The 230686-nt window shown below is 29.9% G+C and carries 216 protein-coding genes, 7 pseudogenes and 1 CRISPR repeat array (2 of these 224 running past the window's edge); of the genes and pseudogenes, 156 read left to right on the top strand and 67 right to left on the bottom strand.

Annotated features, from left to right (window positions below; all coding sequences use genetic code 11):
* Positions 1 to 25, bottom strand: the 5' portion of a protein-coding gene (locus GQF29_RS02010; RefSeq protein WP_008788463.1) for a tyrosine-type recombinase/integrase. 881 nt of this gene lie to the left of the window's left edge; only the first 25 of its 906 coding nucleotides appear in the window; its start codon is at positions 23 to 25; its stop codon lies beyond the left edge, outside the window.
* Positions 26 to 341: 316 nt separating this feature from the next.
* On the opposite strand from GQF29_RS02010, the gene GQF29_RS02005 reads away from it, so the two are divergent.
* The 8 genes from GQF29_RS02005 to GQF29_RS01975 all read left to right on the top strand — a co-directional run bounded on the left by GQF29_RS02005 (position 342) and on the right by GQF29_RS01975 (position 7308).
* The gene (locus tag GQF29_RS02005; protein ID WP_008788464.1) at positions 342 to 545 is read left to right on the top strand and encodes a helix-turn-helix domain-containing protein; all 204 of its coding nucleotides are present in this window, start codon (positions 342 to 344) and stop codon (positions 543 to 545) included.
* 355 nt (positions 546 to 900) lie between these two features.
* The gene (locus tag GQF29_RS02000; RefSeq protein ID WP_160340714.1) at positions 901 to 2613 is read left to right on the top strand and encodes a hypothetical protein; all 1713 of its coding nucleotides are present in this window, start codon (positions 901 to 903) and stop codon (positions 2611 to 2613) included.
* 90 nt (positions 2614 to 2703) lie between these two features.
* The gene (locus tag GQF29_RS18525) at positions 2704 to 3417 is read left to right on the top strand and encodes an MORN repeat-containing protein (RefSeq protein WP_236916368.1); all 714 of its coding nucleotides are present in this window, start codon (positions 2704 to 2706) and stop codon (positions 3415 to 3417) included.
* On the top strand, positions 3414 to 3836 hold the full coding sequence (locus GQF29_RS18520) for a hypothetical protein (RefSeq protein WP_236916367.1): 423 nt from the start codon (positions 3414 to 3416) through the stop codon (positions 3834 to 3836). Before GQF29_RS18525 ends, GQF29_RS18520 begins: the two co-directional genes overlap by 4 nt.
* A gap of 3 nt (positions 3837 to 3839) precedes the next feature.
* Entirely contained in the window at positions 3840 to 4085 is a 246-nt protein-coding gene (locus tag GQF29_RS01990; protein WP_236916366.1) for a hypothetical protein, read from the top strand.
* Positions 4066 to 5223 carry an ATP-binding protein gene (locus GQF29_RS01985; protein ID WP_236916365.1) on the top strand — a complete coding sequence of 386 codons (1158 nt, stop codon included), beginning with the start codon at positions 4066 to 4068 and terminating at the stop codon, positions 5221 to 5223. Before GQF29_RS01990 ends, GQF29_RS01985 begins: the two co-directional genes overlap by 20 nt.
* Positions 5224 to 5448: 225 nt before the next feature.
* A complete protein-coding gene (locus tag GQF29_RS01980) occupies positions 5449 to 6210 on the top strand; it encodes a LytR/AlgR family response regulator transcription factor (protein ID WP_238638493.1) in 762 nt (253 codons plus the stop codon).
* A gap of 102 nt (positions 6211 to 6312) precedes the next feature.
* Complete coding sequence (locus GQF29_RS01975) at positions 6313 to 7308, top strand: DUF7309 domain-containing protein (RefSeq protein ID WP_117599034.1); 996 nt, start codon at positions 6313 to 6315, stop codon at positions 7306 to 7308.
* A gap of 274 nt (positions 7309 to 7582) precedes the next feature.
* On the opposite strand, the gene GQF29_RS01970 is transcribed toward GQF29_RS01975, so the two are convergent.
* Together GQF29_RS01970 and GQF29_RS01965 are read right to left on the bottom strand one after the other, a co-directional pair.
* A complete protein-coding gene (locus GQF29_RS01970) occupies positions 7583 to 7717 on the bottom strand; it encodes an AgrD family cyclic lactone autoinducer peptide (protein WP_117769158.1) in 135 nt (44 codons plus the stop codon).
* Entirely contained in the window at positions 7717 to 8202 is a 486-nt protein-coding gene (locus GQF29_RS01965; RefSeq protein WP_236916471.1) for an accessory gene regulator B family protein, read from the bottom strand. The genes GQF29_RS01970 and GQF29_RS01965 overlap by 1 nt, the downstream gene beginning before the upstream one ends.
* Positions 8203 to 8355: 153 nt before the next feature.
* On the opposite strand from GQF29_RS01965, the gene GQF29_RS01960 reads away from it, so the two are divergent.
* From GQF29_RS01960 to GQF29_RS01835, 26 genes are all read left to right on the top strand, one after another.
* A complete protein-coding gene (locus GQF29_RS01960) occupies positions 8356 to 9630 on the top strand; it encodes a sensor histidine kinase (RefSeq protein ID WP_054689701.1) in 1275 nt (424 codons plus the stop codon).
* A complete protein-coding gene (locus GQF29_RS01955) occupies positions 9627 to 10334 on the top strand; it encodes a LytR/AlgR family response regulator transcription factor (RefSeq protein WP_160340713.1) in 708 nt (235 codons plus the stop codon). Before GQF29_RS01960 ends, GQF29_RS01955 begins: the two co-directional genes overlap by 4 nt.
* A gap of 161 nt (positions 10335 to 10495) precedes the next feature.
* Positions 10496 to 11260, top strand: a complete 765-nt coding sequence (locus GQF29_RS01950) for a hypothetical protein (protein ID WP_117769161.1) — start codon at positions 10496 to 10498, stop codon at positions 11258 to 11260.
* Positions 11261 to 11275: 15 nt separating this feature from the next.
* Positions 11276 to 12136: a hypothetical protein gene (locus GQF29_RS01945; RefSeq protein ID WP_160340712.1), complete on the top strand. Its 861-nt coding sequence runs from the start codon at positions 11276 to 11278 to the stop codon at positions 12134 to 12136.
* Positions 12133 to 13041, top strand: coding sequence for a hypothetical protein (locus GQF29_RS01940; protein WP_117769163.1), 909 nt, complete (start codon positions 12133 to 12135; stop codon positions 13039 to 13041). Before GQF29_RS01945 ends, GQF29_RS01940 begins: the two co-directional genes overlap by 4 nt.
* Before the next feature lie 427 nt (positions 13042 to 13468).
* Complete coding sequence (locus GQF29_RS01935; protein WP_054689687.1) at positions 13469 to 15352, top strand: polysaccharide biosynthesis protein; 1884 nt, start codon at positions 13469 to 13471, stop codon at positions 15350 to 15352.
* A 248-nt stretch (positions 15353 to 15600) separates the two neighbouring features.
* Positions 15601 to 16113, top strand: coding sequence for an antiterminator LoaP (gene loaP, locus GQF29_RS01930; RefSeq protein WP_054690576.1), 513 nt, complete (start codon positions 15601 to 15603; stop codon positions 16111 to 16113).
* 30 nt (positions 16114 to 16143) lie between these two features.
* Complete coding sequence (locus GQF29_RS01925; RefSeq protein ID WP_117769211.1) at positions 16144 to 16758, top strand: sugar transferase; 615 nt, start codon at positions 16144 to 16146, stop codon at positions 16756 to 16758.
* Positions 16755 to 17540 (top strand): NAD-dependent epimerase/dehydratase family protein, encoded by a 786-nt coding sequence (locus tag GQF29_RS01920; protein ID WP_117769210.1) that lies wholly within the window; start codon positions 16755 to 16757, stop codon positions 17538 to 17540. The genes GQF29_RS01925 and GQF29_RS01920 overlap by 4 nt, the downstream gene beginning before the upstream one ends.
* Entirely contained in the window at positions 17530 to 18639 is a 1110-nt protein-coding gene (locus tag GQF29_RS01915; protein WP_117769209.1) for a glycosyltransferase, read from the top strand. The genes GQF29_RS01920 and GQF29_RS01915 overlap by 11 nt, the downstream gene beginning before the upstream one ends.
* Positions 18626 to 19441 (top strand): glycosyltransferase family 2 protein, encoded by an 816-nt coding sequence (locus tag GQF29_RS01910; protein WP_117769208.1) that lies wholly within the window; start codon positions 18626 to 18628, stop codon positions 19439 to 19441. The genes GQF29_RS01915 and GQF29_RS01910 overlap by 14 nt, the downstream gene beginning before the upstream one ends.
* A gap of 2 nt (positions 19442 to 19443) precedes the next feature.
* Positions 19444 to 20883 (top strand): O-antigen polysaccharide polymerase Wzy, encoded by a 1440-nt coding sequence (gene wzy, locus GQF29_RS01905; protein ID WP_117769207.1) that lies wholly within the window; start codon positions 19444 to 19446, stop codon positions 20881 to 20883.
* Positions 20880 to 21830 (top strand): glycosyltransferase family 2 protein, encoded by a 951-nt coding sequence (locus tag GQF29_RS01900; protein ID WP_117769206.1) that lies wholly within the window; start codon positions 20880 to 20882, stop codon positions 21828 to 21830. Before wzy ends, GQF29_RS01900 begins: the two co-directional genes overlap by 4 nt.
* 2 nt (positions 21831 to 21832) lie before the next feature.
* A complete protein-coding gene (locus GQF29_RS01895; protein ID WP_117769205.1) occupies positions 21833 to 22789 on the top strand; it encodes a glycosyltransferase family 2 protein in 957 nt (318 codons plus the stop codon).
* Position 22790: 1 nt separating this feature from the next.
* On the top strand, positions 22791 to 23690 hold the full coding sequence (locus GQF29_RS01890; protein ID WP_117769204.1) for a glycosyltransferase family 2 protein: 900 nt from the start codon (positions 22791 to 22793) through the stop codon (positions 23688 to 23690).
* A 22-nt stretch (positions 23691 to 23712) separates the two neighbouring features.
* Positions 23713 to 25143 carry a flippase gene (locus GQF29_RS01885; protein WP_117769203.1) on the top strand — a complete coding sequence of 477 codons (1431 nt, stop codon included), beginning with the start codon at positions 23713 to 23715 and terminating at the stop codon, positions 25141 to 25143.
* Position 25144: 1 nt separating this feature from the next.
* Complete coding sequence (locus tag GQF29_RS01880) at positions 25145 to 26047, top strand: beta-1,6-N-acetylglucosaminyltransferase (protein ID WP_117769202.1); 903 nt, start codon at positions 25145 to 25147, stop codon at positions 26045 to 26047.
* The gene (gene glf / locus GQF29_RS01875; protein ID WP_117769201.1) at positions 26044 to 27156 is read left to right on the top strand and encodes a UDP-galactopyranose mutase; all 1113 of its coding nucleotides are present in this window, start codon (positions 26044 to 26046) and stop codon (positions 27154 to 27156) included. Before GQF29_RS01880 ends, glf begins: the two co-directional genes overlap by 4 nt.
* Positions 27149 to 28615, top strand: coding sequence for a hypothetical protein (locus GQF29_RS01870; protein WP_117769200.1), 1467 nt, complete (start codon positions 27149 to 27151; stop codon positions 28613 to 28615). The genes glf and GQF29_RS01870 overlap by 8 nt, the downstream gene beginning before the upstream one ends.
* Positions 28616 to 28630: 15 nt before the next feature.
* The gene (gene rfbF, locus GQF29_RS01865; RefSeq protein WP_117769199.1) at positions 28631 to 29413 is read left to right on the top strand and encodes a glucose-1-phosphate cytidylyltransferase; all 783 of its coding nucleotides are present in this window, start codon (positions 28631 to 28633) and stop codon (positions 29411 to 29413) included.
* Complete coding sequence (rfbG, locus tag GQF29_RS01860) at positions 29410 to 30462, top strand: CDP-glucose 4,6-dehydratase (RefSeq protein WP_117769198.1); 1053 nt, start codon at positions 29410 to 29412, stop codon at positions 30460 to 30462. The genes rfbF and rfbG overlap by 4 nt, the downstream gene beginning before the upstream one ends.
* Position 30463: 1 nt before the next feature.
* Positions 30464 to 31795, top strand: a complete 1332-nt coding sequence (gene rfbH / locus GQF29_RS01855) for a lipopolysaccharide biosynthesis protein RfbH (protein WP_117769197.1) — start codon at positions 30464 to 30466, stop codon at positions 31793 to 31795.
* Positions 31796 to 31800: 5 nt separating this feature from the next.
* Positions 31801 to 32850: a sugar phosphate nucleotidyltransferase gene (locus GQF29_RS01850; RefSeq protein WP_117769196.1), complete on the top strand. Its 1050-nt coding sequence runs from the start codon at positions 31801 to 31803 to the stop codon at positions 32848 to 32850.
* Positions 32847 to 33530, top strand: coding sequence for an LbetaH domain-containing protein (locus GQF29_RS01845; RefSeq protein WP_117769195.1), 684 nt, complete (start codon positions 32847 to 32849; stop codon positions 33528 to 33530). Before GQF29_RS01850 ends, GQF29_RS01845 begins: the two co-directional genes overlap by 4 nt.
* 48 nt (positions 33531 to 33578) lie before the next feature.
* Entirely contained in the window at positions 33579 to 34514 is a 936-nt protein-coding gene (locus GQF29_RS01840) for a glycosyltransferase family 2 protein (protein WP_117769194.1), read from the top strand.
* A 466-nt stretch (positions 34515 to 34980) separates the two neighbouring features.
* Positions 34981 to 36687: a glycosyltransferase family 39 protein gene (locus GQF29_RS01835; RefSeq protein ID WP_117769193.1), complete on the top strand. Its 1707-nt coding sequence runs from the start codon at positions 34981 to 34983 to the stop codon at positions 36685 to 36687.
* A gap of 83 nt (positions 36688 to 36770) precedes the next feature.
* On the opposite strand, the gene GQF29_RS01830 is transcribed toward GQF29_RS01835, so the two are convergent.
* Positions 36771 to 38033: an IS110 family RNA-guided transposase gene (locus GQF29_RS01830; RefSeq protein WP_054690391.1), complete on the bottom strand. Its 1263-nt coding sequence runs from the start codon at positions 38031 to 38033 to the stop codon at positions 36771 to 36773.
* 301 nt (positions 38034 to 38334) lie between these two features.
* On the opposite strand from GQF29_RS01830, the gene GQF29_RS01825 reads away from it, so the two are divergent.
* The 8 genes from GQF29_RS01825 to GQF29_RS01790 all read left to right on the top strand — a co-directional run bounded on the left by GQF29_RS01825 (position 38335) and on the right by GQF29_RS01790 (position 48573).
* Entirely contained in the window at positions 38335 to 39180 is an 846-nt protein-coding gene (locus tag GQF29_RS01825; RefSeq protein ID WP_054690389.1) for an NAD-dependent epimerase/dehydratase family protein, read from the top strand.
* A 1-nt stretch (position 39181) separates the two neighbouring features.
* Positions 39182 to 40963 (top strand): thiamine pyrophosphate-binding protein, encoded by a 1782-nt coding sequence (locus GQF29_RS01820; RefSeq protein ID WP_117769191.1) that lies wholly within the window; start codon positions 39182 to 39184, stop codon positions 40961 to 40963.
* 7 nt (positions 40964 to 40970) lie between these two features.
* Positions 40971 to 42248 (top strand): lipopolysaccharide biosynthesis protein, encoded by a 1278-nt coding sequence (locus tag GQF29_RS01815; RefSeq protein WP_117769190.1) that lies wholly within the window; start codon positions 40971 to 40973, stop codon positions 42246 to 42248.
* The gene (locus GQF29_RS01810; RefSeq protein ID WP_054690375.1) at positions 42235 to 42873 is read left to right on the top strand and encodes an acetyltransferase; all 639 of its coding nucleotides are present in this window, start codon (positions 42235 to 42237) and stop codon (positions 42871 to 42873) included. Before GQF29_RS01815 ends, GQF29_RS01810 begins: the two co-directional genes overlap by 14 nt.
* 70 nt (positions 42874 to 42943) lie before the next feature.
* A complete protein-coding gene (gene neuC / locus GQF29_RS01805) occupies positions 42944 to 44119 on the top strand; it encodes a UDP-N-acetylglucosamine 2-epimerase (protein WP_054690372.1) in 1176 nt (391 codons plus the stop codon).
* A gap of 5 nt (positions 44120 to 44124) precedes the next feature.
* Positions 44125 to 45159, top strand: coding sequence for an N-acetylneuraminate synthase (gene neuB, locus GQF29_RS01800; protein ID WP_117769212.1), 1035 nt, complete (start codon positions 44125 to 44127; stop codon positions 45157 to 45159).
* 21 nt (positions 45160 to 45180) lie between these two features.
* On the top strand, positions 45181 to 47310 hold the full coding sequence (locus tag GQF29_RS01795) for a GH25 family lysozyme (RefSeq protein WP_054690368.1): 2130 nt from the start codon (positions 45181 to 45183) through the stop codon (positions 47308 to 47310).
* A 363-nt stretch (positions 47311 to 47673) separates the two neighbouring features.
* Positions 47674 to 48573, top strand: a complete 900-nt coding sequence (locus tag GQF29_RS01790; protein WP_160340711.1) for a sugar phosphate nucleotidyltransferase — start codon at positions 47674 to 47676, stop codon at positions 48571 to 48573.
* Positions 48574 to 49183: 610 nt separating this feature from the next.
* Here the strand turns inward: GQF29_RS01790 and GQF29_RS19020 are convergent.
* From GQF29_RS19020 to loaP (GQF29_RS01725), 13 genes and pseudogenes are all read right to left on the bottom strand, one after another.
* A pseudogene (locus GQF29_RS19020) lies at positions 49184 to 49297 on the bottom strand (transposase family protein); the annotation flags it as partial.
* 919 nt (positions 49298 to 50216) lie between these two features.
* On the bottom strand, positions 50217 to 51461 hold the full coding sequence (locus tag GQF29_RS01780) for an oligosaccharide flippase family protein (protein ID WP_117769242.1): 1245 nt from the start codon (positions 51459 to 51461) through the stop codon (positions 50217 to 50219).
* 1 nt (position 51462) lies between these two features.
* Positions 51463 to 52776 carry a nucleotide sugar dehydrogenase gene (locus GQF29_RS01775; protein ID WP_054690411.1) on the bottom strand — a complete coding sequence of 438 codons (1314 nt, stop codon included), beginning with the start codon at positions 52774 to 52776 and terminating at the stop codon, positions 51463 to 51465.
* Between the two features lies 1 nt (position 52777).
* Positions 52778 to 53350 carry an acyltransferase gene (locus GQF29_RS01770; protein WP_054690414.1) on the bottom strand — a complete coding sequence of 191 codons (573 nt, stop codon included), beginning with the start codon at positions 53348 to 53350 and terminating at the stop codon, positions 52778 to 52780.
* Entirely contained in the window at positions 53343 to 54488 is a 1146-nt protein-coding gene (locus GQF29_RS01765) for a DegT/DnrJ/EryC1/StrS family aminotransferase (protein ID WP_054690417.1), read from the bottom strand. Before GQF29_RS01765 ends, GQF29_RS01770 begins: the two co-directional genes overlap by 8 nt.
* A 5-nt stretch (positions 54489 to 54493) precedes the next feature.
* Positions 54494 to 55588 carry a non-hydrolyzing UDP-N-acetylglucosamine 2-epimerase gene (gene wecB, locus GQF29_RS01760; protein ID WP_117769243.1) on the bottom strand — a complete coding sequence of 365 codons (1095 nt, stop codon included), beginning with the start codon at positions 55586 to 55588 and terminating at the stop codon, positions 54494 to 54496.
* The gene (locus GQF29_RS01755; protein ID WP_117769244.1) at positions 55585 to 56670 is read right to left on the bottom strand and encodes a Gfo/Idh/MocA family protein; all 1086 of its coding nucleotides are present in this window, start codon (positions 56668 to 56670) and stop codon (positions 55585 to 55587) included. Before GQF29_RS01755 ends, wecB begins: the two co-directional genes overlap by 4 nt.
* Positions 56671 to 57900: a glycosyltransferase family 4 protein gene (locus GQF29_RS01750; protein ID WP_117769245.1), complete on the bottom strand. Its 1230-nt coding sequence runs from the start codon at positions 57898 to 57900 to the stop codon at positions 56671 to 56673.
* 17 nt (positions 57901 to 57917) lie between these two features.
* The gene (locus GQF29_RS01745) at positions 57918 to 59012 is read right to left on the bottom strand and encodes an EpsG family protein (RefSeq protein ID WP_117769246.1); all 1095 of its coding nucleotides are present in this window, start codon (positions 59010 to 59012) and stop codon (positions 57918 to 57920) included.
* Positions 59009 to 59827 carry a glycosyltransferase family A protein gene (locus GQF29_RS01740; protein ID WP_054690432.1) on the bottom strand — a complete coding sequence of 273 codons (819 nt, stop codon included), beginning with the start codon at positions 59825 to 59827 and terminating at the stop codon, positions 59009 to 59011. Before GQF29_RS01740 ends, GQF29_RS01745 begins: the two co-directional genes overlap by 4 nt.
* A gap of 9 nt (positions 59828 to 59836) precedes the next feature.
* Positions 59837 to 60607 (bottom strand): glycosyltransferase family 2 protein, encoded by a 771-nt coding sequence (locus tag GQF29_RS01735; RefSeq protein ID WP_054690434.1) that lies wholly within the window; start codon positions 60605 to 60607, stop codon positions 59837 to 59839.
* The gene (locus GQF29_RS01730) at positions 60604 to 61194 is read right to left on the bottom strand and encodes a sugar transferase (RefSeq protein WP_117769247.1); all 591 of its coding nucleotides are present in this window, start codon (positions 61192 to 61194) and stop codon (positions 60604 to 60606) included. The genes GQF29_RS01735 and GQF29_RS01730 overlap by 4 nt, the downstream gene beginning before the upstream one ends.
* A gap of 30 nt (positions 61195 to 61224) precedes the next feature.
* Positions 61225 to 61737 carry an antiterminator LoaP gene (gene loaP / locus GQF29_RS01725; RefSeq protein ID WP_054690576.1) on the bottom strand — a complete coding sequence of 171 codons (513 nt, stop codon included), beginning with the start codon at positions 61735 to 61737 and terminating at the stop codon, positions 61225 to 61227.
* Between the two features lie 417 nt (positions 61738 to 62154).
* Between loaP (GQF29_RS01725) and GQF29_RS01720 the strand changes: the two genes are divergently transcribed.
* The 7 genes from GQF29_RS01720 to GQF29_RS01690 all read left to right on the top strand — a co-directional run bounded on the left by GQF29_RS01720 (position 62155) and on the right by GQF29_RS01690 (position 70779).
* Positions 62155 to 63615, top strand: a complete 1461-nt coding sequence (locus GQF29_RS01720) for an LCP family protein (protein ID WP_054690457.1) — start codon at positions 62155 to 62157, stop codon at positions 63613 to 63615.
* A 56-nt stretch (positions 63616 to 63671) separates the two neighbouring features.
* Positions 63672 to 65339 (top strand): O-antigen ligase family protein, encoded by a 1668-nt coding sequence (locus GQF29_RS01715; protein WP_160340710.1) that lies wholly within the window; start codon positions 63672 to 63674, stop codon positions 65337 to 65339.
* A 259-nt stretch (positions 65340 to 65598) separates the two neighbouring features.
* Positions 65599 to 66771 carry a hypothetical protein gene (locus GQF29_RS01710; RefSeq protein WP_117769139.1) on the top strand — a complete coding sequence of 391 codons (1173 nt, stop codon included), beginning with the start codon at positions 65599 to 65601 and terminating at the stop codon, positions 66769 to 66771.
* Positions 66772 to 66786: 15 nt separating this feature from the next.
* A complete protein-coding gene (locus GQF29_RS01705) occupies positions 66787 to 67953 on the top strand; it encodes a hypothetical protein (RefSeq protein ID WP_117769140.1) in 1167 nt (388 codons plus the stop codon).
* A gap of 78 nt (positions 67954 to 68031) precedes the next feature.
* On the top strand, positions 68032 to 69231 hold the full coding sequence (locus GQF29_RS01700) for a hypothetical protein (protein WP_236916363.1): 1200 nt from the start codon (positions 68032 to 68034) through the stop codon (positions 69229 to 69231).
* A gap of 92 nt (positions 69232 to 69323) precedes the next feature.
* Complete coding sequence (locus GQF29_RS01695) at positions 69324 to 70223, top strand: sugar phosphate nucleotidyltransferase (RefSeq protein WP_117769141.1); 900 nt, start codon at positions 69324 to 69326, stop codon at positions 70221 to 70223.
* 373 nt (positions 70224 to 70596) lie between these two features.
* A complete protein-coding gene (locus GQF29_RS01690; protein WP_054690497.1) occupies positions 70597 to 70779 on the top strand; it encodes a hypothetical protein in 183 nt (60 codons plus the stop codon).
* Between the two features lie 991 nt (positions 70780 to 71770).
* On the opposite strand, the gene GQF29_RS01685 is transcribed toward GQF29_RS01690, so the two are convergent.
* Positions 71771 to 71971, bottom strand: a complete 201-nt coding sequence (locus tag GQF29_RS01685) for a hypothetical protein (RefSeq protein WP_054690495.1) — start codon at positions 71969 to 71971, stop codon at positions 71771 to 71773.
* A 645-nt stretch (positions 71972 to 72616) separates the two neighbouring features.
* Positions 72617 to 72871, bottom strand: coding sequence for a helix-turn-helix domain-containing protein (locus GQF29_RS01680; RefSeq protein ID WP_008788557.1), 255 nt, complete (start codon positions 72869 to 72871; stop codon positions 72617 to 72619).
* Positions 72872 to 73091: 220 nt separating this feature from the next.
* Between GQF29_RS01680 and GQF29_RS01675 the strand changes: the two genes are divergently transcribed.
* Together GQF29_RS01675 and GQF29_RS01670 are read left to right on the top strand one after the other, a co-directional pair.
* Positions 73092 to 73814, top strand: coding sequence for a LytR/AlgR family response regulator transcription factor (locus GQF29_RS01675; RefSeq protein WP_054690491.1), 723 nt, complete (start codon positions 73092 to 73094; stop codon positions 73812 to 73814).
* 20 nt (positions 73815 to 73834) lie between these two features.
* Complete coding sequence (locus tag GQF29_RS01670) at positions 73835 to 74545, top strand: LytR/AlgR family response regulator transcription factor (RefSeq protein ID WP_160340709.1); 711 nt, start codon at positions 73835 to 73837, stop codon at positions 74543 to 74545.
* Between the two features lie 24 nt (positions 74546 to 74569).
* On the opposite strand, the gene GQF29_RS18515 is transcribed toward GQF29_RS01670, so the two are convergent.
* Both GQF29_RS18515 and GQF29_RS01660 read right to left on the bottom strand, forming a co-directional pair.
* On the bottom strand, positions 74570 to 75208 hold the full coding sequence (locus GQF29_RS18515) for a GHKL domain-containing protein (RefSeq protein WP_236916362.1): 639 nt from the start codon (positions 75206 to 75208) through the stop codon (positions 74570 to 74572).
* Positions 75209 to 75866: 658 nt separating this feature from the next.
* Entirely contained in the window at positions 75867 to 76577 is a 711-nt protein-coding gene (locus GQF29_RS01660) for a LytR/AlgR family response regulator transcription factor (protein ID WP_054690100.1), read from the bottom strand.
* Between the two features lie 177 nt (positions 76578 to 76754).
* Between GQF29_RS01660 and GQF29_RS01655 the strand changes: the two genes are divergently transcribed.
* Positions 76755 to 77198: a hypothetical protein gene (locus tag GQF29_RS01655; protein WP_236916361.1), complete on the top strand. Its 444-nt coding sequence runs from the start codon at positions 76755 to 76757 to the stop codon at positions 77196 to 77198.
* 12 nt (positions 77199 to 77210) lie between these two features.
* Here the strand turns inward: GQF29_RS01655 and GQF29_RS01650 are convergent, their stop codons facing one another.
* On the bottom strand, positions 77211 to 78539 hold the full coding sequence (locus tag GQF29_RS01650; RefSeq protein ID WP_117769144.1) for a hemolysin family protein: 1329 nt from the start codon (positions 78537 to 78539) through the stop codon (positions 77211 to 77213).
* A gap of 245 nt (positions 78540 to 78784) precedes the next feature.
* Here GQF29_RS01650 and GQF29_RS01645 point away from each other — a divergent pair, with 245 nt between their 5' ends.
* The 6 genes from GQF29_RS01645 to GQF29_RS01620 all read left to right on the top strand — a co-directional run bounded on the left by GQF29_RS01645 (position 78785) and on the right by GQF29_RS01620 (position 89139).
* Entirely contained in the window at positions 78785 to 79186 is a 402-nt protein-coding gene (locus GQF29_RS01645) for a GNAT family N-acetyltransferase (protein ID WP_054690096.1), read from the top strand.
* 31 nt (positions 79187 to 79217) lie between these two features.
* Positions 79218 to 80345, top strand: coding sequence for an exonuclease SbcCD subunit D (locus GQF29_RS01640; protein ID WP_117769145.1), 1128 nt, complete (start codon positions 79218 to 79220; stop codon positions 80343 to 80345).
* Positions 80332 to 83406: an AAA family ATPase gene (locus GQF29_RS01635; RefSeq protein ID WP_008788566.1), complete on the top strand. Its 3075-nt coding sequence runs from the start codon at positions 80332 to 80334 to the stop codon at positions 83404 to 83406. Before GQF29_RS01640 ends, GQF29_RS01635 begins: the two co-directional genes overlap by 14 nt.
* 466 nt (positions 83407 to 83872) lie before the next feature.
* A complete protein-coding gene (proS, locus tag GQF29_RS01630; RefSeq protein ID WP_008788567.1) occupies positions 83873 to 85312 on the top strand; it encodes a proline--tRNA ligase in 1440 nt (479 codons plus the stop codon).
* Between the two features lie 362 nt (positions 85313 to 85674).
* Positions 85675 to 86925 (top strand): ABC transporter substrate-binding protein, encoded by a 1251-nt coding sequence (locus GQF29_RS01625; protein WP_054690088.1) that lies wholly within the window; start codon positions 85675 to 85677, stop codon positions 86923 to 86925.
* 18 nt (positions 86926 to 86943) lie between these two features.
* Positions 86944 to 89139 carry a bifunctional diguanylate cyclase/phosphodiesterase gene (locus GQF29_RS01620; protein WP_017144206.1) on the top strand — a complete coding sequence of 732 codons (2196 nt, stop codon included), beginning with the start codon at positions 86944 to 86946 and terminating at the stop codon, positions 89137 to 89139.
* 27 nt (positions 89140 to 89166) lie between these two features.
* Here GQF29_RS01620 and GQF29_RS01615 read toward each other — a convergent pair whose 3' ends face one another.
* Positions 89167 to 89787 (bottom strand): pentapeptide repeat-containing protein, encoded by a 621-nt coding sequence (locus GQF29_RS01615; protein ID WP_008788571.1) that lies wholly within the window; start codon positions 89785 to 89787, stop codon positions 89167 to 89169.
* An 86-nt stretch (positions 89788 to 89873) separates the two neighbouring features.
* Here GQF29_RS01615 and GQF29_RS01610 point away from each other — a divergent pair, with 86 nt between their 5' ends.
* From GQF29_RS01610 to GQF29_RS01590, 5 genes are all read left to right on the top strand, one after another.
* Complete coding sequence (locus tag GQF29_RS01610) at positions 89874 to 90707, top strand: pyridoxamine kinase (protein ID WP_008788572.1); 834 nt, start codon at positions 89874 to 89876, stop codon at positions 90705 to 90707.
* Positions 90708 to 90709: 2 nt separating this feature from the next.
* Entirely contained in the window at positions 90710 to 91351 is a 642-nt protein-coding gene (locus tag GQF29_RS01605) for a TIGR04100 family radical SAM protein (RefSeq protein ID WP_008788573.1), read from the top strand.
* Between the two features lie 12 nt (positions 91352 to 91363).
* Positions 91364 to 92101 carry a tyrosine-protein phosphatase gene (locus GQF29_RS01600; RefSeq protein ID WP_008788574.1) on the top strand — a complete coding sequence of 246 codons (738 nt, stop codon included), beginning with the start codon at positions 91364 to 91366 and terminating at the stop codon, positions 92099 to 92101.
* Between the two features lie 53 nt (positions 92102 to 92154).
* On the top strand, positions 92155 to 92586 hold the full coding sequence (locus GQF29_RS01595) for an MG284/MPN403 family protein (protein ID WP_008788575.1): 432 nt from the start codon (positions 92155 to 92157) through the stop codon (positions 92584 to 92586).
* A gap of 65 nt (positions 92587 to 92651) precedes the next feature.
* Positions 92652 to 93491, top strand: coding sequence for a DUF368 domain-containing protein (locus GQF29_RS01590; protein WP_008788576.1), 840 nt, complete (start codon positions 92652 to 92654; stop codon positions 93489 to 93491).
* A gap of 91 nt (positions 93492 to 93582) precedes the next feature.
* Here the strand turns inward: GQF29_RS01590 and GQF29_RS01585 are convergent, their stop codons facing one another.
* Together GQF29_RS01585 and GQF29_RS01580 are read right to left on the bottom strand one after the other, a co-directional pair.
* Positions 93583 to 94386, bottom strand: a complete 804-nt coding sequence (locus GQF29_RS01585) for a CPBP family intramembrane glutamic endopeptidase (protein WP_008788577.1) — start codon at positions 94384 to 94386, stop codon at positions 93583 to 93585.
* A gap of 48 nt (positions 94387 to 94434) precedes the next feature.
* Positions 94435 to 95034 carry a TetR/AcrR family transcriptional regulator gene (locus tag GQF29_RS01580; RefSeq protein WP_017144207.1) on the bottom strand — a complete coding sequence of 200 codons (600 nt, stop codon included), beginning with the start codon at positions 95032 to 95034 and terminating at the stop codon, positions 94435 to 94437.
* A 109-nt stretch (positions 95035 to 95143) separates the two neighbouring features.
* Between GQF29_RS01580 and GQF29_RS01575 the strand changes: the two genes are divergently transcribed.
* The 3 genes from GQF29_RS01575 to GQF29_RS01565 all read left to right on the top strand — a co-directional run bounded on the left by GQF29_RS01575 (position 95144) and on the right by GQF29_RS01565 (position 97845).
* A complete protein-coding gene (locus tag GQF29_RS01575; protein WP_008788579.1) occupies positions 95144 to 96337 on the top strand; it encodes an alpha/beta fold hydrolase in 1194 nt (397 codons plus the stop codon).
* Between the two features lie 94 nt (positions 96338 to 96431).
* Positions 96432 to 97484, top strand: a complete 1053-nt coding sequence (locus tag GQF29_RS01570) for a molybdopterin-binding protein (RefSeq protein ID WP_008788580.1) — start codon at positions 96432 to 96434, stop codon at positions 97482 to 97484.
* 154 nt (positions 97485 to 97638) lie between these two features.
* Positions 97639 to 97845 (top strand): hypothetical protein, encoded by a 207-nt coding sequence (locus GQF29_RS01565; RefSeq protein ID WP_008788581.1) that lies wholly within the window; start codon positions 97639 to 97641, stop codon positions 97843 to 97845.
* A 363-nt stretch (positions 97846 to 98208) separates the two neighbouring features.
* Here GQF29_RS01565 and GQF29_RS01560 read toward each other — a convergent pair whose 3' ends face one another.
* The gene (locus GQF29_RS01560; protein ID WP_008788582.1) at positions 98209 to 99078 is read right to left on the bottom strand and encodes a LysR family transcriptional regulator; all 870 of its coding nucleotides are present in this window, start codon (positions 99076 to 99078) and stop codon (positions 98209 to 98211) included.
* A 146-nt stretch (positions 99079 to 99224) separates the two neighbouring features.
* Here GQF29_RS01560 and GQF29_RS18325 point away from each other — a divergent pair, with 146 nt between their 5' ends.
* Positions 99225 to 100493 (top strand): adenylosuccinate synthase, encoded by a 1269-nt coding sequence (locus GQF29_RS18325; protein ID WP_008788583.1) that lies wholly within the window; start codon positions 99225 to 99227, stop codon positions 100491 to 100493.
* A gap of 12 nt (positions 100494 to 100505) precedes the next feature.
* The gene (gene guaA / locus GQF29_RS18320) at positions 100506 to 102050 is read left to right on the top strand and encodes a glutamine-hydrolyzing GMP synthase (RefSeq protein ID WP_008788584.1); all 1545 of its coding nucleotides are present in this window, start codon (positions 100506 to 100508) and stop codon (positions 102048 to 102050) included.
* Positions 102051 to 102218: 168 nt separating this feature from the next.
* Here the strand turns inward: guaA (GQF29_RS18320) and GQF29_RS01550 are convergent, their stop codons facing one another.
* Together GQF29_RS01550 and GQF29_RS18510 are read right to left on the bottom strand one after the other, a co-directional pair.
* A complete protein-coding gene (locus GQF29_RS01550) occupies positions 102219 to 102824 on the bottom strand; it encodes an MATE family efflux transporter (protein WP_017144213.1) in 606 nt (201 codons plus the stop codon).
* A 26-nt stretch (positions 102825 to 102850) separates the two neighbouring features.
* Positions 102851 to 103440, bottom strand: a pseudogene (locus GQF29_RS18510) (MATE family efflux transporter).
* 277 nt (positions 103441 to 103717) lie between these two features.
* On the opposite strand from GQF29_RS18510, the gene GQF29_RS01535 reads away from it, so the two are divergent.
* From GQF29_RS01535 to GQF29_RS01505, 6 genes are all read left to right on the top strand, one after another.
* Positions 103718 to 103810, top strand: coding sequence for a helix-turn-helix domain-containing protein (locus tag GQF29_RS01535; RefSeq protein WP_147331652.1), 93 nt, complete (start codon positions 103718 to 103720; stop codon positions 103808 to 103810).
* 51 nt (positions 103811 to 103861) lie between these two features.
* Positions 103862 to 104608, top strand: a complete 747-nt coding sequence (locus tag GQF29_RS01530; RefSeq protein ID WP_008788606.1) for a hypothetical protein — start codon at positions 103862 to 103864, stop codon at positions 104606 to 104608.
* Positions 104609 to 105416: 808 nt separating this feature from the next.
* Complete coding sequence (locus GQF29_RS01525; protein WP_008788607.1) at positions 105417 to 106157, top strand: C39 family peptidase; 741 nt, start codon at positions 105417 to 105419, stop codon at positions 106155 to 106157.
* A gap of 185 nt (positions 106158 to 106342) precedes the next feature.
* Positions 106343 to 107320, top strand: coding sequence for a hypothetical protein (locus GQF29_RS01520; protein ID WP_017144214.1), 978 nt, complete (start codon positions 106343 to 106345; stop codon positions 107318 to 107320).
* Positions 107321 to 108153: 833 nt separating this feature from the next.
* A complete protein-coding gene (locus GQF29_RS01510) occupies positions 108154 to 108435 on the top strand; it encodes a DUF2695 domain-containing protein (protein WP_017144215.1) in 282 nt (93 codons plus the stop codon).
* Between the two features lie 1785 nt (positions 108436 to 110220).
* Positions 110221 to 111708 carry a radical SAM protein gene (locus GQF29_RS01505; protein WP_008788611.1) on the top strand — a complete coding sequence of 496 codons (1488 nt, stop codon included), beginning with the start codon at positions 110221 to 110223 and terminating at the stop codon, positions 111706 to 111708.
* Between the two features lie 6 nt (positions 111709 to 111714).
* On the opposite strand, the gene GQF29_RS01500 is transcribed toward GQF29_RS01505, so the two are convergent.
* The 3 genes from GQF29_RS01500 to GQF29_RS01490 all read right to left on the bottom strand — a co-directional run bounded on the left by GQF29_RS01500 (position 111715) and on the right by GQF29_RS01490 (position 114251).
* Positions 111715 to 112908, bottom strand: coding sequence for a site-specific integrase (locus tag GQF29_RS01500; protein WP_017144216.1), 1194 nt, complete (start codon positions 112906 to 112908; stop codon positions 111715 to 111717).
* Positions 112909 to 112986: 78 nt separating this feature from the next.
* Positions 112987 to 113190 (bottom strand): excisionase, encoded by a 204-nt coding sequence (locus GQF29_RS01495; RefSeq protein ID WP_002610247.1) that lies wholly within the window; start codon positions 113188 to 113190, stop codon positions 112987 to 112989.
* Positions 113190 to 114251, bottom strand: a complete 1062-nt coding sequence (locus GQF29_RS01490) for a replication initiation factor domain-containing protein (RefSeq protein ID WP_318289575.1) — start codon at positions 114249 to 114251, stop codon at positions 113190 to 113192. The genes GQF29_RS01495 and GQF29_RS01490 overlap by 1 nt, the downstream gene beginning before the upstream one ends.
* A gap of 446 nt (positions 114252 to 114697) precedes the next feature.
* On the opposite strand from GQF29_RS01490, the gene GQF29_RS01480 reads away from it, so the two are divergent.
* Complete coding sequence (locus GQF29_RS01480) at positions 114698 to 115072, top strand: hypothetical protein (RefSeq protein WP_008788614.1); 375 nt, start codon at positions 114698 to 114700, stop codon at positions 115070 to 115072.
* A gap of 257 nt (positions 115073 to 115329) precedes the next feature.
* Positions 115330 to 116819: direct repeats of the CRISPR family, unit length 33 nt; unit sequence GTATATAATCTAACCAATAGTTGGAATGTAAAT.
* Positions 116820 to 117003: 184 nt separating this feature from the next.
* Here GQF29_RS01480 and rsmH read toward each other — a convergent pair.
* Positions 117004 to 118044 (bottom strand): 16S rRNA (cytosine(1402)-N(4))-methyltransferase RsmH, encoded by a 1041-nt coding sequence (gene rsmH / locus GQF29_RS01475; RefSeq protein ID WP_008788615.1) that lies wholly within the window; start codon positions 118042 to 118044, stop codon positions 117004 to 117006.
* A 255-nt stretch (positions 118045 to 118299) separates the two neighbouring features.
* On the opposite strand from rsmH, the gene tig reads away from it, so the two are divergent.
* From tig to GQF29_RS01440, 7 genes are all read left to right on the top strand, one after another.
* The gene (gene tig, locus GQF29_RS01470) at positions 118300 to 119250 is read left to right on the top strand and encodes a trigger factor (protein ID WP_008788616.1); all 951 of its coding nucleotides are present in this window, start codon (positions 118300 to 118302) and stop codon (positions 119248 to 119250) included.
* A 403-nt stretch (positions 119251 to 119653) separates the two neighbouring features.
* Positions 119654 to 120034 (top strand): TnpV protein, encoded by a 381-nt coding sequence (locus tag GQF29_RS01465; RefSeq protein WP_046446979.1) that lies wholly within the window; start codon positions 119654 to 119656, stop codon positions 120032 to 120034.
* Positions 120035 to 120248: 214 nt separating this feature from the next.
* Entirely contained in the window at positions 120249 to 120857 is a 609-nt protein-coding gene (locus tag GQF29_RS01460) for a class I SAM-dependent methyltransferase (protein ID WP_119204757.1), read from the top strand.
* A gap of 376 nt (positions 120858 to 121233) precedes the next feature.
* Positions 121234 to 121851, top strand: a complete 618-nt coding sequence (locus GQF29_RS01455; RefSeq protein WP_147514142.1) for a TetR/AcrR family transcriptional regulator — start codon at positions 121234 to 121236, stop codon at positions 121849 to 121851.
* 155 nt (positions 121852 to 122006) lie between these two features.
* On the top strand, positions 122007 to 123782 hold the full coding sequence (locus tag GQF29_RS01450) for an ABC transporter ATP-binding protein (protein ID WP_147514141.1): 1776 nt from the start codon (positions 122007 to 122009) through the stop codon (positions 123780 to 123782).
* Positions 123779 to 125509, top strand: a complete 1731-nt coding sequence (locus GQF29_RS01445) for an ABC transporter ATP-binding protein (RefSeq protein ID WP_147514140.1) — start codon at positions 123779 to 123781, stop codon at positions 125507 to 125509. Before GQF29_RS01450 ends, GQF29_RS01445 begins: the two co-directional genes overlap by 4 nt.
* 72 nt (positions 125510 to 125581) lie before the next feature.
* Positions 125582 to 125746: a cysteine-rich KTR domain-containing protein gene (locus GQF29_RS01440; RefSeq protein WP_054689890.1), complete on the top strand. Its 165-nt coding sequence runs from the start codon at positions 125582 to 125584 to the stop codon at positions 125744 to 125746.
* Between the two features lie 51 nt (positions 125747 to 125797).
* Here the strand turns inward: GQF29_RS01440 and GQF29_RS01435 are convergent, their stop codons facing one another.
* Positions 125798 to 127234 carry a MobA/MobL family protein gene (locus GQF29_RS01435; protein WP_119204754.1) on the bottom strand — a complete coding sequence of 479 codons (1437 nt, stop codon included), beginning with the start codon at positions 127232 to 127234 and terminating at the stop codon, positions 125798 to 125800.
* A gap of 247 nt (positions 127235 to 127481) precedes the next feature.
* The gene (locus GQF29_RS01430) at positions 127482 to 127697 is read right to left on the bottom strand and encodes a helix-turn-helix domain-containing protein (protein WP_004612412.1); all 216 of its coding nucleotides are present in this window, start codon (positions 127695 to 127697) and stop codon (positions 127482 to 127484) included.
* Positions 127698 to 127868: 171 nt separating this feature from the next.
* Here GQF29_RS01430 and GQF29_RS01425 point away from each other — a divergent pair, with 171 nt between their 5' ends.
* From GQF29_RS01425 to GQF29_RS01415, 3 genes are all read left to right on the top strand, one after another.
* On the top strand, positions 127869 to 128564 hold the full coding sequence (locus tag GQF29_RS01425; RefSeq protein ID WP_257383741.1) for a helix-turn-helix domain-containing protein: 696 nt from the start codon (positions 127869 to 127871) through the stop codon (positions 128562 to 128564).
* Between the two features lie 87 nt (positions 128565 to 128651).
* Positions 128652 to 129950, top strand: coding sequence for a tyrosine-type recombinase/integrase (locus GQF29_RS01420; RefSeq protein ID WP_119204752.1), 1299 nt, complete (start codon positions 128652 to 128654; stop codon positions 129948 to 129950).
* Between the two features lie 200 nt (positions 129951 to 130150).
* On the top strand, positions 130151 to 131353 hold the full coding sequence (locus GQF29_RS01415; RefSeq protein WP_008788622.1) for a PIN-like domain-containing protein: 1203 nt from the start codon (positions 130151 to 130153) through the stop codon (positions 131351 to 131353).
* Between the two features lies 1 nt (position 131354).
* Here GQF29_RS01415 and GQF29_RS01410 read toward each other — a convergent pair.
* Positions 131355 to 131615 (bottom strand): annotated as a pseudogene (locus tag GQF29_RS01410) (PTS sugar transporter subunit IIA); the annotation flags it as partial.
* A 264-nt stretch (positions 131616 to 131879) separates the two neighbouring features.
* Between GQF29_RS01410 and GQF29_RS01405 the strand changes: the two are divergent.
* From GQF29_RS01405 to GQF29_RS01395, 3 genes are all read left to right on the top strand, one after another.
* On the top strand, positions 131880 to 132782 hold the full coding sequence (locus tag GQF29_RS01405) for a DUF2935 domain-containing protein (protein ID WP_008788624.1): 903 nt from the start codon (positions 131880 to 131882) through the stop codon (positions 132780 to 132782).
* 226 nt (positions 132783 to 133008) lie between these two features.
* Positions 133009 to 134685 (top strand): hypothetical protein, encoded by a 1677-nt coding sequence (locus tag GQF29_RS01400; RefSeq protein WP_117599066.1) that lies wholly within the window; start codon positions 133009 to 133011, stop codon positions 134683 to 134685.
* Entirely contained in the window at positions 134672 to 135463 is a 792-nt protein-coding gene (locus tag GQF29_RS01395; protein WP_054689877.1) for a DUF6232 family protein, read from the top strand. The genes GQF29_RS01400 and GQF29_RS01395 overlap by 14 nt, the downstream gene beginning before the upstream one ends.
* A gap of 67 nt (positions 135464 to 135530) precedes the next feature.
* Here the strand turns inward: GQF29_RS01395 and GQF29_RS01390 are convergent, their stop codons facing one another.
* Both GQF29_RS01390 and GQF29_RS01385 read right to left on the bottom strand, forming a co-directional pair.
* The gene (locus GQF29_RS01390; protein WP_008788627.1) at positions 135531 to 136169 is read right to left on the bottom strand and encodes a helix-turn-helix domain-containing protein; all 639 of its coding nucleotides are present in this window, start codon (positions 136167 to 136169) and stop codon (positions 135531 to 135533) included.
* A 187-nt stretch (positions 136170 to 136356) separates the two neighbouring features.
* Positions 136357 to 136659 (bottom strand): hypothetical protein, encoded by a 303-nt coding sequence (locus GQF29_RS01385; RefSeq protein ID WP_008788628.1) that lies wholly within the window; start codon positions 136657 to 136659, stop codon positions 136357 to 136359.
* Positions 136660 to 136906: 247 nt separating this feature from the next.
* Between GQF29_RS01385 and GQF29_RS01380 the strand changes: the two genes are divergently transcribed.
* The 4 genes from GQF29_RS01380 to GQF29_RS01365 all read left to right on the top strand — a co-directional run bounded on the left by GQF29_RS01380 (position 136907) and on the right by GQF29_RS01365 (position 141758).
* A complete protein-coding gene (locus GQF29_RS01380; RefSeq protein ID WP_017144217.1) occupies positions 136907 to 138226 on the top strand; it encodes a 6-phospho-beta-glucosidase in 1320 nt (439 codons plus the stop codon).
* Positions 138227 to 138356: 130 nt separating this feature from the next.
* On the top strand, positions 138357 to 140009 hold the full coding sequence (locus GQF29_RS01375; protein WP_017144218.1) for a glycoside hydrolase family 13 protein: 1653 nt from the start codon (positions 138357 to 138359) through the stop codon (positions 140007 to 140009).
* Positions 140010 to 140210: 201 nt separating this feature from the next.
* Complete coding sequence (locus tag GQF29_RS01370) at positions 140211 to 141056, top strand: ABC transporter ATP-binding protein (protein WP_008788631.1); 846 nt, start codon at positions 140211 to 140213, stop codon at positions 141054 to 141056.
* The gene (locus tag GQF29_RS01365; RefSeq protein ID WP_008788632.1) at positions 141057 to 141758 is read left to right on the top strand and encodes an ABC transporter permease; all 702 of its coding nucleotides are present in this window, start codon (positions 141057 to 141059) and stop codon (positions 141756 to 141758) included. It abuts the gene before it with no gap.
* A 12-nt stretch (positions 141759 to 141770) separates the two neighbouring features.
* Here the strand turns inward: GQF29_RS01365 and GQF29_RS01360 are convergent, their stop codons facing one another.
* The 6 genes and pseudogenes from GQF29_RS01360 to GQF29_RS01335 all read right to left on the bottom strand — a co-directional run bounded on the left by GQF29_RS01360 (position 141771) and on the right by GQF29_RS01335 (position 146375).
* The gene (locus GQF29_RS01360; protein WP_008788633.1) at positions 141771 to 142154 is read right to left on the bottom strand and encodes a hypothetical protein; all 384 of its coding nucleotides are present in this window, start codon (positions 142152 to 142154) and stop codon (positions 141771 to 141773) included.
* Positions 142155 to 142853: an ABC transporter permease gene (locus GQF29_RS01355; RefSeq protein WP_008788634.1), complete on the bottom strand. Its 699-nt coding sequence runs from the start codon at positions 142851 to 142853 to the stop codon at positions 142155 to 142157.
* Positions 142854 to 142855: 2 nt separating this feature from the next.
* Positions 142856 to 143449: pseudogene (locus tag GQF29_RS01350) on the bottom strand (ATP-binding cassette domain-containing protein); the annotation flags it as partial.
* A gap of 206 nt (positions 143450 to 143655) precedes the next feature.
* On the bottom strand, positions 143656 to 144288 hold the full coding sequence (locus tag GQF29_RS01345; RefSeq protein ID WP_008788636.1) for a TetR/AcrR family transcriptional regulator: 633 nt from the start codon (positions 144286 to 144288) through the stop codon (positions 143656 to 143658).
* Between the two features lie 161 nt (positions 144289 to 144449).
* Positions 144450 to 145289: a TPM domain-containing protein gene (locus tag GQF29_RS01340; RefSeq protein WP_008788637.1), complete on the bottom strand. Its 840-nt coding sequence runs from the start codon at positions 145287 to 145289 to the stop codon at positions 144450 to 144452.
* Positions 145290 to 145298: 9 nt separating this feature from the next.
* Complete coding sequence (locus GQF29_RS01335; RefSeq protein ID WP_008788638.1) at positions 145299 to 146375, bottom strand: TFIIB-type zinc ribbon-containing protein; 1077 nt, start codon at positions 146373 to 146375, stop codon at positions 145299 to 145301.
* Between the two features lie 202 nt (positions 146376 to 146577).
* Between GQF29_RS01335 and GQF29_RS01330 the strand changes: the two genes are divergently transcribed.
* The 8 genes from GQF29_RS01330 to GQF29_RS01295 all read left to right on the top strand — a co-directional run bounded on the left by GQF29_RS01330 (position 146578) and on the right by GQF29_RS01295 (position 156259).
* Positions 146578 to 147558: a diaminopimelate dehydrogenase gene (locus GQF29_RS01330; protein WP_008788639.1), complete on the top strand. Its 981-nt coding sequence runs from the start codon at positions 146578 to 146580 to the stop codon at positions 147556 to 147558.
* A gap of 313 nt (positions 147559 to 147871) precedes the next feature.
* Complete coding sequence (locus GQF29_RS18505) at positions 147872 to 148312, top strand: class I SAM-dependent methyltransferase (protein ID WP_270601739.1); 441 nt, start codon at positions 147872 to 147874, stop codon at positions 148310 to 148312.
* A gap of 908 nt (positions 148313 to 149220) precedes the next feature.
* On the top strand, positions 149221 to 151104 hold the full coding sequence (locus GQF29_RS01320; RefSeq protein ID WP_008788640.1) for a BglG family transcription antiterminator: 1884 nt from the start codon (positions 149221 to 149223) through the stop codon (positions 151102 to 151104).
* Positions 151105 to 151190: 86 nt separating this feature from the next.
* Positions 151191 to 151511, top strand: coding sequence for a PTS sugar transporter subunit IIA (locus tag GQF29_RS01315; RefSeq protein WP_008788641.1), 321 nt, complete (start codon positions 151191 to 151193; stop codon positions 151509 to 151511).
* 13 nt (positions 151512 to 151524) lie between these two features.
* Complete coding sequence (locus GQF29_RS01310) at positions 151525 to 152841, top strand: PTS sugar transporter subunit IIC (protein ID WP_008788642.1); 1317 nt, start codon at positions 151525 to 151527, stop codon at positions 152839 to 152841.
* A 3-nt stretch (positions 152842 to 152844) separates the two neighbouring features.
* Positions 152845 to 153159: a PTS sugar transporter subunit IIB gene (locus GQF29_RS01305; protein WP_008788643.1), complete on the top strand. Its 315-nt coding sequence runs from the start codon at positions 152845 to 152847 to the stop codon at positions 153157 to 153159.
* A gap of 1 nt (position 153160) precedes the next feature.
* Entirely contained in the window at positions 153161 to 155401 is a 2241-nt protein-coding gene (locus GQF29_RS01300; protein WP_236916359.1) for a glycoside hydrolase family 95 protein, read from the top strand.
* Positions 155402 to 155440: 39 nt separating this feature from the next.
* The gene (locus tag GQF29_RS01295; protein WP_008788645.1) at positions 155441 to 156259 is read left to right on the top strand and encodes a DUF7973 family transport facilitator; all 819 of its coding nucleotides are present in this window, start codon (positions 155441 to 155443) and stop codon (positions 156257 to 156259) included.
* A 51-nt stretch (positions 156260 to 156310) separates the two neighbouring features.
* Here the strand turns inward: GQF29_RS01295 and GQF29_RS01290 are convergent, their stop codons facing one another.
* Entirely contained in the window at positions 156311 to 156943 is a 633-nt protein-coding gene (locus tag GQF29_RS01290) for a DUF3298 and DUF4163 domain-containing protein (RefSeq protein ID WP_017144223.1), read from the bottom strand.
* Positions 156944 to 157115: 172 nt separating this feature from the next.
* Between GQF29_RS01290 and GQF29_RS01285 the strand changes: the two genes are divergently transcribed.
* From GQF29_RS01285 to guaA (GQF29_RS01275), 3 genes are all read left to right on the top strand, one after another.
* Positions 157116 to 157682, top strand: coding sequence for a YdeI/OmpD-associated family protein (locus GQF29_RS01285; protein WP_008788647.1), 567 nt, complete (start codon positions 157116 to 157118; stop codon positions 157680 to 157682).
* Positions 157683 to 157868: 186 nt separating this feature from the next.
* Positions 157869 to 159059, top strand: a complete 1191-nt coding sequence (locus GQF29_RS01280) for a coenzyme F420-0:L-glutamate ligase (RefSeq protein ID WP_008788648.1) — start codon at positions 157869 to 157871, stop codon at positions 159057 to 159059.
* Between the two features lie 11 nt (positions 159060 to 159070).
* A complete protein-coding gene (guaA, locus tag GQF29_RS01275; RefSeq protein ID WP_008788649.1) occupies positions 159071 to 160372 on the top strand; it encodes a glutamine-hydrolyzing GMP synthase in 1302 nt (433 codons plus the stop codon).
* 117 nt (positions 160373 to 160489) lie between these two features.
* Here the strand turns inward: guaA (GQF29_RS01275) and GQF29_RS01270 are convergent, their stop codons facing one another.
* A complete protein-coding gene (locus GQF29_RS01270) occupies positions 160490 to 160918 on the bottom strand; it encodes a helix-turn-helix domain-containing protein (protein WP_008788650.1) in 429 nt (142 codons plus the stop codon).
* A gap of 153 nt (positions 160919 to 161071) precedes the next feature.
* Here GQF29_RS01270 and GQF29_RS01265 point away from each other — a divergent pair, with 153 nt between their 5' ends.
* The 15 genes and pseudogenes from GQF29_RS01265 (at position 161072) to GQF29_RS01195 (ending at position 174193) form a co-directional block, all read left to right on the top strand.
* A complete protein-coding gene (locus GQF29_RS01265) occupies positions 161072 to 161275 on the top strand; it encodes a hypothetical protein (RefSeq protein WP_008788651.1) in 204 nt (67 codons plus the stop codon).
* Positions 161256 to 162353, top strand: coding sequence for a site-specific integrase (locus tag GQF29_RS01260; protein WP_008788652.1), 1098 nt, complete (start codon positions 161256 to 161258; stop codon positions 162351 to 162353). The genes GQF29_RS01265 and GQF29_RS01260 overlap by 20 nt, the downstream gene beginning before the upstream one ends.
* Complete coding sequence (locus tag GQF29_RS01255; RefSeq protein ID WP_008788653.1) at positions 162331 to 162693, top strand: plasmid mobilization protein; 363 nt, start codon at positions 162331 to 162333, stop codon at positions 162691 to 162693. Before GQF29_RS01260 ends, GQF29_RS01255 begins: the two co-directional genes overlap by 23 nt.
* Complete coding sequence (locus tag GQF29_RS01250; protein ID WP_008788654.1) at positions 162690 to 163037, top strand: bifunctional DNA primase/polymerase; 348 nt, start codon at positions 162690 to 162692, stop codon at positions 163035 to 163037. The genes GQF29_RS01255 and GQF29_RS01250 overlap by 4 nt, the downstream gene beginning before the upstream one ends.
* A gap of 13 nt (positions 163038 to 163050) precedes the next feature.
* Entirely contained in the window at positions 163051 to 164514 is a 1464-nt protein-coding gene (locus GQF29_RS01245) for a DNA primase family protein (protein WP_008788655.1), read from the top strand.
* Between the two features lie 199 nt (positions 164515 to 164713).
* Positions 164714 to 165034, top strand: coding sequence for a plasmid mobilization protein (locus GQF29_RS01240; protein ID WP_008788656.1), 321 nt, complete (start codon positions 164714 to 164716; stop codon positions 165032 to 165034).
* The gene (locus tag GQF29_RS01235; RefSeq protein WP_008788657.1) at positions 165034 to 166314 is read left to right on the top strand and encodes a relaxase/mobilization nuclease domain-containing protein; all 1281 of its coding nucleotides are present in this window, start codon (positions 165034 to 165036) and stop codon (positions 166312 to 166314) included. The genes GQF29_RS01240 and GQF29_RS01235 overlap by 1 nt, the downstream gene beginning before the upstream one ends.
* Positions 166301 to 166651, top strand: a complete 351-nt coding sequence (locus tag GQF29_RS01230) for a TnpV protein (protein WP_008788658.1) — start codon at positions 166301 to 166303, stop codon at positions 166649 to 166651. Before GQF29_RS01235 ends, GQF29_RS01230 begins: the two co-directional genes overlap by 14 nt.
* Positions 166652 to 166807: 156 nt before the next feature.
* Positions 166808 to 167250 (top strand): annotated as a pseudogene (tnpA, locus tag GQF29_RS01225) (IS200/IS605 family transposase).
* A 204-nt stretch (positions 167251 to 167454) separates the two neighbouring features.
* Entirely contained in the window at positions 167455 to 168924 is a 1470-nt protein-coding gene (locus GQF29_RS01220) for a DNA methyltransferase (RefSeq protein ID WP_117599183.1), read from the top strand.
* A complete protein-coding gene (locus GQF29_RS01215) occupies positions 168903 to 170162 on the top strand; it encodes a DNA methyltransferase (protein WP_008788662.1) in 1260 nt (419 codons plus the stop codon). Before GQF29_RS01220 ends, GQF29_RS01215 begins: the two co-directional genes overlap by 22 nt.
* A gap of 3 nt (positions 170163 to 170165) precedes the next feature.
* Positions 170166 to 171914 (top strand): AlwI family type II restriction endonuclease, encoded by a 1749-nt coding sequence (locus GQF29_RS01210; protein ID WP_008788663.1) that lies wholly within the window; start codon positions 170166 to 170168, stop codon positions 171912 to 171914.
* A 124-nt stretch (positions 171915 to 172038) separates the two neighbouring features.
* Complete coding sequence (locus tag GQF29_RS01205; protein ID WP_008788664.1) at positions 172039 to 172683, top strand: SMODS domain-containing nucleotidyltransferase; 645 nt, start codon at positions 172039 to 172041, stop codon at positions 172681 to 172683.
* Between the two features lie 391 nt (positions 172684 to 173074).
* Positions 173075 to 173517 (top strand): annotated as a pseudogene (tnpA, locus tag GQF29_RS01200) (IS200/IS605 family transposase).
* Between the two features lie 139 nt (positions 173518 to 173656).
* Positions 173657 to 174193, top strand: a complete 537-nt coding sequence (locus tag GQF29_RS01195; RefSeq protein WP_017144225.1) for a hypothetical protein — start codon at positions 173657 to 173659, stop codon at positions 174191 to 174193.
* A 320-nt stretch (positions 174194 to 174513) separates the two neighbouring features.
* Here the strand turns inward: GQF29_RS01195 and GQF29_RS01190 are convergent, their stop codons facing one another.
* Positions 174514 to 175122, bottom strand: a complete 609-nt coding sequence (locus tag GQF29_RS01190; protein ID WP_008788668.1) for a TetR/AcrR family transcriptional regulator C-terminal domain-containing protein — start codon at positions 175120 to 175122, stop codon at positions 174514 to 174516.
* 189 nt (positions 175123 to 175311) lie between these two features.
* On the opposite strand from GQF29_RS01190, the gene GQF29_RS01185 reads away from it, so the two are divergent.
* From GQF29_RS01185 to GQF29_RS01175, 3 genes are read left to right on the top strand one after another with little or no spacing between them, the layout of a single operon-like run.
* Positions 175312 to 175635 carry a hypothetical protein gene (locus GQF29_RS01185; protein WP_008788669.1) on the top strand — a complete coding sequence of 108 codons (324 nt, stop codon included), beginning with the start codon at positions 175312 to 175314 and terminating at the stop codon, positions 175633 to 175635.
* Entirely contained in the window at positions 175632 to 176333 is a 702-nt protein-coding gene (locus GQF29_RS01180; protein ID WP_008788670.1) for an ABC transporter ATP-binding protein, read from the top strand. The genes GQF29_RS01185 and GQF29_RS01180 overlap by 4 nt, the downstream gene beginning before the upstream one ends.
* A 9-nt stretch (positions 176334 to 176342) precedes the next feature.
* The gene (locus GQF29_RS01175) at positions 176343 to 179813 is read left to right on the top strand and encodes an FtsX-like permease family protein (RefSeq protein WP_017144226.1); all 3471 of its coding nucleotides are present in this window, start codon (positions 176343 to 176345) and stop codon (positions 179811 to 179813) included.
* Positions 179814 to 180041: 228 nt separating this feature from the next.
* Here the strand turns inward: GQF29_RS01175 and GQF29_RS01170 are convergent, their stop codons facing one another.
* From GQF29_RS01170 to GQF29_RS01155, 3 genes are all read right to left on the bottom strand, one after another.
* A complete protein-coding gene (locus GQF29_RS01170) occupies positions 180042 to 181238 on the bottom strand; it encodes a site-specific integrase (protein ID WP_117769185.1) in 1197 nt (398 codons plus the stop codon).
* A 35-nt stretch (positions 181239 to 181273) separates the two neighbouring features.
* On the bottom strand, positions 181274 to 181465 hold the full coding sequence (locus GQF29_RS01165; protein ID WP_054690209.1) for a DUF3173 family protein: 192 nt from the start codon (positions 181463 to 181465) through the stop codon (positions 181274 to 181276).
* 1048 nt (positions 181466 to 182513) lie between these two features.
* Positions 182514 to 183392, bottom strand: coding sequence for a LysR family transcriptional regulator (locus GQF29_RS01155; protein ID WP_160340707.1), 879 nt, complete (start codon positions 183390 to 183392; stop codon positions 182514 to 182516).
* Between the two features lie 172 nt (positions 183393 to 183564).
* On the opposite strand from GQF29_RS01155, the gene GQF29_RS01150 reads away from it, so the two are divergent.
* From GQF29_RS01150 to GQF29_RS19015, 4 genes are all read left to right on the top strand, one after another.
* Entirely contained in the window at positions 183565 to 183990 is a 426-nt protein-coding gene (locus tag GQF29_RS01150) for a helix-turn-helix domain-containing protein (protein WP_160340706.1), read from the top strand.
* Positions 183991 to 183997: 7 nt separating this feature from the next.
* Positions 183998 to 185734, top strand: coding sequence for an ABC transporter ATP-binding protein (locus tag GQF29_RS01145; protein ID WP_160340705.1), 1737 nt, complete (start codon positions 183998 to 184000; stop codon positions 185732 to 185734).
* A complete protein-coding gene (locus tag GQF29_RS01140) occupies positions 185734 to 187602 on the top strand; it encodes an ABC transporter ATP-binding protein (protein ID WP_160340704.1) in 1869 nt (622 codons plus the stop codon). The genes GQF29_RS01145 and GQF29_RS01140 overlap by 1 nt, the downstream gene beginning before the upstream one ends.
* 69 nt (positions 187603 to 187671) lie before the next feature.
* On the top strand, positions 187672 to 188070 hold the full coding sequence (locus GQF29_RS19015; RefSeq protein ID WP_160340703.1) for a winged helix-turn-helix domain-containing protein: 399 nt from the start codon (positions 187672 to 187674) through the stop codon (positions 188068 to 188070).
* A 332-nt stretch (positions 188071 to 188402) separates the two neighbouring features.
* Here GQF29_RS19015 and GQF29_RS01130 read toward each other — a convergent pair whose 3' ends face one another.
* Entirely contained in the window at positions 188403 to 188849 is a 447-nt protein-coding gene (locus GQF29_RS01130) for a helix-turn-helix domain-containing protein (RefSeq protein WP_054690219.1), read from the bottom strand.
* A gap of 196 nt (positions 188850 to 189045) precedes the next feature.
* Here GQF29_RS01130 and GQF29_RS01125 point away from each other — a divergent pair, with 196 nt between their 5' ends.
* The 6 genes from GQF29_RS01125 (at position 189046) to GQF29_RS01100 (ending at position 192693) form a co-directional block, all read left to right on the top strand.
* A complete protein-coding gene (locus tag GQF29_RS01125; protein ID WP_054690221.1) occupies positions 189046 to 189273 on the top strand; it encodes a helix-turn-helix domain-containing protein in 228 nt (75 codons plus the stop codon).
* Entirely contained in the window at positions 189245 to 190321 is a 1077-nt protein-coding gene (locus GQF29_RS01120; RefSeq protein WP_160340702.1) for a site-specific integrase, read from the top strand. Before GQF29_RS01125 ends, GQF29_RS01120 begins: the two co-directional genes overlap by 29 nt.
* Position 190322: 1 nt before the next feature.
* Complete coding sequence (locus GQF29_RS01115) at positions 190323 to 190658, top strand: plasmid mobilization protein (RefSeq protein ID WP_054690227.1); 336 nt, start codon at positions 190323 to 190325, stop codon at positions 190656 to 190658.
* 84 nt (positions 190659 to 190742) lie between these two features.
* Positions 190743 to 191060, top strand: a complete 318-nt coding sequence (locus GQF29_RS01110; protein WP_054690283.1) for a plasmid mobilization protein — start codon at positions 190743 to 190745, stop codon at positions 191058 to 191060.
* Positions 191060 to 192352 (top strand): relaxase/mobilization nuclease domain-containing protein, encoded by a 1293-nt coding sequence (locus GQF29_RS01105; RefSeq protein ID WP_160340701.1) that lies wholly within the window; start codon positions 191060 to 191062, stop codon positions 192350 to 192352. Before GQF29_RS01110 ends, GQF29_RS01105 begins: the two co-directional genes overlap by 1 nt.
* Positions 192349 to 192693, top strand: a complete 345-nt coding sequence (locus GQF29_RS01100) for a TnpV protein (RefSeq protein ID WP_160340700.1) — start codon at positions 192349 to 192351, stop codon at positions 192691 to 192693. Before GQF29_RS01105 ends, GQF29_RS01100 begins: the two co-directional genes overlap by 4 nt.
* Before the next feature lie 276 nt (positions 192694 to 192969).
* Here the strand turns inward: GQF29_RS01100 and GQF29_RS01095 are convergent, their stop codons facing one another.
* Genes GQF29_RS01095 through GQF29_RS01080 form a run of 4 tightly spaced genes read right to left on the bottom strand, consistent with a single transcriptional unit; the run spans position 192970 to position 196085 of the window.
* Positions 192970 to 193659 carry a DUF4405 domain-containing protein gene (locus GQF29_RS01095; protein WP_160340699.1) on the bottom strand — a complete coding sequence of 230 codons (690 nt, stop codon included), beginning with the start codon at positions 193657 to 193659 and terminating at the stop codon, positions 192970 to 192972.
* Entirely contained in the window at positions 193653 to 194186 is a 534-nt protein-coding gene (locus GQF29_RS01090; protein ID WP_054690242.1) for a flavodoxin family protein, read from the bottom strand. The genes GQF29_RS01095 and GQF29_RS01090 overlap by 7 nt, the downstream gene beginning before the upstream one ends.
* A gap of 54 nt (positions 194187 to 194240) precedes the next feature.
* Positions 194241 to 195428: an iron-containing alcohol dehydrogenase gene (locus GQF29_RS01085; protein ID WP_160340698.1), complete on the bottom strand. Its 1188-nt coding sequence runs from the start codon at positions 195426 to 195428 to the stop codon at positions 194241 to 194243.
* 12 nt (positions 195429 to 195440) lie between these two features.
* On the bottom strand, positions 195441 to 196085 hold the full coding sequence (locus GQF29_RS01080) for a flavodoxin (RefSeq protein ID WP_160340697.1): 645 nt from the start codon (positions 196083 to 196085) through the stop codon (positions 195441 to 195443).
* A gap of 167 nt (positions 196086 to 196252) precedes the next feature.
* On the opposite strand from GQF29_RS01080, the gene GQF29_RS01075 reads away from it, so the two are divergent.
* Positions 196253 to 196651, top strand: a complete 399-nt coding sequence (locus GQF29_RS01075) for a MerR family transcriptional regulator (RefSeq protein WP_054690253.1) — start codon at positions 196253 to 196255, stop codon at positions 196649 to 196651.
* 110 nt (positions 196652 to 196761) lie between these two features.
* Here GQF29_RS01075 and GQF29_RS01070 read toward each other — a convergent pair whose 3' ends face one another.
* Complete coding sequence (locus GQF29_RS01070) at positions 196762 to 197607, bottom strand: LysR family transcriptional regulator (RefSeq protein ID WP_160340696.1); 846 nt, start codon at positions 197605 to 197607, stop codon at positions 196762 to 196764.
* A gap of 107 nt (positions 197608 to 197714) precedes the next feature.
* Between GQF29_RS01070 and GQF29_RS01065 the strand changes: the two genes are divergently transcribed.
* The 3 genes from GQF29_RS01065 to GQF29_RS01055 all read left to right on the top strand — a co-directional run bounded on the left by GQF29_RS01065 (position 197715) and on the right by GQF29_RS01055 (position 199375).
* Positions 197715 to 198308 carry a histidine phosphatase family protein gene (locus GQF29_RS01065; protein ID WP_054690261.1) on the top strand — a complete coding sequence of 198 codons (594 nt, stop codon included), beginning with the start codon at positions 197715 to 197717 and terminating at the stop codon, positions 198306 to 198308.
* A gap of 19 nt (positions 198309 to 198327) precedes the next feature.
* Positions 198328 to 198774, top strand: coding sequence for a flavodoxin family protein (locus GQF29_RS01060; RefSeq protein WP_236916358.1), 447 nt, complete (start codon positions 198328 to 198330; stop codon positions 198772 to 198774).
* 196 nt (positions 198775 to 198970) lie between these two features.
* Entirely contained in the window at positions 198971 to 199375 is a 405-nt protein-coding gene (locus tag GQF29_RS01055; RefSeq protein WP_160340695.1) for a cupin domain-containing protein, read from the top strand.
* A 343-nt stretch (positions 199376 to 199718) separates the two neighbouring features.
* Here the strand turns inward: GQF29_RS01055 and GQF29_RS01050 are convergent, their stop codons facing one another.
* The 4 genes from GQF29_RS01050 to GQF29_RS01035 form a co-directional block, all read right to left on the bottom strand.
* The gene (locus GQF29_RS01050) at positions 199719 to 200114 is read right to left on the bottom strand and encodes a CHAP domain-containing protein (RefSeq protein WP_160340694.1); all 396 of its coding nucleotides are present in this window, start codon (positions 200112 to 200114) and stop codon (positions 199719 to 199721) included.
* 84 nt (positions 200115 to 200198) lie between these two features.
* Entirely contained in the window at positions 200199 to 201020 is an 822-nt protein-coding gene (locus tag GQF29_RS01045) for a DUF2971 domain-containing protein (protein WP_054690264.1), read from the bottom strand.
* Positions 201021 to 201148: 128 nt separating this feature from the next.
* Positions 201149 to 202147 (bottom strand): hypothetical protein, encoded by a 999-nt coding sequence (locus tag GQF29_RS01040; RefSeq protein ID WP_054690267.1) that lies wholly within the window; start codon positions 202145 to 202147, stop codon positions 201149 to 201151.
* Between the two features lie 42 nt (positions 202148 to 202189).
* Positions 202190 to 202783: a helix-turn-helix domain-containing protein gene (locus GQF29_RS01035; RefSeq protein ID WP_054690271.1), complete on the bottom strand. Its 594-nt coding sequence runs from the start codon at positions 202781 to 202783 to the stop codon at positions 202190 to 202192.
* A gap of 174 nt (positions 202784 to 202957) precedes the next feature.
* On the opposite strand from GQF29_RS01035, the gene GQF29_RS01030 reads away from it, so the two are divergent.
* The 4 genes from GQF29_RS01030 to GQF29_RS01020 all read left to right on the top strand — a co-directional run bounded on the left by GQF29_RS01030 (position 202958) and on the right by GQF29_RS01020 (position 205054).
* Entirely contained in the window at positions 202958 to 203149 is a 192-nt protein-coding gene (locus GQF29_RS01030; RefSeq protein ID WP_054690273.1) for a hypothetical protein, read from the top strand.
* Between the two features lie 52 nt (positions 203150 to 203201).
* Positions 203202 to 203450 (top strand): Arm DNA-binding domain-containing protein, encoded by a 249-nt coding sequence (locus GQF29_RS19010; RefSeq protein WP_054690276.1) that lies wholly within the window; start codon positions 203202 to 203204, stop codon positions 203448 to 203450.
* A 7-nt stretch (positions 203451 to 203457) separates the two neighbouring features.
* Entirely contained in the window at positions 203458 to 203535 is a 78-nt protein-coding gene (locus GQF29_RS19005; protein WP_202086421.1) for a hypothetical protein, read from the top strand.
* Between the two features lie 250 nt (positions 203536 to 203785).
* Positions 203786 to 205054, top strand: a complete 1269-nt coding sequence (locus GQF29_RS01020; protein WP_054689074.1) for a hypothetical protein — start codon at positions 203786 to 203788, stop codon at positions 205052 to 205054.
* Positions 205055 to 205408: 354 nt separating this feature from the next.
* Here GQF29_RS01020 and GQF29_RS01015 read toward each other — a convergent pair whose 3' ends face one another.
* The 3 genes and pseudogenes from GQF29_RS01015 to istA all read right to left on the bottom strand — a co-directional run bounded on the left by GQF29_RS01015 (position 205409) and on the right by istA (position 208343).
* Entirely contained in the window at positions 205409 to 206593 is a 1185-nt protein-coding gene (locus GQF29_RS01015) for an IS256 family transposase (protein ID WP_160340692.1), read from the bottom strand.
* A 95-nt stretch (positions 206594 to 206688) separates the two neighbouring features.
* A pseudogene (locus tag GQF29_RS18500) lies at positions 206689 to 207033 on the bottom strand (ATP-binding protein).
* Positions 207034 to 207119: 86 nt separating this feature from the next.
* Positions 207120 to 208343: an IS21 family transposase gene (istA, locus tag GQF29_RS01005; RefSeq protein ID WP_202086235.1), complete on the bottom strand. Its 1224-nt coding sequence runs from the start codon at positions 208341 to 208343 to the stop codon at positions 207120 to 207122.
* 487 nt (positions 208344 to 208830) lie between these two features.
* On the opposite strand from istA, the gene GQF29_RS01000 reads away from it, so the two are divergent.
* The 11 genes from GQF29_RS01000 to GQF29_RS00960 all read left to right on the top strand — a co-directional run bounded on the left by GQF29_RS01000 (position 208831) and on the right by GQF29_RS00960 (position 220377).
* Entirely contained in the window at positions 208831 to 210663 is a 1833-nt protein-coding gene (locus GQF29_RS01000) for a DUF262 domain-containing protein (RefSeq protein ID WP_160340691.1), read from the top strand.
* A gap of 227 nt (positions 210664 to 210890) precedes the next feature.
* Entirely contained in the window at positions 210891 to 211763 is an 873-nt protein-coding gene (locus GQF29_RS00995; protein WP_028043528.1) for a YwqG family protein, read from the top strand.
* Positions 211764 to 211940: 177 nt separating this feature from the next.
* Positions 211941 to 212843 carry a helix-turn-helix transcriptional regulator gene (locus GQF29_RS00990; RefSeq protein ID WP_160340690.1) on the top strand — a complete coding sequence of 301 codons (903 nt, stop codon included), beginning with the start codon at positions 211941 to 211943 and terminating at the stop codon, positions 212841 to 212843.
* Positions 212844 to 213108: 265 nt separating this feature from the next.
* Positions 213109 to 213600, top strand: a complete 492-nt coding sequence (locus GQF29_RS00985; RefSeq protein WP_054689070.1) for a cysteine hydrolase family protein — start codon at positions 213109 to 213111, stop codon at positions 213598 to 213600.
* 134 nt (positions 213601 to 213734) lie between these two features.
* On the top strand, positions 213735 to 213944 hold the full coding sequence (locus GQF29_RS18305; RefSeq protein ID WP_054325662.1) for a hypothetical protein: 210 nt from the start codon (positions 213735 to 213737) through the stop codon (positions 213942 to 213944).
* A 298-nt stretch (positions 213945 to 214242) separates the two neighbouring features.
* A complete protein-coding gene (locus GQF29_RS18300; protein WP_202086625.1) occupies positions 214243 to 214422 on the top strand; it encodes a hypothetical protein in 180 nt (59 codons plus the stop codon).
* Positions 214423 to 214583: 161 nt separating this feature from the next.
* Positions 214584 to 215714 carry an N-acetylglucosamine-6-phosphate deacetylase gene (gene nagA / locus GQF29_RS00980; RefSeq protein ID WP_054689066.1) on the top strand — a complete coding sequence of 377 codons (1131 nt, stop codon included), beginning with the start codon at positions 214584 to 214586 and terminating at the stop codon, positions 215712 to 215714.
* A 1-nt stretch (position 215715) separates the two neighbouring features.
* A complete protein-coding gene (locus GQF29_RS00975) occupies positions 215716 to 216828 on the top strand; it encodes a C45 family autoproteolytic acyltransferase/hydrolase (RefSeq protein WP_008788701.1) in 1113 nt (370 codons plus the stop codon).
* Positions 216829 to 216843: 15 nt separating this feature from the next.
* Complete coding sequence (locus GQF29_RS00970; RefSeq protein ID WP_008788702.1) at positions 216844 to 217719, top strand: AraC family transcriptional regulator; 876 nt, start codon at positions 216844 to 216846, stop codon at positions 217717 to 217719.
* A gap of 185 nt (positions 217720 to 217904) precedes the next feature.
* Positions 217905 to 218840, top strand: coding sequence for an AEC family transporter (locus tag GQF29_RS00965; RefSeq protein WP_008788703.1), 936 nt, complete (start codon positions 217905 to 217907; stop codon positions 218838 to 218840).
* Positions 218841 to 218907: 67 nt separating this feature from the next.
* On the top strand, positions 218908 to 220377 hold the full coding sequence (locus tag GQF29_RS00960) for a family 1 glycosylhydrolase (RefSeq protein WP_008788704.1): 1470 nt from the start codon (positions 218908 to 218910) through the stop codon (positions 220375 to 220377).
* Between the two features lie 28 nt (positions 220378 to 220405).
* Here GQF29_RS00960 and GQF29_RS00955 read toward each other — a convergent pair whose 3' ends face one another.
* Positions 220406 to 221284, bottom strand: coding sequence for a LysR family transcriptional regulator (locus tag GQF29_RS00955; protein ID WP_008788705.1), 879 nt, complete (start codon positions 221282 to 221284; stop codon positions 220406 to 220408).
* A gap of 171 nt (positions 221285 to 221455) precedes the next feature.
* On the opposite strand from GQF29_RS00955, the gene GQF29_RS00950 reads away from it, so the two are divergent.
* From GQF29_RS00950 to GQF29_RS00940, 3 genes are all read left to right on the top strand, one after another.
* Entirely contained in the window at positions 221456 to 223708 is a 2253-nt protein-coding gene (locus GQF29_RS00950; RefSeq protein WP_008788706.1) for an ATP-binding cassette domain-containing protein, read from the top strand.
* A 349-nt stretch (positions 223709 to 224057) separates the two neighbouring features.
* Positions 224058 to 224654 carry a DUF1847 domain-containing protein gene (locus GQF29_RS00945; protein WP_008788707.1) on the top strand — a complete coding sequence of 199 codons (597 nt, stop codon included), beginning with the start codon at positions 224058 to 224060 and terminating at the stop codon, positions 224652 to 224654.
* A 17-nt stretch (positions 224655 to 224671) separates the two neighbouring features.
* Positions 224672 to 225163: a GyrI-like domain-containing protein gene (locus GQF29_RS00940; RefSeq protein WP_008788708.1), complete on the top strand. Its 492-nt coding sequence runs from the start codon at positions 224672 to 224674 to the stop codon at positions 225161 to 225163.
* A gap of 75 nt (positions 225164 to 225238) precedes the next feature.
* Here the strand turns inward: GQF29_RS00940 and GQF29_RS00935 are convergent, their stop codons facing one another.
* The 4 genes from GQF29_RS00935 to GQF29_RS00920 form a co-directional block, all read right to left on the bottom strand.
* The gene (locus tag GQF29_RS00935; protein WP_017144233.1) at positions 225239 to 226165 is read right to left on the bottom strand and encodes a hypothetical protein; all 927 of its coding nucleotides are present in this window, start codon (positions 226163 to 226165) and stop codon (positions 225239 to 225241) included.
* A 30-nt stretch (positions 226166 to 226195) separates the two neighbouring features.
* Positions 226196 to 226918: a DUF5131 family protein gene (locus tag GQF29_RS00930; RefSeq protein WP_008788710.1), complete on the bottom strand. Its 723-nt coding sequence runs from the start codon at positions 226916 to 226918 to the stop codon at positions 226196 to 226198.
* 51 nt (positions 226919 to 226969) lie between these two features.
* Positions 226970 to 227377 carry a VOC family protein gene (locus tag GQF29_RS00925; RefSeq protein WP_008788711.1) on the bottom strand — a complete coding sequence of 136 codons (408 nt, stop codon included), beginning with the start codon at positions 227375 to 227377 and terminating at the stop codon, positions 226970 to 226972.
* Positions 227378 to 227552: 175 nt separating this feature from the next.
* Positions 227553 to 228083, bottom strand: coding sequence for a helix-turn-helix domain-containing protein (locus GQF29_RS00920; RefSeq protein ID WP_008788712.1), 531 nt, complete (start codon positions 228081 to 228083; stop codon positions 227553 to 227555).
* Between the two features lie 265 nt (positions 228084 to 228348).
* On the opposite strand from GQF29_RS00920, the gene GQF29_RS00915 reads away from it, so the two are divergent.
* The 3 genes in view from GQF29_RS00915 to GQF29_RS00905 are tightly spaced (at most 15 nt apart) and all read left to right on the top strand, a layout consistent with a single transcriptional unit that may run on beyond the window.
* The gene (locus tag GQF29_RS00915; RefSeq protein WP_008788713.1) at positions 228349 to 229326 is read left to right on the top strand and encodes an ROK family transcriptional regulator; all 978 of its coding nucleotides are present in this window, start codon (positions 228349 to 228351) and stop codon (positions 229324 to 229326) included.
* Between the two features lie 13 nt (positions 229327 to 229339).
* Positions 229340 to 230230 (top strand): PHP domain-containing protein, encoded by an 891-nt coding sequence (locus GQF29_RS00910; RefSeq protein WP_008788714.1) that lies wholly within the window; start codon positions 229340 to 229342, stop codon positions 230228 to 230230.
* 15 nt (positions 230231 to 230245) lie between these two features.
* Positions 230246 to 230686 carry the 5' portion of a Cof-type HAD-IIB family hydrolase gene (locus GQF29_RS00905; RefSeq protein WP_008788715.1) on the top strand. The gene runs 375 nt beyond the window's last position, so 441 of the gene's 816 nt are visible here — the first part of the coding sequence; its start codon is at positions 230246 to 230248; the stop codon falls past the right edge of the window.

Below are 230686 nucleotides of genomic sequence, written 5' to 3'. Positions count from 1 at the left end.
AATTTTCTACATGTTTATATTTCATTTTTGTATCCTCCTAATGATATTGCTATATTAGTATGACAAATTTTGACAAAAAAATGAATGGTATGAGATAAGAAAATCATTAAATATTGTCATTAATACGACAATACCAAAAATAAATAAAACAATATATAATGTAAAAGTATAATATTATAGATGGTTTGTAGTTCATATGTTATCTTCATCTTTAGTAAAAATGTGTATATATGGGTAGTTATCCTTGGGGAGGATGACTTTTCTTTTATAGGGTGTTATCGCAATAAAGATAATATTAATATTTGAAATTCCTTTTATAGTAATATATAGGAGGAAATTGTATGAAAATTAGTTATGATCCGTTTTGGAAAACAATTAAAGACAAAGGACTTAATCAATATATACTCATCAATAAGATGGGTGTAAGAAGTAGTTTAATCCATAAATTGCGACATGACTTAGATATCCGTGTCTCAACTTTATCAGATTTATGTGAATTACTTCAATGTAAAATTGAGGACATTGTTGAATTAAAGGAAGAATAGTTTTTAAGCATAAAATTATAATAACTATAATAATAAGGATAACCTAAGGGTTATTTTTATTTTTAATGAAAAGATTATTTGGGAAATGTGGAGACTTCTTAAAAAGAATTTCATATCTGAGATTTTTTATGTTTATTTTTATAAACAGAAGTTATAAAACGATAATGAATGATAAATACACGTTTGTGAATTGATTGGTATTGGGAGATAGTTATTATTGTCGAAATATGTTATAAGAAGATTAAGGACTGCCATATACCTCTATAAAATAATAAATATGTAAGTCAAAAGAGTGCGTATGGCAAGATGATTAATAATTTTGTATGCACTTATTTTTATTTTAAGGAGGTCTATGATGAAAGATAAACCATATCCTTTTATAAAAAATCGTTATTATAAAGGGAAACTACTACGTACTGAAGACTTTGAATGTGAACAGAATTATCATGTTCACAAATTGAATATGCAAAATGCTCTATTTTATGGTGAAGGAATTGTTTGTGGTTTAGATATTCAAAAAATTAATCAACAGCGTTTGCTTATTCGTAATGGTGTTTGTATAAATCAACAAGGTGAATTTATCTATGTTCCTTATGATATAGATATTTCTATTGAAGAAATAGAAGGATATGAAACTTTATTAGATTCTAGAACCTATTTATATATTCATTATCATGAAAAGGATGAGGATTTAGTATATGCATCAATGAGTGAACATGAAGATCATTTAGAGAATAACTCTATTCAGGAAACATTTCGTTTATCTTTAGAGTCAAATGATTATCATCAAAATGATACTTTGTTTAGTGAGTGTATCTTATATCAAGATGAAGAATTAAGTATTATTCAAAGGATACCTCTCTATTTAAATTATGATGATCAGTTTCAAATTGAAGTTATTTTAAGAAATAATAGTCTTCATAAACATAGTATATCTTTTGAATATAATCTTGAGAGTTTGGAAATAAAGGATCAAACAACTTATAAAGATATTCATATTTATGGTCAAGTTCAAAATTTAGAAAAGGAAAAGCATTTGTTTTATCCCATTTTTATTCAAAAGACATGTGGAGGGACACAACATGCTCACGTGACCTTGTTGAAGAATAATGCATGGATTATGGTGGATGGACAGCAGTTTTCACTCAATGTGACATATGAAGCTTCATTGCATATTGTTGAGAATATAAAAACATATTTTCAAAAAAAACTTCAATGTCAATCATTGAATGCATTGACTGAATCTCATTTACAACAAAGAGTTGTTCTTGGTTGTATTGAAATCATGAGAACAAAAGAAGATGTTCAAATAATATCAATAGATCAATCATTTGTTCATCGTTTTATGACAGAGCGAATTCGTCATATTGAACAGAATATACGAGATGCTTATCATTTACAAGAAAAGCCTAAAATTCTTGAAACTGTGCAACCTAAAATATCACAAACCATATCATTAAGTGATTATATTTCAACAGGTACATTAGAAATAGAAGTTCCAGAATATGGGCGTCATCAGTTACCCATTATTACGAAAGCTATTCCTTATCAATTAGAAGGCAGTATTATGATTGTATGGTCTATTGAAGAACGTGAACATTTTCGCAATGCAAAAGTGAATCAATATTATTTTGGAGATGCTTACTTATTCCCACAATTAGAACAATATAACTATGAAATTGGTTGTCGTGTGAAAGAATCCATGCAATCTTTTAAAATAGCTGTACGTGCCAAAAAAGGAACACCTAAAAGTACATTGAAACTGCGCTGGTATGCTATAAAGACATCTGATCTTTCACAAGAAGAAAGCGTTTTGCTTCCACGCTTTAAAATGACTCCAGAATTTGTGATTTTAAAACCAGGACAAACACAATACTTTCGATTGGAATTTGCTGAAGAAAAATATAAAGAGTTATGTCAGTTTGTTGTGGAAACACCACAAGGAGGTACGATAGATGAAGATGGAAAATATATGGCTCCAGTTACAAAAGGAATTTATAAGATTAATGCTATTGGAAATGAATCACAACATGTTGCATATGCAATGGTTGTTGTTAAAGGAACATAGAGTTTATGTTGCAAAAGAAACAACTGTTATTTAGTGGCCAGGAAATTAACTGTTATATATATAAAGATAATAATCAAAAATATTATGGATATGAATTTATGGATCAAAATTTATTTTATATTCTTTTGCCTTATCAGGAAAGTTGTTGATGATCAAGGCGTTTTAAGGTATCAAGGAGAGGTTGAACAGGATGTTTGTCAAGGTCAGGGTAAATTATATGATCAAAATGGTCAACTTGTGTATGAAGGAAGTTTTATAAATAATAAATTTGAGGGTGATTTAGGAACATTATATAAAGATGGAGAGGTTTTATATCAGGGAGGATTTCGAGAGAATATGTACCAAGGGATAGGACAGCTCTATCATGATGAACATTATCTTTATCAAGAAGGAAGTTTTATGAATGGTCAGTTAGAGGGTGAAGGAACAGTTTATAAAGAAGATGGAAATATTTTATATACTGGATATTTCTCTAATGGTCTTTATGATAAATCTGGGGTTTTATATGATGAAGATTATAATCGTATTTATTATGCTGGTGAATTTGTCAAAGGGATTGCTGAAGGGCAAGGGAAACTGTTGGATAATACTGGTTTTACATATTATCAAGGGAAAATGCATGAGGGGAGTATTGATTATTCAGCATTTCTAGGAGAATCTTTAGAGACTTTAGAGAATAGTTTTCGTCATCATTATGAAATTTTTATTTATAAAGATATGACTCTCTTTGTTTATCGAGAAGAGAATATTATGTTTATCACTCATAGTCCATTGACTATTCATTATTCATCAAAAAACAATTGAAAGATTTCAATGGACAAGATGTTTTTATTGATGAAGTTGAGTTAGATAAATCATTAGATAAGAAAGATATTCTTATTGATAGTATTTTATTAATGGATTGTCAGTTATTACCTAAAACAAAGGAAGCAAAGACAATTGATGATGTTGATAAAGTAATTGATAAATATCTGGGAGATATGAAAACAGATGTTGAGACCTATTATCCAACCTTTATTGAACTTGTTGAACGTCTTTATGATAAAAAGAGTCTTAATGCAAGTCAACTTGGCAGTTATGTTTATTCTTTTCCATCGGTTCAAAAAACATCATTATCAATGAATATGTATGATATTGAAGATGTCAGATATACTTATGTTTATGCTGATGTTGGAACAATCCAATATGTTTTGATTGAAAAAAGCCCAGAAAGGAAGTCATAATCTATGGACGAAGTAAGTTTCAAACTTTGTGAGTATTTACAAAATGCTTTATATCCAAAGTATATTCATTCTAAAGAAGATGTGTGTTTAACTGCTCCCTATGAATCAGATCAAGGTTATCGTATTGGAATTATGATGTATGATATGAGTGGAATGCCTTTCTTACAACATCACTATAAAGATGAAGGGCAAAATATTCGTTATCCACCTCAATCTGTAGAGCTGTTTTATGTTATTTATTTATCATAAATATATTATATTTCAATATCAAGTTTTTCATTTCATACCATGTTTTGATCATATAAGTGAAGCATCACTTTTAAAACTGAAAGTCCTTCTCGCTATGATATCATATACAGATATCCCTTATATTTTAATCAGTGAAGATTATATTCACATATTAGAAAATTATCACCATATTCCTGATTTTTTATCACAAGGGGAAAAACAAATGATTATAGATAAGTATCCGTATTTACATGATGTTAAAAGAGAACTTGCTGTTTATCACTTGAATATTGCCGATATGATATATTTCATTAAATTGAATACATCTTTGACTCATCAGGATATTATTTCATATTTCTATATGCAGCCAATTGAACAAAAATACTGTACAATGGTTGAAAGTCATTTGAATATGACTTATTGGATTGGGGATGAATCTATTCAAGATAAACTGAATTATTTCCTTTACCTTATACAATATCAAAATGAGGTAAAGAGTGATTTTCAAAATAAGGGCCATTTTTTACAAAAGTCAGTAAGTGCTTTGTTTCATGGAAAAAGTGGAACTGGAAAAACTTATGCTGCTAAAGCCATTGCAGGAGAATTAGGAAGAAGACTTTTGGTTGCCAATCTTTCTAAGATAAATGATAAATATATTGGTGAAACAGAAAAGCATCTGGATGATATTTTTTACATAGCTGCAAGGTATAACTGTATTCTTTTTTTTGATGAAGCAGATGTTTTATTTACAAAGCGTACTGAAGTTCAACAAGCTAATGATAAGTATGCCAATGTTTCAACTGCATATTTGTTACAAAAGATTGAAAATTTTGATGGCATTATCATTTTAGCAACCAATCTTATTCATAATTTTGATGATGCATTTTTAAGAAGATTAAGTATGATTATAAAATTTGAGGAAAGTACTGAAGAAACACGTTATCTTATGTTTAAGGAGTTGTGTTCTCAAGTGAATCATGATTTGGATTATACTACGTTGGCAAGAGTCTATCCATTTTCACTTGCTAGAATTGAACAAATTGTAATGACAGCTTATCTTATGGCAAGACAAAGCAAGCAAATCTTAAACATGGAAATGATGAAGAAAGCAATGCAGTGGGAACTCGCAAAGCAAGGTGAAATATTTGTAGAGAAGTGATAATACATAGATCCTAATATTAGGAAATAGGCAATGATAGAGAATACTCAAGTGAAATGTTTGAGATCAGTGATATTAATGATTTTGAAGATGAATCTTTATGAATAAGAAGACAAATTTTAAAAAAATTATGTCTTTTTTTGCGTTTAAGTAAAAAATCACTACGTTCAAGTAAAAATAATTGTGATATGAGATGAAATTCAAGATAATGAGATTATGGGAAGAGTGTTTTTGAAATCATTTTATAGTATGGGGGTGATGAAAATATTAAAGAAATATAATGTAGCGGTTATTGATGATGATATGAAAAGTATTAATCTTATCAAAGAAGAGTTTATGAAGTTAGATAAAGAGTTGGGTTTGCATTTTATAACAATAGGATACTTAAATCCATTAGAGTATCTTGTAGAAGAAAAAGAATATGATTTTATATTTATAGATATTGATATGCCAAAAATGAATGGTTTTGATTTGGCTAAGAAGATATATGCAATAAATAAAAATGAAAAAATTATTTTTATGTCTGAATCTTTTGATCATATTCTGGAGGGTTATCTTTATAGACCATATGGTTTTGTATTAAAGAATCATTTATTAGCATTAAACTTAAAAAAGAATGTTCAAAAAGTATTAGATATTTTAGATAAAGAGGATATTTATATGACTCTTATTGCTCAAAATGGATATCAAAAAATTTCATATAAATCTATTTTTTATTGTCGTTTAAATGGAAGAACAATTTCAATATTTACGTCTAGTGGTATTTATAGTAAATGTGTGTCTATGCATACTTTAAGTAATGAATTAAATCAACTTGGAGATTTCTTTAGAATTAATAAGAGTGAAATTGTAAATCTGAATTATGTAAAAGAAATCAAGAATCAGCAAGTTATTTTAAAGAATGGTACAGTGTTAATGGCAAGTGTTAGGAAGTGGTTATTGCTAAGGGAGAGATTTTGTAATTATAGGTCAAAAGTTATTTATTAATATGTTATATGAATTTACCTGTAGCAATTTTGATGATATAATTATCATATAAAGATCTCATATTGATTACACTGGTAAAAACACTATACAAGGAGAAGAAAAATGGGAAGAAATACAGTGGTTTGGAGAAAGTTGTACAAGTTGTCAGATCAATTACAGAAGTTAAAGCCATGGGAATATATTTGGAGTGGTGATTATATTTGTATCGAATTGGCACCTGATGATGTTGTGTATTGTATTGTTATGGGAAGAAATGGAGATTGTATTGGGCTCTCTATTTATGAAGGGGAAGAAGGCTATGCTGATTTATGTAGTTTGTCTCGTGAATATGATGATCTTGAGGTTACAAAATATTTAATGTTTGAACAGAATTGTTTGACATGGTATATGGGTGATAGAAGTGAAGTGCCTGCTGAACAAAGAGCTATAATTAAGAATTTAGGATTAAAGTATAGAGGAAGTCAGAATTGGCCTTATTTTATCAGTTATGAGGCACAATATTATCCTAATTCTATTAATGAAGAAGAAGCAGAAAGATTTGTTCAGATTCTAGAAAGATTATTAGATATTTTAGAGGAGTATATTCATAATCATATTGATGTTCAGTTCGAAGATAATGAAATGATATATGCACATCAAAAAGATGAACAATGGATTTATGAATCTATGAGTGTACCCTATGATGTAGACAAGTTCATGCCTATTGAGTTAACTGATTCTGGATTATATGAGGAACTTGAAGAAAGAGAACAAATTAATCAAAACTTATATATTGATTTGTTATATCTGAATACAGTCATTCAAGATGATGATTTTAAAAAACCTGCAAATGCATTAATGTTTATTGTTGTAGATGAAGAGACAGAAGTGATAATGCATGGAGATTTATTAAAACCTGGTGATGATGAAATAGAAGTTGTATTAAATTTCTTTATTCCTTTTATTTTAGAAACAGGGATACCAAAGAAAGTCCATGTTAGAAATCCTAATGTTCATGCTGCAATAATCGATATTTGTGAAAGATGTCATATCCAAATAGATATGGGGAATATGGGTGTTGTAGATAATATTATTGATGAAATGAAAGAGATTATGTAGTGGTTAAGCTCAGTTCTAAAAAGAATTGAGTTTTTTCTTTTATAAAATAGTTATTGTAAAACTGGTTTTAGGAAATCTGTATAAAGTTGTGTTTAATATTTTAAATATCTCTTTATGTTATTAATTAAGTTATAAGTTTCTCAAAATGATAATTACCATCTATCTACCCAGTATGATAAATTATAAGGTATGAAATTAAATTTATTTAATAATAAAAGGATATATTCAATTGAAATATCCTTTTCCACTTATACACATTATCTCTAAATGTATGTTATTTATTTTTTAATAAATTTGGTTTTTCTGGTTCATAAATAAACCACCAAGATGGATATCCTGAAGAGATACCTGCCACACTAAAACACATTGAACCTAAAGTTTTTCTAATCATACCTAATAATTTTTCCACTAATATTTCCTCCTTAACATTAATATAATTTCAATAATAAGTGTAATAACTAATGCATATGCAAAAACATTATTAAAAAGTAGAGATAATGTGAAGACAATTACAATTATAAGGTGTATAAATAAATTTTTTTCTAAAGATAAATAATAATGTAATAATACTAAGGGTAAAAAAAAGAAAGCATAATATATTTGAAATTCTGTTTCATGTAAAAGAAAACTGGAAACTGTAATCATCAGTGTTGATGAGATATAACATTGATAAAATTTTTTAAAATGAAAGCTTTTATGCATGGCTCTAATAGGGATAAAACATATATTAAATACTATATATTCATAAACCCAATGGAAATATATACAAATGATAAGAGCACTTAAAGATGTCATAGTCGTTGAAAGGATTGCTTCTAATCCATAACTAATCATTTCAACATTATCATTAATTTTGGTTTCACCAGCAATTATAAGTGCTAAATGATTTGCCATTTTATGCAAATATACCCCTCCTTAATATGAACATACTTGAATTATATTATGATATTACTGTTAAGTATTGTGATTAAAGAAAATGACATTTTTAGCGACAATTTTGCACTTAAATGGTATAATATGGAAAAAAGCGGTAAGGTGATGTGTATTATGAATGAAATTAGTGATTTAATTATTGTAATTTTAGAAAATTTTTTCTTGGTAGGTATTTTACAATTTTTATGTTTGCGAAAAAAATGTTTTAAAGAAATTTTAATAGTAGGATTAATACTTGCATTAGAGGCTCTGTTTTTGACACGTTATTTGATATCTGAAGAAGTAAAATTGATATTGCCATTAATAATATTATTTGTTTATTCTATTTATTTAACTAATGGATTAAAATTAAGAAATTTTATATTGGTGCTTTCTATATTTATTAATTTAACTATTGTTAAAAGTTTAATTATTTTAATGATATGTTTAATTAGTGAACAAAATTTTATGCAACTTGCAAATGATTATGGTAATTTAGCTTTCATGTCATTCTTAAGTATAATAGTTTTAGGTCTAGAATATTTTTATTTAGAGCATAGAAATATGCAGAATGTATACTTTACAAAGAAAGCAAGTATTGTTTTAGTTATGTATACACTAATTACATTAGGGGTTGTTATGTTTGCTTTCTTAGAATATATCAATCATAGTATTTTATGGAGATTTTGCTTTTTTATAGTGGTCTTTTGTATGGCTATGCTATTTATGACATTATACCTATGTATATTAAATGGAAAATACTATGAAAAGAATCTTGAACAATCATTAAGATTAGAAGCTTATGATTATGAAGATAAATATATAGATGCTATTACTGAAAGAACAGTAGAATATAATAAATTAAGACATGATATGAAGAATCATTTTGATATAGTAGAAAGAATGATTAATACTTCACATATTCAAGAGGCAAAGGATTACATGGAACAGATATCTTTTGATCAAGGTGAACATTATGTACATGTGAATCATTTAGTGTTGAATTATATATTAAGTAACAAAACAAAGTTAGCAAAGAGTCATGGTATTGACTTGTGTAGTGTGATTATAGGGAAACCAGTAACGTTTATAGCTGATGTTGATTATAGTATTTTAGTTGGAAATTTATTGGATAATGCAATTGAGGCAACTATAGAGGCTAAAGAAAATGAAATCAATCTATGTTTATCTTTTTATGAAGATAGGTTTGTTATTGAGGTGAAGAATTGTGTGGTAGATAAGCCAAAATCTAAGCAACTTCTCACAAATAAGAAAGATAAGAGTAAACATGGTATAGGTTTGAAGAATATTAAAGATATTGTAGAAAAGTATAATGGACAAGATGTTATTGAAGTTAATGGAAATGTCTTTTATCATATGTGTATATTGTATAAGGTGGATGAGAAATGAGAGAATTGAGATTTATATGTATTGAAGATGATCAGTTATTTATGCATAAGATGATAGATAGCATAAAAGAGTATTTTCAAAGAGAGGAGTTTGAGGTTGTTTTTGAAACTTATCAGGACATTCCTAAATATTTGAATTTAAAGGGAATCCATGCTTGTTTTTTTGATATTGAAATTAATGATAAAAATACAATTGATTTAATAAAAGATATAAGAGATAGAGAGATAGGTGTACCAGTTATTGTCGTTTCTCAACATAAAGATTATGTCTTTGAAACTGTTCATTTACAGATCTTTGATTATATTCGTAAATCTAAATTTGATGAAGAAATTGAACATGCACTGGTTAGACTTCAAAGCAAGATCCATCATACATTAACAAGTGTTGTGTTTAATTATGAAGGTAGGATAATGGAAATTCAATTTAGTGATATTTTATATATACATATTAAAAGTCATCATTTTGTTATTCATGATATATATGGAATGGAAAAAGAGATTTGGAAAAATTATGATGATATTTTTGTAAAGAATTCTACTCTGATTAAGGTTCATAAATCATATGTTATCAATATACATTATTGTGAGAGAATTAATAAAAATAATGCCTTTTTAAAAGGCTGTGATAAAGCGATTCCTATTAGTACAAGAAATTATAATTATGTAACAACTAAATTTGCATTAAAGCATAGTTTCATAAAATAAGATGAATTCTTATTTTATGGAGCTTTTTTTGCGTTTAAGTGAAATATAGCAACGGTTAAGTAAAAAATGTTGAAATTTGTAAGGGGTATCATAGATAATGAATGTATACATATTTAAATTATGTATTAATCTTTTATTTATGAAGAAAGGAGAGATTAAATTTGGATTATGTTACATTATTGAGTTATATATTTTCATTTGTAGGCATTATATTAGCATATTTATATTTTTTATATCAAAAACATATATTTTCTAAAGTAATTGCTTATATAATAATTCTCATATCTTCAATATTAATAGTAATATTTTCAATGAATTTATATAAATATTATATTGATATACAAAATAATACTGATAGTAATAATAGTTATGAATGTATAGTACATGTTAAAGAAGTGAATGCAATTTTGCAGACACGGATTGGGAAATTTAATATGAGTGAGAACTTAGATAAAAATCTAGAATATTCATATTTAATTAATAATTATACTAATGAAAAAAAATCATATAGGACAATTAATAAGGGAGATATAATTTTTAAAGATGTTTTAAATACAAACTATACTCTCTATTTAAAATATCAAGATATGGATGAATATATTACAAATATAGATTTGAAAATTGATGAAAATTATTTAATTGGAAATGTATATTTAGATACTAATAAACTTAATAATAAATTTCTTCAAAATATATACTTTACAAGAAATAATGAGTTACTTAATAATACAAAAGTGTCACTTATTAGTAGAGGAGATGGAGAAATTTATTCAGAACTTACTGATTCAGATGGATCTCTGCATTTGAGTTTTGATTTTAATGATAAACTAGAATTTTATTTTTCAGTTGGAGATGGTGAAGCATCAATTGCAAAAATAACGTCTTCTGATTTGAAAAATAATAAGGACTTAATTATTAACTTTTAAATAAGAAAGGAGAAGATGAAATTGTTGTTTAAAGATTATGTATCTCTAATAATTCCATTGATTGTAATTATAGTAATGTCAACTTTTTTCTTATCAAATAAGAAAAAATATCGAATACATATTTTTTTATCAATAAATATTATTTTTCTTGTTATAATAGTTATTTTAAATTATCAATTAACTAATTTTAATAATGTTAAAATTTCTTTAGACTCATATAATTATGAGCCTAAAGAAATAGAAAAAGATAATCCTGAGTACAGTCAAAAGAATGTGGGTATCTTAGTGAATGAGTTGAAATACTATGTTATTGATTTTGATAATAGCAAAAGTTGTCTACATGTTAGTGTAAATAAAAAAATTGAAAATGTCTTTCTTATATCAAGGATAACTAACAAAGTGTACACTGATTTTAAAATTACTCATGATTGGGTATTTCCAGAAGAAAATCTTTACACCTTTAAGCAGATTCCTTTAGGAAGTTATAAATTTGTAGCTGATAATAAAAATACTGATTATAAAGTGGAAGAAATTGATATAAATTTATATCCAGAAAACTATCCATTAAATCAAGTTTATTCTGATATTGCTGTCCATTCTATTTCATTAGTCAAAAAAAATAGTCAGATAACTGCTCAATTTAGTATAAAATTTGTTGATAAAAATGGAAAACCGTTAATTGGTAGACATATTAGTTTAGCAGTAGAAAATTTTCAAAATGAGTTTATTGGTTTTTCAACTAATGAAGATGGGTATATCTTTAAAAAGTACATACAATTAGATAATAATCCTATTTATATTTGTGATGATGAAACTTCTAAAGTGATTAAGTTAGACCATATTATTGATGGGAAGGAGTATGTGATAAAATTATGATGTTAGTTGATGAATTTACATATTTTCTGATTTTAATTTCAATAGTATCAGCATCTATGGGATTCTTATTTGAAATATTTGAAGTTGATAATATGAAGAAATTATTTTTTAATATAATATTTATTGTATGTGTGTGTCTATATTATTTTTTTATTATTAGTGATCAAAGTTTAATAAATTTAAGTTTAATTATTATTTTATTTTTAATCCACTTTATTTCAACATTGTTGATAGCAAAAAAATATAAATTATTAATATTTATAGTTGTTTGTTTAATGCTAAGTGGAATTTCTTATCTTAGTTTTATTTACATAGATTATAACTATTTTATTAGTGATGTAAAAAGTGGTTCCTTAAGTATAGATATTGGAGACAGGTGTGGTGTAATATCTGTAGCACATAATATTGAATTACAATACTTGTATAGAAACATAGATGATGTTAAATATGTGAAACTAACATCATACTTAACTCAAATGAATTACTATGCAGAATTAAGAAATAATAAGCAATGGTATTTTGAAAAAATACCTGCACATAAATTTAAAATTACTATAAAGAATAGAAGTAACTTTACTATAGTAGACGATGTAGACTTAACAGATTTAAATGATGGATTTCAAGAAGAATTAGCGTTTTCGTCTAGTAAATATAATGATACAGAATACATTACAGTTGATGTATATTTTATTGATAAAAATAATGAAAAAATAAATGTTGATGACATTTCTATTTCTCTTATGAATGGAAATAAAATAGAAAAATTATCATGCATTAACGGACAAATAATAGATTTCTTAACATTAAAGGTTAATGAGAATTATAGCATGTCTTTTTCATATAATGGTAAACAATATGAAAAAAGTTTTAACGTAAATAATCCAAATATATATATTTCACTATAATTATTGAAGAGGAAAGTAAGTTATAAATAAAGATTAATTAAGAGGTACTATAAAATAGTTAAGAATTGTCCTTCATTGTATTAAAAACTTTATGATATAATAAAAATATGCTCTTCATTGTATATATTAATATTAACTGATAAGTTAAATCAAGTCGTGAATATCCATGTTATTTATAATAAAAGTATGTAAATGTCTACTTAAAAAAACTATCCTAAAAAGCACAATTCATAGCTAAAAGCAATCAATTTGATTACTTTTTTTGAATAATTCATTCCATATATTTCCATAATATGTATACTAAAAAGTAGACATTAAAAAACTTGTCATTTTATGTTTGAATTGTCAAATAAATTCATATATAATAGCGAGGAATGTTGTTTTACGCAATTTAATATGTTAGGATATAACTTGGGAGATGGATAGAATGTTTCATAAAGCCTTTGAAAATAAAATGTATAAAGAGCATAGAGAAAAGATATTAATGTCTTTAGATCTATGTATTGTATTAATATCATATGTCTTAGCAAGTTGGATAAAAAATGATTTTCAGCTTTCATTACATATGATAATAAATGCTTCAACAATATTGACAATGATGTTAATTATCTTGCTGATCTATGCATTAAGCTTTTATATCTTTAAAGTATATAAGAGTTTATGGAAGTATATTGGTGTTGATGAATTATTGAGATTGACTTTATCAAGTGGATTTGCAACTGTGATTATTATGTTAGGGTCAATGGTTTATTTTAATGTTCCTTCACTTGTAAGTGTAGAATTTATTGCAGGTATTTTTTCACTGATTCTTATGGCTGGCTTAAGAGTTGGATATCGTATGTTGCGAAGAATTGAAATGCAAAATGGGAATGATGTTGCAAGTAAAAGAGTAATTATTATTGGAGCAGGTGATGCTGGAAATCTTTTACTGAAAGAATTGGCACAAAATAATACCTTGAATTATAAAATCATTGGATTTGTTGATGATTATAAAAAGAATATCATGATTGGTGGTTATAAAGTTATTGGGACTACTCATGATATACATGCGTTAAAAGAAAAACATAATTTAGATGGTGCTTTAATTGCAATTTCACATGTGAATCAAATAGATTTAAGAAGAATATATGATGAGTGTATTGGTGCTGGATTAGAAACGAAAATTATGAATTTCCAATTTAAAAACAATACACGCAATGGTAATTTGGTGGCTGATATTAAGATAGAAGATCTTCTTGGAAGAGGGGAGATACATCTTGATCAGACTGAAATTAGTTCTTATTTGTCAGATAAGATTGTTGCAGTTACAGGTGCTGGTGGAAGCATAGGTTCTGAATTGTGCAGACAAATTGTGAAATTTCAACCAAGAAAACTGATTATGATAGATATTAATGAAAATTATCTTTATATGCTAGAACAAGAGTTTAAACGTGATATAGCTCATGAAAAGATGAGTGAGAACATTGAAATTAAATCATTGATTGCTTCTATTCGAGAAAAGAAAGCTATTGATGAGATATTTGCAAGATATCAACCAGAAGTTGTTTATCATGCAGCTGCACATAAACATGTACCACTCATGGAGACAAGACCTATGGAAGCGATTAAGAATAATGTGTTTGGTACAAATAATGTTATTCATTCATGTATTGAGCATAAAGTCAAGAGATTTATCATGATTAGTACTGATAAAGCTGTCAACCCTACAAATGTTATGGGGGCTACAAAACGTATGACAGAAATGCTTTTGCAAGCAAATGGACATAATGGAGTTACTAAAATGGCAGCTGTTAGATTTGGTAACGTTCTTGGCTCAAATGGTTCTGTAATTCCTATTTTTAAAGAACAGATTGCTGAAGGTGGCCCTGTGACTCTGACGAGTAAGGAAATTATTCGTTATTTCATGACAATACCTGAGGCTGCTCAATTGGTTTTACAAGCTGGTTATTATGCGAACCAAGGCGATATATTTGTATTGGATATGGGCGAGCCAGTCAGAATCTTAGATTTAGCAGAAAAGATGATTCGATTAGCTGGACTTACACCCTATGAAGATATAGAAATTAAAGAGATTGGGTTAAGACCAGGTGAAAAAATGTTTGAAGAATTACGTCTTGATGGTGAAGATACAACAAGAACAAAAAATGATCTTATCTATAAAAATGCTGCTATGAAAATAACACCAAAGGAAATGGATGAGAGATTAGAAATTCTACATAAGTTATTAGCTAAAAAAGATGTTTCTCCTGCAGAAATAAGAGAAACAATTCTTGATTTAATTATTTCTGACAAGGCAATGTGTCACTCGTGAAACTTGCCTTGAAAGGTTGCATTAATTTGTATTTTGTAGTATTATGTTGATAATTAAAATAGTTGATTTTTTTTAAACTATTTTAATAAAGGATAATAGCTAGTTATCCTTTATAAATAGGAGTGCTGTTGGGTTGAATCGTTGCATTGTCACGTTTGTCCTGAAGTATGGTCATAGATGTGATAAGTTGAACATATTGAATAAGTTCAATAGGCGAAGCCTACCCTCTTATATGAGGAGGTAATTGTATGAACTGGTATGTCATACAGGTAAGAAGCGGTCATGAAAGAGAGATTGCTGATAAATGCCGTTTTCTGATTTCAGATGATATATTAAAGGAATGCTTTATTCCTGAATATATTTGTAAAAAGAAATTCAGAGGTGAATGGCACGATGTCAGAAATGTCCTCTTTAGAGGATATGTATTTCTGATCAGTGACCATATTGATGAGCTCTTTAATGAGCTGAAGAAGATACCTGACTTTACCAAGGTGATTGGAAAGAAAAAGGAAACAATCTATCCGTTAAAGGATGGAGAAGTAGAATTTCTCAAGACATTTGGAAAAGATGATCATATTGTCGATATGTCAGTAGGATTTATTGAAGGCGATAGAATTCATATCACAGAAGGACCACTACAGGGCAGAGAAGGTTTAATAGCAAAGATAGACAGACATAAGCGAATTGCTTATATCAGTGTGAACATATTCAATGAAGAGACAACAGCCAAAGTCGGTTTAGAGATTATCAGCAAGAATTAATTGATTCTTGCTTTTTTATTGGGAGGAAATATGTATAGAAACTGTATAAAGAGATGTATAGATTTTATATTGTCACTGCTTGGTCTTATCTTACTCAGTCCTATATTTCTCATTCTATGTATCTGGATTAAGCTGGACAGTAAGGGACCTATTCTTTTTAAGCAGAAAAGAGTTGGTAAGAAAAAGGAATACTTCAACATACTGAAATTCAGAACCATGTTGATTGATACACCAAGCGATATGCCTACACATATGCTGAGCAATCCAGAGCAGTATATAACAAGAGCAGGAAAATTCTTAAGAAGGACATCACTAGATGAACTGCCACAGATTATAAATATCCTCAAGGGAGAAATGGCAATCATTGGACCAAGACCGGCCTTATGGAATCAGGAAGATTTAATAGCAGAAAGAGATAAATATCAAGCTAATGAAATCAAGCCTGGATTAACAGGATGGGCACAGATCAATGGACGAGATGAACTGGAGATAGACGTAAAAGCAAAGTTAGATGGAGACTATGTGAAGAACATGTCTTTTTTATTTGACTGTAAATGTTTCCTTGGAACAATCACATCAGTATTAAAATCTGATGGAGTTGTAGAAGGAGGAACGGGAGAACTTCATAAGGAGGAGCCCTTATGAAAAAGATATTAATTACAGGAAAAGATAGTTATATAGGAACGAACTTCAAGAAATATCTTGAACAATATCCTGATGACTATTATGTGGAGGAATTGGATGTCAGAAATGAGAGTTGGAAAGAGTTTGATTTTTCTCAGTTTGATGTTGTGTATCATGTGGCTGGTATAGCACACATGAAAGAAATAAAAGAGAATGAGCAACTTTATTATACAGTCAATAGAGATTTGGCTTTATATATAGCAAATAAAGCAAAAAAACAAGGGGTTCATCAGTTTATATTCATGTCTTCGATGAGCGTCTATGGATTGATATATTCAAAAGAAAAGATAACGCAAAACACTGCATGTCAGCCTAATACATATTATGGAAAAAGTAAATATGAAGCTGAACAGTTATTAAATGATTTGAATGATTCAGAATTCAAAGTATGTATAGTAAGACCACCAATGGTATATGGAGAGGATTCACCAGGGAATCTGACAAAACTATTGAAAGCAGTCAGAAAATTTCATATATTTCCTACAATTAATAATCAGAGAAGTTCAATTACAATTGGTAAGCTCTGTCAAGAAATTAGGAATTATATTGATAAAGGTATTAATGGAATATATTTACCACAAGATGATGAATATATGTGTACCGTAAATATAGTCAAAAAGAAGATGCAAAATGAGCAAGTAAAAGTTATATATATATCAATATTTAATCCAGTTATTCGATTTATGATTGGAAAAAACAAACTCATAACAAAATGTTTTGGAGATTTAAAATATGAAGAATAAAAAAAGAGTGTTATTTGTCGCTCACATTGATAATCATATACAAGCTTTTCATATTCCATTTTTAAAACTATTTAAAGATAATGATTATATAGTGGATGTAGCTTCAAATGGAAATTCTAAATTTAAATATTGTGATCATAAATATAATTTACCTTTTCAACGCACCCCTTTTTCACTGGATAATTTAAGAGCATATACCCAATTAAAAAAGATATTGAATGAAAACAATTACGATATCATACATTGTCATACTCCAGTTGGTGGGTTTATTACACGTCTAGCAAACAAGAATTGTAATTATTATGAAGATACCAAAATCATTTATACTGCTCATGGTTTTCACTTTTTTAATAATAATAATTTTTTTAAAAATTTCTTATTTAAAAATATAGAAAAGTATGCCGCTAAATATACAGATATATTAATTACAATTAATCAAGAAGACTATAATGCAGGTCAACATTTTCAATTAAAAAATAATGGAAAGTTATTTCTAATTCCTGGTGTTGGTATTAATTTAGACTATATTAATCAAGTTCGATTCAACAAAAATACCTTTATGAATAGTTTGAATATTCCTATTGAAAGTAAAATATTATTATCTGTTGGTGAACTCAATACCAATAAAAATCATATAGTTGTTTTAAAAGCCTTGAAAACACTTCCTCATTATTTTCATTATGTTATTTGCGGTGATGGAGATAATAAAACTAAATTATTAAAAGAAATACATCATTTAGAATTAGATGATCGAGTTCATATATTAGGTTATAAAAAAAATATATATGAAATCATGAAATGTTGTGATTTCTTTTTATTTCCTTCAAAAAGAGAAGGATTGTCTGTAGCACTGATGGAAGCGATGGCATGTGAAATGGTTTGTATAGTAAGTAATGTTAGAGGAAATATAGATTTAATTGATAAACATTTAGGTGGATATGTGCTTGATCTTGATAAGTTCACATTAGAATTGCCTTCCATCTTATTACAAAAAGATGATATCTATAACAAAATGATTGATTACAATAAAAAAAAGTTAAATCAATACAGTCTTGATACTATTTTAGAGAAAATGAGAATTATATATGGATTGGAGTAATAGAATGAGTCCCACAATTTCAGTAATTATGAGTGTATATAATGATTCAAAATATTTAGAAAAATCAATTGAATCTATATTGAATCAAACATATAACGATTTTGAATTTATCATATGTAACGATTGTTCAAGTGATGATAGTCTTTCTATTATTGAAAAATATGCTATGTTGGATAAGCGAATCGTTATTATAAATAATCAAGATAATCTAGGATTAGCAACATCGCTTAACAAATGTTTAGATATTGCTAAAGGTGAATTTATTGCTCGTATGGATAGCGATGATATTAGTCTTCCAAATAGATTTAAAGAAGAATTAGATTTTTTAAAAACTCATTCTGAAATAGCTGTTGTTGGATGTAAATGTAACGTTATAGATGATTTAGGTGAAAAGCGAAAAGAATTTCTAATCCATGAAGGTGAAGTTACTTTATTAGATGCAATCAAAAAAACTCAGATTATCCACCCAACAGTAATGATGAGAAAATCTGCTCTTTTAAAGGTGTCTGGATATACAGTTGATGAAAAAACACAACGAGCTGAAGATTATGATTTATGGTGTAAGTTACTTGAAAAAGGTTATAAAATTTTTAATATTGATAGAATTCTTTTTCTTTATAGAGAAGGGATTTCTGGGATTAAAAAAAGGAAGTACAGATATAGAATACAAGAATATCAATTAAAAAAATATTGGATGAAAAAAAAGAAAGTACCTATTATAACGTATTTATATGCTATAAAACCGCTCTTTGTAGGCTGTATTCCAACGGTATTAATGAACATGTATAAAAGGATTAATTAAATATGGATATTTCTATTAAAAAATTAATAAATAAAAACAAAACTACATTTACTATTATAGTTTTAGAGTTATTTACTGTTATTTTAGGTTGTCTTTCTCTATTTATTCATCATCAAAACAGTTGGTTTATGATATTCTTTCTCGTTTCAATACTCCAATTAATCATTCACCTTATTTTTCTTTATGCAAATGAAAAGAAATTTTTTACCTTTCCTATTTTTTTTATGATTCTTAGTTATATTTTTAATTTTGGTCATATTCCGTTAAAAGCATTTGGAACTGAATTTGGTAAAAATGTTTTATATCCTATGTGGTATATTGATTTTCCAACATATCAAAAGTCTGCTTTGTTTGCTTTACTCAGTCAAATGATGATATTTTTTGGTATTTATCTGTTTATCAGATTTACACAAAAAAAAATATTAAATAGCCAAAAGATTTATCATCAGTTACCAAAAATATCATTAAAGACAATTAGAATTCTAGGTTATATGTGTATTGCTATTGGTTTGATTCCAACTCTTTATATTGATATATCCAAGCTTATCTTATTTATTCAAGGTGGTTATACAAACACATTTAATTTAAACATACATGATTTTATAGAAGTTGTTGCCAACTTCTTTAATTTTGGAATCTTTGCATTGATTATAGGCTATTCTAAACAAAGAAAAGTAGCTAATATTATTTTTGTATCTACTATTGGTTATAAACTGATTATGATGTCCAGTGGAGGGCGTGGAGAAGCTATTGTCTTTTTATTAGGACTTTTTATTGTATGGGAAAATTTGGTTATGAATTTATCAGTTAAACAGATTATATATTTATTAATCATTGGATATTTTGGATTAGTTCTTTTAAATTTTATTGCATCTATGCGTAATATACCTTCATTTCAAATTGATAAAATCTTGCATATATTATGGGTATCTTTTTCTGATAATCAAATAGTAACTGCATTATCAGAATTTGGCTCAACTTTCTCAACACTCTGCTTTACAATAAAATCCAATCCCTCTCCAACTTTTGGATTAAATTATATTTTTCCAATTATTCTTGTATTACCAAATATTGCTGGATTTAATTCGGGAGTTGTTAATCAAATGATTTTTACTAAACACATTAATACATTCAATCAGCCTATTGGCGGTTCTTATATTGCAGAATTATTTTATTCTTTTCATTGGTTTGGGTGGATATTTGCTATTGTATTAGGTATTCTTATTGGTTATATCTCATTTAAAATAAGTCAAAGTCAAAAAGATAAAAATTATTTTACATACTTACTATTCTCATATAGTATGCCTCTCCTATTCTTTTGGATTAGAGGATATTTTGGAGCAATTTATAGAGAACTCATTTGGCATGGTAGTTTTGCAATTTGTTTTATATTTGTTCTTCATTTCTTGCAAAAAAAATACCGAAAGGATTTACAGTCATGATTCAATTAAGTATTATCGTCCCAGTATATAATACTGAGAAATATCTAAGAAAGTGTTTAACATCATTGTTAGATCAAGATATTACTAACTATGAAATTCTAATCATTAATGATTCTTCCCCAGATGATTCTCAAAATATTATTAATGAGTTTAATAATTTATATCCAGATATCATAAAGAGTTTTATAAAACCAAATGGTGGGCTTGGAGATTCAAGAAATTATGCACTACCATATGCTCAAGGTAAATATATTATATTTATTGATAGTGATGATTATCTGAAGGCAAATTGTTTAAACCACTTATGTCAATATATGGATAAAAATGATTTAGATATTCTTGTTTACGATTTCATAAAAGTATATGATGATAAAACGATTCATGAAAAAAGTTTAGAAAGTATATCTCAAATAAACTATATTCTTTCTACTCCTAATGCATGTAATAAAATGTTTAAAACATCTTTATTTCAAAAATATAATATACTTTTTCCAACTGAAATTTGGTATGAAGATTTAGCAGTTATTCCAGGATTGGCTAGGTATACTGATAAAATTGGATATCTAAATGAAGGTGTTTATTATTATTTGTTTAGAAATCAATCAATTATGAATCAAGTGAGATATAATCCAAAGATTCTAGATATGATTCAATCAATAAATAATCTATCAAAATATTTGGAAACTAGTTTTTATGCTGAATTAGAGTATTTATCGTTACTTCATTTGTTTTATGGTTCTAGTTTAAAATTAATACCATTTAAAGCATTTAATGAATTAAAAATATGTTTAAATGAGCATGAAAAGAATTTTCCTAATTGGAAATGCAATAAATATTATCAAAATAAACCAATACTTTTTAAAATATATTGCTATTTTTTAACCAAAAGAAATTATACTTTTTGCCAATTATTACTATTCTTAAGAAAAGTTACAAAGAGAGGTTAATTATGCTTTCAATTATTATTCCTATTTACAATGTAGAAGACTATCTGGCAATATGCTTAGATTCTGTCTACCAGCAGAGTCGAAATCATGATATAGAGGTATTTTTAGTTGATGATGGATCCACTGATCATTCTAGTACCATTGCTAAGCAGTATGCAAATGAATATCCTCAATTATTTCATTATCTTTATAAAGAGAATGGAGGTTTAAGTGATGCTAGAAATTTTGCATTATCTTATTTAAACAAAGAATATACTCTTTTTATAGATAGTGATGATTTTCTCTATGAAGACTTTATAGAAATCATAGCAAATATTATTACAAAAAAACATCCTGATTTAATCATATTTGATTATACTCATAAATGGACTAATAAAGAAGAAGTCGTTCATATCTCCCCTATTAATCAAGGATATATATCAAAAAAAGATTATTTATTAATGAATCCTGCCGCATGGAATAAAGTCATAAGAACAAGTATCTTGAAAGATAACAAAATTTATTTTCCAGTAGGTATATGGTATGAAGACCGTGCAACTACAGCAAATTATATTAATTATTGTGAATCATTGTATTATATTAAACAACCTTTATATTATTATAGGCAAAGAGAAAATTCAATTATGAAACAACATTCTTTTCATGAAAAAATGATGGATATAATTATTGCTATGAAGATGTTTGATAAGCAAGTTTCAGATACACAATTTTTTCAAGAAAAAGAATATCTATTTATTAGTAATTTATTATTTCAGAATGCACTAAGACTTATTCCATTACGCAGATATGATGAGATGAAATTAGCCTATAACATTTTAAAGGAAAGATATCCTATATGGAAGCAAAATCACTATTTTAAACAACAGTCGATGGGTTATAAATTAGTTTGTTTCCTTGTGAGTTGGAAATTATATCCATTAAGTAGAATTCTTATTAATACTAAATTGAAAGGACAATAATATGACTAATGATATTGTAGCAATTATAGTGACTTATAATCGAAAAGAATTATTGAAAGAATCAATTCTATCTTTGTTTCAGCAGACTTATCAAAATTTTAGTATCTATATTATAGATAACGCTAGTACAGATGGAACATATGAATATATCAATGATATGTTAGATAATGATAGATTATATTATTTTAATACTGGTAAAAATTTAGGTGGTGCTGGTGGATTTAGTTTTGGGATAAAAGAAGCTGTACAAAACGGTTTTTCTTATTTATGGATTATGGATGATGATACCCTACCCAAACCAACTGCTTTAGAAGAATTATTAGCAGCAAAAACTATCTTAAAAGATGATTTTGGTTTTCTATGTAGCGATGTAAAATGGATTGATGGAAGTCCCTGTGCCATGAATGTCCCTAACGTTTCAAAGCAATGGATTGAAAATACACAACTTATCAAAGATGGATTATTAAGAGTAGAACAGTGTTCATTTGTATCATGTTTTTTCACTAGTAAAATCGTAAAAGAAATTGGTCTCCCATTTAAAGAGTTTTTTGTTTGGGGTGATGATGCTGAGTATACTAAGAGAATAAGTGACATATACCCATCTTATTTTGTCTCTAAAAGTATTGTTACTCATAAAATGAAGAGTAATATTCCAACTGACATTTCTCAGGATTCACCTGATAGATTATTTAGATATCAATTTTCATATAGAAACATGTATTATGTGAATAGACAACAAGGAAATAAATTATCCATGTTATTATATAGATATGGTATTTTCTTAGATATTAAAAAAATCATTAAGAGTTCGCAAAAAGGAAAATGGAAGAAAATTAGAATTATATTGAAAAGTGTAAAAGCTGGGAAAAAATTCAAACCAGAAATAGAATATATTGATTAAAAAAAGAAAGAAGGTGTTATTGGTGAAGAGAAAATTAACAATAAATTATATTTTTAATTTATCATATCAAATATTAGTCATCGTTCTCCCATTAATAACAACTCCCTACATTTCAAGAGTTTTAGGTCCTGATGGAGTAGGAACATATAGTTACACAACTTCAATAACAACCTATTTTATTTTATTTGGATGCATTGGATTAAATCTTTATGGTCAAAGAGAAATTGCCTATCACCAAAATGATTTAGACAAAAGAAGTCAATCTTTTTTTGAAATATTATTGTTAAAAATATGTACTATGAGCATTAGCATTTTCTTTTTTGCTTTTACTATTCAAATTATGAATCAATATAAAATATTATTCTATATACAAATTATTGATTTAATTGCAAATATGCTTGATATTACATATTTTTATCAAGGAATAGAAGATTTTAAGAAGATTGTTATTAGGAATATACTTGTTAAAATTATTGGAATTGTATGCATTTTTGCATTTGTCAAAACTAAAGCAGACCTACCACTTTATGCAGTTATTTATTCATTGTCATTATTACTAGGAAATCTTTCAATGTGGTTAACGATAAATAAATATATTCATTTTATACCTGTTCATAAACTGCATATAAAAAAACATATTCGTCCAACATTAGTGTTATTTTTCCCTCAAATTGCAATATCTATTTATACAGTCTTAGACCGTTTTATGATTGGAATTATAACGAATAATACCATTCAAATTGGGTACTATGAACAAGCTCAAAAAATTGTAAAGTTAGCACTTACTTTAGTGACCTCTTTGAGCACTGTTATGTTACCACGAATTGCTCATCTATATGTACAAAATGATCAAAAAAAGATCGTCCAATATACAAAAACATCATTAAGATATACTTTTATAATTGCATTTCCTATTATGTTTGGATTGATGGGCATATCATCTAACTTAATTCCATGGTTCTTAGGTGAAGAATTCATAAATTCTTCACAAATCCTTATGATTACTTCACCAATTGTTGTTTTTATGGGAATTAGCAATATTATTGGCTTTCAATATTTAATACCTACACAGCGTCAAAAAATCTATACAATTTCAACAATTATAGGATCAATTGTTAACTTAATTCTTAATTGTCTTCTGATTCCTATATTTTTATCTGCTGGAGCTGCTATTGCTTCCGTAACTGCAGAATTTGGTGTGTCAATATTCCAACTTTATTGTATACGTAAAGAGATAAATTTTATAGAGGTATTGAAACAGTCAAAATTATATATTATATCTTCAATAATTATGTTTATATGTATATATTTTCTTTCTCAATATTTAGTTTCAACAGTAATAACAACATTTTTATTAATTATTATAGGATCTAGTTTATATTTTGGATTACTTATTATTTTAAAAGACGATTTAGTTATAAACACATTAACACGTTTCTTTAAGGGGAGATAAAATGAAGCATGCTATATTAATTGCCACACATAATAATGAAGAAATAACAAAACAATTTCTATCATTATATGATGATGAAAACATAGATTTTTATATTCATGTTGATAAAAAGGCCAAGCATTTTAAACATGAATTATTTTATGGTATCTGCAAAAAATCACATATTTATTTTACAAAGAGAATTAATGTTTATTGGGGAACATATAGTCAAATTAAATGTGAACTGCTACTCTTAAAGAGTTCTATTTGTGGAAATTATGATTATTATCACTTGATATCAGGATGTGATATTCCTCTCCTTACAAAAAATGATTTCTTGAATTTTTTTGAGGAGAATAAAGGAAAAGAGTTTGTCGAGTTCTCTCCTCATAGAATAGCAATAGAAAATGATGTTATATCTCGAGTGAAATATTATTATGTTCTACAAAATTCAATAAGAAATTCTAACCCTCTGGTAAGAAAACCTCAAACTTTTATTAGAGAAAGCCTATTAAGTTTACAAAAAAAATTAAATGTCAATCGTTGTAAAGACATCCATTTCTCATATGGATCAAACTGGTTTGATATTACTCACAATTTTGCTAAATATGTTCTTGATCATGAATCATGGATACATAAACATTTTCATAACACATGTTGCGCTGATGAATTATTTTTACAGACGCTTTTAGAACAATCAAAATTTATTGAAAATAATTATTACAATGAGGAGTCTTCGAACAGAAGAATTCATCTAGGAAGATTTGTTGATTGGCAAAGAGGTAATCCATATACATTTAGGAAGAGTGATTTTGATGATATTAAAAAAATCAAGACTTCTTTTTTTATACGCAAATTTGATTATTATACTGATTCTGTAATTGTTGACAAATTATTTGATAGACTAAGGGAGAAAGAAAAATGAAATATGATTATTTAATAGTAGGTGCTGGATTATTTGGTTCTATATTTGCTTATGAAGCAAATAAGAAAGGTTATAAATGTCTTGTCATAGATAAGCGAAATCATATAGGTGGAAATATCTATACAGAAAAGATTGAAGGAATACAGGTTCATAAATATGGTGCTCATATTTTTCATACCTCTAATAAAAGAGTTTGGGAATATATTCAACAATTTGCTGAATTCAATAGATTTACAAATTCACCAATTGCTAAGTATAAAGATGAAATATATAATATGCCTTTTAATATGAATACTTTTAATAAACTTTGGGGTGTTGTAACTCCACAAGAAGCTCAAGAAAAAATCAATGAGCAAATTAAAGAATCTGGAATTATGAAACCAAAGAACCTTGAGGAACAAGCAATTTCTTTGGTTGGAAAAGATATTTATGAGAAGTTGATTAAAGGTTATACACAAAAACAATGGGGAAAACCTTGTAATGAACTTCCTTCGTTCATTATTAAAAGATTACCAGTAAGATTCACTTATGATAACAATTACTTTAACGACTTATATCAAGGTATACCAATTGGAGGCTATACACAAATTATTGAGAAAATGTTAGATGGGATAGATGTTCAATTAAATTGTAATTTCTTTGATCGTAAAGAAGATTATATATCTATGGCGAAAAAAGTAGTCTTTACAGGAATGATTGATCAATATTATGACTATTGTTTTGGTGAACTTGAATATAGAAGTTTAAAATTTGAGACTGAAATATTAGAACTTAATAATTATCAGGGAAATGCTGTTGTTAATTATAACGAATATGAAATTCCTTTTACAAGAATTATTGAACACAAACATTTTGAATTTGGTATACAGCCAAAAACAATCATTACAAAAGAATATCCTGCAACATGGAAAAAAGGTGATGAACCTTATTATCCAATGAATGATGAAAAGAACAATAAATTATATGCGAAATATAAAGAACTAGCTGATAAAGAAGAAAATATTATTTTTGGTGGAAGATTAGGAATGTATAAATATTTTGATATGCATAATGTTATTGAAGAAGCACTTCAAACATGTATAAAAGAATTTGGAGAGAATGATGATTAATATCAAGAAAAAGAATGTTCTGAATTTATCTGCTTTGTATTTAGAGATTCCAATTATTCTTTTTTTAGTTTTATGGTGCAGATGGTTCATTGCCCTCATAGGTATTGCCACAATATTGTTTATTCATCTTAAATATATAAAACAAAAAAGTCATTCAGAGGCAATTATAAAAATACCATATAAATACCTTATCATCATTGCTGCCATTATTATATTATGGTGCATTTTGGGTGGACAAGGCAATCTATATTATCAGTCTTCTGACTGGGGGGCGAGGAATGCTATTTTTAAAGATATGATTTTTAAAGATATTCCAATAACTTACGGGAATGATACTTTCTTATCCTATTATATTGGTCACTGGATTGTTCCTATGACCTTTGGAAAACTATTATGTCTTATAGGCATAAGTCAAAATATAGTTTGGAGTATAAGTAATATTATTTTATTACTTTGGACATCCTTAGGTATTTTACTTACTTTTTCATTAATGATTTTTCATATTAATATAACGCAAAATAAGTATATACTTCTAGCATTAATTATATTTATATTCTTTAGTGGTCTAGACGTTATAGGCCTTTTGATTAGAAATACTGACTTCTCTACTCATTTGGAAACTTGGAATATTTACTATCAGTTTAGTTCTCAAACAACTCAGCTATTTTGGGTATTTAATCAGGCAATACCAGCTTGGCTTGGAACCATACTTTTTATATCTTTTAATGATATTAAATTAGATGCATATTTTGGAATACTATTAATTCTTTTTTGTCCGCTACCATTATTTGGATGCTTTGTGATAGTGGTATTTAAGATTCTATTTAATTACTTGCTAAAGAAAAAAACACATGTATTAATTAAAGATTTATTAACAATACCTAATATTTTAGGGATTTTTATTCTAGCTCCAATACTATTAACTTACATATTTTCTAACACAAGGTCTTCTGGTGGACAAGGAATGTTGTTTAATTTAAATATTGGTGGCTCTTCCTGGTATGACTGGTTTATGCTTGTTGTTTTTATATTAGTAGAATGTGGAGTCTATTTATTTCTTGTCTACAAGAATAACAAGAAGAATTATTTATTTTACGCAATTGCTGTTGCATTACCATTTATAGCTGCTTTCCGTTTTGGGACAACAAATGATTTTGAGATGAGAGCATCAATACCTTTACTGTTCTGTTTAATGGTACTTGTTATAAAAGAAATGATTTTTCATTTTCAGTTTAAGGATAAAGGTGTATTCATTTCGAAAAAAGGATTATTAATCTTAGGTTGTTTATCAGTTGGTATGTTTACTCCATTGACTGAGTTATATAGAGGATATCACGAAGTAAGAAATAACCATCAGATCAATTTAACAATAGAAAATATTCAGTTAGATGAAAATAGCATTAACTTTGTAGCACCTAATTATAGTAATACTACTTTTGGGAAATATATTGGAAAATAAAGGGAGGAAATTAAAATGAAAGTTGTTATTTTAGCAGGAGGATTTGGCACTAGAATTAGTGAAGAATCTCATTTGAAACCAAAGCCGATGATTGAAATTGGTGACCAACCTATTTTATGGCATATTATGAAATTATACAGTTATTATGGGTTTAATGAATTTATTATATGTGCAGGATATAAACAACATATTATAAAAGAATATTTTTATAATTATGCATTACACAAATCTGACATCACCTTTAATTTTAAAGATGATAATAAAATGGTTGTTCATAATAATGTATCTGAGCCATGGAGTGTAACTGTTGTAGATACTGGGCTTAATACTATGACTGGGGGAAGAATTAAGAGAATACAAAAATATATTGATAATGAGACTTTTTTATTAACTTATGGTGATGGAGTTTCTGATGTCAATATTACAGAACTTGTTAATTTTCATAAAAAAATGAATCATATTGCGACTATTACTGCAGTACAGCCTGGCGGTCGATTTGGTATATTAGAACTTAATCCGGATAACCAAATTAATTCTTTTAGAGAAAAGAGTAAAGAGGATGGAGGTTGGATAAATGGTGGATTTATGGTTTTAGAACCAAAAGTGTTTGATTTTATAAATGATGATTCTACAATTTTTGAAAAAGATCCATTAGAAAAAATCGCACGTATTGGAGAACTAGATGCATTTACGCATGATGGCTTTTGGCAATGTATGGATACAATGCGAGATAAAGACTATTTAGAGAGACTTTTAAGAGAAAATAAGGCTTCGTGGAAAGTGTGGGATAAAGAATGAAAGATTTTTATAGAGGAAAAACAGTTTTAGTTACAGGACATACTGGTTTTAAGGGAACATGGTTATGTGAAATTTTATTAGAACTCGGTGCAAATGTTATTGGTTATGCATTAGAACCTAATACTAATCCATCACTATTTAATCTTACACAACTTAATCAAAAAATGACATCTTACATTGGAGATATAAGTGATTTTGATATCTTATGTCAAGTATTTAAGAAAGAAAAACCAGAGATTGTATTTCATTTAGCTGCACAGCCAATTGTTTTAGAATCATATCAAAATCCTAAATATACATACGAAACAAATGTAATGGGAACCGTAAATTTATTAGAATGCGTAAGGCTTACGCCGACTGTTAAATCAGTTATTAATGTTACAACTGACAAAGTCTATCTAAACAATGAATGGGTTTACGGATATCGTGAGAGTGATCGCCTTAATGGATTTGATCCATATTCAAATAGTAAATCGTGTAGTGAGTTAGTAACATCATCATATATTAATTCATATTTTTATCAAATGAAATTACCTGTTTCAACATGTCGTGCAGGAAATGTCATTGGTGGTGGTGATTTTGCTAATAATAGAATTGTTCCAGACTGTGTTAGAGCTATACAGGAAGGAAAGAATATACAAGTTAGAAATCCAAATTCAGTTCGTCCTTATCAACATGTGTTAGAGCCTTTATATGCATATATGTTAATTGCAATGAAACAATATTATGATTACTCATTAGCTGGAAGTTATAATATTGGCCCAAATGATAAAGACTGTATTACTACTGGAACATTAGCAACATTATTTTGTAAGGTATGGGGAAATGATGTAAAATGGGAGGCAATTGATCAAAATGGGCCTCATGAAGCTAATTTCTTAAAACTTGATTGCTCAAAATTAAAATCAATATTTGATTGGAAACCAAGAACAAATGTTGAACAAGCTATTGAAATGACTGTTGAATGGTCTAAAAACTATTTGAATAATAAGAATCTAGAATTTGTTATCTTAAACCAAGTTAGAAAATTTTTTATGGAGGAATTTTAAAGTGAATCAAATAGAAAAAAAGCAAGAAATATTTAATTTAGTAAAGAAATATTATAAAGATTATCATGAAAATTTAAATGAATATAAAAAAGGGGATAAAATATCATATGCTGCTAGAGTTTATGATGCTCAAGAAATGATTAATATAGTAGATACTGCTTTAGAATTTTGGTTAACTTCTGGCAGTTATTGTGAAAAATTTGAAAAAGAATTAGGTGAATATCTAGGAATACAGTATGTTAATTTAGTTAATTCTGGATCGTCAGCTAATTTACTTGCATTTATGGCGTTAACATCTCCCCTTTTAAAGGATCGTCAAATTAAAAGAGGAGATGAAGTAATTACGGTGGCAGCTGGATTTCCTACTACCGTAACACCGATTATTCAATATGGAGCAGTTCCTGTATTTGTCGATATTACTATACCTCAGTATAATATTGATATTTCTCAATTAGAAAAAGCCATATCCTCAAAAACAAAAGCGATTATGATTGCACATACACTAGGAAATCCTTTTGAATTAGAAAGTGTTAAAACATTTTGTGAAAAATACAATTTGTGGCTGATTGAAGATAATTGTGATGCATTAGGTTCGAAATATATAATTAATGGTGAGGAGAAATTTACAGGTACTATAGGTGATATTGGTACATCTAGTTTCTATCCTCCACATCACATGACTATGGGAGAAGGTGGAGCTGTCTATACAAATAATCCTTTATTGAATAAGATTATTAAATCTTTACGTGATTGGGGAAGAGATTGTATTTGTCCTTCAGGGGTAGATAATTATTGTAAACATCGTTATGATGGTCAGTTTGGTGAATTGCCACAAGGATATGATCACAAATATGTTTATTCACATTTTGGGTATAATTTAAAAGCAACTGAAATGCAAGCTGCAATTGGTGTTGCACAATTAGAAAAATTCCCTTCATTTGTAGAAAGAAGAATTTATAACTTTAATAGATTATTAAAAGGATTAGAATGTTTGTCTGATTATTTAATTCTTCCTTCACCTTGCCCAAATTCAAATCCGAGTTGGTTTGGATTTTTAATTACATGTAAAAAAGGAGTAAGTAGAAATAAATTAGTAAAATATTTAGAAGAGAATAGTATTCAAACAAGAATGCTTTTTGCTGGAAATTTAACTAAACATCCATGTTTTGATCAATTAAGAAAAGATAATTACGGATATCGAGTAATTAGCGATTTACATAATTCTGATCGAATTATGATGGATACATTTTGGATAGGGGTTTATCCAGGTATGACTGACGATAAATTGGATTATATGATTAATACAATTAAAAATTTTTTTAAGGAGTATTAATTAATATGAATTTAAAAGATTACGTTGTAGACATAACCATACAATTATCAGATGCAGTCAATAAAATGACGCACAATAGTGTTAAAGGATTAATAGTACTTAAAAATGGAAAAGTTTATGGAGTTTTTACACGTCGAGATTTAGTTGATTGTTCACATGTATTTGGTGTTAGAAATATTACAATAGAGCCCTTTGTTAATATTAATTTTGAATATTGCCTTAACAAAATTGAAGCTAAATATAAACACTCAAAACACACCTTAATACCTATTATCAATAGTAAGAGTGAACTAATTGATATTTATTTTCCAATAAAACAAAACCATCAACATAAATATAATTATCCAATTGTTATTATGGCTGGTGGTTTAGGAACCCGACTTTATCCATATACAAAGATTCTTCCCAAACCCCTTGTTCCTGTTATTCATGATAAACCAATGATAGAAATGATTATGGATTCATTTTATGAATACGGTAGTAAGAATTTTTACTTGATTGTAAATCATAAAAAAGAAATGATAAAAAGTTATTTTGAAGAAAACAATCATGAGTATAATGTTTATTATGGAGAAGAAATTAAACAACTTGGAACAGGTGGCGGATTATATTATGTAAAAGAGCAAATTAAAGAAACTTTTTTTCTTACAAATTGTGATATTTTAGTTTTAGAAAACTATGATGAGATATATGAATACCATAAACAATCAAATAATATAGTAACTATGGTAGTTTCCCTTAAATCTATACATGTTCCGTATGGGGTCATAACAATTGATGAAAATCAAAAAATTGTTGAGTCAAAAGAAAAACCAACATATATGATTTTAGTGAATACAGGTGTTTATATTGTAGAGCCTATCATTTTTGATTACATTGGTACTGAAGAAGTCGTTGATTTCCCTACAGTTATCAATCGACTTAAAGATGATAATCTAAAAGTCGGAGTTTATCCAATAACTGAAGATAAATGGTTAGATATGGGGCAAATAGAAGAATTAAATTCTGCAAAAATCATTTTGACCGAAATAGAAAAGGGAGGTAAATTAACATGATTTGTTCTCTAACTAATGAAAGATTACTTGATTATGTAATAAATCAGTTAAATACCTTTTTCCCTGATGAAAATGATATATCTAAAGAATTAATAAGACATTCGTTTGATATAGCTCTAAAAAGATTAGAATTTTGTTTTCGTCCAATTAAAATTCCTGGTTATAAAAAAGATGGAGAAACATATTTTAATCATCTTCATACTGATCAATATACCCAATTTTTATATTTTTTAGGTAATCAAATATGGTTAGATGGCGGTGATGAAAAAATATGTTCTAAGCTGGTTAACTTAATAAGAATTATTTCAGGAATGTTTGTGACATATAAATGCAAATTACCAAAGATATTTGTATTTTACCATGCAGTTGGAAGTGTAATAGGAAATGCTGATTATTCTGATTACTTAGTAGTCTTCCAAAATGTAACTATTAATACAGCATTGGATCAAAATGGTGAGACTGCCCCTAAAATAGGAAAAGGTGTTTTTTTTGGAACTGGTGCAAAATTAATTGGAAATCAATCTATAGGCGATCGTGTATCTATAGGGGCAAATGTATGTATTTATAATCAAAAAATTCCCGCTGATGCAGTTGTAACGAATGAAAATAATAAAATTACAATCCGAAAAAGAAAAAAGAAAGAATGTTTAGTTCAACAATTTTTTTTAGATAAAATATGAGATGATATATGCTAGAATCATAGCAAAAAACATTAGGAGGGGGTTTTTATGAAAACAATCGGCTTTTGTATACCTTGTTATAATGAGGAAGAAAATATTACTAGAATATATACTGAAATAAAAAAACAAATGAAAGATATAGAATATGAATATAAAATTTTATTTATTGATAATAAATCAACTGATAATTCAAGAACTATATTAAAAGATATTGCACTTAAAGATAAAAATGTGATTGTCTTAATGAATACAAGAAATTTCGGTCCTGGAAGATCAGGAGCTTTTGGTTTTTTTAATACACCAGGAGATGCTATATTAACAATGGCATGTGATTTACAAGATCCTCCATCACTTATACCACAATTTATAAAAAAATGGGAGGCTGGAAATAAATTAATATTAGGAAGAAAAATTTCAAGTAAAGAAAGCAAGAAAATGTATTTTATCAGGAAACAATACTATAAAATTATGAGATTGTTTATATCAGAAAATGAATTAGATCAAATAACAGGATTTGGACTATATGATAGAAAAATTGTTAATGAAATGAAAAAAATATATAATCCCAATCCTAACTTTAGATTTTTAATTACCTCCTTAGGATTTGAAGTAAAATTCATTGATTATGTTCAACCAGGACGTGAACATGGAAAATCAAGTTATACCTTTTTTTCCTATTTAGATACTGCAATTATTTCACTTGTGGAAAATTCAAATAAACCATTAAGAATTATATCTATTTTTGGTTTACTCTCTTTTATTTTCTTTTTTATCTTAAACATAGGAATAATAATATTTTCTATTATCAATTATTGTTTTAGTGAGATAATAATATATATCATAGCTTGTATATTATTTGAATTTTTATCAATTATAATTGGATGTATTGGGATTATAGGAGAATATATTGGTGAATTATTGGAAAGATCTAAACAATTTCCGTTGGTAGTATTAGAAGAAAGTTGGAATTTTGATGATATTTAATAGGTAACTAAATATATCTAATAATGAGAACTTATAAACCAAAAGGCCTATTTATAGGTTGTGAATACTATTAAATGTCATATAGATAAAAACTAATGTTCTATTCTATTTATATATTTTATATATCTTTGATTAACAATTAGCTATTTGTAGTAAAATATAAATTTTGAAGTTTTTAAAAAATAAAAATATATTCTTTATTGATTTTTATTGTAATTTTCATATTTTAGTTTTACAAATCCATGAGCAAAGAAATTAGATGTTATTTTGAAGTAAGTAGATTTATTAAGTGACTAGGTAAAATTTAACTTATAATTATTGTATAAATCATTATACAAGATAGTAAATTATACTTTAAATAATTACATTTAATAGGTCAAAATAGGTGATTATCAATTAAATATAAATTCTATATATATATATAGAATAAAAAGTTTATTCTAGAGGTAATTAAGTGGAGGAAAAAATGAATAAAATTATACACATTGTTAAAAGTAAGAAAAGTTATTTTCTAATTTTAGGATTATTACTTTTATTATTTTTTGTAAGATTAATATTTCTGGACGGAGACATTCCACCAAATAGTTTATTAGATTATTCACCAGTAGATGAAGGAATATATGGTAATCTAGCATTAAATACTATAAACTTTAATTCTATAAATCCAAATTCATATTTTGGAGTTGACTTTATAAATATGAGTGGCCAAGTTATACTTAACTTTATTGGAAATATATTTATTATGATAGGGTTGTTTGTTTTTGGAGATAACTATTTTGGCTTTAGAATACCAATTGTCATAACTACACTTATTACTTTTATAATTATTTATGCTATATTTATAGAAATTGAGAAAAAGTATAATTTTAAAAATCATAATTTAAAAATCATATTTATGTTTCTTCTCGTTTCTAATTTTATTATTTATAATGCAAGCAGAACAGTTGAACCAACTATATTTCGAATGTTATTTGTTTGTCTAATATGTTACTTGTTTATTAAATTAAGTGATAAAAATAAATTACGCAGTTTCATAATAGGTTTGTTAACATCTATATCCATGTTTTTAGTATATATTACAAATTCTTTTCTTTGTATTTCTTTTATATTATTTATAATTTATTTGTTTTATATGAAAGAATTCAAAAAAGCACGAGAATGTTTATTGTTTGGAATAATAGGTATAGGTATAGGCTGTTTTATATCTCAAATTTATTATATGTATTGGGGAACAGATTTTTTGACAAATACAATTATGATAATGAATGATTTTCAATATAATACAATGTATGCAATTTCAAACAATAATTTCTTGATATTTTTTAATAGAGTAATCAGTTTTTTTACATCAAACTTATTTATATATTGTACACCATTTTTAATAGGATTGTTTATTTTTTTAAAACAAATTTTATGCTTTTTTAAAGAAAAAAATGAAACAATTATATTTTCTACACTAACTATTTTTTCTTTATTTATTCAAACATTGGTTACAGAAGACTTTATTAATAGGAAAATTATTGTATTATTACCAGTATTTTGTATGTTGTTTTATGAATTATTTATTTATTATAGAATTGAAGGAAAAATTAACACACTAAAATCAATAAATTTATTAACTATACTAGTTATAATTTTATGCTTTATTAAAAAATTTTTCTTTGGAAATATTGGATACACACAATATAATAGCACTGATATTTTAATATCGTTTTTATTTTTTTTATTACCTAGTATTATTATAATTATTATTTTAATTTATCCAAAAATATATAATATAAATAATGCAGTTATTATATATTTTTTACTTATTTGTTTTGGAAATTCTTTATTTATATATAGATATAATTTTAAGCATATTAATTTTGGAGAGAAGGAAGCTATGATAAGCTTAAGAGAATTTGATGATGAAATTATTCTTGGCGAATATGAAAATGGTTTTACACTATATAACAATTTTATTCCTTTATTAGAAAGTCGTGAAAAAACATACGAGTTAATGAAATCAGGTAAATACAAATTTTATTTTGATTATGCTAATGTTGACGGATATCTAAACACAACATTTCCAAATATAAAATTTGAAAAATATAAAATAATAAAGCGACAGTTTCCAAATCAATATGGAAATAATGATATGTGTGTATACAAAATAAAATATGAAGAGGATTAAGTGTGAAACAAAAATATAGAAAAAAGTATAAAAAAAGGCAGACTTAAAAACAAGTACGGATTTTGTAGAAAAAAACCAAATATTTACATTAGATTATTCTGAATTGTCGAAACGCCTATTCCTGATTGTTTGAGAAATTCTAAGGCTGATTCTACTGTCATTTCTGGTTGTTGTTTTGGCTTTGTTGTTGGATTTTTAAAGGATTCATAATCGGAAAGATTAAAGGTCTCACCTGTAAGAATCATATGATAGATACTGGTAAGTATCATTCTCGCAATAGCGATAATAGCTTTCTTGTGTCCTCGTCTTTTCTTGATGCGATTATATTTGATCACAAAGTAATTATCTGGATTTTTGATAGCGGCTAGTGCACATTGTACAAGTACTGGTTTGAGATATTGACCAGCTTTAGAAATGCGAACGGATTTCTTTTTATTGGCACTTTCGTTATTCGCAGGAGCTAATCCTGCCCAAGACATAAGTTGTTTATCATTTTCAAATTGTGTCATATCTAAACCAATTTCTGAAAGGATGATAATCGCTGATGTTAATTGAATTCCTGGAAGTTCTGTAATATGTATAAATTGATCCAATAGTGGAGAAGCGCGTTTTACTATTTCTATTGTACAAGCTTCAATGTGTTGATCTAGTTCCTGCATATGAACTTTAGCTTCCGTCATTTTGAAATGTTGATCACTTTCAATGTTACAATCTTTGATAGACTCTAAAATCTTATCCTTATTTTTACAACTACCATGGATAAGTTTACGTATCTTATCGTCATCAAGGATATTACAAGAAAGAACTTCATCCATGATGCGAGAAGCCGTTTTACCAAAAGGATCAGTTACAACAGAGGCTAAGCCAATGTTAGAAACAGTCATACTATTTTGATATCGATTACGTTCAGAAGAACGCATACAAATAAGTTTATAACGATATCGACATAGTTCACGAAGAGCACGAATCTCTTTGGGCGGAATAAAAGAAGATTTAACAAGATCATGTTTAAAGAGATCACAGATCCATAAGGAATCTTTCTTGTCAGTCTTCTTCCCTTTAATAGCCTTAACGTATTTAGGATGGGTAAGACAGACGTTAAAGTCATCTTCTAAGATGTTAAAAATAGGAATCCAATACTCGCCAGTAGATTCCATGCAGACATCTTTACAGTTATAAGAAATAAGCCAATTTTTCAAACGAAACAAATCAGAATTTAAAGTAGAGAAAGTTTCTTGGACATATTCAGTGACATTGTTTTTCTTGTTAGTGATGCCAATAGTAGCGACAATAGAATTCTTGTCAATATCCATACCACTACAGTTGTAGCGAACAGTCTTTAACATAAAAAATCTCTCCTTTCAAAAAGAAGAGAGGTGACATTGACTGTTATCTAAGCTATATCACTGTGTTGATTGAAACAATCTTAAGTGTCCAGGCTCTAAGTCCTACTTATTTGTGCTTGAAAAGATAACGGCGACTTATAAAAATTCAGGATATTCTAATGGAGTAGAATTGCCTACTCTCCTCCTCATGCTCTGTAGTATACCACCTCTCTTTAATGGTAGCACAGAACGTTAACTAGGAAAAGTAGGTTTAATGAAATATTTGTGGCGTGGAGCGAAGCGCCACGAGATGGAGGGAAAAATGATTAAAATACTATTTACAGGAGGTACTGGGTTAATTGGAATTAACATAGTACCAATTTTAAAAACTAAATATAATATTTATGCTCCAACAAGAAACGAATTAAATTTATTAGACACTAAGGCAGTTGAGAAATATGTTAAAGATAATTGTTTTGATATTATAATTCATAGTGCTAATCCTAACCCAATAAAAAATATTTTAGATCAAAATGCAACAATGTTAGAGAATAGTTTGCGATGTTTTATGAATTTTTATCGAGTAAGAGAATACTGTAAAAAATTAATATTTATTGGATCAGGTGCTGAATTAGATAAAAGTAAATCTATGATTCAAATTAGTGAGACAGACTTTGACCGATCAATTCCAAAAGATGAATATGGTTTTGCTAAGTACATAATGTCACATTTAGCTTTAAGTAGTGAAAATGTTTATAATCTAAGACTGTTTGCGTGCTATGGACCTGGAGATTGGGAATCAAAATTTATAACTCATTGTATTCATAGTGTTTTATCTAATCAAGATATAACAATACATCAGAACTGTATTTTCGATTATATTCAAGTATATGACTTAGCAAATATATTATCTTATTTTATTGAGAATAAACCTAAATATCATGATTACAACATAGCAAGTGGTTCTAGATATACTCTTGTCGAAATTGCTGAAAAAGTTTTAGATATTATGGATAGCAATTTAAAGATTAATATATTAAAAGATGGGATGAATAATGAGTATACTCCTGATATTTCAAGATTATTGGATGAAATAGGAGATTATCAATTTATTCAATTAGATGAAGGTATAAAATTACAGATTGAAAGTGAATTGGAGAAAAATTAATATGAAAAAACGAGTTGCAGATATAGTTATAGAATCTTTAATTGAATATGGAATTACTGATTGCTTTGCTGTTGTTGGAGGAGGAGCAATGCATTTAGATAATGCATTGGGATTAAATAAAAACATGAATGTTGTATTTCAACATCATGAACAGGCATGTTCTATTGCTGCAGAAGGATATGCTAAAATTTCTGGGAATATGGCGGCAGTTTGTGTAACTAGTGGACCAGGAGCAACAAATGCATTGACTGGGGTTATGGGCGCATGGGTTGATAGTGTTCCTATGTTTATAATGTCTGGTCAAATGAGATATGAATTATCAGTAGCAAAAACAGGATTACCATTAAGATTTAGAGGAAATCAAGAATTTGATATTATAGGTTCTGTTAAAAATATGACAAAATATTCTAAAATGATTATAGATCCATTTTCAATAAAGAAAGAGATATATAAAGCTGTTCATATTGCTTTGTCTGGACGAAGAGGACCAGTCTGGTTAGATATTCCGTTAGATATCCAAAATGTACTTATTGATGAGGCTGACTTATATCCAGTTGATTCTATTGAGAATACACCGAATTTCAATGAATCAGATTTTGTTCAATTAAATCAAATGCTTTGTAAAGCAAAAAGGCCTGTAATTCTTGCAGGTAATGGTATTGCAAATAGTGGTAATTTATCATTGTTTAGAGAATTTGCAAATAAAATAAGAATACCTATAGTTGCATCAGCAATCGCAGCCGACGTAATGTATGATGATTATGATTTATATTATGGATTATCTGGATTTATTGGTCCAAGAACAGGAAATTTTATTTTGCAAAATGCTGATTTGATTATTGCTTTAGGTACTAGTCTTGGGTTTAAAACAACAGGATATACCCAAGACAAATTTGCGCCTCATGCTAAAATTATAATGATAGATGTGGACAAGTATGAAGTTAAAAAACCAGGTGTTAGAGTTGATTGTTTTATTAATTCGGATTTAAGAGAATTTTTTGAGTATTGTATACCTAAACTAAGTAATACATTTGTAAATAATGAATGGATAGAGTATTGTCACAAATTAAAGAATAGATTTACACCATTTGAAGCAATTGAAAATTTGAATATCAATGAAAGAGTATGTTCTTATATGTTTTGGAAAAAGTACCAAGAGTATGAGAACAATGATAGTATAACTGTTTTAGGTAATAATACTGGTATTAGCTCTAAATTGCAAATTGGTGTTAAATATGAGAAATCAAGGATTATTGCTAATAATAATTGTGGGTCTATGGGGTATGATTTACCAGCCGCTGTAGGGACTGCTATTGCATGTAAAAAAGATGTTATTTGTGTAACTGGTGATGGTAGTATAATGATGAATTTACAAGAACTTCAAACAATAAAACATTATAATCTACCTATTAAAATTGTTGTTTTTTCAAATGATGGATATAATGCGATTAGACAAACATGTAAAAATTTCTTTAATGGATTTAATGTGGGATGTGATGCAGAAAGTGGTATTAGTTTTCCTTCTTTTTCTAAAGTTGCAGATACATTCGGATTTAATTATAAATGTTGTTATAAAAACAGTGATTTGGATGAGTGCTTAAAATGGTTATTTGAACAAACTGGTCAGGTTATTTTAGAAATTGAACAAAGACTTGATGATCCAATTACGCCTAAGGTTATGTCAAGAATTGGTGCTAATGGGGAGTTTGTTACTCCTTCCATTGAAGACATGTATCCATTTATAAGTAAAGAAGAATATGATTCACTAATGTTAAAGGATTAAGTAACCTATGCAACAATTTATATTAGGAGATAAAAATTCAATAAAAAGAAATAGTTACATTTGGAATATAATTGGTGGGTTAATTAATGCATTTCAATCTGTTATCATTCTTATTGTATTAACTCGTGTTTTAGATATAGAAATGGCAGGCATCTTTACTATAGCATGGGCCATTGCAAATTTGGCAATAACAATTGGAAAATATGGAGTAAGAAATTATCAAGTTACAGATATTAGTGAAAAATTTACTTTTAATGATTATCTTAGTCATCGTATTCTTGTCTCTGTACTCATGATAATTTTTACAATAGTATATATCGCTTTTCAAACATACACTAATGATTATAGTCTGGATAAAATTATTATCATTTTTTTAATGTGTTATTTAAAATTAGTTGACTCAGTGGAAGATGTCTTTCATGGGATGTATCAACAAAAAAATCGTTTAGATATTGCAGGAAAATGTATTTCCGTAAGATTGATTATTTCTACATTAATGTTATGTATATTCTCTATTCTCACACAAAACTTAATTATAGCTTCTATATTAACTTGTATATTTACTACATTAATCCTTTTTTACTTATTAAAAATATCGTATCCGATATTTTCCTTACCTAAAATTCATATTTCCTATAACAAATCATGGTTGATTCTCAAATATTGTTTCCCTATTTTCGGTGGCTCATTTTTATCATTTTATATTCTAAATGCACCCAAATATGCCATAGATGCTTTATTAACTTCAGAATTACAAGCATATTATGGCTTTATATCAATGCCTGTTTTTGTAATTGGATTATTGAATAATTTTGCTTTTCAGCCAATTCTGACTACAATGACTATCTGTTATGAAGAAAATGATATAAAAAAATTTGAAACATTTTTCTGGAGGCAAATTATTTTTATTATCTTTATTACTGTATTAGCTCTACTAGGTTCATTTTTTTTAGGAATTCCAATTCTATCATTATTATATAACTGTGATTTATCTTTGTTTAGACTGGATTTATTAATATTAATGTTAGGTGGAGGGTTACTAGCATTAGTAGGTTTTTTTACAACTATTATAACACTTATGAGAAATCAGAAAATTATTCTCATTGGATATATTATTGTTGGATTTTTAGCCTTATTTAGCTCAAATTTTATTGTTTATAGATATCAGCTGCGTGGAGCTTCAATTTTATATTTATTTTTAATCTTAATTTTAACATTATTTTTTAGTTCTTTTTTATTATTTAGAATAAGAAAATGGAAGGAAAATATATATGTCAAAGAATAAAATTGTATTTATAGGAGCAGGAGGTTATTGTAGAGGGGTATTAGATTCATTTTTTAAAAGTGATCTATATAACAATTATGAAGTAGTAGGAATTACTGATCCTATCGTAAATTCAGGAACTTTTATTAATGCAATCCCTGTGTTGGGTGATGATTCCATTTTGCAAGGTTTATATGATGAAGGTGTGCATTATGCTCATATAACTGTTGGAAGTGTAAAGGATTGTAACTTAAGAAAAAAGTTAATAACAAAAGCAAAAAAAATCGGATTCGAACTAATTTCAATCATTGATAATACTTCTATTGTAGCCGATCATGTGCAACTTGGAGAAATGATATATGTTGGAAAAGGAGCTATAATTAATACAGATGTTACTATTGGTGATTATTGCATCATTAATACTGGCAGTATCGTAGAACATGGATGTTGTCTTGGGAATCTAATACATATTGCACCAGGTGCTGTTTTAACGGGAGATATTACTGTAAAAAATGAATGTCATTTTGGATTAAATTGTTCAATTTTACAAGGATTAAATATTGGAAGTAATGTTATTATTGGTGCTGGAAGCACAGTTTTACGAGATATAAAAGATAATGAAACAGTGGTAGGTATTGTTAAATAAAATTATATTAAGAATGTTTTTTAGAGTTATTTATACCTATAAATGCACTCGGAAAGGAATATAAGAGAATATGAAAAAGATAAGTGTTCTAACAGGAACAAGAGCTGAATATCACCTCATGTATTCAATTTTAGAGAAAATTGTGAATGATCCACAATTGGATTTAGACTTGATAGTAACTGGAGCTCATTTAAGTAAAAAGCATGGTTATACTGTTAATGATATTAAAAACGATAATTTTACTATTAACAAAAAAATACCAATATTAGATGATACTGATGAATTGGTTGACATGGATAAAGCTATATCTAAATGTATATGTGAATGTAGTAAGTATTTTAAAAGTTCCAAACCAGACTTGTTATTAATTTTAGGAGATCGCTATGAATTATTTGGTGCAGTAATTCCTGCGTTAAATCAGCATATTCCCATTGCTCATATTCATGGTGGAGAGACTACTGAAGGAGCTATAGATGAGGCTATACGTCATGCAATATCAAAATGTAGTTATTTACATTTTACATGTTGCGAAGAATATCGCCATCGTGTTATTCAGTTAGGAGAAAATCCTCACAGAGTATATAATGTCGGAGGCTTAGGTGTTGAAAATATAATGACTCAAAAATTGATGTCTAAAACAGAACTAGAACAAAATTTATCATTTTCACTTTCTAATTATGCTCTTGTAACCTTCCATCCAGTTACACTTGAAAATGATACAGCTATCAATCAAGTAAAAGAAATGTTGGAGGCCTTTCTAGAGTTTAAAGATTTAAACTTTATCATTACTAAAGCAAATGCAGATGCTGGAGGAAATTTAATTAATAACATAATTGATGACTATGTTAGTAAATATCCAAATAAGTTCTATACAGAATTTAGTTTAGGAATGACTAGATATCTGACTGCTATGAAGTTTTCTAAAATGGTAATTGGAAATTCTTCAAGTGGTATTTTAGAAGCACCGTCTTTTAGAGTTCCAACAATTAATATTGGTGATCGTCAAAAAGGAAGAATTCAATGCAAAAGTATTATCAATTGTATCCCTGAAAAAGAAGAGATTATTAAAGCTATGAATAAAGGATTAAGCCAAAGTTTCAGAAATGAATTAGTGGATTTAAAAAGTCCTTATGGCAATGGAACAACGAGTCAACAGATTATAGAAATAATAAAAAAACATTTGAATGATGGTATTAACTTAAAAAAATCATTCTATGATATTAATTTTACAATAAAGGAGGAGTGATGATTATGTCAAACATTTACATTGTAGCTGAAATTGGTTGTAATCATAATGGGAATGTTAATTTAGCCTATGAAATGGTAAAGACTGCTAAGGAGTGTGGTGTTGATGCAGTAAAATTTCAAACATTTAATTCGCACGCTCTCATTTCAAAATACGCACCTAAAGCAGATTATCAAATTAAAAACACTGGAAACCAAGAAAGTCAATTAGAAATGACAGAGAAATTGGAACTTTCACATAACGATTATCTTAATTTAAAGAAATATTCTGAATCTTTAGGGCTAGATGTTTTTTCAACAGCATTTGATGAAGAATCAATTGATTTTTTATATTCAATTAAACAAAATGTATGGAAGATTCCATCTGGTGAAATTACCAATTTACCATATCTTCAAAAAATATCATCTTTAAATATTCCAAATAAGAAAATTATCCTTTCAACAGGGATGGCTACTATTGAAGAAATAAAAGCTGCACTTGATATTTTAGAACTTGGAACCTCTTCGGAGATTATTATATTGCATTGTAATACTGAATATCCTACTGATGATGAAGATGTCAATGTATCTGCAATAACTGATTTGCATAAAAATTTTCCTAACTATAAAATAGGTTTTTCAGACCACTCAAAAGGATTTGTTGCACCAATTCTTGCTGTACCATATGGTATTTGTTTTATAGAAAAACACTTTACTTTGGATTGTAATATGGAAGGTCCAGATCATAAAGCATCAATTATGCCAAACGATTTGAAAACTCTTTGCTATTCAATAAGAAGAGCAGAAATTATGTTAGGGAACGGAATAAAAAGAGTAACTAATTCAGAAAAGAAAAATATAAATATTGCAAGAAAATCAATTGTTGCTAAAAAAGCCATAAAAGAGGGAGAAGTTTTTAATCTAGATAACATAACATGTAAACGTCCTGGCAACGGATTAAGCCCTATGAACTGGTATAAAATTTTAGGAATGAAAGCTATTCGTGATTATGATGAGGATGAACTTATAGAAAAATCATACATAAATGACGAATATAATTAGAAGATAGAGGTGTAACTTATTATGAAAAAATTAGTATTAATATTATTTATGGTTTGTTTCTTATCTTTTATTACTATTTCTCAAACATATGCAGCAGATCATCAAAATGGTTACTGGACATGGACTGATACTGGATGGAAATATTATGATGAAAACGGAAATACGTTAAATGGATGGCAAAATTTAAACGGATATACTTATCTCTTTAATTCTGATGGTGGCTATACAATTGGATGGTATTATAATGATGAGGGATATCATTATTTTAATGATGAAGGACATATGTTAATCAGTTGGCAAACTATTAATGGGAAACGATATTATTTCAATAATCGTGGTATTATTACAAAAGGTTGGTTAACTCAAAATGGGAAAAAGTATTACTTTAATAATGAGGGTCATATGTTAACTGGTACAGTTACTATTGATGGTAAGATGCGTTATTTTAAATCTAATGGTGAATTAGGATTAGGCTGGCAATGGACTGAAACTGGTTGGAAATATTTCGATAACAATGGGAATACATTAAATGACTGGCAATCTTTAAATGGTTATACTTATCTCTTCAAACCAGATGGTGGTTATACAATTGGATGGTATTATAACGATGAAGGATATCATTACTTCAATAAGGAAGGTCATATGTTAATTGGCTGGCAAACGGTTAATGGTAAAAGATATTATTTTAATAATCGTGGAATTATTACAAAAGGTTGGCTGACTCAAAATGGGAAAAAGTATTACTTTAATAATGAGGGTCATATGTTAACTGGTACAGTTACTATTGATGGTAAGATACGTTATTTTAAATCTAATGGCGAATTAGGATTAGGCTGGCAATGGACTGAAACTGGCTGGAAATATTTCGATAACAATGGGAATACATTAAATGGCTGGCAATCACTCAATGGATATACTTATCTTTTTAATCCTGATGGAGGATATACAATTGGTTGGTATTATAATGATGAAGGATATCATTACTTCAATGAGGAAGGTCATATGTTAATTGGCTGGCAAACGGTTAATGGTAAAAGATATTATTTTAATAATCGTGGAGTTATTACAAAAGGTTGGCTGACTCAGAATAGTCACCAATATTATTTTAACAGTGAAGGACACATGCTGACAGGATATCAAGTTATTGGTGGCAAAGAATATAACTTTGGATCAAATGGCATGAAACAAAATGGATGGTGTAATACATCAAATGGCAGAAAATACTTTGATAGCAATGGAAATACTGTTAAAGGCTGGCAGTCTATTAATGGGAATACGTATTACTTCGATAATAATGGGATCATGACAACTGGATGGTATCAAAATAGTGATGGTATGCATTATTTTGGCAATGATGGAGCTATGTATGTTGGGACTCAAATTATTGATGGAATTACTTACCATTTTGACGATAGAGGAATTTGTCCCATGGGATGGATAACTCAAAATGGCAAAAAAGTTCTTTACAATAGTTATGGAGAATATATTACTGGAGCTGATGCGTTAGTCATTGATATCTCAAAGTGGAATGGTGATATTGATTGGGATACTATCAAACGAGAGGGTCTTGTAGATAAAGTGATCCTAAGATGTGGATATTATGATTTCTCAGGAAATGGTTCTATATTTGAGAGTAATAAGATTGTTATTGATTCAAAATTTAAAAAGAATGCTGATGCATTAGAAAGATTAGGTATACCTTATGGTGTATACTTTTTTAGTTATGGAACAAATGTTGCTGAAGCAAGAGTTGAAGCTCAAGCAACTTTACAATTAATTCAAGGTAGAAAATTATCTCTTCCTGTATTTTATGACTTAGAATATACAGATGCCGCTGGATCAATATCAGCGAGTACATATACTCAAATGGCAAATGAATATTGCCAAATCATTTCTAATGCAGGTTATACGCCAGGAATTTATGCAAACCTAAATTATTGGAATACAAAACTATATGATTCATCATTAAATAAATATGAAAAATGGGTTGCACAGTATGGACACAAAAGTGAACCAATTATAAAAAATTGTACATATAAAGGAACTTACAGAATGTGGCAATATACTTCTTCAGGAAGCATTAATGGAATTAAAGGTAGAGTAGATTTAAATGCTTATTTTAGTTCTAAAAAAACTGGTCCTACAAATTAATCAATAGAGACACAACAATGTTGTTGTGTCTCATTCTTATTAATCTACATATAAAAACAGAATATTTATCTGCATATTAATAAGAATGAAATTATACAAACAGAAAGGATATTTATAAAAAACGCAAGATTATTTTTAATACATATAATATATATTAACACCTTTATTTTAGAATTTTTAGGTTATCCATACCAATTGAGTTTATTTCACAAAAATAATGAGCATATTTGCTATTTATATTTTTAATAAAATATTACCGAATAAGTTGGAAAAAGTTATTTATATAATCTGAAAATACTGAATAACAAAAAGTATCTAATAAATATTGATTTTATGAATAAATAAAAATACGAGGAGATAATAATGAAAGATATAACATTAGTTGTCATGGCAGCAGGAATTGGAAGCCGTTTTGGTGGTGGAATTAAACAATTAGAACCAGTCGGACCAAATGGTGAAATTATTATGGATTATTCTATTTATGATGCGATTCAAGCAGGTTTTAATAAGGTTGTTTTTGTGATTAGAAAAGACTTAGAAAAAGATTTTGATGAAATCATAGGTCAAAGAATGAAAAAGAAAATACATGTTGAATATGCATTTCAGGAGTTATCAAATATTCCTACTCAATACAAGGAGATATTTAAAGAGAGAAAGAAACCATGGGGAACAGGTCAGGCTATTTTAGCATGTAAAGGACTGATTCATGAACCATTCTTAGTTATTAATGCAGATGATTATTATGGTAAAGAAGCTTATCAAGTTGCTTATCAATATTTAACCACAAAACATGAATGTGATGTATTACCAGCATGTATGGTAGGATTTATATTAAAGAATACATTGAGTGATAATGGTGGTGTCACAAGAGGAATCTGTCAAGTGAGTTTAGATCACAAGTTAGTTGACATTGTAGAAACACATAATATTGAGAAAAGGAATAATCATGCAGTAGTGAATGATCAGGTTATTGATTTAGATTCGATTGTATCTATGAATATGTGGGGTCTTTACCCAGAGTTTATTAATGTTTTAGAAAAAGGCTTTGAAGACTTTTTACAATCCCTTGAATCTGCAGATTTAAAAACAGAATATCTATTACCAACAATCATTGGAGACTTATTAAAAGATAAACAAATAAGTGTTGAAGTCTTAAAATCACAAGATGAGTGGTTTGGAGTGACATACAAAGAAGATAAAGAATCTGTGAAAGAAAGTGTACATAAACTTATTGATAAAGGTGTATATCCAATTTGCTTGTAAATAATAAACAATTTTAATATATATAGTATTTAATAAATTTATCTGAATTATAATTTGATAGTTGTTTTGATGATATTCATATTAACCACAAGTATAAGAAAAAGGCAATATATTATATTACACTTGTTGTATTTAATATACTGCCTTTTTTTATATATTTAGTTAAATGTCAAATAAAAAAGCCCCATTAGCTACATTATAATAGAACTGTAATTAGATAGAGTATTTAAATTTATTTGGGAAATTAAATATTAGTTTTATACAACAACTAAAAGATCTTATTTCTACGATTTTTTTACCTAATCTCACTGACTTAGCTTTATTTTTTCTATTGATTACTCATTATTAATATCTGTATCTATTGTTACTAATAAAAGATACTTAAAATAATCATATTGCTTTAAATCATTGAGCTTAGCCGTTTTTAGCAGTGAATAGATTCTTGCAGATGGCTTTGCTCCTGCTATTATATTATTGATGTATCACTGAATAGCCAGTTCTTGCTATCGATATAGAATAGCCAAATAGAATTTTAGAATCGATTTTTTGATATTTCAATATGACCCTTGTTAACAGCAACCAGAAATCATTGTTTTCATAATATAGAATTTTAAATATGATTTCTTGCCTTATTTGTAAAAATGAAAAGACTATGATTCATTTGAAACTGCAGAATAACAATTTGAGTTAAGTCATCTATTGATCTTCTTACATTTATTGGTTGGCAACATAGATGTTTTTAACTTCATCAGCATTAATAATCATTTGAGAATTCAATAATCCTATCAAGCAATGCACAATCAAATTTGACAGTATGTCCATTAATATTCATTGAGATGAATGAATATTTTTCTTCAGAAACTTCAACAGGAATGAAAACTTTGAAAACAGTATTTCTCCATTTAAGAATTTCTTCCTGTTTTTATAAAACAAAATTGAGTAATGCTTAATCCGCTATTAGCTTGATTTTCAATAATTGTTAATTTTTTAACGCTTAGAACTTATATTTAATTTTCTGATATAATTTGGATAAATTATCTTAATAAGTAGCTAGCTTTACTTACTATAATTAAAATTCATTTAATTGAAAAAATATCTAAATTCTCATAACGAATAGGCAAATGAAGAATATGAAAATGAGATATGAAGTATAAAAACAATCTAACTATGACTTATTAGAAAAAAATTTTTGATTTTTTTGACTTTATCCATTATATTACTTCCTATATCCCTACTATTCTTGTTCATTTATAAATAATGTCATTTTTCTCTTTGTTATTCCATGATACATCCCAGTCATATTATTTTTAATATTTCTTATAGTAATATTTAACTAAAATAGTCTATAATTCTTTTCCTCATAATTTGTCTTTTCATTTATAACCTTTATTTTATAATTTAATATGTAAAGATTATGTTCTCCATCTGTAGTAAGAATAGATATTTTTGATAAAAAAAACAATGCTTCTTTAAAAATTTACTATAAAGAAATAGTAAAGGCTAAATAAATTGTAAAATAGAAAAATAGTTTTCCTTTGAAGTGTGAGTATTCAGAAAAAATTTAAAACAAAATTAAAGTGATTTTAAATATTAACTTATTTAACTTAGATGATTTCACATTATTAATATGTTTTTTCATACATTTAATCAATAATTTTTTGTGATATATTTTTTAGACATATAAAGTAATATATATATATAATACTATAAGTTATAGAAACAACGGCTAGATATAAATATATATTCAATTGAAAATACTTTGAAATAAAAAAACAAATAAAAGAGAATGCTAAAAACATAACTTGTACTTTTAATTCAAGATCTTGTTTTTGAGATATAATTGTTCCTACACTTAAAGCACTTACTATTAGCCTTAATCCAAACATAGGAGCTAATATTTGCACATAAATACCTGCTTCTTTCCAATTTGATCCAAATACAATATGAAAAAGGAAAGGGGCAAAAAGGAAAAGAACTATAACCATCAAAATAGCAACAATTGACAATAAAAGTGTTGTTTTTTTAAACGAATTATAATAATTTTTTTGTTCATATAATTCTTTTGTTGCACTTTCCATATATACTTTTGATACATTGCCACTTATCATTGTAAGGGGTAGTCCTAAAACTCTATATGAAAGAGAATAGAGACCCAAAATAGTATCATTAAATAGAGCTTGTATAAATAAATTGATTGATGAATAAGAAAAACTATTCGCAAAAGCAGCTGGTGTAGAATAAAGAGGTTGTTTTATATACTTGAAAAAAACTAATTTCATTTTTGTATAATCTACATTTTTCAATTCTTCATAATAGGGACTTAAACTTTTGCTTTGTCGTTTTATCCCTGCTAACTGTCCAATAAAATTCGAAAAAATAAGTCCATAACTCCCAAATAGTAAAATCCCTGAAAAAATTTGAAGAATATTTTGAAAAAATGTTCTGATAACATAAACGGATGTAATTAATTTATATTCTCTTAATCGATTATTAAAACTATTTAATATATTGGTAATTCCTGAAACAAGTAAAAGAAGAAAAAACATAGGAATAATAAATACCAAATTTTCACCATTAAGAAAAAAGTAAATACCGGTACCACATGTTACAATAATATCTATAAGTATCATTAAATAGATCGAAAGTTTTACCAAAATAATAGCTTCTCTATCATCCTCTACTGTCACTATTGCTAAATCATAGCGCAAATTAATAGCAGGTGAAAAAATATTTACAGCAGAAAGTAATAAAGTATATATTCCTAATTCTGCTGGTGTAAATATTCTGGTTATAACTGGAGATAAAAGAAATGAAATAAGCTGAGCAATAATTGAGCCAGATGCTAAAGTTAATATAGATTTTAAATAATTATTTTTGAATAAGGTCATATTAAATTAACTCTATATTTTCACGATGCGTTATTTCTTTCATTGCATTTCTCGTATCAAAAATGACTTTAGAATTTTTTTGTATCATATCTAAATCATAAGATTTATGAGCAGTTGCAATAATGATTAAATCATATTGGGATAATGTTTTAGGATTAATTCCTTTTATTCCCTCATATATCTTACCATGATATTTATATTCAGAAATATATGGATCATAGAAATCAACTAATGCATCTTCCTTTTTTAATAAATCAATTAACTTTAATGCTGGACTTTCTCTATAATCATCAATATCATTTTTATACGCAACACCTAACACTAATATTTTGGAACTAGACATTGCTTTTTTCTGTCTATTTAAAACTTTATAACATCTTTCTACACAATATTCAGGCATCTTATCATTGATAATCATACTATTTTCTATCATAGATGTATGGAACCCAAATTCCCTAGCTTTCCATGTTAAATAATATGGATCTAATGGAATACAATGTCCACCTAATCCTGGTCCAGGATAGAATGCTTGATATCCAAATGGTTTTGTCTTAGCAGCATCTATAACTTCCCATGCTGAAATACCCATTTTTTCACACAACATGCATATTTCATTAACTAAACCAATATTGATATTTCTATATGTATTCTCAAGAATCTTTTCTAATTCAGCAACTGCTGGAGATGATACTTCATGGATATCTCCTTCCAGTACAGATCTGTACATTGCAGCAATAACTTCAGTCGCATCTTTACCAATTGCTCCAACAACCTTTGGAGTGTTTTTTGTCTGATATACAGTGTTACCTGGATCAACACGTTCTGGAGAAAAACCTAAATAGAAATCTTTACCACAAATTAATCCTGAACCTTTTTCAAGAATTGGTTTCACTAATTCTTCAGTTGTTCCAGGATACGTAGATGATTCTAAAACTACCATAGTTCCTTTAGAAAGATATTCTGAAATAGCTTCTGAACTAGATTTTACAAAGCTAATATCAGGCTGTTGATGAGCATCTAAAGGTGTTGGAACACAAATAGCTACAAAATCTACATCTTTGATAAAACTAAAATCAGTAGTTGCAGATAACATTTCTGATTCAACTAATTCTTTCAATTCAGAATCAACGACATCACCAATATAATTAACACCTTGATTTACCAAATTAACCTTTTCATTTTGAACATCAAAACCAATTGTTTTAAATCCTGCTTTAGCTTTTTCTACAGCTAGAGGTAATCCAACATACCCTAAACCTACAACTCCTACAACAATTTCCTTGTTTTCAATTTTCTTAAGTAATTCTTCTTTCATTTTAGATTTCCTCCACTTTTTCATCATTTTTAATATAATCTTTTGAACATTTTTTACATTTACATTGATTACTATTTGAAAAATCTAGTGGTTCTCCACACTCACATACGTAATACAATATTCTGCATGGATTTCCAACAACACACGCATAATCAGGAATTGTTTTTGTGACAACTGTTCCTGCGCCGACAAATGCATATTTTCCAATGTCATGACCACAAATAATTGTCGAATTAGCTCCAATTGATGCACCTTTATGTATAACTGTTTGCTTATATTCATCTTTTCTAGAAATAAAGCTTCTTGGATTAATAACATTTGTAAATACACAACTTGGACCTAAAAAGACATCATCTTCACAGATAACGCCTTCATAAACGGATACATTATTTTGTATTTTTACATTATTTCCTAATACTACTTTGGGTGATATAACTACATTTTGACCGAGATTACATTTCTTTCCAACAATTGCTCCTGCCATAATATGTGAAAAATGCCATATTTTTGTTCCCTCTCCAATCTGACATCCTTCATCGATATAGGCAGATTCATGTACAAAACATTTATCCATAATTTCTGTACTCCTTTAATATAGTTGTTAGTATATTAACAATGTTTACTATAGTTTCATTATCTAGATATGGATGCATTGGCAAACTTAGACATGTTTTTGATATAGCCTCACATTTTTTGAGTTCATCTAAATGAAAACTATAATCTTTATATACAGACTGCTTATGCATTGGTGTTGGATAATAAATCATAGTTGGAATATCTTTCTCCTTAAGTTTTTGCTGCAGATAATTTCTCTCATCTTCACTATTCAAAAGAATTGTATATTGTGCCCAGCTAGATACATAACCATTAGGGACATATGGCGTCTTAACATATTCTTTTAAGCATTCAGTGTATAGCTTAGCATATTGATTTCTCTTATCTAGTTCATATTCCTTAAACGCATGTAACTTTGGCAAGAGAATAGCAGCTTGAATAGTATCAAGTCTTGAATTCATTCCAACTCTCACATTATCATACTTAAAAGTTCCTTTTCCATGCACTCTTAATGATATGAGTAGTTGATAAAATTCTTCACTGTCAGTAAAAAGCGCTCCACCATCGCCATAGCATCCTAATGGTTTAGCAGGAAAAAAAGAGGTCGTTGCAATGTCTCCAAAACTACATGCCATCTTTTCATTAATTGAACCACCAAAACCTTGTGCACCATCTTCTAGTACATAAAGATTATATTTATGAGCTATGTTAATGATTTGATTGTAGTCTGCCGGTTGTCCAAACAAATCAACAGGAATAATAACTTTAGGAGTTAGTTTTCCTTCGCTAATAATATCTTTTATAGCCTTTTCTAAATGGTTTGAGTCCATATTGAATGTTTTAGGATCAGTCTCTATGAAGATAGGAGTAGCCCCAACTAGTGATACAACTTCTGCTGTTGAATAAAAAGTAAAAGAGGGTACAAAGACAGCATCGCCTTGCTTGATATTCCATGCCATTAAAGCAAGCTGTAAGGCATCAGTTCCATTTGCACAAGTTACACAATATTTCACACCAACATACTCTGCTAATTCTTTTTCTAATTGCTGAATATAATCTCCCATCATATACTGACCAGAGTTTAATACATTTTGAATGTTTGTATTAATTTCATCTTTCAAATTCTCATATTGACTCTTTAAATCTATAAATTGCATCTTTTTCACTCTCCTATAAAGAAATCATTAATTTTTTCTACGATTTTTTCACAACTATGTCCATCGCCAAAACCATCTCTAATAGAATTGAAGTCAATATTTCTTTCATAAATAGATTTAAGAATTTGTTCTTTGTTTGGAGAAACAAATTCATTCCACCCATTATGTAAAGTTTCTTCCCATCCATTTCTTAGTATACTTACACACGGTGTACCAATTAAATAGGATTCTTTATGTAAACCACCTGAATCAGTAATTACAAAAGAAGCATTTTTAAGGAAATGTAATGTTTCAAAATATGTTAATGGTTCAACAAAAAATATATTCAGATATTTATCATGTTGAGACTGAATAAAATTTTTAATTCTTGGATGTACAGCAAATATGACAGGTTTATCTAATTCATTAAGTGCATCTAAAATATTAATGAGTTTAGTTTTATCATCTGTATTTTCTGGCCTATGACTTGTTGCAAGATAATATCCTTTTGAAACATCTTTTTTTTGACCAAATAGAGGCATTAATTTGGAAATATATTCTTCATCTGATATTTCATCAGCTAATTTCGAATAGAAAAGTAATGCATCATACATAACATCACCTAGAAAAAAAGACTTATTTTCTAAACCTTCTTTAATCAAGTTATCTTGAGATAATTGTGTTGGAGCAAAACAAATTGAAGACAAATGGTCTGTTACTATTCTATTTTGTTCTTCTGGCATATCAAAAATATGTGTTCTTGTTCCCGCTTCAATATGAAAAACTGGAATATTTAATTTTGCAGCTGTAATAGAGGCAGCGATAGTCGAATTAGTATCCCCATATAGTAGAACTCCATCTGGTTTTTCTTTCAATAAAACTTCTTCTATTTTAATCATCATATTAGCTGTTTGTACTGCATGACTTCCTGAACCAACAGCTAAATTATAATCAGGTTTAGGAATCTTCATTTCTTCAAAAAAAACATCAGACATATTGGCATCATAGTGCTGGCCAGTATGAACTAATATTTCTTTAAAATTCTTTCTTATAGATTTTGCTGTAATACCTGCTTTGATAAATTGAGGTCTAGCACCAACGATTGTTAATATTTTTTTCATATTTTTCTCCTGAATCTTCCCATAAAATCTGTTGAAGAAATATCCCCCAAAGGGAGTTTTACTGGTTTTCTTGTTGCTGCGGATTGATATATAGCAAGAATCAATTCTAAAGCTCTTGTTCCTGCTTCAGCATCAACCAATGGTTTTGTACCTGTTCTTATAGCCTTAATAACATCTGTATATAATGGATTATGTCCAAACCCGTAAACATTTTGAGGTTGTTCACTATTTTGTTGTTTAACGGTTTCAGCATCTTCACCATCATTTGCAAAGTTCCATTCTTCAATCAAATTAACAGATTTTCCACCAGCTTTAATTGTACCTGTACTCCCAAATATATATAATGTTTCTTCTAGATTTTTAGGGAAGACATTTACAGTTCCTTCAAACAGACCATAAGACCCATTTTTAAATTTAATAACTGCTAAACCTAAATCCTCTGCTTCAAGATAATCATGATTTAAATTATCTGTATATGCCATGACTTCTTCAATTTCATCACCCATCAACCAACGTAATAAATCTGCATTGTGGATACATTGATTCATTAAACAGCCACCATCATTAGCCCATGTTCCACGCCATTTAGCTTGATCATAATAGGCTTTCCCACGATTCCATCTCACATGTGCTGCAGCGTGAAGTATTTTTCCAAATTTATTATTCTCTACAGCTTCATGAATTTTTTGTATAGATTTATTAAATCTGTTTTGATGATTAGCACATACAATCACATTATATTTATCTGCTTCTTCACATATCTTTCTAGCATCTACCATACTCATTGCAATTGGTTTTTCAATAATACAATGAATACCATGTTCAATACAATAAAGCGCTATTTCAGAATGAAGTCCAGACTCAGTCGCAATAGCAACCAGTTCAGGATTCTCTATCTCAATCATTTTTTTATAATCAGAATATTGTTTTATACTCGAATTATTTATTTTAAATTTTTCTAGCAATATCTCCATATTATGTGAATTAATATCACAAATCCCTACAATTTCAAGTTTATTTTTAATTGCTGCAGCAATATGATTTGGTGAAATTCGTCCACAACCAATTAGTGCATATCTCATTTATTTATCCTCCAAATTCTTATTTGAACATGATGTTTCGATTAAACTAATTTCTTTATCAATTCGTTCTTTCCAACTTAACATTTTATTTTGTGAAGTAGATTTCGCATTGTATCTTATTTTCTTCTGTAAACTTTCATCATCTTTTAATTTTAGGATTATATTAGGTATTTCTGCTATATTATCAACTAAAAATCCATTTTCACCATGGATAATAAAGTCATCCAAGGAACTATCATTTAACGAAATAATACAACTTCCCATCGCCAAGAGTTCATGAAAAACATTACCTAAATTTCCAATATCATACAAACTAAATGAAACTAAAGAGATATTCGCCATAATATTAATTTCATGTTTATTTAATACTCCTAGATAATGGATCTGATTCTCAATATTTTTATCTCTTGCTATAGTCTGTAATTCTTCATAATAATCTTTTTCAGTAATTTGACCAGCAAAATACAAATCAAAAATAAAACCCTTTTGTTTTAATAGGCTAACTGCCTCTAAAGCTTTATGTTGCCCTTTCCATCTTGAAATTCGTGCTGGGTAAAATAAGATATTATGAGATTCAATATTAAGTTCTTTAATATACTTATCGATATCATTTAAACTTGGAATTTCGTATCTATCCACTCCATTTACCCAGTGATAAAGATTATAAGGAGGGTGATTATTAGTTAATTTTAAAGCTGCTAAATCTCCATGAGACATATCATTAGTAATCAATAAGAAATTCTTTTTCTGTTTCATGATACTTGCTTCATTATAATGCAAAAACCTTGTTTTCCATATTCCCCTTTTACAAATATTTCCATATAGAAAACTTCCATACAATCTATGACCATATGGGATATTATTTTTTAGTGCAAATTTATTTGCCATATATGTACTAGGCCCTTGTCCATAAATAAAATCATATTGCTTTTTATGGTTGAGTTCCTTAAGCAAATGTGATAAACGCCAATTATTTAATGGTTTAGCGAACAAGTGACGGTTCCATACAACTTCTCCAACTATTTGACTTTTCTTCAACCAATGAACATTGATATTAAACGTATTGATTTTATCACCAGGATAAACAATCACTATATCTACTTCATGACCACGACAAATCAACTCTTTAAGAGGGTTTATAAAGGATGGTAAACCTTTTTCTTCCTTCTCTCCATTGACTATCAACTCTTCTAAGGCTGCCCATAAATCAGTAACATATAAAATTTTCATTTTTTCCTCCTCAGTAATTAAAAAAACAACTTATAAACAACACTTTTCATAATTATTCCTATCCCATAAATAGAATAGCTAAATGTAATAAAATAACAAAAATAGAGTTTTAATTTATTACCATATTGCATTCTAATTTTGTTTATAAGTATAGGAATATAAATTAAAATAAACACATTAAAAAATGTTGAGAATCTTGTTACAAATACTGTATGTTGTGAGAATAGAATCATAATAATAATATTTAACCATAATATTTTAAGACACAATTCCTCCTTTTTTGTCCATTGAAAGAAAGCAATTCCTAAAACAAAAAGAAATACTAATATTAAAAGTCTAGGATCATAAAGTTTAAATGGATACCCACTAACATCAACATAAGCATATTGATAATATCTTGCATAAAAACTTGTTAAATTTAAAATTTTAAATATACTCAAAATGATTTGATCAATATTAAAGAAAAGCACAAAAATAAAACTTCCTAATAAACTTATCACATAAATCATCTTCTTAAATGGAATTTTTTGTAACATTAAAACAAGTAAAAAGATGAGTGCACTTTTGTGAAATAAACTCGCTAAAAGAATAATTAGGACAATTTTACTATCACGGAATTTTATATTATCCCCTATAAAATAATGATAAGTTAAAGTTAAAATACTATATGCAACAGCAGTTCGTGTTGCATGCATATCATATTGCAAAAGACTTGGAAAATATACAAGAAGAGATAAATAAGGAAGTGTAGAATATTTTCTTATAAAAATAAATATAAGGGTAAGTGAAATACTATTCATAAAAATAATTATAAATTGTGGATTTAGATGGAATAAATTCACTATATATGAAAGTATACGAAAACCAATTTCCATAGGAAAAGATGAATTGAAAATATCTGTTAATGTCTTGATTTCCTGACAATACTCTTTATAACTAAAGTAATCTCCATCACCATTTCCTCTTAGTATAACAAAAGCAAATATCAACAAAAAAACAGACCAAAATAATTTTTTATTCCTTTGATTAAGATTTATTTCTAAATTGAATCTACTTTCAGATATTGCCATCAATAATAATACGATAAATACAAGATAATAAGGTAACATCATAATAAACTCTTCCTTATTTTTTGATATTCTTCAAAAGAATATCCCATCTTATAAGATTTAATTCCGTTATTTATATTTTTAAGTATTGTCGTTGAACTTAACTCAGTTTTTTTATAGAAACGCAGTAAATAATAATATTTAAAAAACCAGTAATACTTTGGATATGCACGTGTAATAACAGCTCCAATATTAAAGAAATATTTTTCATTATAGCCAGCAAACCATGAAGATTCTGATGAATCTACAGTTCCTATTAATGCAGGAAATTCATAAACTTTTAAACCAGAATTTTTAACATCCTGAATAAAAATTGAATCTTCACCACAATTATAAATTGAGCCAGCTCCAAATCTTTCATCAAAGCTAATATTTTTCTTATTTATACTAGATAATTTAAAACTTATTCTTACAGAACCATAATTTCTAAATTTCTTACTTTTTTTAACTTTATTAAAATCTTTATTTCCTACAAATCTTCCAGTCTCATGAATATTAAAAATAATTACATCAGCTTCAGGCAAATCAATGTATGCCTGGTTAATGATTTGTTCTAAATCATTAACGTATTTCACATCATCATCTGCTAAAAGAACAATATCTTTGTCTGCATAAAACAGTGCCAGATTTCTACTCTTTGAAAGACCTCTTTCATTCCTATTTATAAGTTTAATAACCTTTCCATCTACGATTTTATTTTCAAAAGAATTATAATCAATCTGATTGACAATACATGTATGACAGTTTATATTATTTTTCTTTAATAAATCCATAGGTGATTGTGTCATACAGGATAACAACAATTCAACATTATTCATATATATACCTCATTTGTAACTTTTTTTCCTTTTTTTTATAACATTAAAGATGTATTTTATATAATATTGACAACTCTTATATAAAGATAATTTTTCAATTTTCCTATATACTTTCCACATCCTTGTTAATTTGTTAAATAAACCAGAAGATAATGATCCATCTACTTGCCTATATGATGATAATACTATGTTTAAACCATAAGCATACTCAGTATGTTTTAATACATTTAGCCATGTTGCCATATCTTCACCATTTGAATAGTTTTCCGGCATATATAGATATGTTTTTAATTTTTTTGAAACCATGACAGTAATTGTGGATATAACAGTTCTTCCTAATAAACCAGTGTAGTTAATTTTTTCTGGAACATCTATAACAGTATGTAAAGATTCACCCTTCAAATTCACTAAATCATATGCTGTAAATGAAAAATCAATATCTTTTTTTATCATGAATTCGTATTGTAACTTAAGCTTATTTTTATTCCAAAAATCATCACTATCTAAAAACGTTATATATTCTCCCTTAGAATAATGCAATCCTATATTTCTGCTTTTGGCTGGTCCATAATTTAACTCATTCTTAATTAACTTAATTCGTTCATCTTTTTTCATCAATTTCTCAATAAGAATAACAGATTCATCACTTGAACAATCATCTATACAGATAGCCTCCCAATTGGGATAATTTTGATCAATAATTGATTGTAATGTTTTTAAAATAAATTTTTCAGAATTATAAACAGGTATAATGATGCTAATAAGTGGCTGCATATTCATTCTATCTTCCCCTCTTTAATACCATCACTTCTTATAACACTCAAAATTGTTGAAAAGAATAATTTTATATCTTTAAAAAGTGTTATTTCCATGGCATATTCTCCATCAAGATTCGCTTTCACTTCTATCTCTAGTTCATCTCTTCCGCTGATCTGTGCTAATCCTGTTAATCCAGGTCTGATTGATGAAGCACCGTTTTTGTTTCTTAATTCATTTAAATCATATTGATTAGGGAGACTTGGTCTTGGACCTATTACTGACATTTCTCCTTTCAATATATTAAAGAGCTGCGGTAATTCATCTAGACTCGTTTTTCTCATAAACTTTCCAATTTTAGTAATATACTGTTCTGGATCTTCTAGCATATGTGTTGGAACATCTTTTGGTGTGTCAGTTCTCATGCTTCTAAACTTATATATTTTAAAATTCTTATTATTCTTTCCAACTCTTTCCTGTTTGAAAAGCACTGGACCTGGTGATGTCATCTTTATAAAGATAGATAAAACAATCAGTACAGGTGAAAGAACAATTATCCCTAGAAAGCTCATGATAATATCTATGATTCTCTTTATACAGTTTCTATACATATTTCCTCCCAATAAAAAAGCAAGAATCAATTAATTCTTGCTGATAATCTCTAAACCGACTTTGGCTGTTGTCTCTTCATTGAATATGTTCACACTGATATAAGCAATTCGCTTATGTCTGTCTATCTTTGCTATTAAACCTTCTCTGCCCTGTAGTGGTCCTTCTGTGATATGAATTCTATCGCCTTCAATAAATCCTACTGACATATCGACAATATGATCATCTTTTCCAAATGTCTTGAGAAATTCTACTTCTCCATCCTTTAACGGATAGATTGTTTCCTTTTTCTTTCCAATCACCTTGGTAAAGTCAGGTATCTTCTTCAGCTCATTAAAGAGCTCATCAATATGGTCACTGATCAGAAATACATATCCTCTAAAGAGGACATTTCTGACATCGTGCCATTCACCTCTGAATTTCTTTTTACAAATATATTCAGGAATAAAGCATTCCTTTAATATATCATCTGAAATCAGAAAACGGCATTTATCAGCAATCTCTCTTTCATGACCGCTTCTTACCTGTATGACATACCAGTTCATACAATTACCTCCTCATATAAGAGGGTAGGCTTCGCCTATTGAACTTATTCAATATGTTCAACTTATCACATCTATGACCATACTTCAGGACAAACGTGACAATGCAACGATTCAACCCAACAGCACTCCTATTTATAAAGGATAACTAGCTATTATCCTTTGTTGGATAATATAATTGCTGCTGAGTATAATAAAAAAAGAAACACTCAGTTATAAAGATTTTTGGAATCAAGTCGACTAATAAATTAATGGAGGATTATTAAAAAATTTATTACAAATCAAGAAAGTATATACAACTTGGATACATATCGAATATAAAATACAGTTACAATTATTCATATTATGCATAAGAGATGTTCTTGAAAAGTACACATTGTTATGCTAATATGTTAGAGAATTAAGAAAAGAGGGATTGTTATGTCTAAAAAAGAGAATATAATCCAAAAAGTGACACAATGGAGAGTTATTTTAGGTATTCAAGTTATTGCTTCATTAATACTTATTGGATTGTTATTTAAATTAGGTGCTTTGCCTATGTTATATGCAATCATTGTTATTATATTGGTTGCGTTATTAAATGTAGGAATTTTCTTTTTAATGAAACCATCTAAAAATAAGAAAAAAGGAAAAGTTCGTACTGTTATAGGAAAGTTTGTAAGTATTTTACTAAGTGTACTTTTATTAGTAGGTTCTTTATATATAGCCCAAGGAAATTCACTTATTGATGCGATTACTGGAGCTAATACAGAAATAACTCGTATTTCGGTTGTTGTTATGAAAGATAGTAAGTATAAAAAATTATCTGATTTAAAAGGCGAAACAATTGAAGTCAATACATCCGCTGAAACAGATAAGATGAAGGAAGCTATTGAGGGTCTTCAAAAGGAAGAATCTTCAATTAAAACAAAAGAAGTTGCAGAATTTGCTACAATGGCTGATGATTTGTATTCTGGTAAGACAAAAGCAATTTATGTTAATGAAGCTTATTATGCAATGTTAGAAACAAATCATGAGAACTTTAAATATGACACTGATGTCATTTATACATATAAGATTGAAGAAAAAACAAAAGATATTTCTAAAAATGTTAATGTTACAAAAGATCCTTTTGTTGTCTATATCAGTGGTATTGATACTTATGGAAGTGTATCAACAGTATCAAGATCAGATGTTAATATGATTCTTACAGTGAATCCAAAAACAAAACAAATTCTTATGACAAGTATTCCAAGAGATTACTATGTAACTTTAGCAAATAAAGGTAAAAAAGATAAACTAACGCATTCTGGATTGGGTGGTATTGAAAATACAGTCAAGACAATGGAAAACTTTATGGGAATTGATATTAACTATTATGGAAGAGTTAATTTTACTTCTGTCATTGAAATTGTTGATGCTTTAGGTGGAATTAACATTGATAGCACTGTTGCCTTTACTGGATATGATGGGACTTCTTTTAAGAAAGGAACTAATCATATTACTGGTAAACAAGCACTAGAATTTTCTAGAGAGCGTCATGCATTTGGTGGTGGTGATAATGAACGTGTTCATAATCAACAGGTTGTTATGGCGGGAATGATTAAAAAGATGATTTCTCCTTCAATTATCACAAATTACTCTAGTGTGTTAAGTTCAATTAATGGTTCATTTGAAACGAATATGGAATCAGGAGATATTACAGGTTTATTACAAATGCAAATTAGTGATATGGCATCTTGGACGATTGTTCAAAAACAATTAACTGGAACTGGGAAAACAATGACAGGTGGAGCATATATGCCAAATAATAAATTATATTATATGATTCCAAATGAAGCTAGTGTTGCTGAAAATAAACAAGCAATACAAAATGTATTAGCTGGAAAACCAGTAAGTTAATAAATAAAAGTGGGTACCTTTGGGTATCCACTTTGCATATAGAGGGGGGGATAAAGATGTTAGATAAATTATTAGGAGATAGAAAATATTTTAAATTATTATTTATAGTTTACTTATTTAGTAATACATTAGCATTAGGATATTTTGGAATAACTTTTAATCCATTATGTTTATTTGTGTTTGGATATGGTATAGTCATATTCATTTATAATTTGATTAAAGGAGAATTCTTTTATTCGAAGAATCACTTATTGATTATTGGATTATATGGTTTATTGCTTTTTATAGCAACTTATCTCAATAAAGAGTATTCAAATAAGAATTCTTTTCTTATTGCAGGTATGCAAATGATTATCTTTTTATTGATTTTTGGTCAACCAAAATCAATGACACTTAAGAAATTAAAACAAGAATTACAATGTATAATACCTTTGACTTGTATTCTTGTAGGTATTGCATCTTTCATATCTTTAGGTATGTACTTCTTAAATATTTCAGGTACTCAAAATGGCTGGTATATAGGGCTAGTAGGGACGCGTTTATTTGGAGTTTATTTCAATTGTAATCCGGCATCATTTTTAGCAGTTATTGTTATTTTATTGTCATTAGTTGCAATTAAGAATCATTATAAAGGTGAATTTCTTTATTATATGAATATTGTTATACAATTAGGATATATTATCTTAACACAATGTCGAGCAGCGATTATTATATTAGCTATTGTTGTTACAGCTGTTCTTTATTATCATTTCTTTAGAGCAAAAGAAATGTCAAAAGTGAAAAAGATATGTTTGAATCTTGTCATGTGTTTATGTATCTTATCTGGAACGGTTCTTGTGAATAAGGTTGCATTTATCATTCCACAGTTGCAAGGTGCTACTGAGGAAGATGGTGGACGTTTTCAGCTTTCTAAACTGAAAGAAATTGTTTCTTTAACAATGAGTGGGCAGCTCCAAAATATACCTAAGATAATTCACCTTGTTGATGACGTGAGCAGTGGGCGTGTAACTCTTGCTAAAGATTCATTAGACGTTTGGCAAAAATCTCCTATTCAAGGAATTGGAGCAGGTAATTTTAGACCGATGCTTGTAAATACAACATCAGATGATACATGGGGACAGCAAATTCTTCATAGTCATAATGTTTTCTTAGAATCATTAATAACTGCTGGAGTCTTTGGTTTCTTATTATTCTTTATCTTCTTTATTAAAACATTATTTACAACAAGAGACATATTGATAAAATATAAGAATAAGAAATCCTATTATATTATTTTATTATTTATTATGATGTATGTGAGTGAGTTTATAGGGGGATTATTAGACTTTGGTGTTTTCTATATTTACTCATTATCAGCGACTCTAGCCTGGTTATTTTTAGGGTATATTTATTGGTTAAATGATCAAACTGATATGTCTTTAGTAGATAATACAAATATTGCAGTCTTTAATAAGTATGATCTTATTTCTATTCAATATCAAAAACAAGAGATAGATGTTTTAAAGCCTGAATTTGTTGTTTTAGAGACAAAGTATCAAAATGATGATTATATCATGAAAGTTGAATACTTATTAGGAGAATCATCTTTTGTTTATGATGTCTATTATACATTACATGACAATAAAAGAGATGAGGATATTATTGAAAAAGAGTTGGCAAGGGACTTCTATAGTCTTATTAAAGATGAAATGACTACTATATATGAGCAATCGCATATTAAATAATAAAAAGGAATAACTCATATCAGTATATAGAGGAAGGTGTTAAGGGCACTTCCTTTTTTTATTTGAATCTAAAATGAGTGATTTTTTAGTGAATGTAAGCATTATAATGAAAAATGATTGAGAAAATATTTATAGACGTTAAAACTGCTAATACTTACGTTTACTCATTATTTTATCTAAAAAAAGCTTTCTTATATGTTAAAAGTGTTATGTTAATAATAAGATAAAAAATAATATGTAGAAGGAGAGGTGAATAACAATGGACATGAATTCACAGAAACCAGGTTTGACGAAAAAAACAGGAATGAGTAGAAAAAGAACTTTTGGTGGACCCACTCCCAAAGGTTTATTAGGTTTAGCTAATATGAAAGGAATACCACGAGTGACTCCTGTTTCTATGAAAACTCCTTTAAGCGAAGTAAGTACAGGTACAAGTCAAGAAATATCTGATCAAGTATCAGAACCTTCTCTTATTTCTTCAAAAAGATTTGATTCATTCTTTATGAGCCAAAAAGAAGGAGAAGATGGAAGTGTTTATTATGATGGTGGGCATATACGCTTGATTTATGAAGATGGTGGGCCACAAGTATTTGAATACGATTCTTTATACTTTTCATTTCATAGTGAGGAAGATGCAAAGGAAGCTCGTCATTGGGTAAATGATAATATAATAGCTAAAAAAAAGATTGAGTTAAAAGATTTTGAATCTGAATTTCAAGCAAAGCCTGGGTTCATTAAGATTCCAAAAGGAAAACTTGAAAATGCAATATCAGGGACTTTTTTTGAATTGATTGTTAATGGAAACGAAATTATTGGTTCTCATGTTTCACGAGGTAGTGCAGTACCTATGGCACCCAATTTTAAATATGAAAGAATGGATGAATTGTACAATATTGTTAATGATATTAATACTTTTACAAATGAAGTTATAGGAATATTTGCAACTGGTGATGTCACATTAAAAGATATCTTAGGGACATTTCCATTAAGTCATAATATGGAAAATTCAAACCTAATAAGATTATATCCACTGGCTGTTCCAATTTTCACTGAAGAAGTTATGATGAAAATAAAAAAATTTTTTCCAGAAAATAATTTTATTGAAAAAATATCAGAAATCACAGCTCAATTCCCTAGTTTAGAAGAACAGCAACTTCCCGAATGTCAAATAGCCCTTCATACTTTCCTTACTTCTGATTTCTTTTTTGGTTATCCAACTCTTGATGGTATATTTCAAATAAATGATTTAAATGACCCACAACAATTTGTGAATAATCATATCAATATTGAATATTTTTGTAGAATAGATCCTGCAATGCAAAGGGAGTCATTATATTTTAAAAGAGTCATTGGATATTTTAAAAATCAATTATTATATGCAACTCATCTTCTTTTAGATATGGGATTAAATCCAAAGCATGTTGATGAATAAGAAGGGAGGTTTATCATGTTTAAGACAATTGATGACTTAGGTACTACATCTGGTGAACTGACAAAAGATGCAGAGAAAGAACAGACAATTTCGCCACTACCGCCAGTTCCTATGTTTGAAATAACTTCGCTCCCACAACAAAGGATGCTAGTTAGGCCAAGAGAACCAGAAATCCTTGGAACATCACCATTATTTGTATCACAAGGAAGTAAAGGTGTTGGTAGTATTTACTATCCAGAAGGACGTATACGTTTGTTTCATCCTATGGGACCAACGGTAGAAGAATATATTCCTTATCGTCTATCTATTTCAAAACCAGAAATTTATTCTGAAATTAAGATATGGATTAAGAATTTTTGTTCTGATCATCAATTTCTTCCGAAATTAAGTGATTTTCAACAATATTTTCGCAACTATTATACTCAAAAGATATTTCAAGATGTTGGTTCATTGTTAGAACCGCAGCAAGTTATGATAGGAAAGTTATATGAATTACATCTTGATAAGGAAGGGACTATTGTTGGAATTCATCCATCAGAAGGAAGGGTTACTCCTTATACCTCAATAGGTGTGAACCTTGACACAGATTTATTATATTATGTTATTAAATACATAGAAGAAATTGTTGTTATAATTATAAGTTCATTTGCAAACAGAATAGATTATATTACTGCCAATAAAGAAATTTATTATTTTCTTGGAAGTTTACTACCAAGAAATAATGAAGAGGATAAAGAAGATATGGCAATGAGAAGTGTTGAAACTGCATTGAGAGATATTTTTATTCCTCAAAATATTATAAAGGCTTATCAATATGCGCTAAAGTTTAGTGGGGTTGATGAATTTATTTCATATATTACAGCTTTTAAAAAGAAGAATCAAAAACAACTTTTAAAAAATGATTATTGCCTTATGAGTGCGACAACTTCAAAAGATATTGAAAAACTATATGAAAAATTGATAACACCTTATCAAGACAGTTGGCTTATATCTACGGCTCAAGATATTTCAAAAGATTTCAATCAAGATATCCATGAATTTGTGGGGCATAAGATTTTTGATATTTGGCTTAAAGATAGCAGTTCTCCTCTTTATCATTATATGAAAGGATATTTAGCAAATTTGCTTTTAGAACAAACACAAGTCATTGACCAAACAAAATTACATACAAGAAAAAAGTAATATTATAAATAGATATGGTTTTATCTCAATAATGAATTATTATATATCATTTAACGAGATAAGAGAAAGGAGTTAAGAATGGATAGAATACCAATGCCCCCAATAAAGAAAGATACCGCTCAAAGAAGTGAAACAAAATTAACCCTCCCACCTTTAAGAGCAACTGCACAACCAGAAATCTCTAAAAAGCAAGATACTACTACTGATAAAGATGATTCACCTGTTGTTTTGCCTAGACTGGTAGAAGCGAAAAGTGGTGTTATTTTAGGGAGTCAACCATTGTTTACATCAGAACATGATGATAAAGTAGGAAGTGTTTATTTTGAGGGAGGAAGATTACGCCTAATTCATCCATCTGGGCCGACTAGAGAAGTTTATAGATCTTATTGTGTATGTTTGACCAATTCTGATAAAAAAGTTAGAAATCGTGATGTTGAAACAATAAGAACATGGGTGAAAAGTTACTGGGCTATGCAATTGACCCCTACCATAAAAGCATTTGAAAAGAAGTTTTTAAGTTCTATGAGTATGGTTAAAGTAGATAAAAAAGCAGTAGATGAATCTATTGAAGGAAATTTATTTGAATTAATTGTAGACTCATATGGAGGAATTAGAAGTTATCATCCATCACGAGGTCATGTGAGTCCATTAAAAAAGACACTTACACAGCAACAATTAGATTTTCTAGAGTTATCTGTTATTTATTCAAAACAAATTTCGCATTGGATAATAAGCAAGATTAATATAAATGGTACTATAGATATAACAGCAGATTCACTAAAAGCATTATTAGGAAAAGATTTATCATTATTAAAACTTAAACGTGAAAACGTAATCATGATATGGAAAGTATTTTCGCATCTCATAGATATATACTCTAAACAAGATAATATTGATAATGCTATTTCTCATATCATGCAAGAATTAAAAATATCTGTAGAAATAGATCAGTTTTCATATGATTTACGTCATTATATATTTGATAAAAAATTCAATCTCATCGACACTCAAAGACGATTAAGTATGGGTAGGAAAATAATGTCAAAAGAACAATTAATAAATAAATATAATACTTCGCTTATTCATTTGCGCTCTATTTATGCATTTATAAAAAATCCTCATCAAGATCCAAACACAGTAGCATACTACACTGTTTTAAAAATTTATATGAGAAATAATTATTTTTTAGAACGATTATGTGGTTATTTTGGAAATCAGTTGTTACGAGAATCAGGCGCATTAGATGGAACAGGTTTAGATGTTGATGATAATAATTAAAGATGCTACATTCAATTATAGTTATTAATGCTCTTTTATCATTGTAATTTGTTTTTATACATTATACAATAATGAAAAGGAGTGAGAATCAATTGAAAGATGTAACATTAGTTGTCATGGCAGCAGGAATTGGAAGCCGTTTTGGTGGAGGAATTAAACAATTAGAACCAGTCGGACCAAATGGTGAAATTATTATGGATTATTCTATTTATGATGCGATTCAAGCAGGTTTTAATAAGGTTGTTTTTGTGATTAGAAAAGACTTAGAAAAAGATTTTGATGAAATCATAGGTCAAAGAATGAAAAAGAAAATACATGTTGAATATGCATTTCAGGAGTTATCAAATATTCCTACTCAATACAAGGAGATATTTAAAGAGAGAAAGAAACCATGGGGAACAGGTCAGGCTATTTTAGCATGTAAAGGACTGATTCATGAACCATTCTTAGTTATTAATGCAGATGATTATTATGGTAAAGAAGCTTATCAAGTTGCTTATCAATATTTAACCACAAAACATGAATGTGATGTATTACCAGCATGTATGGTAGGATTTATATTAAAGAATACATTGAGTGATAATGGTGGTGTCACAAGAGGAATCTGTCAAGTGAGTTTAGATCACAAGTTAGTTGACATTGTAGAAACACATAATATTGAGAAAAGGAATAATCATGCAGTCGTGAATGATCAGGTTATTGATTTAGATTCGATTGTATCTATGAATATGTGGGGGCTTTATCCAGAGTTTATTAATGTTTTAGAAGATAAATTTCAAATATTCTTAGAAAAGTTAGACTCAACTGATCTAAAAACAGAATATCTTTTACCAACAATTATAGGTGATTTATTAAAAGAACAACAAATAAGGGTTGAAGTCTTAAAATCACAAGATGAGTGGTTTGGAGTGACATACAAAGAAGATAAAGAATCTGTGAAAGAAAGTATACATAAACTTATTGATAAAGGTGTATATCCAAATCATCTATGATTATTGAAGTAAGAGATAAAACTTAAATATAATTCCTTAGATGTAAAAGGTGCATTCGCATTGGCAATGACATGGGATTTTATAGAAAACAATAAAGTGAAGCAGATTAGAGATAGAGAGATTATTGAAGTTTTTGAAAATACTTTCATGAATAATGATAATACTAAAAAGGAGAGAAAAATCAAAGTACACATTCACAATTCAATTCTAAACAAAATATAGAGAAAGGAAAAGGTATATTAATCATGACTATTAAATAAGTCATTTATAATATACCAGGAGAGTGATGTTAATTAGGTATAAATCATATTATTACTGATAGCATTTATAAGAAATTATGACATAATTAACATGAAATAAGGAGATGATTAGTATGGAATATAGAAGAACAATAGTAGATGGTACAGAATACAATCTCATAACAGATGAAGAATTAGAGGACTTAAAAGTCTTAAGCAGAAATGAAAAGAAACTAAAGAAAATCAGATTGGGTCAAGTTGAAGGTATTGATGCTAGAGAGTTTGGAGAACTGTTGAACGAGCAGTATGGCTTATAGAGTTATTTTTGAAGATGAATTTTAAAATAAGTTAAAATCAATACTCAATTTTTATATCAGTGAATACCATAATAATAACTATGCTAATAAAATAGTCAGTCTTATCTATCAGAATGTTGTTAAAAGAATTGAAACAAATCCATATCTATATCCAGCGGTACTTGGTAAGAAAAATATTAGAAAAGCCATTATTATCGACATTGGATACAAATGATATTATATAGTGGATGAGATTGAAAAAATAATATATGTATTTGATATTGAATCATTTAAAGAAAATCATATTAGATATGCTAAATAATAATGCATCTCCAATGGGGTCAACTTAAGAAAGCTGATTCCGTTTTTTTTAGTGGGAAAACAAAATTATAAATCATTATCTCATTTTCCATCTCATTCTATAAAAAAAAGAACGTAAAAGCCCTATATGAATTTTTACTGTTTTTTCTGAACTGTCATCGTGTTATACTAATTATAGTCTTAACTACGGACGTTTGGTCATTAATGTTCCTTTATATCTTATGAGTTTGGGATAGTTTCGACCATCAAGGGTAAATCTGTATGGAAATCCACTGACTACGATTTTTCACCAACGTTCATTGTGCCTATTTTCACGGATAGGCACTTTTATTTTGTCAATTAATGAGCTTATCTTTCTGAGTTTCTTCTGAATTGAATATTTCTTTTTCTTTATCATTGATTCTATTATATCTGATTCTTTAATCATTTCATGGAACTGTACAATGTTTATATTGTATAGATATTGATTTTCATCACTCCTGTAATTCTTTTCCAGTTGCTTATTCAACCCATTTTTAAAAAGCCCTACAATATTGAAAAATAGAATTTTTGCATCAACTTTAAAATCATCATATTTCTATTTCTGGTGAAATCCTGTTTTCTTTTACCAGTAACAGATTGAATCAAATCAGATTGGATGTAAGAATTGAAGTCAAAAAGAAGTTGAGAGATAGCAGAAATCTTGACTACACTATTTTTCTTCATAGACAAGTTTAGGCTTATTTTTAGAAAAAGCAGCCTTAAGATAAGGAACACTATCAGCAGGGACAAGACCAAAGTTAATAAGGACACGATGTTTAGGAGTTCCAGTTTGATCTCTGTAGGACTGAACAAGAGCACAGAAATAGGTATGAGGATCACCTTTATTATTTTTAATAGCTCTAACAAACATAGAATCACCTCTTTCCTTAACTACATTATAAAACGAAACTAATATATAATAAAGCCACATGATAAATACAAACTTAACTACAATGATTATTGATATTGATGAAGTAAAGAAAAATGAAATATAAGATAGCAAAAAAAGATCAAATTAAACTCATGCTTAAGTTGACCCCATTGGTGATAAGTCAATCTTATCTCTTTTTACATATATATTAATGCTATGTTTTTTTAATAAAAAGGTTGTTTCTAGGTATACGTTTAGAAACAACCTTGGTGTCTACCTGATGTAGACATGATAAATCTTTTTATCTGATAGGAATCGATTCATCTATACATTCATAATGCCGAGTAGCCAGGTTCTTTTAGGCTAAGTCGTTATTATCAATGTATCTTCTATACAAAAACAATTTTGCTGATGAGAAAAATCCCTTTCTAAATTTGATTTTATTTTAAGTTCATTTTCTGTTGATGTTTTATGGTTTTGTTTTTGCATAGGTACTATCTTTAAAGACAAGACTCATTATATCAACATTTTTCAAATAAGAAAGAATAAAATCAGATATGAAGTTATTTTGTTTTAGATTCATATAAATTCGTCAGAAAAAATTGAAATAAAAAGTTGTAACATGTCGAGCTACAACCTTTTATGTTATTTTTTGTCTTTTTCGAGTAATGACTTGATATCACCAAAATACGCATTCTTTTCATCAACGTTTTCGCAAATGTAATCTAATGAAGCATTATAGAAACGAGAGAAACGAATTAATTTTCCTAAAGAAGGTGTTCTCTGGTTAGATTCATATTGTGAAACAATAGGTTTAGACATCTTTAATGTTTCAGCAACTTGTCTTTGTGATAATCCAGCTTCTAATCTTAATGTTTTTAATCTTTCTCCAATACTCATGATTTCACCACCTTGCGCATATTATACACTAATAGAATTTGCATTAGGTAATTTTCTTGCGTTTTGCAAATGTTTTTTTATGTGAAAATTTGAGCTAAAATACAATTTTCGACAAATAGGCGTAAAAATACCCAAAATGGGCATAAAAGTGTACTGACTATTTTGGTAATATTAGGTAAAATAAGATATGCAAAGTTCAATATGAAGGGGAGGATTTATAATGAACATAGTGGTTTGCGACGATCAATTGGATTATCTAAATTTAATCGAGAAAAAGATAGTTCAATGCTTCGATGAAAAGGAAATACCATTGAATACATACACGTATTCAAACATTAAGGATTTGATAGACAGTGTAAAGAAACATTCCTATCAATTTGCATTTATTGAAATGAATATAGAAAATGGGAAAGGAGTTGAAGCTGCACAAATACTGAGAAAAGCTAATCCAGCATGTCGTGTTATTTTTATAAGTGATAAATACAGACAAGTTCAAGAAGCATTTCAAGTACATGCTTTAGAATATTTATTAAAGCCAATTGACACAAATAAATTTAAAGATGTCATGAATTATGCATTAGATTGGTATAGAAGTCAAAACATAAAATTTGTTGTTCCAATAAGAGATATTGCTAGAAAGCGTGTTTTTAGTGTAGATGAAATTAAATATGTAGAAACATATTACAATGATTTAGAAATTGTTACTGTTAATGAAGAACATTTTATGACCCATGTTAAGAATCGTTATAAACTTAGACCAGCACTAAGAGCAAGATGGTTTATTCAAGTCAATCAAAGTGTGCTAATCAATATGAAATGTCTTGACTTTCTAACTGACAGAAATGCAATACTCAAAACAAGAGAAGTTTTTTCAACAAGTAAAGGAATGTTAATTCAAAACCATTTAGAATTTGAAGAATTTTTAAGAAAACAAAGAAAGTAAATAAAGAGGGAGATTTATTTATGAACATAGCAATTTGTGATGATGAAGCATATTATGTGAACGATATCTTCAAGCGTTTAATGACATATAAGGAAACAAATGATGATGTCTCTTTATATGTAGATTCATTTTATGATTCAAGAGAATTAATGAATAGTATTATGAAAAAAGATTATGACTTGGTTTATTTAGATATTGAATTAAATGATGGCAATGGTATTAACATTGCACAGATGATTCATAATATACAGCCAGAGTGTATGATAATATTTATTACAAGTCATATGAATTATTTTAATCAATCATTTCTTGTCAATGCATTTCAATATATGAAAAAGCCTGTAAAAGAACAGTTCTTTATTAGTGAATTAGAAAGAGCAATGAAAAGGTTAGAGGATACAAGCAGATCTTTTGTCTTTCATACAACAGAAGGAAACATAGTTTTTGATACAAAAGAAATACTATACATAGAAACAGCATATAGAGAATATAAAATTCACTCTACAAGAGGTGCATTCTATGGAACTATAAAATCCATTACAGAAATTAAGAAAGCATTGTTGGAATGTGATTTCTTTAAAATTCAAAGAAGTTTTATTGTGAATCTTGAACATATTGAAAGATTTGATAGTGCAACAATCACAATGACAAATAAAGATATGTTACCTATATCTAAAAAGAAATATAAAGAATTTAAAGAAGTCCTCTTTAAATATCTAGAATCTCAATAAAAAATGGCTGAATATTCAAAGTATTCAGCCATTACTCACACTTAAAGTCACTCTTAGAATGACTTTATTTTTTTCTGTAATATATTTAATTTCTCCATTATATATTTTAGCAAACTGTTTAATTCCTTTGACTCCAAATCCATGATTGAAGGAATCAGATAATTTGCTTGTTTTATTAAAATCTGGATAACTATTAGGAATAATTGAATTTTTGAAATACAGAACCAGATAACCTTGATAATTTTTAGCAGTGAGGTCAATTTCTTTAAAGTCATTAACTTGTTCTGCCGCTTCAATAGCGTTATCCAATGCCAAACCAATTAATAAGGATAAATCACTAACATCGATGTCCCCTATATACATATGTGCTAAATTTTCAGTATATTGGATATTCTTTTCCTTCATAATAAATATTTTCTCATTAAGAATACTATCAATACACGAGTGACCACTATGTATAAATGATGATGACTTATCCAGTATACCAATTCTTGCTTCTAAGAATTTTTTTATTTCTTCTATATTTCCATCATTAGCATAACCGTTTAAAATATAATAATTATTTTTTAAATCATGTCTCATTCTTTTTATATTTTCATCAGCTTCTACTTTTCTTTCTATAAACCTTTTTTCAGCAAGAATTCTTTCATTTGTTTGTAACATATCTCTTTCTAATATTTCATGAATTGTTTGGTATTTATTAAAGGCTATAAGTGCAAAGTTATACAATAAAATAACAAATATAAATGTTCTACCTATATTATCAAAATAAAATATCTTATCATTATATATTATAACAATTAAACTAAAATATACTGATAAAAAAAGACTAATTATTTTAAAATATTTAAATTTCTTAATGGGTTGTTTATAATAGTATTTGGTAAAATAGAGAATGAATATAAACATTATATATCTATTAATTAATCTAATAAATAAATTATATACAAAGTATTTATTTGTTTTATATACATATAGTGTAACATCAAATATCCATTCAAAAAACAAAGAAATTAACACTTCGACTATCATTTTTAAAGATAAAAATATAATAAGAAATTTAATAAGGTCTGTTAGTGAATACTTATATTTATGAATTGAAACAAATAATGACAATAATAAAATTAAAAAACTAATTAATTTATTATTTGTTATTAAACTATTAAGAACGAATAAACAGATGAATTGAATAAAATAGTATGTATATAAATTCGATTCTTTTTTACATGTTAATTTATTTTTGAGATAATATTCTATTAGAAATAAGTCTGTAAAAGTAATTATAAGATTTAAGAATATATTGATTATGTAATTCATATTTCTATTCCTCATTATCTATATAATCAAAATACTTCTCTTTAAAGTCTCTACGTTTCTTTTTAGTAATATGAAGAATTTCTTTGTTAGACATGGTTATATCTTCATTTGTAAAAGTATAGACATGTTTGAAATTAATAATTATACTTCTATTCAATTGATAGAAATGTGAATCTAATAGTTCTTGTTTTGTATCTGTTATACTTTTACATGTACCAAAATATGTATCATTTGTTGTATAAAGTTTATAATTCCCATAACTTGTTTCTAAGAAAATAATATCATTAGCTTTAATGAGTTTATTTCCAATAGATGTAGTGAATACAAAACTTTTATTTAATCTCTTATATTTTGTAATAGCTCTTTTTAACTCTAAATTAAAAAGTTCTTCTTCAACAGGTTTCTTTAAAAATTGAAAAGCTTCAACTCTATAAGATTCATGTATATATTCATCATAAGAACTAACAAATATAACAATACAATTAGATTTAATTCTCTTTATTTCTTTTGCGACATCGACACCACATTTATCATTCATTTTAATATCTAAATACACTAGATCGTAATCAAACATTTTAAAGTGATTTAATAATTGGCATGGATCAGTATATCCATCAAACTTATTGGGTAAAACATCTTCTATACCATATGATTTAATCCTTTCTATAATATTTTCAACGAAATAATTTTCATCATCACAAACTGCAATCCTCATAAATAATTTCCTCCCCTTGACGTTCTATTTCGTACAACACAAAAATTTGCGCTGTATATCTATTGTATACCAATTTTTGGTAATTGTGTGTGTAAAATGTACACGAACTCATGTAAATATGTACATTTCCTACGAATTTTTACATTTTTTTGTTAAATTTGTCATTGGAAAGGAGGAATGAAGATGAAATTAAATAAAAAAATAGCTATTTTAAGTTTGAGTAGTTTATTTTTAGCAGGAGCAATTACAAGTGTATCAGCATATGTATATGTATCTGGAACTAAATATCAAACAGTAACTCATAAAGATATTCCTGCGTATGGAAGAGCACATACTGATACTTATTATGGGAGCAAGAAAACTACAACTGAGCAATTTGCAACAGTTATGAAAACATTTGGTGAAGCTGCTTTAGGTAATTTTGGCGGTTTAATTAATAGTGTAGAAGATTGCAAATCCGAAATTATTGGATTAAAAATGAATACTCCTAGTGTAGCTTCAGAATTAGGATGTACAAAAGGAAGCGTATATTTTACAGTAGTTCAATCTAGTTCAGTGGAGCCAAGCAATAAATGTGATGTAACTATGAAATTTAGTGCTGATAATTTAAAACCTAAATAAAAAAGCAAGTCCCTATCCTTGGGACTTGTTTTCACTATGTTTTGTAATAATAACTTCTTTAATACGTCTGTTTTGTATTTTGGTGATTTGAAATGTTAAATTATCAGCTTTGATAGTCTTAGTTGTTCCATCTTTTGGAATAGACCTTAGATGACTATAGATATAACCACCAATCGTATCATAATCTTCATCAACAGGAATTTCAGTATCTAACTCTTTAGACAAGTCTTCAATATTAACATTTCCACTCACTTTCCATTGATGATCATTAATTGTTTGGATAGAAGGTTGTTCATAAGCATCATGTTCATCATAGATGTTACCAACAATTTCTTCTACAAGATCTTCTAATGTAATAATACCACTCATTTCACCAAACTCATCAATTGCAATAGCAAAATGGATATTCTTTGTTTGCATATCTTCAAATAAGTCATCAGCAGTCATAGAATCAGGTATGAAATAAGCAGGGGTTAAGATATCTTTAAAACTCTTTTCTTTAGTTTGTAAATTCAGTAAGTAATCTCTAACATGAAGAATTCCAATAATATTTTCATCATCATGATCATAAACTGGATATCTTGAAATACCTGTTTTTTTAATAATGTTAATAATCTCATCATCACTTGCATCCAAAGCAATAGAGATGACATCAACAGAATGTGTCATAATCTCACGAATACAAGTATCATCAAAGTCAAAGATGTTTTGTAACCATTCACTTTCATCTTCATCTAAAACACCACGTTTTTCTCCAAGTTCAATCATCATTAGTATTTCTTCTTCAGTAATTGTATCTTCTTCAGCTTCTGTTTTTAAATGTAATATTCTTAATATAGCATTTGTAGACATTGATAAGAATTTAACAACTGGTTTAACGACTTTTGCGACTGCCAAAACAACTCCACATGATAATTTAGAAACTTCATATGGTTTTTGCATCGCAATTCTCTTTGGAACTAACTCACCAAATATTAATGTAAAATAAGAAAGTATAAGTGTGATGACAATAACTGCTAATGTATCTAACGTTGTTAATGATAGTGCAGTAAATCCTATGTCATTATATATCCAATCAACTAAATAACCAGAAAAGTTATCAGCTGCAAAGGCACTTCCTAAGAAACCAGCCAATGTAATACCAATTTGAATTGTTGATAAGAATCCAGATGGTTCTTGAGTTAATTTTAAAAGACGTTTCGCAGTTTTTTCACCTTTTTCAGCTTTCTTTTCTAATTGTGTTGCATTTAATGATAAGACTGCGATTTCTGTTGCAGCAAAGAATGCATTGACTAAAATTAAAATTGCTTGTAATAACAATTGCGAGGGGATAGAGTCCATATAATCACTCTCCTTTGTATTGGACCTATATTGTGATACAAAAAAAGACCAGTATCACTCCGTGTAATAAAAGTCTCGTTATTTCATATATAAACCGGCTTTGCAGCGTGGTGACGACTATATAACATCAAATGATGCTAACTACTCCCTTTTATGTTTCCTATTTTAACACATTCTACAAAACTGTCAACATATTGTGAATTTTAGATATGAATGTGCTACAATAGAAGAAAGGTTGGTGTAATATGAAATTAGAACTTATTGAATATGTGAAAGTCAATTTACCAGCAGGTTTTCTGCCTTATTCTATTTATAGTATCATCATTGAAGAAAAAGAAGTAGGAAGAATCATTTTGCGTGAAGGTAGTGATCAGGAATGTTATTATGATGGACATATTGGCTATCATATAGATGAAGAATACAGAGGACATCATTACGCAGTTCAAGCATGTTTATTGTTAAAGGAAGTTATTGATAAGGATCATTTGTTAATCACATGTGATCCAACAAATATTGCTTCTATAAAGACTATTGAGGAATTAGGGTGTGAATATTTAGAGACAAAAATCATTCCTCAGCATTTAAAAAAGTTGTTTGCTAGTGATGAATGTGAGAAAATGATATACAGGTGGAATATAACTTCATGAAAACATGAAGTTCTTTTTAAGGAGGTTAGTTATGAAGTTTGTTCATATAGGTGATTTACATTTAGGTAAAGTTATTCATCAGTATTCTTTGTTAGATATTCAAAGAGAACTCTTATTTGAACTTTTAGAGTTTATGAATCAGGAAGATATTCATATATTGCTCATTGCTGGTGATGTTTATGATCGTTTTATTCCAAGTCAGGAGGCAGTTAATCTCCTTGATGATTTTTTGAGTTGTGCACTTTTGAAATATAATATAGAAGTTTTTATGATTAGTGGAAATCATGATAGTAATGATCGTATGCATTTTGCGAGTTCTATTTTATCAGCTCAAGGATTACATATTGAAACGTATTTAAAAGAAGAAATGCAGTATGTGGAAATTGATGATGTTAGGTTTTATCTCTTACCATTTGTAAAACCTTCACAGATTAAAGGTATGTATCAAGTAGAAGAGTTAAATAATTATCAAGACGCATTAAGCCTATATATGTCGCATCAGCATATTGACAAAAATTATAAAAATATAATGATGACTCATCAGTTTGTTGGGCATTCAAGTGTAACGAGTGAATCTGAAATTCCATTAAGTGTTGGTGGTAGTGAAATTGTTGATGTATCTTTATTTCAAGATTTTGACTATGTCGCCTTAGGTCATTTACATGCACCTCAGAAAGTATCAAGGGAAACTGTGCGATACAGCGGATCTTTAATGCGATATTCTTTTGATGAAGTTCAACAAAAAAAATCAATTGTGATTGTAGATACTGATGATATGTCAGTCACTACATATGCATTACATCCGTCAGTGACATTAGAAAAATATAAAGCAACATTTGAACAGTTTATGGATCCTCATTATATTTATAAAAAAGATGATTTCTTAGCATTTGAATTAGAGGATCAAACACTTATACCCCATGCTATTGATCAATTAAGAGTATTGTATCCACGACTTTTACAAATTACTTATTCATATTTAATTAATCAGCAGACCCATCAACAAATCAAGAAGATTCAATCTATTGAGCAGATGGATACACCAGCTTTGTTTACTCAATTTTATCAAGATATGAAAAATAGTGAATTATCATCACAACAACAAAAGATTGTCTTAGAATTACTTGAAAAGGTAGGTGAAGATCATGAGAATTATTAGTTTAACAATGAATGCTTTTATGACTTATAAATCTCAAACAACAATAGATTTTGAAGATATGATTGAAAATGGTCTTTATCTCATTAGTGGTCCTACAGGGGCTGGTAAGACAACTATTTTTGATGCTATGACATTTGCCTTATATGGGGTTGCAAGTGGAAGTCATCGCAATCAGTCTTATTTTAGAAGTGATTTTGCTGATGCTAAGGATGAAACATATGTAGAAATGGTCTTTGAACTTCATGGAAAGATTTATAAAGTGAAACGCTCTCCAACTTATACACGTCCCGGCTATAAGAGTGCTAAAATGGCAAATGCATATTTAAGTTATAACAATGAAATGATTGAAGGTGTTAAAGAAGTTAACCAGAAGATAAATCAATTATTAGGTGTTGATGTTCATCAATTCAAGCAAATTGTTATGATTGCCCAAGGAGAGTTTACAAAACTGATATATGCAAGTAGTGAAGAGCGAGAAAAAGTATTAAGACATATTTTTCATAGTGAATCATTGGTTGTTTTTGAGAATCTTTTAAAAGAAGAAACGAGAATATATAAAGAAAAGTATCTTCTATCTAGTCAGCAATTATTATCACGTTTCCAGCTTTTAAATTTCTCTAAAGAGTTTATGGAGAATCATACTGCTGGTTTTCATCCAAGTTATATTGAACATGCTATTGAACAAAATAAATTGCTTCATAATCAACTTCAAATTGCAAAATCTCAGTATGAAGCATTACAAAATCAATATGATCAATTATCACAAACATATTATCGAAAGGAAAAACAGAATCAGGATATTCAGGAATATCATATGATTAAGGAACAATATCAAACCTTAATGACAAGACAAGAAGATATGAATATTTATCAAAAAGATATTGAGAAGATGAAGATTATTGAACAGCATCAGTCTTTTTTATATCAATATCAAAAAGTTAATGAAGATTTTGAAAATAATCAAAAAGAACTTCTCATTCTTCAACAAAAAGAAAAAGATTTCTCTCTAGAATTTAAGAAACTGGAAAAAGCGTATAAAGGATTAGATGAACTAAAATCTCAAAAAGATATATCACTAATTCAAATAGATAAAATGAAACAATCTATAGAAAAACAAAAAGAATATAAAGATATGCTTAAACAACAGCAGTCTCTGCAATTAAAGAATCTTTCATTACAGAGTGAATATCAGAAACATTTACAAAAACATCAAAAAATGTCAAAAAGAATGGAAAGAGACCAAGAAAATGTTAATCAGTTACCATCACTTCAATTAGAACTCCAGCAAAATGAACAAATGGTTAAAGACATCAATCAAAAACGGATCTCTATTCATGAATTAAGTGAGTTATTTGATCAGTTTACACAAAGTCAGGATAAACACTTTGAATTGTCTGATAAATACCAAAAGGCTGATAATATATATCAAAAGACTTTTGAAAAGTATCGTTACGAAGATGAAAACTTTAAACGCCAGCAAGCGGGTATCCTTGCTTCTACTCTTAAAGATGATGAACCTTGTCCTGTTTGTGGTTCATGTCATCATCCTCATTTAGCCTCTCTCTCTCAAAGTGTCTTGTCATCTAATGAATTAGAAGAATTAAATCAGGAATTAGAAAAAAGAAGAGTTATAAAAGAGGAAGCTTACCAAGAAACACTTTCTCAAAATGAACATATTCAAGATATTAAAACAAGAATTAATGTTTTAAAAAAGCAATTAGGTATTGATGATGAATTATCAAAAGAAGTATTTATCCGTTTATTATCAGATATTATGCAAGTCACAAAACAACAGGAGAAAACATATCAGAAAAGACATCATGAAGTTGAATATTTAAGGAAAGTTAAAAAGTCTCTTGAACAAGACCAACTTGTCTTTTTAAAACAAGCACAGAATCTTGAAAAGGAATTAGCAGATATTCATGGATTAGAAAAATCATTAGCTGTTTGTCAAACCAAAATATCTGAATTAGAAAGTTCACATCAATTCTTATTAACCAATGAATTAGATGAAGAATTAGCTAGACAGACTAAAAATTTAAAGAGTCTAGATATGAAGATTCAAACAATAGATAATGATTATCATCAATGTCAACAAAAACTTGAAATCACTAAACATCAAAAAGATATTCTATGCAAACATAAAGATGAAGTGTTATTGTCTTTACAACAAATACAGATTCAATACGATCAGTTTGTATCTCAATATTTTGAAACAAGCGAGCAATTAAAAAATTATGAAAACATGTTATCAACTTTGAATGAAAAAGAAGATGAATATCAAGAATATATAATTCAAAAAAGAACGCTTTCCAATCGTTTAAAAACATTAGAAGAAACGACAAGAAATTGTAAATTGGTTGATTTAAGTCAGGAAGAGGATAAACTTAAAGAGTGTGAACAACAACGAGAACAATCTTTAAAAGAGTACAATGTCTATCTTCATACTTATGAACAAAATGAAACATTAATCAATCATTTACAAAAAGATTATCAAAAAAATCAGAATGTTTTTGAAAAGTATACGATGTATCAAGATTTAGCAGATATCACATCTGGAAAAAATGGGCAACGTATGTCTTTTGAAAGATATGTCTTATCTTCTTATTTTGAACATATTTTAGAGTATGCCAATGTGGAACTTTTAAAAATGAGTCAGGGACGTTTCGCTCTGTATCGTAAACAAGACACAAAAGGTGCAAAGCAGCAGGGTTTAGATTTAAGCGTTCTGGATTATGAGACAGGTATGATGAGAGATATTCAATCTTTATCAGGTGGTGAATCTTTTAAGGCGGCTTTATCTCTTGCTTTAGGATTGTCAGCAATGATTCAAAGTTATGCTGGTGGCATAGAGTTAAATACACTTTTCATTGATGAAGGATTTGGAACGTTAGATAGCGAATCAATTGATCAGGCATTATCTGTGTTGTTAGATTTGAAAAATGACAATAAAGTGATTGGGATTATTTCACATGTTGATGAGCTGAAAGAAAGGATTCACACTCAAATCGTTGTTGAAAAGGGGAAGATGGGAAGTACTTTACATATTGAAAAAGATTAAGAATTGTTGTTAAAGGTTAAATTTGAAATGAGCGCTAGTGCGTAAATGTAAAACAAAGGCTTCACTTAGGTGAGTTCCTCAAAGAAAAATCAGGACTTGGTTTCCTGATTTTTTAATACCTGGTTATTCATCTTGCTTATGGCACATGGTTAATTGTTTGTTGATATTAAGGATATGCTTTGTCATAATAGGAACATAAAATTCTTCTGTGTCTTAACCTGTTACTCAATTGGATACATTTTTCTCTCAGTGCACTCTCAAGAGAAGTTTATTGTTCCATATAAAGTTAGGAAGTTTATGAGAAAAAAGGTTGATTTTAAAAATAAAACGGGACTTTAATGAGAATGAATAATATGGTTTAGTGAAAATAATGACAACTCAATAGAATATGTGATATCAAGATTGCAATTTATATAAAATCTTGTATAATAGAAAAGTAAATATTGAAAGAAAAAGGGGTATAAAAATGGCAAATAACAAAGTGAAAAATGATGCAATCACATCAAGAGACGTTGACTTTGCAAAGTGGTATACTGATGTATGTCGTAAAGCCGAGCTGATGGACTATTCAAGTGTGAAAGGATTCATAATCTATAGACCGTATGGATATGCTTTATGGGAAATGATTCAAGCATACATGGATAAAAAATTTAAAGAAACTGGACATGAGAATGTCTATATGCCGATGTTAATCCCTGAATCATTACTACAAAAAGAAGCAGATCATGTAGAAGGTTTTGCACCAGAATGTGCAGTTGTTACAAGAGGTGGATTAGATAATCTTGAAGAAAATTTAATAATTCGTCCAACTTCTGAGACATTGTTTTGTGAACATTATGCAAAGATCGTGAATTCATATCGTGATCTTCCTAAATTATATAATCAATGGTGTAGTGTTGTCCGTTGGGAAAAAACAACAAGACCTTTCTTAAGAGGTTCTGAATTCTTATGGCAGGAAGGCCATACAATTCATGCAACAGAAGAAGAGGCAAGAGCTGAGACGATGCAAATGCTTGATATCTATGAGGAAACATCAAGAAATCTTTTAGCTATTCCTATGGTAACTGGAAAAAAGACTGAAAGAGAAAAATTTGCTGGTGCTGAAGAGACTTATACAATTGAAGCTTTGATGCATGATGGTAAAGCTTTACAATCAGGAACTTCTCATTATTTTGGAGATGGTTTTGCAAAAGCTTTTGGTATTCAATTCTTAGATAAAGATAACAAACAGAAATATGTTCATCAAACATCTTGGGGAGTTTCAACAAGACTTTTAGGAGCAATTATTATGGTTCATGGTGATGATAATGGATTGGTATTACCGCCAAGAGTCGCCCCAACGCAAGTAATGATTATTCCTATCCAACAACAAAAAGATGGTGTTTTAGATAAAGCTTATGAACTAGAACAACAACTCAAAGCACATGGAATAAGAGTCAAAGTAGATGCAACTGATAAATCACCTGGCTGGAAATTTTCAGAAGCAGAAATGCGTGGGATTCCATTACGTTTAGAAGTTGGTCCAAGAGATTTAGAAAATGGTCAATGTGTTGTTGCTAAACGTGTTAATGGTGAAAAAATCACTTTATCATTAGATGAGAACTTATCTCAAACACTATTACAATTACTTGATGATATACATGAAGAAATGTATCAAAAGGCTTTAGCATTTAGAAATGACCATATTACAAATGCAAAAACATTTGAAGAATTCAAGGATATTTTAAATACTAAGGGTGGTTATATTAAATTACCTTGGTGTGGAGATGAAGAATGTGAAGTCAGAATCAAAGAAGAAACGGCTGCTACATCTCGTTGTATTGACACAGAAGCACAAGTTGATGGCGTATGTCCTATATGTGGTAAAAAGGCTAAGCATATTGTTTATTTTGCAAGAGCTTACTAGGAACAAGAAATTGTTCCTTTTTTTATTTTCCAATAAGTGGTGTATAAAGCATTGTATTGTTCTGCTTGTTTTTTGTCTAATTGCTTATTGTCTTTGAGAGAGTCTTTTCTAAATTTGCTCTCATGTTTTTCTAGCTATCAATTGGATACGATAGAAATTGATTAAGTTTATAAACAATCAAAATGATTCGATGGATAAGAAAAATAGCTATGATTGTCTTATTGATAGATTAAGTAATCTATCAAGCAAGAGAATGAAATGATGAGTTCATTAATTTATTATTAGTATACTGATTAAATTGCTTTTCAATTTTTTCAATGATATAATTAATTTGAAAAAATTGATAAAGAGAGGATGATATTATGAAAATAAAACAGTTTGTTAAAGTAATAATAACATTCTCTTTATTCATATTATGTCTAGGATGTCAAAACAATCAATCAAGAAATATTATTATTCCTCAAGATGAAGAAACTATAAATTTATCTTTTTTTGGTTATAAAAGTGAAGCTATAAATGTTGTTGCGATTGAAGAAACACTTCAAAATTATATGAAAGATCATCCCCATGTTCAGATTTCATATGAAAGTGTTAAAGGAACAGATTATTATGATATTCTTTCAAAAAGACTAAAGAATGGTTCTATTGATGATATTTTTATGATTGATAAAGAATATCTTCAAAAATTTAAAAATAGTGGGTATTTTGAGGACTTATCTGATCTTTCAACAATTTCAAACTTTAGTCAGAGATCTTTAGAGCAGATGAAAGATGAGGATGGTCAGATTTATTATGTTCCATCAACGATTTCTGCTTTTGGACTGTATTGTAATTTAGATCTTTTGAAAAAACATAATCAATCAATCCCTCAAAATGAAGATGAGTTCATGAAAGTCTGTCAATATTTTGTTGATCAAGGAATAACACCACTTGTTGCCAATAATGATATATCTTTAAAAACAATAGCCATTGCTAAAGGATTATATCCGCTTTATCAAGAAGAAAATTATAGAGAAATTATTGAAAAAATGAATAATGATTCTCAAATCTTAAAAGATTATATGAGACCTGGTTATGAACTTGTAGAAAAACTCATAAAAAATAAATTTGTAGATGCCAAAGCAACTCTCAAAACACAAAAAACTCAAGATGATTTAACACAGTTTAGTAAAGGTGAAAATCCTTTTATGCTTACTGGCGCTTGGGCTGCAGTACGAATGGAAAAGATGGCTCCTGAATTAAAGTTCGAAGTTCATCCTTATCCTATTTTAGATAATGGGTCAGTTTTGGTGACGAATATTGATACAAGACTTTGCGTGAATGCTAAAGGAAAACATGTTGAAGAAGCTAAAAAATTTATTGAGTATATGACTCAAACTGAAGAAATGTGGAAATTTGTTGATAATCAATGTTCTTTTAGTCCTTTAAATAATAATCAATTGTCTACTAATAAAGCAGTTCAACCACTTAATAAATATTTGAATGATCAACAGAGTATTCTTGGTAGTAATCAATTAATTGATTATGAAATGTGGACTCATACGAGATCTGGCGTACAGCTTCTTTTGCAGGGTGAGACTGTAGAAGCAGCGTTAGAACTTATAAAAAAGTAAAAATAAGGAGGGGTGAAGATGAAGAATAAGAAAATACCTGTCTTTATTTTAGGCAGTCTTTTTGCGATTGCTATTGTTACAATAACAATGATTTCTTATATTGATTATGTACAGGAATCTTTATGGGATAAATCAGTAGATGATATTTTAGAAACAACATCACAAGAAGAGAAGTCTTTGAATATTTATTTACAAAAGGATACTGAAAATTTAAGGAATGTTTTAAATAATATTGTCAATTCAAAAGATCATTTGGCAAAAAAAATTGCAGAAATTCCAAGTCATGAATATATCAATTATTTCTATATTGATACACTTCAGAATAAATATATTGATAAAACGGGTGAACATGCAATCGATCGTGATAAAATCTTGCAATTAAGTCAATTGTATAAAGAAGAAAGTGGTATTATTGATCCTTTTTTTAATGATAAGACTGGAATAAAGGTTATAGGAACTTATGTTAGGGATGAACATAGATATTTGATTAAAGAGAGTCAGGTTTCTTATATAGCTGATAAATTCTCTTTATCATTCTATAATAATTTAGGGTTTTCTTACATTGTTAATACAGATGGAGATGTCTTAATTAGAACAAATCATAAGAATGCAAATAGGACTTTTCAAAATCTATTTGATATTATTGATTTAGAAAAAAATAATAATGCTGATATTGAATCGTTTAAAAACTCATTGGCTCATCAGCAAAAGGGAATTGCATTGTTTAATTATCATGATAATACAAATGTGTTTTGTTATGTTCCAATGTCAATAGGAGAACAATGGTATGTTGTTTCTATTATTCCTAATGCTGCAATTATGGAACAGGCTAATAATATTATTTTACATACTATTGTATTATCATTAATTATTATAGGCTCTATAGGGTTTGTTGTTTTGCTGTATTTATTAAATCATAGAAAACATAAAAGAGTTGTTGAAAATTTAGCTTTTTATGATCATCTTACAGGATTATACAATTATCAGAAATTTAAAATGGAAGGGCAAAAATTGCTTGCTCAAGAGAATAGAAGCTGGGCAGTTATTTATATTGATATTGATGGTTTTAAAATCATTAATGATTTAAATGGATACCAGTTTGGTGATTTTGTTTTAAAAGAATTGGCTGCTTTGTTAGAAAAATATGTCACTGAATATTGTATAGCTTGTCACATGAATGCTGATCAATTCTTATTCATGTGTCATTATCATAATAAAAAAGATATTGTCAAAATATGTCAAGAAATCAATCAGGATTTAAGGCAATTTCTTCATAACAATGGATATGAAAGAGAAACTGTTATGAAATTTGGGATTTGTTGTCAGGAAGATGATAAGCATATACATACGATGGATCATTTGGTAGATTGCAGTCATCTTGCTTTGAATGCATTATCACATAATGTGAATGAGTATTATTACTTTTATCATTCTCAGATGCGTGAACATTTATTAAAAGAGGCTGATATTGAATCAAAGATGGATAAAGCGTTAGAAAATAAAGAATTTGTTTTCTTCTTACAGCCTAAATTTAATGTGAATGGTGAGAAGATTTTAGGTGCAGAAGCATTGGTACGTTGGATTGATTCTCAACAGCAAATGATTATGCCTAATGATTTTATTCCACTTTTTGAAAAGAATGGATTTATTTTAAAATTAGATGAGTATGTTTTTGAAAGTGTTTGTCAATATATGTCTTCTCGTATTTCTCAACATCAAAATGTTATTCCTATTTCGGTGAATATTTCACGTTTGCATTTATATCAACATGATTTTATTGAGAGATATGTGAAAATTAAAGAAAAATATCAAATTCCTGATCAATTATTAGAATTAGAAATTACAGAAAATATTTTATTAGAAGATGTCAAAAGAGTTCAAACTATTGTTGCTGAATTACAGGCTCATGGTTTCCTTTGTTCAATTGATGATTTTGGTAGTGGCTATTCTTCTTTAAATCTCTTAAAAGACTTACCAATTAATGTCATTAAATTAGATCGCTTTTTCTTAAAGGATAATTATAATGTGGTTAGAAGTTATGAAATTATTAAATCGGTGATTAATATGGCAAAAAGTATAGATATATACACAGTTGCTGAGGGTGTTGAAACTAAAGAACAACAGCAGTTTTTACAAACAATTGGGTGCGATATGATTCAGGGATATATTTTTTCTAAACCTCTTCCTATTGACGAATTTAATAAATATTTATAATCAAAAAGTCAATCTGAACGATTGACTTTATTCTTTGACTTTAACTCTTAAAAGATGTATTAATGACGATGCTTGATAACTCTCAATAATAGCACCTCTGATATCTTCTGGTGTTGTTATAATGTTTGATAAATCACAGTTTGATAAATCTATATTATAAAATGATGAATGTTGAACTTCACATTGATGGAAAGCACATTCTTGGAATACTGTCTTTTTTAAGTTTGTTTCTATAATACTTGCATTTTGAAAATCACAATTGATAAACTGGACTTCTTTATTTTTCATAAAAGCAAAATTTGCAAAGCGGCAAAGACAATCCTTTATTGATACATTATCATAAACTGATTCTGAAAAATCTGTACCCATAAGTTTACAATTTACAAATTCAACTCTTCGAAACAAACAAGAATAGAATTTTACATTAGATAAATCACAATTCTTAAAAATAATATCCATAAAATAGCTATTTTCAAAATTAACATCTTCACATACGATATTTTCAAAATAACAATTTTTAAATTCCTTTCCTTGTTCTTGTCTATTGGTTAATGTTTCATTTTCAAATTGCATGAATTGAACTAACTCTTCATCAATATGGTTATATAGCGATGATTTTTCAGTCATTGAAAGATTTGCTTTTCTCATATTTTCACCTCATTCTTTATCATAACATAAATTCATTCTCTTTTGACTTGAAATATGATAAAATGTACAAAAATGAGGTGAATCAAATGCAACGACAAAAACGTATGGCTTTAATTAATGATATTACAGGTTTTGGAAGATGTTCTATTGCAGCAATGGCACCGATTGTTTCGGCAATGAAAATACAGGCTGTGCCTATTCCAACTGCTATTTTATCTACTCATACACAGTTTCCAATTTTTTATTTTGATGATTACACATCAAGAATGAGTGACTATATTCAGACATATAAAGATTTACATTTAGAATTTGATGCAATTGCAACAGGGTTTCTAGGTTCAAAGGAGCAGGTTGATATTGTCATTGATTTTATTCAGACCTTTAAACAGGAGGGAGTATTTGTGCTTGTTGATCCAGTTATGGGTGATCATGGCAAACTCTATACAACTTATACACCTGAGATGTGTGCAAAAATGAAACAACTGGTACAATACGCTGATTTAATGACACCTAATTTAACAGAACTGGTTACACTTGTTGATAGGCCTTATCCAACAACTTTACCAACTTTTGATGAACTTGAAGAAATGTGTCAACAACTTTCTCAACAGGGACCACAACATATTGTTGTGACAGGTATTCCTTTTAATGAAAAACAAATATTAAATTTTATTTACAATCAAGGTGAAGATTACCAAATTGTTATGGTTGATCGCATTGGTGAAGATCGTTGTGGAACAGGAGATGTTATTTCTTCAGTGATTGCTGGCAGTTATTTAAACGGATATAGTTTTTATGAGAGCGTCAAAAGAGCAACCCTATTTGCTTCCAAATGTATTGATTATTGTGAAAAAACACAAGTTCCCAATTATTATGGATTATGTTTTGAGGAATACTTATACGAATTAGGAGAAGAGTAAAGATGATATTATATACATTATACAAGAATAGTTATATAGATATTGGTGAATTAGATTCTTTAGCAAATGTGCATGTTTATGTAAATATGACGAATAGATGTCCATGTGCATGTACATTTTGTTTACGTCAAACCAAAGAAATGACTGAATCAAATACATTATGGCTAAAACAGGAGCCTACTGTTGAGGAGATTGTTCATGAGTTTCAAAAGTATGATTTAGATGATTTTGCAGAAGTTGTTTTCTGTGGTTTTGGAGAACCATTTGAGAGAGTCGATGATATGATTCAAATTGCAGGTATTCTCAAATTATATCGTCAGGATTTGCCAATTCGCGTGAATACAAATGGTTTAGGAAACTTAATTCATAAAAAAGATATAACACCGATGATTAAAGGACGTATTGATACGATTTCAATCAGTTTGAATGCTCCTGATGCTCAAGAATATTATGAATTAACAAGAAGTCGTTTTGGTATTGATTCTTATCAGGCAATGCTAGATTTTGCAGTGAGATGTAAGGATTATGTACCACATGTTGTCTTGAGTGTAGTTGATATCATTGGTGAAGAAAAAATAAAGAAATGTCAAAATATATGTGATGAACTTGGAGTGACATTGCGTGTTCGTCCATTTGAAGAATAGGAGGGAATAGAGATGTTATATATGACAAGAGAAGAACGTTTGATAGTTTTAGAAAAGATGGTTAATACAAGAGATTTAGGTGGATATGAAACACAGGCAGGAACATATACAAAATCACATAAATATATTCGTGCATCTTCACCAGCTAATGCTTCAAAAGCTGATATTCAAGCATTAAAAGACTATGGTGTGAAAGCAGTTATTGATTTAAGAAGTGATTTTGAAAAAGAACAACAAGTCAATCCTTTTGTAGATGATCAGGATATTGATTTTTATGAAGTGAATCTTTTTGATTCTACGAAAGCCTCAATTGTACCAGAAGAAGTCAAGCAGTATAAAGATCTTGGTGGCGTTTATATTTATATGTTGGAAGGAATGAAAAATAAATTTAAGGATTTATTTGATATATTCTTAAAGTATCCATATGATGGTGTGATGTTTCATTGTTCAGCTGGAAAAGATCGTACAGGGATAACAGCTGCTTTGTTACTTGATCTTATGGGATGTCATGAGTATGATATCGTTAAAGATTATAGTGAGTCTTATGAAAATAATATTGAAATCAATGAAGAATTGGCAAAAATGATGGAGAATGAAGAAGCCAAGCAATATTTGAAATCTTCCCCAAGATATATGATGGAATTACTTGATTACTTAAGAGAACATTATGGAAGTAGTAAAGAATACTTGTTACAAATCGGACTTAAAAATGAAGAAATTGAGCAATTAATTGAAAATTTTACAATTTAAAAAAGAAAAATAGCCTTTTACTTATGAATATATATAGTAGGAGGTATTTTTTTATGGAAAAAGAATTAACATTAAAACAAAAAGATAAGTTGGCAAAAAAAATTTATAAAAGTTATCAGAGGGCTCAATTAGATATTTTATATTTGAGTCAGCATTATAATTATTATCCTCAGATTGATATTTTTAAAGTTAAAGAAGGAGATACGAATTATCAAAAACCTGATGCAATGATTTTACAACAAATGGAGAGAAAACAGGAATTAGAGAATTTTGTTTCTATGATTAATCAGATTCACTCACATATGTCTAAAGAATCTTATTCCTTTATTGAGAGTGAATATTTGAATTTTTATAATCCTGACTGGTGGATACCTTATTTTTCAAGAGCAAGTTATTATCGATTGAAACATAAGGTGTTAGATGAATTAATTGAGTATACTCAATCTTTTTGGACTTCTGATGATCTAAGGAGATTGTTAAAATGATTTATTGCCATTTCTATACAAATTATGTATAATACCATTAATGTTTAATAAAGGAGACAGGATTCATGATTAAAAATTTAATTGGTGGTATTGCTGTTGGAATTGCAAATGTAATTCCAGGTGTAAGTGGTGGAACTATGATGGTTATACTTGGAATCTTTAATAGAACAATGGAGGCTATCTCAGGTATTTTAAAGAAAGAAAATGCTCATCGTAAAGATGATATCTTATTTTTATTTCAGGTTTTATTGGGTGCTGCTATTGGATTAATAGGATTTGCGAAAATTTTAGAGTTTTTATTCAATCATTATCCTACCCAAACAATGTATTGGTTTATTGGACTTATTGCTTTAAGTATTCCTTTATTTTTAAAAGGGGAAATGAAGGGTGAAAAGTTTAAGATTATTCCTTTGATTTGTGGATTAGCAATTATCTTTGCATTAGAATTTTTAAATCCTGGTGAAGGTAGTGTGAATGTCAATCCAGCATTTCCAACAGTTGATGTTATGTTATGTTTAACTATGATTGTTGTTGGTATGATAGGTGGAGCGACAATGCTGATGCCTGGTGTGAGTGGTTCTATGGTATTGTTAATTATTGGTCAGTATTATCTTTTTAAATCTTATTTAGCTAATGTGACAACTTTTCAATTGAATGTGCTTATTCCTTTGTGTTTTATTGGTATTGGTGTTCTGATTGGAATTGCTTTAAGTGCCAAAGTATGTGATTATTTCATTAAGCATTATAAGGCTGGATTCTTAAGTTTTATCTTAGGATTAATCATTGCTTCTTCACTTGTTTTGATTCCATTTGATGCTACATATGATGTGTTTATTATAGTGACTTCATTGTTGGCATTTGTATTTGGTGGAGTCATTGTCTTAGGATTAGGGAAATTACAGTAGCAGAAATGCTACTTTTTTTATTTTAGAGATTGATTTATCTTATTATAAAAAAGCAGTCAATATAAACTGCTTAGAATTCTTATAAAATAGCTTATTTTATGAATTGTTCATGTCTTTGATTGTGTATAATAACTGTTACAATTGAAATCAATACAATAATGATATTGGCTATGATTGTTCCAAGCCAAGTCATTGTCATAGTCCCAAAAAGAGGAGATGCTGCATTAAACATTGTATGAAATAATACACACATAAAAATACAACCTTTTCCTGATATCTTATAGATAGCCCCAATCAAAAAACGAAACGACATAACTTGTACTGCAAACATCCAAAAGTTGATAAGACCATCACCATGATTTGTTCCAGGAATAAAAAAGAGGGGAATATGCCAGAAGAACCAGATAATACCAGTATAAATTGATGATAAAATATAACCATATTTCTTATTGAATTCAGGCTGTAATATGTACATCCAACCAGATTCTTCTAAACCACCAATCATAAGACAGCCTGGTAAAGACAAGAAAAATGTATAAAAAGGAAGTGCTATTTTTGTATTCCCAGTTACAAACATGTGAATTAAGAAATACAATGTAAGAATGGCAATAACATATAAATAAGCGTATAGACTATTTTTTGCATAAAAAACAGTTTTTAACCATTCTTTGATATCTGTTATCTTGTTGTATTTTTTTAGAATAGCAAATGATGCAATGGCTGGTGATAGAATATAAATAGCAAAGGGGATATTCATTATAAATTGTTGTAATGTATTGACCCAATTATAAACTTTATATCCATATTGTCCGAGAATAATTAAAAGACCTGATGTTGAATAGGCTATGATAAATGTTAATAGTGTAAAGTGTAGGATCATTTTTTTGTTTGACATATTTTTATTGTCTCTTTTCCTGTGTGGTTTGTATATTTATTATTATAATTAGAAATTTGTCTGATAGAAAAAAGAAAGGCTTTTTTCAGGGATATGTAGACCATTTTCAATCAGTGTTGCAAGCATTTTTAATTGGTTCTGGACCTGTAGGGGACTCCAAGTAAATATTCCTGGATCTAACAAGAAACAAAAGATAGACAAAATGATTTGACTGATTTCATCAGGAAAGTCGCAATGTAATAATCCTTCTTGGATTCCCTCTTTGATAATTTGGGAAACAATTGGAGATAAAGACAATAAAATTTTTGCTAAAGATTTTTGATGTATATAAGCATTTTGAGGCTGGTGCAAGTATTCATCTAATTGTGAAGACACAAATGAAGTTCGATAATATGTATACAAGAGATTGAGTTTTTGTATGGCATTATCTTGTGATTGGTTAAGAAGTTCTTGGCATTGTAGAATAATACTATGATAAGTTCTTTCTACAAGAGCGTCAAATATCTCCTCTTTAGATTGAAAATAATAATAGATTCCCCCTTTAGCGATTCCAGCTTTTTGAGCAATTTCTCTCACTGAGCATGATGCTCCTTTTTCTTCAGTTAACAAATCTTCAAGACTATCTAAGATTAAATCTCGTTTATTCATGTTCTTCACCACCTTGTCTCATTATAGCATAAATTATAAAAGTTGACCAGTGGTCGAAAAATGTATATAATAAAGAAAAGTTGACCGTTGGTCAAAAAGGAGGAGACATATGTTTTATGTAATTCTTTGGGGGTTATTGATGTTGATTTGTATTGGATTGCTTATATATAATTTGGTTTTGTTAATGGGAATTGTTTATAGAAGGTGTAAAAAAAGAGAATATCAAAAGATGGTTCTACGTTTAATAAAAGGAGGTTTTCTATTCATTGGAGGAATTGTAATGACTATATGTTTAACAATGGTGACACAGATAACTGCTGATACACCATCCATTGTTAACAAACATAATCAAGTTATTGAAGGGAGCATTGCTGAACTCAAGGAAGTCAATTTAAATGGTAGAAAAGAATGGATTAGTATAAGAGGAGAAAGCACTCATAATCCAGTGTTACTGTTTTTGGCAGGTGGTCCAGGAGGAAGCCAAATGGCAGCAACTCGCTACGAATTATCAGAACTTGAGAAACATTTTATTGTTGTAGGATGGGATCAGCCTGGATCTGGTAAATCCTATAAAGCAATCAAGAAATCTGATTTAACCATTCAAACTTATATTGATGATGGACATGCTTTAACAAAATATCTAAAGGAAAAATTTTCAGAAGAAAAAATATATATTGTTGGTGAATCATGGGGAAGTGCATTAGGCATTTTTTTAGCAAAAGAATATCCAAAAGACTATCATGCAGTTATTGGAACTGGCCAAATGGTTGACTTTTTGGAAACTGAAAAGTTAGACTATGAAAAAGCATTGGAAATTGCAGAGATTCGTCAAGATACTCAAAAGATTGAAAAATTAAAATCAAATGGATATCCACCTTATTATGATTCAGATATGGTATGGAAGAGTGCTGAATATTTAAATTATTTGTCCTCTTATATGACTAAAAATTCTCAAATTCATAATGGTGGCTATAATACAATGAGAGATATTTTTTCTATAGAATATGGAATCATTGATAAAGTTAATTATTTACGAGGAATTGTCACGACATTTAATCATGTCTATCCCCAATTATATGATATTGATTTGCGAGTAACACATGCTGAACTGAAGGTCCCTGTATACTTTTTTCTAGGAAGGCATGATATCAATGCACCTATTCAATTAGTAGAAGATTATGAGCGTATTTTAAAGGCACCCTATAAAGAAATTGTTTGGTTTGAACATTCAGGTCATAGTCCATGGATAAATGAATCACAACAGTTTGTAGAAGAACTTTTAAAAATCAAAGACCATGATTAATAAATTCATTTCACAAATACTCATAATTGGTATAGAATAGACACATAATGAATAGAGAAAAGAAAAGTTGTAAGTAACTTTGGAGGTATTCAATATGAATGTTGAGATTATAAATGTCGGTACAGAATTATTATTAGGTGAAATCGTTAATACAAATGCAACACTTTTACAAAAGATGTGTAAAGATTTAGGCTTTAATGTTTATTTTCAAACAGTTGTTGGTGATAATCCAGAACGTTTGTATGATTGCTTAAAATTAGCTTTTGATCGTGGTGCTGATTGCGTTATGACAACAGGTGGATTAGGTCCCACCAGTGATGATTTAACTAAAGAATTATCTGCTCAATATTTAGATTTAGACATGGTTTATAATGAAATGGAAGCGAAAAAAGTTGAAGAGAAATGTAAGTATTGTTCAAGTTCTTCTACTATTTCAAGTAACAATTTTAAACAAGCTTATTATCCAGCTGATGCTTATATACTAGAAAATGATATGGGTACAGCAAATGGATGTGTGATGCAAAAGGATGGTAAGATGATTGTGAACTTACCAGGACCACCTAAGGAGATACAATATGTTATTGAACATTCGTTATTACCTTATCTTTCACAATATAAACAGGAGACAATCTTTACTTTTGAATATACAACAATGTTTATTGGAGAAAGTCGAGTTGATGAAATTCTAAGAGATTTGATTGATGCTCAAGGTGATGTTTCTATTGCCCTCTATGCTGGTGAAGAAACTGTGAGAATTAGATTAGCAGTGAAAACGCACTCACAACAGCAAGCTGATCAAATGATGGAGACAACAAAGACAGAGATTGAAAAGCGTATTGGTCAATATATGATTGCTGAAAAAGATTTAAAAGAGGCTCTATTAAAGAAACTTCCATCTTTATCTATTGAATACAAAGGAACATTTCAATTAAAAGATGAATTTTTAAAACCTTTCTTTTCAATTCAACCACAAATAAGAATTGTTGTAGAAACGAGACAGGAAAAACTTGGAGAAGTTGTTGTTTTTAAATTTAATGATGACTATGTATTTAAAGTACCTACTTTTGTGAAAGCAAGGTATTCTTATGGCAAAGTAGAGGCTAGATTTGTAGCACAGTTATATAAATATCTTTTATCTCAGAAATGATAAATACCATATTTTAGGTGTGTAAACGCTTTTATTTTCATAATTTGAAAATTGTGCTGTATTTTAATGTGAAATGCAATGAAAAAATTGTATTTTCCTGATTTCTGTATATAATAACAATGTACTTTTTGAAGTACAGAATCGGGGGATATGAATGAGATATAAGATTGATAATTGTCATTATGAGTTGGTTAAGGATTTATTATCGAGTTTAGACTCATTGGTAAAAAATGTTGAAAAGGATGATCAAGGTGCAATTGTCACATTACAAGATGGCAATACCCGTGATGATTTAATGAATGCATTGAATCGCGGTCCTCTACATACATTTACACAAGAATCTCATGTGATTATCTTGTAAGAAGCTTTGTGCTTCTTTTTTTATAATATCAAAAATATGGTACTTTTAAAAACTATTCCTATCTTTATAGTATGTAAGAGTTTACAAATGATTTGTTTGTGAAAAATCTTTATAAAAATGTACAAACTTTCAATTTTTACTTGCGTAAATAGAAAATATACATATAATGGGAATTGTCCTAAGGGATGATGTATGTCATATAATATTCCTCGACATACACTCAGCAAACAAAAGTATTCATATGAGTTTACTCATATAAATGATCACTTGTTGGAGGCAGCAGTCCAACAAATATAGAGAACAGCAGCTCTATAGATCATAATATAGAAAAAGGAACGATGATTAGGGGTATCGTTCCTTTTTCTATGTTTCAATAAGTTCTATGAATCTTAATGTAGCGGGAGTGAGAGTCTTTCTTTTTAAATGAGCATAACCAATACTGCGTTTTGGAATCGGTGTTGATAAAGGGACTTCGAAAATCAACTTTTTTTGAAGGGCATCTAATGAGAATTCTTTGATAACACATGCTTTACCAAGATTATTTTTAGCAGCTTCTAAGAGTAAGTCATGTGAACCTAGTTCAATTGTAGGGGTTAAAAGAACCCCGTTATTCGCAAAGTGATTATCAACAAAATGACGTGAATTAGATGAACGTTCTAAAAGGACGAGAGGGGCATGAGAAATATCTTGTAAAGAATAAACTTTGTTTTCTTCTTGTTTGGAGACAAAGATATCATGAACTTGGAGGCATTCTTGGATGATGATTGTATCATCATGTAAAGGCATGTTGATAAAACCAATTTCTATTTGTCCTGTTTTGAGTAACTCAATGATTTCTAAACTAGTACGATTAACCATTTTAATTATGACTTGGGGATAAAGCTTATTAAATTTGACAAGATAGGGCATAATATAATTCTCACTTAATGTATCTCCAGCACCAATTGTGAGTTCACCTTTTGTGAGTTCATGTTGATTGACAATTTGGTTTTCAGCACTTGTAATCAGTGCCAAGGCGGCTGATATTTTTTGTGCTAATAGCTTTCCTTCTTTGGTTAAGAGGACCCCTTTAGACTGTCTAATGAATAATTGTGTGTTTAATTCTTTTTCTAAAGTATGGATGGCTTGAGAGACAGCTGATTGTGAGATAAAGAGATTTCTGGCTGCTAATGAGAAGGATAGTGTTGAGGCGGCTTCGTTAAAGATTTTGTATTGTTCAAGTTTGATATTCATATTAGTTCTCCTTATATCATATTTGTTAAATATTAATTTTACTAATAGATAAAAGTATCATATAATATTGCTGTTAATTCGTCAATGAATTGACTGAAAAGAATAAGTAAATCATTGAGATTATGTTATAAAGAAAGGAAGATATTATGTCTGGAATTGTTGTTGTAGGAAGCCAATGGGGTGATGAGGGAAAAGGGAAAATTACTGATTACCTTGCCCAAAAGGCTGATGTTGTTGTTCGTTATCAAGGTGGAAATAATGCTGGTCATACAATTGAATTTAATGGTCAGAAGTTTGCTTTAAGATTAATTCCTTCAGGAATCTTTACATCTGGGAATGTGATATTAGGAAATGGAATGGTGATTAATCCTAAGGCATTACTAGAAGAAATGAAGTATTTGAATGATGCTGGTGTTTCTACTGATGGCATAAAGATTAGTGATCGTGCGCATGTCATTTTACCATATCATTTGGAAATAGATGCTATGCAGGAAAAATTGCGTGGAGATAAAAATATTGGAACAACAAAAAAAGGTATTGGTCCGACTTATGTTGATAAATATGCACGTATTGGTATTCGTGTTGGAGAATTTATTCATGAAGAATTATTTCGTTCAAGACTTGAAGAAGTTTTGCCTTTAAAATTAAGAGAATATCCAGAATTAGATTTTCATGTGGAAGATATCTTCCAAGAATATAAAGAATATGCTAAAATGATAAAACCAATGGTCACTGATACTGGTTTATTATTGGATGAATATTTTAGACAAGATAAGAAAGTTTTGTTTGAGGGTGCACAAGGAACAATGTTAGATATTGATTATGGAACATATCCATATGTCACAAGTTCTCATCCTGGTGCCAATGGTGTTTGTGAAGGGGCAGGAATTGGTCCTGTCAATATTGATGAAGTTATTGGTATTGTCAAGGCGTATACAACACGTGTTGGTTCAGGCGCTTTTCCAACAGAGATTGATGATGAAGTAGGAAATCGTATTCGTGAGGTTGGAAGAGAATATGGAACAGTGACAAAACGTCCACGTCGTATTGGATGGTTTGACGCTGTTGTTGTGAATCAGTCAAGAAGAATGAGTGGTTTAACTGGATTATCTATAATGTTATTGGATGTCTTAACTGGTATTGAAACATTAAAGTTATGTACAGCTTATCAGTTGAATGGTGAAATCATTCATGCATTACCTGCAGTTATTCAAGAGTTGGATAAGGTTGAACCTATTTACGAAGAAATGCCTGGCTGGAGTGAAGATATTACGCATGTCACTTCATTTGAAGAATTACCTATAAATTGTCAAAATTATTTAAAGAGAATCAGTGAATTGGTTCATTGTCCAATAGCAATGTTCTCAGTTGGTCCTGATAGAGAACAAACAATTATATTAAAAGAAGTGATTTAGAGGAGGGAAAGTGTGAAAAGAGAATTAGTGATTGTCTTAGATTTCGGAGGACAGTACAATCAGTTAGTTGCTCGTCGAGTGCGTGAATGTAATGTTTATTGTGAAATTTATTCATATAAAGTTGATATTGAAAAGATTAAAGAAATGAATCCGAAAGGGATTATCTTAACGGGTGGTCCAAATAGTTGTTATGAAGAGAATTCACCAACATATTCAAAAGAGTTATTTGAATTAGGGATTCCAGTTTTAGGTTTATGTTATGGTGCACAATTAATGCAGCATGTAATGGGTGGAAAAGTTGAACGTGCTGATGTGAGAGAATATGGAAAATCAAATTTAACTGTTAACAACAATTCTCCACTTTTTAGCGATGTTGCTAAAGATAGTATTTGTTGGATGAGTCATTTTGATTATATTTCTCAGATTGCCCCAGGTTTTGAGATCACTGCAACAACTCCTGATTGTCCAGTTGCTGCTTGTGAAAATATTGCTCAAAATTTATATGCAATTCAATTCCATCCTGAAGTTTTACATACACAAGAAGGAACAAAGATGTTATCAAACTTTGTTTTAAATGTTTGTGGATGTCAAGGTGATTGGCGTATGGATTGTTTTGTTGAGGAACAAATCAAAGCAATTAGAGAAAAAGTTGGAAATGGCAAAGTTTTATGTGCTTTATCTGGTGGGGTTGATTCATCAGTTGCGGCTGTTTTATTATCAAAAGCCATTGGTAATCAATTGACTTGTGTTTTTGTTGATCATGGTTTACTTCGTAAAAATGAAGGTGATGAGGTTGAAGCTATCTTTGGACCTAATGGTAATTATGATTTGAATTTTATTAGAGTTAATGCACAACAAAGATATTATGAGAAATTAAAAGGTATAGAAGATCCTGAAACAAAGAGAAAAATCATTGGTGAAGAGTTTATTCGTGTCTTTGAAGAAGAGGCTCAAAAGATTGGTACAGTTGATTTCTTAGTTCAAGGAACAATTTATCCTGATGTTGTAGAAAGTGGCTTAGGTGGCGAATCTGCTGTCATTAAGTCCCATCATAATGTCGGCGGATTACCTGATTGTGTAGATTTTAAAGAAATTATTGAACCTTTAAGAGATTTATTTAAAGATGAAGTTCGTAAAGTTGGTTTAGAGTTAGGTATTCCTGAATATTTGGTATTTAGACAACCTTTCCCAGGACCAGGTCTTGGTATTCGCATTATTGGTGAAGTGACTGAAGAAAAGGTCAAGATTGTTCAAGATGCTGATTTTATCTATAGAGAAGAGATCGCAAAAGTTGGACTTGATCGTTCAATTGGACAATACTTTGCAGCTCTTACAAATATGCGTTCTGTAGGTGTTATGGGTGATGAGAGAACTTATGATTATGCAGTTGTCTTACGTGCTGTCAATACCATTGATTTTATGACAGCTGAATCTGCTGAGATTCCTTATCAAGTTTTAAATAAAGTGATGTCTCGTATTATTAATGAGGTTCGAGGTGTGAATAGAGTGTTCTATGATATTACATCTAAACCTCCAGGAACAATAGAGTTCGAGTGATATAAAAAACTCCATTATCGGAGTTTTTTTGCTTTCTCAAGTGCAAATGATAATATTTTGATACTATATATTTTTTTAGACTATACTATTCTTTTGATAACTCATTTATATATTCTTTGAGTGATAAAGAAAGGATTGATAGTATAAAAAAGCAGGAAATTCCTACAATTAGTCATTAAAGGCTTTTTTTAAGAGATATGGATAAAAGCATATAATCAAGAATGTTGATGTCAACCAGCATAATGGGTTAACATAAATCACTCCCTGAAATCCCAAAGGATAAATCAAAAAGTATGTACCCAGACATCTCACAATAATTTCAAGAATACCTACACCTAATGGCACAGAGGATTCACCTACACCTGTTAGGACAAATCTTACAACAAAATTTATTCCTAAAATAAAATAGCAAAGTGAAGTAAATGAAATATATTGAATGCCTAAAGAAATAACACGATTTTCACTATTTTGAACAAATAATGACATAAATTCTTTTCCAAAAAAATGGGCAAAAATAGCAACGATTAAATTTAATAAAACTGTTATTTTTAAAGTTTCTTTTGCTCCCTTACGGATACGATTATAGGCTTTATGACCATAATTTTGTGCTGTAAAAGTTGAAATTGCAGTTCCAAATCCTGATAGAATTTGCATCATCATAGAATCCATTTTATATGCAGCAGTATACGCAGCAACTTCATCACTTCCTAGTGTATTTAATGCAGATTGAACAACTAGAAAACTAATAGAAAGAAGTGATTGAAAAAAGGCCATAGGCATACCTACTTTGATATGCTCTTTTATACATTGTAAGTCAAAACAATAGTCTTTTTTTCAAAATCAAGAATATCTAATTTTTTCTTCATATACATATAACATAATAAACAACAAATTAATTCCGCTATGATTGTTGCATAGGTAACGCCAGCAATTCCCATATGACAAATAATCACAAAAAACAAATCAAGAACGACGTTTAAAATAGCAGATAGAATCAAAAATAATAAAGGAATGACACTATTTCCATGAGCTCTTAATATTGCGGATTCATAATTATAAACAGCTGCAAATATTGCTCCAATAAAAATAATTGACGAATATGTTATAGCTCCAGGGAGTAGTTCTTGTGATAGATGAATAAGTGCAAACAAATTTTTATTAAACCTTAATCCCAATATCATAATCAATAGGCTTAATATTATAATTAAATAAAATCCATTTGTTATGGCTTTTTTAGTAGATGTCTTGTCATTTGCACCAACCTTTGAGCAATAACGATAGAAAGACCATTAGAAAGTCCAATAACCAGACCTAATAATAAATCCACAACAGGTGTTGTTTCTCCAACTGATGCAAGAGCTGTTGTGCTAACGCATTTTCCTACAACCATTGTGTCAACCATGTTATAAAACATTTGAAATAAATTACCAATCATTAGTGGTATAGCAAATAGAGTTATTAATTTTAACGGTTGTCCTTGTGACATATCTATTTTTGATATTTTTTCAAATCTCATCTTAAATGTATTCATATTTTCCTCCTTTTCGCTTTTATTATAGGTCTTTTTTTGATATCTGAAAAATATGAATGTAGTATAATATTATAATAAAAAGTTATAACTATATTGAATTAAATAAAAATGATTATTTTTTTTAAATAAAAGGAGGATGTTTATGAAACTTGAAGTGTTTGAATATTTGATTGCTATAGAAAAGTATGGTTCTTTAAATAAGGCTGCAAAACACTTATATATGTCATAGCCGAATTTAAGCAATCTTTTAACATCATTTGAAAATGAGTTGGGTTATCCTGTGATTTATAGAAATCACCAAGGAATTCATTTTACAGAACAAGGAAAACAAGTCTTATTGATAGCACATAATATTATGAAGGAAAAAGAAAATCTAATGAATATTAACTTTGATCATAAGAAAATATCTTTAAAAATATCTATTGGTAATGGAGATTATGCTTTATCTCCATTATATAGAATGTTAAATGATCAAACTGTTCAAGATGAAGTCCAAATAACAATTATCAATTGTTCAGTAGAAGAAGCACTAGAGAAAACATATCAGCATGTTATTGATGTAGCCTATTTTATTATTCCTCGTTCAATGGAGAATCAAGTAAGAGACTTTGCATTATCACATCATTTGTTGATTCGTTGTTTAAAAGATATTTGTTGTCAAATTAATGTAAGAGAAAATCATCCTTTATTAGATAATTTTTCTAAGGAAAGATTATGGAATTATCCATTTGTTGATTTCATTAATCAAAGACCAAATGCTTATGATACATATCAACAATATATCAATCCTCATAAAATAATTGAAGTTGATCATCATTCTTTACGAAGCAAAATTGTGAGTGAAACAAATGCTTATTCTATAGGAGTACCAATGAGTCATCAAATGAAAGAATCATTACATATAGTAGGTGTACCTACACCAGAATTAATAATGCAAATTTATGAAATCAGAAGAGAAAGTGACAAAGATAATGTTTTATTGAATCAATATTATCAAATGATAGAACAAGAACTTTTTAAATTGTAGTTTAGGTTTTGATTGTTTATAATAGGACAAAAGCTTTGTTTTTTACATTAAAACAGTAGGTAACAAAAAATATGGTAGAAAAATGGTGGATTTGATTTGAAATAACTGTTAAAAACTTACCTCTTTTCTACTAAATAGTGTATAACAGATATATACAAATAAGAGAACTCTGATGAATAAGGAGTATTTAAAATATAGTTATAAACTTCAATCGTGGTACTATTTTGGTACTAAAAAATTTGTAAATAAAAATAATAGCTGTAAATGCATGAAAAATGTGTAATAAATAGGCTAAAAATCGTCAAAAATAATACTTATAAAATAAAGGTTATTATACAGAAACTATCCCGTATAATAAAACTTAAAGCAGCTTTCCCTCTATGCTTGAAATATTCTGTATTCCTCTTATCAGTTTATTATAACTTTCTAATATGTTATATTACAATGATAATCTAAAATCAATACATAGAGTAAAAATGTATTTCTTGATATATATAATTAAATTTGATAAAATAGATTTGTAAAGTAAGGGCTTTCATTTAAAGTCTAATAGTTGGATATAATTCGTAAAAACTAAAAGCATATTATTATTTGTTTGTAAATATGAAGGAGGGAAGAATAGCATAATTATCATAAATTTATTTCAAAAACATTAATATCTTATTTTTAGACAAAATGAAACAAATATGCGATAAGATTGTTCTTACCTTAATAAAAACAATTTACATTAATTTTCAAACAGCGCATATTTATTTAGTATTCCTAAAAAATGGTTTAATTACAAATAATAAAAAGGAGGCATGTAATTATGAAAAAAGGTATTAAAAAATTTTTTTTGGTGGCTCTTCCATTATCTATGATGGCAATGAACATTACTTCTGTATTTGCAGATGATGAATTTCCTGTAGATGATTTAGAAAATTATTTGGAAGTCCAAAGTGGTGGTGAAGCTAAAAGAAATGAGAATAAGGAAATTATTTCCACATTTGATGAAAACAACATTATACAAACAAGGGGATGGGGTGAATCTTGTTATCCAACAGTACCAACATATAAACAAGAAAATGGTTATTATTGTGGTCCAGCATCTCTTCAAATGACTTTAAAACATATCACAGGTACAAAATATTCTCAGAGCAGTTTGGCTTCAAGTGCAGGTACAGCAAGTTCGATAGGTACATATGTATATAAAATGAGAGATGTTTTGAATTCAAAACAATCTAAATATAAGTATGCTTATACTACAGTATCTAGTCAAAGTGACTTACAAAAAAAGGTTACTGCATCTATCGCAAAAGAAGCTCCGGTAATATTTCATGCTAAAACTGGTTCGTTACAGATGTATAATGGAACAAACTTAGGTCATTATGTAGTTGGACATACAATTTTTGATCCAACATATGATCCAGGTGTTAAAGTTAGTTATAATGATCCATACTATAAAGATTATGGAAAAGGAAGTGTATATGGAAATCATACTGACAAATTATCTAATTTTTATCTAGCACTTACAAAGTGGGGGAAAAGATATTTAATTTATTCTGCATAAATTCTTTATAAAGTATTATTAGTTATAAAAAAGCATTCTTTTTCAAATTATCGCATACGATTTCATGGTAAAATTAATGTTTAACTGATAACACTTTTCCTACTTGTTTTAATTGAATTTATAATAAATTTAATTAAATAATATTAGTCACTGACATACCAAATATTTATACGAGGAGAATGCCAATGAAAAAAATAATAACCCTTTTTATATTATTATCTAGTATATTAGGATGTAGTAATAAACAAAACATACAATACGATATACAAAGTTTTGATTTAACAAAATTATCACAAATTTCAGATATTGAATATGAAATATTAAGAGTTACTCATAATAAAATAATTTTGAATGAATTAAATACATTTAATGATCCATTTCTTTTTACAACAAAATCAATAGTTATATTAAATCAAGATGGTCAACAGGATAATAAATATATAATAACAACTAATAAGAGAATTGTTGATTTCATAGAATATAGAGATAATTTATATTATTTCAATCTTATTGAAAATAACGAAAAATTTTATATTGAATTATGTATATTTGAAAATAACAAAGAAAAAGTAATAAAAACTTATTCTATAGAAGATCCTTATGCCTATCCAAGATTTATACAATACAATAATAAATATTATTATAAATTGAATAATAACTTATTTAATTTAGAAAATCCGAATGATTTTATTGAATTAAAATCTGTTTTTTTCTTATCAAAAAATGATATCAATAATGATTCTGTATATTTAAAGGTTAAAAAAGATTCAAATTATCAACTTTGCATTTTAAAAGATGAAAAGCCTGAAGCGTTAAAGTTCCAAGAAAACTTTGGGAATTTTATTGTTATTAATGATTCTATCATATATCAAAATAATGATGATCACTATTTGTACTTACATGATTTAAAGAATGAAAAAGAAGTATGTTTATTTGATCAAGAAAAAGTAAGTGATTTTGCTTTGTTAAAAAATGATATTGTTGTTGTTCATACAGAAAACATTATTTATTTTATTAATATCAAAGAGAATAAGGTTATTAATTCAATTAACAAAAAAGAGAAATCATTAGAAAACACCATAGATTGGATATATAGCGATGGGATCAATCAAATTTATTTGATTGATAATAAAAATATTTATAAAATCACCCTAAACTTATAGTTCAGTAAAATCTACCAAATATCCACCAAATACCAAATAAGAGCATATCAAGCTATACATTTTTATACCATGATATGCTTTTTAATTACCTTAAATACACTGCTTTTTGTAGAGTACTTAACAAAGTTAAGTTCTCATCGACCGCTCCAGAGTATGCGGGTGTAGTTCACTAGACAAATTTTTTGGTCTCTCTTTATAAAGATTGCCGATAGGCTTTACATTAAATTTTCAACGTTCTTGTTTTATGACAGTGTGACAGTTGATTTCTATAGAGATTTTATCTGTCATCCTGTCATTTTGTCGTTTTCATGATAAATTATTTTCATTATTCTTTTTTGACCATTTCTAGCATTAATAAAAGTGATATGATTTTCATCTAAATAAGGTTTATTCTGTTTTAGACACTTTGTAAGATAATTAGGATTCAGTTCCATCTTTGTGTTTTGAACAATCTCTTGACAAGTTCCTACATGTTCATGTTTCTCTAAACCTACCACTGTATTAATCAATAGGAGAATGTTTTTTGGTATCTCCTCGGTTATTGAGTGTTCATCAGTATCTAATATCCAATTAATGTTATCTTTTTTGATTTTGATAATAGATTTATGACTTCTTAATATGAGTTTCGAATTCTTTTCTCATGGAAAGCAATAACATTCCTGTCGTAGCTTCAGAAAGTGTTTTTGAACCTATGAGATTGTCTTGATCTGTTTTTCTTTGTAGGATGAATAAAGAATACATATTAGATTTTTTTACTGCAAATCATGAGATGTTTAAACAATATGATAATGATGATGAACATATGAGTTATACGTGAATATGTGATGAAATGTATGAAGAACCTAAAATTTTTGAATTCATTGCCTATGCCTGTTGGAAAATTTATACAACTTTTTGATTATCTAGATAAATCAAGTCAAGGATGTAAAAGAGATTTACAACTTACAATAAAGTTTTTAGAGAAACATAAATGTCCGATTAAAGATGTGACAGAGTGGCTTTATAAAAATGATGGAGGTTGTGATTGTGCAGTTTTGGCTAATGTAGAAAAACAATTTGTAGTAAGAAAAATAATTTCTGAACTTGATTATAGAGATAAAGACGATGAAGAGTAAAAACATAATGCCACCTCTACAAGAAGTGGGATGGCATGTCGAAGAGGTATTGATGGAGTAGTGTAAAAAAATCTGAAGAATGCTATACTTTTAAAGTAGGTTGGATACTTTATGATATGAATTAGTTGTTGCATGATTTACAACAACTGATGTTATAGTTATTATTTTATATTAAAGGCCAAATTATGTACTTGATTATGGTTCATTTTGGGAACTCAATATAATTCAAAATATTAAAAAGTGATGTGATTAATACATATTAGAGAAAATAAATATCGAAATGTATCATAAGATATGTGAAAGTGATATGTATAGATCAAATTTGAATAGTATTAAATATTTTTTAAATTTGTGGTACTATTTTGGTAATAAGACGTGCTGTAAATAAAAATAATCAGAAGATACTAAGATAAAATTAATATAAATGTAGACTTAAAAGTACTTATTAAAATTAAAATATTTTAATGCTTATCATACGTTGGTAACTAATTATTGATACCAATAAAATGATACCAGTTTGATACCATTAGCTTGTAAATGATGTAGAAATAGTATAAAATATATACGAAAAAGGACAGAAAAGACGATTTTATTAAGCAAATATGTTTAGTAAAACTATGGATGTGAAGAGTTTGAATAGTTGGAATCAAACTGTAAAGCCTTTAATTACAGGGTTTTGCAGTTTTTTTATTATTTACAGATTTCATTATATTTTTATCTCTTTTTGGTAAATGGCAGTGTGCTAATTTCTTGTGTAATTCGCAATATTTTGTGTAATTTATTGTATCGAAGATTAAAAGTTAATTCTCTAGTAACTTCAGGTGTTTGCATATAAATGTCCATAAGTTTCCAATATGATTTGTATCTTCGCACATGTTCAAACTGTCCTTTGAAAGAAATTTAAAAAAATGAGAAAATTTCTGTTTTTTATAATCGTTGTAATATGTGTGATATAATAGGACGGACATCATGTAAATTAACATGATATTTTGATAAGGAGCACAGTAAAAAAACATAATGTGTGTGTACTTTTCTAATTGATACATTTAGCAAGTAATTAAGCCATGACAAAAGATATATTTCATCTAGCATAAGTTTTATATAAAATCATCATTAATAATTTAAAATGGATGTTGAAGTAGTGTAGAAATAGTTTGTTAAAATAAATCTAAAATCAGTTTGGATTAGTATTTTATGAAAAATTTGAAGAAAGGAAAGACAGTTTCTTCTTTGGATTATTACTTTATTAATTATCTGAACATTTCTAGAATGAATTAGAAACTGATTAATTAAAATTTATTCTTATCAAAATTGATATTTATATAGACAATTTTTTTTGTGAAATAGTAAAAATGTTGTCTTTAGAAAATAGAATGTTATAATTTATTACATGAAGTGATAAATTTTGATAAAAAGTATTTTATTTAAAATTTATAGAAATTAAATTTCATTATTGGGAGATTATATAACTATAAAATTTATAAAAATAAAGTATGATTAAAAAAATTCTAAAGAAATATTAAATATTATAATCTGTGAAGGAACTAAATATGAGATGTCTGATTACTAATTTTATTAATATTTTGGATTGATGGCAAGGTGGATTTAAATTTTGTTAAAGGAACTAGTTCAAAAAAGTAATTTAGTTGATAATGGGTTAATTAAAAGAAAAAAGTTTAGAAATAGAAGATAGATTTATAATCTTTAATAAATTAATAAGTTTTATAAAAATGGCAAAAAGAAAATTTAGTTAAGATATTTGAGTCAGGAAAAAGAGGATGGCAGATGAAAGTTTTATTAGTAGAACCAGGGTATAAAAATAAATATCCCCCACTAGGATTGATGAAAATAAGTGCTTATCATAAGGCTTTAGGTGATGAAGTTATTTTTGTAAAAGGAGAAGAAAAGTCTCTTAAAGGCATGAAATGGGATAGAATATATATTACAACATTATTTACTTTTTATTGGAACAGAACAATAAGAACTATACGATATTATATGAATAGCGTCGAGCAAAGGAATAATATTTATGTTGGAGGAGTGTTAGCAACACTATTATATGAGGATTTATATAATGAACCATCTTTGCAAGGTATTACTATTTTGAGAGGATTGTTAGACCAACCAGGTATTCTTGGGAATAATGAAATCGTTGTAGATAGGATTACTCCCGATTATGATATTATTGATATAACAAAAAATTCATATCTAAAAAAAGAATATAAAATAACAAATGCATATATAACTTCTACAACAAAAGGATGTATTAGGAAATGTAAATTTTGTGCAGTAAAGACTTTGGAACCAATATATTGTCCTTATATAGATATAAAAGAACAGATTCAATGCATCAATAAGACATTTGGTGAAAAAAGGCATTTGATGTTAATGGATAATAATATACTAGCTTCAAATAAATTGAAAGATATTGTAGATGATTTGATTGAACTAGGTTTCGGAAGGGAAAATAAATCATATGTTAATTCTCAAAATAGAAAATTAACTAGATATATTGATTTTAATCAAGGTACTGATGCACGACTAATTACAGAAGACACGATAAAGTTACTATCAAAATTAGAAGTGAGACCTTTGAGAATTGCTTTTGATCATGCAGATAAAGAAAATGTTAAATTATATATTAATGCTCAGAGGTTAGCAGCAAAATATAATTTTAAAGTTCTATCAAACTATATTTTGTTTAATTTTGAAGATACACCATATGAATTGTATTATAGATTAAGAATTAATATTGAATTAAATGAGGATTTTGAAAGTCAAGGATTAAAAACACGAATTTGGTCTTTTCCAATGAAATATATGCCTTTAGAGGGAGAACACTGTAAAGACAGAAAATATGTAGGAAAATATTGGAACAAAAAATTATTGAGAGGAATACAGTGTGTTTTAAGTGCCACTCATGGCGTTGTAGGACCAAATAGAGATTTTTTTGAACATGCATTTGGAAAAGATTATAATGAATTTTTAAGAATATTATATATGCCAGAGGATTACATAATACACAGAAAAGAATATTCGGAAAATGGGAACATCGATATGTATAAAATATATTATAACTCTATGAATTCTAAAGAAATGAATGATTTTACTGAAATTATATATGTCTTTTTGACTATCTTTTTATATCTTCTCAAATGTCCGCAAAGCCTTATTTTATGGGCTCTACGGGCATTTTGCATTTGCGGTAAACCTCATATATCTAGGTCTATCTTCTTATATTTTCTCTATCAAACGTGGTTAAAATCGTGGTAAATACTTCTATGCGATTAGACGCTGAACCTCTGATTTTGCGGTATCTATGGACGCATGAGCGTACCAGTTCATTGTGATACTGATGTTTGAATGCCCCATGATATACTGTAAATCTTTCGGGTTCATGTTCCTGCCTGCCAATCTCGTGCAGAACGTATGGCGTAGCGTATGCGGTGTGATATGTGGCAGGGGATTGTCCTCGTGGTGTTTGTTGTATTTCTTTACCATACGGACAAATAAGGCGTTGTAATCAATCGCCACTTTGGGATTGCCTTTCGGATTGATGAACAGAAAATCTTTGTATCCGTCTATCTCTATCAGTTTCCCTTTTGTGCGTTTCCTTATGACCCGTTGAAATGCCTGTATCGTTTCTCTGCTTAATGGAACTTGCCTTATTCCGTTCTTTGTCTTAGGCGTTTCAATATAATAGCCCTGTTCCTTGCTTTTTAATAACTGGTGGTCGATAACCACAACCTCATTCTTGAAATCAATATCGGCTACTGTCAGTCCGCACAATTCCGAGATACGAAGTCCAGTCTTTAACAGTATCAGCACATCATCATAATACTTGTGATACACGTTGTCCGTTTTGATGAATGACAGTAAGGCTTGTTCCTGTTCCTCTGTCAATGCGACTTTCTCTTTCGTATCATTTTCTAGGACTTCACTCAGCTTGAAATCAAAAGGGTTTTTCCTTACACAATCGTCTTGTATGGCGATATAGAATGACGCTTTTAACGAGCGTTTATGGTTGTTAATGGTGTTATAGGAAAAGCCTTTGTCTTTCATGCGTAACGCCCATTCTTTAGCGTCAGAGGGTTTTATCGTATCAATGCTCCTAGCACCTAACTTGTCCTCTTTTAATAACCGCATAAGTTGTTCCCGCTGTTTTTGTGTGCTTTTCTTCACGTTTGCCCTCTGTGCGTTCTGTTTGGCGTAGAGTTGGCAAAGCGTCATTTTCTTACCTGTGCTGTCGATACCGTCCTCAATATCCCGTCTTATCTGCTGTTCCAGTTCTCGAAGTGAGGGTTTTTCCCGCTTTCCCTTTGGTGTCGGGTCTGTGGGTGTCAATCTCCAAGCATACACATATTTTGTGTTTCCAAATGCGTCCACATATTTATATAAGTATTTTCCGTCTGTTCGTTGGCTCTCTCCAGTATGCAGGATACGTCCTTTGCTATCCCGTCTTTTTTCTTTCATGGTGTCTGCTCCTTTCCTTGTTGGAAAGAGCCTTGATATGACTTGTGTTCATCATAACACATACAAGGCTCATTTGCATTAGATTGCGTCCAATTTATCAATGACCTTTTCAAACTGTCGGCGTTTAATCTGTATGCGGTTGCCATTCATAATGAGCCAGCCAGCGTCCTTGTTTTCCTCTGCCAATCGTCTTAGCTTGTTTTCTCCGATACGGAAATACTTAGACGCTTCTTCAATGGTAAGGGTGTATTTTTCCCATACGGGAATATCGTTGTTATTCATCAGATACCCCCTTTCCCTTGTTTCGTGTCATACTGGATATAGGGGATAAGGTCGGTGCGGTTTATCCTCTGTAAATGTGCAGTTAGTTTACTGGAAAGGGAAGTGCTGTATCTTGCCTTGTCAAGCATAGTTCCCACTTTTTCAAGTCCACCTAATGCGTCATGTTCTTCCAAGAAATAGAAACTTTTGACAGCAGAAATCACGCCACCCTCTGTGAGCCATTGCTGTGTTTCTTCAAGGGAATTATATGGTTTTGATACTTGCAGTTTCAAGACTTCCACAGCCCCTAAAAAGCGTTCCCAAAATCGACACGTTTTCCATCGGCTCTTATTACTTTCATTTCTGTTTGCTACGACAAAACGTAGGTTGTTTGCCAATAGCCCGAAAGCCAATTCCCCAAGTTCCAGCGGTCTGTCCTTGAATGTCATGGCAAAGGCATGAGCCTTATCATCACGCAGTTGCATTTCTGTCCGTTTCCAACTGCCGACTTCATCAAGCGTCTTATTATATCTTGAACAGACTTCTTTATCCTTGTCATAAAAGCGGTAGGACAATCCCGACTTTCCAGCACCGATATAAACAGTCTTTGCGGTGTCGAAATCGTCAAACTTGCTTTCATCAAAGTGGTAGCCCTCACTATTCGAGATAAATTCCTCTTTTTCGCATTTCTTCTTTATCTGCTCTATGGTAAAGAATGGCTTTTCGTTCTTATCATCAATGGCAATATCAAGCCTTGTGAAATGGAAATTATCCAGTCCGTATCTTCGCTCACAATGTTTGAACATATCCCCAAAGGTATAATTCCTACTGTCGAGAATACGGAAAATATCATCACACCCTCTGCCAGTCATAACAAGATAACAGCCTAGCCCTTGTGGGTTGTCCTCTGTCTTTCTTGCGTCCCCTGATACATAAATATCTCCAATCTGCCAGCGTGCTTGATAAGTCTTGAATTTAACGCTTGCCGGATAGACATTGAAAATGTCAGTCGGTAAACCTAAAATGTGCATGATGACATCTTCTGCGGTTGCGGTTTCAAATACAATGCTGATGTAATCAATCTTAACGGATAAATTTTTGTGTGTAGTTATAGTGCATTACTCCTTTCGTACTTCCCGTTTTTTTGCGGGGTAAAAATCGTGTTTTTTCCTTTATTTATCACAGTTTCTAGGTACTATGACATGTATGCGCAGGGCGGTGTTACATATACGCCCTATGCGTTCGCCTAAAGGCGAAATGGAACAGAGGTCTTTGATTTCCTCTTGCATGGAAGATACAGTAAACAAAAAGCCCAGTAAAGAGTGCAAAGCACCACCAATGGCGGCAATGCTCTTGACAGGGCTTTTCCTTTTCTGTGGTGGGTAATCAAGAGGAAGAAAGAAAAAGTGTGTATTTTTCAAGGTAGAAAAAATATCAAAGGGTATGCTGATTTTTATTGTAGCGGATATATGGAACTGTTATAATATGAATATGAAGAAAGCGACAAATTAGAATTTGGAGGTATCCTATGAAACGAGAATTAGGAATTGCTAGATGTGGTCTTGCATGTTGTTTGTGTTCAGAAAATGTTGAGTGCAATGGTTGTGGCTCAAACGGTTGTCCAGGTAATGATACTTGTGAAAATAAAAAATGTTCGGTTGTAAAAGATTTGACACATTGTTATAAGTGTGAAGAAAATTGCAAGAAAGGATTATTGAGAAAAATTAAACCATACACATTTACTCTATTTGCTAAAAAATATGGAGAAGAAAAGCTTTTGGATTGTTTAGAGAGAAATGAGAAAAATGGAGTTGTGTATCATCGAGATGGCATAAACGGAGATTATGATGATTTTGATGATGTAGAGCAGTTAATGAATTTTATCTTGACAGGAGTGCGATAAATCCCAGTTTGACAACTTCATATCCATACACACAAAGCAGTTAGTCTTAGGATTGACTGCTTTTTAAAAAGACACCATTTCAGTAATGATGTCTTTTGAGTGTTATTTTATAGTCATATCAAGGCTCATTCAACCGTGGTAAATTCGTGGTAAAATGAATGCTTTTTTATACTTCAAAATGCTTGAAAGTACAGTAGTTATACGGATAATCGAAAATTAGATATAAAATTTATATAAAAATAGTGTAGTATTTATGGGTATATAATCTAACCAATAGTTGGAATGTAAATTTAGACATGATGTGATAAATAAGAGAACTATTAACGTATATAATCTAACCAATAGTTGGAATGTAAATATATTAGAGTTATTGCTGATTACGATATGTTATTTAGTATATAATCTAACCAATAGTTGGAATGTAAATTTGGGACTAATGCTTCGCTTGAACGTGCTTCCTCGATGTATATAATCTAACCAATAGTTGGAATGTAAATTTATGTAAGTTGTGTACAAATCTAATGCTTAGTGATGTATATAATCTAACCAATAGTTGGAATGTAAATTTGGAACAATAATAATACTTATCGAAAATACGCTCCAGTATATAATCTAACCAATAGTTGGAATGTAAATATGAATATGATTTTGAAATTGGATATCATGGAGCTGTATATAATCTAACCAATAGTTGGAATGTAAATGAAGGAAATGGACAGTTGTTTAGAATAAAGACAATAGTATATAATCTAACCAATAGTTGGAATGTAAATAAGTTATACACAATTTGATTCGTTAATTTGTTGTAGTATATAATCTAACCAATAGTTGGAATGTAAATTTGTTTACGGGTCTTGGTACTCTTGCTATGGGTGCGGTATATAATCTAACCAATAGTTGGAATGTAAATCATCTTTTAAAGATAATGCAAGTGAAGTCTTAACCAGTATATAATCTAACCAATAGTTGGAATGTAAATAAATATGGGTATTCATGTCTTGTTTAGCGGTTCGGTATATAATCTAACCAATAGTTGGAATGTAAATACTGGAGATAGTGAGTTAGGAAATAAGATTGTAAAATCGTATATAATCTAACCAATAGTTGGAATGTAAATTTTGATTTAGATGAAGATAGAAAGTCTATATTGAATGGTATATAATCTAACCAATAGTTGGAATGTAAATCCCTTCTAAAGTGCTTCCTAGAATAACAAGCGATCCCTGTATATAATCTAACCAATAGTTGGAATGTAAATAATAATGTCGCTGCGGCACTTGCTTGCTGGTCCTTGGTATATAATCTAACCAATAGTTGGAATGTAAATTTATCATAAAATGATGTGCTCCCTACATTTGCTTTGGTATATAATCTAACCAATAGTTGGAATGTAAATATGATAAAGATAAGTTTTCTAATTTTAAGTGTTCTCTGTATATAATCTAACCAATAGTTGGAATGTAAATCTTAGAGAACAGTTTAATTGTGTTGTGTCTTGCTCTGTATATAATCTAACCAATAGTTGGAATGTAAATTTGCATCGCAAAGCCACGCATATATCTATAGGAGGTGGTATATAATCTAACCAATAGTTGGAATGTAAATTTGAATGTTCCTCTTGCTTTTACAGGTATTGTTAATTAGTATATAATATAACCAATAGTTGGAATGTAAATCCATATGAATTGATTCTAATCTTTAAATTAGCGGTCTCGTATATAATATAACCAATAGTTGGAATGTAAATTTAAATGCTGTTTTGAAATACTGACTATACAAGTGATGAATTAAAGATTATAGTTTAATACCAACATATGATGTTTCGAAACTTAATGATTTATTTAATTATATTTTGTGAAGAAATAACAAAAAGAGAAGGACTTTACTTCAAAGTTAATTTTCTCCACCTTTATTCTAATAACATAGTTTAATTAATCTTTAATAGCCCATCTCATTTTGGTTGATTTGGCACGACTATTCATATGACATTCTTCTTTACTAGGTCTTATAACATTCCTTGCAGCATCACTATAAATACCAAGATTCTTCATTTCTTTAAAGGCCTTTTTAACAATTCTATCTTCTCCAGAATGAAAAGTAAGTATCGCAACTCTTCCGCCTGATTTAAGAATATTGGGGAGTTTTTCCATAAATTCAATAAGAACATCAAATTCATTATTGACCTCAATACGTAATGCTTGAAAAACTCTTGCAGCAGACTTTTTAATAGACTCTTTTCTTTCGTTTACAGGAATGAAAGAAAGGCTTTTTTCAATAATTTTATATAGGTCAGTTGTGGTTTCAATCAGACGCCCAGTTTTTAAGAATGAATCTATATTTTTAGCAATTTCTTTAGCATATGGTTCATCTGAATTATCAATGAAAAGTTGCTCTAATTGTGTTTTATTTAATTCTTGTAATTTTTGTGATGCAGGAATCCCTTTTTCAGGATTTAATCTTAGATCTAACGGACCTTCTTTTTTATATGAAAATCCTCTCTCAGGATTATCTATCTGCATAGAAGAAACACCTAAATCTGCTAATACAAAATCAAATAAACCAACTTCTTTTGAAACATAATCAATATCTTTAAAATTGCATTGTTTAATTGTTAGGAGTTCTTCACCATATCCTTTATTGAAAAGTCTTTCTTTTGTTTTAACGCTTTCTATAGGATCAATATCTAAAGCATACATATGACCAGTATGATTTAAACATTCAAGCATCTTTAAAGTATGTCCTCCATAGCCTAAGGTACAATCTAATCCAATTTGACCTTCTTGAATATCTAGAAACTCTAAGATTTCATTAACCATAATAGATAGATGCATACCTACTGGTGTACTTCCCTTTTTAATAACTTTTTCTATGGTTTCAGGATATAAATCAGGATTTAATTCTTTATATTTCTCATTATATTTCTTGGGATGAGTCCCACTATATCTTACTCTTCTTTTGTGTTTAGGTTCCATAATAGTATACCTTTCTTATAATTGTTATGAATACAAAATCTATATTATCATTATAGAAGATTGTATGTCTATAGTTATCTTTAAAGTTGCTTTTTTATAATGATAGTTTTTATATAAGGCACATATAGTTTTAATAAATCATGAATGATGAAAAGAAATTATAAGAATTGAATTCTTACTTTATTTGAAAGAAATTTGATTTCTCTATGTTATCTGTGTTACAATGTGCACATGTCAAATTGAAAGGAAATAGGTATGGGAAAAGTTAATAAATTAGGACAATACAAAGGTATTCAAGTCAAAGTAGAAAAACATATTGCGACTGATGAAGAAGTTAATCAACAAATTGAAGCAATGGTTTCACAAAATCCAACTTTTGTAGAAAAAGATGGAGAAGTAGCTCATGGTGATATGACAACAATTGATTTTGAAGGTTTCAAAGACGGAGTTGCTTTTGAAGGTGGTAAAGCAGAAGGTCATCAATTAGAAATTGGTTCAGGTCAATTTATACCAGGGTTTGAAGAACAAATGATTGGAATGAAAAAAGGTGAAACTAAGGATTTAAACCTTACATTCCCTGAAGATTATGGGATGGCTGATTTAGCTGGTGCTGATGTTGTCTTTAAAGTGAAATTACATAAAGTTGAAAATAAACAGGAGTCTGAATTAAATGATGAATTTGTTGCATCTTTAAATGTTCCAAATATGCAAACAGTTGAAGATTTACAAAATCAAATGAAAGTTCAACTTCAATCTCAACATGATCAAACATATAGAACAAATGTAGAAAACGCTATTTTTGAAAAATTAATTGAAGATAGTGAAGTAGAAGTTAATGATGAAGATATTCAAAGAGCAATGGAACAGCATATTCAACATATACGTATGGATTTAGCAAAACAAGGTATGCAATTGGAACAATATTTACAAATGATGGGAAGCACGGAAGAAGCTTTACGTCAACAAATTGAACCATCAGCAAAACAACAAGCAACATTTGAAGCTATTATTGATGAAATTGCAAATGTAGAGAACTTAACAACTACTGATGAAGAAATTGATCAACAAATTGAAATGATTGCTCAACAAAACCAAATGACTAAAGAAGAAGTCTTAGAACGTGTAAGTGCTGCTGATTTAAAACATGATTATAATCGTGTAAAAGCAAGTCAATTGGTTATTCAAAGTGCAAATATTAATGAATAATAATTGTTCTAATAGAATTAAAGAGATATTTTATGGAATAGAAGTATGTCTATTCCTTTTTTATATTATTATAAAATCATTTCATTTAAAAAGTATCATAATAGCATATGTTTTTTTCACAAGTATTATTATAAATAATTGTAATTAGAAATTCATAATTTCACAGGTGTTTATCGCACCTCATAGAGTTTTAATAAAATCCTCCGAAAACCTTGAAAATAAAGGATTTATCGCAATCAGTCCACCTTATCCCTTTATATGATTTCACACAATGTTACCCTTGTTCTGCACAATCATAAGGGCAAAATCAAGGGCAGAAAAATCTGATAACACAATATAACAAAGTGTGGTAATCGGGAAACTGTGATGTATGTGCGAATAGATTATTTTGGAGGATAACACTATGGAGAAATATATTTACGATGAAAGCAACGGACTTTGGTATGAATTGCAGGGGGATTATTATATTCCTTGCCTTACTTTACCAACCGAAAAAGAAAACAAGCCTATCGGCTTATGGGGACAGCGACACAAACGCTATTTACAGGAATGCAAGAAAGCAGTTTACATCACGCTACTCACAAGTGGCAGATTGAACAGTTATCTTGCTGATATTGACGAACAGGCAACGGAGATGATGTTTCGATTGGTTGAGCAAATGGCTGATAAGGAGGGCGTTACTGAACAGCTCAAAACAGAACGCCCGATGTTGTGGGTTGGCAGAATAAACGAGATACAGGCAAGAGCAAGAGAAATCGTCAATGCAGAAATTATCTACGCATAGTAATGTAACGCTTATAAGATGAAAAAGAGGGTAGGCAGATAATATTTTTTGTCTACCCTCTTTGACTTGAAAACAGATACTAAATTGAGAAAACCTGCGTAAATACACTATCTCATTTCTGCAATTATTTTAAGACTTTATTGCACGAATTTTATAATAATGATAGAATGAATTAGTCAAAGCTAACTTGATTGATGTAAGGAGAGGTGTAATTATGTCTTTTTTTCAAAACACTTGTAAACCTAAAGGACTTGGCGGAAGCCTTATGGTTAATATGATGAATATAGGTCATTCTCCTATGGCAGAATGGGGATTGAAGCATATAAAAATTAATAAGAACGATATATCATTAGACGTTGGTTGCGGTGGTGGTGCAAATATAAAAAAACTATTAGAAAAAAGTCCAAAGGGTAAAGTTTTTGGCATTGATTATTCAGAGGTTAGTGTTAGAAAATCAAAAAAAGTTAATAAATTTGCAGTAGAAAGAAAGCATTGTGAAATTCTGCAAGGAAATGTGCAGGAACTTCCTTTTGCCAATGAAACCTTTGACTTAGCAACTGCTTTTGAAACAATATATTTTTGGTCTGATATTGACCAAAGTTTTAGCCAGATATATAGAGTGCTAAAAAAAGGTGGAATTTTTATGGTTTGTAATGAGTCAAATGGCGAAAATGACAAAGATAAAAAATGGACAGAGATTATAAAAGGAATGAAAATTTATACTTCCAAAGAGATTAAATATTCTTTGGAAAAAGCAGGATTTACGCATATAGAAACGAACAAAAATGCTAAAGGCTGGCTTTGTGTGGTTGCTCGAAAGTAAAACAATTTTTAAATTTTACCTGATATACTTAACGGATACGCTCACAATTTCAGCAACTGGCGAAGTAATCCCGTCATGCTTGCAAGCCATTCAAAGTCCCCGTTATCTAACAAGGGGCACAATTTACGAGGGCAAATGGACGAAACAGGCGAAAGTCCTTGAATATATGGGGGGGGTAAACGCACTTTCAAGGGGTGTTAACTGAAAGACGGTCATTTAACACCTTTTCAAACAAAAAGATAATGAAATTTACATCTCTGAGCAGACAGAAAATGATATTTGGATAGTGGAAAATAATATTGGGGAATTGACAAAGTTTTTGCGAGGTGCTATTATAACGATGTTATATAACGGTGTTATAAAAAGAGGATTAAAAATGAGCAACGAAGAAAAAACGACATTGCAGATGATTTTATCGGCTGCTATACAGGAATTTCTTGAAAAAGGCTTCACATCTGCTTCATTACGAAATATTGCTAAAAAAGCAGGCGTAACCACAGGGGCTTTATATGGCTATTATGATAGTAAAGAGGACTTGTTTGAAGCATTGGTAGGCGAACACTACAATTTTTTACTGGAACGATTTTGCAAGGCTCAAAAAGAATTTGCTGAAATTCCGCCAGAAGAACAACCTAACAATCTTACTTCTACTTCCGGCGAATGTATGTATGAAATGCTCTTGTATGCCTATGAACACTTGAATGAATTTAAGCTCATACTTTGCTGTTCGGAGGGAACACGTTTTTCAAAATTGATTGATGAAATGGTGGAAATAGAAACAAAAGGAACACATGATTATTTAGTAGTTCTTGAAAAGATAGGCAGACCTGCTCCCCCCATTGATGAACGGTTGGAGCATATCTTGATTACAGGAATGTTTAATACATTTTTTGAGTTGATTATACATGAAATGCCTCTTGAAGAAGCAAAGCACTATTTGAAAGAAATGAGAGATTTCTATACCGCCGGGTGGATGAAAATTATGGGGCAATAAAAATGAATAAATTCGTTAGGGCAATCTGCCCTATAATTTTTATACACAGGTTAGTTACTGCTAACTTCACAAGGGCAACACTAACTGAAATGAGGATATTGGAGGACGTTCATTTTGTTCTCGTATCATAAAAAATTTTCAAGGAGGTTTTATCAATGAAAAAACAGTCAAATCTATCAAGACTGATGGGTTATGCCGGAGGGCATAAGATATTGACCTATCTTTCTTGGGTACTGTCTGTAATGAGTGCACTGTTGGCTCTTGTACCTTTTTGGTATATATGGTGTATTATTCACGACATACTGGAGGTTTCCCCGGACTTCTCACAGGCGGAGAATGTCACAGGCTACGGTTGGTCTGCCGTATTGTTTGCAGTTATCTCTATTGTTGTTTACATAGCCGCTTTGATGTGTTCGCATTTGAGCGCGTTCCGGGTTGCCGCTAATATCCGAAAAGAGCTTATGCGCCATATTGCAGCATTGCCGCTCGGAGTAACGGAGAAGTATGGAAGTGGAAAGCTGCGGAGAATAGTAAACGGTTCCAGTGCTGCTACGGAAACGTATCTTGCACACAGGCTTCCCGACAAAGCGGGGGCGATTGCCACCCCTATAGGGCTATTTTTCCTGTTGCTTGCTTTTGACTGGCGGTTAGGGCTTTTAAGCCTTGTTCCCGTTGTGCTTGGTTTTCTGATTATGATGAAAATGACAGGAAAAGACATGGAAAAGCGAATGGAACAATATCAAAATGCGCTTGCCGATATGTCAAATGAAGCCGTTGAATATGTGCGGGGCGTACCCGTAGTAAAGACTTTCGGACAGACAATCTTTTCTTTCAAACGCTTCAAAAACGCGATAGACAATTACGAAACATGGGTAATCGCATACACAAAGGGGCTGCGTCTGCCTATGATGTTCTATACAACGGCAATTAACAGTGTATTCGCGTTTCTGATTGCCGGAGGTATTCTCTTTACAAGGGGCGGCGTAACAAATGAACTTCTGTTAAACCTTATTTTCTATATTGTGATTACGCCCGTCATTGGTACGACGCTCACAAAAATTATGTTTATGAGCGAGGACGCAATGATTGTAGGCGACGCAATTAACAGGATTAATGAAGTGCTGAACGAAAAACCATTATCTGAAAGCAGCGTGAATAATATCCCTAAAGATAATGGGATTACATTAGAACACGTTAGTTACAGCTATGACGGAAAGAAAAACGCGCTCAATGATGTATCTCTTTCCATAAAACCGGGGCAGACAGTCGCATTGGTAGGATCGTCCGGCGGCGGCAAGACAACGCTTGCAAATATCGTCACAAGATTTTTTGACCCGCAAAAAGGGCGCGTACTGATAGGGAATATCGACATATGCGACATTCCGAAAGAAACATTGATGAATAAGGTGTCCTTTGTATTTCAGAACAGCCGACTTATCAAAGCGTCCATATTGGAAAATGTGCGTATGGCAAAGCCTGACGCTACACGCGAAGAAATCGCCCATGCTTTGGAAGCTGCACAGTGCTTGGATATTATTGAAAAATTACCGAATGGCATTGATACGGTTGTCGGCGCAAAAGGCGTATATCTGTCCGGCGGCGAACAGCAAAGAATAGCGATTGCCCGCGCGATTTTGAAAAATGCGCCTATCATAATCCTTGATGAAGCGACCGCATTTGCCGACCCCGATAATGAGGTGCGCGTACAGCAGGCTTTATCCGCGCTTTCAAAGGGAAAGACCGTCATTATGATTGCACACAGGTTGTCGTCAATCACAGACGCGGATTGCATTTATGTACTGCAAGACGGTGAAATTGTCGAAAGCGGCACACATAGCGGACTGATAGAAAGAAACGGCATATTTACAAAAATGTGGAAGGATTATTCCGAAGCGGCAGAATGGAAGATTGCAAAGGAGGTAAACGCATGATTAAGACATTGCAAAGACGTTTTGCATTATCAAGACAGGGGGCTGTCGATTTGATAAAAGGCTGTATTGCCTGCGTCGTACAGGATATATCCTTTATGCTCCCTGTGGGATTGCTCTATTACTTTGTCATTGACACCATGAATGGGAACTTGAATGGAAGCCGCATTGCTTTTTATGCGGTTGGTTCTTTGGTTTGCTTATGCCTTATATTTATTGCGACTTGGTTTCAATATAACGCCACTTACTTAGCGACTTATGTGGAAAGCGGGGTAAGGCGTATATCCTTAGCGGAACGGCTACGCAAAATCCCGTTGTCCTTTTTTGGCAAAAAAGACCTTGCGGATTTAACCAATTCTATTATGGGAGACTGTGCTACGCTTGAAACTGCATTCTCCCATTATGTACCCGCATTGGCAGGCTCCCTCATTTCAACAACACTAATTGCAATCTGCCTTTTTGCTTACGACTGGCGAATGGCTCTTGCGGCGGTGTGGGTTTTACCGATTGCATTTACAATCACATTCTTTTCAGCTCGCATACAGGAATACTTCAACTGTAAATCTGTAGCGGCAAATGTCGCGCTTGAAAGCGGTGTACAAGAGTGTATCGAAAGTTTACAGGACTTGAAATCAAACAATGCGGAAGAAAGTTATCTGAAAGGACTTGACAAAAAAATTGACTATGTAGAAAAACGGCACATTATAACAGAACTTGGAACAGCACTTTTTGTTGTTTCTTCAACACTAATATTAAAGTTTGGAATTGCTACGGTTGCGCTTGTAGGCTCTACGCTGCTTATTCGTGGAGAAATTGATATTCCGCTGTTTTTTATGTTCTTGCTTGTAGCTTCAAGGCTTTATGCCCCGCTTGAAGGCGCATTGCAAAATCTTGCTGCGGTAATCTCTACGAAAACGAACATAGACCGCATGAACGAAATCCTTGACCAACCTATTCAGACAGGGGAAAATCAACTGATAAATAAAGGTTATGACATTGTATTCGACCATGTAGGATTTGCTTATAATACTGGGGAAACCGTATTGAAAGATGTGTCTTTTACGGCAAAACAGGGAGAAGTTACCGCTTTAGTCGGACCGTCCGGCGGCGGAAAAACTACGGTGTCGCGTCTTGCCTCGCGGTTTTGGGACATAAACAAAGGGAAGATTACTGTCGGTGGTATGGATATATCGAAAATAGAGCCGGAAACCTTGCTGTCTCTGTACTCTATCGTATTTCAAGATGTGACGCTGTTTAACAACACAATCATGGAGAATATCAGAATAGGCAGAAAGGACGCGACCGACGAAGAAGTAATTGCGGCGGCAAGACTAGCAAATTGTGAAGAATTTGCAGAAAAGCTCCCAGACGGGTATAACAGTATGATTGGTGAAAATGGCTGCGAATTGTCTGGCGGGGAAAGGCAGAGAATTTCAATCGCCCGCGCTTTTCTCAAAAATTCCCCTATTATCTTACTTGATGAAGCAACGGCAAGTCTTGATGTGGAAAATGAAACATTGATACAGGCTGCTTTGTCAAGACTGATAAAGGACAAGACCGTACTTGTTATCGCCCACCGTATGCGTACCGTAAGCGGCGCAGATAAAGTGGTTGTGCTTTCAAACGGTACGGTTGCCGAACAGGGAACGCCGGAAAAACTGATGAACACAGGCAAAATTTATCCGCATATGGTAAAGCTGCAAATGATTAGTCAGGATTGGGGAATTTAGATTTCTAACTGAAATTGAATGATATAGATTTCATATTTTCCCATTAGTGAGAAACGCAAAGAGGTCGACATTATGAAAACAGAATGGATACTTTGCCCTGTCTGCGGCAATAAAACCCGAACAATGATACAGGAAAATACTGAGATGAGAAACTTTCCTCTCTACTGTCCGAAGTGCAAAAAAGAAACAATCATCAATGTTCAGGATATGAAAATCACGCTTGCAGTCAGCAAATAATTATGTACCACCGCCGCTATGGGTAACACCATAACGGCGGTTTTTCCATATCTATCGGCTATCTCTGTCAATGGATTTTTTGCGCTGTCTTTGGGGTGGTTTCTGCCTATTTTTATCCTGTATCTCCCGCAAATGTTTTAATACGCTCTGCTTTTCGGGTGGTCTGCGCTGCTCTTTGGCGGCGGCTGACGGTTTCCTGCTGGTCTGACGCTCCCACTCGGCAAGGTCACGGCTGTACTGTTCCACAACGCTTTCCATTTCTCGGAAAGTACGCATGAACGCCTGCACATCGGGATAACCGTCCTCTTTCAGAATATCGGGCAGCATATCCAGTTTTGCAGCGATTTCCTTTTCCGTCTGCTGTATCTGCTCGGACAGGGCTTTACGCTCCTTGCCTTTGAAAAGCCCCTTTGTGTCTGCAAGCTGCGCTTTCAGTTTCGGGAGAACATCGTCCTGCAAACGGCGGATTTCCCTTGCGCCCTCCTGCGCCTTTATCATCAGATTTTTCATGCGTCGAAATTCCGCCATATCCATATCCAGCGTAGGCTTGGGCGGCATATCCTTTTCTCGGATAAGGCTTTGCAGAAGCTCCTTTGCCCTGCCGATAATGCTGCGGAACAAGGTAGGCAGCCAGCCCTTTTCTTTAATGGACTGACTTGCCTTTTGGTGGATTTCCTCTTTCTTGATTTCCAGTATCTTTGTTTCCTCAATCCCCGATAACAATGCCATATCCGCCGTCCTGTTCCATTCCTGCCTTGCGGCGTTGTCGGCTTCAATCTCGGCGGCTTTGGGATTGTTCTTACCGATTTTCTTGGTAGGAAGATAAACGCTGTTCTTATCAAATACCTTTAACTGCTGTTCGGGATCAGCAATATGGCGATTGATAAGGTCAGTGTAAATCTCTTTTACCTCCCGAAGAAAAGGCTCGCTTTTGAATTTATCATCTTTCACGGTAAAGAGGTGGCTTTCGTAAACCTCGCCCTTTTTAATGACGGTGCAGCCTTTTCGTATCTGTCCGTCCTCCCCTGTGATTTCTTTCTTGGTGCGTACCCTTTTGCCTGTTTCATCATAGAACACGCTGCGTGTGGCTATCTTGATGTCAGGTTCAGGAAGCAGCTTTCTTTCGCTGAAGATAAGGTGGATATGATAGTTTGTCTTGCGTTTGTTGTGGTGGAGGGCTGACACGCACTCTACACCATACCGCCTGTGGAACTCCTCCGTAAAATCTTCAAGGACTTCCTGCGGCTCGTATTTTGTATATACTTCGGGCAGGGCGATAATCAATTCCCTTGCTTCAATACATTTGCCCTCCGTACCGCTTCGCTTAAATTCCTGCTGGCTTTCCCTTGCAAGGTTACTCCAAAATTCATTGTCGGCGGTGCGGTAGGTGGCATAGAGATTTTCCTGTCTTGCGTGGCTTGTGATATAGGATATTCTTCCCTTGACATTGGGTAGCTTTGACATCTGTATAAAACTGTGTCTTGCCATATACTCCTTCCTCCCGTGACGGGCATACTCTTTTTGCAACCGAGAAATCGGTTGCTGCTGTTTCGGCAGCGTAAGCAGACGGACAGCGAAGAAAACAGCGTGCTGTTTTCTTCTGTATCATAGCGGCGGTGCATTGTCCGAAGCTGTGATACATAGCCCCCTGCAAGGGCGAAATACCCAGAGTACAACTCGAAGATTTGTGCGAGGGGTGTATTTCGCTCTCAAACGCCGAGGGCTTGGAGAATGGTTATTCTACTTTGCGAACATCGTTTTCATTGAGCAGGTTTCTTCCCTGATTGACGCTCATAAATCGCTCTAAAGTATCCCTGCGGATAATCGCTTTTCTTCCGACCTTGAGGACGGGAAGTTTGCCCCAGTCTACCAACTTACGCATTGTATTTCTTCCGATACCCGTACATTCTGCGGCTTCTTCTATGGTTAAACCCATTTTGATGTTGCTCATTTTATCAACCTCCTTTCAAAATACGCATTTTGCAACTATGTATCTGTAATTATACTTATTTTGCTATCTCTTGTCAACTTGTTTTGCAACTTATCAAGAAATATTTTTGCCTATTATTAAATTTATGGTTGCAAAATAAGTTTTTTTGTGCTATACTATCATCAATAGGAGGTGAAAACCTTGAAACAAGAAATTACATTCACCGCAAAACAGGTCGGTGAACGAGTGAAAGAACGCCGAACAGAGTTAAACTTAACAATGCCCGAACTTGGTAAGCGTGTCGGAGTAAACAAATCTACCATTCAGAGATATGAAGCGGACGGTGTAGACCCGAAGCGTACAATGATTATCAACGGACTGGCAGAAGCACTCCTGACCACTCCCGAATGGCTGACAGGACTTTCCGAAGATAAGGAATACGACAGCCGCACTTTATGTGCAAAGGATATGGAGGAACATATCAAAAATTATCTTGATACCGTTTCTTCTGTGGTAAAGGGAGAACCGCACCAACAGCTGCTCACCACATTCCTCGGAAAGATGATTGACCTCTATACGGTTATGACTTATCACTTTGCAGACGCTATGGCTGAGGTTGACCGTGTAGCGGAGGACGAGGGCTTAAAGCAGTCCTTACGCCGCTATGCGATTGAGTCAGGGGCGATTATGGAAAGAGTTTACCGTAAAGAAATGGAACTTCCTATCGAGAATATGAAGCAGTTTTTAGATGGAATTTTACATATCTACGATGAGGGACGCACCGCTGTAAAGATGGGCGACCTGTTCGGGATAGTGACAGCAGCCGAGGAAAGGGTTGCTGAAAAAGAAAAATTCCGTGGCACTTTGACAAGTGAAAATGCCGATTGACATTCATCGGCATAAGTGACACTATTACTTTACGCACACCATATGTCACAGTCCCGATTGCCACGGATAGAAAGGAGAAATTTATCTATGGCAAAAGGTTCTGTAAGAAAAAAAGGTAAAAAGTGGTACGCACGCTTCTATATCGAAGATGAAAGCGGCAGAAAAGTACAGAAAGAGTTTGTGGGAACAGAAAGCAAGTCTGAAACAGAAGCCCTGCTCAGAAAAGCAATCGCTGACTATGAGGAAAAGAAGTTTGTCGGGAAAGCCGAAAACATCACGGTTGGCGAAATGCTGGATATGTGGGTAGAGGAAGAACTGAAGCCCGGCAGCCTTAGCAACGGTACGGTTATGGCATATATGGCGGCAGTCAAAAAGATTAAAAAATATCCCATTGGCAGCCGAAAACTGAAAACCGTGACTGCCGACCATTTACAGTCGTTTATCGACCTGATGAGTTACGGAGGGATAAATCCTGGCGGTACAACTTCAAAGCCGATGAGTAAAGGCTATATGCTGCAATTCTCGGCGGTACTGCAAAATTCATTTCGTTTTGCTGTATTTCCGAAAAGGCTGATAACCTTTAACCCGATGCAGTATGTGAAGTTGCGTGGCAGAAAAGAGGAAACAGATATTTTCTCGGACAGCGAAGAAGATATTGTTCCTGTTCCTACCATTACACACGGGGAATACCAAAAACTGACGGACTTCTTAACCCAAAAGAAACACCCTGCGTTGCTTGCGGTGCAGATAGCCTACTATGCAGGCTTGCGTATCGGAGAGGTCTGCGGTCTGACTTGGCAGGACATCAACCTTGACGAGCAGTATCTAACCGTAAGACGCAGTATGCGGTACAATGGCACAAGGCATAAGCACGAAGTCGGCACGACAAAACGCAGTAAAGTCCGTACCGTTGATTTCTGTGACACATTGGCGGACATCTTACGGAAAGTAAAAACAGAACAGCATAAAAACCGTTTCCTTTATGGCGAACTGTATCATCTGAACTACTGTAAGACGGTCAAAGAAAAAGGGCGTACTTATTATGAGGTTTACAGTCTGCAAAGAACACAGGAAACGCCCGAAAATGACAGAGAATTATCCTTTGTCTGCTTAAAAGAGGACGGTGCTTTTGTTTCTGCAAGTGCAGTCGGTCAGATTTGCCGCAAGGCAAAAGCAGAGGTTGAGGGATTGGAGGACTTTCATTTCCACACACTCCGCCATACCTACACAAGCAATCTGCTTTCGGGCGGTGCAAAACCCAAAGATGTGCAGGAACTTCTCGGACACTCTGATGTCAGTACCACAATGAACATTTATGCCCACTCTACCAGAGAAGCGAAGCGGACTTCCGCAAGGCTCTTGGATAAGGTTGTGGGCGAAGCATAAAAAATTCCCTTGTTTCGGCTCATAAGGGCAAAAACAAGGGAAAATACATAAGGTTTTGATATTTGATAGGCGGTAAGCCTTGAAAAATCAAGGAATTTCGGAAGATTGAATTTTTAATTGAAATTAAAAAAGTAAATAGTTATAATCAAATTAAGATATTTTAAAAATGAATAAAAATAGGAATTGGGAGGAATGAAAAGTTGGAAACTGAGATTGATAAATATTTTGTAACTGAAAAGAAATTAGATGACTTGATAAATCAGGGAGACACGTATATTGTTTTTGATACCAATGTTTTATTAGCTGCATACCAATGGCGTAATGCTACCAAGGAACAAATAGAAAAAATAATAAATAAGTTTTATAATGAGAATAAGTTGAAATATTCCATGCAAGTTATAAAAGAATTTTCTAAAAACAGAGTCTTTTTAATTCGTGAAAGGATAAATGATGTAGCAAATGAAATGGATATGCTTACAAATGTAACACCTTTAGAAAAACTTATACCAATATTAAATGGAAAAGAAATTTATATGAAAACTCAGGAAATTCAAAAAGATTATATAAGGTACATAAACTTATATAGGGATCAACTTAAAATTATCAAAGATGAATTAAAGAAACTTGTAAGTGATGATAGCTTTTTTAATTTGATTTATAATACAGCTCAAGGAAATATTATTAAAAATTATACTAATGACGAATTGGAAGAATTAAAAATTGAAGGTAGAAGGAGGTTTGAAAATAAAATACCTCCAGGTTTTAAAGATAAAAATAAGACAAATGGGAACGAATATGGTGATTATATATTGTGGAAAGAATTAATGAGCTTAAAGTCAAATGTTATTTTTGTGAGTAATGATGAGAAAGCAGATTGGTGTTTAAAAAGTGATGATGGAGAGATTTTAACAACGAATTTAGAATTATTAAAAGAATTTTTTGAAGAAACAGGTGGAAAAAACTTTATACATATTCCCATTATTAAATTAGCACAATTATTAAATCAAAATATTAATCAAGATGTTTTAGCTGATTTATCTGAATCTGCTCTAGAAGATACGATTATTGTTCCAGCAAGAGAAATGGGATTCAATACAGTTTTTTTAGGACAGAATCAATGGTATGATATTAGAATTAGTCAATCTAGAATGCGAAATTTGAAATATATAGCAGTATATCAAGTTGCACCTGTATCTGCTATAACATATTATGCAAAAATCAAAGAAATAGTTGACTCTGATAATGTTCATGGGTATAAGAAAATAATCATTGAAGGTGAACCAATAAAATTAGAGAAGCCAATTCGATTAGGGGATAATACATTTTTGGCTCCTCAAGGCAGTAGATATACTTTTATATCAAGATTATTAAATGCCTTTACATTAGAAGATTTATTTGATTAGTTTATTTTCTTTCTATAAATATTATAAATTCATTATATGATTGATTTTGTATAAATTCATGATAAAGTTTATTGTCCATAAGAATATCAAACAAGAGATTATAAGTTTTAGAGAAATTCTTATGATAATCTTGAAAAGTCATAAGTAAAATTAGATTAATAGGATGACCAAACCAATTGATAGGTTTATTATTGTAATGATATGCAATTTTTATTTTCATTGAAAAACCGCTTAAAGAATGAAGAATTGCAAATATACCAAAGAAAGCTGTTGAAAATCACCTTTCTCTTTTGTGAGTATCTTTAAGAAAAAACATTAGATATGACTTCTATTGTTGCTCTATAGTTCTATGGATGCAAGTGAACTGTTATATCAAATTCAAGATATTTTAACAAGTACATAAGGGTAAATACTCTTATGTTTTTGATATATAAGTATTGATTTGTATCATATATTTAAAACTTATGAATCAATCAACATATTTTTATATTCTATCAATATATTAGTCTTGGTAGGAGGAAAAAATGTGGAAGATAATTTAAAATATTGTACTTCGTCTTTAGAATTAAATTTATTTTTTTTAAGAATTATGAAAGAGCATGCATTATTTTTAGAAGCGGGATTTACCAAAGCAAATGGTGATTTTGCACAACAGGCAGAATGTTTTAAAGAAGAATTTGAAATTTTACTGAATTGTACAATTAACTTAAGTCAAGGTATGATACGTTCAAATGTTTTGAATTCAGGTGAGATTGTCACTGAATTTACATTGAACGCTGAGAGACAAACAATGTGCCTTACTGGTATAGATATTGACACAGATATTACACAAAAAGAATACCAGTTATATCCTCATCAGGAACTCTCACAATGTTGTGATATCGTCTCTCAGATATCTCAATTGAATCAGGCAGTTCTTGCTTTATTGGAACAGTTTATTCAGTTTAAAGAAACGATTATAGCAAACGTAGAATCATGTGCTATGTTCACAATGAATTACCCATTGCTTTTAGAACATATTTTACGTGAAGCGAAGTTATATCATTGTTATTTGTGCAATTATGAAATTGGTGTGAATGATGATATTCAAACGATGAAAGAAATAGAGATATTCTGGAATCAGATTATGATGGAACATGCGCTGTTTATAAGAGGATTATTAGATCCTACTGAAGCAGACTTGATTAGGACTTCAAATCATTTTGTGAAAGAATACCAAGAGTTACTAGAATGTGCAGCAATGAAGAGTGACTTAGCTATTGTCAATGGAGAATGTAATCCATATGATGAAACAAAGAAACTGAAAGAATTCAAAACAGCAGGAACAAAAGGTATTTTAAGTTGTGAAATACGTTCTATAATTGTACCTTTATTAGCTGACCATGTTTTGAGGGAAGCTAATCATTATTTAAGATTGTTAGAAGAATAGTATATATCTTTAACACTTACTGATTATATTGGTAAGTGTTATATTTTTTATTGAATTTTAAGATTGGGGCAATCATTAAATAGGTTAAAAGAGGATGTTTATATACGTTTATGACATCAATTATAACGATAATGTAGAAGTGAAAATATTATATTGAAATAAATTGTAGAATTATGTTATTTTATTATAGGTTCAAATATTATTTAGGGTTAGTAAAGGGGGATTTATGAAGAAGATAAAGTATGCTATTCTTGTACTCATTCTACTTCTTTTAGTCGGATGTGGGGCAAATGTTGACTATCGGATAGATGTGAATACAGAGGCAAAATCAATTCAGATAAGAACTTCGTTAGAGGTTGATGAATCTGATTATAAATACATAAAAGGTGGAAGAGATGAACTTGTATCTATAATGCAAAAAGAAAAACCTGATAATCTTGAATTTGATGTAGATAAAGATAATGAAAATAAATTTATATTTACATTCACCTTTATAAGTTATGATGATTATTTGTCACAATACAAATCAATAACAGGTGAAACATCATCTAGTACGTTTGATATTGGAGAATATTCAAAAGAATCACCATTTCAGACATATCAGAATATTAAGTTTGAAGATGATTTATCTCATTTATTAAATTGGCTAAAAGAGGCATTATTGAATTCAGGAAGTATAGATTCTGAGCATAAGGATTCATTAATACATAATCAAAATTATCAATTTCTTTTTGATGGTCAAAAATATAATTCATATTCTTATCAGCAAGAATATGAAGGCAAATCAATTATTCCAATTACTCAGAATAATGTAAAAATCATTATTAAAAAAGAAAATCAAATCAATTTCTATATGAGTCTTATTATTGCAAAGGATAAAGTTGGAGAATTTACAGAAAATTTATCATCATTTATGAAAGAGAGAAACGTTAATCTTCAATATGAGGAAGTTGTTTATAATGATATCTCTTGTATGAAATATGATATTCAAATGAGCAATATTGATTTATCGCATGAAGACTCACTTATGACATTCAATTCAGTATTTGGTGAGGGCTTTGGTTATGGTAATTCAAAAAGTGTTGAAAAGAGTTCGTTTATAAAAGATGATTATCAACAAACATTAAATTTACAACTCAATTTTCACTCATTATTTGGACTTGAAAAAATTCATCCTGTTGAAATAGTTGTAGATGTAGATGGAGTTTCTTTGGCTGAAGGAGAAACAATTCATCAAAACACTGAAATGCCTCTAACTGTTCAAGAATTAAATGATGGTTATTTTAATATCAGTTTAAATACAACGTATACTTCATATCGTTTCATAACGTTTGTTGCATTGTTCCTCATTATTGCAATCATTATTGGTTGTCTATGGAGATTTGGATTTAAAAAAACATATCACAAAATACAACATATCGTACAAATAGGATATCAAAAATTAGCTCAAGTTATTGGTCATTACTTTTATGAAAATGAATTGAGGATAGAAGGGACTTTAATAGTAGGTGAAGCATTTACTATTCAAATTAAAAATATCAATAAAATACATTATGGATATCAATATGAGATTTTATCGTCTTTGTATAAATATGCTGGTGCTGCCATTGTAGGATATATATTACAAACATCGAATGAATTCAAATTAGTTGGTTGTATATTATTAATTGGAGCTATTGTTCTATTTGTTATAGGTTTGATCAGGTATCGTACAAAAGCAATTTATATGAAACTTACATCAGGAAAAGAGTATTCTTTTGTGTTTGAGGATCATATTCAAGCTATGACAATGTATACAGAGTTATTAGATATTATTGAGAAACAAAATGAGCAAGATGATGATTTAGAGGTAATCTTTACATCTTTAGAGAATATGGGGGAAGAAAAAAATGAAGAAGCTTAAGATTTTTAGACAAGAATCACTAGTAATAGCCAATAGAGTTATTATTTCAAAAGACAGTTTTATTCAAATTAGAAATATTACACGTATATGGCATGGAAGACCAGAGGTAGATATTCCAATATTGAATTTAGTTATTGCATTGTTAATAGGTGTGGCGGTGCTGAGTACGCCATTTTCAGCAATTGGATGGTTAGTTATCATAGCTACACTCTTAGTTATTGCATATTATGTTTATACATTATGTAATTACACATTGAATTTTGAATTATCTTCTGGAGAGGTCTATGCATTTACCTCATTGGATCGTGAGTTTATTAAGCACAGTTATGAAAAAGTTAAGGAATTAATGGAGAATAAGGACATGGCAGAAGGAAAGTATGAAATTAATTTTAATAGTTGTAAGATAGATATTGTTAAAGGTGACAACAATGAAATCTATAAAGGAAGTCAGGTTGTTGTAAATAAGGGAGACAACAGTATCCAACATGTTAATCAAACTGACAATAGTCAAGAAAATATTGTGAATAGTTTCAATACGAATGTAGAAATCAACTATGAAGTAATCAGCAAAGAACTCAATACGCTTCTTAGCATGCCAGAAGTTCAATCTCAAAAGGAAGATTTAGAATATATTCATGAAGCACAAAAGAAAGCAGAAGAGAAAGACACTGATGGTCTCAAAAATGCATTAAAGAAGTTAAGTCATAAGACAATGCATTTGATCGAAGTAAGTTCTTCATTACTCACGATTGCAGGATTTATAAAAGATTTTTTATAACAAATCTTTGAAATTATACAAAGAAAAGATTGATATCCTTTTAATAGGAAAAATCAATCTTTTTGTTTTATAAACAATATTCATCTGTTTTATGACTTTTGTAATGAATAAAAGCATATATTCCAGCAATGATATAACTGAATACAAATGGTCCAATTAATTGAGGCGTACTTGCTAAGTCAATATTGAGATTGCCAACAACTGCCATGTTGTTTGTCAAACTCATAAATACAATTATCAAAAGAATTTGTGAAATGAGTGCCTGACTTACAAAGAAATTTGCTATAGTGTTGAGGTTGACCAAAGTCTTTCCATTCTTTCTGTCTGTATATTTTTTTAAAAAAATATACGAGAACTTAATAATGAAATAATAAATAATAAAACTAAAGAGACTTGGAATAGACAATTTCGTAAAAATATAGTAAGTTAAAACACCAACTAATGATATGATCCAGGGTATATATGAAATAATATCAAACTTATCAAGTTCTTTGAAATCATCATGTTCTTTTAATAAGTAATCAATAGAAACATGAAAAATATCAGCTATCTTTGGTAGTAAATCGATGTCAGGATAACTTTCACTAGTTTCCCACCTAGAAATTGTTTTGTTTGATATTCCCAGTTTATCAGCTAAATCTTGTTGAGTGAAGTTATACTTCTTTCTTAATGATATGAGTTTTTTAGAAAATGTATTTTCATTCATAGTATTATCCTCCCTTTTCTTATTTTATTATAACATAGGTATCAGAATTAGCGTTCTCAAATTCTGAGAATGAATCTTAAATAATAAGAAGTAGAATATATGATAAAGTTATTTGAAGATTTTTTATATTATAAATAAGTGTTTTTTAATTGTAAATAAAAAAGAAGGTTATTATATATAACACTTCTTAATCAAATAATTGAAATTCTAAGTAATAAACAAGTTTATGGAACATTTTTGTATTAAATCCATAACAAATACAATCATCTTTTTCACCATCCCAATCATTATTTAATTGATCTAACAATGGTTGAACTTCATCTTCGCTTAAATCACAAGTGATATAAAACTCACTATGATTTTTTAATCCAGCATATTCACGCATTGGTGAAATACAAAACTGTGGGCATATTTGTAATAATAAATCTTTGATTGTTTTATAATCTTTGTCTTCTTCACTAGAGATAATAACATATAATCTTGCTAACATCTAAACACCTCTCTTGTTTATTTATTATATCATAATGTTATAAAAATAAAATACACATTTCTTTAAGGAAGAAATGACAAAAAATATTATGAGGGTTTAAGTGACTTGTTTGATTATAAAAGATTATAGTATAATTAAATAAGAAAGTCATATCATGAAATTAAAAATAATGACTACAGTATATCCAAAATATGTAGAGTACTATTTTTAAATTAAGAGGCTAAGAAACGCTTAAAGGAGGAAGATGATGAAAGGTATTAAAATTGTAACAATTGGTGGAGGAAGCAGTTATACTCCTGAGTTGGTTGAAGGATTTATCAAAAGATATGATGAGTTACCAGTGAAAGAATTATGGTTAGTTGATATTGAAGAAGGTCAAGAAAAATTAGAGATTGTTGGACATCTTGCAAAACGTATGGTTAAAAAGGCTGAAGTTGACATGAATATTTATTTGTCACTAGATCGTCGTGCTGCTTTAAAAGATGCTGACTTTGTAACAACGCAATTTAGGGTTGGACAATTGGATGCTCGTGAAAAAGATGAATTGATTCCTTTAAAATATGGTGTTATAGGGCAGGAAACCAATGGCCCTGGAGGAATGTTTAAAGGATTGAGAACAATTCCAGTTATTTTTGATATTATTAAAGATTGTCAAGAATTATGTCCAGATGCATGGATTGTTTCATTTACCAATCCATCTGGAATGAATGCTGAAGCTGTTTTTAGACATACAAACTGGAAGAAATTTATTGGTTTATGTAATGGTCCAGTGAATATGATTAAAGATATTGAAAAAATTCTTGGAGCTAAGTCAGAAGATCAGGTGAATGTAAAAATTGGTGGTATTAATCATATGATCTATGCCTTAGATATTGAATATAATGGTCATAATGCAAACAAAGAATTGATTGAAAAGATGATTCATGCCGGAACAGAAGAATCATTAAAAAATATTGTAGATATTCCTTGGAGTGCAGAATTCTTAAGGAGCTATGGCTTTTTAGGTATTGGATATCTCCGTTATTACCTCCAAAAACAACAAATGCTTGAACATTGTCAAGAAGATGCTAAAAAACATCAATGTCGTGCTCAAGTTGTTAAGAAAGTAGAAAAAGAATTATTTGAAAAATACAAAGATGAAAATCTTGATATGAAACCAAAAGAGCTGGAACAACGTGGTGGTGCTTACTATAGTGATGCAGCGTGTAATTTAATTTCTTCATTGTATAATAATAAGGGTGATATTCAAGTTGTTGATACTTTAAATCAAGGAGCTATCTCCAATCTTCCAGATGATGTTGTTGTTGAAGTGAGTAGCGTTATCACTAAGGATGGTCCAAAACCAATTCCTGTTGGAGATTTACCAATTCAAACGGTTGGATTAATTCAGCAATTAAAAGCATTTGAAATTTTAACAACAGATGTTGCAGTAAGTGGAAATTATGATGATGCTTTGGTCACAATGACTATTAATCCATTGGTTCAAAGTGAAATGATTGCTAAAAAAATATTAGATGAAATGTTAGAGGCACATAAACAATATTTGCCACAATTCTTTAAATTATAAAAGCTCTAGAGAAATTTATTTCTCTGGAGTTTTTATAATGACGTTATATAGACTTGTTTTCAAAATTTGAAAGCTTATGAATTGTTAGTGATCATGTGGTAATATAGAAAAAGAAATGGAGGATAAAATTATGGAACAATGGTGGAAAAAGAGTGTTGTTTATCAGATTTATGTCAGAAGTTTTCAGGATAGTAATCATGATGGAATAGGGGATATTAATGGGATAACATCACGATTAGATTATTTAGAAAAATTAGGGGTTGATGTTTTATGGTTAACACCTATTTATGAGTCTCCTAATGATGATAATGGTTATGATATTTCTGATTATCGCAATATTTTAGATGAATATGGAACAATGGAAGATTTTGATCGTCTTTTATTAGAAGCACATCAAAGAGGAATTAAAATTGTCATGGATTTGGTATTTAATCATACAAGTGATAAACATAAATGGTTTATTGAGAGTCAAAGTTCAAAGGATAACCCTTATAGAGATTATTATATATGGAAAGATCCAAAAGATGGAGATGTACCTAGTAATTGGACAAGTTGTTTCCAAGGTTCAGCATGGCAGTACGATGAGGCAACACAACAATATTATTTACATTTATTCTCAAAAAAGCAGCCTGATCTCAATTGGCAAAATCCAAAAGTGAGAGAAGAGTGTTTTGATATCATGAATTATTGGGTAGACAAAGGTGTTGATGGCTTTAGATTAGATGTCATTAACTTAATCAGTAAAGATGAAGATAAGTATTATACTGATAGTGATATTAAAGGTCATCAAGTATGCGCAAATGGTCCACACATTCATGATTATCTTCAAGAGATGAATCAACAGGTGTTATCAAGAAAACCATTGCTAACAGTTGGAGAAACACCAGCAGTCACAATTGAAGATGGTATCAAATTTGCACCATTAGATGGTCGTGAATTAAGTATGATTTTCCAATTTGAAATGATGAATGTAGATGGTGCTGAAGTTAACAAATGGACTGACCAAAGATTTGAACTGTTAGATTTAAAAAGAATCATGACTCGTTGGCAAGTTGGTTTGTATCAAAAAGCTTGGAATTCATTATTTTGGAATAATCATGATCAACCAAGATGTGTATCTCGATTTGGTGATGTATCGACACCATTTTACCATGAAAAATCTGCTAAAATGTTAGCAATCTGTTTGCATATGATGCAGGGAACACCCTATATTTATCAAGGTGAAGAGCTTGGTATGACCAATGTTCCTTTTGAATCTTTAGAAGATTATCGTGACATTGAAAGTTTTAACAGTTACAAACAGTTGGTAGAAATAGAAAAAACAGTCAAACATGAAGATATGTTAAGATATTTGAGAAAATCAAGCCGTGATAATGCACGAACACCAATGCAATGGGATGAAACCATTCATGCAGGATTTAGTGATCAAGAACCATGGATTATGGTGAATCCTAATTATTTAACTCTTAATGCAAGTGCTCAATTGTCAGATCCAAATTCTATTTTCTACACATATCAAAAACTGATTCAATTAAGAAAAGACTATGATATTATAACAGATGGAAAATATCAATTAATTATGGAAGATGATCCACATATCTACGCTTATAAACGTATTTCAGATCATCAAGAACTTATTATCTATTGTAACTTTTCATCTCAGGAATTAGATTATGATTGTTCATATATTCATGATGATGCTAAAATTTTAATTTCAAATTATGATGATTGTGCTCATAAACTTCGTGCTTATGAAAGTTTAGTCTTTATTCAAAATATATAATTTCTCACAAGCCCATTATAGGGCTTTTTCTTTTGCAAAAGGTTGTGTTATGTAACTTGGTTAAACATTCAAGCAAGTGAGTTTGAATTTATGGATTCAATTCAATAAATAAAATATAATGCAAGTAAGATCATTGATATCAAAGTCCATTGGAAACAAGAAATAATGATTTTGATAATGACAAGAAAAGGGGAGTTATTTATGGAAATTATTAAAGTTGAAAATATTTATAAATCATTTTCTCAAAAGAAAGTTCTCACTGATATTTCTATTCAGATACAATCTGGAGAAATATTTGGCTTATTAGGACCATCAGGGGCAGGAAAAACAACACTGATTAATATTATAACAGGACAGTTGGAGGCTGATAGTGGACAATCTTATGTCATGCAAAAAAATTCTTTACAATTATCAAAAGAGGATTATACACATATTGGACTTGTATTAGATAAACCTGGACTCTATGATCGTTTAACTTGTTATGATAACTTACTCTTATATGCATCCATATATCATCTAGACCATCATAAAATTGATGATGTCTTAAAACATGTTCATCTTTGTAATGATAAAAAAACAATAGTCAATCAATTATCTAAAGGAATGAAACAAAGACTTGTGATTGCCAGAGCAATTATGCATGAACCACAAATATTATTCCTTGATGAACCAACTTCTGGGTTAGATCCTGCGACATCACTTAAAATTCATGAACTTTTATTACAATTGAAGAAAAAGGGAACTGCCATATTTTTAACGACTCATAATATGGAAGAAGCATCACTTTTATGTGATAAAGTTGCTTTATTGAATGAAGGTCAAATTATTGAGTATGATCGACCTGAAAATATATGTTCACGCTATAATCAGTTGAACAAGATGGTGATTATGACTAAAGACAATCAAGAACATATTATAGAAAATAAGAAGGAAAATGCACAGTTTGTATATGACTTGATTGCTTTAGAACAAATTAAATCTATTCATTCTTCTGAACCTACATTAGGGAATGTCTTTATTACATTAACAGGAAAGGAGTTGGTATAAATGAATCTACAAATCATATTTGCAATTATACGTAAACAATGGAAAGATACAATTAAAAATAAGAGTATTTTGATTCAATTTCTCATGTTTCCAATCATCTGTATTGTTTTAACATCATCAGTTAGTAGTGTAGAAATACCAGGAATTTATTTTGTTATACTGTTTGCAACGATGTATGTGGGGATGGCACCCATTATTATTATGGCGAGTATCATGAGTGAAGAAAAAGAGCAGGGAAGTTTAAGAATGATGATTATGTCAAATGTGAAACCAGTAGAATATATGATTGGAGTTGGCACATTGGTATTTCTTTGTTGCCTAATAGGAACTTTGATTATGGGAATAACTGGTGGATATCAGGGAATGGAATTGCTTTCTTTTATGGAAATATGTAGTCTTGGTTTACTAATATCTCTTTTGCTTGGAAGTATTATTGGCATTCTTTCTAAAAATCAAATGGCTGCCAATTCACTTTCAGTCCCTGCCATGCTGATCTGTTCTTTTGTTCCTATGCTCTCGATGTTTAATCAAAATATTAAAACTTTTGGACAATGGCTTTATACACAACAAATTAATGATATACTCACAAACTTATCAACTCATCCATTTCCAACACAGAGCATTCTCATTATTCTTGCTAATCTTGTTGTTCTTGTTTGTATTTATATAAAAATTTATGGAAAAAGAAATTTATTGTCATAGTGAGTCTCTATGTTAAAATGCTTTGACCAAGATTTTTTCAAAACAATAATGAATATTGAAAATAAGAAAACCACAGTGATTCTTTGAATATGAATGACTATGGTTTTCCTTTATTTTTTTATTCTTTATGTGGTGATAATGATATCGATTCGATAACAATGCTATGGCTCCAGCTGATAAACTTCCTAATGCCCAAGTTGGTTTTCCAACAATGATTTGAATCACTCCTCCTATTAATAAACTGGTACTTGCAACATAACCAATGGTCGTTCCAATTTTATCAATCTTAGGGGATGGGGTACGTAATTTTTTTGATTTTTCTATGACAGATTGTGTCAATTCTAATGATCTATCTGTCATTTTCTTTGTGTTTTCAAGTATTTGATTCTGTTTCATTTAATGAACCTCCATATGATTTATTTTGTGTGAGAGCATAATAACAATAATGAAAATAATAAGAGTTGAAATTCCTATGATATACATGAAAGTAAGAGGATTGCTATTGGTACTTATCATGAGATTACAATATATACATAAGAGAACAAATGCACTTATTAATGTTACAGAAATTGATTTTTTCATAAATCCAAGTGCCATTGCAAGTATTCCAGCTGCATTTACAGAGAATGTAGAAAATATAATTATTTTGAAAGTATTCAGAATTAAAGGCAAAGTTATGGTATCAGATACAATAGGATGAATAGATTCTGTGATGATAAAAATAATAATCGGAATAAGTGTACAAATAAGCATTGAGATTGATACAAGTGAAACTATAATTAAAACTTTTATCATAAATATCTTTTTACGATTGACTGGATAAGAAAAAAGCAGTGCAATACGTTCACCTGTATATTCTTTAATGATTAAATTGTTATACATTGTTGCTGATAAAATCCCAAAAAGCAGAGTGCTGATAATACTAGAAAAGAGAAAAATATTCTCATATACCATAAATTCTGTTTCTTGTTCAATTTGTGCTACATTTGCAACAAAGTAAGTAAAGACAAGTATAAACAGACCAAGGATCAGTGATGTCATGACATAAGTTTTAAGATGAAGATGTTGTCGTTCTAATTTTATAAGTTTTATCATCGTTATTTTTCTCCTGTCATAAGAGAAAAGAAGTATTCTTCTAAATTCCCCTGATATTTTGATTTGATTTGTTTAGAATCTATTTCATGCAAAATTTTTCCCTCACTCATAATTCCTACTGTATCAGCAATATGTTCAACTTCACTGAGAATATGGCTAGAAATTAAAATAGTCATATTCTTTTCTTGAGAAAGAGTAACAAACAATTCACGCATTTGTTTTATTCCTATAGGGTCAAGCCCATTAATAGGTTCATTTCGTATAAGTAACTTTGGTTCATGAATCATAGCTCTCGCAATTCCTAAACGTTGTCGCATCCCTAAAGAAAATGTTGAAACTGGTTGCTTACCTATATGAGATAGTCCTACCATATTCAAAGCTTTTTTAATACCCATACCAGCTGTATTCATGTAAGCAAGATGAAGTGCCAGATTTTCATGGGCAGAAAGATGTTCATAGAAAATTGGTGATTCAATAAATCCACCTATTTGTGAAAGCATAGTATCACGATTCTTTAACATATTACTATTTAGGATCTCGATCGTTCCCATTTCAGGATTCAACAAACCCATTAGCAACTTAAAAAGAGTTGCTTTTCCAGCACCATTATAATACCAAGTAGACTATATATTGAACCTTCTAGTATTGATAATGAACAATTTCTTATAACTTCCTTTGATTCAAAACTCTTTGTTATATTTTTTATTTGTATGACATTTTTTTCATATTCCCTCCATATGAAACCGACTAGCGGTTTGTATTGCGGTAAAAAATAAACTGTGAGAACAGCTATTTTTATATATTAAGTATAAGCACCAAGAAGAGTATCAATGAAATCATCATCAATAATATCTAAGCCAAGTTGTTTCGTGACAAATTGTAAATATTTCATTCTCTCCTTTGTTTCTAAATGATTACGACCAAACAAAGCTGGATTTGCCCAATAGTTTAAAAGAATGAGAAAGACTTCTGCACAGTAAGTTGGTTGTGTTGTTTGCAAAGAACCATCTTTTATACCTTCCTCTATAAGTCGAGAAATAATAGGAGCATCTTGTTTCATACTGGCTTGTAAACCATCAACAACAAAATAAGGATTTATCATCTGTGAAGTTAAAACAGAGTCAAGTTCATGTGTCTTGGAATCAGTTCCAAGTTGATAAAGAATTTTTTTTAACTTTTCTTTGGCGTTTTCAGCTTCTGTGTTTTGAATAATAGTATAAAGCCTATCAATAACATATTGAGCTCTTTTATGCATAACTGCTTCCAAAATTTCTTCTTTAGATTTAAAGTGATGATAAAGGCCTCCTTTAGAAAGATCAAGAGCATCAAGAATATCTTGTATACTTGTTTGTTCATATCCCTTTTCAACAAAAAGTTGGCTAGAAACCGCTATAATTTGTTCTATTGTTTGTTCTGGATTTTTCTTTCTTCCCATATAGCCTCCTTATAAACCGACGGTTGGTCTGTAATTATCATAACAAAACTTTGACTGACTGTCAAGCATTCAAGATAATACGCTGTATATAATTAATATTTTTAAAATAATTTAAAAACAGATGTCGCTTATCACAAAGTCAACATCTGTCTGCTTTTTCATTAAAACTTTCTTGATCCGCCACCATGTGTTCTTCCAGAAGAACTTGTATGAGTTGAACTTCCTCCTCGACTGGGACTGCTAGAATGACTTTGTGAAGATGAGGAAGACTGTGTAGGTTCAGGAATTTTTGTTTTTGTGAGTGTTGTATATAAGAAAATATCTTGTGAGTTTGAAAGAACGAAACCATTTTGATCAATATATTGCCCTGCATTATTAACTGGTTTCACTGATTTTAGTTTTGATTTCATGTTTTGTGTGACAATTAAGGCTATGATAAGACCACCACAAATTCCTATAGTCAAGGCCATTGGATAATTTTTAGGTTCAGTGGCTTCTTGTTTAACATCATATGGAGTTCCATATTTAGCATCTCTAATCAGTTTTTCTGAAAGTGTAATATATTTATCAAAGGCTTGATAATAATGTCCAGCTGACATATCATCAACCAATTCATCAAAAACATAATCAATACCATAATCAGTAAATACAGTTATACCATAACCAGATGTGCTGATAGCCATTTCTCTGCCAATATAATCTAAAATAAATAATGCACCATCATATTGACTGCCAATACCATAACCATTCTCATCAAAATAGTCATCAGCATAACTGTTAATATCTTTTCCATCAGTGGAATTCACAACAAGGATAACCAGATCAAATTGATATTTTGTAACAACATCATTGATTCTATCTGTTAAAGCTTTTTTTTCATCGGTATCTAAAATGTGGGATTGATCAATCACTTTGATATCATTAGCATAGACAATATGAGTAGAACATACAATTGTCAATGTAACAATGAAACTTGCTAGTAAATATTTATATAATTTCATAGCAATCACCTAGATAAATAAAACAGCAAGCAACGTTGTGATGAGCATGCCAATAAGAAAATAGATACCAAAGTATTTCCAATATAGTCCTCTATCAACAGGTAAATTTCCCACAAACTTACCCGTTTGTCCATTCATTGCAAAGATATATTTTTCCCCATTCCACGATGTATTGAGAATCCATACTGGTAATAATGCATAATGAACTTGATTTTCATTGAATTGAATATCTTTGTTTATTTCCCGTGTCCCTAAATAAGAAGTCGTTGTATTGTCAAAGAGTTGCTTGACACTGGTATAAATACGCTGATTGATTTTATCTGTACATTCCTCAGCACTCACATCATATTTATCTGCTAGATAACCAGCTAAATAGGCACTTTGGAAATCAGTAGCTTTTTGATAATCAAATGGTTCAAGTGAATCCATTAATGTATCATCTAACTTTGAAGAGCCGTCAGCAGGAATACATTGAAATCGAACACTTCCCTCTCTTTGCAACATAAAGTGATCAGTCTGTGTGTAATTATATCGACTATCGCTATAATTGCGAATACGATGGGCACGGTAAGAAATATTCGCCTCTACTTTACAATCAAATAACCAATAAGGGGCATAAATCCCTTTGATTTCTTCTAAGTGATTTTCACTCTTAAAAAGAGGGGGCAATAATTTTTTATTTTCAAAATGCTTTTTTAATGCTTCTTTAGCCATATTCTTATCAATTTGAAATGGAATAACCAAATCTGGCTTTAGTAAACCTTGGATATGATCATCAATCACAATTTGATTGTCACAATAGGGACAGCTTGTAGCAATTGTATCTTTATCTGTTATAATTTCTCCACCACAAGAGTGGCAAAGATAATGTGTTAAATTTGCTTGTTCATGTGTATCCCATTCTCTTCCTTTGGGTGGTTGCCAACTCAATTGTGATTCATGTTTTGTAAGAGCCTGATTATAAGATTGAATAGCTTCAACACTCAACTCAGTACCACAATATTGACATTTCATTTTTTGACTTTGACTATCAAAGGTAATGATACCATCACAATTTGGACATTTGTATTCAATAATTTCTGCCATAGTTTCTTTATCCTTTCTAAGTATATATTTATCATACTAAATTTTATGTTGAATGAAAATGAAAAATGTCGAATGATAAGAAAATCAATTTTTATATAAGATAGTTATAGAGAATACAAAAAATATATCATTGTATGAAATATTCGTGCTTTTCTATACATTTAATGGTAAAATAAATGTATATATTTGAAGGAGTGAGAATATGATTAAAATTGGAATCGTAGGTTATGGTAACCTTGGCCGTGGTGTAGAATGTGCAGTTCACCATAGTCAAGATATGGAATTAGCAGGTGTTTTTACAAGAAGAAACCCTGAAACAGTGAAGACACATACGGATGTGCCAGTTTATGATATGGAAAAACTTTATGATATGCAAGGTGATATTGATGTTCTTGTTTTGTGTGGTGGGAGTGCTAATGATCTTCCTAAACAAACAGTAGAATTGGCTCAATATTTTAATGTTGTTGATAGTTTTGATACACATGCGAAAATCCCTGAACATTTTTCAAACGTGAATCAATCAAGTGAAAAAGGCAAACATATTAGTATTATTTCTGTTGGTTGGGATCCTGGTTTGTTTTCATTAAATCGTTTATATGGACAAGCTATTTTACCAAATGGTAATGATTATACATTTTGGGGTAAAGGTGTTAGTCAAGGTCATTCTGATGCGATTAGAAGAATTGCAGGGGTTAAAGATGCTAGGCAATATACAATCCCTGTTGATGCTGCATTAGAAAGTGTTCGTAATGGCGAGAATCCAACTTTAACAACAAGAGAAAAACATACACGTGAATGTTTTGTTGTAGCAGAAGATGGGGCAGATTTGAAAGTGATTGAAGAAACAATTAAAACTATGCCAAACTATTTTGCTGATTATGATACAACAGTTCATTTTATAAGTGAAGAAGAATTAATGAGAGATCATCAAGGGATTCCTCATGGTGGGGTTGTCTTAAGAAGTGGAACAACTGGATTTGATTATGAAAATAAACATGTCATTGAATATAAATTAACATTAGATTCAAACCCAGAGTTTACATCTAGTGTATTGGTTGCTTATGCAAGAGCTGCTTATCGTATGCATCAAGAAGGACAGTGTGGCTGCAAGACAGTCTTTGATATTGCACCTGCTTATTTACATGTTGAATCTGGTGAAGAATTACGTAAAAAACTATTATAGGTTATAAATCTATTAATGATAAAAATGATTGGTACTTCAATGTGAAGTACCTTTTCTTTACGAGTAAAAGAAGAAGTTCATCTTTTGACAATATGATGAAGATGTAAAATTGTGATATACTGATTATATGAGTGGTCTTAAAATAGAGTATGAATAATATTCTATATAGAGCCTTATCAAATAGTTATGGAGAACAATCATGCAGAAAAAGACATATGAAAGTATTAAAGAAACAAAACAATGTTTTGAAGAAAGTTTTCAGGTAAGTGATTTTTATGATAGACAAACTCAGGATAGTTAACATCTTGAGTTAATTTTAAATTGTTTAGATATTCATGATGGAATGAAGATTCTTGATTTAGGAACAGGAACTGGATATTTTGCATTTGCAATTGCCCAAAAACATTCTCAAATAGAAATTGTTGGATTAGATATTGTTGAAAAAACATTGTTAATGAATCAAAGGAAGGCTGAAATAATGGGGTTACATCATTTGAAGTTTAAGAATTATGATGGTGTCAAGCTCCCTTTTGCAGATGAGACATTTGATTTAATAATCACAAGATACGCTTTACATCATTTTCCAGTTATTGAAGATACTTTTCAAGAGATAAAAAGAGTTCTAAAATCTAATGCTAAGTTTTTTATTGCTGATCCAGCGCCCAACTGTAATGATAAAGAGCGTTTTGTAGATGCATATATGCAGATGAAAAAAGATGGACATATACAATTCTATACTCTAGAAGAGTGGTAGATATTTGGAAAGAAGAGTGACTTTCATTTCCTCAATAACTTTGAAACATATATTCGTTTTCCAAGGAAGTTAAATACTGCATTAGAGTTTCATGAATTATTTAACTGTTTTTCACCAGATGTTATCGTTGGATATCATATAGAGATTTCTAATGATGAAATATGGATAACAGAAAAAGTGAATAATGTTTTGTTTGAAAAATAGAAGAGTAAAAAGTGAGGAGAAAAATATGTCAGAACTTATATATGAATAATTCTTAAGTAACCAGAAGTATGTCTTTCTATAGAGTCTGTTTTGAAGTATCTTCAATCAATTATCAAAGCAGATCAATATCATTATACTTTTTATGAAGAAATAACCTTTATAGATTGTGGCGATAGTTTAGAAAGAAAACATTGTCCTTTTTACTTTGAAATCATTCCATTTGAATGGCGGAATCAAATAATGAAGAATGCATACAGAAATAAGTTCAGTGATTTATCAATTCACTTGACTTGTAGTCACAAAGAGAGCTCATTGAACGATTTGCATTATTATCATCAATGTGTTTTTTCAAAAGTTGAAATTGGCATAGTTAATCCTAAAAGGAGTTTAAATAAAGAACATATTTAAGGAATGGAGACATTCTTGAGTCAAAAAATACGTTTGATAAAGTTCCATTATTAACTCTTAAACAGAATATAATGATAGATTCCTCTAAAAGATAAAATGAACAGTCAATTTTTATACAATTGATTGTTTTTTCTTTATTGAACAATATGCTTCATGCATAAGCGTATAAAGCAATATCATTTGATATGATAACGAATATAAAACAAAGAATTAAATAATGTCAAAACATGTCGAAATGAAAAAATATTTCAAAATCAATAGTTTTGATGTATACTTGAAGAAAAAGGGGTGAAAAAATGCAGTCACAATTAAAAGAACTTTTAGATATGATGTCAACTGATACATATATAACAGCAAAAGATATTTCTACACGATTTCAAATCAGTTTAAAAATTGTGAGAAATAGAATGAAAGACCTACGTGCTGAACTTAAGTATTTTGGAGCAGACATTGTATCTAAACCCCGATATGGGTATCAGCTAGTTATTGAAGAACCGTTATTATATTCTAAAATATTTCAAATTCAAGAATCGGATATTCCAGAAAATAGTGAAGCTAGAGAAAAGTTTATCCTTTCCTATTTGATTAATCATGATGATTATATAAAAGTTGATGATCTAGAAGAATTACTGTATATCACACGTAATCGTATCTCTGCCTCACTCAAAAAAGTTGAATTTTTAGCCAATCGTTACTATTTACGCTTGGAAAGGAAACCCAATTATGGAATTGCAATCAAAGGAAATGAATTTGATAAACGAAGACTCATTTGTGATTATTTTATGAATACAAATGAATTAAAAAAATCATTTTATGAAAATCAGGATATTGAATTAAAAGAAATAGCCAATCTTGTCATACCGCTTTTACAAGAATACGAATTACATTTATCTGAGACTGCATTTGAAAATTTTATTGAGTATCTGTTAATTCAAAGAGAGCGAATAAAACAACATTTTATGATAGGTGATAATGGAGAAAATTTACTAAGTATTGGAATTAAGGAAATTGCTTTTTGTAATGATTTGGTCCAACATTTAGAAAATGAATTCCATCTCACATATCCTCTTTATGAACAAAATTATATTCTGCTTCATATTGCAGGAAAAAGAAATGTGGGAAATGTTAATAATAATGAAAGTAATTTTGTGATAAAAGAAGAGATTGATAGATTGGTTATGGAAATGATTAATGCTATATATCAAGAGTTTCAAATTGATATGAGATCTAATTTTGATATACGTATGGGATTAAATCAGCATCTTGTTCCTTTTGATATTCGTATGAGGTATGATATCCCTTTTGCCAATCCAATGTTAGAAGATATTAAACAAAATTATAGTTTTGCATATAGAATTGCATTGTTTATCCGGCCTCTATTAGAAAAAGTTTATCAGAAATTAATTCCAGAGGATGAAATAGGATATTTTGCATTGATTTTCCAATTGGCTATTGAGCAAAAGAAATCATCTCAAAAAAGAAATATACTCATTATCTGTTCGACTGGGAAAAGCAGTTCACGTTTATTGATGTATAGATACAAGCATGAGTTTAAAGATTATATTGATCATATTTATGTATGTGATAGTTTTGAAATGAATACTTTTGATTATAATTTGGTTGATTATGTTTTTACAACAATTCCCATCAATATAGAAATACCTAAACCTATCGTTAAGATCAATAACTTTTTAGAAAATGATGATATTCAAAGAATTAAGAAAATATTAGAGCATAATGAAGATGAGATTATTAAAAAGTATTATTGTCCTGAACGTATGATATTAGATTTGGAAGCTTCTTCAAAAGAAGAAGCACTAGAAAAACTATGTCAAATTGTTGTTGAAAAAGAAGGGGTCAATTCCCTTTTCCTACAATCAGTTTTAGAAAGAGAAGATATAGAATCTACAGATTTTGGAAATTATATTGCGATACCTCATCCTAAAGATGTTTTCTTAAAAGAAACGTTTGTTTATGTTGCAGTTTTAAAGGAACCAATCTTATGGAGTAGAAATATAGTTCAACTCATTATTTTAACAGCAATTGGTGAAGATATTGATGATTCTATTCAAAAATTTTATGAATTAACTTCACAGTTTTCTCTTAACATTGAGGCAATACAGGCATTTATATCCAATCCTACCTATGATTTTTTGATACAATTAATGAAAGAGCAATAAGATACCACATTCAATGTGGTATCTTTTGGTATGGAGTCAAAAAAATAACAATGATAAGATAATGCTGTCAGGAAGGGAGAGGTTAAATGGATAAAGTTGAAGAGTCATGTATGAAAATGATTTCCATGTCAGGAAGTGCAAAGACAAAGTATATCTTAGCAATTGATGCCGCTCATAGTGGACAGTTTGAATTGGCAAAAAGTTTACAAGAGCAAGGAAAAAAAGAACTCCAAGTTGGTTATGAAGAACATATTCATATGCTAAAAAAGAGTTCTTTAGAAGATGGACACTCAGTTTCATTGTTATTGGCTCATGCTGAAGATCAGTTAGCTAATGCAGAGTTATTTGAGATTGTTTGTAGACAAATGATTCGTCTATATCAGAAAATAGACACACTTGAACAATAAGGGAGGAAAAAGAATGTTCGATAAATTAGTTGAATTGGTTCAAAAATATGCAGGACCAGTCGCAGCAAAATTAAATAGTAATAAAGAAGTTTCTGCCATTCGTGATGGTATGATAGCAACAACACCAATATCTATTATTGGGGCCATTGCTTTAATTATTGCTTATTTTCCATATTTAGATCAATTTGCACCAGATTTGGCAGCTTGGTTAGCAAATTCTATTTCACAAGTGAGTAGTGTAACAATTGGACTCTTAACGTTGGTTATCATCGTTTCTTGTGCAGCCAGTTATTGTGAGCAGTTAAAGTTAGAAAAGGTTTATGGTGTACTTGTTGCCTTGATTGCTTTTCTATTGCTTTCTAATTTTTCATATATTGGTGATGTTTATGTCAATGGTGAAGTTGTTAAAAATGCGACAGTTTATGGAGTGATTCCAACATCATTATTTAGTTCAACAGGGATTTTTCCTTGTTTAATTACAACGTTAGTTTCATTACGTTTATATTGGTTCTTTACAAAGAAAAACTTAACAATCAAGATGCCTGATGCGGTTCCACCAAATGTATCAAATAGTTTTAGTTCATTAATTCCATTTGCATTGGTTGTTTTGATTTTCCTTGTGATTAGAAATTTATTCTTAATGACACCTTATCTTTATTTCCCTGATTTTATCAATCAAGTTCTATCTCAACCTTTACTAGCAATTGGAGATAGTGTTGGTGCTGTTATGATTTTTATCTTAATTCAACAATTGTTATGGTTCTTTGGAATTCATGGGGCTAATGTTGTTGGGGCAGTATGGAAACCTTTATTGGCAACAATGGCACTTGCGAATATGGAAGCTTTCCAAGCAGGATTGCCTTTGCCTTATATCGTATCTGATACATTCTGGGGTGTTTATTCAGCAGTGTTCAATTTCTCAATTCCACTTTTATTGGTTCTTGTATGTAAATCTATTCGTGCAAAATCAATTGGAAAACTTTCTATAGTTCCAGCTATGTTCTGTATTCATGAACCTTTTATCTTTGGATTGCCAGTCGTTTTAAATACTTTATTATTTATTCCATTTATATTTGTATATTTGTTACAATTTATAGTAGTATATTTATTGGCAGTTGTACAAATTGCACCAATACCAGTTGTACCTGTTCCTTGGACAACCCCATTGATTTTAAGTGGTTTCCTCTCAACGAATTTTAATATTATGGGAGCCGTGATTCAGATTCTATTAATTGTTGTGGGATGTATTGGTTATTATCCATTTATAAAAGCGATGGATAAGCAATTCTTACAAGAAGAAAAAAAGGAATTACAGGAAGGGAATGCATAGAATATGATTAAAATTAAGTTATTTTGTAGTGCTGGTATGTCAACAAGTATATTGGTTCAAAGAATGAGAGAGGCAGCCAAAGAAAAGGATATTGCTGTTGAGGTGAGTGCTCACTCTGTTAGAAGTCTTGAAAAAGAATTAGATGATTGCGATGTTGTCTTATTGGGACCGCAGGTAGCTTATATTTTAAAAGATGCAAAGGAAATGTGTGAACCGTTAGGGATATCGGTAGGCGATATCCCTGGTTTAGATTATGGAATAGGTGATGGAAAAAGGGTTTTACAATATACTTTATCACTTATTGAAAAGGATGAATGACATGAAAAAACTCATATTTAATAAACCTGCTTTACAGTGGGAAGAGGCTATGCCTTTAGGAAATGGTTATTTAGGGGCCATGGTATTTGGACAGACTCAAAAAGAATTGATTTGTATGAATGAAGATTCATTATATTCAGGAGGACCTATTGAACGAGGAAATCCAAATACATTAGATCATTTAGATGAAATGAGAACTTTATTGTTGGATGGTAAAGTTGAGGAAGCACAGAAAAAAGCACCTAATTACTTTTATGCAACAACACCACATCCTAGACATTATCAGCCACTTGGCCAAGTCTGGATGGAATTTCATCATCAAAACGTTCAAGATTATCAAAAAGTCTTAGATTTAAAAAATAGTATAGGTTCCATCCAATATAGATATAACAATGTTGAATACCAAAGAGAATGTTTTATATCGTATCCTAATCAAGTGTTTGTTTATAAAATTAAAGCAAGTCAAAATCAGCAATTGAATTTTGATTTGTATCTGACACGTAGAGATATCAGACCAGGCAGAAGTGAATCATATGTTGATGATATACATATTGAAAAAGACTATTTATATCTATCAGGATACAATGGAAATCAGAAAAATGGTATCAGTTATACCATGGCAACGACTGTTCAGTTGAAAGATGGTTGTCTTAAAAAATATGGCTCACGTTTGGTGATTGAAAATGCAACAGAAGCCATTGTTTATGTTGTTGGAAGAACAAGTTATCGAAGTCATAATCCGTTCCAATGGTGCCAAAAACAATTGGATAAAACTCTACTCAAATCATATCGCAATTTAAAACAGGATCATATTCGAGATTATCAGAACTATTTTGATCAGTTAGAACTCACATTAGGAGATCATAAAAATGAAAATATGATGAGTATACCTGAAAGATTACAAAAAATGAAAGAAGGTCAAATTGATCTTGATTTGATAGAAACATACTTTCATTTTGGTAGATATTTGTTAATATCTTCAAGTCGAGAAGGGAGTTTAGCAGCGAATCTTCAGGGGATATGGAATGGTGAATTTGAACCTCCATGGGGAAGTCGATATACAATTAATATCAATATTCAAATGAATTATTGGCTAGCTGAAAAAACGGGATTATCTCGTTTACACTTACCACTCATGCAACTTCAAAAAATAATGTTGCCACGAGGTCAAAAAATTGCCAAAGAGATGTATGGTTGTAGAGGAACTTGTGCTCATCATAATACAGATATATGGGGAGACTGCGCACCAGCAGATTACTATGTTCCTTCAACATTATGGCCGATGGGTTCACTATGGTTATCATTGCATATTTTTGAACATTATCAATATACTCATAATCAAGAATTCATTTTAGAATATTTTCCTATTCTTAAAGAAAATGCATTGTTTTTTCTTGATTATATGTTTAAAGATGCGAATGGATTTTATGCAACAGGACCATCTGTTTCACCAGAGAATGCCTATATGACTCAAGATGGGCAGGCTGCAACAGTTTGCTTAAGCCCATCAATGGATATTCAACTTTTAAGAGAATTTTTTACATCTTATTTACAACTTCTTAAAGAGTTAAATAGGCACGATCTTGAAGCAGAGATAAATGAATATTTAGAGAAGTTACCACCTATACAAATTGGAAAATATGGTCAAATTATGGAATGGCATGAAGATTACGATGAGATTGAAATTGGTCATCGTCATATTTCACAATTGTTTGCTTTATATCCTGGTCGACATATTCAATATAGTGAAACACCAGAGCTTATTGAGGCGGCCTATCAAACATTGCAAAGAAGATTAAGTCACGGCGGAGGTCATACAGGTTGGAGTTGTGCCTGGATTATTCATTTTTTTGCACGTTTACATAAGGGTGAAGAGGCCTTTGATACTCTCTTGAAATTATTAAAAAATTCAACTCTTGATAATCTTTTTGATAATCATCCACCATTTCAGATTGATGGGAATTTTGGTGGAAGCAATGCAATATTAGAAATGCTTATTCAAGATTATGAAAATAAGGTTTATGTTTTACCAGCACTATCTCATGAAATGCCTGAAGGGATATTGAAAGGATTGAGATTAAAGTCTGGAGCTGTTTTGAATATGAGTTGGAAAGATTGTCAAGTATCAAATATTGAAATCATAGCAACGCGTCCATTAACAATTGATTTATTGATACAAGATAAAACAGTTTCTATCTCATTACAGGTAAATGAAAAATTTCAGTATGAAGCTATGTGTTAAGCATAGCTTTTTATCATCACTTTATAGGAAGGAAAATATATGGAATTAATATATATGATTTTGGCGTTTTTATCTGGGATTTTAGGAACTTTTTTAGGTGGGGTGCGAAGTTTTGTTATTTATGGTATCATAGGTCTCATTTGTTTTCTACTGCCTATAGTTGGTTTTCAAGTTCCTATTGTTTTGGAAATATCTTTAAATATTATTTTTATACCTTGTATTATTTTTAATGCTGCTGTTTTAGCAACGGCTTATGCTTCAAAAAAATATGATATTGAGGCAATAGAAGTGAACAGAAGTCTGTATTTTACAAAAGATAGAGTGGTCTTTTTATGTGGGGGTATCGCAGGAACTTGTGGCTATCTGTTATTAAAGTTTTTTGATTCTCTTACTTTGCCTTGTGATCACTGTTCATTGGTTATTGTTATTATAGGAGTTATGGGGCGATTATGTATTTTTAGAGAAAAAGGTTTTGAATTGCCCTCTTTGTTAGATTTACAAGATTTCAAGTTATCTTTCGCTATATATCAAATATTTTTTGCAGTTCTTATATCTTTTGTGTCTATTTTCTTTGTTCAATTAACAAATACGATAACAATTGGTTTCTATATATCTGCTATTTCAATTTTTATAACTTTTTATAATCCACAATTTCCTATTATACATCATATTTGCTTAGTTGTAGGATACACAATGATGCTGACGAATAATATCATGTTAGCTATATTTCTAGGAATACTATCTCAATTCTTCTATATCGGATGTCATCATATTTTGAATGCAGATAAAGGAACTTATATTGATGCTCCAGCACTTACAATTGGAGTGATGACTTTTATCATATTTATGATTTTATAATTAATAAAAATGTACTTGTATTAAGAAACGTATAATACAAGTACATATGAATTAACATTGTGAGTAGGGTATCAGAAATGTTGGTATGCCTGTAGAATGTGGGGCTATATCATATAAGGCAAAGAAGACAACGACACCTTCACTTGTTAAATAAAAGTTCTGTGGGTGAAAAGTCTCTTCAACTAACTTTGGATAATTATCAAAATAGATACTTGGGTCATCACTTGTTTTTATTTGTTTGATAATGTTATTTTTGATACAAGTCTCACAATTCTTTTTATTTTGAAGAAAATCACATAAGTGTTTAACTTCTCCAGTGAGTGTATTGATTGTTTGCCCTATTCTTGTTGTCTGACCATTAGCACCACCTGTATATAAATATTCCTGCTGATAAAAACTGGCAATTTCATTGGTTTGTAATGTTAGAGTGATTGTCACTATCATCTCATAAGGAAATGCCTTTGAACCTTGCAACAAAGCTTGAACAGCATCAGGATATAGTACATTTGTACAATTGTCTTTCTTTTTGATTGCTTGTAAATAATATTTATTGTTGAGTGCATCTAAAGCAGGGTGATGTCCTATGAATTGAGGATAAAAAATATGACATGATACTACTTTCACTCCTGCGTAATAATAATCTTCACGAATTTCAAATTGCTTTATACATGTTAATCCATCCATATAAATCCCTCCAATACATACATATGATAAAAATTTTAAATATAGCATTGTTCAGGTATTAAAATGAAACAAAGTAATGTGGAAACAATGATAATCATTTTAGAGAAATCATAACTATGATATAATCTTAATTATAGAGATAGAAAAATGATTTGCAGCAGGAGGATATCATATGAGCGAACCATTATGTTTTCAAACACGTGCTGATTTTAGAAATTGGTTATCTGAAAATTGTCAATCACATGAAGGGGTATGGCTGTTATTTGGCAAAACAAAAGAACTGCCAACATTAAAAGCGAGTGAAGCTTTAGAGGAAGCCCTTTGCTATGGCTGGATTGATGGCTTAATGAAGAAAATTAATGAAGATTCTTATAAGAAATATTTTGCAGCACGTAAATCTAACAGCAAGTGGTCTATAAAAAATAAGGAACTTGTTGAAAGTTTAGAATCACGTGGATTAATGACAGATTTTGGAAGAATAAAAATTGAAGAGGCAAAGAAAAATGGTCAATGGGATCTTGCTACAAAACCATCTGGCATTACTGATGAGCAAATTGACATCGTATCTGAACTTCTTAAGGATAATAAATTGGCATATACCAATTTTTTAAACATGTCTTTATCTGTGAAAAAGACTTATACAAGAGCATATTTTGATGCCAAAACTGATGCTGGTCGTGTTAAGCGTTTAACTTGGATGATAGAGCGTTTAGAAAAGAACTTAAAACCAATGTCATAGAGAATCTCTTCAATACAAGGAGTTAGTATTTTATTAACTCCTTTTTTTACATGGAATAACTTGGAAATAAAAAAATGTCGATTATAAGACAAATTCTAGGCATTATGATAAAAAATAATAGCGTAATGAGGCGAATTATATTATAATAGCACTGTATATTAATATGAAAGTCAGGAAGGTACTTATATGGATAGAAGAATAGGAACTATTTCAAGAGGAATTCGTTGTCCAATCATTAGAGAAGGAGACGACTTATGTAAAATTGTTGTGGATAGTGTTATGGAAGCAACATATAGTGAAGGATTTGGCTTAAGAGATCAGGATGTTATTTCTTTAACTGAATCAATTGTAGCTAGAGCACAAGGAAATTATGCATCAATTCAAGATATTGCTGATGATGTAAAAGCAAAATTAGGTGGAGAAACAATTGGGGTTATTTTCCCAATTTTATCACGTAATCGTTTTGCGATTTGTTTAAAAGGAATTGCTATGGGAGCTAAAAAAGTTGTATTGATGTTAAGTTATCCTAGTGATGAAGTTGGAAATGCATTATTAACTTATGATCAATTAGATGATGCTGGAATTAATCCTTATAGTGATGTATTAACTTTAGAAAAATATCGTGAATTGTTTGGAGAAAACAAACATGAATTTACAGGTGTTGACTATGTCCAATATTATTCAGATATTATTACTGAAGCTGGTGCAGAAGTGGAAATTATTTTTGCAAATAGAGCTCAGGAGATTATAAAATATACTGATTGTGTCTTAACTTGTGATATACATACACGTGCAAGAACAAAACGTTTATTAAAAGAAGCAGGAGCAAAAGCTATCTGTGGTTTGGATGATATTTTAACTGCATCTGTTAATGGTAGTGGATATAATGATAAATATGGTTTATTAGGTTCAAATAAATCTACTGAAGATAAGATTAAGTTATTCCCAAGAGAATGTCAGGATTTGGTTGAAAATATTCAAAAAGAAATTTTACAATTAACTGATAAACATGTGGAAGTTATGGTTTATGGAGATGGTGCTTTTAAAGATCCTCAAGGAAAGATTTGGGAATTAGCTGATCCTGTTGTTTCACCTGCTTATACAAAGGGGTTAATTGGAACACCTAATGAATTAAAGTTAAAATATTTAGCTGATAATGATTTTAAGGATTTAAGTGGTAAGGAATTAAGAGATGCTATTGCAAAGAGTATTAAAGAAAAAGAAGATAATTTGGTTGGCAATATGGCTTCTCAAGGAACAACACCAAGACAATTAACTGATTTAATTGGTTCATTATGTGATTTAACAAGTGGTTCTGGAGATAAAGGAACTCCAATTGTATTGGTTCAAGGTTATTTTGATAATTTCACAGATTAAGGAGAAGAAAGATGAAACAAGACATGATTGTCATTTTAGATTTAGGTAGTCACGAAAATACAACAATTGCACGTTGTATAAGAGATTTGGGTGTTTATAGTGAAATTAAGCCACATGATATTACTGTTGATGAATTAAATACTTTAGCAAATGTGAAGGGTATTATTATTAATGGTGGTCCTAATAATATAATTGATGGACAAGAGATTGATGTTGTTAGTGAACTATATACTGCTGGATATCCTATTCTTGCATTTGAACATAGATTGGCTCAAGTAGATAATAGAACATATCCTGCTAATGAAGATGAATTAAAAGATATTTTATCTGATTTTGTTTTCAATGAATGTCATGCTGAAAAGAATTGGAATATGAAAAACTTTATTAATGATCAGGTTGAGATTATTAGAAATCAAGTTGGTGATAAAAAAGTTTTACTTGCTTTATCAGGTGGTGTTGATTCATCAGTAGTTGCTGCTTTATTAGTGAAAGCAATTGGAAAACAATTGTATTGTGTACATGTGAATCATGGTTTAATGCGTAAGGGTGAATCTGAAGATGTTGTGGAAGTTTTCCAAAATCAATTAGATGCAAACTTAGTGTATGTTGATGCAACAGAACGTTTCTTAACTAAGTTAGAAAATGTTGCTGATCCTGAACAAAAACGTAAGATTATTGGTGCTGAATTTATTAGAGTATTTGAAGAAGAAGCGAGAAAGTTAGATGGTATTGAGTTCCTAGCTCAAGGAACTATCTATCCTGATATTATTGAATCTGGAACAAAGACTGCTAAGATGGTCAAATCACATCATAATGTTGGTGGGTTACCAGAAGATTTACAATTTGAATTGGTTGAACCTTTATTCCAATTATTTAAAGATGAAGTTCGTGCTTGTGGAGTTGAACTTGGTTTACCATATGAAATGGTTTATAGACAACCATTCCCAGGTCCAGGGCTTGGTGTACGTTGCTTAGGTGCAATCACAAGAGATCGTTTAGAAGCAGTGAGAGAAAGTGATGCTATTTTAAGAGATGAATTTGCTAAAGCTGGTTTAGATAAAAAAGTATGGCAATATTTTACAGTTGTCCCTGATTTTAAATCAGTTGGTGTCAAAAACAATGCGCGTAGTTATGATTATCCAGTCATTATTCGTGCTGTAAATACTGTGGATGCTATGACGGCAACGATTGAACAAATTGATTGGTCTATCTTGATGAAGATTACTGATCGTATCTTGGCTGAAGTGCCTCATGTCAATCGTGTATGTTATGACATGTCACCTAAACCATGTGCGACAATTGAGTGGGAATAAGAATTGAAATTCAAAAAAACGCCTAGAAATGGGCGTTTTTAGCATATTTAATGGTTGTTTTGATACCATTTTGATACCACTAGACTTAGTTATGTATATTTTAATAGTTAGTTATTTTTAACCAGTATAATTGATTTTCCAGTCTATGTATTCTTCTTTGCTGATTTTACCACTTCTTAAATCAGCTTTTTTTTGCATCCATTCTTCCATTAAGTCATCGAGTAAGATGTTATAGTCTAAGTCTATTAAGTAACGTTCATTTTCTTTTGTAATATTAAATAGGTCATCTTGATCAAAATCAAACAACATAAAAATGAAGTCCAAAATTGCCGTATGTTCTTTTGTACTTAGATAATATGATTCAACATTTAATGCTTCACTAATTTTCTCAAGCATATCTTCTTTAGGCGTTCGTTTCCCATTTTCATATTGAGAGATACGAGTACGGCCATTTTCGTTATAACCAAGACCTACTTTACCGGCAAGTTCTTCTTGTCGCATTCCTCTTAGCATACGTACATATTTAATTCTTTTTCCTATATTCATTTTTTATCTCACCACCATTCGCTATTACTAGTATAACACGTCTAAAATAAAAATTAAACAAAAAAGTTTACATTCCTATTGACGAGAACAAATTTGTTTACTATAATATATGTGAACAAAAAAGTTCACTATTCATGATAGGAGGTGTTGAGAATGAATGGAAATATCTTTATAGATGCACAGGAGGTGGCAAATGAATTGGGGACATCTAAAGCGTACGCTTATAAACTCATTCAAAAATTGAATGAAGAAATGAAAGAGAGTGGTTTTATCACGATTGAAGGTAAAATCAATCGTAAATTCTTTTATGAAAAAATTTATGGAGGAGGCAGAGAAAATGGGAGTTTACAAAGATAAGAAAACAAACACATGGTATGTATCAAAAAGATATATTAATTGGAAAGGAGAGAATTGTCGCTTGTTTAAGAGAAATTTTACTACGAAAAGAGAAGCACAAAATTTTGAACGTTCTTATTTTGAAAAGCTACAAGGTAATTTAAATATGACTTTTGATGATTTTATTGAAGTCTATTTCGATGATAAGAAACAACGTTTAAAACTAAACACATTTTTGATGAAGCAAAATGTTATTAATACAAAAATTCGCCCTTATTTTAAAGATTTCAAGATGTGTGAAATTACACCAAATCATATTTTGAAATGGCAAAACGATATGATGAAACAACATCACAAAAAGGGTGAAAAATATACTTCATCAACATTAAAGACAATGCATGCTCAATTAAGTGCGATTTTCAATCATGCAGTCAAATATTATAGATTAGATAAAAATCCAGCAAGAATTGTTGGAACAATGGGATCGGAGGATGAAATTGAAATGTTATTTTGGACTACTGAAGAATATAAAAAATTTGCTTTTGAAATTATGGATAATCCAATCAGTTATATGGCATTTGAAATGTTGTATTGGACCGGTATTCGTGAAGGGGAATTACTTGCTTTAACATTAGAGGATATTGATTTTGATAAATGTAAGTTAAGAATTAACAAATCATATCAAAGACTTCAAGGTGAAGATGTTATTACTACACCGAAAACAAGTAAAAGTAATCGTGTTGTTGATATTCCTGATTTTCTTGTAGATGAAGTGAAAGACTATGTTGCTGGGTTACCGGGTTTAAAGAAAACAGATCGTATGTTTCCGATCAATAAGAGTTTCTTGTATCGTGAAATGAAGCGTGGGTGTAAAGCAGCAGATGTTAAAAAGATTCGTGTTCATGATTTGCGTCATAGTCATGTTTCATTATTAATTGAAAAGGGATTTTCAGCATTAGCAATCGCTGATCGAGTAGGTCATGAGTCAATTCATATCACTTATAAATATGCTCACTTGTTTCCATCAAAAGGTAAGGAAATTGCAAATACATTAAACGAAGAAAAGGAGAGAGATTATGACGAAAAAGAGTTTAGATAGACAAAATCGTTTTAGAAGCAAAACTTATGGTTTTAGGTTATCACCAGAAGAAAATGAAGTTCTTGAAAGAAATGTATTGCTTAGTGGTTTAACGAAACAAGATTATTTAATCCATTGTATTGAACATAGAGTATATGTTATTGAAGGACACAATTCACGAGTATATAAAGCATTAAAAAACGAAATTGATTACTTCTTAAAAGAATTAGAAATAAGAACAAATTTAGAGGAATTACCTTTAGATGATATTGAGGTTTTAGAACAATTGCTTCAAATTGTGAAATGCATTAAGTATAAAAAAAGAGCACAATTTAAAACAGATATGGAGCCACGCCAATGAATCCACAATTAAATTCTGCTTTAAACTATGCTAAAAATAATTTTAAAGTATTTCCACTGAAAGTCAATTCAAAAAGTGGGCAAGTATGTAAATCTTGGAAAGAAGAAGCAACAATGGATGTGAATCAAATCTATCAATGGTTTTCTAATACCGACTATAATGTCGGTGTTAGAACCGGCGGTGGGTTGGTTGTTATTGATGGTAGTTACTATTTTATATCAATTGACTATCTGATAGCAAAAGCAAATAATTTCGTTTATGAATTTTTAGAAGGAACAAAAGTTCTTTCTAAAACACAGATTGATTCAACTAAAATCAAAAAGAAACAAATGAGAAGTAGGTAAGGATGGTGGTTGAATGGCTGATGATGTATTAAACCAAATTGAACAAAAACTTACACAGTTAGAAAACAAAGACGAATTGAAGGATTGCTTGTTGATTGAATGTAGAAAACTTGACCCTGAACAACGAGAAGAAGTTAAGCGTAAATTATTGTCAATGGATCATCTTGATAAAACATGGATTGATTTAGTTATAAAACAAATATCAAAAGCACCTAGTGAATATATGATTATCGAAGAAATGATAAGAAAATATAAAATCATGTTTGTAGATGGATTAGGGATTTATATTTATAGCGGTAAAGTTTGGGAAAAGAAAAGTGATAATTATATGTTGAAAGTAATTGGCAAACAAATGGGAAAGTGGAAGATTGGAAGTAGGGCGAGTTCCGTTTTGAAACAGTTGAAAGCAGACTGCTATGAAGAAGTTCAATTTAATTTGTTACCAGTATTCAATTTTCAAAACTGTACTTTAGAATTACCAACCGGAAGAACACATGAACATTCTGCAGATGATTTATGTTCTATTATGATGGAATATGATTATAATCCACAAGCAACATATAGTGATTGGCATCAGTTCGTTATGGATATTTGTGATGATAATGAAGAAAGATATGAACGATTACAAATGATGTGTGGTTATGTTTTAATGAATGATTGCCATCTTCAAAAAAGTTTCATGTTGTATGGTGAAGGAGCAAATGGTAAAAGTGTTTTCTTAAATATCATTGAACAAGTATTTAATAAAAATAATGTATCCTATCTTCAGTTAGATGGATTAGGGGATAAGTTTCAACTCATCCAATTAACGGATACACTTTTAAATATCAGTACAGAAACAAAAGCATCAACAAATGGTGGAGAAGCCAATTTTAAAAAAGTAGTTGTTGGTGAAACTGTTTCGGCATGTTATAAGAATAAAGATTTCTATAAATTCAAACCAAGAGCCAAATTGATATTTGCGTTAAATGAAATACCATATTCAAAAGAAATCAATTATGGATTTGTTAGACGATTATCCTATGTGAAGTTTGTAAATCAATATGTTGATGAACCTAAAGGAGAACATCAAAAGAAAGTAAATCGAAATCTAGAAAAAAGGTTAATAAAAAATTTATCAGGCATTTTTAATTGGTGTTATGAGGGTTATAAAAAATTATGTGTTCTTGATAGATTTCCAGACATTCAAGATGATCATGAAATGAAGGATTTGTTTTATGATATATCTTCTCCTATTTATTCATTCTTCAAGGATATGAAACCTTTAAATGAGAGAACATTAACACGAGATATTTATTCTATTTATATTACTTGGTGTAAGGATAATTATGTAACTCCTCAAAATATGTCAAATTTTTCAAAACAATTTTCAACTGTTTCTAGTGGTGTATATAAATACTTTGATACAACAAAGAATGTTGAATTAGAAGATGGAAAAATTCAAAAAGTACATTTACGAGGATATGAACCAATCTAAAGTAAATGTAGCAATATACCAGGTGTATCGGTATACGCATAAACCAGTATACCTGGTATATCTTGATATTTCATAATGAAAGAATCATATGATAAAAGACTAAAAATCGTGTCTTATTGTATTAGCAAGCAACGTATTTCGGGGACGAAATACACAAGTTAGGGTAGCCCTAAAACCCAAATGAAAGGAGTTGATGTTGATGGCAAGTAGAAATAATGAAATTAAAATTAGACTAAACGATGATGAATTGTCATTCTTAAATGACAAAGTCATCAAATCAGGATATAGTCGAGAACGATATATTCGTTCACTTATAAGTGGTATTGTTCCAAAAGAAAAACCGCCACTTGAATATCATAAACTTATCAATGAATTTAATCATATAGGAGTAAATCTAAATCAATTAGTTAGACAATTTTATCAACAACCAATATTAGAAACCGATGTAAGAACTGTTTTAAATCAACTAGAGGACATGATTAAAAATCTTGATAAACAAGTAAGGACACCAATAAAATAATGGCTACAACACGTATATGGGCAGTGAGAAGTCGATTAGACCATATGGTTGATTATGTATCAAACAAAGAGAAAACTGTTGCACTAGAAACTGTTATTGATTATGCAACGAATGATAAAAAGATATTTGAAAAGGAATATGTAACTTGCATAAACTGTGCGTATCATGATCCGTATTCCTCAATGACTAATACGAAGAAACAGTTTAATGACAATAAAGAAATATTAGCATTTCATGGTTATCAATCATTTGAAGCAGGGGAAGTTACGCCAGAACTTGCACATCAAATTGGAGTTGAGTTTGCCAATAAATTATGGGGAGATCGTTTTGAAGTTGTTGTTGCAACACATTTAAATACTGAACATATTCATAATCATTTTTTGATTAATGCAACTTCATGTGTTGATGGTAAGCGATATTGTAATACTAATAAGGATATTCATAATATGAGAGAAGTTTCAGATGGATTATGTAGAAAGTATCATTTATCAGTTATTAATAAAACAAAAGAAAAAGATAATTATTATCGAGAAAAACCTTTACGAGAATTAGCAAAAGAATCTATTGATTATGCAATTTCAATTAGTTTAACGTTCACAAGTTTTGTGAAAGAATTGGATGCAATGGGATTTGAAGTTAGAGGGGTTGAGGATAGTTTTAAGATAAGACATATATCATCTAGTAAATTTATTCGAGTAAAATCACTTGGTAATAGTTATACATTTGAAAGTATTCGGGAAAGAATATTAGGACATCCAATTAAAATACAAACAATATATGATAAGAAAAACTTTGATATTGATTATTGGTGTAAGAAATATGAACGTGGCGAATTAACTGGATTTCAAAAATTAATTATGCATTATCAATATGTACTAGGTATTTTACCTAAACCAAATTCAAGACGATTTAAGTATAGCAAAGAGTATTATCGAGCATTAAAACATATGGATGAAATATCAGATCAAACGATTTTAATGTTTAAATATGATATAAAAACAATAGATGATTTAGAAAATTTTCAATCGAATATTGAAACTAAGTTAAACAAAAAGTTAGAACAAAGACAAAAACTTTATAATAAAATTAGGCGTTGTAAGGATACAGATTTAAAAAGTAAATTACAAACTGAAGCAAAATCTTATTCAAAAGAAATTAAAGAATTAAGAAAACAAATGAAATTATGCAATGGTATTGAAGAACGTTCTAAACAAATGGAACAAACAATATCAACTATTCAAGAAAAAGAAAGAGGTAAAAACAGATATGAAAGATATTAATTATAGCGAAGTAAATGGTTATTTATTTCCGAATTTAAAAGGACGAGAAGAAGTAAAAGTAAATTCATATTTTGCACAAATGAAATTGAAATATTTAAAAACGAATGAACAAGGACATTTATTTTCATTGATGGCTAAGAATGAATTATCAACTTATCTTGAACAAGTAGAAAAAGAAGCTAATGAAATGTATGAGAGACTTGTTGAAGAATTTAAAGTTAAATGGAATGTTACTGAAAAATTAAAAGAACGAGATCAAATGGAATGGGTTCAACAAATGAATAACATTGATAATGTTGTGAAAGAAATTATTTTAAAAGAACTTATTTGTAATTAAGAAATTGAGAACTCGAAAGAGTTCTTTTATGGAGCGTTAAAAAACATTTTTATAATAAGTAAAAAGTATCCAGTGAATACTTTTTACTCTTGGGCATTTCCCCGCTGCTTGCGGCGTAGTGCCCAATGTTATAAAATAACATTGGGGTGATTACAAATGTCAGATAGTATTTATATTCATAACTCACATAATGTATCGAATCTTGTTTACCATTTTGTCTGTCCAACAAAATACCGCCGCATAGTCATAACGGAAAATGTGGATAAAAGCTTGAAGCAAATATGCGAAGGAATAGAACTGAGATATGATTGGATAACATTTCTTGAGATAGGTGCTGATAAAGATCATGTGCACTTTCTCGTGCAATCAACACCGGATTATAGTCCAACTAAGATTATAGGAACAATCAAAAGTATAACAGCAAAACGCATATTTGCTGAACATCCTGAGGTGAGAAACAGCTATGGGGAGGAAATTTTTGGAGCGGCGGTTTTTTTGTGTCGAGCGTGGGGCGCAACGTAAGTGAGCAGGCAATAAAAGAATATGTGAAAAATCAAGGTAAACAAGATTCTTATGAACAAATACTACTAAAGTTGTAATCACAAAGGTTTTGAAATACCCCGTCGCAAATGTCCAGTGGACATTTGTGGGCTCTGCCCCGGGGATAGTTTATTATTTTAATTGATTAATTGTAGTATCTTAACTAAAAAATTTTTATTAGATTTTTTTGCTATAGCAAATTGATAAATCTTGCTATTGTTCAGATAACGGAATATAATATAATAGTCGAATGGAGGATGTTTATGGAATTAGTTACTACAAAAGAATTATCTGTCTTGTGGGGGATAAGTGCAAGGAGAATAGCAGTATTGTGTGAAGAAAACAGAATAAAAGGTGCTTTGAAAAAAGGAAAAACATGGCTGATTCCTAAAAATGTAGATAAACCTTATGATGAAAGACATAAAAGAATTACAGGAACAATTGAAGATTATAAAAAAATAGAGTCTCGATATAATGTGATTTATCCTGATAGTCCAAATGCAACTTATACTAGTTTGCTTAATTATTCTGATGATTTAAATAAGTCGTTTCAAAGATGGTATAGATATAAAGAAGGTTATTCTGTTGAGCTGGTTGAACAACTAATTAATGAATACTGTTGCAAGAAAAAAGGAGTAATTTTAGATCCCTTTTCTGGTAGTGGAAGTACATTGTTGGCGGCTAAAGAAATGGGATACTCAAGTGTTGGTTTTGAAGTTAATCCTTTTTCATTTTTTTTGGCGCAATGTAAACTAGATACTTATGATAAGGAGTTGATAGATCAATTTAAAAAAAGCTACGAATCAATTTTAGAAAATGCAGAAAAGTGTGAAATTGAATATAAATTGCCAAAACTTTCTATCAGTGAAAAAGTTTTCGAAAAAAATATAGAAAGATACTATATGACTATTTGTTATTTAATAGATGCAGAGAAATCTATAGATATAAAGGTTAAAAAATTATTGAAATTAGGATGGCTAGCTTGTTTAGAACCTTTGTCAAATTATCGAAAAGCTGGAAATGGTTTAAAGATAAAAAAATACGCTAAGCCACGCATTCTAACGATAGAAGATGCTAAAATTATGCTGTTAGAGCAGTATCAGAATATTTATATAGATTTATTAAAAAATAAAGATTTTGAAAATATAAATTTAATAAACGATAGCTGCATGAATATGAATAAATATCTAAAAAATAATAGCGTTGATGGAATTATTTTTTCTCCACCATATGCAAATTGTTTCGATTATACAGAAATTTACAAATTAGAATTGTGGTTTGGTGGATTTGTTCATGAATATGCAGATTTAAAAAAGTTAAGATGCAAATCCTTACACTCGCATTTAAATGGAAATTTAAATCCTGAAGTGGAATCACGAAGTGAATTTTTGTCAATTTTAGTAGATAAATTAAGTGAAAAAAAATTATGGGATAAAAAAATCCCTAAAATGTTGAAATTATATTATGATGATATGTTCAACGTTATTGATCAGTGCTATGAGGCACTTAACATTAATGGCTTTTGTTCTATTGTAGTGGGTAATTCAGCATATGGAGGTATAGTCTTTCCTGCTGATTTAATTTTAGCTCAATATGCAGAAAGCATTGGATTTAAAGTAGATAAAATAGAAATAGATCGGTATATTATAACAAGTTCTCAGCAATATGAAATTACTAAAGACGCTGGAAAATATTTAAGGGAGAGTGTTATATGTTTAGTGAAGAACAAGTAATAAATGTAGAATTCTTACCTAATGACATTGTAGATGGAGCAACTTATATTATTAAACAGTCTAACCCTAACAGTTATACTCATGGGATGTTTAAATACCCATGCAAATTTATTCCGGAAATACCAAGATGGGGGATAAAAAAGTATTCAAAGAAAGAGAATACTATTGTATTTGATCCTTTTTCTGGAAGTGGTACAACATTATTAGAAGCAAATATTAATGGTTTAAATGCTTATGGCACTGAAATTGATGATATAGCGAAATTAATCATTAAAGTAAAAACAACAAGGTTAGATAATAATCAAATTAATGAATTAGACAAAATTTTTGAAGAAATTATTTCCATTATTTATAAAGAAGATGCAATTGCATATATACCACTAATAAATAATTTAGAGCATTGGTTTCAAAATGATGTAATCAAACAATTAGGGAAAATGAAAAATTATATTGACTCTATTAATGATTCTGAAATTAGAGATTTTTTTAAATTATGTATGGTTTCTATTGTTAAGAGAGTTTCTAATGCTGATGATGCTTCACCAAAACCTTATGTTTCAAGAAAGGTTATTAAAATACCTCCAACTGTTCAAAAAGAATTTACTTCCATTTTTAATAGATACAAACAAATGTTAATTGAAACGAATGAAATAAAAAAATTTGGTAATACGTCATTACTAGAAGGAAATGCATTGGATTTTGAAATTCCAAATATAGATTTGGTAATTACATCTCCCCCATATATTAATGCTTTTGATTATGGTAGAACAATGAGATTAGAAAATCTGTGGTTGGCCACATTGACAGAAGAATGTTTGAGAAAAAAGAAAAGTAAATATGTGGGGACAGAAAAAATAGATATAAAAAAAGAAAAAGAAAACTTGGAGATATTAAAAAAAAGTGAACTGTTAAATCAATATTTTAATGAAATTTTAGAACAAGATGTTAAAAGAGCGCTGATTGTTAAAAAGTTTTTTGAAGATATGGAAAAAAATTTAATGTTAGTTTATAAATGTTTAAATTATGGTGGAAAGTATATTATTGTTATAGGAAATAGTAATATTAGAAAAGTAAATATCGAAAGTTGGAAAGTATTAAATGATTTAGCGACTAATATTGGATTTGTTAGAATAAATTATTTCAATTATGTTATACAAAATCCTTATATTAGAATTCCGAGAAAAGAAAAAGGTGGAAAAATTAATAATGACTATGTTTTAGTCTTAGAAAGGAGATAGATTATGGCACAAAAGAATAGATCAAAAGAAATATGGTTGGTCCCAAAACGAGTTAGTTTGCATCAAACAATTTGCTTGATTGACGGGATAATTGAAAGAAAATATGATGGAACTGTTTGGAATCCTCAAAAGCAAAATAACTTAGGTGTTAATTTAAAAAAATGGGGAGCCACGCTAGACGGTAAAAATGTTGCACAACAGTCAATAAGAACATTAGTTGCAGCAATACCACAATATTTAGGGTTTGTATACATTAACACTGATACTACACCTAATACAATTTGTTTGACAGAAGCTGGTATGGCTTTATGGCATAAACATAAGGATGAATTAATTAAAATTCCAAATTTAAGAGATGGTAAAGACTCTTTGATTACTAAATCAGATTGTGTTCTAACACAAATGGAAAAATTGCAAATCACTAATCCTATAATTAATAAAGATTGCGAAAATATTTATGTTTTTCCGTTCAGATTCATGTTAAAGATTCTATTACGATTAAAATATTTAGACAAAGAAGAAATTGCATATTTTCTATTTAAAGTAAGAAACGAAGATGAAGTGGAAGTTGTTGTACAAGAAATAGAAAATTTCCGTAGTTTATCATCTCAAAAAAGAGAGATACTTATTAATGCTTTTAAAAAGACTCATATTGGAAATATAACATTAGTTAAAGCTTCTTCTGCTGGTTATTTTATGTCTTTATGTCAGATTACAGGAATTATTGATAAAATAACAGTTTATCCAGAAAATAAGACGAGAAGTATTCCAGCACTAAGAATTAATGAAGAGTATAAAGATTATGTAAAAGAAATTTTAGATAAGAAATACAATAAAGCTGAAGTTTTTGATTTTGCCGATAATTTACAGCTATGGATTGATTACATTGGTAATCCAGAAAGGAAGTTTCCGCCTATAAGTGTTACTATTAAAAATGATACAAATAGCAACTTTTTAATTCAAGTTTATAAAGAAAATATATGTAAGTATGATGATTTAATTAATGCAAATGATGTATTGCAATTTCCAATGTTTGTTAATGAGGAATATAATGTCAAAGTAATTGATATTAATACTGGAGTGGAACTTACATCAATGGATGTTGTTCCAAATTTCGAATCAAGATTATTTGAAATTCATGCAGAAAATAATGATGACAATGAAAAAGATGAAACTATAGAAGAGATTGCCGAGGATATTATTGAACATTGTTCATCGCAAAACTTCTCTGGTAAAACTTTAAATTACATTTCTACTTTGAATAAAGTATTAGGGTTAGATAAATTAAATGATAAGTCTTTAAGAGGTGCTTATTTTGAATATTATGCTTATAAAATGTTGTTGAAACTTTTAGATTTAAAAGTTATAGACAATGTGATTTGGAATGGTAAAATTGGCAAATATGGTTTGCCAACTCAGGCACCTGGTGGAAAAACAGGTACACCAGATATTATTTTTACTATTGACGATACAGATTATGTTTTAGAATTAACAACAATTAAATCTAAGTCTGGACAATTTGCTGCTGAAGGTTCTTCTGTTCCAGATCATATACGATTACATAAGATGAATTCGAAAAATAATGTAGTTGGAATCTTCTGTGCGCCAGTCATCCATGAAAGAAATACAAATGCAATGCAGTCTATATTAGAGCAGTTTGATATTAAACTGCATTGCATTACTGAAAAAGATTTTATTAATGTTTTACTAACAAAAAATAGAGACAACATTAAGAATTTTTTAGAAATTTAAAAAAATAAAAGAGCAAAGAAATTAATATAAAATTATAAAATGGTATTTATTATATTTAATAATATACTTTTGTAAACACATTAATTGTTTTTACTTAAATATAAGGGATACGAGGAGGAATTGTATGTCAGTAAATTCATATTTAAGCAGTTGTGCTTCTAATTTAGTACTATCTTCAACTGAAAAAGATAGCATATCTACTTCTATTAACACATTAGAAACTAGATTAACATCTTATTTTGGATATAATATAAAAGAAAAATTTAAATTTGGTTCTTACACTAGAGGAACAATATTACCAAGGAAAGTTGATGATAATTCGGATGTTGATTATATGGTTGTTTTTGATAATTCAGAGAATTACAAGCCTCAAACCTTTTTAAATAGATTAAAAAAGTTTGCCGAAACAAAATATTCTACTTCTGAAATATATCAGTCATCACCAACAATAGTATTAGAATTAAATCATATAAAATTTGAATTGGTTCCAGCTTATAAAAGTTGGGGCACGTATTATATTCCTGATGGAAAAGGTGGTTGGATGGCGACATATCCGAATGATTTTAATAATACCCTTGTAGAAGCGAACAATAATAATTCTTATAAAATAAAGCCATTAGTTAGGTTAATAAAACATTGGAATGTAAATGTAAATTATCATGATTTAACTTCATATGAAATAGAAAAAATAATTTCAGAAAATATGAAGTATGCCTATTTTACTTGTACAAGTTATACAGATTATGCAAAAAAGCATTCAATCTATTAAAGGGTCTAACATATGATACATTTGTTAGGAATAGAATAGATCGAGCGATAGAAAAAATAGATAAATCATTAGAGTATGAGAATAAAGGTATGCCTTATTCAGCCTTATTAGAAATAAAAAAGGTGTTTTCTGAGGTTTAATTATGAATGATGAAAGAAAAGATGAAATTCAGGAATTATATGAAAAATCAAATAAAATTAGTAATTTTGTAAATGTACTATATTTATTAACAATCTGTATTTCTTTCATTTTGTTGTTTGATTTTAAATTTAAAGATGTTTTTATTATAATAAGTAAAAAGTATCCAGTGAATACTTTTTACTCTTGGGCATTTCCCCGCTGCTTGCGGCGTAGTGCCCAATGTTATAAAATAACATTGGGGTGATTACAAATGTCAGATAGTATTTATATTCATAACTCACATAATGTATCGAATCTTGTTTACCATTTTGTCTGTCCAACAAAATACCGCCGCATAGTCATAACGGAAAATGTGGATAAAAGCTTGAAGCAAATATGCGAAGGAATAGAACTGAGATATGATTGGATAACATTTCTTGAGATAGGTGCTGATAAAGATCATGTGCACTTTCTCGTGCAATCAACACCGGATTATAGTCCAACTAAGATTATAGGAACAATCAAAAGTATAACAGCAAAACGCATATTTGCTGAACATCCTGAGGTGAGAAACAGCTATGGGGAGGAAATTTTTGGAGCGGCGGTTTTTTTGTGTCGAGCGTGGGGCGCAACGTAAGTGAGCAGGCAATAAAAGAATATGTGAAAAATCAAGGTAAACAAGATTCTTATGAACAAATACTACTAAAGTTGTAATCACAAAGGTTTTGAAATACCCCGTCGCAAATGTCCAGTGGACATTTGTGGGCTCTGCCCCGGGGGTAGTTTATTCAGTATTATATTAACCTTAGGATATGTAGCATTATCTAATTTAAATGATATTTACTTTAGCAATTTGGCTGAAACGGAAAGAAGAAAGTCACTTTTAAAGGAATCTTTTAATATAAACACTACTTTAAGAAAAACAAATAAATATTATAACAATAATGAGAAACCATCCATAAAAAAACTTGGACTTAATTGTTACGAAAGTGCTTTTTTCACAAAGAAAGTTGTAGATAAAATGATATTTTCATATGCTATAAAAATTAGTGTCTTCATTATTATTTATATCATTTTAATGATAAAATCAATTAATATTGAATTGTTGTTAGTGATTACTCAAACATTATTTTCTGCTGAGGTTCTATTTTATTTCATAAAATTATGTTATTATAAATTTCAATTAGATAAAATATGTAAAGAATTTCAAGATATTTTCTTTATTCGTGGATTATCAAATGATAATGCCAATGTTTTGTTACTAAATATCACTATGGACTATGAATGTTTAAAGAGCTTTTGTAAAATTGCGTCTTCTAGCAAAATATTTTTTAAAAACAATAAAGAATGGTCGGAAGAGTGGACGAATCTGTTGAAAAAAATAAAGTAGAAGAATAGTTCTTTTGATAATATTTACGTCTTGAAAATATTGATAAATAATGATTGAATTGTTTCAATGAACACTATACAGATAATTATAAATTATTCTGCTACCGTTTTGATACCATTAGCTCATATAGTCAATATAATTGAGATAAAACAAGCTAAAAATAGCCAAATAGTATGTGAAATGTGAATAAATATGTTTAATATTAAATGGTACTATCCGAGTGGGAATAAATCAAAAAGTCCATAAAACCTTATCCAATAAGGTTTTATGGACTTTTTATTTTTTATTATATGAGTACAAAATATATAAAATCTTGAGTTCTAAGTATCGCTTTTGTAGTTAAGAGAATCCAAACTATTAGGGAACTCTCTTACTACAGAAGTAAGTGATGAGCGGAATACGGTAGAAATATAGGTAACCAATTCCTCTTTGCTCTGTTGATCTTGATGCGTAATCCTTTCTACAAGTGTTCCAGCAATTGCTTCAGTATAAAAAGCAGCTAAGAATTTTTTGAAATTATCAGTAAGTTTTTTATGTGTTTCCTCTTCGGCTTTGCCTATGATAATTTCTACAATGCCTACAAAATCAGTATAAAAAAATCTTTTTAGCTCATCCCTACCTAAAGAATCATAGATGTTGTTTAAAAATTTATTGTTTACTTTAATATACTCAATAACAAATAAAATTGCTTCCTCATAATCAACAATCAAGTCAAAGTTTTTAACAACATCGATTGCTTCTTGTTCTAATGTCCATTTTAATAAATCATAAACATCTGAAAAGTGATAATAAAAAGTCTTTCTATTAACACCACATTCGCGTATCAACTCACTGACAGTAACCTTAGAAAAAGATTTCTGTAAGATAATTTTTTTCAATGCTTCAGCAAAAAGCTTTTTGGTATTTAAACTTGTGATTTCATATTTCATAGGTAAAATCTCCTTGTATAAATTTAATATACACTTATCCATCAAATGATTCAATGGATATTTTTTAATGATTTGCCCATCAATTCATTTATGTTTGACCGTATTTTACTCAACTGTACAAATATGACCATACTTTTTGTATTCATACATTTTTATAATAATGGTGTAACAAGAAAGGAGCAAACATTTATGGGAGAGTATACAGAACAATATTGTTACGCGATAAAAATGATGACACCAGTTGGTATACGGGATGGCAGTATAGTGTTGAACATAAATAATAAAGATATATCTGGCTATCTTGATATTTTAAATCATCAAAACGTATTGTCTGGGAAAATACTAGAACATGGACAGTGCGAATTGAAGGGAGAAATAGTTTCGCTCATGCGTAAATCAAATTATACAGCAGTAGGGACTTTTGATTTTTGCTCAATTCAATTAACGCTTAAAGAAGAAAAGAACAATTATGAATTATATGGTATTGCAAAAGATTGGAGGATTGAATTATGAGTTATATAGAAATGCTAAACAGTTGTAAAACGTATGAAATGGGTGATAGTAAAATATATGCAAATAAAGATGTGAATTTCGCTATTGAAAAAGGAGAGTTAGCCATTATTTTAGGGGCATCTGGAGCTGGAAAGTCTACCGTGCTCAATATTTTAGGCGGTATGGACAGCAATGATCAAGGAAAAGTGGTAATTGATGGAAAAGATATATCAGATTATACACCTAAACAATTAACAACATATCGAAGAAATGATGTAGGGTTTGTATTCCAGTTTTATAACTTGGTACAAAATTTAACCGCAAAAGAAAATGTAGAGTTGGCTTCAGAGATTGTCGAAAATGCTCTCGATGTTAGTCAAGTATTGAAAGATGTAGGGTTGGCAAATCGAATGAATAATTTTCCTTCTCAGTTATCTGGAGGAGAACAACAAAGAGTAGCCATTGCTAGAGCTATCGCTAAAAATCCTAAAATTTTATTATGTGATGAACCTACAGGTGCTCTGGATTATCAAACAGGAAAACAGGTATTACAAATATTACAAGATATGTGTACACAAAAGGGAGCAACCGTTGTTATCGTAACGCATAATGCAGCGATTGCACCAATTGCAAATCGTGTGATTCATATGCATGATGCTCAAGTAAAAAATATAGAAGTAAATTCAAACCCACAAAGCATAGCAGAAATTGAATGGTAGGTGATACTCATGAAAAAGAAAAAATTATGGGAAGATATAAAAAAATGTTTTTCTCACACAAAAGGACGATTCATCTCTATCTTCGCTTTGATGATGCTAGGTTCCTTTGCTTTAGTTGGTCTTAAAGTAACAGGACCAAATATACGAGATACAGGAAACCATTATTTTCAAGATTTGAATCTATCAGACATTACGGTAATTGGAGATTATGGAATTGATAAAGAAAATCAAAAAGCAATCAATCAGTTATCTGGTAGTGAAAGAATTGAGTATGGGTATTTAAAAGATGTTGAAATTAAAGATTCAACAGACGCTATCCGTATTTTTTCTAATCCCGATGAAATTTCAAAATATGAATTGATAGAGGGAAGAAATGCAAACAAAGATAGTGAAATTGTCTTATCAAATACGTATGCAGATAAATATAAAATTGGTGATACTATAAAATTTAGTGAAAAAGAAGATGCTTCTGGAAACTATGTTTTAAAAAAGCATTCTTTTAAAATTGTAGGTTTTGTAAATTCACCAGAATTTTTATCCTCTATCAATATGGGACAATCAAGCGCAGGGGCAGGAGAATTAAAAGGATACGCTTTTGTGAAAGATAGTGTTTTTGACTTAGATTATTATATGCTAGCACGTATTACTTTCAAAGATACAAAAAATATAGATCCATATACAAATAAATATACGGACTGTATTCAAAATCACAAAAGTAAATTAGAAAAATTATTAGTAAATCAGCCAGAGTTGAGACTAGAAACTATCAAAAAAGAATATCAAAAACAAATTGATGATGGGCAAAAACAACTTGATGAAGCGAAACAAAAATTATTAAATATAGAAGAACAGTTAGCAAATGCCAATAAGCAAATCGAAGTAGCGAAAGCAACGATTAGTTCCTCAGATACAAAGCTACAAGAAGCACAACAACAATTGTCTACTGGACAAACTCAATTAAATGAAAAGTGGGAACAATTACGCCTTGCAAAGCAGGAGTTAGATAGTGCTAAAGGTACATCACAAGCAACCGAATCACAGCTAAATACAGCTCACCTAGGAATTGTGCAAGGTTGGGAACAAATTGATACAGCGACAGAAGAAATTGCGTCAAAAGAAGCAGAACTTAGCACTGGAAAAGTCCAAATTGATGCTAATAAACATGCATTAAATAAGGGGAAAGTTCAATATGAAGGTGCGATTGATTCTTATCAGCAAAGTATAGATACACTTGACAAGCAACTTAAAAACCCAGATCTTTCTAGTGAAGAAAGAAAAGAAATAACTAAACAATTGGAGGGTGTCAATGCAGGACTTCAAGCAGCGGAAATTGAGTATCAATCATTTATGAGGGATACGTATACTCTGGGGATGTCTGCCATAGAGGCGAAGGAGAAAGAACTTTCAGAAAATGAAGCAAAACTCAATCAGTCAAAACAAACACTATTAGTTCAAAAGCAGTTATTAGGGAAAAAAGAATTAGAATATAATAAAGGATACTCTAAATATCAAGACGGTATTAATTTATATAATCAAAGTTTAAATACCTACTATAGTGGTTTAGCAACATGGGAAGATTCTTTTAAAACATTATCATCAAAAGATAATGAATATAAAGAAAATGTTTCAAAACTTGAACTCGCTAAGAAGGAACTCTCTGAAAAAGAGAGTGAGTATCAAAATGGATTAAAAGAATTTAATGAAAAACAAGGTGATGCAGAAAAGCAAATAAGCGAGAATGAAGAAAAATTAGCAGATGCCAGAGACACTATGGATCAATTAGAACTTCCTGTGTATTCTTTAAATACGCGTAGAGAAGTTCCAGGTTCTAATGGTTACAAAATCTATGATACAATTTCTATAATTATTGATTCTTTGGCAAATGTTTTCCCAATCTTCTTATATTTTGTAGCTGCCTTAGTTACATTAACAACAATGACACGTTTTGTTGATGAAGAAAGAATCAATTCGGGTACATTAAAGGCACTAGGATATACAGATCAAGATGTCATGAAAAAGTTTACCATTTATGGTTTGGTTTCTGAATTGACAGGATCCATCGCAGGTATAGTCTTAGGTCATATATTAGTTCCTATAATTATTTATAATGCATATGGGGCAAGCTTTGATGTTCCACAAATAGAAATGCACTTTTATTTAAAAACAACGATAATTGCATTAATTTTAGCAATGATAAGTACTATTCTTCCAGCTTGGATTGTCGCTTCTAGAGAATTGAGAGAAAAACCAGCGACATTATTATTACCAAAACCTCCGGCAAAAGGTTCTAAAATCTTCTTAGAATACATTAAGCCAATCTGGAATAAAATGAGTTTTACTCATAAAGTAACCGCTAGAAATATTTTCCGTTATAAGAAAAGAATGTTAATGACAATCTTTGGAGTTTGTGGAGCAGTTACCTTATTGTTTGCCGGCTTTAGTGTTCAAAATTCTATTTCTGGAATTAATGAGAAACAATTTGGAGAAATTATTAAATATGATTTAATCGTGGCTCAAAATAATAATCTGAATGATGAAAAGCAAAATGAAATGAATGCGTTATTAACGGATGAAGCGGTTAAGCAACAATCACCAGTATATTATGATTCACTTACAAAAGTAGCTGGTAAAAATCAAGATAAGCAAGAAATCAAATTGATTGTTACAAATGATGAAGCAAAATTTGATGATTATATCGCTCTTGAATATCGTAAGACACAAAAGAAAATAGATTTAAAAGAGAAGGAGGGAGCTGTCATCTCAGAGAGATTTGCAAAATTATTAAATGTTGAAGTTGGAGATAGTTTCACTATATCCGATTCAAATAGCCGAGAATATAAACTAAAAGTTGCTGATATTACAGAAATGTATACAGGTCACTATCTTTTCATGAATGATTCATATTACGAAAAATCATTTTCAAAAGAATATGAACCTAATGCAAATTTGATTATATTGAAAGATAAGTCCAAAGAAAATGCTCGTGTACAAGCAAGTAAATTTATGCAATCTGATAGCGTAAAGGGTGTTGTTCAAAACATGACATTAACCAATCAAATTGATACAATTGTTGTATCTTTGAATAAAGTTATGCAAGTGTTGATTGTAGTAGCTATTATGCTTGCGGTTGTCATTCTTTATAATCTTACCAATATAAATATCGCAGAGCGTATTCGAGAACTGTCGACAATTAAAGTACTCGGCTTCTACGACAAGGAAGTCACAATGTATATTTATAGAGAAACCATTTTACTCTCTCTCATTGGGATTTTAGCAGGGTTTGTATTTGGAGATATTCTTTATCAATATATTCTAGCTGTAGTACCACCTGATGAAGTTATGTTTAATTCGGCATTAGGAGCAAAAGCATTTGTTGTTCCAGTAATGCTAATTGTTGGGATTACAGTAATATTAGGTTATATTATGAACAAAAAATTAAGCAAACTAGATATGCTTAGTGCATTGAAATCTGTTGACTAAAAATAACCAAGTTTTCTTAAAAGATAAATGACAATACACTGACAATATAATTTAAAAATATTATGTAGAATAAGCATTATTCATTAGATTAAGATGTATAAATAGTGCTATAATTCATATGAAAACAAGATAAATACAATAACCAGTATCGAGTGGGAATAAACCCACAAGAGCGAAAAGCCTTTATATATAAGGGTTTTGAGCTCTTTTTTTGCACTCATATGGTACTCATTGCATTGTTATTGCATTAATTTCTTTGTTTTTTCGATGAAATCCAAAGTGTGAATTATCATTTTTCACAGTTTCTACTGGTTGATAATTTATCACACCTTTGAGTTTTCTAGCCACCTCAAAGTTACTGTTAGGATATAGATGTCCGTATGTGCCTAATGTCGTTTCAATATCTTCATGACCTAAGCGTTCTTTGATAATAAGAGGATTTTCACCCATACTGATGAGCAGAGAAGCATGAGAGTGGCATAAGGCATGAACCTTGATACGATGTATGTTTGCCATCTGTGATAATTTCTCAATTGCTCTTGGTAATGAGTGTTTATTTGTAGGTGTACCATTGTAACTTAATACGAAATCAGTTTTAATGATTTTTTGTTGTACAGATTTCCAAAGCCTTAACTGTTCTAGCGTGTCATCATCAATTACGATTTGACGTACACTAGCTTTTGTTTTAGGCTCAACAAATTTATAATCATTGCATGATTTGTAATATAAGTTCTTAGTAACGCTTAATACACCTGTTTCAAAATCAATATCTTCCCATTGTAAAGCAGACGCTTCACCAATACGTAAACCAGTCATAAACAACAACCATAAAGATACGAAGATATAATGTTCATAGTAATCATCTTTCTTTAGTAATGAGATGATAGACTGAAATTCTTCTAGTGTCCAAAATTCAATTTTTACCTTGTGCTTTTTGATATTGCCAATAATCTTAGATGGATTTTCTTTTGCTAATCCTAAGACTATTGCTCTATCCATTGCTCTTGAAAACATACCTTGCACATTATGTACATAATTTGGTCCATAGACTTTTGATAATTTCAACTGCCAACTTTGTACATGAATAGGGGTAATCTTATTCACTAACATCTTGTCAAAGTATTTAAAATGCTTGCACATAGATTGGTGTCTGTTTTTGAATGTACTTTCTTTGACTTGGTTTTTATACCAAGGGAAGAATAATTCATCTACGTATTGTTTAAAAGTGATTTCTTTCTTTTCTTCTTCCACTAAATCGTCAACACTAGTCAGTATTAATTTTGAATATTCCTCTTTGGCTTCTTTCTTTGATAAAAAGCCACTACGGTATTTTTGTATCTGTTTTCCTGTAATAGGGTGGGAACCTAGATTAGCTCTAAAATAATAAGTTCCATTCTTTGCTTTTTTAATTGGTTCGTTTGCCATTTTTCCTCCTTACATTTTCATGCAAGAAGTACAAATCAAATTTCTTTATTTAGAGTGATTCCAAGTAATTCCTGTACTGCTTCAATCGGTACTCTATCTAGTTTTCTTGACTGATAGTAAATATGACCTTTTTCAATCATTAGCTTTTTACATTCTCTAATGATTTCAGTAGCAAAAGAATTACCATAACCTAGTTCTACTAAGTCTTTTTTTGTGACTGTTATCATAATGCTCCTTTCCGTAGTCTAGATAATCTCTGTTATCTGCCTACTATTATAGCAACTTTTATATGGAACGTCTTTTATAACTTGATATAATCTTGCAAATTAGTTTTTATAAGCAATCAAACAGCTATTGGTCATAGCTTCACAGGACTTGCACCTTTCCCATTCTAATGGGCGAAACCGTGTCATACGGGTGTATCATTATACCGTTGATATAAGTCATGGCAATAGCCTTACCAAAGGCTATTTGTGGAAACGTTGATATGTATCGCTCACTTATCACATAAGGTCATGGCGTATCAATCCACAGGCTCGTTATATCATCGAACGTATTTGATTACTTTATTCAGTTTTTCAAAGAACAAGGAAAAGAAATAAAAATCTTCCTCACTACATAACACAAATACAAAGTACAGTTTGTAGACCATTTTAGAAAGTTTTTTTAATTTCTTCACTATTAGTACAATTGGTAGTAAGTAAATTGGCAAGATTTTAAAAATTTCTTTTCTAACCATAACTACCAACAAGAGGTCAATTTGTTGCCCTTTTTAGAAAAGATTCTTTATTTCTTCGTCATTAGTACGTATGAGATGTAGTGAATTGGCAATTTATTATCGAAATAAATGAAATAATTCTTGTTAAGTACATAATTGTAGAATTGTCCGATTTTTGCCTATATATGACAAAATGAAAAAAACACCAAAACCTGCATACTTACTAGGGATTTTAGTGTTTTGTTGCCTGTTTCCTGATTTTTTGTACCCCCCTGTTAGATACTGGGGGCTTACAAGCAGTCGTGGCTTACGCCACTCCTGTAAGGCAAAGGCATTTTCAGACAGCTTACGCTTCGCACGCTGATCTGAATGCCAACCTTTATTTAAGGCTAAAGCGAGAAAGTTAAAGTATCTGTAGTGCTTATTGACAATCAGACAAAGGCGACACAAATTTCACAGTTTGAATTGACGCTTCATAAGGATAGTAACTGGAAGATTGTAAAATAAACATCAAAGGAAGAAGTTATCTAAATAAGGTTTCTTCTTCCTTTAGCTTTTTAGTTAAGATAAAAATTATTAATAAAGTATTTTATATAGTCTAATTTAGGGGCTTTATGGTAGGCGATACCGTAATCTATTCTAAAATCTTCATTTACAATTGGTAATGTAATTAAATCTTTTGCATTTGCAGGAATACAAAATTCTGGGAAAATTGCAACACCATACCCAGATTTTGCTAATAAAATTCCTGCTTGGTCATTTTCACATGTGATATTAAAATGAGACTGTGAATGTAAGGCAATTTTTTCTTGCAGTTTATTTCCATACTGAAAAGGAACAAATTTAGGATGTAGAGTTATCAGACACTCCTCTAAATCCTCAAAAGAAATTTTATCTCTGTTTTTTAATACTGAATTTTCAGATACTACTGCATAATTAATTACTTCTTTCATTTTCTTAAAGGTGCAGTCTTGCATATCTTTAATCATCTCTTTTGTCGCTAATACAATATCAAGTTGTTTATTATTAAATAAACTTCGTAATGAAAAATAATCATTAACGACAATTTGCGGATATACATGTGGATATTTTATTTGCAGGTCACAGAGGACTTTTTCCATATTGGCTAATTCAGCATTGCTTGAGCAACCAATTCTAATAAAAGAAATGTTTTGTTTCGTCATTTTTTTGATTCTTTTTTCCGCAACTTCTATTTTGGACATGATTTCTTTTGCATCGTTATAAAACATGGTTCCTGCTTCTGTTAGCTTTACCATTCTGGATGTCCGAATAAATAATAATGTGTTTAGTTCTTCCTCAAGATTCTTAATATGGTGTGTAACAGTAGGCGTGGAGAGATAAAGTTCTTCTGACGCTTTTGTAAAATTTAATTTATCTGCCACACAAAGAAAACATTGTAATTGTTGACTATTCATAGAATACCTCCTTTTTTTAGTATATCTCATCATTGCAAACATTTCAATGTATTATTAGATAATATCTAACGACATTGATTTTTTTGAAATTCTCTTATCGTTAACATGATGTTACAATGCAAACAGTTAGATATCTAATCTAACAAAAAAACAGGAGGTGAAAAACTAATTTATGACAGAAGCAAACTTGTTTTATATCAATGTATACAATCTTTTTATTACACTCAATCAAAGTGTAGATATGATTACACAAGAGTTGAGTATTGAGCTTCCCTATGGACAGTATACACTTTTAAAATTTATTTCCACACAAGAAGGAAATAGAGTAACACAAAAACGGTTAGATGAATGGAGCAGTTTAAGAAAACCCAGTATTAGTCAAATTTTAAAAATTTTAAGCAAAAAGGGGTTCATACTTCATTTTTCTATGAATGAGGATATAAGGTGTAAGGAAATTATTTTGACAAAAAAAGCTATAGACAGTGTAAACCAAATTGATTTAAAAATAACAGAGTTATTATCACATAGAATGACTAAAGAAGATATAACATTTTATGTACAATTTTTAAATTCTGCAAAAGAAATTATGGAAAGGTAGTGATGTTATGATAAAAAAATTAATGCGCTCTATTAGAGATTATAAAAGAGCGTCAGTCTTAACCCCAGTATTTGTTATATTGGAAGTATTGGTTGAAATATTGATACCATTAATCATGGCAAGAATGATTGATGTTGGTATTGGTGAACAGGAAACCGATACATTATTATTTCTTGGAATAGTCTTAATTATCTGTGTAATATTAGGTGTATGCTTTGGAGTATTATCTGGGAGTTTTAGTGCAACTGCATCAGCTGGATTTGCACAGAATCTAAGACAGGATATGTATTACAAAATTCAAGATTATTCATTTGCCAATATTGATAAGTTCTCGACTTCCAGTATTGTCACGAGACTAACAACTGATGTTACAAACGTACAAAACGCATATATGATGATAATACGTGTTGCTGTCCGTGCTCCATTCATGCTTGTTTTTTCACTTATAGCTTCCTTTATGGTGAATGACAAGTTATCTCTGGTTTTTTTGATTCTTGTTCCTATTATTGGAATAGGACTATACATCATCGTTAGTAAATCTCATATTTATTTTGAAAAAGTATTTAGAATCTACGATGATTTAAACGGAGTCGTACAGGAGAATCTGACAGGTATACGTGTTGTCAAATCCTTTGTAAGAGAGAAATTTGAAATAAGTAAGTTTGGGCGGGTATCCATGAAAATATTTAAAACTTTTAGTAAAGCAGAGGGGATTGTTGCGTATAACATGCCGTTAATGCAATTTGCTATTTATGGATGTATGCTGTTACTTTGTTGGTTTGGTGCAAGATTGATTGTTTTAAGCAATACGACATCTATGACAACAGGAGAACTTTCAAGCTTAATGGCATATGCTTCCAATATATTAAACTGTTTAATGATGTTATCAATGGTATTGGTTATGATAAATATGGCAAGAGCTTCATCAGAAAGAATCATTGAAATCCTTGATGAAGAAAGCACCTTAAAGAATGGCGAAAATCCTGTTTATAAAATGAAAAACGGTGAAATTATTTTTCATAATATCAGTTTTAGTTATCAAAGTGATAAAGATAAGGAATGTCTAAAAAATATATCTCTTACAATCCCATCTGGTTCAACACTTGGAATAATTGGTGGAACAGGGTGCGGAAAAAGTTCATTGGTTCAGCTTATTCCCAGACTATATGATACAACTGAGGGTTTTGTCTCTATTGGCGGGGTAAACGTAAAAGATTATGATTTATTTACTTTACGAAACGAAGTCGCAATGGTTCTGCAAAAAAATGAACTATTTTCTGGAACAATTAAAGAAAATTTATGTTGGGGAAATGAAAATGCCAATGAAGATGAAATTATCCATGCATGTAAATTAGCTCAAGCAGATTCGTTTATTCAAACATTCCCAGATAAATATGATACCTATATCGAACAAGGGGGAACAAATGTTTCGGGAGGACAGAAACAAAGATTATGTATCGCCAGAGCCTTACTTAAGAAGCCAGCAATATTGATTCTTGATGATTCAACCAGTGCAGTTGATACAAAAACTGATTCTATGATTAGAAAAGCATTTCGGAAAGAAATTCCAGATACAACCAAAATTATTATTGCACAACGTATTTCCTCGGTAGAAGATGCTGACAATATCATTGTTATGGACAAAGGGAAAATCAATGGTTATGGAACCCATAAAGAATTATTAAAAACAAATGCTATATATAAAGAGATTTACGAATCTCAAACGAAAGGAGATGACAAATAATGAATAAACGACCTACAATTTTTCAAACTTGTAAACGTCTGCTGTCCTATATCATTCTAAAACAAAAGCTATTATTTAGCATTGTAGTTGTATGTGTTCTCATTAGTTCCTGTACAGTTGTAGCAAGTTCACTATTCTTAGAAACATTGATTGATGATTACATCACGCCTTTACTGGTGGAAGATAACCCTGTTTTTACTGGCTTGTTGCATACACTTATATTTATGGGATTTATATATCTTATCGGTGTTATAGCAACTTTTCTTTACAATCGCTTGATGGTAAAAGTATCACAAAACACATTAAAGTTAATTCGTGACGATATGTTTGAACAAATGCAGTCATTGCCCATTTCTTATTTTGATACTCATACTCATGGTGATATTATGAGCCATTATACAAATGATACAGATACACTGCGCCAGTTTATTTCACAGGCATTACCTCAATTTATTTCTGCAATAGTAACGATAATTGCTATACTGACTGCTATGCTGATAAATAATATTCCTTTGACTATATTAGTTCTAATTATTACAGTTGTCATGGCGTTTACAACTGAAAAAATCGGTGGCGCAAGTGCAAGATATTTTATCAAGCAACAGGAAACTTTAGGGAGCGTGACAGGCTATATTGAAGAAATGGTAAATGGACAAAAAGTGATAAAAGTATTTTGTCATGAAAATGAATCAAAGAAAGGCTTTGTCAAGAAGAACAAACAACTATGTATTGATTCTACTCTTGCAAATAAATACGGTAATATATTAATGCCCACTATTATGCAAATTGGTAACCTACAATATATCTTAATAGCATTGATTGGTGGTATTATGGCAATAAACGGGATAGGGAACATAAGTGTTGGGATGATTGTCGCTTTTCTAAACTTGTCAAAGACATTCTGTAACCCCGTATCGCAAATTGCACAACAAACCAGCATGATGGCTATGGCTTTAGCTGGGGCAGAACGTATTTTTAATTTGATTGATGAAGAACCAGAAAAAGATAATGGATATGTTACACTGACACATGTTAAATTTGATAATTCAAATAAAGCATTAGAAACAACAGATGGTAGTGGAACATGGGCATGGAAGCACCCTCACCATGATGGAAGTATAACTTTTACGCCCTTAAAGGGTGATGTTCAATTTTTAGATGTGGATTTCGGTTATTCATCAGAAAAATTGGTATTACATCATATAACTTTAGAAGCGATTGCAGGTAAGAAAATAGCGTTTGTAGGGGCAACAGGTGCTGGTAAAACAACTATAACTAATCTTATTAATCGTTTCTACGATTTAGCAGACGGTAAGATTCGATACGATGGTATCAATATAAACAAAATTAAAAAAGCAGATTTACGCCATTCTTTAGGTGTTGTTTTGCACGATGTTAATTTATTTACTGGCACTATTATGGAAAACATTCGTTATGGAAAATTAGATGCTACTGATGAAGAGTGCATTTCGGCGGCAAAGCTATCAAATGCACACGATTTTATCAGACGGTTGCCAGACGGATATAATACTTTACTTACTCAAAATGGCTCTGGTTTATCTCAAGGTCAGAGACAGCTTATATCAATAGCACGTGCAGCTGTGGCTAATCCACCAGTCATGATTCTTGATGAAGCAACCTCCTCTATTGATACGCGTACAGAGTATCTGGTACAGAAAGGAATGGATAACCTTATGAAAGGGAGAACCGTATTTGTAATTGCCCACAGATTATCAACCGTGAGAAACTCTGACGCTATCATGGTACTAGAGCAAGGTCGAATCATAGAACATGGAACACATAATAATCTAATAGCAGAAAAAGGTGTCTATTATAGTTTGTATACAGGAGCTTTTGAATTAGATTAAATCTATGAATATTCTATGAGGTAATGCTTACTAAATCATTATAAGTGGAGGTGGTACTGTGGGAAAGTAATGATTATAGAATTTACAGAAAATGAAGAAGCTGTTTATCAGCAAACAGTTGAATGGTTATCTTCTAAACTTAATAGCTCCCCTACTTTTATTAACCAAATAGCAACTGGATTTCAAATTGACCCATTTACTCGTACTTTTACTAATGATAAAGGACAAAGCATATATCTAACCGCTAAAGAATTTGACCTGTTATATTTTCTATATTCTCATAAGGGGCAGGTATTCACAAAAGAACAGCTATATGAAAATGTCTGGGGTTATGATTATGCCCCAGACGCAAAGAATTTGACTTCATTTATACGGAAGTTGAGGAAGAAGATTGAACCCAACCCAGACAAACCGCAGTACATTATTACGGTCTGGGGTGTGGGGTATAAATTCGCAAAGGCTACTTAAAAAGCAAGGTTGATTGTTATAATCATTATACCTTGCTTTTGCTCTTTATATTTTATTAGATAACGGAGTTGGCTTTCAAGAAATTTGACGTACTTCATTGCATTAAAATTGCATTTTTTATTTGTATATTTTTGTTTTATATAGTCCAATAGTGTTCTAAAACGCCTTATTTTACTGCATGTTTGTTTATATTAAGCACCCATGAAATGGAGTGGGAATAATGAGTAAATGAAAGAAAACCTCGATACTATCGAGGTTTTTTGCTGTTTTAGAGGAGGTGTGACAATAAAATTGACAATACTTTTGAAATATTAAAGAATGATGACAATGATTTATTTCTTATTAAATATCACTTGTTGAGGATAAGTGTCTTTCCATTCTTTGTATTCTTCCAATGACATTCCATTATTTTGAAACTTCGTATAGACATCTAACCATTGTCGCATACGAGTATACGTATCATGTGATTTGTCATCAGTAGGAGGAACTTTCAAATAAACTTGTCCTTCTATTTCAACTGGTTGTAAGTTTATCTTGTTTTCTAAATAAAACAAAGCATGAATAATTCCATAGTAAGTATCCAAATCAGGATCACTTAAAGTAAAAGGAGAAACTTCTAAAGCATTTGCAATAAGTTCAATTTGTTTTTGAGATGGTGTTCTGTTACCCAATTCATAATTACGGATAGCAGGCTCACTCATACCCACTTTTTCGGCAAGTTGTTTTTGCGAGAGTTTCTTATACGTTCTTTCTTGTCTTATTTTTTCACCAATTAACATTTTATAAATTCCTTTCGTATATCGTTAGTATCATTGTAAACGCAAATGATAAACATTTCAATAGTGAACTGATTATAAACGATATAGATGAAACCGTATGAAAAAGATATTGACAGTTCAAATACGAACTGATATAATCTGTGTACAGTTCACAATCGAACGAATACATACATAAAAGAGAGTGAGGTGAGTGGTAATGCATAAAGAAATATTTATCTTTGCCGATGAGATTGCTGAACAACTAAAAGTATCAAGAGCATTTGCCTATAAGGTTATTAAGAACTTGAACGAAGAATTGCAAGCAAAAGGTTTTCTAACAATTTCCGGTAGAGTAAGCAGAAAGTTTTACGAAGAACGTGTTTATGGAATTAACAAAATGCTGGAAGGAGAACAAAATGGCAATACTAGAGAACAAGAAAAGTAAGACATGGGAAGTCCGTTGTTATTACAAGGACATTCAGGGAAACCTTAAGCAGAAAACAAAGCGATGTTTTCGCAACAAGACTGAGGCAAGAAATTGGGAGCGTGATTTTAAATTACAAACCGATTTAGATTTAGAAATGCCTTTTGAGAAATTTGTAGAGATTTATATGGAAGATTTAAAACCAAGAATTAAGTTTAATACTTGGCTTACAAAGAAACATATCATTGAAACAAAGTTGGTTCCTTATTTTAAAAATAAGAGACTTAATCAAATCAAACCTGCTGATATTATTAAATGGCAAAATGAAATGATGAATTTTAGAAATGAGAATGATGAAGGATATTCACAAACTTATTTAAAGACGATTCATAATCAATTAAGTGCTATTTTAAATCACGCAGTTAATCTGTATGACTTACCGAATAATCCTGCACGTAAAGTAGGACATATGGGCACAAAGAGAGCCAAAGAGATGAACTTTTGGACAAAGGAAGAATATCTTAAATTCATTGATGTCGTTGCAGATAAAGAAATATCTTATTACGCTTTTGAAGTGTTGTATTGGTGTGGTATTCGTGAAGGAGAGTTACTTGCCTTAACAAAGAATGATTTTAACTTCGGCAAGAAAACATTGAAGATAGATAAATCATACCAGCGTTTACAAGGGAAAGATTATATTACCGAGCCGAAAACGAAAAAGAGTAATCGTATTATTCAAATACCTGATTTTCTTGTTGAGGAGATACAAGAATATACATCACACTTATATAAGTGTAGTGATACAGATCGTATTTTTCCAATTGATAAAAATTATCTCTATCATGAAATGAAACGTGGATCAAAGTACGCAGGAGTTAAGAAGATTCGTATTCATGATTTGCGTCATTCGCATGTGTCACTGTTAATTGAAAAAGGATTCTCAGCAGTAGCAATTGCAGAACGTTTAGGACATGAGAGTATTGAGATGACATACCATTATGCTCATTTGTTTCCAACAAGACAAATGGATATGGCAAATCAACTAAATGAAGAAAGGGGACTAGCCTAATATGAGTGCAAAGAACTTAGATGAAAAAGGGCGTTTTAGAAACTGTACGATTGCCTTTCGAGTTTCACTTGAGGAAAGAAAAGCATTAAATGACAGAATTAGAATGTGCGGTTTTAGGAGTAAGCAAGAATATGTTTTACAGAGTATATTTCATCAAAAAATTGAAGCAACTGGGAACCCACTAATGTTTACAAAATTTAGAATTCATTTAACTAAGATTATTGATGAACTTGAAAGAATCAATTGTATAGAAGAAATAAATGAAGAACTATTTACACCTATTCAAACAATGATTGAAATTCTTGATAGTATGAATAAGGGAAATAACCCAATATGATGTCCTACCGTATCAGCAAGCAACGTATTTTGTACCCAAAATACAATCTCAGGGATACCCTGAAACCAAATAAGGTAAATGATGATGGCTATTCATACTAGAGAAATCAAGGTAAGAATGAGTGATGATGAGTTCATATCATTAAATGAAAAGGTACAAAAATGTGGCATGAGTAGAGAGAAGTTTATTCGGTTGGTATTAAATAATTACCAGCCGAAAGAACTCCCGCCAATTGAATATTTTAAGTTAATAAAAGCGTTGAATATGAATGGAAATAACCTTAATCAGTTAGTAAAACTTGCTTATGTTCAAGGTATAGATATTACCAAGTTAAATGAAGTTTTAAATAAACATGAACACCTCTTATTAGAGCTAGATAAACAAATTAGAGGAAATATATAGTGGCAACAACTTCCATTTGGAAAGTGAAAAACAGAATCGATCATGTCATTGATTATGTTACAGATACAAACAAAACAATTGGACTTCAACAAGTATTAAACTATACAACAAACGAAGAAAAAACATTGCAACATCAATATGTTAGTTGTATCAATTGTATGCGAAATAATCCTTATCAATCGATGATGAATACCAAAGAAATGTTTCATGATAAAAAGAAAATTGTATGCTTTCATGGCTACCAATCGTTTGTAGAAGGAGAAGTTACACCTGAACTTGCGCATCAAATTGGAGTAGAACTTGCAGAGAAACTGTGGGGTGATCGCTTTGAAGTTGTGGTAAGTACACATCTTAATACGGACAATATACACAACCATTTTGTGTTGAATGCAACATCGTGTATTGACGGAAAACGCTATTGTAATACAAAAAAAGATTTGTATGACTTACGAGTTGTATCTGATGATTTGTGTAGAAAGTATGGTCTATCGGTAGTAGAAGAAAAGGCATATCAATCTAAAACAAGACAACAATATCATCATGAAAAGTCATTAGAAAATATTATCAAAAAAGACATTAATGAGGCAATAAAAGTAAGTCGAACTAAAACAACTTTCTTTAATCAATTGGAATTAGAAGGGTATGAAATCAAGAGTGTTGATAAGGAAATAGGTTTAAAACATTATGCACATGATAAGGTAATTATGTTATCAAACTTAGGTAATGAGTATTCATTAGAAAACATTATCAATCGAATTATTCATCAGCAAAACTTTAGTATGGATAAAACAATTTATTCAAAAAAAGGTTTTGATATAGAACCATACTTTAGAAAGTATGAAAGAAAAGAACTAAATGGATTTCAAAAACTCTATATTTATTATCAGTTTAAATTAGGTATCTTACCTAAATCAAATCATACAAGACCAAAGTATACAAAAGAATTAAGACAAGCAATGAAACAATTAGATCATATTTCTAATGAAACGATCTTACTATGTAAGAATAACATTGAAACATTAGGGCAATTAAATCAATATAAAACAATCCTACAAGCGCAATTAAGCCATTTAGAAAGTAAACGACTACAATGTAGAAACAAAATACGAAGAAGTCCTGAAGGTACCTTAAAAGAGCAATTAAAAGCAGAATCAAAATCGTACACACCTGAAATAAAAAGATTAAGAAAAGAATTACAATGTTGTGAAAGAATTAAAGAACGTTCATTATATTTACAACAATTTGAAATAGAAACTCAATCAAGAATTGAGAAAGGAAGGTCAAGACTATGACAATCGAATATACAAAAGTAGGGGACTATTATTTCCCTAACATCAAAGAAAATCAAGAAATACAATTATCAAAATATGGAAGAATGAAATTAAATTATTTAAAAGAATATCAAAAAGGTTTACATTTTGAATTGCAAGCCACAAATCAATTGTATGATTATCTTCAAATAATTGATAAAGAAGCGAATGAAATGTATGAACAATTATTGATTGATTTTAAAAAGAAAAGAAATATTACAGAGGAGTTAAAAGAAAATGATCAAATGAAGTGGGTACAAGAAATGAATAATATTCAGAATTGCATTGAAAAAATTATTAGAAAAGAAGTGATTGAAGGATAAAAGATTGTAGTGATACAATCTTTTTCATATGGGTTTTTTTTGTATACTAGTTAACTAATAAATATTACAACTATATTACCACTTTTGAATGAGTCTTTATACGACAATATGATTTAAAAAAAAGAGAAGTCATATAATCAATTAAGATTATCACTTCTCTTTTTAATTCTATTCTTTTGTAAATACTAGCCACATTTTTTGGAAAACAGTTTCTTCGTTATCCAAAAAGTCTACTATTGAAAATTCCCCCAATATATTTAGTCTTTTTTTAATTTATCATTTTATTGATGTTCGATTATTTTTTAACAAAGATGTCAGATTATATCCAATAAATATAAATAATCCCATCATTGCACTATAATCTAATAGAAAATATATAACGGGTTCTCCAAAATCAATAAACACAAACATTGTTTGAAGAATTAGATATGATAATAAATTACGTTTTATTAATGCATAAACACCATAAAATGCGATTAAGAATCCAATAATCTTAAAACAAATTTTTATAGTATGATTGTGTCTAATAATTTTGTATATAAGTGATAGACTCATTTTCCAATGTATTCCTAAATGAATTGACATCATAACAAATCCCCAATAAGCTGATAGTAAGTGTGTGATTCTCATAAATTCAATATTTCTAGGGATAGAAATAAATGTTTGCATGTATTTTGAAAGTGTAATACTACTTATCATTGAGCCAGTCATTGTTATAAAAATAACAATGACTACAATGGTTTGAAATGTACGATATGCTGTATACTTACCATGAAATATATTTTTCTCAAGACGATAATTCAAAATATGATGAAGAATAAATAAAACAAATATACTTATACCTAATATTTCATGGGTGCTTTCTCCAATAAGAGAATATGACATCAACAATATTAAAAAAATAGTCATCATAATATTACAAGCAACGTTAATTATAACTTTAGGTTTCATTTTCTTATCTAGCAATTCTCACCATACTTATATGCTATATCAAGAGCAGGATTGCCTTTTATATCTCCTATATGAAATGCAGAGCCATATATTTTTCCTTTTACTTCTGATCCAGGCAAACATTTAACGAATCCTTGCATGTCTTCCATAGTTGTTTCCATTGCATGTTTGCCATCCGCTGCTGTAGTGATAAGGTAAAATTCCTTATTATTCATTTTACCACCACCAGCTAAGGTTCTATCGATCATAATTTTTAATTGTGCCGAAATAGAATAATAATAAACTGGAGTGGATAGAGCGATAACATCAGCATTTATAATTTTATCTAAAAGTTCTTTCATATCGTCTTTTTGTACACATATACCACCATTTTTTAAACAAGCCTCACAAGCAATACATGGTGAGATGTTCAGTTCTCTTAGAAATATTTCTTCAACATGATGTCCTGCTTTTCTTGCACCATCAGCAAATTGACTAGACAACATTTCTGAGTTACCATTTTTTCTAGGACTACTAATAATTACTAATACTTTTTTTTCCATATTTACCTCTTTTCCATTGAAAATCAATGATTTATTCATTAATTTCTAATAATTTTATTTGTAAGCTTCCTGATAGATTTGTATGCAATCTTCAATACTCAATTGAACTGGATCATTCAAGAAATTAACACCGAGTGTATCCATTGCATTTTGTGCCATTTTTGCAAATTCATCTGGGGTTATTCCATAATCAGACATTTTTAAATCTGCAACACCGCATTCATTTTTTAAGTTTTCTAATGCAGTAATAAAATCCTCAGGTTTAGTGGCATCTCCATACCCCATTAATTTTGACATTTCTATAAAACTATCATCGCAAACATGCTTATTAATAAAAAATGAGTAATAGGCTTTAGAAATCATAATTAACCCTGCTCCATGTGCCAAATCGTGATGGTATGCACTTAAAGCATGTTCTAATGGATGTGCACTTGTGCAAGATCCTACACACATTTGAATACCTGAAAGATAACTACCAAATGCCACTTTTTCCATGATATCAATACTATTAGGACTTTTTATTGCATTAGCTAAATTGTGACTTACATTGCGAATAGCTTCACTTGCTATCATTTTGCTCATATAATTTCTTTTATTAGAAATATATCCTTCTGTACTATGGAATAATGCATCAAACCCTTGATATGCCTTAAATTTTGTTGGGACAGTTATCATCAATTCAGCATCAATAATAGCTAACACTGGACTTGTACCTGTTCCAAATACACCTGTTTTTTCATTTGTTTCAGGATTAGTGATAACGCCTCCACCATCAGTCTCTGAGCCAGTACCAGCCGTTGTTGTTATTGCTATAATAGGTAAACATGCATTTGCTGGCCATTGTTTTTTACCAGTACCAAATTGAACATAATCCCATAAATCACCACCATTTGTTGCCATAATACCAATTGCTTTCGATGCATCTATTACGCTTCCGCCACCTAGTGCCACAATAAAATCACAATTATTATCTTTAGCAAAAACACCACCTTCCTCTACGATAGGCTTCGTCGGATTAGCACTAATTTTATCAAAAATGACAAATTCAACATTAGCTTCTCTTAATTGACTTTGTAAACGTTCAAGATACCCATTAGTACGTGTTGATTTACCATTAGAAACAACTATTAGTGCCTTTTTCCCATTGATTTTCCCTATAGGAGTATTTATCTGTGTATGTAAATTGTTTAACTGACCTGCTCCAAATAGTGCAGTTGTTGGTATTTCAAATGTAAAATTCATAGATTATTCTCCTTATTTTAATCCTAATTCTTTTAACCAGTCCGTGACAGTTTCACTTTGATCATTTGATATTACATCACGACTAACTGCCAATCCTTCCAAAACAGTAACATTTTTATTTGACAAATAATTTCTCATATCTTCTTCAGTACCACTCATAGCACTGCCACCATGTGTCGCAAAAGGTATAATCTTTTTATCTGTTAAGTCATAACTATCAAAGAAAGACAATATTATCTGAGGATATGTATACCACCATATTGGATAGCCAATGAACACTGTATCGTATTTAGACATATCCACATTCAAATCTTTAATTTCTGGTCGTCCATCATCTGCCTGTTCTTGTTCTGTATAGTCTAACAATGAATCCATTTCCTCTGGATATGCAACAACCGGTTCAATTCTTCGAAAATCTCCACCAATTTGCTTTGATATTTCATTTGCTAATTTTTGTGTGTTTCCACCATGTGAGAAATACACAACCAGAGTTTTAGTACTATCCAGTTTACTATTTCCCTGTTTATTGTCCTCGTTGACTATCTTATCATTTATTCCAATTCCGTTCTGATTTCTATTTTGTGAAAAATAGTATCCTACAATAACAACTACAAGAACACTCGCAATACTTGCAAAAATCATTATTTTCTTTTTCATCTGTTTTCCTCCTTGTTTTAAAGCCTTAAACCATTACTGAAAGTTTCATTAATTTATATATTTTCTAATCACCACCTTGACAAATTAGCTGTTTCACAATATGATAATAACAACCGGTAGTAACTACCTGTCAAGAGAAAAAACAAAAAAATTAGGAGGGATAATGTATGTACAGTATGATGGAAACTTGTAGAAAAGTTGGATTAACATATGAAACATTAAAATTTTATTGCAATAACAATCTCATACCAAATGTAAAAAGAGACAAAAATAATCGTAGAGTATTTGATGATCATGATTTGGCATGGATTAAAAATGTAACATGTTTAAAAAATTGTAATATGGGTTTGAAAGAAATAAAGGAATATCTTTCACTTTGTTTAGAAGGTCCTGCAACAATTAAAACTAGAAAAGAATTGCTAGATAGGAAAAGAAAAGAACTTGTTACATTAATTGAAAAATATAATGATAGTATAGATTATATTGATTGGAAGCAACAATTTTATGATGATATCGTTGATGGGAAAATTGATTATAATTCTGATTTAACAAAACCAGACAAATAGATAGTTTTTTAGTTTGGTTTCAAAATAAAATCCTCCAAGTCTTTTTGATAGGAGGATTTTGTGTATTTAAAATGATGATGTATATATTTGGTTTGTATTTAATTATTACATTATTTTATCCATTTAACTCTATTAAGATTTTCTTTTATATATTTATAACTTTTAAGATTACTTTTCTTAAAATAAAGATAATAATCACATGTTGCTTCTAAATCATTAATCGGAATATATAATCTTCGATCATTGCTTTGAAATTTTTTAATCGTTATATTTGTTCTAAATGATGGCAATGTTGAAAATTCAACAATTTCATGATATATTTTATCATCTTGATATAGAAGATGTGAATTAGGAAGATTTATTTGGCATAATTTACTCCAAAATCCTATTTGATTTGATAATATAATACTTTCTCCATTCAATTCTTTAAATGAGATACTAGCTTTTGTAGCTAAACGATGACCCTCAATTACAGATATGTAAAGTTTTTCACTAAACATTTTAACGCATACAAAATCCTTGTTTTTGATATTTTGATTTAAAACAATCAATGAATATTTATTTGTTTTTAATCCCTCAATCATTTCATTGCTATTATCAATAATTGTGCTTTCAATTTTTTTATTAGAAATTTCTTTTATAGCCCATATGGGAGCAGGAGTGCAAGAAGCCAAAGATATACTGCAGTTGGCATGGTCAAATTCTACCAGTTCATTTTTCATCCGATATGCTTGAGACAGAAGTTTTTTTGCTTTTTTGTAAGCCATTTTACCATTATTATTAACAGATAGTTTATTCTTAGTTCGGTCAAATAAGTTTAAGTCCAACTCATTTTCTAATTTCTGTATTGTTTTTGATAGAGCAGGTTGAGAAATGAGAAGTTTTGCTGCTGCTTTTGAAACACTACCTTCTTCAACTACTGCTACAAATATTTCCAGTTGGTTTAATTCAAACATAATATCCCCTCACTATTCCATTTGATTATAGCACAATTCAATATTGATATTGTACTTTTTTATAATTATAGAATAAAATTTTATTAGAAATAGAAGGAGGCTGATTTATGAAAAAAATAATATATATGATGCGTCACGGGCAAACATTATTTAATCAATTAGGTAAAATTCAAGGGTGGTGTGACTCACCTTTAACTGAGTTAGGAATTAAACAAGCTCTAGGTGCGAAAAAATATTTTGAAGATAATAACATAACTTTTGATCATGCTTACTGTTCAACAACGGAAAGAGCTTGTGATACTTTAGAATTAGTAACTGATTTACCATATAAAAGATTAAAAGGACTTAAAGAAATGAATTTTGGTCGCTATGAAGGATCTAACGAATATTTAAATCCTCCTACTGTGATGTATGATAATTTCTTTCAGACATTTGGTGGAGAAACCAGAGCTGAAGTGAGAAAGAGGATATTTGATACATGTAATGAAATTATTAAAGAAGATAATCAAATTATTCTTGTTGTATCTCATGCTGGTGCTTGCTCTCATTTTTTATGGAATATAGTATCCGAAAATGAATATCAGGAAGTAAGAAAAGTTGGATTTAAGAATTGTTGCATTCTTAAATATGAATATGAAAATGGTATATGGAAGTTTATCGAGATAGTTCATCCAGAACCTATAGATAAGCAAAAAATATAAATTGAAGGAGAAAAAGAAGATGAAAGTATTAATGATTAATGGGAGTCCTCATTTAAAGGGAAACACAAGAATTGCGTTTGATGAAATGATTAAAGTTTTTGATCAAGAAGGAATTGAAACAGAAATATTAAACATTGGAAATAAAGATATCAGAGGTTGTATTGCATGTATGACTTGTAAAAATGGAGCAAATAAATGTGTCTTTGATGACATTGTCAATGAAGCTGCACAAAAATTTGCAGAGTGTGATGGTTTAGTTGTCGGAACACCAGTTTATTTTGGATCAGCTAATTCAACATTAATATCATTTCTTACAAGATTGTTTTACAGTGTACCTATTGATAAAACAATGAAAGTTGGTGCGAGTGTTATTGTAGCTAGACGTGGTGGTATTTCAGCAACTTATGATGAAATTAATAAATTTTTTGCTATTTCTGGAATGCCTATAGCATCAACACAGTATTGAAATGCAATACATGGTAGAGAACAAGGTGAAGCTACTCAAGATGGAGAAGGATTACAAACCATGCGTGTCCTTGCAAGAAATATGTCTTTTTTACTAAAGAGTATTGCTGATGGAAAAGCAAAATATGGATTACCAGAAAAAGAAGATTTTCATAGAACTAATTTTATAAGATAATTTAATACGAGGAGAAGTGAATATGAATAAAAATAATCCTAGCGTATTCCCAATGGGAGATGTTTTACCAAAACAATTTAGCCCATATTTCACGGGTACTGCATATTTAAAAACACTAACTGATAAAGGGGGTCCGATTTCAAATGTAACATTCGAGCCTATGTGTCGTAACAACTGGCATATACACCATGTGGCTGGACAGATTTTATTGGTAACAGGTGGTGAAGGATGGTATCAAGAATGGGGAAAAGAAGCTCAAAAGTTAAAACCAGGAGATGTTATCATGATCCAACCTGAAGTAAAGCACTGGCATGGTGCAACTAAAGACAGTTGGTTTTCACACTTAGCCATTGAAATAAAGATTGATGGATCATCAAATGAATGGTTAGAAGCTGTAACAGACGAGGAATATAATAAGCTAAAATAGGTAGAATAAATTTAAGGGGAGTGTAAAATAAAGTGTGCAAAAAGATATTGTACGCTTATCTACACACTTTACACTTCCCCTTTTTTTGTTTGACACAATTCTTTAACAACATACTAAAATTTGGGGATCCCCCTGTTTAATTAGCATTTGTAATATTTATGAGTCATTAAATATTCTCCTATTTTTTTGAAATAGAAACATTACATTCACTTCCTTTGTTAGTATTGAGTTTATTATGTCGACAAACATCTTTATGTACAAATTATAGCATATGCAATAGTGATGTCTTTAACTTGCTCGTATATTTCATATATGTAGTAAAAAGACAGTTTAAACTATCTTTTTACTTATCTATGACTATTCCATATCCAGTAATAACTTTTGAATTTATTGAATAGGTGTTTCTTCGGCACTCGTTATTAGAATTACCCTCAATTGTATAAATAGTACCGTTTTCAACACGCTCTACGATACCTACATGGTCAGAAATACCATCAACTTCCCAATCAAAAAATATAATATATCCTGTTTGCAGAGTTTGTCCTTTTGAAAGCCATTGATTATGTTCTTTAAACCACGAGGTGTCAATATGACAATACAATGACAATAAAATATTTAAATATAATGAAGAACAAGCATTATTTACTAGATTAAGATGCGTAAATAGTGCTATAATACATTTGAAAACAAGATAAATATGATAATCAATGTCGAGTGGGAGTAAACAAATAAAGTCCATAGAGCCTTATTCTATAAGGTTTTATGGACTTTTTATTTTTGTTTGAGTACAAAATGAGTACATATTTCTTAATATATAATAAATTTATTGCAATTTTTTTGCTGTTAGATTAAACTCATTATTCAAATCATCAAAATACATCTTAAATATTGGAATGTGGAGTTTCTTAGCTATGTTAGTTAATTTATCAATATAAGTTTGTTTGCAATTTTTTCCAATATATATTTCTTTTGGTTGAGCTGGCATATAAGATGGTATTTGAGTAGAATTTCCGATCGTACATCTGAATTCATTTTCATAACTCCATGATGTATGTTTAATATTACAAAAGTAAGTTGTTAAAAAGATTAATGATAAATCATCTAGTATAATTTTTTTTCTCCCTTGTTTAGATTGTAATTCAAGTTCTAATAATGCTTTTTTTACTTGCTCATCCATAACACTTGTAATATCAATTCGCTCAGAAGTATATTGAACTGGAAACGTACATGAGGCTAAATCCCAATTAATTTTAGTGTCGTATGAAACGCAGAAACCACAATGGTTATTAGCATAGTGGGCCCACATTGGCATAGAATTTATACCATTTGTTGAAAAAGAGCATACCTTAGTATATGCAGCAAAATCATCAATTAATTTTCCATCGTGAATTGCTAAGCGTTCATATTTTTTCAGTTCTTCAGGGCGATAAAAATATGCCTTACTATCAAATGGATCGTTCAATGATTTGACATTAGACATAAATACTTTTTGTTGTAATAACGTATCTAGTTTCTGTTTATTTAGTGAAGTGTCATCTGTTAAAGAATAATATTTAAAAAGTGTATTAGGCATATATAAACGTGAAATTTGGTAAATCGTTTTAAAGGCCGTATTCTTATCTAATGATGTATTTATAAGATACATAAATTTAAAATAATCTATCGGATTTTCAATTTTCCATTTTTCAAGATCAAAATCAATATCATTAACAGTTTTATCATGTAAGTCATATTTAATATCTTCTATTTTTATAAGAATTTCTCATTTCTTTTTTAATTTAAAATGTCATCATCATCTATTTTATATCCATTTTTATCTATATATCTTATTTTCTCATATGGATCTGAAACATTAGTGAAATCACAAAATAAATGTGGATAATTATAATATTCATCTCCATCAATATCATATTCGATGATATTTTCAAAAGGGATACATCCTAATATTTGAACTTCTATTTCATGTATATCGTATTCTTCTGATTCAATATCTTTGAGAATTTTTAATTTAATTTTTTTTACAAAGGGATATGCATATACTAACAATCCATTGTGATAGAAATCATAAACTTCTGCTTTGTAATAGCCAGTATGATTATTGTCTAATAACGTATTATTTTCTGGGTATGCTTTGTCATAAATTGAGCGAATCAGAATCTCTGAATGGTTAAATTTGAGAGTTGGATTCTTAATTCTTTCCATAATTTCATCTCTACTTTTGCAACCAACAGTTTTTAAAAAATCTTTCTTCATTCTTTTCTTTAATGCTACATTTCTTCTTATGCTACCCATTAATTTATTGCTCTCGTCCGTTAGATTAATTCCGAAATAAGCAAACAACAAGTCTTGATAATCTGAATAAAGCATAGTTTCAATTATAGAATTAGTCCAAATCATTATTGATTTAAACCCGTTTTCCTTGGAATATTTTTCGAAATATTCTATTTGTTTTTTTGTTAATGAGCATGATATTGCTAAAACATAATAATCAGGAATGAAATTATTTTTTGTAACATAATCATCGATGATATTCTTTAATTGAAAATTAGTGACTTTGATATATCTTTTACATTGAAAAAAATAAACATTTCTTTTCTCATTTTCTAAAAGCTCAACAGCTCTAATATCAATGCCATCATCTGTCCCTTTTTTTCCAAAATGATCTAATTTTTCCCATCTTCTCATTCGATAAGCCATTGCCATAATTAGTTCTTCAAATCGTATTGCATCCAAATCTTCAAAATGTATTTGATTTATTGTTCTTGTTGTCATTAATTTTCACCTTCTCTTTTATTAAAATAATTTAGAATTTATCTAGTTTTCCTTCTTTAAATATTCCATATGTTTCTTTAAACGTTCTTCACGAGATAACTCGGAGAATTTTTTTTGTCTTATTGGTAAAGTATAATAATTAATAGTTTTTTCTTTAGCGATGTCGTACATTTCTTTTGAAACAGCAAATGATGCCAAGTCCATATAATCATTTTCAACTTTAGCAATTATCTTACACAAGTCTGCATTTAACTTGTTTTCAGGATCGTTGCCATAGACAGTGATACTTGTATACCATTTATTATCATCCGTTTCTTCATCATTTGGTAAATGATCATGTATTTCTATATCCAACTTTATATCTTCGGTCTCCATTAAAGCATATAACACATCTGCTATATCACTCAATGAAGATAGAGTATGCTTGGCCGAAGAAATGTCACACAGCCAATCTAAAGAAATATTGCATTTGTTTGCAATATTAATTAAAACATCAACCGTAGGCGAATTACGGTTGTTTTCATATGCTGATAAAGATGGCTGCGGTATACCTAAAAAGTCAGCAAAGTTTTTTTGTGACATTGACATATCTTTTCTAAGGTATTGAAGTTTATCTCCTAGTGTGTTGCTATTCATGCTATCAACCTTTCTGTTTTTGTATATAAACAGATTATAACAAAAATCAATATAAATTAAAATAATAATTTATATTAGAATAATATTGACATAGTAAATGATATTAGTATAATAATAAATATAAGATTTACAAATGAAAGGAGGTCAGTGTTACATAAAGGAGGTGTGAGCCTAATGGAAAGCAAATCATATATAAGAGCTTCAGAGCTTGCGGAAATTTTAGGAATATCTGTAAGTCGTGCATATCGCATTGTTCATGATTTAAATGAAGAACTTGCAAGTAGTGGCTATCTAGTAGTGTCTGGAAGAATACCTAAAAAGTATTTTGAAGAACGCTGGTATTCAGGTGTTGAAATTAAAAGATAAATAATGGAGGAATTAACTTGAAAGCAACAAAAGATATAAAAACAGGAAATGGATGATTCAGTATCGTTATACAGATTGGCAGGTAAATCGTATCAAATCTACAAAAAGAGGGTTTAATACGAAAAGAGAAGCGGAAGAGTGGCTTAGGGAATTTCTACTTACTTTACAATGTGATTTCAACATGTTATTTGGTGATTTTATTGAATTGTATATGAAAGATGCGAAAACAAGATTAAGATTAAATACGTACCGTTCGAAAAAATATATTATTGATGATAAAATAACTCCATTTTTTTGCTAAAAAGAAGATGAATGAAATCAATGCTGCTGATATAAGACAGTGGCAAAATGAAATGGTAAAAGAGGTTTTTCACAAACGAATTTGAAAATAATTCGCAATCAACTAAGTGCTATATTTAATTTTGCAGTACAATTTTATGATTTGAAATCTAATCCATATCGTAAGGCAGGATCAATGAGAAAGGAATATACTAATAAGATGAAATTTTGGATAAACAACATATATTATATTCATGGTTTGTTATTCAACTAGTATTTTTTTAATTATAAATAATTATATTAGATTTTATATATATGAGATGATAAAATGATTTTTAAGAATGGGAGGGTATGATCATGTTAATTTTAGAAATAGTAAAAAAGTTTAAGCAATTACTTTGCTTATTATGGAAAGTCGCTACCCTACAAAATATTACATATGAGAATTATGTTTCTATATTTGAGAAAAGTGAGCGATATAAGATTTTTAATTATTTAAATATCATAAAATGGAGCATATTAATTATTACTATAATGTTGTTTGATATTAACATAGATTGGTTCAGAATTTCTGCTTCATTAATTATCATTATAGTTTGTTATATTTGGTATATGATTATAGTTTCAAGGCTTGTTTTGGCTAACTGTATTGAGATTAGTAATATTAATGAATATAGATTTGAAAGGTATAAAGCCAAAGTTTTTCTTATATGTTGTTTATCTTTAAATATTATTAATTTGCTTTTTTTATGTATAAGAAATAATATATTTCTATATTATTACGCTAATAAAATAAATGAAACAGTTAGTATTTTATGTTTTTTCTCAATTTTATCTCTCATTTTTTATTATAGATTTGTTAAGTATGGTCATGTTTTTACACAGATATTGTCTTTGATATTATGTTCTGTACAAGGGCTTTCTATATGCTTTTTACTTCTACTATTTATTATGCAACAGGTATCTCCGGAACAAACTTTTGCTGCTATACTAAAATATGGATTTTCATTTATAGTTTTTTATGCAAGTTTCTTAAATAATAATTTTCAAATGGCGTTTATTAGTGCTATCCTATTTGCTTTAGTACTTAATATGGTTTTAACAGGAATCACTCCGGTGTATCGATTAAAAAAATTGAAATATGCATTTATGGTTGTCAATATTTCTATTCTATTAATAGGTTATTTCTCGTTTGTTTTAGTTCCAATTGTTCATAATGATGTTATTAATATGCAGAAGGAAGTGATTGAAAGTATAGATGGTAAAATAGCAAAAAATGAATCTTTAAGAGATGAGGGAAATGCAATAAAAGAAGAAATAATAAAATTTACAAAAGATTTTGATTTAAATGTGGCTAAAGAGACAATAGTTCTTTTGTTATTACCTTATACAATTTCATGTTTAATATGCATGTTTATTATTGATTTAAAAATGGACGCTAGTCAAATGATACTTTTAAAGCATAAAAAGTCTCTAGATATGGCTTTGAATGATAATATAGATATATATTTTTTACAGTTCCATTATGGACAATATATTCAGTATGAAGTGGATGATAATTTAATCAAGGAATATAGTCAAAGGGTAAATGGAGAAATTGAACAATATCTAGAAAAATCAAAATAATAATATGTCATTGTTGGGCAAGTATAGGTATGTGATTTTTTATTAAACAATGATGGAAGAGAATTAATCCTTAATTTTCTGTTTAAGGATAAAAAAGAAAAAGATTTTGTTAAACAATATCAAGTTAGTTGACAAGGCTTCAATTGAAGAAAACTTGTAATTATTAAAAAATTGGAAATAAATACAAAGAATATATTAAAAAAAAGAAAATGCATTGAAGTATATCAAGAGCCTGTAAATTATTTTGTGTAAAGTCTATTTCCAATGATAGAATTTGATGAATAACTGTATTGAGTAATCATACAGTTACTTTTTTATATCATATCATAATATATTTAATTGTAAATGTTCTCGTTAAAGCCTCCCTTCAAAGATGATTTGAAGACTAGAATATATAATTCCCCAATTACCATATGGGACATTCCATTTACTTGTTATTTTATCTTGAGCTAAGTACAAAGATTTAAATAAACTTTCATCTGTTGAGAATACTGTTCTTATTTTAGTAAACTTTCTAAATGCACTCTTTAAACTTTCAATTGCATTCGTTGTGTTTAGTTCTGGAACATAATTAAACATACTGCAAACTTCATTCCAATTTTCTTCCCATGGCTTAAATGCATACGGATATTTATCTCCCCATTTACCTTTACACTTATCTAGTGCTTCTAATCCTTTATCACTTGTAGATGCTGTATATACTGTTCTTAGATCTTTACAGAATTCTTTTCTGTCTTTATAACTCAAGTATTTACATGAATTTCTAATTAGATGAACTATGCATCTTTGTTGTACTGTATTTGGGAATGCTGATTCAATTGCTTGTTTAATACCTGAAAGACCATCACTGCAAATAATCAATATATCCTTAACTCCTCTATTCTTTAAATCAGTTAGTACTGATAGCCAGAATTTAGCTGTTTCGTTTTCGCCAATACAAATATCAAATATTTCCTTATATCCATTCTCATTAACTCCTAAAACAACATATGCAGCTTTTTTGGTAACCATATTATCTGTTTTAATATTAAAATGAACACAGTCAATAAAGACTATTGGATATACAGTATCTAATGGCCTGTTTTGCCATTCTAAAGCTTTAGGGATAATTTTATCTGTTATTTTACTTATCATAGCTGCACTAACTTCTACACCGTAAATATCTTTAACAGTATCACTGATATCTCTTGTAGACATACCACGGGCATATAAGTTGATAACTTTGTTATCAACATCACTAATATCACGATTGTGTTTTTCTATAATAACAGGGTCAAATGAAGAGTTTCTATCTCTTGGAATATCTAAATCTATATTTCCTTGAGATGTTTTAACTGTTTTTTTGGAAGTTCCATTACGATAATTAGTTTTATCTGTTTTTTGATCATACTTGTCATATCCCATCTGTTCATCAAATTCAGAGTTCAACATATCTTGTAATGTTTCACCTAATAAATCTTTTAATGCATTAGCTATATCAGTAGGTGATGTAACACCATACTCATCAATTATATATTTAACTATATCTTTTTTACTCATAATAAAAATCCTCCTTTGGTAGTTAATTCCATTCTACCATTGGAGGATCAGTTTACACAAAATTATTTACACTCTCCAAAATTAAATATTTCAGTTTAACTGGCACTTTTTCTTGACATAGTACCAGTTTTGATTCTCTTGTTTGCTGCCTCTATCCCCAGTGCTGTAGCCAGATGTGTTTTTCCTACTCCACTTGTTCCTATGAACAGTATGAACAGAATGTTCTCGTTGTTTTCAATAAATCACAGACTTCCCAAATCATATATCTGTGATTTGGATATGCTTGGCTGATATTCATAATCAAATTCACTAATTGTTCGAATAAATGGAAAATTTGCCATTTTGATATTCATCTCGGACGACCTTCCCTTCCGTCCCTCTATTTCCTTTTCTGTCAGTTCATATAATATATCTACTATACTTCTTTCCTCATGTGCCAGAAGTGAGGTAGATATTCCTTTGTTTTATTGAGTTTTAGTGTATCCAGATTGTTGATTAATTGATTATATTTCATTTGACTCTCCTTCTATTTGATTTCATCATATATACTCATGTTTTCATCTATAAAATTTTCTATATCTTCATCGCTTCTATGTGAAAAGATATCCGATTTCAAGATATCTATGGCATCCTCTTTTTTATAATTCAGCTTATTCTCACTTAATTGATGATTTTGTATCAGTTTATCGTTATAATATATACGAATATAATCGTCATGCAGTGTAATCATCACTTCTTTGCCGATGTATTCGACAGGTACGGAGTACTTATTGCCCTGATAGACAATCATTGATTCCTGTGATACCTTTCTCCAGAAGGCATTACATTCATAAGATTCAATCATGTGACTATTAAGAGGTGTAAGTTCTCCTTTTTCAGTTATCCATCTTTCGTTAGGGGCTATATCAGTTGCCTGTGATTTCTCACAGTTGATATTTTCCAAAAAGACATTGACAATTTTATTGAGATCGCATAATGTATCGAACTCATAATTGTAGACGCTTAATCGTTCAGTTAACTTGGCTAATGATTCAACCTTTCCTTTTGTCTGCGGTCGAAATGGCCGACAGGCAATAGGCAGAAAATTCATGTCTTTAGAAAACTGGTAAAATGTTGAATTAAAGACCGTGCAGGTAAACTGACTTTTTGAATGATCAACAACCGTTTTCATATTGTCAAACCATATTTCTTTTGGAATACCCTCAATATAACGGAAACATTCACATAGACAGGTGAAGAGCGTTTCCTGTTTTCTGTCAAGGGTCAGCCTAACAAACTTCAGTCTGGAGTATACAAGGACAAACAGAAATAGATTAAAGGTTATGGGTTCACCTTGGCAGTTATACATTGTCATTGTTTCTTTCCAGTCGACCTGTCCAGATATATCAGGGGTTTTCTCAATCCGGATTGTTGCTTTTTTGGTTTTTTCTTTCTTAAGTGAGGAAGCATAAGTTCTCACAGTTGAATATTTACCTGTATAGCCCTTTTCATCACGAATAAAGAGGTAAATGCTCATGATATTGGTAATACCATGATTTATCTTATCCTCAATAATCTCCTTGAAATCATCAAGCACCGATTTTCTTTTATGAACAGATGAATTGTGAGATGGCTGTTTATCCTGAAAAAAATATTTTTTAGCAGTTCTGTAGTCATAACCCCATTGTCTGCCTAATTCATGGAAATTAGGCTTTACATTATCGTTATTCAATTTTAATACCTCCATTTTCTCTTTAATATCAAATCTCATTTTTTGATAACCTCCATTGTTAATATATGTGTTAAACACATCAGAGAGTTTATCAAAAAAAATGTAGAAAAACCTACATTTCTGTTTTAACAATTTCCTACATTTTTATATTAACATTTACGGTGAACTAATCAAAATATGGAAGAAGAAAATGAATGTATATGAAAGAGGAGTAAGAAATATTATATGCAAGTTTACTGACAAGTGGACAGCTTTACAAGTACACTAAATGAGTTGATAAAGATGTGAATAATTTGTATGAAGAATAATTAAATAGCTAACAAAGAAATACTGCTAAGAAACTGAAAAACCAAATACAAAGTGTACAAGAAATGTACAATGTTCAGAAATATATTGAAAAATTGTAAGAAAAGAGATTATCTATAAACAGGAAGAGAAATGTTTTATTTGTTTTATGACAAGTTAATTTTTTATTCATTAGTATAAAATAAAATGGTATAATTTGGGTAATGTTGGAGGAAAACAAATGAAAAAAATAGAAGGATCACCTAAGAATTTAAAACAATTATTACAAAACACAAAATATTCTATTCACTATTATCAACGTGAATATATGTGGCAAAGGAAACATATAGAAGAACTTATTGATGATTTATCTTCTGAATTTTTGAATTTCTATCAATTAAATGATGATAGAACAAAGGTTCAAGATTATGGTGCATATTTTATGGGGTCTATTGTACTTGCTGGAAGAGAAAATGCGATTATAGATGGCCAACAACGGCTTTCATCACTTACATTATTATTAATGTATCTATATAATAGATTAAAAACTATGGGGAAAAGTTATAACATGATAGAAACTATGATTTTTTCTGAATCATATGGAACTAAATCATTTAATATAAAAGTTGAAGATAGATATGACTGCATGGATGCAATTTTTAATGATAAAGCATTTGATACTTCAGATAAGAATGAATCTGTTAAAAATCTCTATGATAGATATAATGATATTATTGAATTGTTTCCAGAGGAAATAACAGATAATATGATCTTTCATTTTTGTGATTGGCTAGCTGAAAAGGTTTTTTTTATTGAAATTGTTACATCCACAGAACAAGATGCCCATAAAGTTTTTGTCACAATGAATGACAGAGGATTAAATTTGACTTCAACTGAAATGTTAAAGGGGTATATACTTTCTGAAATCAGGGATGATTTAGAGCGTGAAAAGCTTAATGAGGTATGGAAAAATAAAATATTACAATTAAAAGCAGATGATGACAAGGGTGATGAAATATTTATTAAGGCTTGGTTAAGAGCACAATATGCCATAACTATTAGAGAAAACAAAGCAGGAGCAGTAAAATTAGATTTTGATATCATTGGAGGGCCATTTCATAAATGGGTTAGAGATGAAAGTAAAAAATTAAACCTTGAAACATCATATGATTTTGAACAGTTCATTAGAAAGTTTGCTAAATATGCAGATATATATATGAAAATTAGGGAAGCAGAAAGTAAGTTTTCAAAGGAAACAAAATATGTGTATTATAATGCTCAGCTCAATTTCACTTTTCAACCTCAGTTGATTTTATCGACGATTTGTTTTGAAGATAGTTGGGATATAATCATTAAAAAAATGAATATTGTTGCAAGATTTATCGATTTATATATTGTTTCAAGAGTTACAAATTATAGTAAAATTGAATATAGTACAATTAAAAATTATATCTTTAATGTAACGAAAGAAATTAGAAATTTGAATGTAAATGAGTTAAAGGATAAATTGTTATTTATATATAATAGCCTTGATTTTGACAGTGATAAAGTTTTACAAGATTTTAGATTAAATGGGTTTACTAAAAAATATATCAAACATATGTTGGCACGTATAACTGGCTACATTGAGGAAAATACTGGTGTTGCTTCAAACTATTGTAATTATGTAAAAACTGTAAAAGTAAAAAATCCATTTGAAGTTGAACACATTATTTGTGATCATTTTGAGTGGTTTACTGATGAATATTTAGATCATGAAGATTTTAGACGTTGGAGAAATAGCCTTGGTGCATTACTTTTATTACATAAAAGTATAAATGCTAGTTTGAATGATGCTAAATATGAATATAAGCTAAATAAATATTGCTCTAATGAAGGAAACATATATTCTGAATCTCTTGGTACACAGGCTTATCAAAATAATCCACAGTTTATTAAGTTTATAAAAGAGAATAAACTCCCCTTTGAGCCTTATCAAAAATTTGGAAAAAAAGAAATAGAAAAACGCAATGAGTTATTTGCAAAGTTATTCAAATTAGTTTGGAATAATGAGGTATTAAAAAATAAGGAATAAAGAATATTGAAGTTGTAAAAAGAGATAAGAAGTTCCAGTTAATAAAATTTAAAGTGAATTTTTAGATATTATTAATTGATTTATAGAGATAAAAAATTATTGATTAGAGAAGATAAAAATATAAAATTTTGAACAAGATATTTCAATTTAGATATGGTAAATTAAATATAAAATAAAAAAGCAATAGATAAATCTTAGTTATGATGAAAGATATGTAGAGTAACGATATGAGCGGATATAATAAAGATAAGTTAAAAGTGATATTAACAGCGTTAGCAAGAAATGAAATACGGATATCATATAAAAAGGCAGATGAAATACTTACTGCTTGCAGTAGCAAAATTGGAGGTAGACCAGCAGTTCCCAATGATTTTGTATGGCCTAGATTTTTAGGTGAATCATTTGATGGTAAGACAAAGGAACGACCTTTATCATTTATGGCTCAAATTAATCTTGAAGATGTAAAAAATGATGATACTGAAAATTTATTACCCAAGACTGGCATATTAAGTTTCTTTTATGAGCAAATAAGTATGCCATGGGGATTTGATCCTAAAGATAACGGATCAGCCAAGGTATACTATTTTCCCACAAAAGATCATCTAATTCCTATGAATATTCCTAAGGATATGGATGAAGAGGCAATTATGCCAGAATTAGCCATAACTTTTGAAAGTCATATCAGTTTTCCTGAATATGGTGATTTATCTGCTGAAATTACAGATATGGAAATAGAATGGGAAGATTATGATGAATGCCGCATTGAATATGGATATCCATGTGATGAATATGGGGAAGTGACAAAACTTCTTGGTTATTCTGATACAATTCAATCATCTATGGAAGAAGAATGTGAGATAGTAACTAGAGGATATAGGTTAGGATCTCCAGAAGATTTTGCTGTTATTCCAGATGATATATTAGAACAAGTTAAAATCAATAGTAAAGATTGGATACTTTTATTTCAAATGGGAACGATTGAAACAGAAGATATGGAGTATATGTTTGGTGATTGTGGTCACATTTATTTTTGGATACGAAAACAGGATTTAAAAAATAAAAATTTTGATAGAATATGGCTGATTCTACAATGTGGTTAATGACTGAGTTTTTTTATCAAAAAGAGTTAAATAAGTGGGAAGTAATAAATGATTTAAGTTCTGTTTTGATTAAAAAAGTTATTAAAATATATTTGGGTTTTTTAAATCTTATGAAAACACAATGAAAACAAGATTATCGATGTCATGTTTAATATAATGAGCAAGAGGTGGGATATTATGAAAGACAATAGATATTTTCAAATGGTGTATCTTTTGCTGCAAAAAGGGCATATGACTGCACCAGAATTAGCTGAACATTTTGAGGTTTCAGTAAGAACTATTTATAGGGATATTGACATATTGAGTTTAGCAGGAATACCTGTATATGCTACACAGGGTAAAGGTGGAGGTATCTTTATTCAAGAGAATTTTGTGCTTAATAAATCTCTTCTAAGTGAAGAGGAACAGAAACAAATATTGATGGCTTTACAAGGGATTAGAATCATAGAAGAAGGAGATACGAGTGCTCTTTTATCAAAACTGAGTAGTGTATTTCAAAAACAAAACACAGATTGGTTTGAATTTGATTTTTCAAGTTGGACAAAAAGTGGTGCAAGGAAAGAAGTTTTTCATTTGTTACAAAGTGCAATTTTTAAGAATAAGAAAGTTATGTTTAATTACTATAATGGTAAAGGTGAATGCATTCAGCGTACTGTTGAACCACTGAAACTGGTTTTCAAGTCTTATGATTGGTATTTATATGGATATTGTTGTATGCGAAATGATTACCGTTTTTTCAAATTAATACGTATTCGAGATTTAGAGATGACAGATGATGAATATATTCGTAATATACCAAATGAGATTTTTACAAGAGCAGAAAAATTTGAAATGGAAATGATTCAAGTCACACTTTTGTTTGATAAAAGTATGTCAGTTCAAGTTTATGAGAAATTTGATGATGAGGTCACTAAAAACAAAGATGGAAGTTTATTGGTAGAAACACTCATGCCAAATAATGAACTTCTCTTTAGTTATATATTATCTTGTGGGGATAAAGTAGAAGTGATTGCTCCTCAAAGTATTCGTAATATTATATTTGAAAGAGCTAAAAAAATCCAAGAAAAATATAGAACATGACACGCTGTTGCAAGTTATAAATGATATGATAGTATTAACATATTCAATGTAAAATGCTTTATAGATAAATTGGCTATTTTAGTCAGAACAAAGTATAGGAAGAAAGTAGGGGAATGAAGGCTCAATTAATTTTCTATTGTTTTGCAAGAATAGAAACTAAAATTGAATAAGCATTATACAATTCAATATGTTAATGATTCAAGAACTCAACACATTAATAATGATGTGATGATAGTATCTATTTATAAGAAGGAGAGAGCGTACAATGGAAAAAGCTTTAGTAGTTATAGATATTCAAAACGATATTACAAAGAATTATAAGGAAATTATTGATAATATTAATCGTTCAATAGATTGGGCAGTTAAAAATGATATGTATGTTGTTTACATAAGACATTATAATTTATCAGCAGGAACAAGAACATTCAAACCTAATACACCTGGATCTGAATTGGTTTCTGATTTAAAAATAGTATCAGATCATATTTTTATAAAATCTAAAGGAAATGCATTAACAAGTGAGGAATTTGCAAACTTTATAACTGAAAATCAAATAGGTGAGTTTTATATTACAGGTGCAGATGCTGTTGCTTGTGTGAAATCAACGACTTATAATTTACGCAAGGCAGATTATCAAGTCAATGTCTTATCTGATTGTATTACAAGTTATGATAAAAAGAAGATTGATGAAATGCTTCATTATTATGAGAGTAAAGGCTGTAAGCTAATGAGTTTGAATGATTTGTTAGATTCATAATTGATAAAGGTTTAAAAGTAAATAGTATGGAAGATGATCAGTTGTTTGCTAAACATCAAAATGTCTTAGAGTTGATTGATTAAATTTGTTTTTTATGAAAGTAACCAAGATAATAAGCAAGATGAGGTGATAAAATGAAGGATTATAAACCACCCTATTCAATTGAAGCCTATGACATGATACAAGAGATAGATCCATTCAGTTTAAAAGATTTGAAAAGAGTTCATGGTGTTATGGAAAAGTTTTTAGAAGTAGAAGCTGGTGAATTTCGAAGTGGGGATGAAGGTGTTTTTAATGGAGATGAATATTCCTTATTTTATAGGAGCAATTATTTATTATATTAGGTTAAAAAGCGAAGTTAAAAAATAAAATGACTTATTAAAAAGTATTCAAGAGAAAAAATCAATATCATTCTTAAAGTGTATATAATCATAAAATAGCATTAAAATTTTCTTATGAAAGTTTATAAAAGAGTGAAGTGATCAATTTTCTGTGTCTATTTCTTACAATAATCCATGAAACAACTTATCTTATAATAGTACATAGGAAGAGTGGTAATAGAAAAATGAAATAACCATTCACATATTGGTTAGAAAAGACTATGAAGCATGTTATGATTATTATACAGAATAGTTAGGATTAGTGCCAATTTGGGGAGATAGGAATGGACTTTATGCATCATTTGCAGTAAGTGCTGATGAAGCACCTTGCATGGCTGTTATTCTATCAGTGAAGGATGTGCCAACTGTTATTATTATGGGCTCACATGCCAAACATTATAGACAAAATACCGTTGAAAAAACAGATAATAACTGTAACTAAAGAATATCATATTAATATTTTAAATGGAAAGAAATTCTTTTAATAGATGAAGGCATCACATGATGTCTTTTTTTAGATGTTTATAGCAGAAAATATCATGAAGACAATAACAAACTTTGATAAAATGAAGGAAATGAGAGAAAGGAAGTATACGAAATATTATGAAAAAGTGCATAATCAATGGAAAAGTTATTCTACATGATGAAATTGTTACTAAAAATGTTTTTATAGAGGGAGATAAGGTTGTAGAAATTAGTGAGAGGAAACCAGAAAAAGAAGACATCATAAATGCCAAAGAGTTATATGTGAGTCCAGGGTTTATTGATATTCATACTCATGGTAGAGGTGGATATCAAGTGATGGATTCAACTTTCGAAAGTCTCAATGCCATTTCAAAAGCATCTTTACAAACAGGTGTGACTTCTTTTCTTGTAAGCACAGTCACAATGCCTATTGAATCTATTTCACATGCGATTGAAAATGTTGTCAAAAATAAAGAAAAAGTTGAAGGAGCACAAATTTTAGGCGTTCATATGGAAGGACCATTTTTCAGTAAAGTTTACAAAGGAGCACAACCGGAAGAATATATGATCCATCCTACTATTCAAAACTTTGTTTCTATTGTCAATAATAATGAAGATATCGTCAAAAAAGTATCACTTGCTCCAGAATTAGAAGGGGCTACTGAATTGATACCCTATTTATGTGAGAAAGGTATTATTGTCTCATTGGGTCATACCAATGCGACCTATCAAGAAGCACAAAGAGCAATTGACTTAGGTGCTACATCAGCAACCCACACTTATAATGCAATGACACCTCTAACCCATAGGGAAGTGGGTGTTACAGGAACTGTGATGATAAATCAAAATGTATATGCTGAATTGGTATTAGATGGAATACATGTTTCTTATCCAGCTGCTAAAATCCTCTTAAAAACGAAAGGAAAAGACAAGGTGGTTTTGATAACTGATTCTGTAGAAACCGCAGGATTACCAGATGGTATTTATGAGTCATCAATGGGAACAGTTCGTATCAACAATCATCAAGTCAGATTATTAAATGGAACTCTAGCAGGGAGTCAGGCTGATATGAATCAATGCGTCAAAAATGTATATCAGCATTTAGGATTAACTTTGAATGAAGCTGTTTCTTTAGCAAGTTATAATCCAGCGAAAAGTTTAGGTATTGATAAAATGGGAGAAATAAAAGTAGGGAATTTTGCAGATATTATTTTCTTTGATGATAATTTCCAGATTAAACAAACAATAGTGAAAGGAAAGGTGTTATAATATGTTAACTATACAGACACGTACTATTGAGGTCAGTGGAACCCATTATGAAATTGGTTATCAATTAGGAAAGATGATTGAGACAAATTTATTATTAAAATCAAAATATATTGTAAAACCAGAAATGACTCTTTATCAGATTCAAGAAACCAATCAATTACTTGATAAATGGTGTCCAGGATTAACTGATGAAATCAATGGCTTTGCTGATGCTTTGAATGTATCATTAGAATCATTATTCTTCTATAATATGACTTGTTATATTCCTCGCTGTAGTCATATTGCATTGCTTCCAAGTATGACGGCTGAAAAGAAGCCATTACTTGCAAGAAATTATGAATTTTCTTGTGAACTTGAAGATTTTTGTCTGATGAGAACAGTGGCAAAAGGCAATTATACACATATTGGAACATCTATGTTACAATTTGGACGGGATGATGGTTTCAATGATCAGGGTTTAGCTGTCACAATCAGTTCATGTGGTCTTCCTGTTGCTAACTTACCTCATATGCAAAAACCACAATTTCAAGGTTTACAATATTGGGTTGTTGTGAGAGCACTGCTTGATAACTGTAAAAATACAAAAGAGGCATTAGCTTATTTAAAAGATATGCCAATTGTTTTTAATATGAATATCATTTTATTAGATAAGACAGGTCATGGGGCACTTGTCCAAACGATGGATGGTCAAAAAGCATTTCGAGAAATTGATGTTTATAGTTCTCAACAGATGATTCATGCAACAAATCATTCTATATTATCTGAATTCGTACATTTAGAAAAACAAGTTTTTACACATAGTATTGGTCGCTATCAGTATATACAAAAAGAGTTGGAGCAAGAAACAACAGTCACAAGAGAAAAACTCAAAGAAATGTTATTAGATAAATATCCTGATGGACTTTGTTTTCATAATTATAAAGAAAGTTTTGGTACAACCAAAAGTATGATTATTTCACCGATTGATGGGACAATCGAGTTATGCTGGGGTGGGAGACATGAGAATGGCTGGAATCTGTATCATTTATCTCAACCATTTGATAATCAAACATCAGAAATTGAAATTCATATTGATGATGTTCAAAAAGGATTGTTTGATTGGCAATCATTATAGAAAGGATATAAAAACATGAACTATCAAAAGGCTTTAGAAGATGCTATTATCTACATTGAAAATCATTTAGAAGAAGATATCAGAGTTGAAGAAGTTGCTCATTCTGTTGGTTATTCATACTTTCATTTTAATAGACAATTTCAAGCATTGATTGGAGAGAGTGTTGGTAATTATATAAAAAAACGACGACTTGCCAATGCTGCTCACCAACTTTTATATACGCATCATAAAATTATTGATATTGCCATAAAAAATAATTTTGAATCAGCTGAGTCTTTTAGTCGTGCTTTTAAATTGATTTATAAAGTGAGTCCACAAAAATATCGAGAGAATCGAATACAAACATTAACTTCCAATAAAGAAAATTTAAATTCTGATTTGTTAGAACACTTAGTTCATCATGTTACTGTTCATCCTCAAATTGTCATATTGCCTGAAATTAAGGTTGTTGGAATCAGAAGACAGACTCAATTAAGAACCAAGGAGATTAAAAAACTTTGGGAAGAGTTTTATAGTCTTGAAGAAAAGGCTCCTTATTCTTATCAAGAGCATCGTAAATTTGGTATTTATGAATCATCTTTAAGTGATGTTCATTTTATTGTTGGAGAAGAGACGATATTTAATGAAGTGGTTGGTATAGAGGTTGATTCTTTTGAAAATATGGTATCATATTTTATCAAAAAAGTCATACCAGGAGGCCGTTATGTTGTTTTTACACATCATGGCTGTTTTAAGACATTACCACAAACAATAAATTATATTTGGGGAACATGGCTTCTTTCTACCAAAGAAGAAATAGATTCACGAGAAACATTTGAAGTTTTAGACGAAAGATTTCTAGGCTATGATCATCCTGATTCTGAGTTGGATTTATATATTCCTTTACGATAACTTATATCATTTAACTGGTATAAGTTTTTTTATATGCCTTTTAGGTATAGAAATCTATAATTTATAGGCGTTTGTATTCTTTTTATTTATATATTAGAATAAAAACATCAAAAGATGAAACAATTTATTATTCATTTTTTGAAAACAATTGAAAATATAAATATACAAATAAATAGGAGGAATTTATGGCAGCATTATCAACTTTATTTCCCGTATTCTTTATGGTACTTTTAGGGATTATATCAAGAATTAAGGGATTTGTTACACCAGAACAAAAAGAAGGAGCCAACAATATTGTCTTTAATGTTTTGTTTCCAATCTTAATCTTTAATATTTTATTAACTTCAAAAATAGAATCATCAGCAATTTTGATTGTTGTTTATGTTTTTATCGCATTTGTTTTGACAATGTTCATTGGAAAACTTTTCACAAAGTTCACAGGTGAAAGATTTTCTCACATTTCTTATTTCATGTTAACAACATGTGAAGGTGGAAATGTTGCATTACCGCTTTATACTTCTATTGTTGGTGTTGCATATGCCAGCAATACAGTTATCTTTGACTTAGCAGGAACTTTAATTGCCTTTGTGCTTATCCCAATCATGGTCGCTAAACTGAATGCAGGACAAACAAGTCCAAAAGAATTGGCCAAAACAATTTTTACGAATTCATTTGTGATTGCAGTTATCTTAGGTTTAGGATTGAATTTATTAGGTGTTTACAATATGTTAGCACAAACACCATTTATTGATGTTTATACAAATACAATCAATATGATTACAGGTCCAATTATTGGTATGATCTTATTCATTATTGGCTATAACTTAAAAATCAATATGGACACACTAGGTTCGCTATTGAAATTATTAATTGTGAGAATTGTTCTATTTGCCTTTGTCATTGTAGGGTTCTTTGTATTCTTCCCACATTTAATGGCTGATAAGATTTATATGTTGGCAGTGCTTATCTATTTTATGTGTCCAACTGGATTTGCTTTACCAATGCAAATATCACCACTGTTTAAAAGTGAAGAAGATAACAGTTATACAGCTGCACTGATTTCATTAAATATGGTTGTGACATTGATTGTCTATACTGTTATCGTTATTTTTATTGTATAAATCATAACAAATTGTTTTTATATACAAACATAAAATTTGTTACAATAGAATCAAGGAGGAAAGAAAGATGGCATTTCAAAAAGATTTTTTATGGGGTGGAGCAATTGCTGCCAATCAAGCTGAAGGAGCTTGGAATAAAGATGGAAGAGGACCAGCCAAGACTGATGTAACAACGGGAGGCTCAGTTAAAGAACCTCGTTATGTGACATTTATTGATCAGGATGGGAATCCTGGTAAAGTCAGGAATGGTCAGCCTATTCCTGATGGGGCAAAATATGCAGTTTTAGATGATTACTATTACCCCAATCATGATGGTATTGACTTCTATCATCACTACAAAGAAGATATTGCATTGTTTGCAGAAATGGGATTTAAGATGTTTAGACTCTCTATTTCATGGAGTCGTTTATATCCGCATGGAGATGAAGAAATACCAAATCAAAAAGGCATTGAGTTTTATCGTCATGTGTTTAAAGAGTGTCAAAAATATGGGATTGAGCCATTGGTGACTATCTGGCATTTTGATACACCACTTTATTTAGAAGAACATTATGGTGGATGGAACAATCGAAAACTAATTGATTTTTATGAAAGATATGCCAGAACATGTTTTACTGAATATAAAGGACTGGTTAAATATTGGTTAACATTTAATGAAATCAATAATACAATTATGATGTTGAATTTATTTGGGAATCAAGCTGGTTCAAAAGAACATCAGGAAGGATATCAGCAATTACATTATCAGTTTGTAGCCAGTGCAAGAGCTGTACAAATTGGACATGAAATTGATTCAGACAATATGATTGGTTGTATGATTTGTGGGATTACATTCTATCCAGGAACGTGTGATCCTCGTGATATTTTAGCGAATCGCCATATGTGGGCAAAATCTATCTTCTATTGTGGAGATGTACAGTGCAAGGGTAAATATCCAACCTATGCAACACGTTTATGGAAGGAGCATGAAGTTCATTTAGATATCACGAATCAGGATTTGATTGAATTAAAGAATGGAACTGTCGATATGTATACATTCTCATATTATATGTCATCACTTGAAACAACGCATGAAGCAGATGAAATGGTTTCCGGAAACTTTGCGGCTGGTGCAAAAAATCCATATTTACAATATTCAGATTGGGGATGGGCATTTGATCCTCAAGGACTGCGTTATTATCTAGAGATGATTTATGATCGTTATGAACGACCATTAATGGTCGTTGAAAATGGATTAGGTGCTTTTGATACAGTTGAAGCAGATGGTAACATTCATGATTCATATCGTATTGATTATTTAAGAGAACATATTATGGAAATGAGCAAAGCTATTGACAATGGTGTCAATTTAATTGGGTATACAACTTGGGGATGTATTGATCTCGTATCAGCTGGAACAGGTGAAATGAGAAAGCGTTATGGTTTTATCTATGTTGATAAAGATGATGCTGGAAATGGAACTTACGATAGAAGCCGTAAGGATTCATTTTACTGGTATCAAAAATGTATCGCAACCAATGGTGAAGATTTAAACTAAAGACATAAAAAGTACAGAAGAGTCCAACTCATTTCTGTACTTTTTCTTTCAGCATATTCATAAAGATTTCAATAGGTTTAGAAAATACCTGATATTTACGCCAAATAAATACCATGTTTTCTTCTATTGCTGGTGTAAGTGGTCGAAAACAGACATTATCCATTGCATCATCAAAACTCTGTTCAAAACATAAAGCATAAAGATGACTTTCTTTCACAAGCGAAGATAAAGCAAAAGGAAAATTATAAGTTCCAACAATATTTAATTTCCTTTGATTACCACCAACCCATCCAGCAATTTCATTTTTAACCAGTTCCTGTGAAGGACATAACAATGATACTTGACGTAGATCATCAGCAGTGATGTATTCAAGTTGAGAAAGTGGACTCTCTTGGGACATCAAAACACCCCAAGTATGAGAATGTGTTATTTTCAAATAATCATATTTCATAAAATCAACTGGTTCAATCACAATCCCAAAATCAAGTTCAGACTTTTCTATCTGAGATGAGATGTCTTCAGTGCTTCCATATTTAATATGGACTCTGACAAAGGGATGTTTCTCTTGCATGAGGGCAAGTGATTGAGCAATATGTTTTAAACCTATTTTTTCAGTACATCCAACATGAATATCTCCTGTCAGTAATTCTTCATTTGCTCTCACTTCTGCTTCAGCTCTTTCAACAATACTGATAATTTCTTCTGCACGTTTTTTGAGAATCATACCTTCATCAGTTAATGAGATTTGCCGATTTCCTCTTGTAAAAAGTTGTTTTCCAAGTTGCTCTTCTAATTCTTTCATTTGTCTTGAGAGAGTAGGTTGGGTCATATGTAAATATTCTGCTGCTTTAGATATATTTTTCTCTCTTGCTATTGTTAAGAAATATTGTAAAGTTCTGATTTCCATTTGCTTCACCTCTTTTTTTATTTTAACATCATAAGATGATTATTCAAACATGAAAATTTTATTTTTATTAAGAGAATAAAATATATTGACTCTTCCCTAACAGGAAGGTTTATGCTTAATATGATACAGTTTAGTATCAAAAATATTATGAATAAAGAGAGGAGTTTATTTATGTCTCATAAAGATTACATAACAATAAGAGGATTAACTCAAAACAATTTAAAAAATGTATCTCTAGAAATACCTAAAGAAAAGATCGTTGTTTTTACTGGTGTATCAGGATCGGGGAAATCAAGTATAGTCTTTGATACAATTGCAGCAGAGAGTCAGCGACAAATGAATGAAACATATTCTGCATTTATTAGGGGTAGATTACCAAAATATCAAAAACCAAAAGTAGATTTTATTGATCAACTGTCAGCTTCTGTGATTATTGATCAGGCACGTTTGGGCGGTAATGCTCGCTCAACAGTAGGGACAATCAGTGATATGTATTCGGCATTACGTTTGCTTTTTTCACGCATTGGAACACCTTATGTTGGAACAGCATCTTATTTTTCTTTTAATGACCCTAATGGAATGTGCCCAACTTGCTTTGGAATAGGTAAAGTTTTAGATATTGATATAGAACAAGTGATTCATTCAGATAAAAGTTTAAATGAAGATATGCTGGATATTCCTGCTTTTCATATAGGAAACTGGTATTGGAAACAATATACTGAAACTGGTTTATTTGATTTAGATAAAAAATGGAAAGATTATTCTCTTCCAGAACGAAATCTATTGCTTTATGGTGCATATGAAAAAGATGGCGAACGTGTTAATAAAAAACTAGAAGGGATTTATAATCATCTAAATCGTGTTCTTGTTAAGCGTGATTTATCTATGTCTAGTGATCAGACTCTCTCTCGCTTAAAAAAATTGGTGAAAGAACATGAATGTCCAGAATGTCATGGGAAACGCTTGAATTCATCATCTTTATCTTGTTGTATTCATGGATATAGTATTGCTGATATGTGTGAAATGGAATTTATTCATCTCCGTGAAGTTTTAAAGGAAATTCATGATCCACGTGGTGAAACAATTATTCAAACATTAGTCGCTACACTCACAAGAATGATTGATATTGGTTTACCTTATTTAAGTCTTAATCGAGAAACAACAACACTCTCTGGTGGTGAAGCACAACGATTAAAACTTGTCAGATACATGGGAAGTTCATTAACAGGATTGATTTATATTTTTGATGAACCAAGTACAGGAATGCATCCACGAGATGTCTATCGTATGACAAAACTGCTTCAAAGTTTACGCAATAAAGGAAATACTGTTTTGGTTGTAGAACATGATAAAGATGTCATTTCTATTGCAGATGAAATTATTGATGTTGGGCCACGAGCTGGACGATATGGTGGAGAAATCTTATATCAAGGAAGTTATCATCAACTTTTAGAATCTGATACATTAACAGGGAATGCAATGCGTGAACATATAGGAATCAAAGAACAACCAAGACCAGTGAGAACATTTCTACCAATTCGAAATGCTCAGTTGCATAATCTTAAGAATGTTTCAGTGAATGTTCCTGAAAATGTATTGTGTGTTGTGACAGGGGTTGCAGGGTCTGGTAAATCTAGTCTTTTTAGAGATGTTTTTGCTAAGCAATATGCTGAGCGTGTCATCATTGTTGATCAATCATCAGTGACAGCTACAAATCGATCTACACCTGTGTCTTTCTTAGGATTTTTTGATGATATCAGAAAACTCATGGCGCAAGAGAATCAAGTGTCTGCTTCACTGTTTTCATTTAATAGTAAAGGGGCATGTCCAGAATGTAAAGGTAAAGGAAAAGTAACTATAGAACTTGTTTTTATGGATCCAGTCACAACAACTTGTGAGGCATGCAATGGAAAACGTTATAGCGAGGAAGCTCTATCATATCAGTATCATGGAAAAAACATTATGGAAATTTTAAATCTGACTGTGGAAGAAGCATCAGAATTCTTCGCAGAACATAAGAAGATTGCAAAGAAAATCAATGCAATGATGGAAGTAGGATTATCTTATCTTTCGCTTGGTCAACCACTCTCAACTCTTTCTGGGGGGGAACTTCAAAGAATTAAGTTGGCCAAACACCTTGACCAAAAAGGAAATATCTATTTATTAGATGAACCAACAACAGGGTTACATGCTTCTGATGTTAAGAATATTATGAAACTTTTAGACCGCTTTGTTGTACAAGGGAATACAGTTATTGTTATTGAACATAATTTAGATGTGATGAAATTAGCAGATTACATTATTGATGTAGGACCAGATGGCGGTACAGCAGGCGGAGAAGTGGTTTTTACAGGTACACCACAAGAAATGATTGATACTGCTCAGACAATAACAGCAAAATATCTTAGAAAATCTTTGAGATAAAAGAGTCAATAAGTATAAAAGAGTGTATACTGAATAAAGTTCATTGATATATACTCTTTTTTCAATAAGATTATGTTTATGGTATTGCTAAATATCTATGCAGTTTAATCAATAAATTCTTTTGGAGAGTAGTTTAAATTATATTTATTTGTATCATCTCTTTATATTTGATTTAAAAGATTGTTATTTCACAATCGTTCAATTATTATTTATTATTTTAGGAATTAAATATAGTAAAGAAATATCTATAAAAGAATTTCTTATTTTTTGTAATGATGGATTCAAATCATTTGGTAGATAAAAGTTTGAGAAGGTGATATAATACCATAAATTATAGGGAGGATTTTTAATGAAGTATACATGTGCATATTGCCAAAAACACGCTTGTCATGATAAAAATTTAGAAAATGCACCAATTCATTGTCCATCATGTCATGAAAATCAAGAAGAAATACTGAGTCTATATCAAGAAGATGAAAATTATGCAATTGCTAATGTTTCTTCTCAGATAGTTATGGATAACTATGGGGAAAAGACAAGATTAAAGGAAATTATTGATTTTTGTAAGAAAATGGGTCATCAAAAACTTGGATTGGCATTTTGTGTTGGTTTATCAAAAGAAGCGCAAGTATTCAATCAGATATTAATAAAAAATGGATTTGATGTTGAATCGCTTATTTGTAAAATTGGAAGTGTTGATCGTCACATTATAGGAATTTATGATTGTGATGTAGCGATGTGTAATCCTATTGCTCAAGCAGAACTTTTTAATCAGCAAAAGACTGATTTTAATATTGTTTTAGGATTATGTGTAGGTCATGATACATTGTTTTTTAAATATTCTGAGGCTCCTGTAACAGTATTTGCTGTTAAGGATCGTGTTTTGGCGCATAATCCTTTAGGAGCTATTTATTTGGCAGACAGTTATTATGAAGATAAATTTTAAGAAAAATGAGTAAAATAATGAATTATAGAATACAGGAATTAGATGAGTTTTTTGTGGTTGGACAGGATATTGAATTAACGACATCACAAAGAAGAAATCTTCAAATCAGTACATCATTTTGGAGACAATTCAATATCAATTTAAAAACATTACATTTGTCACAATCTGGACATTGGATCAAATACGCATTCATGGAAAGACGACAAGGGAAATTATACTATTTTTGTGCAATTCCTCAAACTTCACATATCCCCATTGGATTTGTATCAAAGCATATAAGAGCTCATAAATATATGGTTGTTGAACATACTGGTCCAATAAATCAAATTTATCAAACTTATGGTCAGATATATGAAGATATTCTTCCTCAAAGTCAATATGTACCTATAAAAAATGAATTTATCCATTTTGAAAAATATGATTATCGATTCCACTGGAATAGAGATTCTTCAATTATTGAAATATGGATACCTATTCAAGATGAAAATATCAATAATATATTTGAATAAGAACGAACTCTATTTGAGTTTGTTTTTTTGTTTGAAAGAAAAAAGTATATATTCAAAGATATATACTCATACGAACTATTCAATTGAACTTATTGATGAATGATGAAACTCTTTCAAGAATTTCACATATTTGATAATCCAATCTGATTTCCACCAGTTTTTAGTTATAGCCCATTGTTCAGGATAATCATCCCATGACCATGTGATTGCCCAAGTTCCATCAGCTTCTTGAGTATCTAAAATAAATTCAGATTCAAATTGACATATCTTTTGATTTTGTTCATAAAAATCACTTGTTTTTGAACTTATAAAAAGGGATGGCTTACATACATATTCAATTGCCCATTTAGAAGTCTCATAAGTGATTATATGCTGAATTTGTTGTGTTAACAATGTCTTGAATTCTTCCATATCTAGAAGTTGTGTGAATTGACATTCTTGCATATATTCATAAAGTTCTACAAAACATGAAACAGTATGCATAGAATCTAATGGAAAATGATCTTGAAAATAACTGTATGCTTCTTGAACAAGTTGACAAGCGAGTTCATAGATATAACTTTCTTTATCAGCATATTTAAGAATAAATCCAATCAAACATGCTGTAGGGTTATATGAAAGGTCTTGTTGAGGCTCATATTCCCACCATGGAGCATGAGGGAAATCATTGTTACTGGTTACAGTGTTCGCCCATGTGTGTCCATTAAAATCTTTTCCAGATGCAAGATATTTAAGAATTCCTAGAACAATAGGATGATTTCTATCTTCTAACTGTATTTCTTTAATGATTTCTGTAGCTACCCATGTTTGAACTGGTGATGAATGAGGATTCCAACAATCAGGTTCTAGTGCATGAGCAAAGCCACCATCTTCATTTTGATATGTAGACAAGGCTTCTAAAACAGCTTCTTTTGAACCGTTTTCAAATAAATATTTCCACCTTGCCATATCAATAGGTCGTGCATTTTTATAAATAAAATCTCTTGCTTTTACATAATGCATATTTATAACCTCCATGAATTCATTATAACATCAAAACAATCTTTTACCATTTAAAATATTGATACCAAGTTCTTTTGCAACAGTCGTTTGTTTGAATGGATTAATCTTTTTAACAATATCATCTTGTTTAAAAAGTGATCCAGTATTTTTAAACCAAAATGTAACATTGGCTTTTACACATTGTTCACGAATATCAAGCACCCAATCATAATTGCATATACGAGCTTCTCGACTTGTTTCACCACCAACCGTGACATGTTCTACCCCATGAAGATAAGCAGTTAAATCAATTGGTCCTAAGAGCGGGGCACAAGCAATAAAACGTCTTTTTATAGGGTAGGATAAAAATAATGGAAGTCTATAATCAGCATTTTCTTGATTTTCAACAGTACAGCCAATATTTACATTTTCATATCCTTCACCCCAATCTGATGGTAGTGAGATAAGAAATCGATCAATTCTTTTTGTGAGAATTAAAAATTCTATATCTGGTCTTTGTTTGATGATGGCCCAAGCTTCTTGACGCCATTCATCGGCTTCAGGAAGAAAGAAGTCAGTTGCAAAACATGTTGCCAATATCTTATTTCCTTTTATATTGTACTCACCTTTTGCATTCATTCTTATAGGCCAATCAAATTGATCTGTCTTTGTGATGGTATTTTGACCATAACGTTTTGCATGTGGTCCATAGTAATAACAGTTTGTGCAACCATCACTTATTTGATAACATCCAGTCCATGGCTCCCAATTCATAACTTGTCTCCTTTTGATATTTCAAATTTTTATAAAGATAAGTATAACTTACTACACTCCTGATGCATCATTCAATTCAAATAAATTCCCTTCAGGATCTCTAAAATATGTACAACGCATACCCCATTCTTCAATAAATTGAGGTTCACCTATAAATGTGACACCAGCTTCTTTTAAACGTAAGTAATCTCCATCTAAGTCAAGGGTAGGAATAACTGCCACAAGCGTATCTGTTGGGGTATCACCATCTGGTTGTTTATAGCCTTGAAACATAGGCATTGCATCACCTAAAAATATAGCAAAGCATGGTGGTGTATCTGAGCTAACTGCAAATGAAGTATAAGGTCCATTTCTATCGCCCCAAACTGGAATTAAACCCATTTTTTGAGTATAAAATTCAAAGCACTCTCCATAATTTTTTCTAACAAGAATACGAACTGTTGTTTCATTAAATTTCATCTCTATAATCTCTCTTTCTATTTGTATGATAGCAATATTATAACTGAATAAATTCTTTTATTTATTGTAAAAATTGGACATATTATTTTAAATGTTTCAGATAAAATTATGACTTCATAAGAAATATTATGTTTTTAGAGATTGCATAATGAATCTATTTGTTCTGTTCAAATTACTATTCCTTAATCTTTATTCTCCATAAATGTCTTCTTGTTTTGACTGCATATTTCAATTCATATGATGATTCACCATTTTTCATTGCAGACATTATGTCTTGAATTTCTTTTTTTATATTCTCTTCATTATCATACCAACCTAAAACTGTTGTATGTTCACCCCAAAATGAATTGCCATCAACACCAAATAAAGCATATTTAGGTTCATTATCTTTAGTTTTAAACATATGTGATGATAATATTTTATAACAGTTCACAATAGACTTTCCATCATAAGAAGAAATGAGAATTCTTCCTGAACAATGATTATCTTGAGATGTATTATTATTGATAATCTCATCAGCCATTAAACTATCTAAAGAGACATTCAGTTGACTTGATAAGATTAATAATTTTTCTACTTCTGGATATCCTATACCTTGTTCCCATTTAGATACTGCTTGACGACTGACATTTAATAATTGAGCAAGTTCTTCCTGTGAAATACCTTTTTTCTTTCTCATTTGTTTGAGATTATCTGCGAATGCCATATTACATTCCTCCATTCTTATTTCTAACATAATTATAATGGAAAAGTATTTATTATTCTACCAACTTAAAATTGCATTTACGCAACTTGAAGTGATAGTGGAATCTTATATGACTATCTTCAGGAAATGAATAGACACTTAAGGTCTATTATGAAGAGATAATCATAATCTTTTTCATTTTATGAAATTATATATGCATTTTTTAATAAACAATGTATACTATGTATATGAAGATTCGTCAAGTGTTGATGAAAGGTGGTGAACTATGTATAAGTCAAAAGGATTAAAAAATATTAGTATTCAAAAAGTAAAAGATTATTTTATTGAAAACAAATATGCAACGAAAAATCAAATTGCTGAAGAGACACATCTATCACATGCAACAATTACCAATATTCTAAAGGAACTTTTAGAAAATCAATTTATTGTCAGAGTTGAAGATTGTGAATCAACAGGGGGCAGAAAAGCGAAGCAATATAAAATTTGTGGTTCATATATGGTATTTGGACTTATTGATTTAAGAGTGCAAAATCAAACGGTTTCTATAGAGTGTAGAATTGTTGATTTAGATTTTGTGATTATAGAAAATATGAAATGTCAGTTTGATACTTTGAATCTCAATGTTTTTACAAACTTGATCCAAGATATAAAAGAAAAACATCATATCCAATATCTAGGGATTTCGATACCTGCTATTGTGACAAATGGGAAAATTGAGAAATCTGATATAGAATCACTTGATGGTGTAGAATTACAAAAGCACATTGAAACAGTTTGTGGTATTCATACAATGATTGAAAATGATGTGAATACAGTTATGTTAGGTTACATACATACTCATGTGATAGAAAGTCAGTCAATTGCTTTTGTTTACCAACCTGATAATCATCATAGTGGGTGTGGTCTCTATATTAATGGTTCTCTTTTATATGGAGCAACACACTTTGCTGGTGAACTTGCTTATTTACCAAATGGAACATTAAAAGAACAAGAAGACATATTAAAAAAAGATCCATTATCATTATTAATCAAACAAGCTGCCAGTATTATTGCAATTATGAATCCTTCGTTAATGATTCTTTATACACCTTGTGTAGAAACGGAAATATTTAAAGCGACTATAAAAAAATATATACCTGTACAGCATTTACCAGAGTTCCAGTTTATTAACGAAATGGAAACATATATTTTTGAAGGATTAGCATCTCTATGTATAGAAAGTTCAAGATATAAAAGAAAGTAAAGAGGAGAAAAAAATGAAAAATTATATCGATTTACACATGCATTCAAAATATTCAGATGATGGTCAGTTTACACCATCAGAGTTGGTTCATCAATGCTTAGAAGCAGGAGTTGAGATTATGGCTATTGCAGATCACAATAGTGTCAAGGCAATTGATGAAGAAATCAAATGTTGTCAAGAAGTAGGTATCAAGTGTATACCAGCAGTAGAAATTGATTGTACATTTGAAGGGGTTAATTTACATGTTGTAGGATATGGCATGGATTATCATCAAGAAGAGATCAAGGCATTAGAAGAAAATGTTCTCAGACAAGAATTAAGTTGTTCAAATCAAAAATTAAAATTAACGAATGCTTTAGGTTTTGATTTAAAAAAAGAAGATTTAGATGCAGTAAGTGATAATGGTGTTTGGACTGGTGAAATGTTTGGAGAAGTCCTTTTAGCAAAAGAAGAATATAAAAACCATGAGTTGTTAAAACCATATCGTGAAGGTGGCAAAAGAAGTGATAATCCATATGTCAATTTCTATTGGGATTTCTATGCTCAAGGAAAACCTTGTTATACTGAAATTGTTTTTCCAACGCTCCAAGAAACAATTGATTTGGTTCATAAATATGGTGGTAAAACTGTATTAGCACATCCGGGTAATAACTTAAAAGATAAGTATGAATTATTTGATGAAATGGTCAAAATAGGAATTGATGGTGTTGAAGCATTTAGTAGTTATCATAGTCAAGAAGCCATTGATTATTTCTATAAGAAAGCGCAAGAATATGATTTGTTAGTGACTTGTGGTAGTGATTATCATGGCAAAACAAAACCCTCTATTCATTTAGGTGATTCAAAGTGTTCAATTGATCAATCTTTGATTGAAGAACAATTAAAAAATAATGGTTTATTATAAGGAGATAATGCGAATATGAGTGTAAAGGTCATTGCGGTAGATATGGATGGAACTTTTTTAACAAGTGATAATCAATATAATAAAGAGAAATTTATGAAGCAATATGAATATATGAAAGAAAATGATATTCATTTTGTTGTTGCAAGTGGGAATCAATATTACCAGCTTCGTTCTTTCTTTCCAGAAATTCAAAAAGAAATCACTTTTATTGCTGAAAATGGTGGGTATATTGTCGATCAAGATAAAGATATATTTGTGGCTCAATTAAAAGAGGAAGAATTAGAACAAGTTCTAGATGCAATTGAACAATATCCTGAAATCAAGAAAATTGTTTGTGGTCAAAAAAGTGCATACATTAATGAGTCTGTAGATGATGATTATTTTGATCGTTTAAATTTCTATTATCCAAGAATGAAACGAGTTGCTCATTTTAAAGATTTAAATGATTCTATTTTT

This window comes from Coprobacillus cateniformis (genome assembly GCF_009767585.1).
Classification (GTDB): Bacteria; Bacillota_I; Bacilli_A; order Erysipelotrichales; family Coprobacillaceae; genus Coprobacillus; species Coprobacillus cateniformis.
Note: the sequence above shows the minus strand (reverse complement) of the source record. Positions and strands in the feature narration are given on the sequence as shown.

Excerpts from the sequence above, each read along its gene's own strand:
- GQF29_RS01380 (WP_017144217.1), top strand. The coding sequence starts at position 136,907 with ATGAAAGGTATTAAAATTGTAACAATTGGTGGAGGAAGCAGTTATACT.
- GQF29_RS02005 (WP_008788464.1), top strand. The coding sequence starts at position 342 with ATGAAAATTAGTTATGATCCGTTTTGGAAAACAATTAAAGACAAAGGA.
- GQF29_RS01975 (WP_117599034.1), top strand. The coding sequence starts at position 6,313 with ATGGGAAGAAATACAGTGGTTTGGAGAAAGTTGTACAAGTTGTCAGAT.
- GQF29_RS00930 (WP_008788710.1), bottom strand. The coding sequence starts at position 226,918 with ATGAATTGGGAGCCATGGACTGGATGTTATCAAATAAGTGATGGTTGC.
- GQF29_RS01850 (WP_117769196.1), top strand. The coding sequence starts at position 31,801 with ATGAATTTAAAAGATTACGTTGTAGACATAACCATACAATTATCAGAT.
- GQF29_RS00990 (WP_160340690.1), top strand. The coding sequence starts at position 211,941 with ATGAAAGACAATAGATATTTTCAAATGGTGTATCTTTTGCTGCAAAAA.
- GQF29_RS01840 (WP_117769194.1), top strand. The coding sequence starts at position 33,579 with ATGAAAACAATCGGCTTTTGTATACCTTGTTATAATGAGGAAGAAAAT.
- GQF29_RS01600 (WP_008788574.1), top strand. The coding sequence starts at position 91,364 with ATGTTATATATGACAAGAGAAGAACGTTTGATAGTTTTAGAAAAGATG.
- tig (WP_008788616.1), top strand. The coding sequence starts at position 118,300 with ATGGGAAAAGTTAATAAATTAGGACAATACAAAGGTATTCAAGTCAAA.
- GQF29_RS01145 (WP_160340705.1), top strand. The coding sequence starts at position 183,998 with ATGATAAAAAAATTAATGCGCTCTATTAGAGATTATAAAAGAGCGTCA.
- rsmH (WP_008788615.1), bottom strand. The coding sequence starts at position 118,044 with ATGGAACCTAAACACAAAAGAAGAGTAAGATATAGTGGGACTCATCCC.
- glf (WP_117769201.1), top strand. The coding sequence starts at position 26,044 with ATGAAATATGATTATTTAATAGTAGGTGCTGGATTATTTGGTTCTATA.
- GQF29_RS19015 (WP_160340703.1), top strand. The coding sequence starts at position 187,672 with ATGATTATAGAATTTACAGAAAATGAAGAAGCTGTTTATCAGCAAACA.
- GQF29_RS01245 (WP_008788655.1), top strand. The coding sequence starts at position 163,051 with ATGGCTGATGATGTATTAAACCAAATTGAACAAAAACTTACACAGTTA.
- GQF29_RS01960 (WP_054689701.1), top strand. The coding sequence starts at position 8,356 with ATGAATGAAATTAGTGATTTAATTATTGTAATTTTAGAAAATTTTTTC.
- GQF29_RS01495 (WP_002610247.1), bottom strand. The coding sequence starts at position 113,190 with ATGAATAACAACGATATTCCCGTATGGGAAAAATACACCCTTACCATT.
- GQF29_RS00975 (WP_008788701.1), top strand. The coding sequence starts at position 215,716 with ATGTTAACTATACAGACACGTACTATTGAGGTCAGTGGAACCCATTAT.
- GQF29_RS01730 (WP_117769247.1), bottom strand. The coding sequence starts at position 61,194 with ATGTATAGAAACTGTATAAAGAGAATCATAGATATTATCATGAGCTTT.
- GQF29_RS00925 (WP_008788711.1), bottom strand. The coding sequence starts at position 227,377 with ATGAAATTTAATGAAACAACAGTTCGTATTCTTGTTAGAAAAAATTAT.
- GQF29_RS01360 (WP_008788633.1), bottom strand. The coding sequence starts at position 142,154 with ATGAAACAGAATCAAATACTTGAAAACACAAAGAAAATGACAGATAGA.
- GQF29_RS01640 (WP_117769145.1), top strand. The coding sequence starts at position 79,218 with ATGAAGTTTGTTCATATAGGTGATTTACATTTAGGTAAAGTTATTCAT.
- wzy (WP_117769207.1), top strand. The coding sequence starts at position 19,444 with ATGGATATTTCTATTAAAAAATTAATAAATAAAAACAAAACTACATTT.
- GQF29_RS01305 (WP_008788643.1), top strand. The coding sequence starts at position 152,845 with ATGATTAAAATTAAGTTATTTTGTAGTGCTGGTATGTCAACAAGTATA.
- GQF29_RS01390 (WP_008788627.1), bottom strand. The coding sequence starts at position 136,169 with ATGAATGAAAATACATTTTCTAAAAAACTCATATCATTAAGAAAGAAG.
- rfbF (WP_117769199.1), top strand. The coding sequence starts at position 28,631 with ATGAAAGTTGTTATTTTAGCAGGAGGATTTGGCACTAGAATTAGTGAA.
- GQF29_RS01675 (WP_054690491.1), top strand. The coding sequence starts at position 73,092 with ATGAACATAGTGGTTTGCGACGATCAATTGGATTATCTAAATTTAATC.
- GQF29_RS01925 (WP_117769211.1), top strand. The coding sequence starts at position 16,144 with ATGTATAGAAACTGTATAAAGAGATGTATAGATTTTATATTGTCACTG.
- guaA (WP_008788649.1), top strand. The coding sequence starts at position 159,071 with ATGAAACAAGACATGATTGTCATTTTAGATTTAGGTAGTCACGAAAAT.
- istA (WP_202086235.1), bottom strand. The coding sequence starts at position 208,343 with ATGAGATTTGATATTAAAGAGAAAATGGAGGTATTAAAATTGAATAAC.
- GQF29_RS01935 (WP_054689687.1), top strand. The coding sequence starts at position 13,469 with ATGTTTCATAAAGCCTTTGAAAATAAAATGTATAAAGAGCATAGAGAA.
- GQF29_RS00970 (WP_008788702.1), top strand. The coding sequence starts at position 216,844 with ATGAACTATCAAAAGGCTTTAGAAGATGCTATTATCTACATTGAAAAT.
- GQF29_RS01120 (WP_160340702.1), top strand. The coding sequence starts at position 189,245 with ATGGCAATACTAGAGAACAAGAAAAGTAAGACATGGGAAGTCCGTTGT.
- GQF29_RS01830 (WP_054690391.1), bottom strand. The coding sequence starts at position 38,033 with ATGTTAAAGACTGTTCGCTACAACTGTAGTGGTATGGATATTGACAAG.
- GQF29_RS00920 (WP_008788712.1), bottom strand. The coding sequence starts at position 228,083 with ATGGCATTCGCAGATAATCTCAAACAAATGAGAAAGAAAAAAGGTATT.
- GQF29_RS01505 (WP_008788611.1), top strand. The coding sequence starts at position 110,221 with ATGAAAGTTTTATTAGTAGAACCAGGGTATAAAAATAAATATCCCCCA.
- GQF29_RS01235 (WP_008788657.1), top strand. The coding sequence starts at position 165,034 with ATGGCTACAACACGTATATGGGCAGTGAGAAGTCGATTAGACCATATG.
- GQF29_RS01150 (WP_160340706.1), top strand. The coding sequence starts at position 183,565 with ATGACAGAAGCAAACTTGTTTTATATCAATGTATACAATCTTTTTATT.
- GQF29_RS01395 (WP_054689877.1), top strand. The coding sequence starts at position 134,672 with ATGAAGAAGCTTAAGATTTTTAGACAAGAATCACTAGTAATAGCCAAT.
- neuC (WP_054690372.1), top strand. The coding sequence starts at position 42,944 with ATGAAAAAGATAAGTGTTCTAACAGGAACAAGAGCTGAATATCACCTC.
- GQF29_RS01590 (WP_008788576.1), top strand. The coding sequence starts at position 92,652 with ATGATTAAAAATTTAATTGGTGGTATTGCTGTTGGAATTGCAAATGTA.
- GQF29_RS00940 (WP_008788708.1), top strand. The coding sequence starts at position 224,672 with ATGAATTATAGAATACAGGAATTAGATGAGTTTTTTGTGGTTGGACAG.
- GQF29_RS01075 (WP_054690253.1), top strand. The coding sequence starts at position 196,253 with ATGTACAGTATGATGGAAACTTGTAGAAAAGTTGGATTAACATATGAA.
- GQF29_RS01125 (WP_054690221.1), top strand. The coding sequence starts at position 189,046 with ATGCATAAAGAAATATTTATCTTTGCCGATGAGATTGCTGAACAACTA.
- GQF29_RS01650 (WP_117769144.1), bottom strand. The coding sequence starts at position 78,539 with ATGGACTCTATCCCCTCGCAATTGTTATTACAAGCAATTTTAATTTTA.
- GQF29_RS01365 (WP_008788632.1), top strand. The coding sequence starts at position 141,057 with ATGAATCTACAAATCATATTTGCAATTATACGTAAACAATGGAAAGAT.
- GQF29_RS01920 (WP_117769210.1), top strand. The coding sequence starts at position 16,755 with ATGAAAAAGATATTAATTACAGGAAAAGATAGTTATATAGGAACGAAC.
- GQF29_RS00995 (WP_028043528.1), top strand. The coding sequence starts at position 210,891 with ATGAGCGGATATAATAAAGATAAGTTAAAAGTGATATTAACAGCGTTA.
- GQF29_RS01165 (WP_054690209.1), bottom strand. The coding sequence starts at position 181,465 with ATGATAACAGTCACAAAAAAAGACTTAGTAGAACTAGGTTATGGTAAT.
- GQF29_RS01755 (WP_117769244.1), bottom strand. The coding sequence starts at position 56,670 with ATGAGATATGCACTAATTGGTTGTGGACGAATTTCACCAAATCATATT.
- loaP (WP_054690576.1), top strand. The coding sequence starts at position 15,601 with ATGAACTGGTATGTCATACAGGTAAGAAGCGGTCATGAAAGAGAGATT.
- GQF29_RS01765 (WP_054690417.1), bottom strand. The coding sequence starts at position 54,488 with ATGCAATTTATAGATTTAAAGAGTCAATATGAGAATTTGAAAGATGAA.
- GQF29_RS01750 (WP_117769245.1), bottom strand. The coding sequence starts at position 57,900 with ATGAAAATTTTATATGTTACTGATTTATGGGCAGCCTTAGAAGAGTTG.
- GQF29_RS01000 (WP_160340691.1), top strand. The coding sequence starts at position 208,831 with ATGAAAAAAATAGAAGGATCACCTAAGAATTTAAAACAATTATTACAA.
- GQF29_RS00910 (WP_008788714.1), top strand. The coding sequence starts at position 229,340 with ATGAAAAATTATATCGATTTACACATGCATTCAAAATATTCAGATGAT.
- GQF29_RS01020 (WP_054689074.1), top strand. The coding sequence starts at position 203,786 with ATGTTAATTTTAGAAATAGTAAAAAAGTTTAAGCAATTACTTTGCTTA.
- GQF29_RS01385 (WP_008788628.1), bottom strand. The coding sequence starts at position 136,659 with ATGTTAGCAAGATTATATGTTATTATCTCTAGTGAAGAAGACAAAGAT.
- loaP (WP_054690576.1), bottom strand. The coding sequence starts at position 61,737 with ATGAACTGGTATGTCATACAGGTAAGAAGCGGTCATGAAAGAGAGATT.
- GQF29_RS01015 (WP_160340692.1), bottom strand. The coding sequence starts at position 206,593 with ATGAGTAAAAAAGATATAGTTAAATATATAATTGATGAGTATGGTGTT.
- GQF29_RS00950 (WP_008788706.1), top strand. The coding sequence starts at position 221,456 with ATGTCTCATAAAGATTACATAACAATAAGAGGATTAACTCAAAACAAT.
- GQF29_RS01770 (WP_054690414.1), bottom strand. The coding sequence starts at position 53,350 with ATGGATAAATGTTTTGTACATGAATCTGCCTATATCGATGAAGGATGT.
- nagA (WP_054689066.1), top strand. The coding sequence starts at position 214,584 with ATGAAAAAGTGCATAATCAATGGAAAAGTTATTCTACATGATGAAATT.
- GQF29_RS01440 (WP_054689890.1), top strand. The coding sequence starts at position 125,582 with ATGAAAACAGAATGGATACTTTGCCCTGTCTGCGGCAATAAAACCCGA.
- GQF29_RS01780 (WP_117769242.1), bottom strand. The coding sequence starts at position 51,461 with ATGACCTTATTCAAAAATAATTATTTAAAATCTATATTAACTTTAGCA.
- GQF29_RS01965 (WP_236916471.1), bottom strand. The coding sequence starts at position 8,202 with ATGGCAAATCATTTAGCACTTATAATTGCTGGTGAAACCAAAATTAAT.
- GQF29_RS01605 (WP_008788573.1), top strand. The coding sequence starts at position 90,710 with ATGATATTATATACATTATACAAGAATAGTTATATAGATATTGGTGAA.
- GQF29_RS01715 (WP_160340710.1), top strand. The coding sequence starts at position 63,672 with ATGTTAGATAAATTATTAGGAGATAGAAAATATTTTAAATTATTATTT.
- GQF29_RS01945 (WP_160340712.1), top strand. The coding sequence starts at position 11,276 with ATGAAATTGTTGTTTAAAGATTATGTATCTCTAATAATTCCATTGATT.
- GQF29_RS01315 (WP_008788641.1), top strand. The coding sequence starts at position 151,191 with ATGGATAAAGTTGAAGAGTCATGTATGAAAATGATTTCCATGTCAGGA.
- GQF29_RS00985 (WP_054689070.1), top strand. The coding sequence starts at position 213,109 with ATGGAAAAAGCTTTAGTAGTTATAGATATTCAAAACGATATTACAAAG.
- GQF29_RS01450 (WP_147514141.1), top strand. The coding sequence starts at position 122,007 with ATGAAAAAACAGTCAAATCTATCAAGACTGATGGGTTATGCCGGAGGG.
- GQF29_RS18515 (WP_236916362.1), bottom strand. The coding sequence starts at position 75,208 with ATGTTACAAACAAATGAAAGAATTCTTGCTGAAAAAAGGTTTATAGAA.
- GQF29_RS01170 (WP_117769185.1), bottom strand. The coding sequence starts at position 181,238 with ATGGCAAACGAACCAATTAAAAAAGCAAAGAATGGAACTTATTATTTT.
- GQF29_RS01215 (WP_008788662.1), top strand. The coding sequence starts at position 168,903 with ATGTTTAGTGAAGAACAAGTAATAAATGTAGAATTCTTACCTAATGAC.
- GQF29_RS01270 (WP_008788650.1), bottom strand. The coding sequence starts at position 160,918 with ATGAATATAGGAAAAAGAATTAAATATGTACGTATGCTAAGAGGAATG.
- GQF29_RS01480 (WP_008788614.1), top strand. The coding sequence starts at position 114,698 with ATGAAACGAGAATTAGGAATTGCTAGATGTGGTCTTGCATGTTGTTTG.
- GQF29_RS01420 (WP_119204752.1), top strand. The coding sequence starts at position 128,652 with ATGGCAAAAGGTTCTGTAAGAAAAAAAGGTAAAAAGTGGTACGCACGC.
- GQF29_RS01900 (WP_117769206.1), top strand. The coding sequence starts at position 20,880 with ATGATTCAATTAAGTATTATCGTCCCAGTATATAATACTGAGAAATAT.
- GQF29_RS01255 (WP_008788653.1), top strand. The coding sequence starts at position 162,331 with ATGACGAAAAAGAGTTTAGATAGACAAAATCGTTTTAGAAGCAAAACT.
- GQF29_RS01300 (WP_236916359.1), top strand. The coding sequence starts at position 153,161 with ATGAAAAAACTCATATTTAATAAACCTGCTTTACAGTGGGAAGAGGCT.
- GQF29_RS01815 (WP_117769190.1), top strand. The coding sequence starts at position 40,971 with ATGCAACAATTTATATTAGGAGATAAAAATTCAATAAAAAGAAATAGT.
- GQF29_RS01705 (WP_117769140.1), top strand. The coding sequence starts at position 66,787 with ATGTTTAAGACAATTGATGACTTAGGTACTACATCTGGTGAACTGACA.
- GQF29_RS01110 (WP_054690283.1), top strand. The coding sequence starts at position 190,743 with ATGGCTATTCATACTAGAGAAATCAAGGTAAGAATGAGTGATGATGAG.
- GQF29_RS01550 (WP_017144213.1), bottom strand. The coding sequence starts at position 102,824 with ATGGCCTTTTTTCAATCACTTCTTTCTATTAGTTTTCTAGTTGTTCAA.
- GQF29_RS01175 (WP_017144226.1), top strand. The coding sequence starts at position 176,343 with ATGAAAAAGAAAAAATTATGGGAAGATATAAAAAAATGTTTTTCTCAC.
- GQF29_RS01990 (WP_236916366.1), top strand. The coding sequence starts at position 3,840 with ATGGACGAAGTAAGTTTCAAACTTTGTGAGTATTTACAAAATGCTTTA.
- GQF29_RS01465 (WP_046446979.1), top strand. The coding sequence starts at position 119,654 with ATGGAGAAATATATTTACGATGAAAGCAACGGACTTTGGTATGAATTG.
- GQF29_RS00915 (WP_008788713.1), top strand. The coding sequence starts at position 228,349 with ATGTATAAGTCAAAAGGATTAAAAAATATTAGTATTCAAAAAGTAAAA.
- GQF29_RS01430 (WP_004612412.1), bottom strand. The coding sequence starts at position 127,697 with ATGAGCAACATCAAAATGGGTTTAACCATAGAAGAAGCCGCAGAATGT.
- GQF29_RS01280 (WP_008788648.1), top strand. The coding sequence starts at position 157,869 with ATGGATAGAAGAATAGGAACTATTTCAAGAGGAATTCGTTGTCCAATC.
- GQF29_RS01320 (WP_008788640.1), top strand. The coding sequence starts at position 149,221 with ATGCAGTCACAATTAAAAGAACTTTTAGATATGATGTCAACTGATACA.
- GQF29_RS01035 (WP_054690271.1), bottom strand. The coding sequence starts at position 202,783 with ATGAATAGCAACACACTAGGAGATAAACTTCAATACCTTAGAAAAGAT.
- GQF29_RS01060 (WP_236916358.1), top strand. The coding sequence starts at position 198,328 with ATGAAAGTATTAATGATTAATGGGAGTCCTCATTTAAAGGGAAACACA.
- GQF29_RS01335 (WP_008788638.1), bottom strand. The coding sequence starts at position 146,375 with ATGGCAGAAATTATTGAATACAAATGTCCAAATTGTGATGGTATCATT.
- GQF29_RS01220 (WP_117599183.1), top strand. The coding sequence starts at position 167,455 with ATGGAATTAGTTACTACAAAAGAATTATCTGTCTTGTGGGGGATAAGT.
- GQF29_RS18325 (WP_008788583.1), top strand. The coding sequence starts at position 99,225 with ATGTCTGGAATTGTTGTTGTAGGAAGCCAATGGGGTGATGAGGGAAAA.
- GQF29_RS01615 (WP_008788571.1), bottom strand. The coding sequence starts at position 89,787 with ATGAGAAAAGCAAATCTTTCAATGACTGAAAAATCATCGCTATATAAC.
- GQF29_RS01185 (WP_008788669.1), top strand. The coding sequence starts at position 175,312 with ATGGGAGAGTATACAGAACAATATTGTTACGCGATAAAAATGATGACA.
- GQF29_RS01295 (WP_008788645.1), top strand. The coding sequence starts at position 155,441 with ATGGAATTAATATATATGATTTTGGCGTTTTTATCTGGGATTTTAGGA.
- GQF29_RS01790 (WP_160340711.1), top strand. The coding sequence starts at position 47,674 with ATGAAAGATATAACATTAGTTGTCATGGCAGCAGGAATTGGAAGCCGT.
- GQF29_RS01720 (WP_054690457.1), top strand. The coding sequence starts at position 62,155 with ATGTCTAAAAAAGAGAATATAATCCAAAAAGTGACACAATGGAGAGTT.
- GQF29_RS01985 (WP_236916365.1), top strand. The coding sequence starts at position 4,066 with ATGTTATTTATTTATCATAAATATATTATATTTCAATATCAAGTTTTT.
- GQF29_RS01940 (WP_117769163.1), top strand. The coding sequence starts at position 12,133 with ATGATGTTAGTTGATGAATTTACATATTTTCTGATTTTAATTTCAATA.
- GQF29_RS01190 (WP_008788668.1), bottom strand. The coding sequence starts at position 175,122 with ATGAAATATGAAATCACAAGTTTAAATACCAAAAAGCTTTTTGCTGAA.
- GQF29_RS01655 (WP_236916361.1), top strand. The coding sequence starts at position 76,755 with ATGAAGATGAAATTAAATAAAAAAATAGCTATTTTAAGTTTGAGTAGT.
- GQF29_RS01285 (WP_008788647.1), top strand. The coding sequence starts at position 157,116 with ATGAGCGAACCATTATGTTTTCAAACACGTGCTGATTTTAGAAATTGG.
- GQF29_RS01820 (WP_117769191.1), top strand. The coding sequence starts at position 39,182 with ATGAAAAAACGAGTTGCAGATATAGTTATAGAATCTTTAATTGAATAT.
- GQF29_RS01090 (WP_054690242.1), bottom strand. The coding sequence starts at position 194,186 with ATGGAAAAAAAAGTATTAGTAATTATTAGTAGTCCTAGAAAAAATGGT.
- GQF29_RS01240 (WP_008788656.1), top strand. The coding sequence starts at position 164,714 with ATGGCAAGTAGAAATAATGAAATTAAAATTAGACTAAACGATGATGAA.
- GQF29_RS01795 (WP_054690368.1), top strand. The coding sequence starts at position 45,181 with ATGAAAAAATTAGTATTAATATTATTTATGGTTTGTTTCTTATCTTTT.
- GQF29_RS01100 (WP_160340700.1), top strand. The coding sequence starts at position 192,349 with ATGACAATCGAATATACAAAAGTAGGGGACTATTATTTCCCTAACATC.
- GQF29_RS01455 (WP_147514142.1), top strand. The coding sequence starts at position 121,234 with ATGAGCAACGAAGAAAAAACGACATTGCAGATGATTTTATCGGCTGCT.
- GQF29_RS18305 (WP_054325662.1), top strand. The coding sequence starts at position 213,735 with ATGAAGGATTATAAACCACCCTATTCAATTGAAGCCTATGACATGATA.
- GQF29_RS01445 (WP_147514140.1), top strand. The coding sequence starts at position 123,779 with ATGATTAAGACATTGCAAAGACGTTTTGCATTATCAAGACAGGGGGCT.
- GQF29_RS01955 (WP_160340713.1), top strand. The coding sequence starts at position 9,627 with ATGAGAGAATTGAGATTTATATGTATTGAAGATGATCAGTTATTTATG.
- GQF29_RS01585 (WP_008788577.1), bottom strand. The coding sequence starts at position 94,386 with ATGTCAAACAAAAAAATGATCCTACACTTTACACTATTAACATTTATC.
- GQF29_RS01910 (WP_117769208.1), top strand. The coding sequence starts at position 18,626 with ATGGATTGGAGTAATAGAATGAGTCCCACAATTTCAGTAATTATGAGT.
- GQF29_RS01265 (WP_008788651.1), top strand. The coding sequence starts at position 161,072 with ATGAATGGAAATATCTTTATAGATGCACAGGAGGTGGCAAATGAATTG.
- GQF29_RS01310 (WP_008788642.1), top strand. The coding sequence starts at position 151,525 with ATGTTCGATAAATTAGTTGAATTGGTTCAAAAATATGCAGGACCAGTC.
- GQF29_RS01250 (WP_008788654.1), top strand. The coding sequence starts at position 162,690 with ATGAATCCACAATTAAATTCTGCTTTAAACTATGCTAAAAATAATTTT.
- GQF29_RS01050 (WP_160340694.1), bottom strand. The coding sequence starts at position 200,114 with ATGGACTTTATTTGTTTACTCCCACTCGACATTGATTATCATATTTAT.
- wecB (WP_117769243.1), bottom strand. The coding sequence starts at position 55,588 with ATGAAAAAAATATTAACAATCGTTGGTGCTAGACCTCAATTTATCAAA.
- GQF29_RS19005 (WP_202086421.1), top strand. The coding sequence starts at position 203,458 with ATGAATGAAATCAATGCTGCTGATATAAGACAGTGGCAAAATGAAATG.
- GQF29_RS01880 (WP_117769202.1), top strand. The coding sequence starts at position 25,145 with ATGAAGCATGCTATATTAATTGCCACACATAATAATGAAGAAATAACA.
- GQF29_RS01045 (WP_054690264.1), bottom strand. The coding sequence starts at position 201,020 with ATGTATCTTATAAATACATCATTAGATAAGAATACGGCCTTTAAAACG.
- GQF29_RS01745 (WP_117769246.1), bottom strand. The coding sequence starts at position 59,012 with ATGATGTTACCTTATTATCTTGTATTTATCGTATTATTATTGATGGCA.
- GQF29_RS01825 (WP_054690389.1), top strand. The coding sequence starts at position 38,335 with ATGATTAAAATACTATTTACAGGAGGTACTGGGTTAATTGGAATTAAC.
- GQF29_RS01290 (WP_017144223.1), bottom strand. The coding sequence starts at position 156,943 with ATGGATGGATTAACATGTATAAAGCAATTTGAAATTCGTGAAGATTAT.
- GQF29_RS01260 (WP_008788652.1), top strand. The coding sequence starts at position 161,256 with ATGGGAGTTTACAAAGATAAGAAAACAAACACATGGTATGTATCAAAA.
- GQF29_RS01435 (WP_119204754.1), bottom strand. The coding sequence starts at position 127,234 with ATGGCAAGACACAGTTTTATACAGATGTCAAAGCTACCCAATGTCAAG.
- GQF29_RS01400 (WP_117599066.1), top strand. The coding sequence starts at position 133,009 with ATGAAGAAGATAAAGTATGCTATTCTTGTACTCATTCTACTTCTTTTA.
- GQF29_RS01210 (WP_008788663.1), top strand. The coding sequence starts at position 170,166 with ATGGCACAAAAGAATAGATCAAAAGAAATATGGTTGGTCCCAAAACGA.
- GQF29_RS01085 (WP_160340698.1), bottom strand. The coding sequence starts at position 195,428 with ATGAATTTTACATTTGAAATACCAACAACTGCACTATTTGGAGCAGGT.
- GQF29_RS01525 (WP_008788607.1), top strand. The coding sequence starts at position 105,417 with ATGAAAAAAGGTATTAAAAAATTTTTTTTGGTGGCTCTTCCATTATCT.
- GQF29_RS01230 (WP_008788658.1), top strand. The coding sequence starts at position 166,301 with ATGAAAGATATTAATTATAGCGAAGTAAATGGTTATTTATTTCCGAAT.
- GQF29_RS01370 (WP_008788631.1), top strand. The coding sequence starts at position 140,211 with ATGGAAATTATTAAAGTTGAAAATATTTATAAATCATTTTCTCAAAAG.
- GQF29_RS18525 (WP_236916368.1), top strand. The coding sequence starts at position 2,704 with ATGAATTTATGGATCAAAATTTATTTTATATTCTTTTGCCTTATCAGG.
- GQF29_RS01660 (WP_054690100.1), bottom strand. The coding sequence starts at position 76,577 with ATGAGGATTGCAGTTTGTGATGATGAAAATTATTTCGTTGAAAATATT.
- GQF29_RS01535 (WP_147331652.1), top strand. The coding sequence starts at position 103,718 with ATGTTTATGAAACTTGAAGTGTTTGAATATTTGATTGCTATAGAAAAG.
- GQF29_RS00960 (WP_008788704.1), top strand. The coding sequence starts at position 218,908 with ATGGCATTTCAAAAAGATTTTTTATGGGGTGGAGCAATTGCTGCCAAT.
- GQF29_RS01500 (WP_017144216.1), bottom strand. The coding sequence starts at position 112,908 with ATGAAAGAAAAAAGACGGGATAGCAAAGGACGTATCCTGCATACTGGA.
- GQF29_RS01520 (WP_017144214.1), top strand. The coding sequence starts at position 106,343 with ATGAAAAAAATAATAACCCTTTTTATATTATTATCTAGTATATTAGGA.
- GQF29_RS01645 (WP_054690096.1), top strand. The coding sequence starts at position 78,785 with ATGAAATTAGAACTTATTGAATATGTGAAAGTCAATTTACCAGCAGGT.
- GQF29_RS01115 (WP_054690227.1), top strand. The coding sequence starts at position 190,323 with ATGAGTGCAAAGAACTTAGATGAAAAAGGGCGTTTTAGAAACTGTACG.
- GQF29_RS01690 (WP_054690497.1), top strand. The coding sequence starts at position 70,597 with ATGGAATATAGAAGAACAATAGTAGATGGTACAGAATACAATCTCATA.
- GQF29_RS01670 (WP_160340709.1), top strand. The coding sequence starts at position 73,835 with ATGAACATAGCAATTTGTGATGATGAAGCATATTATGTGAACGATATC.
- GQF29_RS01460 (WP_119204757.1), top strand. The coding sequence starts at position 120,249 with ATGTCTTTTTTTCAAAACACTTGTAAACCTAAAGGACTTGGCGGAAGC.
- GQF29_RS01140 (WP_160340704.1), top strand. The coding sequence starts at position 185,734 with ATGAATAAACGACCTACAATTTTTCAAACTTGTAAACGTCTGCTGTCC.
- GQF29_RS01890 (WP_117769204.1), top strand. The coding sequence starts at position 22,791 with ATGACTAATGATATTGTAGCAATTATAGTGACTTATAATCGAAAAGAA.
- GQF29_RS01735 (WP_054690434.1), bottom strand. The coding sequence starts at position 60,607 with ATGAATATGCAGCCACTTATTAGCATCATTATACCTGTTTATAATTCT.
- GQF29_RS01680 (WP_008788557.1), bottom strand. The coding sequence starts at position 72,871 with ATGAGTATTGGAGAAAGATTAAAAACATTAAGATTAGAAGCTGGATTA.
- GQF29_RS01355 (WP_008788634.1), bottom strand. The coding sequence starts at position 142,853 with ATGATAAAACTTATAAAATTAGAACGACAACATCTTCATCTTAAAACT.
- GQF29_RS01700 (WP_236916363.1), top strand. The coding sequence starts at position 68,032 with ATGGATAGAATACCAATGCCCCCAATAAAGAAAGATACCGCTCAAAGA.
- GQF29_RS01710 (WP_117769139.1), top strand. The coding sequence starts at position 65,599 with ATGGACATGAATTCACAGAAACCAGGTTTGACGAAAAAAACAGGAATG.
- GQF29_RS00955 (WP_008788705.1), bottom strand. The coding sequence starts at position 221,284 with ATGGAAATCAGAACTTTACAATATTTCTTAACAATAGCAAGAGAGAAA.
- GQF29_RS01030 (WP_054690273.1), top strand. The coding sequence starts at position 202,958 with ATGGAAAGCAAATCATATATAAGAGCTTCAGAGCTTGCGGAAATTTTA.
- neuB (WP_117769212.1), top strand. The coding sequence starts at position 44,125 with ATGTCAAACATTTACATTGTAGCTGAAATTGGTTGTAATCATAATGGG.
- GQF29_RS01915 (WP_117769209.1), top strand. The coding sequence starts at position 17,530 with ATGAAGAATAAAAAAAGAGTGTTATTTGTCGCTCACATTGATAATCAT.
- GQF29_RS01895 (WP_117769205.1), top strand. The coding sequence starts at position 21,833 with ATGCTTTCAATTATTATTCCTATTTACAATGTAGAAGACTATCTGGCA.
- GQF29_RS01835 (WP_117769193.1), top strand. The coding sequence starts at position 34,981 with ATGAATAAAATTATACACATTGTTAAAAGTAAGAAAAGTTATTTTCTA.
- GQF29_RS01575 (WP_008788579.1), top strand. The coding sequence starts at position 95,144 with ATGTTTTATGTAATTCTTTGGGGGTTATTGATGTTGATTTGTATTGGA.
- GQF29_RS19010 (WP_054690276.1), top strand. The coding sequence starts at position 203,202 with ATGATTCAGTATCGTTATACAGATTGGCAGGTAAATCGTATCAAATCT.
- GQF29_RS01205 (WP_008788664.1), top strand. The coding sequence starts at position 172,039 with ATGTCAGTAAATTCATATTTAAGCAGTTGTGCTTCTAATTTAGTACTA.
- GQF29_RS01810 (WP_054690375.1), top strand. The coding sequence starts at position 42,235 with ATGTCAAAGAATAAAATTGTATTTATAGGAGCAGGAGGTTATTGTAGA.
- GQF29_RS01510 (WP_017144215.1), top strand. The coding sequence starts at position 108,154 with ATGAAGAACCTAAAATTTTTGAATTCATTGCCTATGCCTGTTGGAAAA.
- rfbG (WP_117769198.1), top strand. The coding sequence starts at position 29,410 with ATGAAAGATTTTTATAGAGGAAAAACAGTTTTAGTTACAGGACATACT.
- GQF29_RS01080 (WP_160340697.1), bottom strand. The coding sequence starts at position 196,085 with ATGAAAAAGAAAATAATGATTTTTGCAAGTATTGCGAGTGTTCTTGTA.
- GQF29_RS01740 (WP_054690432.1), bottom strand. The coding sequence starts at position 59,827 with ATGAATAATGTTGAATTGTTGTTATCCTGTATGACACAATCACCTATG.
- GQF29_RS01340 (WP_008788637.1), bottom strand. The coding sequence starts at position 145,289 with ATGAAATTATATAAATATTTACTAGCAAGTTTCATTGTTACATTGACA.
- GQF29_RS01870 (WP_117769200.1), top strand. The coding sequence starts at position 27,149 with ATGATTAATATCAAGAAAAAGAATGTTCTGAATTTATCTGCTTTGTAT.
- GQF29_RS01625 (WP_054690088.1), top strand. The coding sequence starts at position 85,675 with ATGAAAATAAAACAGTTTGTTAAAGTAATAATAACATTCTCTTTATTC.
- proS (WP_008788567.1), top strand. The coding sequence starts at position 83,873 with ATGGCAAATAACAAAGTGAAAAATGATGCAATCACATCAAGAGACGTT.
- GQF29_RS01570 (WP_008788580.1), top strand. The coding sequence starts at position 96,432 with ATGAATGTTGAGATTATAAATGTCGGTACAGAATTATTATTAGGTGAA.
- GQF29_RS01155 (WP_160340707.1), bottom strand. The coding sequence starts at position 183,392 with ATGAATAGTCAACAATTACAATGTTTTCTTTGTGTGGCAGATAAATTA.
- GQF29_RS01775 (WP_054690411.1), bottom strand. The coding sequence starts at position 52,776 with ATGAAAGAAGAATTACTTAAGAAAATTGAAAACAAGGAAATTGTTGTA.
- GQF29_RS01345 (WP_008788636.1), bottom strand. The coding sequence starts at position 144,288 with ATGGGAAGAAAGAAAAATCCAGAACAAACAATAGAACAAATTATAGCG.
- GQF29_RS01685 (WP_054690495.1), bottom strand. The coding sequence starts at position 71,971 with ATGTTTGTTAGAGCTATTAAAAATAATAAAGGTGATCCTCATACCTAT.
- GQF29_RS00965 (WP_008788703.1), top strand. The coding sequence starts at position 217,905 with ATGGCAGCATTATCAACTTTATTTCCCGTATTCTTTATGGTACTTTTA.
- GQF29_RS01580 (WP_017144207.1), bottom strand. The coding sequence starts at position 95,034 with ATGAATAAACGAGATTTAATCTTAGATAGTCTTGAAGATTTGTTAACT.
- GQF29_RS01055 (WP_160340695.1), top strand. The coding sequence starts at position 198,971 with ATGAATAAAAATAATCCTAGCGTATTCCCAATGGGAGATGTTTTACCA.
- GQF29_RS02000 (WP_160340714.1), top strand. The coding sequence starts at position 901 with ATGAAAGATAAACCATATCCTTTTATAAAAAATCGTTATTATAAAGGG.
- GQF29_RS01595 (WP_008788575.1), top strand. The coding sequence starts at position 92,155 with ATGGAAAAAGAATTAACATTAAAACAAAAAGATAAGTTGGCAAAAAAA.
- GQF29_RS01130 (WP_054690219.1), bottom strand. The coding sequence starts at position 188,849 with ATGTTAATTGGTGAAAAAATAAGACAAGAAAGAACGTATAAGAAACTC.
- GQF29_RS00935 (WP_017144233.1), bottom strand. The coding sequence starts at position 226,165 with ATGCATTATGTAAAAGCAAGAGATTTTATTTATAAAAATGCACGACCT.
- GQF29_RS01565 (WP_008788581.1), top strand. The coding sequence starts at position 97,639 with ATGAGATATAAGATTGATAATTGTCATTATGAGTTGGTTAAGGATTTA.
- GQF29_RS00945 (WP_008788707.1), top strand. The coding sequence starts at position 224,058 with ATGAAGTATACATGTGCATATTGCCAAAAACACGCTTGTCATGATAAA.
- GQF29_RS01845 (WP_117769195.1), top strand. The coding sequence starts at position 32,847 with ATGATTTGTTCTCTAACTAATGAAAGATTACTTGATTATGTAATAAAT.
- GQF29_RS01180 (WP_008788670.1), top strand. The coding sequence starts at position 175,632 with ATGAGTTATATAGAAATGCTAAACAGTTGTAAAACGTATGAAATGGGT.
- GQF29_RS01065 (WP_054690261.1), top strand. The coding sequence starts at position 197,715 with ATGAAAAAAATAATATATATGATGCGTCACGGGCAAACATTATTTAAT.
- GQF29_RS01375 (WP_017144218.1), top strand. The coding sequence starts at position 138,357 with ATGGAACAATGGTGGAAAAAGAGTGTTGTTTATCAGATTTATGTCAGA.
- GQF29_RS01610 (WP_008788572.1), top strand. The coding sequence starts at position 89,874 with ATGCAACGACAAAAACGTATGGCTTTAATTAATGATATTACAGGTTTT.
- GQF29_RS01040 (WP_054690267.1), bottom strand. The coding sequence starts at position 202,147 with ATGACAACAAGAACAATAAATCAAATACATTTTGAAGATTTGGATGCA.
- GQF29_RS01560 (WP_008788582.1), bottom strand. The coding sequence starts at position 99,078 with ATGAATATCAAACTTGAACAATACAAAATCTTTAACGAAGCCGCCTCA.
- GQF29_RS01330 (WP_008788639.1), top strand. The coding sequence starts at position 146,578 with ATGATTAAAATTGGAATCGTAGGTTATGGTAACCTTGGCCGTGGTGTA.
- GQF29_RS01635 (WP_008788566.1), top strand. The coding sequence starts at position 80,332 with ATGAGAATTATTAGTTTAACAATGAATGCTTTTATGACTTATAAATCT.
- GQF29_RS01070 (WP_160340696.1), bottom strand. The coding sequence starts at position 197,607 with ATGTTTGAATTAAACCAACTGGAAATATTTGTAGCAGTAGTTGAAGAA.
- GQF29_RS01620 (WP_017144206.1), top strand. The coding sequence starts at position 86,944 with ATGAAGAATAAGAAAATACCTGTCTTTATTTTAGGCAGTCTTTTTGCG.